189 protein-coding genes and 3 pseudogenes (2 of these 192 cut by a window edge) are annotated in these 230,686 nt (G+C 39.6%); 83 read left to right on the forward strand and 109 right to left on the reverse strand.

What is annotated here, in order from left to right; translation table 11 throughout:
• Together rpoC and MS6x_RS15535 are read left to right on the forward strand one after the other, a co-directional pair.
• Nucleotides 1-54: the 3' portion of a DNA-directed RNA polymerase subunit beta' gene (gene rpoC, locus MS6x_RS15530; protein WP_482603364.1), read on the forward strand. The gene continues 4,245 nt to the left of window position 1, outside the view; only the last 54 of its 4,299 coding nucleotides appear in the window; the start codon falls outside the window, past its left edge; it ends in the stop codon at nucleotides 52-54.
• Nucleotides 55-115: 61 nt separating this feature from the next.
• Nucleotides 116-430, forward strand: a complete 315-nt coding sequence (locus MS6x_RS15535; RefSeq protein WP_482603365.1) for a DUF3467 domain-containing protein — start codon at nucleotides 116-118, stop codon at nucleotides 428-430.
• A gap of 32 nt (nucleotides 431-462) precedes the next feature.
• Here MS6x_RS15535 and MS6x_RS15540 read toward each other — a convergent pair whose 3' ends face one another.
• Nucleotides 463-2,052, reverse strand: a complete 1,590-nt coding sequence (locus MS6x_RS15540) for a peptide chain release factor 3 (protein WP_482603366.1) — start codon at nucleotides 2,050-2,052, stop codon at nucleotides 463-465.
• Between the two features lie 313 nt (nucleotides 2,053-2,365).
• On the opposite strand from MS6x_RS15540, the gene MS6x_RS15545 reads away from it, so the two are divergent.
• The 13 genes from MS6x_RS15545 (at nucleotide 2,366) to MS6x_RS15605 (ending at nucleotide 28,630) form a co-directional block, all read left to right on the forward strand.
• Complete coding sequence (locus MS6x_RS15545) at nucleotides 2,366-6,349, forward strand: T9SS type B sorting domain-containing protein (protein WP_482603367.1); 3,984 nt, start codon at nucleotides 2,366-2,368, stop codon at nucleotides 6,347-6,349.
• A 12-nt stretch (nucleotides 6,350-6,361) separates the two neighbouring features.
• Complete coding sequence (locus MS6x_RS15550) at nucleotides 6,362-7,315, forward strand: PorP/SprF family type IX secretion system membrane protein (RefSeq protein ID WP_482603368.1); 954 nt, start codon at nucleotides 6,362-6,364, stop codon at nucleotides 7,313-7,315.
• Between the two features lie 13 nt (nucleotides 7,316-7,328).
• Entirely contained in the window at nucleotides 7,329-9,269 is a 1,941-nt protein-coding gene (locus tag MS6x_RS15555) for an OmpA family protein (protein ID WP_482603369.1), read from the forward strand.
• A gap of 430 nt (nucleotides 9,270-9,699) precedes the next feature.
• A complete protein-coding gene (locus tag MS6x_RS15560; protein ID WP_482603370.1) occupies nucleotides 9,700-11,028 on the forward strand; it encodes a hypothetical protein in 1,329 nt (442 codons plus the stop codon).
• Nucleotides 11,029-11,214: 186 nt separating this feature from the next.
• Nucleotides 11,215-13,029 carry a GEVED domain-containing protein gene (locus MS6x_RS15565; RefSeq protein ID WP_482603371.1) on the forward strand — a complete coding sequence of 605 codons (1,815 nt, stop codon included), beginning with the start codon at nucleotides 11,215-11,217 and terminating at the stop codon, nucleotides 13,027-13,029.
• A 554-nt stretch (nucleotides 13,030-13,583) separates the two neighbouring features.
• Complete coding sequence (locus MS6x_RS15570; RefSeq protein WP_482603372.1) at nucleotides 13,584-22,829, forward strand: beta strand repeat-containing protein; 9,246 nt, start codon at nucleotides 13,584-13,586, stop codon at nucleotides 22,827-22,829.
• A 28-nt stretch (nucleotides 22,830-22,857) separates the two neighbouring features.
• Nucleotides 22,858-24,879: a T9SS type B sorting domain-containing protein gene (locus MS6x_RS15575; RefSeq protein WP_482603373.1), complete on the forward strand. Its 2,022-nt coding sequence runs from the start codon at nucleotides 22,858-22,860 to the stop codon at nucleotides 24,877-24,879.
• 3 nt (nucleotides 24,880-24,882) lie between these two features.
• The gene (locus tag MS6x_RS15580) at nucleotides 24,883-25,836 is read left to right on the forward strand and encodes a PorP/SprF family type IX secretion system membrane protein (RefSeq protein ID WP_482603374.1); all 954 of its coding nucleotides are present in this window, start codon (nucleotides 24,883-24,885) and stop codon (nucleotides 25,834-25,836) included.
• An 86-nt stretch (nucleotides 25,837-25,922) separates the two neighbouring features.
• A complete protein-coding gene (gene idi, locus MS6x_RS15585) occupies nucleotides 25,923-26,456 on the forward strand; it encodes an isopentenyl-diphosphate Delta-isomerase (protein ID WP_482603375.1) in 534 nt (177 codons plus the stop codon).
• The gene (locus MS6x_RS15590) at nucleotides 26,453-26,860 is read left to right on the forward strand and encodes a 6-pyruvoyl trahydropterin synthase family protein (RefSeq protein WP_482603376.1); all 408 of its coding nucleotides are present in this window, start codon (nucleotides 26,453-26,455) and stop codon (nucleotides 26,858-26,860) included. Before idi ends, MS6x_RS15590 begins: the two co-directional genes overlap by 4 nt.
• Complete coding sequence (locus tag MS6x_RS15595; RefSeq protein ID WP_482603377.1) at nucleotides 26,860-27,303, forward strand: peroxiredoxin; 444 nt, start codon at nucleotides 26,860-26,862, stop codon at nucleotides 27,301-27,303. Before MS6x_RS15590 ends, MS6x_RS15595 begins: the two co-directional genes overlap by 1 nt.
• Before the next feature lie 37 nt (nucleotides 27,304-27,340).
• A complete protein-coding gene (locus MS6x_RS15600; RefSeq protein ID WP_482607180.1) occupies nucleotides 27,341-28,303 on the forward strand; it encodes a type I phosphomannose isomerase catalytic subunit in 963 nt (320 codons plus the stop codon).
• Between the two features lie 57 nt (nucleotides 28,304-28,360).
• Complete coding sequence (locus MS6x_RS15605) at nucleotides 28,361-28,630, forward strand: hypothetical protein (protein ID WP_482603378.1); 270 nt, start codon at nucleotides 28,361-28,363, stop codon at nucleotides 28,628-28,630.
• A gap of 51 nt (nucleotides 28,631-28,681) precedes the next feature.
• Here MS6x_RS15605 and MS6x_RS15610 read toward each other — a convergent pair whose 3' ends face one another.
• The 10 genes from MS6x_RS15610 to MS6x_RS15655 form a co-directional block, all read right to left on the reverse strand.
• A complete protein-coding gene (locus MS6x_RS15610; protein ID WP_482603379.1) occupies nucleotides 28,682-29,383 on the reverse strand; it encodes a DUF4369 domain-containing protein in 702 nt (233 codons plus the stop codon).
• A gap of 72 nt (nucleotides 29,384-29,455) precedes the next feature.
• The gene (locus MS6x_RS15615) at nucleotides 29,456-30,730 is read right to left on the reverse strand and encodes a DUF819 family protein (protein WP_482603380.1); all 1,275 of its coding nucleotides are present in this window, start codon (nucleotides 30,728-30,730) and stop codon (nucleotides 29,456-29,458) included.
• Between the two features lie 28 nt (nucleotides 30,731-30,758).
• Nucleotides 30,759-31,556 carry a Cof-type HAD-IIB family hydrolase gene (locus MS6x_RS15620; protein WP_482603381.1) on the reverse strand — a complete coding sequence of 266 codons (798 nt, stop codon included), beginning with the start codon at nucleotides 31,554-31,556 and terminating at the stop codon, nucleotides 30,759-30,761.
• A 1-nt stretch (nucleotide 31,557) separates the two neighbouring features.
• Nucleotides 31,558-33,759, reverse strand: coding sequence for a DUF5916 domain-containing protein (locus MS6x_RS15625; RefSeq protein ID WP_482603382.1), 2,202 nt, complete (start codon nucleotides 33,757-33,759; stop codon nucleotides 31,558-31,560).
• A gap of 85 nt (nucleotides 33,760-33,844) precedes the next feature.
• Nucleotides 33,845-36,043: a DUF5916 domain-containing protein gene (locus MS6x_RS15630; protein ID WP_482603383.1), complete on the reverse strand. Its 2,199-nt coding sequence runs from the start codon at nucleotides 36,041-36,043 to the stop codon at nucleotides 33,845-33,847.
• 61 nt (nucleotides 36,044-36,104) lie between these two features.
• A complete protein-coding gene (locus MS6x_RS15635; RefSeq protein WP_482603384.1) occupies nucleotides 36,105-36,272 on the reverse strand; it encodes a type II toxin-antitoxin system antitoxin in 168 nt (55 codons plus the stop codon).
• Between the two features lie 76 nt (nucleotides 36,273-36,348).
• Nucleotides 36,349-36,507: a DUF4177 domain-containing protein gene (locus tag MS6x_RS15640; RefSeq protein ID WP_482603385.1), complete on the reverse strand. Its 159-nt coding sequence runs from the start codon at nucleotides 36,505-36,507 to the stop codon at nucleotides 36,349-36,351.
• Nucleotides 36,494-36,997 (reverse strand): hypothetical protein, encoded by a 504-nt coding sequence (locus tag MS6x_RS15645; RefSeq protein ID WP_482603386.1) that lies wholly within the window; start codon nucleotides 36,995-36,997, stop codon nucleotides 36,494-36,496. The genes MS6x_RS15640 and MS6x_RS15645 overlap by 14 nt, the downstream gene beginning before the upstream one ends.
• On the reverse strand, nucleotides 36,998-37,849 hold the full coding sequence (locus tag MS6x_RS15650; RefSeq protein WP_482603387.1) for an SPFH domain-containing protein: 852 nt from the start codon (nucleotides 37,847-37,849) through the stop codon (nucleotides 36,998-37,000).
• Nucleotides 37,850-37,896: 47 nt separating this feature from the next.
• Nucleotides 37,897-40,167 carry a transglycosylase domain-containing protein gene (locus MS6x_RS15655; RefSeq protein ID WP_482603388.1) on the reverse strand — a complete coding sequence of 757 codons (2,271 nt, stop codon included), beginning with the start codon at nucleotides 40,165-40,167 and terminating at the stop codon, nucleotides 37,897-37,899.
• A gap of 89 nt (nucleotides 40,168-40,256) precedes the next feature.
• Between MS6x_RS15655 and MS6x_RS15660 the strand changes: the two genes are divergently transcribed.
• A complete protein-coding gene (locus MS6x_RS15660) occupies nucleotides 40,257-41,033 on the forward strand; it encodes a S1/P1 nuclease (protein WP_482603389.1) in 777 nt (258 codons plus the stop codon).
• A gap of 19 nt (nucleotides 41,034-41,052) precedes the next feature.
• On the opposite strand, the gene MS6x_RS15665 is transcribed toward MS6x_RS15660, so the two are convergent.
• The 3 genes from MS6x_RS15665 to MS6x_RS15675 form a co-directional block, all read right to left on the reverse strand.
• Entirely contained in the window at nucleotides 41,053-41,331 is a 279-nt protein-coding gene (locus MS6x_RS15665; RefSeq protein ID WP_482603390.1) for a TIGR03643 family protein, read from the reverse strand.
• Between the two features lie 186 nt (nucleotides 41,332-41,517).
• Entirely contained in the window at nucleotides 41,518-42,120 is a 603-nt protein-coding gene (locus tag MS6x_RS15670) for an alpha-ketoglutarate-dependent dioxygenase AlkB family protein (protein ID WP_482603391.1), read from the reverse strand.
• Nucleotides 42,120-42,992 carry an AraC family transcriptional regulator gene (locus tag MS6x_RS15675; protein ID WP_482603392.1) on the reverse strand — a complete coding sequence of 291 codons (873 nt, stop codon included), beginning with the start codon at nucleotides 42,990-42,992 and terminating at the stop codon, nucleotides 42,120-42,122. The genes MS6x_RS15670 and MS6x_RS15675 overlap by 1 nt, the downstream gene beginning before the upstream one ends.
• 215 nt (nucleotides 42,993-43,207) lie before the next feature.
• Between MS6x_RS15675 and MS6x_RS15680 the strand changes: the two genes are divergently transcribed.
• The gene (locus MS6x_RS15680; RefSeq protein ID WP_482603393.1) at nucleotides 43,208-43,792 is read left to right on the forward strand and encodes a hypothetical protein; all 585 of its coding nucleotides are present in this window, start codon (nucleotides 43,208-43,210) and stop codon (nucleotides 43,790-43,792) included.
• Between the two features lie 54 nt (nucleotides 43,793-43,846).
• On the opposite strand, the gene MS6x_RS15685 is transcribed toward MS6x_RS15680, so the two are convergent.
• The 3 genes from MS6x_RS15685 to MS6x_RS15695 all read right to left on the reverse strand — a co-directional run bounded on the left by MS6x_RS15685 (nucleotide 43,847) and on the right by MS6x_RS15695 (nucleotide 45,261).
• The gene (locus MS6x_RS15685) at nucleotides 43,847-44,212 is read right to left on the reverse strand and encodes a DoxX family protein (RefSeq protein ID WP_482603394.1); all 366 of its coding nucleotides are present in this window, start codon (nucleotides 44,210-44,212) and stop codon (nucleotides 43,847-43,849) included.
• Nucleotides 44,209-44,844: an MOSC domain-containing protein gene (locus tag MS6x_RS15690; protein WP_482603395.1), complete on the reverse strand. Its 636-nt coding sequence runs from the start codon at nucleotides 44,842-44,844 to the stop codon at nucleotides 44,209-44,211. The genes MS6x_RS15685 and MS6x_RS15690 overlap by 4 nt, the downstream gene beginning before the upstream one ends.
• Nucleotides 44,845-44,913: 69 nt before the next feature.
• On the reverse strand, nucleotides 44,914-45,261 hold the full coding sequence (locus tag MS6x_RS15695) for a DUF6249 domain-containing protein (RefSeq protein WP_482607181.1): 348 nt from the start codon (nucleotides 45,259-45,261) through the stop codon (nucleotides 44,914-44,916).
• Nucleotides 45,262-45,391: 130 nt separating this feature from the next.
• Here MS6x_RS15695 and MS6x_RS15700 point away from each other — a divergent pair, with 130 nt between their 5' ends.
• Together MS6x_RS15700 and MS6x_RS15705 are read left to right on the forward strand one after the other, a co-directional pair.
• Nucleotides 45,392-45,994: an RNA polymerase sigma factor gene (locus tag MS6x_RS15700; RefSeq protein ID WP_482603396.1), complete on the forward strand. Its 603-nt coding sequence runs from the start codon at nucleotides 45,392-45,394 to the stop codon at nucleotides 45,992-45,994.
• Nucleotides 45,995-46,044: 50 nt separating this feature from the next.
• Nucleotides 46,045-46,467, forward strand: a complete 423-nt coding sequence (locus MS6x_RS15705) for a hypothetical protein (RefSeq protein WP_482603397.1) — start codon at nucleotides 46,045-46,047, stop codon at nucleotides 46,465-46,467.
• On the opposite strand, the gene MS6x_RS15710 is transcribed toward MS6x_RS15705, so the two are convergent.
• Entirely contained in the window at nucleotides 46,406-47,794 is a 1,389-nt protein-coding gene (locus tag MS6x_RS15710) for a hypothetical protein (protein WP_482603398.1), read from the reverse strand. The genes MS6x_RS15705 and MS6x_RS15710 overlap by 62 nt on opposite strands.
• Before the next feature lie 185 nt (nucleotides 47,795-47,979).
• Nucleotides 47,980-49,872, reverse strand: a complete 1,893-nt coding sequence (gene htpG, locus MS6x_RS15715) for a molecular chaperone HtpG (protein ID WP_482603399.1) — start codon at nucleotides 49,870-49,872, stop codon at nucleotides 47,980-47,982.
• 342 nt (nucleotides 49,873-50,214) lie between these two features.
• Here htpG and MS6x_RS15720 point away from each other — a divergent pair, with 342 nt between their 5' ends.
• Nucleotides 50,215-50,868: a TetR family transcriptional regulator C-terminal domain-containing protein gene (locus tag MS6x_RS15720; RefSeq protein ID WP_482603400.1), complete on the forward strand. Its 654-nt coding sequence runs from the start codon at nucleotides 50,215-50,217 to the stop codon at nucleotides 50,866-50,868.
• Between the two features lie 19 nt (nucleotides 50,869-50,887).
• Nucleotides 50,888-52,198, forward strand: coding sequence for an ABC1 kinase family protein (locus MS6x_RS15725; protein ID WP_482603401.1), 1,311 nt, complete (start codon nucleotides 50,888-50,890; stop codon nucleotides 52,196-52,198).
• A 26-nt stretch (nucleotides 52,199-52,224) separates the two neighbouring features.
• Here MS6x_RS15725 and MS6x_RS15730 read toward each other — a convergent pair whose 3' ends face one another.
• On the reverse strand, nucleotides 52,225-54,681 hold the full coding sequence (locus MS6x_RS15730) for a S9 family peptidase (protein WP_482603402.1): 2,457 nt from the start codon (nucleotides 54,679-54,681) through the stop codon (nucleotides 52,225-52,227).
• A gap of 243 nt (nucleotides 54,682-54,924) precedes the next feature.
• Between MS6x_RS15730 and MS6x_RS15735 the strand changes: the two genes are divergently transcribed.
• The 3 genes from MS6x_RS15735 to MS6x_RS15745 all read left to right on the forward strand — a co-directional run bounded on the left by MS6x_RS15735 (nucleotide 54,925) and on the right by MS6x_RS15745 (nucleotide 60,070).
• On the forward strand, nucleotides 54,925-55,935 hold the full coding sequence (locus MS6x_RS15735; protein ID WP_482603403.1) for a 3-oxoacyl-ACP synthase III family protein: 1,011 nt from the start codon (nucleotides 54,925-54,927) through the stop codon (nucleotides 55,933-55,935).
• Nucleotides 55,936-56,326: 391 nt separating this feature from the next.
• The gene (locus MS6x_RS15740) at nucleotides 56,327-56,686 is read left to right on the forward strand and encodes a CoA-binding protein (RefSeq protein WP_482603404.1); all 360 of its coding nucleotides are present in this window, start codon (nucleotides 56,327-56,329) and stop codon (nucleotides 56,684-56,686) included.
• A 105-nt stretch (nucleotides 56,687-56,791) separates the two neighbouring features.
• Nucleotides 56,792-60,070 carry a WD40/YVTN/BNR-like repeat-containing protein gene (locus MS6x_RS15745; protein ID WP_482603405.1) on the forward strand — a complete coding sequence of 1,093 codons (3,279 nt, stop codon included), beginning with the start codon at nucleotides 56,792-56,794 and terminating at the stop codon, nucleotides 60,068-60,070.
• 20 nt (nucleotides 60,071-60,090) lie between these two features.
• Here the strand turns inward: MS6x_RS15745 and MS6x_RS15750 are convergent, their stop codons facing one another.
• Entirely contained in the window at nucleotides 60,091-61,548 is a 1,458-nt protein-coding gene (locus MS6x_RS15750; RefSeq protein ID WP_482603406.1) for a sodium:solute symporter, read from the reverse strand.
• A 68-nt stretch (nucleotides 61,549-61,616) separates the two neighbouring features.
• Here MS6x_RS15750 and recR point away from each other — a divergent pair, with 68 nt between their 5' ends.
• The 13 genes from recR (at nucleotide 61,617) to MS6x_RS15815 (ending at nucleotide 72,551) form a co-directional block, all read left to right on the forward strand.
• On the forward strand, nucleotides 61,617-62,237 hold the full coding sequence (gene recR, locus MS6x_RS15755; RefSeq protein WP_482603407.1) for a recombination mediator RecR: 621 nt from the start codon (nucleotides 61,617-61,619) through the stop codon (nucleotides 62,235-62,237).
• A gap of 91 nt (nucleotides 62,238-62,328) precedes the next feature.
• Nucleotides 62,329-63,693 carry a dihydrolipoamide acetyltransferase family protein gene (locus MS6x_RS15760; protein ID WP_482603408.1) on the forward strand — a complete coding sequence of 455 codons (1,365 nt, stop codon included), beginning with the start codon at nucleotides 62,329-62,331 and terminating at the stop codon, nucleotides 63,691-63,693.
• A 96-nt stretch (nucleotides 63,694-63,789) separates the two neighbouring features.
• Nucleotides 63,790-65,049, forward strand: coding sequence for a hypothetical protein (locus MS6x_RS15765; RefSeq protein WP_482603409.1), 1,260 nt, complete (start codon nucleotides 63,790-63,792; stop codon nucleotides 65,047-65,049).
• A gap of 107 nt (nucleotides 65,050-65,156) precedes the next feature.
• A complete protein-coding gene (locus MS6x_RS15770) occupies nucleotides 65,157-65,933 on the forward strand; it encodes a 3'-5' exonuclease (protein ID WP_482603410.1) in 777 nt (258 codons plus the stop codon).
• A gap of 110 nt (nucleotides 65,934-66,043) precedes the next feature.
• Nucleotides 66,044-66,655: a fumarylacetoacetate hydrolase family protein gene (locus MS6x_RS15775; protein ID WP_482603411.1), complete on the forward strand. Its 612-nt coding sequence runs from the start codon at nucleotides 66,044-66,046 to the stop codon at nucleotides 66,653-66,655.
• Nucleotides 66,655-66,993 carry an Hpt domain-containing protein gene (locus tag MS6x_RS15780; protein ID WP_482603412.1) on the forward strand — a complete coding sequence of 113 codons (339 nt, stop codon included), beginning with the start codon at nucleotides 66,655-66,657 and terminating at the stop codon, nucleotides 66,991-66,993. The genes MS6x_RS15775 and MS6x_RS15780 overlap by 1 nt, the downstream gene beginning before the upstream one ends.
• A complete protein-coding gene (locus tag MS6x_RS15785; protein WP_482603413.1) occupies nucleotides 66,993-68,240 on the forward strand; it encodes a competence/damage-inducible protein A in 1,248 nt (415 codons plus the stop codon). Before MS6x_RS15780 ends, MS6x_RS15785 begins: the two co-directional genes overlap by 1 nt.
• 69 nt (nucleotides 68,241-68,309) lie before the next feature.
• Nucleotides 68,310-68,546 (forward strand): 50S ribosomal protein L28, encoded by a 237-nt coding sequence (gene rpmB, locus MS6x_RS15790; protein WP_379934592.1) that lies wholly within the window; start codon nucleotides 68,310-68,312, stop codon nucleotides 68,544-68,546.
• A gap of 21 nt (nucleotides 68,547-68,567) precedes the next feature.
• Nucleotides 68,568-68,750, forward strand: a complete 183-nt coding sequence (gene rpmG, locus MS6x_RS15795) for a 50S ribosomal protein L33 (RefSeq protein ID WP_027075265.1) — start codon at nucleotides 68,568-68,570, stop codon at nucleotides 68,748-68,750.
• Between the two features lie 39 nt (nucleotides 68,751-68,789).
• Nucleotides 68,790-68,942: a DUF4295 domain-containing protein gene (locus MS6x_RS15800; protein WP_482603414.1), complete on the forward strand. Its 153-nt coding sequence runs from the start codon at nucleotides 68,790-68,792 to the stop codon at nucleotides 68,940-68,942.
• A gap of 86 nt (nucleotides 68,943-69,028) precedes the next feature.
• The gene (gene ftsY / locus MS6x_RS15805) at nucleotides 69,029-69,991 is read left to right on the forward strand and encodes a signal recognition particle-docking protein FtsY (RefSeq protein ID WP_482603415.1); all 963 of its coding nucleotides are present in this window, start codon (nucleotides 69,029-69,031) and stop codon (nucleotides 69,989-69,991) included.
• On the forward strand, nucleotides 69,988-70,872 hold the full coding sequence (locus tag MS6x_RS15810; RefSeq protein WP_482603416.1) for a DUF2911 domain-containing protein: 885 nt from the start codon (nucleotides 69,988-69,990) through the stop codon (nucleotides 70,870-70,872). The genes ftsY and MS6x_RS15810 overlap by 4 nt, the downstream gene beginning before the upstream one ends.
• A gap of 2 nt (nucleotides 70,873-70,874) precedes the next feature.
• Nucleotides 70,875-72,551: an amidase family protein gene (locus MS6x_RS15815; protein WP_482603417.1), complete on the forward strand. Its 1,677-nt coding sequence runs from the start codon at nucleotides 70,875-70,877 to the stop codon at nucleotides 72,549-72,551.
• Nucleotides 72,552-72,606: 55 nt separating this feature from the next.
• Here the strand turns inward: MS6x_RS15815 and MS6x_RS15820 are convergent, their stop codons facing one another.
• Nucleotides 72,607-73,695, reverse strand: a complete 1,089-nt coding sequence (locus MS6x_RS15820; RefSeq protein WP_482603418.1) for a serine hydrolase domain-containing protein — start codon at nucleotides 73,693-73,695, stop codon at nucleotides 72,607-72,609.
• Nucleotides 73,696-73,839: 144 nt separating this feature from the next.
• Here MS6x_RS15820 and rimO point away from each other — a divergent pair, with 144 nt between their 5' ends.
• Nucleotides 73,840-75,144: a 30S ribosomal protein S12 methylthiotransferase RimO gene (gene rimO, locus MS6x_RS15825; protein WP_482603419.1), complete on the forward strand. Its 1,305-nt coding sequence runs from the start codon at nucleotides 73,840-73,842 to the stop codon at nucleotides 75,142-75,144.
• 154 nt (nucleotides 75,145-75,298) lie between these two features.
• Here the strand turns inward: rimO and MS6x_RS15830 are convergent, their stop codons facing one another.
• The 4 genes from MS6x_RS15830 to MS6x_RS15845 all read right to left on the reverse strand — a co-directional run bounded on the left by MS6x_RS15830 (nucleotide 75,299) and on the right by MS6x_RS15845 (nucleotide 82,146).
• Nucleotides 75,299-76,516: a DUF3999 family protein gene (locus MS6x_RS15830; RefSeq protein ID WP_482603420.1), complete on the reverse strand. Its 1,218-nt coding sequence runs from the start codon at nucleotides 76,514-76,516 to the stop codon at nucleotides 75,299-75,301.
• Between the two features lie 78 nt (nucleotides 76,517-76,594).
• A complete protein-coding gene (locus MS6x_RS15835; RefSeq protein ID WP_482603421.1) occupies nucleotides 76,595-78,979 on the reverse strand; it encodes a DUF2339 domain-containing protein in 2,385 nt (794 codons plus the stop codon).
• Between the two features lie 503 nt (nucleotides 78,980-79,482).
• Nucleotides 79,483-79,677, reverse strand: a complete 195-nt coding sequence (locus tag MS6x_RS15840) for a DUF4177 domain-containing protein (protein WP_482603422.1) — start codon at nucleotides 79,675-79,677, stop codon at nucleotides 79,483-79,485.
• A gap of 12 nt (nucleotides 79,678-79,689) precedes the next feature.
• A complete protein-coding gene (locus tag MS6x_RS15845; RefSeq protein ID WP_482603423.1) occupies nucleotides 79,690-82,146 on the reverse strand; it encodes a M14 family metallopeptidase in 2,457 nt (818 codons plus the stop codon).
• Nucleotides 82,147-82,318: 172 nt separating this feature from the next.
• On the opposite strand from MS6x_RS15845, the pseudogene bshC reads away from it, so the two are divergent.
• The 5 genes and pseudogenes from bshC to MS6x_RS15870 all read left to right on the forward strand — a co-directional run bounded on the left by bshC (nucleotide 82,319) and on the right by MS6x_RS15870 (nucleotide 86,712).
• Nucleotides 82,319-83,922: pseudogene (bshC, locus tag MS6x_RS15850) on the forward strand (bacillithiol biosynthesis cysteine-adding enzyme BshC).
• A gap of 7 nt (nucleotides 83,923-83,929) precedes the next feature.
• Nucleotides 83,930-84,547 carry an ArnT family glycosyltransferase gene (locus MS6x_RS15855; protein WP_482603424.1) on the forward strand — a complete coding sequence of 206 codons (618 nt, stop codon included), beginning with the start codon at nucleotides 83,930-83,932 and terminating at the stop codon, nucleotides 84,545-84,547.
• Nucleotides 84,517-85,053 (forward strand): hypothetical protein, encoded by a 537-nt coding sequence (locus MS6x_RS15860; RefSeq protein ID WP_482603425.1) that lies wholly within the window; start codon nucleotides 84,517-84,519, stop codon nucleotides 85,051-85,053. Before MS6x_RS15855 ends, MS6x_RS15860 begins: the two co-directional genes overlap by 31 nt.
• Before the next feature lie 29 nt (nucleotides 85,054-85,082).
• Nucleotides 85,083-85,322, forward strand: a complete 240-nt coding sequence (locus MS6x_RS15865; protein WP_482603426.1) for a hypothetical protein — start codon at nucleotides 85,083-85,085, stop codon at nucleotides 85,320-85,322.
• Between the two features lie 19 nt (nucleotides 85,323-85,341).
• The gene (locus tag MS6x_RS15870; RefSeq protein WP_482603427.1) at nucleotides 85,342-86,712 is read left to right on the forward strand and encodes a pyridoxal phosphate-dependent decarboxylase family protein; all 1,371 of its coding nucleotides are present in this window, start codon (nucleotides 85,342-85,344) and stop codon (nucleotides 86,710-86,712) included.
• Between the two features lie 28 nt (nucleotides 86,713-86,740).
• Here MS6x_RS15870 and MS6x_RS15875 read toward each other — a convergent pair whose 3' ends face one another.
• Together MS6x_RS15875 and MS6x_RS15880 are read right to left on the reverse strand one after the other, a co-directional pair.
• Nucleotides 86,741-87,286 carry a pyridoxamine 5'-phosphate oxidase family protein gene (locus MS6x_RS15875; RefSeq protein WP_482603428.1) on the reverse strand — a complete coding sequence of 182 codons (546 nt, stop codon included), beginning with the start codon at nucleotides 87,284-87,286 and terminating at the stop codon, nucleotides 86,741-86,743.
• A gap of 267 nt (nucleotides 87,287-87,553) precedes the next feature.
• A complete protein-coding gene (locus MS6x_RS15880; RefSeq protein WP_482603429.1) occupies nucleotides 87,554-88,279 on the reverse strand; it encodes an SIMPL domain-containing protein in 726 nt (241 codons plus the stop codon).
• A 201-nt stretch (nucleotides 88,280-88,480) separates the two neighbouring features.
• Between MS6x_RS15880 and guaA the strand changes: the two genes are divergently transcribed.
• From guaA to MS6x_RS15895, 3 genes are all read left to right on the forward strand, one after another.
• Nucleotides 88,481-90,013: a glutamine-hydrolyzing GMP synthase gene (gene guaA / locus MS6x_RS15885; RefSeq protein ID WP_482603430.1), complete on the forward strand. Its 1,533-nt coding sequence runs from the start codon at nucleotides 88,481-88,483 to the stop codon at nucleotides 90,011-90,013.
• A 1-nt stretch (nucleotide 90,014) separates the two neighbouring features.
• Entirely contained in the window at nucleotides 90,015-92,204 is a 2,190-nt protein-coding gene (locus tag MS6x_RS15890; protein WP_482603431.1) for a LysM peptidoglycan-binding domain-containing protein, read from the forward strand.
• A 142-nt stretch (nucleotides 92,205-92,346) separates the two neighbouring features.
• Entirely contained in the window at nucleotides 92,347-92,883 is a 537-nt protein-coding gene (locus MS6x_RS15895; RefSeq protein WP_482603432.1) for a DUF922 domain-containing protein, read from the forward strand.
• 69 nt (nucleotides 92,884-92,952) lie between these two features.
• Here MS6x_RS15895 and MS6x_RS15900 read toward each other — a convergent pair whose 3' ends face one another.
• The gene (locus MS6x_RS15900; RefSeq protein ID WP_482603433.1) at nucleotides 92,953-93,174 is read right to left on the reverse strand and encodes a hypothetical protein; all 222 of its coding nucleotides are present in this window, start codon (nucleotides 93,172-93,174) and stop codon (nucleotides 92,953-92,955) included.
• A gap of 185 nt (nucleotides 93,175-93,359) precedes the next feature.
• Nucleotides 93,360-94,229: a hydroxypyruvate isomerase family protein gene (locus tag MS6x_RS15905; RefSeq protein WP_482603434.1), complete on the reverse strand. Its 870-nt coding sequence runs from the start codon at nucleotides 94,227-94,229 to the stop codon at nucleotides 93,360-93,362.
• A 50-nt stretch (nucleotides 94,230-94,279) separates the two neighbouring features.
• On the opposite strand from MS6x_RS15905, the gene MS6x_RS15910 reads away from it, so the two are divergent.
• The 3 genes from MS6x_RS15910 to yidC all read left to right on the forward strand — a co-directional run bounded on the left by MS6x_RS15910 (nucleotide 94,280) and on the right by yidC (nucleotide 98,155).
• Nucleotides 94,280-94,522, forward strand: a complete 243-nt coding sequence (locus MS6x_RS15910) for a DUF3820 family protein (RefSeq protein WP_482603435.1) — start codon at nucleotides 94,280-94,282, stop codon at nucleotides 94,520-94,522.
• 49 nt (nucleotides 94,523-94,571) lie between these two features.
• Nucleotides 94,572-96,188 carry a CTP synthase gene (locus tag MS6x_RS15915; RefSeq protein ID WP_482603436.1) on the forward strand — a complete coding sequence of 539 codons (1,617 nt, stop codon included), beginning with the start codon at nucleotides 94,572-94,574 and terminating at the stop codon, nucleotides 96,186-96,188.
• A 110-nt stretch (nucleotides 96,189-96,298) separates the two neighbouring features.
• Nucleotides 96,299-98,155 carry a membrane protein insertase YidC gene (yidC, locus tag MS6x_RS15920; protein WP_482603437.1) on the forward strand — a complete coding sequence of 619 codons (1,857 nt, stop codon included), beginning with the start codon at nucleotides 96,299-96,301 and terminating at the stop codon, nucleotides 98,153-98,155.
• Between the two features lie 481 nt (nucleotides 98,156-98,636).
• Here yidC and MS6x_RS15925 read toward each other — a convergent pair whose 3' ends face one another.
• Both MS6x_RS15925 and MS6x_RS15930 read right to left on the reverse strand, forming a co-directional pair.
• Entirely contained in the window at nucleotides 98,637-101,150 is a 2,514-nt protein-coding gene (locus MS6x_RS15925) for a fasciclin domain-containing protein (RefSeq protein ID WP_482603438.1), read from the reverse strand.
• Nucleotides 101,151-101,478: 328 nt separating this feature from the next.
• Nucleotides 101,479-103,398: a fasciclin domain-containing protein gene (locus MS6x_RS15930; RefSeq protein ID WP_482603439.1), complete on the reverse strand. Its 1,920-nt coding sequence runs from the start codon at nucleotides 103,396-103,398 to the stop codon at nucleotides 101,479-101,481.
• A 338-nt stretch (nucleotides 103,399-103,736) separates the two neighbouring features.
• On the opposite strand from MS6x_RS15930, the gene mnmA reads away from it, so the two are divergent.
• Complete coding sequence (gene mnmA / locus MS6x_RS15935; RefSeq protein WP_482607182.1) at nucleotides 103,737-105,002, forward strand: tRNA 2-thiouridine(34) synthase MnmA; 1,266 nt, start codon at nucleotides 103,737-103,739, stop codon at nucleotides 105,000-105,002.
• 39 nt (nucleotides 105,003-105,041) lie between these two features.
• A complete protein-coding gene (locus tag MS6x_RS15940) occupies nucleotides 105,042-105,992 on the forward strand; it encodes an NAD(P)H-dependent flavin oxidoreductase (RefSeq protein WP_482603440.1) in 951 nt (316 codons plus the stop codon).
• A gap of 31 nt (nucleotides 105,993-106,023) precedes the next feature.
• On the opposite strand, the gene MS6x_RS15945 is transcribed toward MS6x_RS15940, so the two are convergent.
• Nucleotides 106,024-106,986 carry an acyltransferase family protein gene (locus MS6x_RS15945; protein WP_482603441.1) on the reverse strand — a complete coding sequence of 321 codons (963 nt, stop codon included), beginning with the start codon at nucleotides 106,984-106,986 and terminating at the stop codon, nucleotides 106,024-106,026.
• Between the two features lie 573 nt (nucleotides 106,987-107,559).
• Here MS6x_RS15945 and MS6x_RS15950 point away from each other — a divergent pair.
• The gene (locus tag MS6x_RS15950; RefSeq protein ID WP_482603442.1) at nucleotides 107,560-108,501 is read left to right on the forward strand and encodes a 3-keto-disaccharide hydrolase; all 942 of its coding nucleotides are present in this window, start codon (nucleotides 107,560-107,562) and stop codon (nucleotides 108,499-108,501) included.
• Here MS6x_RS15950 and MS6x_RS15955 read toward each other — a convergent pair.
• From MS6x_RS15955 to MS6x_RS15970, 4 genes are all read right to left on the reverse strand, one after another.
• Entirely contained in the window at nucleotides 108,498-108,731 is a 234-nt protein-coding gene (locus MS6x_RS15955; protein ID WP_482603443.1) for a DUF2007 domain-containing protein, read from the reverse strand. The two genes, MS6x_RS15950 and MS6x_RS15955, sit on opposite strands and share 4 nt — an antisense overlap.
• A 5-nt stretch (nucleotides 108,732-108,736) precedes the next feature.
• Nucleotides 108,737-110,935, reverse strand: coding sequence for a transferrin receptor-like dimerization domain-containing protein (locus MS6x_RS15960; protein ID WP_482603444.1), 2,199 nt, complete (start codon nucleotides 110,933-110,935; stop codon nucleotides 108,737-108,739).
• Between the two features lie 125 nt (nucleotides 110,936-111,060).
• A complete protein-coding gene (locus MS6x_RS15965; protein WP_482603445.1) occupies nucleotides 111,061-112,347 on the reverse strand; it encodes an aminotransferase class V-fold PLP-dependent enzyme in 1,287 nt (428 codons plus the stop codon).
• A gap of 53 nt (nucleotides 112,348-112,400) precedes the next feature.
• A complete protein-coding gene (locus MS6x_RS15970) occupies nucleotides 112,401-112,844 on the reverse strand; it encodes a PaaI family thioesterase (RefSeq protein WP_482603446.1) in 444 nt (147 codons plus the stop codon).
• A 215-nt stretch (nucleotides 112,845-113,059) separates the two neighbouring features.
• On the opposite strand from MS6x_RS15970, the gene MS6x_RS15975 reads away from it, so the two are divergent.
• A complete protein-coding gene (locus tag MS6x_RS15975; RefSeq protein ID WP_482603447.1) occupies nucleotides 113,060-115,222 on the forward strand; it encodes a TonB-dependent receptor in 2,163 nt (720 codons plus the stop codon).
• A gap of 4 nt (nucleotides 115,223-115,226) precedes the next feature.
• Here MS6x_RS15975 and MS6x_RS15980 read toward each other — a convergent pair whose 3' ends face one another.
• Both MS6x_RS15980 and MS6x_RS15985 read right to left on the reverse strand, forming a co-directional pair.
• On the reverse strand, nucleotides 115,227-116,597 hold the full coding sequence (locus MS6x_RS15980; RefSeq protein ID WP_482603448.1) for a hypothetical protein: 1,371 nt from the start codon (nucleotides 116,595-116,597) through the stop codon (nucleotides 115,227-115,229).
• 23 nt (nucleotides 116,598-116,620) lie between these two features.
• The gene (locus MS6x_RS15985; RefSeq protein WP_482603449.1) at nucleotides 116,621-117,088 is read right to left on the reverse strand and encodes an Ig-like domain-containing protein; all 468 of its coding nucleotides are present in this window, start codon (nucleotides 117,086-117,088) and stop codon (nucleotides 116,621-116,623) included.
• Nucleotides 117,089-117,351: 263 nt separating this feature from the next.
• Between MS6x_RS15985 and MS6x_RS15990 the strand changes: the two are divergent.
• Nucleotides 117,352-117,548: pseudogene (locus tag MS6x_RS15990) on the forward strand (hypothetical protein); the annotation flags it as partial.
• Between the two features lie 2 nt (nucleotides 117,549-117,550).
• Here MS6x_RS15990 and MS6x_RS15995 read toward each other — a convergent pair.
• The 4 genes from MS6x_RS15995 to MS6x_RS16010 form a co-directional block, all read right to left on the reverse strand.
• A complete protein-coding gene (locus MS6x_RS15995; protein ID WP_482603450.1) occupies nucleotides 117,551-118,051 on the reverse strand; it encodes a DoxX family membrane protein in 501 nt (166 codons plus the stop codon).
• Between the two features lie 219 nt (nucleotides 118,052-118,270).
• Nucleotides 118,271-119,221, reverse strand: a complete 951-nt coding sequence (locus MS6x_RS16000; protein WP_482603451.1) for a sugar phosphate isomerase/epimerase family protein — start codon at nucleotides 119,219-119,221, stop codon at nucleotides 118,271-118,273.
• Nucleotides 119,222-119,234: 13 nt separating this feature from the next.
• Nucleotides 119,235-120,599 (reverse strand): glycoside hydrolase family 113, encoded by a 1,365-nt coding sequence (locus MS6x_RS16005; protein WP_482603452.1) that lies wholly within the window; start codon nucleotides 120,597-120,599, stop codon nucleotides 119,235-119,237.
• The gene (locus MS6x_RS16010) at nucleotides 120,599-121,210 is read right to left on the reverse strand and encodes an FMN-binding negative transcriptional regulator (RefSeq protein ID WP_482603453.1); all 612 of its coding nucleotides are present in this window, start codon (nucleotides 121,208-121,210) and stop codon (nucleotides 120,599-120,601) included. Before MS6x_RS16010 ends, MS6x_RS16005 begins: the two co-directional genes overlap by 1 nt.
• A 104-nt stretch (nucleotides 121,211-121,314) precedes the next feature.
• Here MS6x_RS16010 and MS6x_RS16015 point away from each other — a divergent pair, with 104 nt between their 5' ends.
• Entirely contained in the window at nucleotides 121,315-122,145 is an 831-nt protein-coding gene (locus MS6x_RS16015) for an alpha/beta fold hydrolase (protein ID WP_482603454.1), read from the forward strand.
• 11 nt (nucleotides 122,146-122,156) lie between these two features.
• On the opposite strand, the gene MS6x_RS16020 is transcribed toward MS6x_RS16015, so the two are convergent.
• The 4 genes from MS6x_RS16020 to MS6x_RS16035 form a co-directional block, all read right to left on the reverse strand.
• Nucleotides 122,157-122,987 carry an endonuclease/exonuclease/phosphatase family protein gene (locus tag MS6x_RS16020; protein WP_482603455.1) on the reverse strand — a complete coding sequence of 277 codons (831 nt, stop codon included), beginning with the start codon at nucleotides 122,985-122,987 and terminating at the stop codon, nucleotides 122,157-122,159.
• Between the two features lie 374 nt (nucleotides 122,988-123,361).
• A complete protein-coding gene (locus tag MS6x_RS16025) occupies nucleotides 123,362-123,505 on the reverse strand; it encodes a hypothetical protein (protein WP_482603456.1) in 144 nt (47 codons plus the stop codon).
• A 150-nt stretch (nucleotides 123,506-123,655) separates the two neighbouring features.
• Nucleotides 123,656-125,647, reverse strand: a complete 1,992-nt coding sequence (locus tag MS6x_RS16030) for an adenylate/guanylate cyclase domain-containing protein (RefSeq protein WP_482603457.1) — start codon at nucleotides 125,645-125,647, stop codon at nucleotides 123,656-123,658.
• 76 nt (nucleotides 125,648-125,723) lie between these two features.
• A complete protein-coding gene (locus MS6x_RS16035) occupies nucleotides 125,724-127,739 on the reverse strand; it encodes a S9 family peptidase (protein ID WP_482603458.1) in 2,016 nt (671 codons plus the stop codon).
• A gap of 107 nt (nucleotides 127,740-127,846) precedes the next feature.
• Between MS6x_RS16035 and MS6x_RS16040 the strand changes: the two genes are divergently transcribed.
• The gene (locus tag MS6x_RS16040) at nucleotides 127,847-128,833 is read left to right on the forward strand and encodes an SDR family oxidoreductase (protein ID WP_482603459.1); all 987 of its coding nucleotides are present in this window, start codon (nucleotides 127,847-127,849) and stop codon (nucleotides 128,831-128,833) included.
• Between the two features lie 40 nt (nucleotides 128,834-128,873).
• Here the strand turns inward: MS6x_RS16040 and MS6x_RS16045 are convergent, their stop codons facing one another.
• The 26 genes and pseudogenes from MS6x_RS16045 to MS6x_RS16170 form a co-directional block, all read right to left on the reverse strand.
• Nucleotides 128,874-129,350: a hypothetical protein gene (locus MS6x_RS16045; protein ID WP_482603460.1), complete on the reverse strand. Its 477-nt coding sequence runs from the start codon at nucleotides 129,348-129,350 to the stop codon at nucleotides 128,874-128,876.
• Between the two features lie 170 nt (nucleotides 129,351-129,520).
• Entirely contained in the window at nucleotides 129,521-130,297 is a 777-nt protein-coding gene (locus MS6x_RS16050) for a prohibitin family protein (protein WP_482603461.1), read from the reverse strand.
• A gap of 719 nt (nucleotides 130,298-131,016) precedes the next feature.
• On the reverse strand, nucleotides 131,017-131,424 hold the full coding sequence (locus MS6x_RS16055; RefSeq protein WP_482603462.1) for a nuclear transport factor 2 family protein: 408 nt from the start codon (nucleotides 131,422-131,424) through the stop codon (nucleotides 131,017-131,019).
• Between the two features lie 62 nt (nucleotides 131,425-131,486).
• Nucleotides 131,487-133,202: a gamma-glutamyltransferase gene (gene ggt / locus MS6x_RS16060; protein WP_482603463.1), complete on the reverse strand. Its 1,716-nt coding sequence runs from the start codon at nucleotides 133,200-133,202 to the stop codon at nucleotides 131,487-131,489.
• A gap of 30 nt (nucleotides 133,203-133,232) precedes the next feature.
• Complete coding sequence (locus tag MS6x_RS16065) at nucleotides 133,233-133,751, reverse strand: RidA family protein (RefSeq protein ID WP_482603464.1); 519 nt, start codon at nucleotides 133,749-133,751, stop codon at nucleotides 133,233-133,235.
• Between the two features lie 51 nt (nucleotides 133,752-133,802).
• Entirely contained in the window at nucleotides 133,803-135,014 is a 1,212-nt protein-coding gene (locus tag MS6x_RS16070; RefSeq protein WP_482607183.1) for an alkaline phosphatase family protein, read from the reverse strand.
• 149 nt (nucleotides 135,015-135,163) lie between these two features.
• Nucleotides 135,164-135,499: a hypothetical protein gene (locus tag MS6x_RS16075; protein WP_482603465.1), complete on the reverse strand. Its 336-nt coding sequence runs from the start codon at nucleotides 135,497-135,499 to the stop codon at nucleotides 135,164-135,166.
• Between the two features lie 33 nt (nucleotides 135,500-135,532).
• Nucleotides 135,533-136,119, reverse strand: a pseudogene (locus MS6x_RS16080) (Pycsar system effector family protein).
• A gap of 71 nt (nucleotides 136,120-136,190) precedes the next feature.
• Entirely contained in the window at nucleotides 136,191-137,231 is a 1,041-nt protein-coding gene (locus MS6x_RS16085) for an adenylate/guanylate cyclase domain-containing protein (protein ID WP_482603466.1), read from the reverse strand.
• Nucleotides 137,231-137,605: a response regulator gene (locus MS6x_RS16090; RefSeq protein ID WP_482603467.1), complete on the reverse strand. Its 375-nt coding sequence runs from the start codon at nucleotides 137,603-137,605 to the stop codon at nucleotides 137,231-137,233. The genes MS6x_RS16085 and MS6x_RS16090 overlap by 1 nt, the downstream gene beginning before the upstream one ends.
• Before the next feature lie 67 nt (nucleotides 137,606-137,672).
• Nucleotides 137,673-141,335: a sensor histidine kinase gene (locus MS6x_RS16095; protein ID WP_482603468.1), complete on the reverse strand. Its 3,663-nt coding sequence runs from the start codon at nucleotides 141,333-141,335 to the stop codon at nucleotides 137,673-137,675.
• 24 nt (nucleotides 141,336-141,359) lie between these two features.
• Entirely contained in the window at nucleotides 141,360-144,671 is a 3,312-nt protein-coding gene (locus tag MS6x_RS16100) for an ATP-binding protein (protein ID WP_482603469.1), read from the reverse strand.
• On the reverse strand, nucleotides 144,668-147,217 hold the full coding sequence (locus tag MS6x_RS16105) for an ATP-binding protein (protein WP_482603470.1): 2,550 nt from the start codon (nucleotides 147,215-147,217) through the stop codon (nucleotides 144,668-144,670). Before MS6x_RS16105 ends, MS6x_RS16100 begins: the two co-directional genes overlap by 4 nt.
• A gap of 338 nt (nucleotides 147,218-147,555) precedes the next feature.
• A complete protein-coding gene (locus MS6x_RS16110) occupies nucleotides 147,556-148,065 on the reverse strand; it encodes a hypothetical protein (protein ID WP_482603471.1) in 510 nt (169 codons plus the stop codon).
• 35 nt (nucleotides 148,066-148,100) lie between these two features.
• Nucleotides 148,101-148,859 (reverse strand): DUF6090 family protein, encoded by a 759-nt coding sequence (locus tag MS6x_RS16115; RefSeq protein WP_482603472.1) that lies wholly within the window; start codon nucleotides 148,857-148,859, stop codon nucleotides 148,101-148,103.
• Nucleotides 148,860-148,971: 112 nt separating this feature from the next.
• Nucleotides 148,972-152,238 (reverse strand): S41 family peptidase, encoded by a 3,267-nt coding sequence (locus MS6x_RS16120; protein ID WP_482603473.1) that lies wholly within the window; start codon nucleotides 152,236-152,238, stop codon nucleotides 148,972-148,974.
• 171 nt (nucleotides 152,239-152,409) lie between these two features.
• Nucleotides 152,410-153,408, reverse strand: a complete 999-nt coding sequence (locus MS6x_RS16125) for a metallophosphoesterase family protein (protein ID WP_482603474.1) — start codon at nucleotides 153,406-153,408, stop codon at nucleotides 152,410-152,412.
• Nucleotides 153,409-153,486: 78 nt separating this feature from the next.
• On the reverse strand, nucleotides 153,487-154,980 hold the full coding sequence (locus MS6x_RS16130; RefSeq protein WP_482603475.1) for a M28 family peptidase: 1,494 nt from the start codon (nucleotides 154,978-154,980) through the stop codon (nucleotides 153,487-153,489).
• A 126-nt stretch (nucleotides 154,981-155,106) separates the two neighbouring features.
• Nucleotides 155,107-156,615 carry a serine hydrolase gene (locus MS6x_RS16135; protein ID WP_482603476.1) on the reverse strand — a complete coding sequence of 503 codons (1,509 nt, stop codon included), beginning with the start codon at nucleotides 156,613-156,615 and terminating at the stop codon, nucleotides 155,107-155,109.
• A 134-nt stretch (nucleotides 156,616-156,749) separates the two neighbouring features.
• On the reverse strand, nucleotides 156,750-157,958 hold the full coding sequence (locus MS6x_RS16140) for a dipeptidase (protein ID WP_482603477.1): 1,209 nt from the start codon (nucleotides 157,956-157,958) through the stop codon (nucleotides 156,750-156,752).
• A gap of 8 nt (nucleotides 157,959-157,966) precedes the next feature.
• Complete coding sequence (locus tag MS6x_RS16145) at nucleotides 157,967-159,325, reverse strand: serine hydrolase domain-containing protein (protein ID WP_482603478.1); 1,359 nt, start codon at nucleotides 159,323-159,325, stop codon at nucleotides 157,967-157,969.
• Between the two features lie 11 nt (nucleotides 159,326-159,336).
• On the reverse strand, nucleotides 159,337-161,022 hold the full coding sequence (locus tag MS6x_RS16150; RefSeq protein ID WP_482603479.1) for an N-acyl-D-amino-acid deacylase family protein: 1,686 nt from the start codon (nucleotides 161,020-161,022) through the stop codon (nucleotides 159,337-159,339).
• An 8-nt stretch (nucleotides 161,023-161,030) separates the two neighbouring features.
• Nucleotides 161,031-162,212 (reverse strand): DmpA family aminopeptidase, encoded by a 1,182-nt coding sequence (locus MS6x_RS16155; RefSeq protein ID WP_482603480.1) that lies wholly within the window; start codon nucleotides 162,210-162,212, stop codon nucleotides 161,031-161,033.
• A 15-nt stretch (nucleotides 162,213-162,227) separates the two neighbouring features.
• On the reverse strand, nucleotides 162,228-163,274 hold the full coding sequence (locus MS6x_RS16160; protein ID WP_482603481.1) for a proline iminopeptidase-family hydrolase: 1,047 nt from the start codon (nucleotides 163,272-163,274) through the stop codon (nucleotides 162,228-162,230).
• Between the two features lie 235 nt (nucleotides 163,275-163,509).
• Nucleotides 163,510-164,229: a hypothetical protein gene (locus MS6x_RS16165; protein WP_482603482.1), complete on the reverse strand. Its 720-nt coding sequence runs from the start codon at nucleotides 164,227-164,229 to the stop codon at nucleotides 163,510-163,512.
• Nucleotides 164,230-164,913: 684 nt separating this feature from the next.
• A complete protein-coding gene (locus tag MS6x_RS16170) occupies nucleotides 164,914-165,606 on the reverse strand; it encodes a Type 1 glutamine amidotransferase-like domain-containing protein (RefSeq protein WP_482603483.1) in 693 nt (230 codons plus the stop codon).
• Between the two features lie 212 nt (nucleotides 165,607-165,818).
• Here MS6x_RS16170 and MS6x_RS16175 point away from each other — a divergent pair, with 212 nt between their 5' ends.
• The gene (locus tag MS6x_RS16175; protein WP_482603484.1) at nucleotides 165,819-167,780 is read left to right on the forward strand and encodes a sensor histidine kinase; all 1,962 of its coding nucleotides are present in this window, start codon (nucleotides 165,819-165,821) and stop codon (nucleotides 167,778-167,780) included.
• Entirely contained in the window at nucleotides 167,780-168,511 is a 732-nt protein-coding gene (locus tag MS6x_RS16180) for a LytR/AlgR family response regulator transcription factor (protein WP_482603485.1), read from the forward strand. Before MS6x_RS16175 ends, MS6x_RS16180 begins: the two co-directional genes overlap by 1 nt.
• Before the next feature lie 23 nt (nucleotides 168,512-168,534).
• On the opposite strand, the gene MS6x_RS16185 is transcribed toward MS6x_RS16180, so the two are convergent.
• On the reverse strand, nucleotides 168,535-169,842 hold the full coding sequence (locus MS6x_RS16185) for a DEAD/DEAH box helicase (RefSeq protein WP_482603486.1): 1,308 nt from the start codon (nucleotides 169,840-169,842) through the stop codon (nucleotides 168,535-168,537).
• 386 nt (nucleotides 169,843-170,228) lie between these two features.
• Here MS6x_RS16185 and MS6x_RS16190 point away from each other — a divergent pair, with 386 nt between their 5' ends.
• Nucleotides 170,229-171,698, forward strand: a complete 1,470-nt coding sequence (locus tag MS6x_RS16190; protein ID WP_482603488.1) for a C-type lectin domain-containing protein — start codon at nucleotides 170,229-170,231, stop codon at nucleotides 171,696-171,698.
• Between the two features lie 5 nt (nucleotides 171,699-171,703).
• Here MS6x_RS16190 and MS6x_RS16195 read toward each other — a convergent pair whose 3' ends face one another.
• Nucleotides 171,704-173,254, reverse strand: coding sequence for an NAD(P)/FAD-dependent oxidoreductase (locus MS6x_RS16195; protein WP_482603490.1), 1,551 nt, complete (start codon nucleotides 173,252-173,254; stop codon nucleotides 171,704-171,706).
• 113 nt (nucleotides 173,255-173,367) lie between these two features.
• Between MS6x_RS16195 and MS6x_RS16200 the strand changes: the two genes are divergently transcribed.
• The 7 genes from MS6x_RS16200 to MS6x_RS16230 all read left to right on the forward strand — a co-directional run bounded on the left by MS6x_RS16200 (nucleotide 173,368) and on the right by MS6x_RS16230 (nucleotide 177,678).
• Nucleotides 173,368-173,991, forward strand: a complete 624-nt coding sequence (locus tag MS6x_RS16200) for a hypothetical protein (RefSeq protein WP_482603491.1) — start codon at nucleotides 173,368-173,370, stop codon at nucleotides 173,989-173,991.
• Nucleotides 173,992-174,078: 87 nt separating this feature from the next.
• Nucleotides 174,079-175,419, forward strand: coding sequence for a 2TM domain-containing protein (locus MS6x_RS16205; RefSeq protein WP_482603493.1), 1,341 nt, complete (start codon nucleotides 174,079-174,081; stop codon nucleotides 175,417-175,419).
• Between the two features lie 153 nt (nucleotides 175,420-175,572).
• Entirely contained in the window at nucleotides 175,573-175,854 is a 282-nt protein-coding gene (locus MS6x_RS16210; protein WP_482603495.1) for a 2TM domain-containing protein, read from the forward strand.
• Nucleotides 175,855-175,871: 17 nt separating this feature from the next.
• A complete protein-coding gene (locus tag MS6x_RS16215; RefSeq protein ID WP_482603496.1) occupies nucleotides 175,872-176,174 on the forward strand; it encodes a 2TM domain-containing protein in 303 nt (100 codons plus the stop codon).
• A complete protein-coding gene (locus MS6x_RS16220) occupies nucleotides 176,165-176,503 on the forward strand; it encodes a 2TM domain-containing protein (protein ID WP_482603498.1) in 339 nt (112 codons plus the stop codon). The genes MS6x_RS16215 and MS6x_RS16220 overlap by 10 nt, the downstream gene beginning before the upstream one ends.
• A gap of 27 nt (nucleotides 176,504-176,530) precedes the next feature.
• On the forward strand, nucleotides 176,531-176,860 hold the full coding sequence (locus MS6x_RS16225; protein ID WP_482603500.1) for a 2TM domain-containing protein: 330 nt from the start codon (nucleotides 176,531-176,533) through the stop codon (nucleotides 176,858-176,860).
• A 53-nt stretch (nucleotides 176,861-176,913) separates the two neighbouring features.
• Entirely contained in the window at nucleotides 176,914-177,678 is a 765-nt protein-coding gene (locus tag MS6x_RS16230; protein ID WP_482603501.1) for a LytR/AlgR family response regulator transcription factor, read from the forward strand.
• 69 nt (nucleotides 177,679-177,747) lie between these two features.
• On the opposite strand, the gene MS6x_RS16235 is transcribed toward MS6x_RS16230, so the two are convergent.
• Nucleotides 177,748-178,944, reverse strand: coding sequence for an LETM1-related biofilm-associated protein (locus MS6x_RS16235; RefSeq protein WP_482603503.1), 1,197 nt, complete (start codon nucleotides 178,942-178,944; stop codon nucleotides 177,748-177,750).
• A 204-nt stretch (nucleotides 178,945-179,148) separates the two neighbouring features.
• On the opposite strand from MS6x_RS16235, the gene MS6x_RS16240 reads away from it, so the two are divergent.
• The 3 genes from MS6x_RS16240 to MS6x_RS16250 all read left to right on the forward strand — a co-directional run bounded on the left by MS6x_RS16240 (nucleotide 179,149) and on the right by MS6x_RS16250 (nucleotide 182,065).
• The gene (locus MS6x_RS16240) at nucleotides 179,149-179,859 is read left to right on the forward strand and encodes a DUF4331 family protein (protein WP_482607184.1); all 711 of its coding nucleotides are present in this window, start codon (nucleotides 179,149-179,151) and stop codon (nucleotides 179,857-179,859) included.
• A 23-nt stretch (nucleotides 179,860-179,882) separates the two neighbouring features.
• Nucleotides 179,883-180,668, forward strand: a complete 786-nt coding sequence (locus MS6x_RS16245; protein WP_482603504.1) for a DUF4331 family protein — start codon at nucleotides 179,883-179,885, stop codon at nucleotides 180,666-180,668.
• A gap of 119 nt (nucleotides 180,669-180,787) precedes the next feature.
• Nucleotides 180,788-182,065, forward strand: coding sequence for a tetratricopeptide repeat protein (locus MS6x_RS16250; RefSeq protein WP_482603506.1), 1,278 nt, complete (start codon nucleotides 180,788-180,790; stop codon nucleotides 182,063-182,065).
• A 357-nt stretch (nucleotides 182,066-182,422) separates the two neighbouring features.
• On the opposite strand, the gene MS6x_RS16255 is transcribed toward MS6x_RS16250, so the two are convergent.
• Nucleotides 182,423-184,663 carry an efflux RND transporter permease subunit gene (locus MS6x_RS16255; protein WP_482603507.1) on the reverse strand — a complete coding sequence of 747 codons (2,241 nt, stop codon included), beginning with the start codon at nucleotides 184,661-184,663 and terminating at the stop codon, nucleotides 182,423-182,425.
• 117 nt (nucleotides 184,664-184,780) lie between these two features.
• The gene (locus tag MS6x_RS16260) at nucleotides 184,781-185,566 is read right to left on the reverse strand and encodes a DUF547 domain-containing protein (protein ID WP_482603509.1); all 786 of its coding nucleotides are present in this window, start codon (nucleotides 185,564-185,566) and stop codon (nucleotides 184,781-184,783) included.
• Nucleotides 185,567-185,777: 211 nt separating this feature from the next.
• On the opposite strand from MS6x_RS16260, the gene MS6x_RS16265 reads away from it, so the two are divergent.
• The gene (locus MS6x_RS16265; RefSeq protein WP_482603511.1) at nucleotides 185,778-186,470 is read left to right on the forward strand and encodes a TIGR04283 family arsenosugar biosynthesis glycosyltransferase; all 693 of its coding nucleotides are present in this window, start codon (nucleotides 185,778-185,780) and stop codon (nucleotides 186,468-186,470) included.
• Nucleotide 186,471: 1 nt separating this feature from the next.
• Nucleotides 186,472-187,533, forward strand: coding sequence for a VOC family protein (locus tag MS6x_RS16270; RefSeq protein WP_482603513.1), 1,062 nt, complete (start codon nucleotides 186,472-186,474; stop codon nucleotides 187,531-187,533).
• Between the two features lie 53 nt (nucleotides 187,534-187,586).
• Here MS6x_RS16270 and MS6x_RS16275 read toward each other — a convergent pair whose 3' ends face one another.
• The 15 genes from MS6x_RS16275 to MS6x_RS16345 form a co-directional block, all read right to left on the reverse strand.
• Nucleotides 187,587-188,387, reverse strand: a complete 801-nt coding sequence (locus MS6x_RS16275) for an anti-sigma factor (RefSeq protein ID WP_482603515.1) — start codon at nucleotides 188,385-188,387, stop codon at nucleotides 187,587-187,589.
• The gene (locus tag MS6x_RS16280; RefSeq protein ID WP_482607185.1) at nucleotides 188,387-188,920 is read right to left on the reverse strand and encodes an RNA polymerase sigma factor; all 534 of its coding nucleotides are present in this window, start codon (nucleotides 188,918-188,920) and stop codon (nucleotides 188,387-188,389) included. Before MS6x_RS16280 ends, MS6x_RS16275 begins: the two co-directional genes overlap by 1 nt.
• Nucleotides 188,921-188,996: 76 nt before the next feature.
• A complete protein-coding gene (locus MS6x_RS16285; RefSeq protein ID WP_482603516.1) occupies nucleotides 188,997-189,587 on the reverse strand; it encodes a superoxide dismutase family protein in 591 nt (196 codons plus the stop codon).
• A gap of 62 nt (nucleotides 189,588-189,649) precedes the next feature.
• On the reverse strand, nucleotides 189,650-190,135 hold the full coding sequence (locus MS6x_RS16290) for a YdeI/OmpD-associated family protein (RefSeq protein WP_482603517.1): 486 nt from the start codon (nucleotides 190,133-190,135) through the stop codon (nucleotides 189,650-189,652).
• Nucleotides 190,135-191,349 (reverse strand): bifunctional alpha/beta hydrolase/OsmC family protein, encoded by a 1,215-nt coding sequence (locus MS6x_RS16295; protein WP_482603518.1) that lies wholly within the window; start codon nucleotides 191,347-191,349, stop codon nucleotides 190,135-190,137. Before MS6x_RS16295 ends, MS6x_RS16290 begins: the two co-directional genes overlap by 1 nt.
• A 346-nt stretch (nucleotides 191,350-191,695) precedes the next feature.
• Nucleotides 191,696-193,150 carry a cardiolipin synthase gene (gene cls / locus MS6x_RS16300; protein WP_482603520.1) on the reverse strand — a complete coding sequence of 485 codons (1,455 nt, stop codon included), beginning with the start codon at nucleotides 193,148-193,150 and terminating at the stop codon, nucleotides 191,696-191,698.
• A gap of 369 nt (nucleotides 193,151-193,519) precedes the next feature.
• Nucleotides 193,520-193,945, reverse strand: a complete 426-nt coding sequence (locus MS6x_RS16305) for a VOC family protein (protein WP_482603521.1) — start codon at nucleotides 193,943-193,945, stop codon at nucleotides 193,520-193,522.
• 479 nt (nucleotides 193,946-194,424) lie between these two features.
• A complete protein-coding gene (locus tag MS6x_RS16310) occupies nucleotides 194,425-196,731 on the reverse strand; it encodes a hypothetical protein (RefSeq protein WP_482603523.1) in 2,307 nt (768 codons plus the stop codon).
• Between the two features lie 706 nt (nucleotides 196,732-197,437).
• Complete coding sequence (locus tag MS6x_RS16315; RefSeq protein ID WP_482603524.1) at nucleotides 197,438-198,061, reverse strand: class I SAM-dependent methyltransferase; 624 nt, start codon at nucleotides 198,059-198,061, stop codon at nucleotides 197,438-197,440.
• Nucleotides 198,062-198,236: 175 nt separating this feature from the next.
• Nucleotides 198,237-198,989: a DJ-1/PfpI family protein gene (locus MS6x_RS16320; protein ID WP_482603525.1), complete on the reverse strand. Its 753-nt coding sequence runs from the start codon at nucleotides 198,987-198,989 to the stop codon at nucleotides 198,237-198,239.
• Nucleotides 198,990-199,215: 226 nt separating this feature from the next.
• Nucleotides 199,216-200,010, reverse strand: a complete 795-nt coding sequence (locus MS6x_RS16325) for a cation efflux transmembrane domain-containing protein (RefSeq protein WP_482603527.1) — start codon at nucleotides 200,008-200,010, stop codon at nucleotides 199,216-199,218.
• Nucleotides 200,011-200,170: 160 nt separating this feature from the next.
• Complete coding sequence (locus tag MS6x_RS16330) at nucleotides 200,171-201,868, reverse strand: amidohydrolase (protein ID WP_482603528.1); 1,698 nt, start codon at nucleotides 201,866-201,868, stop codon at nucleotides 200,171-200,173.
• Between the two features lie 14 nt (nucleotides 201,869-201,882).
• Nucleotides 201,883-202,704: a sterol desaturase family protein gene (locus MS6x_RS16335; RefSeq protein WP_482603530.1), complete on the reverse strand. Its 822-nt coding sequence runs from the start codon at nucleotides 202,702-202,704 to the stop codon at nucleotides 201,883-201,885.
• 141 nt (nucleotides 202,705-202,845) lie between these two features.
• Complete coding sequence (locus tag MS6x_RS16340; RefSeq protein WP_482603531.1) at nucleotides 202,846-203,886, reverse strand: serine hydrolase domain-containing protein; 1,041 nt, start codon at nucleotides 203,884-203,886, stop codon at nucleotides 202,846-202,848.
• Nucleotides 203,887-204,656: 770 nt separating this feature from the next.
• Entirely contained in the window at nucleotides 204,657-205,370 is a 714-nt protein-coding gene (locus MS6x_RS16345; protein ID WP_482603533.1) for a pirin family protein, read from the reverse strand.
• A gap of 228 nt (nucleotides 205,371-205,598) precedes the next feature.
• Here MS6x_RS16345 and MS6x_RS16350 point away from each other — a divergent pair, with 228 nt between their 5' ends.
• Nucleotides 205,599-206,066 (forward strand): hypothetical protein, encoded by a 468-nt coding sequence (locus MS6x_RS16350; protein ID WP_482603535.1) that lies wholly within the window; start codon nucleotides 205,599-205,601, stop codon nucleotides 206,064-206,066.
• Here the strand turns inward: MS6x_RS16350 and MS6x_RS16355 are convergent.
• The 6 genes from MS6x_RS16355 to MS6x_RS16380 all read right to left on the reverse strand — a co-directional run bounded on the left by MS6x_RS16355 (nucleotide 206,058) and on the right by MS6x_RS16380 (nucleotide 212,284).
• A complete protein-coding gene (locus tag MS6x_RS16355; RefSeq protein WP_482603536.1) occupies nucleotides 206,058-207,389 on the reverse strand; it encodes a DUF58 domain-containing protein in 1,332 nt (443 codons plus the stop codon). The genes MS6x_RS16350 and MS6x_RS16355 overlap by 9 nt on opposite strands.
• Nucleotides 207,390-208,388, reverse strand: a complete 999-nt coding sequence (locus MS6x_RS16360) for an AAA family ATPase (RefSeq protein ID WP_482603538.1) — start codon at nucleotides 208,386-208,388, stop codon at nucleotides 207,390-207,392.
• Nucleotides 208,378-209,589: a DUF4350 domain-containing protein gene (locus MS6x_RS16365; protein WP_482603540.1), complete on the reverse strand. Its 1,212-nt coding sequence runs from the start codon at nucleotides 209,587-209,589 to the stop codon at nucleotides 208,378-208,380. Before MS6x_RS16365 ends, MS6x_RS16360 begins: the two co-directional genes overlap by 11 nt.
• Nucleotides 209,582-210,322 (reverse strand): DUF4129 domain-containing protein, encoded by a 741-nt coding sequence (locus MS6x_RS16370; RefSeq protein WP_482603542.1) that lies wholly within the window; start codon nucleotides 210,320-210,322, stop codon nucleotides 209,582-209,584. Before MS6x_RS16370 ends, MS6x_RS16365 begins: the two co-directional genes overlap by 8 nt.
• Nucleotides 210,323-210,324: 2 nt before the next feature.
• On the reverse strand, nucleotides 210,325-211,209 hold the full coding sequence (locus MS6x_RS16375; protein ID WP_482603544.1) for a hypothetical protein: 885 nt from the start codon (nucleotides 211,207-211,209) through the stop codon (nucleotides 210,325-210,327).
• A 100-nt stretch (nucleotides 211,210-211,309) separates the two neighbouring features.
• Nucleotides 211,310-212,284 carry a stage II sporulation protein M gene (locus MS6x_RS16380; RefSeq protein ID WP_482603546.1) on the reverse strand — a complete coding sequence of 325 codons (975 nt, stop codon included), beginning with the start codon at nucleotides 212,282-212,284 and terminating at the stop codon, nucleotides 211,310-211,312.
• 33 nt (nucleotides 212,285-212,317) lie between these two features.
• Between MS6x_RS16380 and MS6x_RS16385 the strand changes: the two genes are divergently transcribed.
• The 3 genes from MS6x_RS16385 (at nucleotide 212,318) to MS6x_RS16395 (ending at nucleotide 214,242) form a co-directional block, all read left to right on the forward strand.
• Nucleotides 212,318-213,034 carry an RDD family protein gene (locus tag MS6x_RS16385; RefSeq protein WP_482603548.1) on the forward strand — a complete coding sequence of 239 codons (717 nt, stop codon included), beginning with the start codon at nucleotides 212,318-212,320 and terminating at the stop codon, nucleotides 213,032-213,034.
• A 3-nt stretch (nucleotides 213,035-213,037) separates the two neighbouring features.
• Nucleotides 213,038-213,643: a trimeric intracellular cation channel family protein gene (locus tag MS6x_RS16390; protein WP_482603550.1), complete on the forward strand. Its 606-nt coding sequence runs from the start codon at nucleotides 213,038-213,040 to the stop codon at nucleotides 213,641-213,643.
• Nucleotides 213,644-213,885: 242 nt separating this feature from the next.
• On the forward strand, nucleotides 213,886-214,242 hold the full coding sequence (locus MS6x_RS16395) for a bleomycin resistance protein (RefSeq protein WP_482603551.1): 357 nt from the start codon (nucleotides 213,886-213,888) through the stop codon (nucleotides 214,240-214,242).
• 105 nt (nucleotides 214,243-214,347) lie between these two features.
• Here MS6x_RS16395 and MS6x_RS16400 read toward each other — a convergent pair whose 3' ends face one another.
• The gene (locus MS6x_RS16400) at nucleotides 214,348-215,070 is read right to left on the reverse strand and encodes a peptidylprolyl isomerase (protein WP_482603553.1); all 723 of its coding nucleotides are present in this window, start codon (nucleotides 215,068-215,070) and stop codon (nucleotides 214,348-214,350) included.
• Between MS6x_RS16400 and MS6x_RS16405 the strand changes: the two genes are divergently transcribed.
• Together MS6x_RS16405 and MS6x_RS16410 are read left to right on the forward strand one after the other, a co-directional pair.
• Nucleotides 215,069-215,710, forward strand: a complete 642-nt coding sequence (locus MS6x_RS16405) for an NUDIX hydrolase (protein WP_482603554.1) — start codon at nucleotides 215,069-215,071, stop codon at nucleotides 215,708-215,710. The genes MS6x_RS16400 and MS6x_RS16405 overlap by 2 nt on opposite strands.
• A 24-nt stretch (nucleotides 215,711-215,734) precedes the next feature.
• Entirely contained in the window at nucleotides 215,735-216,547 is an 813-nt protein-coding gene (locus tag MS6x_RS16410) for a lysophospholipid acyltransferase family protein (RefSeq protein ID WP_482603556.1), read from the forward strand.
• On the opposite strand, the gene MS6x_RS16415 is transcribed toward MS6x_RS16410, so the two are convergent.
• The 3 genes from MS6x_RS16415 to MS6x_RS16425 form a co-directional block, all read right to left on the reverse strand.
• Nucleotides 216,544-217,194 carry a hypothetical protein gene (locus MS6x_RS16415; protein WP_482603558.1) on the reverse strand — a complete coding sequence of 217 codons (651 nt, stop codon included), beginning with the start codon at nucleotides 217,192-217,194 and terminating at the stop codon, nucleotides 216,544-216,546. The two genes, MS6x_RS16410 and MS6x_RS16415, sit on opposite strands and share 4 nt — an antisense overlap.
• Nucleotides 217,195-217,197: 3 nt before the next feature.
• On the reverse strand, nucleotides 217,198-217,692 hold the full coding sequence (locus MS6x_RS16420) for an RNA polymerase sigma factor (RefSeq protein ID WP_482603560.1): 495 nt from the start codon (nucleotides 217,690-217,692) through the stop codon (nucleotides 217,198-217,200).
• Between the two features lie 121 nt (nucleotides 217,693-217,813).
• Complete coding sequence (locus MS6x_RS16425; RefSeq protein WP_482603561.1) at nucleotides 217,814-219,241, reverse strand: amidohydrolase; 1,428 nt, start codon at nucleotides 219,239-219,241, stop codon at nucleotides 217,814-217,816.
• Nucleotides 219,242-219,340: 99 nt separating this feature from the next.
• Here MS6x_RS16425 and MS6x_RS16430 point away from each other — a divergent pair, with 99 nt between their 5' ends.
• A complete protein-coding gene (locus MS6x_RS16430; RefSeq protein WP_482603563.1) occupies nucleotides 219,341-220,633 on the forward strand; it encodes an NAD(P)/FAD-dependent oxidoreductase in 1,293 nt (430 codons plus the stop codon).
• Nucleotides 220,634-220,666: 33 nt separating this feature from the next.
• On the opposite strand, the gene xerD is transcribed toward MS6x_RS16430, so the two are convergent.
• Nucleotides 220,667-221,563, reverse strand: coding sequence for a site-specific tyrosine recombinase XerD (gene xerD, locus MS6x_RS16435; protein WP_482603565.1), 897 nt, complete (start codon nucleotides 221,561-221,563; stop codon nucleotides 220,667-220,669).
• A 409-nt stretch (nucleotides 221,564-221,972) separates the two neighbouring features.
• Here xerD and MS6x_RS16440 point away from each other — a divergent pair, with 409 nt between their 5' ends.
• The 3 genes from MS6x_RS16440 to aroQ all read left to right on the forward strand — a co-directional run bounded on the left by MS6x_RS16440 (nucleotide 221,973) and on the right by aroQ (nucleotide 223,577).
• Complete coding sequence (locus MS6x_RS16440; RefSeq protein WP_482603566.1) at nucleotides 221,973-222,491, forward strand: hypothetical protein; 519 nt, start codon at nucleotides 221,973-221,975, stop codon at nucleotides 222,489-222,491.
• Between the two features lie 70 nt (nucleotides 222,492-222,561).
• On the forward strand, nucleotides 222,562-223,068 hold the full coding sequence (locus MS6x_RS16445) for an outer membrane beta-barrel protein (protein WP_482603568.1): 507 nt from the start codon (nucleotides 222,562-222,564) through the stop codon (nucleotides 223,066-223,068).
• A gap of 89 nt (nucleotides 223,069-223,157) precedes the next feature.
• On the forward strand, nucleotides 223,158-223,577 hold the full coding sequence (gene aroQ / locus MS6x_RS16450) for a type II 3-dehydroquinate dehydratase (protein WP_482603569.1): 420 nt from the start codon (nucleotides 223,158-223,160) through the stop codon (nucleotides 223,575-223,577).
• An 18-nt stretch (nucleotides 223,578-223,595) separates the two neighbouring features.
• On the opposite strand, the gene MS6x_RS16455 is transcribed toward aroQ, so the two are convergent.
• The 5 genes from MS6x_RS16455 to MS6x_RS16475 all read right to left on the reverse strand — a co-directional run bounded on the left by MS6x_RS16455 (nucleotide 223,596) and on the right by MS6x_RS16475 (nucleotide 227,340).
• Nucleotides 223,596-223,880: a DUF3817 domain-containing protein gene (locus tag MS6x_RS16455; protein ID WP_482603570.1), complete on the reverse strand. Its 285-nt coding sequence runs from the start codon at nucleotides 223,878-223,880 to the stop codon at nucleotides 223,596-223,598.
• A 151-nt stretch (nucleotides 223,881-224,031) separates the two neighbouring features.
• Nucleotides 224,032-225,423 carry a dihydrolipoyl dehydrogenase gene (lpdA, locus tag MS6x_RS16460; RefSeq protein WP_482603572.1) on the reverse strand — a complete coding sequence of 464 codons (1,392 nt, stop codon included), beginning with the start codon at nucleotides 225,421-225,423 and terminating at the stop codon, nucleotides 224,032-224,034.
• Between the two features lie 124 nt (nucleotides 225,424-225,547).
• Nucleotides 225,548-226,078 carry a DUF1572 family protein gene (locus tag MS6x_RS16465; RefSeq protein ID WP_482603573.1) on the reverse strand — a complete coding sequence of 177 codons (531 nt, stop codon included), beginning with the start codon at nucleotides 226,076-226,078 and terminating at the stop codon, nucleotides 225,548-225,550.
• Between the two features lie 16 nt (nucleotides 226,079-226,094).
• Nucleotides 226,095-226,598 carry a peptide-methionine (R)-S-oxide reductase MsrB gene (msrB, locus tag MS6x_RS16470; protein WP_482603574.1) on the reverse strand — a complete coding sequence of 168 codons (504 nt, stop codon included), beginning with the start codon at nucleotides 226,596-226,598 and terminating at the stop codon, nucleotides 226,095-226,097.
• A gap of 160 nt (nucleotides 226,599-226,758) precedes the next feature.
• Nucleotides 226,759-227,340 carry a collagen-like protein gene (locus MS6x_RS16475; protein ID WP_482603576.1) on the reverse strand — a complete coding sequence of 194 codons (582 nt, stop codon included), beginning with the start codon at nucleotides 227,338-227,340 and terminating at the stop codon, nucleotides 226,759-226,761.
• A 177-nt stretch (nucleotides 227,341-227,517) separates the two neighbouring features.
• Between MS6x_RS16475 and glgB the strand changes: the two genes are divergently transcribed.
• Nucleotides 227,518-229,413 (forward strand): 1,4-alpha-glucan branching protein GlgB, encoded by a 1,896-nt coding sequence (glgB, locus tag MS6x_RS16480; RefSeq protein ID WP_482603578.1) that lies wholly within the window; start codon nucleotides 227,518-227,520, stop codon nucleotides 229,411-229,413.
• Nucleotides 229,414-229,515: 102 nt separating this feature from the next.
• Nucleotides 229,516-230,686 carry the beginning of a glycoside hydrolase family 31 protein gene (locus MS6x_RS16485; RefSeq protein ID WP_482603579.1) on the forward strand. It continues 1,229 nt past the right edge of the window, so only the first 1,171 of its 2,400 coding nucleotides appear in the window; its start codon is at nucleotides 229,516-229,518; the stop codon falls past the right edge of the window.

Below are 230,686 nucleotides of genomic sequence, written 5' to 3' on the forward strand. Positions count from 1 at the left end.
TCTAAAGAGGAATATGATGAAATTATGGCTAGAAAAGAAGCCTTAAAATTCTAAATATAGTAAGCCCTCAGTTTTTAATTGAGGGCTTTTTTATGATTACTTAATAATGTTTAACATGAGTGAGCAAAAAAAATCAAATCAAAAACAAATAAACATAGAGCTTGACGAAAAGATGGCTGAAGGTGTTTATTCGAATTTGGCAATAATCAACCACTCCGTATCCGAATTTGTAGTCGATTTCATAAGTATGATGCCCGGTGCACCAAAAGCTAAAGTGAAAAGTAGAATCGTGCTAACGCCGCAGCATGCTAAGAAATTTCTCAAAGCTTTAAATGATAACGTACAACGTTTTGAGAAGGCTCACGGTACCATTAAGGATTATGAGCAAACTCTTGTGCCTATAAATTTTGGTCCGGTAGGAGAAGCTTAGAAAAAGCCCAGCTAATATTAGCTGGGCTTTTTTTAGTCAAATTCCGAAACATAATGCAGTTTGACGAGTGGATATTTAGACTGTGTCATTTGTAAAGAGAATTGAGAATCTGCTAGAAACACTAATTGTCCTCTTTTGTCCTTGGCTAAAAACTTTTGTTTTACTCTTATAAAGTCCTTGAATTCATCACTCTTCCTATTTTCATTACCTATCCAGCAGGCTTTGAAAACGGGAAAATTTTCATAGCTACATTTAGCGCCATACTCGTGTTCTAAACGATACTGTATAACTTCAAATTGTAACGCTCCTACCGTACCAATAACTTTGCGTCCATTAAGTTCTAACGTAAAAAGTTGAGCAACACCTTCGTCCATCAGCTGATCAATTCCCTTATTTAACTGCTTGGATTTCATTGGGTCGGCATTGTTTATATACCTAAAATGTTCGGGAGAAAAGCTTGGTATACCTTTATAATGTAATGTTTCTCCCTCGGTTAGCGTATCACCTATCTTAAAGTTTCCTGTGTCATGCAGTCCAACAATATCTCCTGGATATGAGATGTCCACAATTTCTTTTTTTTCTGCAAAAAAGGCATTGGGACTGGAGAATTTTAGCTTTTTACCCTGTCTTACATGTAAATAGGGTTTGTTCCGCTCGAACGTTCCGGATACAATTTTAACGAAGGCTAGTCTATCGCGATGTTTGGGATCCATATTTGCATGAATTTTAAACACGAAACCTGTCAGTTCCTTCTCATTTGCTCGGACCAAACGCTCTTCGGCCATTTTCGGTTTCGGTGGTGGTGCAATTTCAATAAAACAATCTAGTAATTCCCGTACACCAAAATTATTTAGCGCCGAACCAAAGAATACAGGTTGTTGTTCGCCTTTTAAATATAATTGTTTGTCAAATTCAGGATATACGCCCCAAACCAAATCTAAATTTTCTCTTAGCTCCTTTGCTGCGCTGGCCCCAATGATTTGTTCAAGTTGAGGATTTTCTAAGTCGTCAAATGCAATTGTTTCTTCTATATTCTTTTTATTGTCACCACTAAATAGATTGATGTTTTTTTCATAAATATTATAAATCCCTTTAAAGTCGTAGCCCATTCCTATGGGAAAGCTAAGGGGTGTCACCGAAAGTCCTAGTTTTTGTTCAAGCTCGTCTAGAAGGTCAAAAGCATCTTGTCCTTCTCTATCCAGCTTGTTAATAAATACTAACATAGGAATGTTGCGCATTCGGCAGACTTCTACAAGTTTCACCGTTTGTTCTTCAACCCCCTTTGCTACATCGATTACCACGATTACGCTATCTACCGCTGTTAAGGTTCTAAAGGTGTCCTCCGCAAAATCCTTGTGTCCAGGGGTGTCAAGTATATTTATCTTTTTGTTCTTGTAAATAAAAGCCAAAACAGAAGTTGCAACGGATATCCCCCGTTGACGTTCAATTTCCATGAAATCACTGGTGGCTGTTTTTTTTATTTTATTGTTCTTTACGGCCCCTGCTTCTTGAATTGCACCTCCGAAAAGTAGAAGCTTTTCAGTTAATGTGGTTTTTCCTGCATCAGGATGCGATATAATTCCAAAAGTTCGTCTTCTTTCTATTTCTTCCTTAAAGCTCATTTAATACAATTTGAGGGTAAAAATACGTGAATTTAGGGGTTTTGTCATCTATAACTCACGTGAAGATTTCTTTACAAATAAATAGTTCATTGTGACAAAATTGATAATTTTGTGTCATATATTTAATATGAAAAATAAGTCCTGAGTTATCTTGGTTAGTATTTCAAAGAGATTTGTTAACAAGTTATCCGAGATGCTAAGACGCTATCCATAATACAACTATCTTGCGTGTAATTTCAAATTAGGAAGTCCCATATCCTGCCTAGATAAAATCCTACTTGTCATGGTGATACGTTTAAATTAAACTGTCGTTATGAGAAAAAGTACGTTTTCAACTCCCAAGCTTCTAACCCAGCCTTATAGCTTTGCTAGAGCAATTGTTTTCACGCTATTGTTATGCACTATCTCTTTTGTTTATGGGAATGAACTACCTGCTGATATAGTTACGATAGATACTGATGGAGATGGGGTCTACGACCATATTGATATTGACGATGATGGCGATGGCTTAACGGATGAAACTGAGGACGCAAATCTAGACGGTGATTATAATCCTGAAACTTATCCTACAGATACGGATAGTGATGGAGTGCCCGATTATTTAGATATCGATTCAGATAATGATGGGATACTGGACAATTTGGAGGGTCCGAATTTTCATCTTTATAAACCAATTTCTGGCATAGATAGTGACGGGAATGGTTTGGACGATGCTTATGAAAGTTACCCCGGTGCCGGACAAGGTATCGCTCCATTCTCAAGAGATTCTGATATATACCCTAACTATTTGGACATCGATTCCGATAACGATGGTATCCCTGATAATGTAGAAGCACAGACCACTGATGGTTATATTCCACCAAATGATGATGATGCGGCGACTTACGCATCTAATAATGGGTTGAATAGTGCCTACATTGGCGGTCTAATTCCAGTAAACACTGATGGTACACCACGACCGAATAAACCGGACTTTTTAGATTATGATAGTGATGACGACAGTGTACCTGACAACAACGAGGGCAACGATTTTAACTTCGACGGTATTCCGGACCAGTCCTTTACGGGCACGGATACTGACGGGGACGGACTTGACGACGGTTACGAGGGAAGTGATGTCAACGACGGCTTCGACGTGAACGACGAGATCGACGACCCCGCGAACGACCTACCTGACACGGACGGAACGGAGGACGTGAACTACAGGGACCTTGACGACGACGGTGACGGAACGCCCACGGAAGAGGAGGACCCGAACGGTAACGGCGACCCTACCGACGACGACAGCGACAACGACGGTACTCCGGACTACCTGGATCCCGATAGCGGGGGCAAGGATACCGACGGCGACGGGGTTCCCGACCTTACGGACCTTGACGACGACAACGACGGACTTTTGGATACCACGGAGGATCCCAATTTGGACGGGGACAACGACCCCCTGACGGACCCTTCGGATACGGACAACGACGGCATCCCAAACCATTTGGACATCGACTCCGATAACGACGGTATCCCTGACAATGTTGAGGGGCAGACCACTGACGGTTATGTAGCGCCTAGCGGCAACGACACGGACAACGACGGTCTGGACGATGCCTACGAGGGATCGGACAACGACGGTATCGTACCTGTGAACACGGACGGCGGGGACACGTTTGATTATATCGACCTCGACAGCGACAACGACAGTGTACCTGACAACAACGAGGGCAACGATTTTAACTTCGACGGTATTCCGGACCAGTCCTTTACGGGCACGGATACTGACGGGGACGGACTTGACGACGGTTACGAGGGAAGTGATGTCAACGACGGCTTCGACGTGAACGACGAGATCGACGACCCCGCGAACGACCTACCTGACACGGACGGAACGGAGGACGTGAACTACAGGGACCTTGACGACGACGGTGACGGAACGCCCACGGAAGAGGAGGACCCGAACGGTAACGGCGACCCTACCGACGACGACAGCGACAACGACGGTACTCCGGACTACCTGGATCCCGATAGCGGGGGCAAGGATACCGACGGCGACGGGGTTCCCGACCTTACGGACCTTGACGACGACAACGACGGACTTTTGGATACCACGGAGGATCCCAATTTGGACGGGGACAACGACCCCCTGACGGACCCTTCGGATACGGACAACGACGGCATCCCAAACCATTTGGACATCGATTCCGATAACGACGGTATCCCTGACAATGTTGAGGGGCAGACCACTGACGGTTATGTAGCGCCTAGCGGCAACGACACGGACAACGACGGTCTGGACGATGCCTACGAGGGATCGGACAACGACGGTATCGTACCTGTGAACACGGACGGCGGGGACACGTTTGATTATATCGACCTCGACAGCGACAACGACAGTGTACCTGACAACAACGAGGGCAACGATTTTAACTTCGACGGTATTCCGGACCAGTCCTTTACGGGCACGGATACTGACGGGGACGGACTTGACGACGGTTACGAGGGAAGTGATGTCAACGACGGCTTCGACGTGAACGACGAGATCGACGACCCCGCGAACGACCTACCTGACACGGACGGAACGGAGGACGTGAACTACAGGGACCTTGACGACGACGGTGACGGAACGCCCACGGAAGAGGAGGACCCGAACGGTAACGGCGACCCTACCGACGACGACAGCGACAACGACGGTACTCCGGACTACCTGGATCCCGATAGCGGGGGCAAGGATACCGACGGCGACGGGGTTCCCGACCTTACGGACCTTGACGACGACAACGACGGACTTTTGGATACCACGGAGGATCCCAATTTGGACGGGGACAACGACCCCCTGACGGACCCTTCGGATACGGACAACGACGGCATCCCAAACCATTTGGACATCGACTCCGATAACGACGGTATCCCTGACAATGTTGAGGGGCAGACCACTGACGGTTATGTAGCGCCTAGCGGCAACGACACGGACAACGACGGTCTGGACGATGCCTACGAGGGATCGGACAACGACGGTATCGTACCTGTGAACACGGACGGCGGGGACACGTTTGATTATATCGACCTCGACAGCGACAACGACAGTGTACCTGACAACAACGAGGGCAACGATTTTAACTTCGACGGTATTCCGGACCAGTCCTTTACGGGCACGGATACTGACGGGGACGGACTTGACGACGGTTACGAGGGAAGTGATGTCAACGACGGCTTCGACGTGAACGACGAGATCGACGACCCCGCGAACGACCTACCTGACACGGACGGAACGGAGGACGTGAACTACAGGGACCTTGACGACGACGGTGACGGAACGCCCACGGAAGAGGAGGACCCGAACGGTAACGGCGACCCTACCGACGACGACAGCGACAACGACGGTACTCCGGACTACCTGGATCCCGATAGTCCAATGTTAGATGTGATTGATGATTCTGCTACTACTCCTTCTAATACTGCTGTTGATATTAATATTCTGGAAAATGATTTAGGAGTTCCTACGAATGGTACTATCACTTTTACGGAGCCTTTGGACGGAATCCTTGAGATTAATGACGGAGGGACTCCAGATGATTTATCCGACGATTTTGTCACGTACACACCTAACATTGATTTTAATGGTACCGATGGTTTTGAATACACGGTCTGTAATGTCGCTGGAAATTGTGACACAGCTATAGTTATAGTTTCGGTGGGTACACCTCAAATGTTGGATGTGGTGGATGACTCAGGGGTTACTGATCCTGAAACCGCAGTTAATATTGATATCTTTATAAACGATATAAATCTTCCAAATGACGGTAATGTCACGTTTACAGGAGCTTCCAACGGTATCGTTTCGGCAAACAATGGTGGAACCCCAGATGACCTTTTGGATGATTTCGTTACCTACACACCAAATACAGGTTTTAGCGGAACAGATACCTTTGAATATACAGTCTGTGATTTGCTGGGTAACTGTGATACGGCTATAGTAACAATAGTCGTAAACGAACCACAAATAGTTGCCATTGAAGTAAATCAAATTGTATCTCCCAACTCCGATGGTAAAAATGACTTTTTGTTTATTCGCGGGGTTGAAAATATTCGCAATAGCACATTGAAAATTTTTAATAGATGGGGTGTTGCGGTGTATGAAGGAGAAAATTATAATAATCAGAATAATGTTTTCGATGGTCGGTCTAGAGGTAGGTCTACGTTGAGTGTAGAAGACTATCTACCTTCAGGTGTGTATTACTACATCTTTGATTACACGACTTTGACCGGGGAAACTGTTGTTGATAGTGAGTATATTTACATAAGCAGATAATAGCATTACCACATGATAATCAGGAATTATTTCTTAGGGTTACTTTTTTTAGCATTACTTTTCGTAAGTGAGATACGTGCGCAACAAGACGCCCAATACACTCAGTACATGTTTAATACCATTAGTGTTAATCCAGCTTATGCAGGGTCTCGTGGTCAATTGAGTGTAGCAGCTTTATACCGAGCTCAGTGGGTAGGGTTAGAGGGAGCGCCCACCTCACAAACGGTGAATATTCATTCACCTATCAGAAATAGCAAACTCGGTTATGGGATATCCGTCGTTAATGACGAAATCGGCGATGGTACAGTGCAGGAAACTTATTTTGATGGTGTTTTGTCTTATACTATTGAAGTTGCAAGGGATGCTAAATTATCCTTTGGACTAAAAGCAGGTTTAAATGTGTTAAATTTAGATTTCAATAGATTACGAAATTTCGATGCAGAACCTGTCAATGTGGATAATATAGAAAATAGAATTTCTCCAAATGTTGGTTTAGGCTTCTATTATCATACAAAGAAATTCTATGCGGGTCTATCGGCACCTAATTTATTACAAACCGAACATTTTGATAATTCCGCTACCGATGCGAATTCTATACAGTTTCTATCCCAGGAAAGAATTAATTTTTATTTGATAACAGGTTATGTTTTTGATTTAAACGGAAACTTAAAGTTCAAGCCTGCATTATTGACGAAAGTGGTGGGAGGGGCACCCTTGCAAATAGATCTTTCTGCGAATTTCATGTTTGCGGATAAATTCACTTTTGGAGCTGCCTACAGATTGGATGCCGCAGTGAGTGCTATGGCCGGTTTTCAAATCTCTGACCAGCTAATGTTAGGTTTGGCTTATGACAAAGAAACTACCGAATTGGGAGGTACTCGTTTTAACGATGGTTCCTTTGAAGTCTTTTTAAGGTATGAACTAGTAAAATCCTTTCAACGATTGGTATCACCTCGCTTCTTTTAATACGGACAGACCCATGACAAAAAAAGTATATATACTATTTATTTTTCTAAGTTCTTTCTCTTTAGTAAGAACTTTGGCGCAGGAAAGATTGGTGACAAAAGGAAATGAAAAATACGAAGAGTACTCTTTTAGACCAGCAATCGATATTTATAAAAAAGTTTTGGATAAAGGATTTGTTTCTGCCGATTTGCTTAAAAAATTGGGTAATTCATATTACTTCAATTCTGACTATAAGGAAGCGGCCGAAACATTTAAAAAGTTGGTAGCGGAATTTCCTAACGAAGTTGCTCCCGAGGATTATTTTAAATACGCACAAACCTTAAAAACTCTTGGAGAATATGAGGCTTCTAATAAAGTCATGTCGAAGTTTACCGAGTTGACTTCTAGTGATATTAGGGCAAATGCATTTAAAGAAGAAAGGGATTATTTGGCCGAAATTGTTGAAAATTCAGGTAGGTATGATATTACGCCATTTGAATATAATTCTGTTTATTCTGAATTTGCACCCGCTTTTTATAAGGATGGGCTGATTTTTTCTTCCGATCGGGATACAGGTAATTTTGCTAGGTATAGACATACCTGGACTGAAAAGGATTTTTTGGATTTGTATAAAGTAAATGTCGATAGTGTTTCGATGAATATGGTTACAAAATTTGGAGAAGATATAAATACAAGGTTGCACGAATCGGCATCTGTGATAACTAAAGATGGCCAAACCTTATATTTTACCCGAAATAATGTTGTGGAAGGCAAATATATTAAGGATGAAAAGGGAATTATTAGGCTTAAAATATTTAGGGCTAAAATGTTAGACGGCGTTTGGGGAGAAGTAGAGGAGCTTCCATTTAATAGCGATGCGTATTCTGTGGCTAATCCTGTTTTAAGTCCAGACGAAAAAACACTATACTTTGCTTCTGATATGCCGGGTACCCTCGGTCTATCCGATATTTTTATGGTAGGAATAAATGACGACCGTACATTTAGTGCTCCGGTCAATCTAGGGGCTAACATAAATACAGAAGCTAGGGAGACCTTTCCGTTTGTTACGGATAACGAAATACTTTATTTTTCTTCCGATGGCCATCCCGGTTTAGGAGGTTTAGACGTGTTTGCGACAAAAATTAAACGTAAGGATTTTAGTGGTAAAGTCCTTAACGTTGGAGAGCCTATAAACAGCCGAAGCGACGATTTTACATTTATTTTCAATGAAGAATCCAAAGAGGGCTATGTTGCATCCAACAGAGAAGGTGGATTAGGATATGATGATATATATAAATTTATTGAAAAAGAGCCGTTAGTATTCGAATGTATACAGAGCATAACGGGAACGGTACGGGATAAGATTTCAAATAATGTACTGGTAGGGGCAACCGTAAAGGTCATTAATGAAAATAACGAAGAAATACTATCGGATATTACAAATTCCGAAGGTGATTATAGGCTTGTTTTGGATTGCAATAAAGGTAATTTTGTAAGAGCCTTAATGGAAGGGTATGTCCCGTTTGAAGAGTACATTGGTGTTTCGGATGGGAAACCTAAAATAATAGATTTCTATTTAGAAAGGGATTTGGTTACAGCGGGGTTCGGTGACGACTTGGCTAAGCTATTGCAATTAAGCACTATATATTTTGACTTTGATAAGTATAATATTCGTAAAGATTCTGAGATAGAAGTTGAAAAGGTAATAGCGGCAATGGAAAAATATCCTAGCTTGAAAATCCAAGTAAACTCACATACGGATAGTAGAGGTCCAGCCGCTTATAATTTATGGCTCTCACAGAAAAGAGCGGAGTCTACCATAAATTATATGATTTCAAAAGGAATTAGTTCGGATAGATTGGCTAGTAAAGGATTTGGAGAATTGAAACTCATTAATGAGTGCGAAGATGGAGTCCGGTGTTCTGCTTCAAAACATGATTTAAATAGACGTTCCGAGTTTATTATTCTAGAATAGAAAAATTGATAGCAGTCAATGGTAAGTAGTAGATTTTAATATATTATTCGCTGGGTTTAAACAGATTTTTTTTGAGTATTGGGTTTAATTTCTGTAAATTCTATATATTTTTTTATCTTGGTTTAAGCGAATTAAAGCTACTGCTTAGTGCGGTAACAACCAATAAACGAATTCTGTGTATCTTATTAATAATGAATCTTTTATCGTTTCAATTAAAGTAGATATTTCTTACAAATAGAACCTTATACGCGTTTACATTTAAAGCCGTTATCGATAAGAGGCATCATTTTAAAGAGGTATATATCTATAATTCAGGTGTTCACAACAATTATTTCTCTCCATTGCTATTGCGGTTAACTTTGTCATGAATAGGTATTCCATGGGGATACTTAATATCTGTTCCCTACCAAAGTTTAAAACCAACAACTTAATGCAAGGTCAACTATTGCGTATAATGCTTACCCTTCTCCTTTTGGGGTCTTGTACATTGATGAGCGCACAAACGACAATCACAACACAAGTAGCTTCGGCCAATGATGATGCCGAAGAAGAGGTGTCCAATGGTAATATGGACCTTGGTAGTTCTGATTTAGAATTGACCCGGGATGGGGGAACAAACCAGTTGGTGGGGATGCGTTTCAACAATATAAACATCCCTCAGGGTACCACGATTATAAGTGCAAGCATTCAATTTACTACTGACGAGACCGATTCTGGTAGTACTTCGGTTACCATTAGAGGGGAAGATACCGATAATGCCAGTTTTTTTTCAAATACGAACAGCAATATTTCCAATAGGACATTGACTGCCGCATCAGTAGCGTGGAATAGTATACCTGCCTGGAATACCGCCGGTCAATCAGGTACCAACCAACAAACACCGGATTTGACTAATATAGTACAAGAGATTGTGAACAGGGGGGGCTGGAGCATTGGTAATTCAATGGCGTTTGTTATTAACGGAACGGGAGAACGGACGGCCGAATCATACAATGGCAGTGCCGGACAAGCACCTATTTTGACGATTGTTGCCAATTTTACCCCACTGCCTTTGCCAACATTGCCGGCAATTATACCAAACACAAACAGGGGGCTTCCTTTTATTTATTTTATGGCAGACAATCGGTCTGAACTTTATTCTGTAGCGCCAGATCCTACGGCATCTCCTTTGCCTTCTCCCGCAATCATCAATACTACCTTTGGGGGAAATCCTATTACATTCTCCGGTGAGGGTGGAGGGTATAGATCTACGGATCGACTGGTTTACGTATTTCAAGGAGGAGATCCCACGAATTCTTCTGATATGTACGCAATCGATCCTGAGACTGGGATAGCCACTTTGATAAAAACGGGTATTGTGGCTGTACATGTGGAGGGAGCCGAATTTTATATAAATAATTCGACAGGGGAAGAAATTTTGGTGATAGTTTACCAAAATGGAACAAGTGGTGGAGCCGACAGAGTTATGGCGGTTAACCCAAACGCAAGTGGATCCAATCCGCCTTGGTCTCCTTATATGGGGTATCCGATTATCTTAAATGGAGCATTGACTCAAGCTGATGGTATTTCATGGAACCCGGATACAGCTGAGTTTTACGTTCAGAATGATGATAATGTTGATTACTATACCTTGAATATAACCACGGGAAATACCGTTTCTGTTTTTTCAACATCTCTCGCTATTGATGGTGAGGGTATTACCTACGCCAGTGATGGGACAAATTATATCGAAGATGAAAATACCGTTGGACAAGGTTGAACCATATTTATTGTAGATACGTCAACAGGTGACCTAATCCCGGCCGCCCAATTGGGTAGTACGGGAGATGTGGAGTCTATTATGGGAAATCTCGGTACAAGAAATGACGCAGGGGATGCGCCTTCATCTTATGGGTACGCCTCTCATATTCTGCCTATACTTACTTCAACTTCTATATCAATTTACATGGGATCTGTATACCCGGATAGTGAAGACCCCTTTGTAAATTTTAGTACAGGCATAAGTGATGACAATACAGGAGATGATGAAGATGGGGTTACCAGCGGCGGTCTAGATTTAGATGGTCAGTTACTTACTGTGGCACAAACGGAAGTTATTGATATAAGAACCAATGGTGTAGGTGTTTTGAATGCTTGGATTGATTTTAATAGGGATGGAGATTTTGATGATACTGGAGAACAGATTGCAACAGATATTGCGCCCTCTGGTGGGAATATTACACTAAATATAACTATTCCGAGTTCGGCTAACCCTGGTACGTCTTATGCCCGCTTTAGATTTTCTTCTGAAACTGGTTTGCTCCCTGGAAATACGGAAGCTGCTGATGGGGAGGTGGAGGATTACCAAGTCATCATCTATGATGCCACGGTATGTCCACCAGGAAGTGCTTTATATGACACGCCCAGTATTACGAATGTTTATGCAACATCTGTAATAGTGGATAATAGTGTCAACAACCAAAATAATGCTTTAGGTAATAATGATGCTACCTTGGCAAGATTCAATAATAACAGTGACGAGCTCGTTCTTGAAATGGGGCAATCAATAAACAATGGGGATAATACGACTGTAAATGGCACCGATGGTAATGTTTTCAATGTTTGGGTATCGCCCAGTGCGACCGGCCCTTGGACACAAGTAGGAAGCAATGCCTTTCTCGATTTCACTTTTACATCCCCCATAGACTGGTTGTATATTCGATTGAGAAGGGCAACAGGAGGCAATAACTTTATTAGTTATATCGATGCGAGTAAGACAATTTACACAAGTAGTTGTGAACCTGATATTGATGGAGATGCTGTTCCTGATCAATTTGATTTGGATAATGACAATGATGGAATACCTGATTTAGATGAAGATTTTGGCAATCAACCGTATGGGGATGAAGATGGTGACGGTATTTTAAATGGGGTAGATACTACGGATAATGGAAATGGGGGAGATAGCTCTACTACAAATTATATTGATGGTAATAGCGATGGTATTCCGGATATTTATGACACCGACTTGGATGGAGTACCAAATCATTTGGATTTAGACAGTGATAATGACGGTATTTATGATGCCATGGAGGCGGGTCATGGACAATCGCATATAAGTGGAGTGGTGAACAGTGTGTACGGAGCAAACGGCTTGGCCAATAATGTGGAAACCTCATCCGAAAGTGGAGTAATAAACTACACCATTTCTAACACTGATGGGGCTATCAACCCAGATTATTTAGAATTGGATAGTGATGGCGATTCTTGTAACGATGTAATTGAAGGTGGCTTTACAGATGATAATAGTGATGGGCTTCTAGGCCCCATTCCCGTATTCGTAGATGCCAACGGATTAGTGACTTCGGGAACAGATGGTTATACAACTCCTGCAGATGGAGATGCTAACAGTATTTACGACTTTCAAGAAATAGGAACAATTCCTATAATTGACACCCAACCTGTGAATATAGCTACCTGTCCTGGTTGCAATACTTTGTTCTCCGTAGCCACTTCGGGAGCAGACAGCTATAAATGGCAGAAATTCAATGGTACACTTTGGGTAGATTTAATAGATGGGGGTATCCACAATGGCACGGTAACCAACCAATTGACAATAACCAACGCAACACCGTTAGATAATGGTAATCAATATCGGGTAATAGCTTCAAGTTCCACTTATTTATGTACTACTGCCATATCTAATATTGCTACACTTACCATAGGAGTTAATACGGTAATCACCAATAGAAAAATTACCATTAGGGTAAATAAAAACTAAATTTTCATAGCCTTCTCACCCCACTATAAAGGTAATTTTTCAATTTTTAGTAGGTCTTATAAAGTATTGTTGGTTTGTGAAGGTTTTCGATAAGCCAAACGCCTTTTTTTAAAGGCAAAACAGGTTAAGAATCTCTAATAAAAGTAAAACATCCATTGGGGTAAAAATATCTTTTCAAATCACTATTTTTTTTCTGTTTTAACGATTGTTGTCACTGAAGTTATCACTGGTTTTAAAGTCTTCGAATCATCTTGCTTGATACTCCCTAAATATTGTATTTGTTGGCTTTATCGATGAAAGAATACATCTTTTTCTGGACTCATGCGAATTGGAAACCTCAATTATTAAGAGCTATACAATACTATTTTATCGTTACACAACATTTATTTCTCTATGGAAGCCTTAACATTAATTTTGTAAGCTATTAATGTTGCATCAAAGAATTTCATTGAATTTCAGTGGAGTTTCGGATAACAATAAGTGAATAAATTTTGAAGTTGAAACTAGGAAATAAGACGATGTTGCGAAACTATATTTTAAGTAAACAGCCTGTTATGGACAAAAGAATATTATGGATGCTATTTTTGGTATCCAGTTTCACATTTGCACAGACGACTGTTACATTGGAAGACCAATGTAATTGTGAGGTTCTTCAAGGAACGGATGTATCTGTTCCGGGAGTGAGTAGTCCCGTTGGAGCAGATTTGGGTGATTTGTATGTAAACACAACTACTGGAACCATATTTTTCTGGGATGGAGATTCTTGGGAGTTTACGTCTACGGACGATCAACAATTAACTGGGTTTACATTTAACGATACAACCAATGAACTGACCTTAGACTTGGAGAATGGCGGCAGCATTACGGTTGACCTAAGCAGCTTACAAGATACTTTTTCGGATGCCAATACGACAATCACAAATTTTGATATTGATGCAGGTACCAATAGCTTGGTTTTAACTGATAGTGATGCAAACTCATTTGCAATTTCTTTAGCTAGCTTGGCTTCTATTATTGATACGAATACTTTTGTCACAGATTTTGTTTTAGATGCGGGTGCTGGAGAACTTGTCATTATAGATAACGATGGTGGAGAATTTAGAGTATCATTATCGGATATAGCCGCGGCTACGGATACAAATACTACGATTGCTACTTTTGAAGTAGACCTTGTAACAAACGAGTTAGTAATTACAGATAGTGAAGGTGGCGATGTACGTGTACCGTTAGCTGATATTGCTGCTCAAGTAGATACGAATACCACCTACACAGCGGGTGCCGGACTTGATTTGACGGGAACAACGTTCTCGGTGGACGGTTCCACGATCACACCGGACTGGACGAACATCACGAACATACCGGCGGGCTTCGCGGACGATATCGACAACGATACGCAGTTGACCGATGCACAGGTGGCCACTGCGGTGAACAACGAGTTCCCTAATTTGGATACGGATTCGACCGACGACTTCAGCGGGGACTTCCCCGACCTGACGAACATACCTGCGGGACTGGCCGACGGCGACGACGATACGACCTATAGCGCAGGAGCCGGATTGGACCTGACGGGAACAACCTTCTCCGTGGACGGTTCCACGATCACACCGGACTGGACGAACATTACGAACATACCTGCGGGCTTCGCGGACGATATCGACAACGATACGCAGCTGACCGATGCACAGGTTGCCACTGCGGTGAACAACGAGTTCCCGAACCTTGATACGGATTCGACCGACGACTTCAGCGGGGACTTCCCCGACCTGACGAACATTCCTGCGGGACTGGCCGACGGCGACGACGATACGACCTATAGCGCAGGAGCCGGATTGGACCTGACGGGAACTACGTTCTCGGTAGACGGTTCCACGATCACACCGGACTGGACGAACATCACGAACATACCGGCGGGCTTCGCGGACGATATCGACAACGATACGCAGTTGACCGATGCACAGGTGGCCACTGCGGTGAACAACGAGTTCCCTAATTTGGATACGGATTCGACCGATGATTTCAGCGGGGACTTCCCCGACCTGACGAACATTCCTGCGGGACTGGCCGACGGCGATGACAATACCACTAATGATCGTCTGGAAATAAACGGTTCCGATCTTGAACTGGAAGATTCAGACGGCAATCTTTTAAGTGTTTCCTTAGGAGCGATTGCGGCCGCTACCGATACGGATGACCAAGATTTACAAAACTTTCAAGTAAACGGAACAGACCTTGAAATTTCTATTCAGGATGGGAACACGGTGACAGTGCCCCTGGCGGACATAGCTGCTGGAACTGATACGAATACCACCTACACAGCGGGTGCGGGACTTGACCTAACGGGAACGGTATTCTCGGTGGACGGTTCCACGATCACACCGGACTGGACGAACATTACGAACATACCTGCCGGCTTTGCGGACGATATCGACAACGATACGCAGTTGACCGATGCACAGGTGGCCACTGCGGTGAACAACGAGTTCCCGAACCTGGATACGGATTCCACCGACGATTTCGACGGGGCATGGGGCAGCCTTACGGCCGTACCTGCAGGTTTTGCGGATAACACGGACGATAATACGGAGTATACAGCGGGTGCTGGACTTGACTTAACGGGAACGGTATTCTCGGTTGACGGTTCTTCGATCACACCGGACTGGACGAACATCACGAACATACCTGCGGGATTCGCGGACGATATCGACAACGATACGCAGTTGACCGATGCACAGGTGGCCACTGCGGTGAACAACGAGTTCCCTAATTTGGATACGGATTCCACGGACGATTTCGACGGGGCATGGGGCAGCCTTACGGCCATACCTGCCGGATTTGCGGATAACACGGACGATAATACGGAGTATACAGCGGGTGCTGGACTTGATTTGACCGGAACAACCTTCTCGGTAGACGGTTCTACGATCACACCGGACTGGACGAACATCACCAATATCCCAGCGGGCTTCGCCGACGATATCGACAACGACACCCAGTTGACCGATGCACAGGTGGCCACTGCCGTGAACAACGAGTTCCCTAACCTTGATACGGATTCCACGGACGATTTCGACGGTGCATGGGGCAGCCTTACGGCGGTACCTGCCGGATTTGCGGACAACACGGACGATAATACAGAATATACAGCGGGTGCCGGATTGGACCTGACGGGAACAACGTTCTCGGTCGACGGATCTACGATCACACCGGACTGGACGAACATCACCAATATCCCTGCCGGCTTCGCGGACGATATCGACAACGACACCCAGTTGACCGATGCAGAGGTGGCCACTGCCGTGAACAACGAGTTCCCTAATTTGGATACGGATTCGACCGACGATTTCGACGGTGCATGGGGCAGCCTTACGGCCGTACCTGCCGGATTTGCGGACAACACGGACGACAACACGGAATATACAGCGGGTGCCGGACTTGATTTGACGGGAACAACCTTCTCCGTCGACGGATCTACGATTACGCCGGACTGGACGAACATCACGAACATCCCTGCTGGCTTCGCCGACGATATCGACAACGATACCCAGTTGACCGATGCAGAAGTTGCGACTGCGGTGAACAGCGAGTTCCCTAACCTTGATACGGATTCCACGGACGATTTCAGCGGGGACTTCCCCGACCTGACGAACATTCCTGCGGGACTGGCCGACGGCGATGACAATACCACTAATGATCGTCTGGAAATAAACGGTTCCGATCTTGAACTGGAAGATTCAGACGGCAATCTTTTAAGTGTTTCCTTAGGAGCGATTGCGGCCGCTACCGATACGGATGACCAAGATTTACAAAACTTTCAAGTAAACGGAACAGACCTTGAAATTTCTATTCAGGATGGGAACACGGTGACAGTGCCCCTGGCGGACATAGCTGCTGGAACTGATACGAATACCACCTACACAGCGGGTGCGGGACTTGACCTAACGGGAACGGTATTCTCGGTGGACGGTTCCACGATCACACCGGACTGGACGAACATTACGAACATACCTGCCGGCTTTGCGGACGATATCGACAACGATACGCAGTTGACCGATGCACAGGTGGCCACTGCGGTGAACAACGAGTTCCCGAACCTGGATACGGATTCCACCGACGATTTCGACGGGGCATGGGGCAGCCTTACGGCCGTACCTGCAGGTTTTGCGGATAACACGGACGATAATACGGAGTATACAGCGGGTGCTGGACTTGACTTAACGGGAACGGTATTCTCGGTTGACGGTTCTTCGATCACACCGGACTGGACGAACATCACGAACATACCTGCGGGATTCGCGGACGATATCGACAACGATACGCAGTTGACCGATGCACAGGTGGCCACTGCGGTGAACAACGAGTTCCCTAATTTGGATACGGATTCCACGGACGATTTCGACGGGGCATGGGGCAGCCTTACGGCCATACCTGCCGGATTTGCGGATAACACGGACGATAATACGGAGTATACAGCGGGTGCTGGACTTGATTTGACCGGAACAACCTTCTCGGTAGACGGTTCTACGATCACACCGGACTGGACGAACATCACCAATATCCCAGCGGGCTTCGCCGACGATATCGACAACGACACCCAGTTGACCGATGCACAGGTGGCCACTGCCGTGAACAACGAGTTCCCTAACCTTGATACGGATTCCACGGACGATTTCGACGGTGCATGGGGCAGCCTTACGGCGGTACCTGCCGGATTTGCGGACAACACGGACGATAATACAGAATATACAGCGGGTGCCGGATTGGACCTGACGGGAACAACGTTCTCGGTCGACGGATCTACGATCACACCGGACTGGACGAACATCACCAATATCCCTGCCGGCTTCGCGGACGATATCGACAACGACACCCAGTTGACCGATGCAGAGGTGGCCACTGCCGTGAACAACGAGTTCCCTAATTTGGATACGGATTCGACCGACGATTTCGACGGTGCATGGGGCAGCCTTACGGCCGTACCTGCCGGATTTGCGGACAACACGGACGATAATACAGAATATACAGCGGGTGCCGGATTGGACCTGACGGGAACAACGTTCTCGGTCGACGGATCTACGATCACACCGGACTGGACGAACATCACCAATATCCCTGCCGGCTTCGCGGACGATATCGACAACGACACCCAGTTGACCGATGCAGAGGTGGCCACTGCCGTGAACAACGAGTTCCCTAATTTGGATACGGATTCGACCGACGATTTCGACGGTGCATGGGGCAGCCTTACGGCCGTACCTGCCGGATTTGCGGACAACACGGACGACAACACGGAATATACAGCGGGTGCCGGACTTGATTTGACGGGAACAACCTTCTCCGTCGACGGATCTACGATTACGCCGGACTGGACGAACATCACGAACATCCCTGCTGGCTTCGCCGACGATATCGACAACGATACCCAGTTGACCGATGCAGAAGTTGCGACTGCGGTGAACAGCGAGTTCCCTAACCTTGATACGGATTCCACGGACGATTTCAGCGGGGACTTCCCCGACCTGACGAACATTCCTGCGGGACTGGCCGACGGCGATGACAATACCACTAATGATCGTCTGGAAATAAACGGTTCCGATCTTGAACTGGAAGATTCAGACGGCAATCTTTTAAGTGTTTCCTTAGGAGCGATTGCGGCCGCTACCGATACGGATGACCAAGATTTACAAAACTTTCAAGTAAACGGAACAGACCTTGAAATTTCTATTCAGGATGGGAACACGGTGACAGTGCCCCTGGCGGACATAGCTGCTGGAACTGATACGAATACCACCTACACAGCGGGTGCGGGACTTGACCTAACGGGAACGGTATTCTCGGTGGACGGTTCCACGATCACACCGGACTGGACGAACATTACGAACATACCTGCCGGCTTTGCGGACGATATCGACAACGATACGCAGTTGACCGATGCACAGGTGGCCACTGCGGTGAACAACGAGTTCCCGAACCTGGATACGGATTCCACCGACGATTTCGACGGGGCATGGGGCAGCCTTACGGCCGTACCTGCAGGTTTTGCGGATAACACGGACGATAATACGGAGTATACAGCGGGTGCTGGACTTGACTTAACGGGAACGGTATTCTCGGTTGACGGTTCTTCGATCACACCGGACTGGACGAACATCACGAACATACCTGCGGGATTCGCGGACGATATCGACAACGATACGCAGTTGACCGATGCACAGGTGGCCACTGCGGTGAACAACGAGTTCCCTAATTTGGATACGGATTCCACGGACGATTTCGACGGGGCATGGGGCAGCCTTACGGCCATACCTGCCGGATTTGCGGATAACACGGACGATAATACGGAGTATACAGCGGGTGCCGGATTGGACCTGACGGGAACAACGTTCTCGGTCGACGGATCTACGATCACACCGGACTGGACGAACATCACCAATATCCCTGCCGGCTTCGCGGACGATATCGACAACGACACCCAGTTGACCGATGCAGAGGTGGCCACTGCCGTGAACAACGAGTTCCCTAATTTGGATACGGATTCGACCGACGATTTCGACGGTGCATGGGGCAGCCTTACGGCCGTACCTGCCGGATTTGCGGACAACACGGACGACAACACGGAATATACAGCGGGTGCCGGACTTGATTTGACGGGGACAACGTTCTCGGTGGACGGTTCCACGATCACACCGGACTGGACGAACATCACGAACATCCCTGCGGGCTTCGCGGACGATATCGACAACGATACGCAGTTGACCGATGCACAGGTGGCCACTGCGGTGAACAACGAGTTCCCTAATTTGGATACGGATTCCACCGACGATTTCGATGGCGTATGGGGCAGCCTTACGGCCGTACCTGCTGGCTTCGCCGACAACACAGACGACAACACGGAGTATACGGCCGGTGCTGGACTTGACTTAACGGGAACGGTATTCTCGGTTGACGGTTCTTCGATCACGCCCGACTGGACGAACATTACGAACATACCTGCCGGCTTCGCGGACGATATCGACAACGATACGCAGTTGACCGATGCACAGGTGGCCACTGCGGTGAACAACGAGTTCCCGAACCTGGATACGGATTCGACCGACGATTTCAGCGGAGACTTCCCCGACCTGACGAACATTCCTGCGGGACTGGCCGACGGCGACGACGATACGACCTATAGCGCAGGAGCCGGATTGGACCTAACGGGAACTACGTTCTCGGTAGACGGTTCCACGATCACACCGGACTGGACGAACATTACAAGCATTCCTGCAGGTTTTGCGGACAATACGGACGATAATACGGAGTATACAGCGGGTGCCGGACTGGACCTGACTGGAACGGTATTCTCCGTCGACGGTTCCACGATTACACCGGACTGGACGAACATTACGAACATACCGGCGGGCTTCGCGGACGATATCGACAACGATACGCAGTTGACCGATGCACAGGTGGCCACTGCGGTGAACAACGAGTTCCCGAACCTTGATACGGATTCCACGGACGATTTCAACGGTGCATGGGGCAGCCTTACTGCCGTACCTGCCGGTTTTGCCGACAACACGGACGATAATACAGAATATACAGCGGGTGCCGGATTGGACCTGACGGGAACAACGTTCTCGGTCGACGGTTCTACGATCACACCGGACTGGACGAACATCACCAATATCCCTGCCGGCTTCGCGGACGATATCGACAACGACACCCAGTTGACCGATGCAGAGGTGGCCACTGCCGTGAACAATGAGTTCCCTAACCTTGATACGGATTCCACGGACGATTTCGACGGTGCATGGGGCAGCCTTACGGCGGTACCTGCCGGATTTGCGGACAACACGGACGACAACACGGAATATACGGCGGGTGCCGGATTGGACCTGACGGGAACAACCTTCTCCGTCGACGGATCTACGATTACGCCGGACTGGACGAACATCACGAACATCCCTGCCGGTTTCGCCGACGATATCGACAACGATACACAGTTGACCGATGCAGAAGTTGCGACTGCCGTGAACAGCGAGTTCCCTAATTTGGATACGGATTCCACGGACGATTTCAACGGTGCATGGGGCAGCCTTACGGCCGTACCTGCTGGCTTCGCCGACAACACAGACGACAACACGGAGTATACGGCTGGTGCTGGACTTGACCTGACGGGAACGGTATTCTCGGTTGACGGTTCTTCGATCACGCCCGATTGGACGAATATTACGAACATTCCTGCGAACCTGGACCTTGATTCTACGGACGATTTCGACGGAGCATGGGGCAGCCTTACGGCGGTACCTGCCGGGTTTGCGGACAACACGGACGACAACACGGAATATACAGCGGGTGCGGGACTTGATTTGACCGGTACGACCTTCTCCGTTGACGGATCGGCGATCACCCCCGATTGGACGAACATCACGAACATACCTGCCGGTTTCGCCGACGATATCGACAACGATACCCAGTTGACCGATGCCGAGGTGGCCACAGCAGTGAACAACGAGTTCCCTAACCTTGATACGGATTCCACCGACGATTTCGACGGAGCATGGGGCAGCCTTACGGCGGTACCTGCGGGCTTCGCGGACAACACGGACGACAATACAGAATATACAGCGGGTGCCGGACTGGACCTGACTGGAACGGTATTCTCCGTCGACGGTTCCACGATTACACCGGACTGGACGAACATCACGAACATACCGGCGGGCTTCGCGGACGATATCGACAACGATACCCAGTTGACCGATGCACAGGTGGCCACTGCGGTGAACAACGAGTTCCCGAACCTTGATACGGATGCCACCGACGATTTCGACGGGGCATGGGGCAGCCTTACGGCCGTACCTGCCGGATTTGCGGACAATACGGACGATAATACGGAATATACAGCGGGTGCCGGACTTGATTTGACGGGAACTACGTTCTCGGTAGACGGTTCCACGATCACACCGGACTGGACGAACATCACGAACATACCTGCGGGCTTCGCGGACGATATCGACAACGATACGCAGTTGACCGATGCACAGGTTGCCACTGCGGTGAACAACGAGTTCCCGAACCTTGATACAGATTCCACCGACGATTTCGACGGGGCATGGGGCAGCCTTACGGCGGTACCTGCCGGTTTTTCGGATAACGTAGACAACGTAGACGATGCAGATTCAGTTATTGGAAATGAGTCGGTCACAGGACTTAGTTTTGATGGAACAACTTTGACCCTTACTCAAGACGGAGCACCTAGTGAAACTGTTATCCTTACTTCGGTAGATACAGATGACCAGAATGCCAGCCAAGTAACCATTGCTGATGCTGACGGAAACTTTACTTCCGGGGACGTAGAAGGGGCATTGGATGAGCTTGCAGATAGTATAACTGCAAATATTGCAGATGGTACCGAAACCATAATTGACGATGGTAGTGCTAACCCCACGTATGATATTTCCGTAACTGGAGACGGATCTGCAGGCGATCCATATGTGATTAGAAATACAAGACCAAATATATTTTATCCACCTTCCATAGCAATTGATGCTTCCGCTTTAGTTAACAATGTGACTGTAGATTTATATCAGCAATATTTGGACCAGTATGATGGTTCTGCTTCTAACTTTACTGCAAGTGCAGGTGCACCTGCTACCGTGCCTTTCTATGGACCAACGGACTTGTATTACTATGTGACTTTTGCAGATCCAGCGGTGCTTAACATTGATAGTATCACTGCTAGTGGTGTTCTACAATATGATGTAGTAGGAACGCCACCAGATTACAATTCATTGATCAATGTAGTATTTGTAGTAAAATAAGTATTCACAGAAACGACCGTAAATCGATTTGAAACATATAACTACATATAAAGCTTTAATCCTTAGCATTGTTTTTACAGTACTGGGGACACTTGCTTCCAATGCTCAATTTTTATTACAGGCACCTAATAGCACCGACGAAAATAATTACCAATGGTATGAGGCTTCGGACACGGCGACCGTTATAGGGACAGATTTTTTCTTGGAAGTTACAGCTCCAGGAATTTATTTTGCTACCTACGACGGTACCTTATGCGGTGCTAACGCTACCGGATATTTTATTGTTACGGATTGTAATACACCAGATAATGAGGTAACGTTGGATATTAGGTCCAACATTCCTACTGGAGCAACCGTAAGTTGGTCTCCAGCGGTTACAGGAAATCAAACCCAACCAACGGTCACTGCTTTACAAACTGTAGTGCGATACACGGCTACAGTGACTAAAGTAGGGAATAACACCAATCTACCTAATTTTACTGTGGTCTGCTTAAGTCAGGCTGCAACATTGGTAGATGATATCGTGTCGGTAGATGAGGATACTTTTGTATTGGTAGATATTTTTGATAATGATTCAGATTTGCCAACAACAGGATCGCTAAACACAACCAATCCTTCTAATGGAACGGTAACCATAGACAATGGTGGAACGCCCAACGATCCCACGGACGATATGGTTACGTATACACCAGCCCCAGATTATAACGGGCCGGATAGTTTTGACTATACAATATGTAATTCTTCAGGAGATTGTAGCACCGCAACGGTTACGGTAGATGTGCTTCCTATTGTCGATGCTAATGATGATGTGGTGACTATAAATGTAAATCAGATTATAAACATAGATAATTGGCATGTAAATGATAATGACCTGCCAACACTAGGTACTTATAGTGCAACGCAATCTAGTAATGGTTCTTTAACAATTGATGATAACGGTACACCTAACGACCCATCTGATGATATTGTGAACTATTTCCCTAATAATGACTTTGTAGGGACAGATACATTTGACTATACCGTATGTGATACCCTAGGCAATTGCAGTACCGCAACGGTTACCATCATAATTAGTCCTTCGGGAGCAGCTTTAGATAGCGATAACGACGGTATTCTAGACAGTTTTGAGGATTTGAATTTAGATGGGGATAATAATCCTGCTACCGAAATAACGGACACAGATGGTGATGGTATTGCCGATTATTTGGATATTGACAGTGACGATGATGGAATACCGGATAACGTAGAAGCACAGACTACCGTTGATTACATAGCACCTAGTGGTACTGATAGTAATGGTAACGGAATTGATGATGCTTACGAAGTATCAGGAGTAATAGGTATATTTCCAGTGGATACGGATGGTGATAGTCTACCCGATTATTTAGATGAGGATAGTGATAATGACAACATTCCTGATAATATCGAGGCGCATGATTTTGACCAAAATGGTATTGCGGACGTTATACCTACCGGTACCGATCAGGACAATGATGGTCTTGATGATGGATATGAAGGCAGCAACACTGATGATGCAGATGTAAATGACGAAATAGACGACCCTATCACTAATCTTCCAAATACGGATAACGACGAGGAATCTGACTACAGAGATACGGACGATGATGATGACGGGATAGCAACTATAGACGAGGACTTAAATGGTGATGGTGATTATGTGAACGACGATAGTGATAACGATGGTATTCCTAATTACCTGGATTCTGATCTTGGTGTAACAGGCGAAACTATAGAGGTCTTTAATGTAATTACTCCAAATGGAGATAATGTACATGATGTACTACGGATAGATGGTTTGGAGAATTATCCGGATAATACGGTTCGCATATATAACCGTTGGGGTGTTTCTGTCTTTACAACAAAAGCCTATGGTACGGACGGTAATGTATTCGATGGGACTTCGCAAGGAAGAGTAACCGTGAATCAAGATAACCAATTGCCAGTTGGAACTTATTTCTATATTATTGATTACAAAGAGCCTAGCGGTAATATGAAATCACTTTCGGGTTATTTATATATAAACAGATAAAGCATGCGTAGTATACAATTACATAGAAACCGAACTCGTAACCTTAGGCATCTCTTTCTTGGTATTATATTGTTCGTAAGTGTTTTTGTTGTAGCGCAGCAAGACGCACAGTATACACAATACATGTACAATACGGTAAGCATAAATCCGGCTTATGCAGGTAGCAGAGGACAAATGAGTATTGCCGCATTGCATAGGTCTCAATGGGTAGGTCTCGATGGGGCACCAACTACACAAACGGTTAATATTCATTCCCCTATAGGGTATAGAGGTTTAGGAATGGGATTTTCTATTGTAAATGACCAGATTGGTCCAACCTCGGAAACTAATTTTGATATGGATGTTTCCTATACCATACAAATGGCAAAGGAAGCCCGTTTAAGTTTCGGTGTAAAAGGGAGTATTAATCTTTTGGATATCCGATTTTCGGAACTGAATCAATTTACATCCGATCAAACCTTACAACAGGATATCGATAATAGATTGTCCCCAAATGTAGGGGCAGGAATATACTATCATACAAACAAGTTTTATGCAGGTCTGTCTGTCCCTAGGTTTTTGGAGACATCACATTTTGAGGAATCGTCTCTATCTACGGCAAAAGAGCAGATGAATTTTTACTTTATTACTGGCTATGTTTGGGATGTAAATCGTTTTTTAAAATTTAAACCCACTGTTTTAAGTAAAATGACGCAAGGTGCTCCCTTACAGGTGGATGTTTCTGCCAACTTCATGTTCAATGATAAATTTATTCTTGGAGCGGCGTACAGATGGGATGCGGCCGTAAGTGGAATGGTCGGTTTTAATATATCCGATGGTTTTCTTTTAGGAATTGCCTATGACCGTGAAACTACGGCACTAGGAAGTGCAGCTTTCAATGATGGTTCTTTTGAGGTTATTTTACGATATGATTTCATATCCATAAAGGACAACATGAAATCTCCTAGATTTTTCTAGTTCAGCCTTGCAACATTCTATACTATTATCTATTTATTTTATGACCTTCATTACCCTAACTTACGCAAAGGTGTTATTTTTACGTAATGAAGGAAGAAGAGGTTATATTAGTCAATGAAAAGAATGAGCAAATTGGCACCATGCCAAAAATGGAAGCTCACGAAAAAGCACTACTGCACAGAGCATTCTCAGTTTTTGTTTTGAATGAAAAAGGAGAAACCATGCTCCAACAACGTGCAGGACATAAATATCATTCTCCCTTGTTATGGACCAATACCTGCTGTAGTCATCAACGGGTAGGTGAAACCAATATTCAAGCTGGTAAAAGAAGGTTACAGGAAGAAATGGGGTTTTCCGTGGATCTAAAAGAACTTTTTTCATTTATTTATAAAGCACCATTCGATAACGGATTAACCGAACATGAACTGGACCATGTAATGGTGGGTTACTATAATGAGGCTCCCGAGATAAATCCAGATGAAGTTGCAAGTTGGAAATGGATGACCCCAAAAGCCATTAAGGAGGATATTAGCAATAATCCTCATATCTATACAGCTTGGTTTAAAATAATATTTGAGAAATTCTACCAACATTTGTTGGATAACATCGAAAAAAAATGAAAGTAAAAGTTAGTAGAAAAGCGCATTTTAATGCAGCTCATAGACTTTACAGAAAAGATTGGAGCGATAAAAGGAACACTGAAATATTTGGAAAATGTAGCAACCCAAATTTTCATGGGCATAACTATGAGCTTATTGTTAGTGTGAACGGAGAAATAGACCCTGAGACGGGTTTCGTTATAGATGTAAAGGTACTTAAGGATTTGATAAAAGCTGAAATTGAGGATGCCTTTGACCACAAGAATTTAAATATAGAGGTTCCTGAATTCATGGAACTGAATCCTACGGCAGAGAATATAGCTGTTGTGACTTGGCAAAAATTAAGGCCACATATAGCCAAGGAACATGAGTTGGAAGTTGTGTTGTACGAGACACCTAGGAACTTTGTAACCTTTACTGGGTAATGGGTTTAAAAGTAGGCACCAAAATACCGTTTTTCACCCTCCCAGATAGTCAGGGAAATCCCTTTTCTATAAAGGAGCTTATTGGGAAAAAACCGTTTGTTATTTATTTCTACCCTAAAAACAATACGCCGGCATGTACGGCAGAAGCCTGTGATTTTAGGGATAGTTACCAAGACTTTGTAGCCTTAGGTGCAGAGGTTGTGGGCATTAGTGCAGATTCTACTAAAAGTCATGCGAGATTTGAACAAAAACACGAGTTGCCATTTATTTTATTGTCGGATAAGAATAATACGGTTCGCAAACAGTTTAAAGTAAAAAACAGCTTGCTTTTGCTTCCAGGAAGGGAAACCTATGTGGTAGATAAAACTGGTACCGTTCTCATGGTCTTTAATAATATGAATGCTGCTGAACATATGAAAAGGGCATTAAAAGCGTTGTCTTAAAGTAAGGAATATGGTTGTCTAAAAGACGGTTATGAGTATACACCCATTAAAATTTTATCCCATTTTGAAAGAGCGTCTTTGGGGCGGCACTAAATTAGGAGATGTCTTGCACAAGCCTGTATCAAGCGATATTACCGGTGAGAGTTGGGAACTGTCGGCAGTTGCTGGCGATGTTTCTGTAGTGTCCAATGGAGATTTGGTAAATACCTCCTTACAAGTTTTAATTGATAAATATCCAGAGGCTCTTTTAGGAAAAAGTGTGGTGGAACGATTTGGTAAAGAATTTCCTATTCTGATTAAATTCATCGATGCAAAACAGGACTTATCCATTCAACTACATCCCAATGATGAATTGGCACAAAAGCGACATAATTCTTTCGGTAAAACCGAAATGTGGTATGTAATGGATGCTGATAAAGGGTCGGAACTTATTGTAGGATTCAACACGAATGTGACCAAAGAGGCATATTCTAAAAGTTTAGAAGAAAACACATTATTGGAATTGTTGAATTATGAACCCGTAAAGGAAGGAGATACCTTTTTTATACAAACTGGAAAGATACATGCCATAGGGGCTGGGGTACTACTTGCGGAAATACAACAAACTTCTGATGTTACCTATCGCGTATTTGATTTCAATAGAAAGGACAAGGATGGGAATCTTAGAGAACTTCATACAGAAATGGCTTTGGACGCCATAGATTACGAAAAGAAAGATGATTTTAAGGTAGTTTATGATAATACATCTGATTGTGCCAATCTTATGGTAGACTCGCCTTATTTTAAAACGAATTTTTTAAATCTCACGCAGGACCTTGTTCAGGATACGACTAAAAGGGATTCTTTTACAATTTATATGGCTGTAGGCGGTGCTGCTCGTATAGCAACCAGCGAAGGAGAGGTAACTATAGTGAATGGAGAAACTGTGTTAATCCCGGCAATGGCAAATCGTATTAATATTAAAACAGAAGGTGCAAAGCTCTTGGAAGTTACAATTTAAAAGGAATCTAATTTTTACAAGCTTAAAGTTGTATTTTTGTAAAAAAATAATAGTAAAATGGCAAGTGTTCGAGATTTAAAAAAAGATATCAATTATGTATTAGGCGATATCATTGAAGCAGTTTACATAGTGGAAGCGGCAAATGGAAAACAGGATTCCAAAGAAGGTGCGAAAGTTATTGATGGCGCTATAGCGACTTTTGATGATTTAATTGCAAAAGTGAATCAAAAAAATGTTGAAAACAGAAAATCTCACTTAACTGCCGTGCGTTCCGAGTTGGAGACAAAGGCAAAAAGTTTGGTAGCCGATTTGAATAAACTAGGTTAAGCCTAAGGGCAAACAATAAAAAAAAAGCATCCGTAACGCGGATGCTTTTTTTTATTGTTTGTTTTTCTTAATGAAGGCTTGCAGCTCCCTTCCATATTTGGAGTTGGCAACACTGTCTGGTAGCACAGCCGCGATGGAATCCAAATACATACTATTGGCTTCCGGTATTTCTTTTACTGCTATATAAGGAGCAACATAGGAGTCCTTATTGTTTAATGCAAAATTAATTGCGTACACATAATTTCGTTGGATATTTCTAGTGTATAACATTTCAATACTGTCCATTTCCTGTTGGTTCAATTCCCTATCCATTTTGGCAGTCATTTGAATAAGCTCTAGCCCCCGTAGATTATTTTTAGACATTACCTTTAAATACTCTTCTAACTTTTCATGGCTTTTTGATCCAGTAATCTTAGCCTTGGTATCAAAGGAATTCCAGTTAGTGTTAATAGTAATAATACCAGGCTCTGCAAAAAAAGAAAGCCTGTCGTTTATATCATTGTTGTCTTTCTTGTCTAAATATAAATAGAATAATTCCGGACTTTCAAGTTCTGTTTTAAACGTAAAGTTTCCATCACCTTCAATTTCTAGAGAGTCAACCGTGACCAGGGTAGTGTCCTGTACATGTTGTAGGTATAAGGTCCCTTTTTTGAGTCCCTTAATGTTACCGTTCAGGGTCATTGTATTTTTGGTTTCTCCAGCGCAGGAGACTACCAAACATAGGATACTAAAGGAATATAGAAATTGTTTCATATTATTTTATTAGGGCGCAAATATCAATAAAATAATTGTAAATAAGCACGCTCTAAATCGATTAGTTTTTAATTACATCGTTGAGGCCACCTCCATTAAATAGGCACAAAAAAGAGCACCACCCGTACCTACTACATAACCAAGAACTGCTAATAATACCCCAACCGAGGTCAATGATGGATGAAATTCTGCTGCCACTACGGGTGCCGAAGCTGCACCACCAACATTCGCCTGACTACCGACCGCTAGGAAAAAATAAGGCGCCTTTATAAGTTTTGCAACTAAAATCATTAGACCTGCATGAATACCTATCCAAAGAAAACCTACTGCTATCAACCCGGGATTTTCCAACACTTTCCCTAAATCCATCTTCATGCCTATGGTAGCTACAAGAATATAAATGAACACGCTCCCTATTTTACTGGCACCAGCACCTTCATAGTTTTTTGCTTGCGTAAATGAAAGTAGTATACCAATTGTGGTAGCGAGGACCACCATCCAAAAGAAGCTAGAACCTAAAAAGGATAGAAAACTCTTCGTGTCGCTTATCGCACTAAAATTTTGCGTTAAGTATTCACTGATATTGTTTCCGAAAAAGTGAGCAATGCCTACCGCGCCAAAAGCTAGGCAGAGCATAATCATATAATCGTTAAGCGTTGGTACTCTTGTAATCTTATTGGTAAACTCAGTTACTTTTAGTTTTAGTTTTTCTATACTAGAGGTATCGGCTTTTAACCAAGTATCTATACGTTCTGTTTTACCAACCCCAAGCAAAACAATTGCCATCCATACGTTTGCGACCACAATATCGATCAGTACCATACCCCCATATTTTTCGGGATTATACTGGAATATTTCTAACATAGCTGCTTGGTTCGCACCTCCACCGATCCAGCTACCTGCGATTGTGGAAAGACCTCGCCAAGTAGCGTCAAAATCATTGCCACCAACCGTCTCCGGAGAGAAAATTGAAACTAATAGAATAGCGATAGGACCACCAATGATAATTCCTGTAGTACCAGTAAGAAACATGATCAAAGCCTTAGAGCCTAGATTGGCAATAGCTTTTAAATCAATGCTCAATGTCATTAATACCAGTGCGGCTGGTAATAAATATCTACTTGCCATAAAGTATAGGTTGGACGTTTTATCTGAAATAAGACCGCTGCTTGCTATAATTGCGGGCAATAGATAACACATCAGTACAGCTGGGATTATAGTATAAAACTTCTTCCAAAAGCCGGTCTTTATGCTGGAGGTATAAAAAATAAGGCCTAATACTATGGCCAGAAGACCAAAAACGATGGTGTCATCAATAATAAAAGGTTCTAGGCCGGTATTTTCCATGGTTACAATCGAAGTTTTTCAAATATAGTTAAATAACGAATTGGTGTTGGATAAAGTGGGCAACCCCGTCATCCGTATTTGCCAACGTAACATAATCGGCAATTCTTTTCACTTCGGTTCTAGCATTCGCTACAGCTACGCCATACCCGGCAGCTTTAAGCATTTCAATATCGTTATAATTGTCCCCGAATGCGATTATATTCTTAAGCGATTCTGTTGGTTTTAGAATGTGAGCTATGGCCGTACGTTTAGAAACGGATACCGGAGTAATTTCGATTAAAGTATCGTTAGAACGATACATGTGAATGTCTTTACTGAGCTTGCTCTCCAGTTGCGGCATAATGATATCTGCACTATGTTTACTGCACATTAGCATTACTTTATGTGCACCAATGTCCTTTAAGTGGGATAGACTAGTTTTCGTTGATTGGAAAATAGGTTTGGTATTTGTGTGTTTAATTTCTTTTTCTACACGGTCCGATGTATGGGCAACAAACCAATTATCGTTTTCATACAAACCCAGATCTATTTTTAAAGGTGAGGACAATTCAAAAATTTGCTCTAAAATATCGGATGGAATTAGGGTGGAAGAAAGCACTTTACCTTGTTCCAAAACCAAGGCGCCATTGTAGCAGACAATTGGTTGTTCTTCTATACCCAATCGCTTTTGCAGATAGTACATTCCGTTTGGCATTCTTGCGGATACCAAAATAATCCGAACCGTATTTCGTATGCGTTTAATTTGTTGGACGGTGAATTCAGAGACATTATTTTTAGTGGTAAGCAGGGTCCCATCCAAATCGGAACAAAGTAGGTTATATTTCATTTTAGATATTTAACCAGTAGGAAAGTTTTAGGTTAATGGAACGGAACCTTGGCGCAAACGTGTCTACGAAGTAATTGTCATTATACACAAGAAAAAGATCGGATAAGGGGGCGAACCGCCATTGTAATCTGGAATTTATTCCTAAGTTATCCCTCTGGTTGCTGTATTGTATGAGTGTAGACCAGAAAATGGATTTGCTAAACGTAATATCTACGTTAGGACTAATTAACCAAATATTGGCGCTTGAGTAGGGTGCAGGTAAATCTATTTGGTCATAATTGAACTGTAAGGAAACAAAGGCTTTGGGCTGAAAACGCAATGTCATACTACCTTCTAAAGAGAATCTATTTCCGTTGAAAAACCGACCTACTGTTGACTGGACGTCATAAGAAAATAGTTTTCGCTGATCGGACTGATATCCAAATTCTATGTTGTTATAATGATAGTCTTCATTTTCAGGTAAGGGTACAGCGCCTGCTGTACCAGTCGGGTCAAAATCATCAAACAGAAAGGTATAGGAATTTGTAAATTCTACCCGTGCTTGGGACTGATTATTAAATTGCACTTCGTAGGTGGCTTGGTGATCATAATCTGTATTTAAAAAATCTCTACTAGGGCTCCAACGTATATTTGAAAAGTACCGCAGCGAATGATTTTGGGCAATTCCTGTTTTAGGCCAGAACACACGTTCGGCACTCAGCAGCGTCTTAAAGAGATCGGTCCTACGTACAAAGCCCAGATCCGAACGAAAATCTTCGTCTATAAAAGTACCTTTAGCAAATACGTTGAATTTCCTTGTATTGTATCGAATAAGTGCGCTTGATGCAAGGTTTCCTTTACTGTCGTCAGGTTGAAATGATTTGTGGGTGATAAATGAACCGTTCCAAGTATTATCTTTTGAAGCAAGATTATAATCCATACCTATAACGCGGTTATATTCATCTTCGCGTTCTACAAAGTCATAGGTTTTGAATGATTGCTTGTTGATGAAGAAAACACCAATGTTAGAGCGTGAGAAAACACGCTGTTGTAAGGCTAGCATCGTGTTATTGTTAGATGGAATCCTATTTTCCAAATCCTCTGCGGTTTGAATATTTAAAAGTCCCACCCTAAGGTCTTTTGTTAATTTACCGCTAAGGCGCGCTCCTCCAATAAGATTGTTTTCTATGGTGTTGCCAACGGTATCCCTTGCGATACCAATACGTCTTGAGAAAAATGGACTAAAATCAAAACCGTTGCCAAAACTTGCAAAAAGATCATTATTATCTATAAAAAATTGTCGTCGTTCCGGCAGCGCAATTTCAAAACGGGTAAGGTTGGTTATAAAATTATCGACCTCTACGGTAGAAAAGTCAGGGTTTAACGTGAGGTCTAGATTTAAACTGTTTCCTATGGATACTTTAGCATCCGCTCCAACTTTTAAATTGTTGAGGTTATCCCTATTTTCATAGTCACGTGCCGCTATACCATTTACGTAGGGAATCAGTGCTAAGGGTGTTCTTGATTTTCCCAAAGGTTTGTCAAATATCATATCTCCCATAAAGGCCAGATTGTATATTTGCTGATTCTGTGGAATTCTTGTCCATGTACTCCTTTCGTTAGACTGGGTTTCTATACGATAGCTATTAAAGCGCCATTTGGTAGCACCTTCTTCAAATTTTAAGGAGGTGAGCGGTATAATCATTTCCGCAGTAAAGTAATCGTCATAGATTTTGGCATCCCCTTTCCACTTCATGTCCCAAGCCAGATTAAAATCATCCTGACCTGTACCCCCATTTGCGATTAGAGCTTCACGGCGAACACCAAAAGGGTTGATACCAAATAAAAAAGCATTTGTGCCGTCATTAAATGTGTCAAAAACTAGGGAAAAACTATCACTTCCGCTACCTCTAAAATCACGCCTTAGAGATTGTGTAGCGTAATTTTCACCACTGGAATAAGCTTTAATGCCTACATATAGATTCTTGTCATCATAGAGTATTTTGATTTGCGACTGCTTTTTTGCCTGAACAGAATCTAGAGGGAAATATTGCCAGAAGTCATCGGCACCTTTATCTGCCATCTCCCAAATGGGTTCATCCAGTACACCGTCTGCAGTAATAGTTTCTGAAATAAAAGCTACCGTAAAGGATTTCTGGTATTCCTGTCCTAAAACATTTAAGAAGCTAAAAAGAAGTGTTGCAAAGGTTAAAGCTCTAGTCATAGTCTATTTTGAGTTCTTTATTTTAGATAATATGATAAATCATAGATTTATATTTTAGTGTTTATTTCTTTATGATGGACGTTAGTTAAATATTCAACCAATAAGACAATTTTAGGTTAATTGACCTAAATCTAGGAGCAAATAGGTCAACCGAATAATTATCGTTGTACACGATAAAAAGGTCTGATAAAGGTGCAAAACGCCATTGTAACCTAGAGTTGACTCCCAAGTTATCTCTTTGATTGCTATATTGAACTAAAGTTGACCAAAAAATCGACTTGCTAAAGGTAATGCCTAAACGGGGACTAAGTAATATAATGTCTGCGCTAGAGAAGGGCTGGGGCAATGCTATCCTGTCATACTGTGCGTTAAACCCGATACGGACTTTTGGCTGTAAGCGTATGTCAAAACCAGTTTCCAAAGAATATCTATTACCGTTGAAGAAGCCGCCATATCCCGGTTCTATAGAGTATGAGAATACCTTACGCCTATCGGACTCAAATGACATTTGAAAGCTATTGAAGTTATAGCCTAGGTTCCCTGGTAAGGGAATGGCGCCATCATTTCCTGTAGGTTCAAAATCATCCGTCAAGAACACGTATCTTCTAGAAAACTGAGCACTGAGTTGTTCAAGACTCTTAAACTCCGCTGTAGTTTCAAGTGAAATAGCATGGTCCGTAAGATCAAAATCCAAACCAGGGCGCCATATTACTTCGTTAAAAATTTGAGCTTCGTAGTTATTTACTAGTCCTTTCTTTGGCCAAATTCGTCCTTCAAAGATATTTACAACTTTCACGATATCCTTTCTTGGAATAAACCCAAGGTCGGAGCTAAAATCTTCATCAATTTTTACCGCATCTACAAAAGCGGAAAAGTTTCTGGTATTCTTGCCTAAGAAAAACCCAAAAGAGTTGTTACCCTCGCTATCATCTGGTTGAAAGGATTTGTGGGCATAGAATTTCCCAGTCCAACTATTGTCTTCAGAAGCTAAGTTATAATCAATACCGATCACACGATTAAACTCTTCACTGGGTGGTAAAAAATCCGAAGCCCCTATTGCTTGTCTGTTGATAAAGAAAACACCTAAGTTAGATCGTGAAAACATTTTTTGCTGTAAGGAGAGCATCATGTTATTGTTGGACGGTATTCCATTTTCGCCATCCTCCTCCGTTTGCAGATTTAAGAAACCCAACCGGAGATTATTGTTAATTTTTCCGCTAAGCCTAGCCCCACCTATAATTCGGTTTTCTATGGTGTTATTTGCGGTATCTCTTGCAATACCTATTCTTCTGGAAAAAAATGGATTTGCATCCCGGCCACCTCCAAAGCCCCCGAAAAGGTCATTATTATCAATAAAAAATTGGCGCCGCTCAGGTAAGGCAATTTCAAAACGCGTAAGATTGGTGATAAAATTATCTACCTCTACAGTAGAAAAATCAGGATTTAAGGTAAGGTCAAGGTTTAAACTATTCCCCACCGCTATTTTTGCATCAGCACCAACTTTAAAATTATTTTGGTTCTGGTTATTTTCAAAGTCTTTCGAAGAGATACCGTTTACATAAGGAATCAGCGCTAATGGTGTTCTAGATTTGCCCAGGCCTTTTTCGAAAACCATATCGCCCATGAAGGCTAGGTTAAAGATAAGTTGATTTTGAGGAATGGGAAACCATGTACTTTGCTCATTGGACTGCATATCAAAACGGTAACTATTAAATCGCCATTTAGTCTCACCTTCCCTAAATTTAAATGAGGTAAGCGGAATAATAAGCTCCGCAGTATAATAATTGTCATAAATGACAGTCTCCCCTTTCCATTTAATATCCCAAGATGTGGTAAAACCCTCTGTTCCGGCCCCTCCGTTGGTAATTAAAGCTTCTCGTCTTACGCCGTACGGGTTGGTTCCGAACAAAAATGCATTGGTGCCATCATTGAACGTATCAAAGAGTAAGCTGATATTATCATTGCCTCCAGCTCTAAAATCGCGCTCTAATGAAGGGATTACATAGTCTTTTCCTATAGCGTTTATGCGGATACCTATATATAGGTTCGTATCATCATAGAGCATTTTAATGTCACTCTGCTGTTTCGCTGGAATCGAATCGGAGGGAAAGTATTGTTGAAATGTATTGGCACTTTCCGCCAAGGACCAAATAGATTCATCTAGAGCACCATCTAAGATTATTTCGTCCGAAATGTATTTGACCGTAAAGGATTTTTCTGAAGTTTGGGAGAAAGTATAAAGGGATACAAATAAAAGTGCGATCGCACTTAAAACCTTAGTCATTTTGAGTTGAATTAGCTAAGCTTCAAATTTAAGGGTTTACTGTGTTAAAACAATCCTAAAGTCAGTCCGTTTTTTTTGATTTTGGGTCACGTTTGGCTTGTGTTAAACTTTTCATAAGCATCCATTCAATTTGTCCGTTGGTGCTTCTAAACTCATCAGCTGCCCACTTTTCAATAGCTTTGAGCATATCTTCGTTTACCCGTAATGCAAATGCCTTTTTTTTACTCATTATTTTTAATAAATACTACAATGGTCTGTGCAAGCTGTCCTACAAAAACAATAATTTGATTTCGCTAATTAAAAGTTTATCTGTTCTTATCCCGTTCAAAAACAATCGACGTAAAATTTTCATATATAAAAGCCACACGCCAGCCTTGTTGGGCGTATTTGTTAAGGGTGTCTTCTAAGCGCTTATCATTTCCGGTCAGACCCATTTTCCATGTGACTACTTTATATTCCTTCATTTTTCTTAAAATATCTATTGATTACGGTTTGTGCTTGATTTTCTTTTTGAGTTCCTATGAGGAGAGAATCTCCATTTTTTAATTTTAGTTGAATGCCTTTGTTTCCTTTAACGTTCAATGCTTTACCTCCCATTCCCCATCTATAGCCCCAACCCCCGAACTCTATAAGCGGTTTGTATGTTCTGGTACCAACTTTTTCTATTTTATCCCAGTCTAGCATTTTTGGTTTTAGGTGAATAGGGAAAAATTGATAACTAATTCCTTTTTCATCAATTCCCGTAGTTAATTTAAAAAGGACAAAGAGGAGAAGTACAAGGAATATAGTGCCGAAGCCAATCCAGAAACCAGTATCAAAAGCACTATTATTTTTAAAATCGGATTGTACCCAATTAAGAATGGGTTCTGTTAGTACCGCAATGGTGGTTGTTGCTAAAATCAACCATAACCACCATTGTGTAAATCGTTGTGTTTCATTAAAAACACGCATCATCTAATGATTTAAGGTTCCCGTATTTACTATAGGAGATGCATCTTTGTCCGAACATAGCACCACCATAAGATTGCTCACCATTGCCGCTTTGCGTTCTTCGTCCAATGTAACCACTTCTTTTTTGCTCAGCTCATGTAGTGCCATTTCTACCATACTTACCGCACCCTCTACAATTTTATGACGCGCCGCTACTATGGCAGTCGCTTGTTGTCTTTTTAACATAGCGTTCGCAATTTCCTGTGCGTAGGCCAAGTATCCTATTCTAGCTTCCAGCACCTCTATACCCGCCATAGAAAGACGTTCTTGCACTTCTTTTTCCAAGGCATCACTTACTTCGTTTACGCTGGAACGTAAGGTAATATCCTCATCCAAACCTTCATCGGCAAAATTATCATAGGGATACATGCTCGCTAGTTTTCGAACTGCGGCATCGGTCTGTACACGAACAAAATTTTGGTAATCATCTACTTCAAATGCTGCTTTGTAAGTGTTCGTCACGCGCCATACCAAGATGGTGCTGATCATGACCGGATTTCCAAGTTTGTCGTTTACCTTAAGGCGCTCACTGTCAAAATTGCTAGCCCGTAAGGATATTTTCTTTTTGGTAAAAAAAGGATTTACCCAAAACAGTCCATTTTGCTTTATGGTACCTATGTACTTTCCAAAAAGAAGCAGCACCCTAGAACTATTAGGATTGACTAAAACAAAGCCTGGAATTGTAAGCACGGCTGCAAAAATCATGAAAGCCCCTACATAAATTCGAAGTAGCAAAACACCTCCAACCAATAGGATTAATAGAACAAAAAGCATAATGTAGCCGTTAATTGGGCTATGGTTTTTTTCAGTTGACATAATTTATGATATTAAATTGATATCATAAATATATCAATTAATTTTAATTAATTGTTTTTATTCTGAAATTTTTTACGCTTTGTTTTGTTCGGGTTTTTAAAAAGGCGTTTAAAAAAACCATCTCTTTTAACTGGATCACAATCCAGAGCCGTTAGCACGGATGATGACGGTTTAGGAAACTTAGCGTTGGTAATTCTCTTGAATTCGGCATCTGAATTTAATTTTTGATAAAATAATGCGAAAAGCGGTAAAGCGGCATTTGCTCCTTGTCCTAGGCTCGTATTTTTAAAGCCAATTTCATGGTTGTCCAAGCCTACCCAGGTAATATGCAAAAGCTTTGGTGTTAAGGCAACAAACCAAGCATCTTTGTTGTTTTGGGTTGTTCCCGTTTTTCCAGCGATATCATTTGTTAGGCCGTAAGTGGATCTAATTCTGGATGCTGTTCCGGAATTGATGGTCGCTTTCATCATTTCTATCATTACCTGACCATTTTCCTCTGTGAACGCAGGTTTCTCACTAAGTTTAGTTTCAAATTTAGCAAGGACATTATCTTCCTGATCTGTTACGGTCTTAATAATGATGGGTTTAATTGATTTTCCTTTATTCGAATAACTGGTGTAGGCCGTAGCCAATTCTGTCATTTTAATTGCCCCCGTTCCTAAGGCCAACGAAGGTAAGCTTGGAAGTTTTTCTTGGATACCCATTTTTTTGGCTTGGTTTAAGACATTACCAATACCCGTCTCTTCCATCACCTTAACCGCTATGGTGTTTACCGACTTGCTTAGGCCTTCCTCCATCGTGTAGTTTAAGTATGCTTCCTCTTTTGTGCCCGAATTGCTGGGAGACCAACCCTCTAAGTTATCGTAGGCTACTTCTTGTGCCGAAAAATACGTGCATGGGGCAATACCATTTTCTAAAGCTGCGGTATATACTATAGGTTTAAAAGTTGAACCTACTTGGCGTTTACTTTGAGATATATGGTCGTATTTAAAGCGTTCAAAATTGATTCCTCCGATCCATGTGTAGACTTCACCGGTTGTAGGGTCTAAGGATAAAGAACCCATATTTAAAAATTTGATATAATGTTGCAGGCTGTCAAAGGTGCTCGCCTTTCTAGTTATATCGCCTTTCCACGTCGTTAATGTCATTTGTTTTTTATCACTTTTGAGCTTTTCAATAATTTCTGTTTCGTTAAGTCCGGATTTCTTTAGCCTTCGATAGCCATCGGTTTTCCTTAGTGCGTTACGTATTAGTTTTTTGTTCTTAAGCCAAGGTGCATTGTTCCCATAACTCTGTTCAAATGCTTCTTGTAGTGTACCCATGTGTTTTACCATTGCCTCCTCAGCTATCTGCTGCATTTTATAATTAAGAGTCGTATATATTTTTAAACCTGAGGTATATAGATTAAGATTGTTTCCGGTACTATTTTCTTCTTCTATCCAACGTAAGAGTTGTTTACGTACCTCTTCCCTAAAATACGGTGCTATGCCAGAATTGTAGTCGTAATCCCTATAATCTAATTCAAGGGTTGTGGATATGGTATTATCTGTTTGTTCCTTTTCTAGAAAACCATTATCGTTCATTGCCGTAAGCACCAAGTTACGTCTTGTCGTGTTCTTTTCGGGGAATAGTCTTGGGTTATAGCTGTAGGTAGCTTTTAACATACCTACCAAGCTAGCGGCCTGCACAACGGAAAGGTCTTGCGAACGTACATTAAAGAATTTTAAAGCGGCACTTTCAATACCAAAGGTATTATCACCAAAGGATACGGTATTTAGGTAATGTGTGAGAATTTCCTCTTTTGAATAAACAGACTCCAGTCTTTTAGCTATGATCATCTCCTTTACTTTATCTATAACCAAATGGGCAGACTTTCTATCTTTTCTCGGATATAGATTTTTGGCTAGCTGTTGTGTAAGTGTACTGCCACCACCGGAAGAAGTATCTCCCATGAGTATGGTTTTAACGCCGACCCTTAGTAAGCTTGGGAAATCTACACCGGAATGCTCGTAAAACCGTTGGTCTTCAATTGCTATCAATGCCTGTAGTAAATGATCGGGAAATTGTTCAAAGGAAATCGGCTGGCGGTCGTTCAAATAGTACTTGCCTATAAGTACACTGTCTGCCGAAAAGACTTCGGAAGCTACCTGATATTTGAGATTAGCTAGTTCTTTTTCTTTGGGAATTGGCCCCCAGGCGCCAAGATATATGCTCATTACAAAAATCAGAAGTACCATACCAAAGCCTAGGACAAGCTTTAGAATAACTTTTAAATAGTTAGACCTTCCTTTTTTTTGAATCGACTTTTTCCTTTTCATTGCTGCAAGTTCTGATTATATTCTTTTCCGCCCATATATTTAACAATACCTTAAAATCGGATGTTCTATTTTTGCGCAAAATTATAAGAATGAAAACGAAATACATACTGCTACTCTTTTTAGCTGTACAAATTACATTTGCCAACGACATGGAATGGTCCAAAACGGGTCATAGGGTTACAGGAAAGGTTGCGGAACAATATTTGACCAGAAAGGCAAAAAAAGCCATAGCTAAATTACTAAACGGTCAAAGCCTTGCAGACGTTTCTACATTTGGTGATGAAATAAAGGCCGACAGAAACTATAGGGAGTTTAGCCCTTGGCATTACGTTAATTTTCCTTTGGATAAAAAATATACCGATGTTGAACCCAGCATAGAAGGCGATATTGTAGCAGGGATAAACAAGTGTATAGCCGTGGTTACGGATAAAAACAGTTCCTTGGAAGATAAACAGTTTTACTTAAAATTTCTGGTACACCTTGTTGGTGACTTGCATCAGCCTTTGCATGTGGGTAGAAAGGAAGATAAAGGAGGCAATGATATACAGGTACAATGGTTTGGCCGTGGTAGTAATCTGCATAGGGTATGGGACAGTAATATGATAGATGATTACGGTATGGGCTATACCGAACTGGCTTCAAATTTGCCCAAGCTTTCCAAGGAACAAGTAAAAAACATTGGACAGGGCGACGTCTATACTTGGGTAGAGGAGTCTCAGGAATTGGTCAAACAAGTTTATAACTCTGCCGAGGTAGGTGAAAAAATAGGATATAGATATAGCTATGATTGGTGGTCTACAGTAGAGCAGCAATTACAGAAAGGAGGCATTCGTTTGGCCGCTGTACTAAACGATATGTTCAAATAGGACCTGTTAATCATTTAAATTACCGTTTAGAGATTTTGTTTCCAGTAATCTGTTTTTGGCGAGAGCACTTGAAGCGATCAACGCCATCCATGCGCAGTTTAGCATGTTTGGTAGCTCTACCCTGAACCCTTTTGCGCCACATGCGAAAACTACTGGGTTTCATTTCGCGGCGCATTATTTCTATGGTCTCCTGTTCGGATATGCCAAATTGAAAGCTGATTGCATCGAATGTAGTGCGGTCTTCCCAGGCCATTTCTATAATACGATCTAGTTCGCGGTCTGTAAATTCTTTTTCCATAGCGCGGTAAAGATACAACCTTGGTTTTATAATCTAAAATGTTGCTTGCTTGCTGCTTTATGCATCATGTTTAAAAAAAAGATGGATTACCACCTAGTCGTTAGGTTTTAGCGGTAGGCACAAGTTGTTCGGTAAAATATTAAATATTCATCGTATTTACTTAAAACGTTAAGCATAACACTTGAACTACCTAATCACTCGAAACGTTAGGTTGATGCGTTCTCCAATTGGTTTCGCAGTTTTTGGAATTTGATGTTTCCAAAAATGTTGGGTTTCTCCCTGCATTAAAAGGAGACTGCCGTGTTCCAGTAGTAGTTTGTATTTTGCATCTGACATGCTATTGTGTTTCAGATGAAAATAACGAGGAGCGCCTAAGCTTATGGAAGCGATTACCGGGTTTTGGCCTAATTCTTTTTCATTGTCCGCATGCCAGCCATTGCTGTCCTTTCCGTCCCGGTATAAATTCAATAGACAGGTGGTAAAGTTGCATTGGGCAATGGTTTCAATCTTTTCCTTTAAGGTTTTAAGTTCTATTGAGAATTCATGGGGTTTCATGGTAATATTGGAGTAGGAGTAGGGTTTTTCGTTATTGGCATATAATGCTGTAAGTCTGGGTTGTGCGTACACTTTGCCAAAAACTTTAATGTCGTCCTGTTGCCAAGGTGTCTTGTTTTTTAATACTCTAAAATAGTCATTGGCAACTGCTGTATCCATAAAATCGGGATAATAGGAAATGTCACTATTGGGTAAATCTAACCGTTGAGGTTCTCTGTTGAACAATTGTTGCATTAGGATATTATGGCTTTGAGTTGATTTCGATATTCTGAAGGGTTTTGTCCCGTAAAGGCTTTGAACGATTTATTAAAATGGGAGAAGTTATTAAAACCACATTCAAAGCATACTTCGGTAATGCTAAGTGGCTTTTCAGCTAAAAGCTTTGAAGCATGTACTAACCGGTACTCATTCACAAACTGCACAAACGTCTTATTAGTTATTTTTTTAAAATAACGACAAAAGCTGGGAATGGTCATGCTCACCATATTCGCCATTTCGTCTAAGGTAATTTCTTCTTTAAAACTATTTTTAACATGGTTAAATACTACATTGATGCGATCATTGTCCTTTATATCCGTAGCCAACGAGAAGCCTTCAGCATTTAAAAGTTGTATTTCTTTAGATGTGGCTAGTTCGTTTAGGATGTTAAGGATAGATAGCAAACGTTGAAAATCGGTCTGATATTCCAGCACTTCAATTTTCTCTCCTATTTTCTTTTTTGTCTTTCCAGAAAATGTGATTCCGCCGTTCGCTATTTCAAATAATGCCTGAATCTTTTTCATTTCGGGAATATTAAAAAAATCGTTCCCTAAAAAATCAAGCTTCATTTGTATCACTGTTTCGCTCGTGTTTCCGGTCAGCCGGTCCGTTAGTCCGCAATGAGGTAGGTTGCTTCCTATAAGGATGAGTTCTCCGTTGGTGTAATAGGATACGTGACTTCCTATTTGCCGCTTTCCAGAACCACCGTTAACATATACCAATTCAATTTCTGGGTGGTAGTGCCATTCGTAATTTTTGTTCAATTTGGATTCATCAAATTTTTGATAGGTAAAGGAATTTCCAAAAGTAGGTGCAATTGCTTCGAACTTCGGTTTTTGAGTCATCATAGGCTTTACTAAATCTAGGATAAAATTAAACAACCTTTATAAAGGCATTATTTACAAAATTAACCAAAATATATGCAATATTACCTTAATGATATATTTTGGTTCATTCTTTGGTTAAAATAGAACATAAAATGGAAAACTATGCTGTAGTGTGTGTTCTTATTCGCTACTACATTTGCAGTGTAAAAAGTATCAATCTAAAAAAACAAATTAGTATGAAAACAATTTTGAAAGCAACAACAGTAGTAGCCTTATTATTAAATGTAGCCATGGGAACGGCCAAAGATTCAGAAATAAACTTAAAAGCGGCTAACGATACCAAAAGTTTGGTGTTGACGTTTGATAGGGCATCGGTAGATTTGACAGTTCGTTTCATGGATACCGATGATAATATATTATACGCAGAAAAAATAGAGAATGGAACGGTAACAAAGAAGTTTAATTTACAGCGTTTGGAAAACGGACGTTACTACATTACTGCAACGGATGCAACTAAAATAGTCCAATACACAGTAAGCATTGAAGGTAACACCGTAAAAATCATAGGAAAGGATGAAACCGTTGCACCAAATTTTCGTAAAACAAAAGAAAGACTCTTTGTAAATTACTTAAACTTGGATAAGTCTAAGGTAAGTATTAAGGTGTATGATGAGGAAAATAGAGTAGTATTTTCTGAAACCGTTAACGACGAGATGATCGTTACAAAAGCATTTAATTTTGAAGGAGCGTATGCTGGTAACTATAGTATCATCGTTTCCAATGCCAAAACGAGTTACACTGAAAATTTTATAGTTGATTAGATTAAGTTAATTAGATTTCAGGTGAAAGGGGACGGGAGCGTCCCCTTTTTTTCGTTAAAGACTTAAGTAACTAAATGCCCAGTACATGAGTGCAAATTGCAACGGTAAGCGAAATACCAGCACCCAAGTAGGAACACCTGCACCAGCTTTTTCGTTGCTCAACATGTAAAAATGTACCAGAAGAAAAACAACAAGCATTACTATAATACCGTAAATGGCCAGTGTTTTGGTTAAAGCAAAGCATAATCCAATACCCAAGGCAATCTCCGCAACTCCACTTAAATATACCATTGCCCTATGATTTGGAAGATATTGGGGCATAATTCGCATATATATTTTTGGCTTAACAAAGTGGAAGATACCTGCAAGAATATACATACCTGCCATCAGGTATAAGTGCCAAGGATAGTATAGACTCATTTGATATATTTTAGGAATCGGTCTTTTTTGTATTGGGGAACCGAGTCATTGCTCATAAAAAGTTCCAGCAAATCCTTGGGTTTTTCCTTTTGAAACATCAATTCATAGAATTGCTGTATGGTAAGTGTGTTTTTGGATTCTTCTAGTAACTCTATAACATCGCCAGCCAATACAGAACCTTCTTCCAGAATCTTTACATAAGTGCCCGGATGGTTATGTGCTATAAACTGTCTAATTATTTCTTGTGTTCCAAAACGGATTCCCAGTTTATAACAAGGCTCCCTTGGTTGGGTGATCTGTACTTTGGCATCGCCTATTTTATAGATATTCCCAACTTTTATTTGTGATTCATCCATTCCAGAAACGGTAAGGTTTTCGCCGAACATACCCCAATCCCACTCATGGTCTGGGTGCTGTTCTTTCCAATAGGGATAGTAGTCTGCCGAAAACAAATAACAGGCCTTGTTTGTTCCACCATGATGTACTCGATCTATGACCGTATCTCCTTTTACATCGTTTTTGGTGAGAAAAAGCCCTTCTGTAGTAGGGTATTTAAAAATACCTGTTTGTTCTTCTGCTCCGTTCCAAGTAAAGGTTCTTGGTGTGCCAATGTTTGTTGCTATTACCTTCATATGGTGAAGATAGAAAAACCACCTCAATTTTAGAGGTGGTTTGGATTGATACTTTTTTAATTCTAACGATTATTCGGTATCCAGTTTTTTCGTCAAAAAGAACCCAATTAATAATCCGGTTCCCGCCAAAAGGAAAATAGAGCCGGGAATAGCAATTTCACCTTCCACATTTAAACTACTGTTTAAAATACCGCCGGTCATAATGCCGGCACCAATTCCCATGAGTAATAATGCGAGGTTCAAAATAAGTATTTTCCAAAACGGAGCTGCTCTGCCAGTTTTAGGTCGCATAAAAATACTAGCGTCCGCTCCCTTTTCGATTAATGCCAAACGCTCTCTATTACGGGTAGAGAAAAAAAGATAAAAAATTCCGAAAACGACTAAAAATAAACTGATAAATACAAAACCTGCTTCCATACCTTGATTGTTTTTTAATTGATAAATAAAACTGTAATTACCCATAAGACGAGAGTATTATCATGGAGGTTACACTTTAATCCTAAATTTATGTAACCTTATGCAACTAAAGTGCGTCTTATAATCACTAATGAGCAAAGACAAAGACCAACCCTTTATTACCCTTGTACTAGCGGGTGACACCAACGCATACGCTAAGCTTGTCCAAAGGTATCAGCACATGGTTTACACCTTGGTATTGAAACTGGTAGGTAAACCCGAGGATGCACAAGAGATTGCACAGGATACGTTTTTAAAAGCTTACCAAGCTTTGCCTAGTTTTAAAGGAGATTCTAAGTTCTCTACTTGGTTATATAAAATAGCGTATTATAAAGGGCTTGATCAACTTAAAAAAAGAAAGCGAGTACTGGAGGAGAATACGATTGATGGGAATATTCCTACGGACATCCGATCTATTGATAATACTTGGGATTTATTAGAAGAAAAAGAACAAAAGGAAACTATTAAAAAAGCTGTGAACCAACTAAATGCAGACGATAGTATTGTTATCATGCTTTTTTATTTCGAGGAGCTTCCTTTAAAAGAGATTGCTAAAATTTTGGGATTAAAGAGTAATGCTGCCAAGGTGAAATTGTTTAGGGCAAGAAAACGTTTAGCTCAAATTTTAAGGAAAAAGTTAAAGCCAGAAACGATTCAGGCTTATGAACCTTGTAACGGTAGTCCGGTGGACTAATGGAAACGACTACCCAGAAAAATAGTAGACGATCGGTTTATTTTATAAAGATGAAAAAGAAGGATAAAAAAGAATTGAATGAATTTATTGATAAGACAAGCAAATCTTTTGAGTTAGAAGTTGCTCCCAAGGATTTTGTGGAGTCGGTTATGGCAAAGGTAGCACTACAACAAGCTCATGCCACTGATATTCGTTATGCGCCCTTGATTTCCAATACGGTTTGGGTTTGTATTTTGGCCTTGGTCATATCTCTATTTACGCTTATCGGAGTTGAAAAAAAAGATGTCCTTACGGATTGGTTTTCGGTACTAAGGCTAAATACGGTTGGTACTATAAACTTGATGGACGTTTTTCCTGACGGTGTCGCTATTTCCGATAGCACGGTTTATGCATTGGTAGGATTGTTAGTTTTTATGGGAGTTCAGGTATGGTATCTAAAACGGCTTTTTGCAAAACGGCAGGTGCTTCTATAACAGCATTTTCATAATAATACCAAAATGGTATCGTTACCCACTCTTTCGTTGCCAAACTATCGGTCTTAAATTCTTTGTGTTTTATAGTAAGAAGGTGCTTGCCTCTTTTGTAGCCCAATAGATCTAAATACATTTCCAGATTCAAACGATTTTGTTCGTCGGTAACAAGGATTAAGTCACTTGCGATTGTGGTGCTATCAATCTGAAAATGAAACATTTCGTTTATAGTTTTTAAATACGTCCCTGTTTTTATCTTCGTGGTGTCTGTATCCGGACCAAAATTTATAAAATCTATACCTGACTTATAACCCCTTACATCGGATTCCGGTTTTAACAAAGAATCATAAACCACAATATCATCCTCTAAGTATTTACGGAACGGAATGGTAATCTGTAAAAAAGGATCTATTATGGTTTTTGATTGTATTGAGGTGCTGCGCAAAAAATCCTTATTCTTTACCAACATATCCTTGTAATTTCGACGATTTCCAATTTCTATGGAGGACGATTCTTCAGTACTAAAAAAGTTACTAGGATTCATTTCCAAGGAAAAAAAGAAGAGTAAAATACCGTAAATAGGAATAAGGCTATAAATAATTTTTTTCCCGAATTTATTATCAAGTAGATTATATAAAATAGGACGGTAAATAAAGGAAAGCGTTAGTATGCTAAAGACTTTATACACCGGCATGTAGACCTTTGCGACGTCTGATGAACGTTTAACGATGCCAGGAATTACAAAATCAATAATAGTAATCAGATGTCCTATAAAAAAGGCGGGAAATAGGATAGTGCCTAAAACAGCTTTTACCTCAAATGGCAAAAAATCGTTCTCATATAAAAAAATCGTAAAAAATATGAATATTAAAAAATTGAGGGATACGGCTATGGTAATAAAGGCAATTAAGAAAGTAACCCCAAAAAGAATACTGGAATAATTTTCTAGATTTATGATATACTTGTCAAAAGAACCAATCCTCTTTTTAAGATGCGTTTTGAATATTTTGGCAATATTTAGTTGGTCAAAATCAATATCCCCTGAAACAGAACGTATGCCTACTGCACCGATCCATAGTCCCCTTAACAAGACGTGTAGAATTAGATTAAAAATGGCCAGTACACAGGTTATGTAAATGGTGCTGATAAAAAGCGACTGCAAGCTACTTCCTTCATAACGTTTTATCATTGCTAAATCCTGCAGGGGTTCTAACGCACTGAACAACCCAAAAATGGCAAAACCAGAAATTACAAGTTCCAATTGCCAACTTTGTACTTGGAGTTCATCAAGAATTTCCCTGTACTTGGCGTCACTTTTTTCGTTTTGCATGGGTTGGTGGGGTGGTTTAGAGTAGAAAAATAAGCGAAAAAGTTGATTTAAAGCGAAAGAGTAGGTATTAAAAAAGCCACTTTGATTTAATCAAAGCGGCTTTTTTTTAATTCTCGCGCCAAGGCTAACCGTCGTAGGAGTGAGCTTCATTTTAAGGCTACCCTTCAAAATCTATCCTCTACGGACTACTTCACCATCTCATAACTACGTTTAATAAACGCTGTCATCGCGGCCCCTTTCAACAAGCCTTTGGATAATTTTGCCAAATCCAAGGACTGGTTAATAAGACGTTCTTTCTTTTTGGCCGTTTTGGTGTTCAATATTTCGCCAACCAATTCGTGATTCGTATTTACCACAATATTGTACATCTCTGGCATATTTCCCATTCCGAACATACCGCCACCACCACCGGTCTGCTGCATTTCTTTCATACGGCGCATAAACTCCGGTTCTGTAATGGTAAAGGGAAGGGCATCACTATCCATTGCTTCCAGTTGTACCGTGTAGCTACTTTTTTCGCCAAATACTTTTTCCAATTCGGCTTTTAAGGTTTCCTTTTCCTCGTCCGATAGTTTGGAAATCTGTGTGTCCTCTTTTTGAATTAACTTATCAATATGGTCTGCATCAACACGGGCAAAGGAAATCTTTTCTTTGCTGGTTTCTAATTTTTGCATCAAATGGCCAATAATAGGGGAATCCATCAATAGCACTTCGTACCCCTTAGCTTTTGCAGTTTCGATATAGCTGTGTTGCGCCTCTTTGTCAGAAGCATATAGCACCACTAGCTTGTCGTCCTTATCCGTTTGGTTCGCTTTTATTTTTTCCTGTAATTCTTCAAAAGTGAAGAAAGCACCGTCCACGGTTGGGTATAATGCAAATTTATCAGCTTTTTCAAAGAATTTATCCTCTGAAAGCATACCATATTCGATAACGATTTTAATATCGTTCCATTTGGCCTCAAAATCCTCCCTGCTGTTTTTAAATAGGGAATTCAGCTTGTCCGCAACCTTTCTAGTGATGTAGGAAGATATTTTCTTTACAGCACCATCGGCCTGTAAATAGGAACGTGATACGTTCAATGGAATATCCGGCGAATCAATAACACCGCGCAGCATCGTTAAAAATTCCGGTACAATACCTTCTACATTATCGGTAACGAATACCTGGTTCTGATACAGTTGAATACGGTCTTTTTGCGCACTTAAATCATTCGTTAATTTTGGAAAATATAGTATTCCCGTTAGGTTAAACGGATAATCAACATTCAGGTGAATGTGAAACAACGGCTCTTCGAACTGCATAGGGTACATTTCCCTGTAGAAGCTCTTATAATCGGCATCCTCTAAATCTGCTGGTTGTTTTGTCCAAGCCGGATTTGGATTGTTTATGATATTATCTACCTCTTGTGTTGGTGCCGGATCTTCTTCTTTTGCATCCTCAGGTTTTGGAAGCGTCTCCGTTTTTGTTCCAAATTTTATTGGGATAGGCATAAATTTATTGTACTTACGTAACAATTCACTAATTCTATTATCCTCCAAAAACTCCAAGGAATCCTCTGCTATATGCAAAACGATTTCTGTTCCCCTAGTTTCTTTTTTAGCTTTTTTAAGCGTAAACTTAGGTGAGCCATCACAGGACCAATGGACAGCTGGTTCGTCTTTGTAACTCTTTGTGATAATCTCTACTTTCTCCGCTACCATAAAGGCAGAATAGAAACCAAGGCCAAAATGTCCTATGATTCCAGAATCTTTTGCCCCATCTTCGTATTTATTCAAAAATTCTTCGGCACCGGAGAATGCAACTTCGTTAATATATTTTTTAACTTCCTCTTCTGTCATTCCCAATCCTTGGTCTATGATGTGAAGTTTTTTTCCTTCCTTATCTATTTTTACCTCAATCATGGGATTGCCATATTCCACTTTAGCCTCACCAATCGATGTAAGGTGCTTTAGTTTTAATGTGGCATCCGTACCATTGGAAATTAGTTCTCTTAGAAAAATCTCATGATCGCTGTACAAGAATTTCTTAATTAGCGGAAATATGTTGTCTACCGAAACATTTATTTTACCTGTAGCCATTTTAGTATAATTTGTTTTTAATTGTTCACCTAACTCATGTCAAAAAAAATACCATAAGGGACCATAGTGACAAACTGACATATTGCTAAAATAAAAGTTTAACATTTTTTATGTTTAATTATTTGGAATAAACATTAAACATTATGTATCTTTGACATGTGATTAGAACGAGAAATTGCTATGAAAAAGTTTCTACAATTATAATCACGTTTTGATTATTTATTGGTTAGGTTGTTTAAGACGTGCTTTCCGCCCCCGGGAAGCACGTTTTTGCTAAATAAAACCTAAACTTTTTTAGAAATCAAAGAGGAGTTATAATTTCATATAAAAGCATAAAGACCTATGGCCACAAAAGCAAAAAAAATTACGGTAGATACAATTATTGCTAAATACATGAATTATGTGTTGGAGCATGAAAAGATGCCAAAATCTATTTACAAGTTTTGTAAAGTTGCCGGGATAAAAGAAGAGGATTTTTATCTTTTTTACGGCTCCCTAGATTCTTTGCAAAACGGCATTTGGGAACAATTTTTTGCGAACACGATGCAGGTAATGGAAAAGAATAAGGATTTTGACGGCTTTAGCAATAAGGACAAGATGTTAACTTTCTTTTTTACATTTTTTGAAGTGTTAACCTTGAATCGAAGTTATGTGCTATTTGTGTTGGAGCAGGAAAAGAACCTCATGAAGAATATGGGGCAATTAAAGGGTCTAAGGAAAAGCATAAAGCATTTTGCAAAAGACCTTATTGAAGATGGTAATGCCGATAAGAACTTAAAGATAACAAAGCATAATCCTCAACTCTTTTCGGAAGGGGCTTGGTTGCAGTTCATGTTTATTCTTCGTTTTTGGACCAAAGATGATTCTGCTCGTTTTGAAAAGACCGATATGGCCATAGAAAAATCTGTAAATACTATTTTTGATGTATTTGACAATACACCGTTGGAGAATATTTTGGATTTTGGAAAGTTCCTATATAAAGAATCGTTCGCTTAACCCTTAAAGTCCAAATCTTTTGAAAACACTAGACAGAATACCTACAGGCAAGATTGAAAGAGCGAGTAAGCTGGTAAAGACAGGAGTAAAAATTGGTGGAAATTATGCCAAATATTACGGTAAAAAACTAGTGAATTCCGAGACGACCAAAGATGAGTTGAACGAAGACAATGCTTCCGATATCTACGATGGGTTAAAAAGTTTAAAGGGAAGTGCTTTAAAAGTTGCCCAGATGTTGAGCATGGAAAAAAATCTACTTCCTAATGCTTATGTAGAAAAGTTTTCTTTATCACAGTTTTCAGTTCCACCGCTGTCGGCGCCTTTGGTTCGGAAGACATTTAAAAAGTATTTGGGAAAATATCCGGAGGAAGTGTATGATACATTCGCGAAGGATTCTATCAACGCTGCCAGTATCGGTCAGGTTCATAGGGCTTCTAAAGACGGCAAGGCATTAGCGGTAAAAATTCAGTATCCAGGGGTAGCACAAAGCATCAGTAGTGATTTGGCTTTGGTAAAACCGATTGCTCTTAGAATGTTTAACATTAAAGGTAAAGACTCTGACAAATACTTTAGAGAAGTAGAGGATAAATTGGTCGAAGAAACCAATTATTTATTGGAAATAGCCCAAAGTCAGGAAATTACAAAAGCTTGTAGTAGGGTTGAGAACTTAAAATTTCCACAATATTATCCAGAATTATCCAGTGAAAAGATCATTACGATGGACTGGATGACAGGATTGCATTTGGGAGAATTTACAAAAACATCATTTTCTAGGGAGCTGGGAAACAAGTTGGGCCAAACCCTATGGGATTTTTACATGTACCAAATCCATGGCTTGCGAAAGGTGCATGCAGACCCGCATCCGGGCAATTTTTTGATCAATGACAAAGAAGAGCTTATCGCGATTGATTTTGGTTGCATAAAGGAAGTTCCAGACTCCTTTTACACGCCTTATTTTGAGTTAGCAAAACCGGAAAATATTTCAAACGACAAAGTATTTACTAAAACCTTGTACGACCTTGAAATCTTGATACCTGCGGATAGTACTTCAGAAATTAAATTCTTTAAAGGGCTGTTTTATGAAATGCTAAGTCTATTTACATCACCTTTTCATCATGATACCTTTGATTTTGGGGATGCTGAGTTTTGGGCCAAAATCGCAGATTTAGGAGAACGCTTTTCTTCTGATAAAGAAATACGGAAAATGAACGGCAATCGAGGTTCTAAGCACTTTTTATATATGAATAGGACCTTTTTTGGACTGTATAATCTGCTTCACGACCTAAAGGCCAATGTTGATATTAATAATTTTCGAAAACATCTTAATTAATTGCTAATCGCTTATTTCTCTCTTCGTTAATCATTCTTCATGATTTCTACATCTGGAAGTATTGGTTCTTCCTCTTGTTTCACATATTTCGATAACCACTGGTCTTGCTCCCACAACAGATGCAGTACGCTCTCTTTGGCTCTATATCCGTGACTTTCTTTGGGTAACATTACAAGGCGTACGGTTGCTCCCAAACCTTTTAGCGCATTAAAATACCGCTCACTTTGCATGGGGTAAGTCCCAGAATTATTATCGGCTTCACCGTGTACCAGTAACAAGGGCGTTTTCATTTTATCCGCATGCATAAATGGTGACATGGTATTGTAAACATCAGGTGCTTCCCAGTAATTTCGTTCCTCGCTTTGAAAACCAAAAGGTGTCAACGTTCTATTGTACGCGCCGCTGCGCGCAATACCTGCTGCAAAAAGATTGGAGTGCGATAATAAATTCGCTACCATAAAAGCACCATAACTGTGTCCGCCTACAGCAACTTTTTTTGTATCTATATAGCCTAGTTTATCAACAGCTTCTATGGCCGCTTTTGCATTGGAAACTAACTGGGTTCTAAAGCTATCATTGGGTTGTTCATCTTTTTCTCCTATAATGGGAAAAGCGGCATCATCCAAAACAACATATCCTTGGGTTACCCAATAAATAGGAGAACCCCAAAACGGATAGGTGAATTCATTTGGATTTTGTGTGTTTTGGGATGCACTGTTCTTATCCTTGTATTCTCTAGGATACGCCCATAATATCATCGGTTTTTTCTCTTTTTTAGTTTTGTCATATCCTACAGGCAAATACAAGGTACCGGTTAGTTCTAAACCATCTTCACGGGTATAGGTGATTACCTCCTTATGCACGTCTTGTATACTCTTAAAAGGATTCTCAAAGGCAGTTAGTTGTTGCGGCGCCTTACGTTTTGTTAAACTTTTATAGTAATAGTTAGGATACTCACTGGGAGATTCAATACGCACTAACAGTTTATCTTTTTCTGCATCATATTCAATAAGGCTTTCCTTTTTCGCAGCTAGCTTAGAGGTGTACATTCTTGTTTTTTCCAAGGTATTTAGGTTGAATTTATCCACAAATGGAAATTGACCATCTTCTGTGTAGCCATCTCCAAGTAAATACGAATTTTGATTTTTGTCCAGGACAATTACCGATTGTCCAAATTCATTTCTTTTAGTAACCAAATTGCCTGGGTCGCTATATACGTCTTGATAATTTCTTTCAGAGATAATTTTAGCTTCCTTGGTATTATCGGAGGGGTCAAACAGGTACGTTTTTGTATTTCTGGTATTCCACCATCGATCGTAAGCAATAGCCGTATTTTCATTGCCCCATTGAATACCGGCATATCTATTTTTGAGCTTCAATAACGATTTACCGCTTTTGTTAAAAGGTGCTTCCAGTTCAAAAATTTCATCGCGGTATTCTACTTCGTTTTCCGGATCGCCACCATCCAGCGCCTGCGCATATATTATGGTGGAAGGCTTGTCATTACGCCAGCTGATATTGCGCATTCCCATGCGTACTGCCATAAATCCTTTAGGTAAATCCTCTATTAATGGCACCTCTAAAAGCTCGGAAACCAAATTGCCCTCCTTAGAATAGATATTGGTTATAGAAGGAAATCTACGATAGGGTACAAGATAGGAAAAAGGTCTGCCTATCGTTACCACCATAGCATATTCCCCATCTGGAGAAAAACTAATCGACGTATACATATCGGCATTTTTCCATTTGCTTTTAGTCCCGTCTAAATTTACTTTGTAAAGCTCCGAAAGCGCTAACTGTTCAAAATTGAACTCGTCATTAGGATTTTTTAATAAATCTTGATACGTTCTGTTCTGGGCTTTTTTTCCGTCATTGGAAGAGATGGTAGGACCCATAGGGACCGCTTCGGATACATTTATCAGCTCTTTTCTATTTGAAGGCAACATTTTAACGAGAAGGTTTTCCCCATCCTTGTACCAATTGATTACGTCTCGCATATTGGCATTTACCGTTGCCTCTGTAAGTCTTGTTACCTTAGCTTTTTGTAGATCCAACACCCAGACTTCAACTCCATTTTTAGTAGTGTTGGTTACCGCAATTTTGCTTTGATCGGGAGACCAGCTAAAATTGGATAGTCTAGGGTTGTCCGGGAGACCACTAACTTCGATGGCTATTTTATCGTTTGGCGATTTAATCTTTATATTGTTGTAATAGTTGGTCCTGCTACCAATATTCGTTTTTGGATTAATTCTCAAACCTGCCAAACGCAATTCTTTCTCTGATAGCTCTTCTATAGTTTTATAATAATCTCGATATAATAAAACCATGTAATTACCCGAATCATCTATAAGTACAGACGGTGCTAAAGGAGCTTCCACCATATCCAATATATCCTTGGTTGGTTGTTGGTATTGCAGATTATCTTGTGAAATACTTAAAAGGCAGCTGAAAACAAGGATAAAAAATAGAAGCGATTTTTTCATGATATACGATTAAATACTTTAATTGAGTTCAAAAGATACAGAAATATAAATTCGTAAAAAACCAAAATTGAAAATAGATTTGTTCCTAAACTTTTTCATGTAAATTGAATATACTCGAATCTACGTAGCAATCTTAATTAAGTGGGTATATCAATAGCGCATAATGTCCTATATTTACACCAGATTGTGTATGACCCGTTAGTGTAACATACGCAGACCAGAAATTGAAAAAATAAGGTAAAGATGTATAATTCAAAAATAACCGGTCTTGGATATTATGTGCCGGATAATGTCGTTAGCAATGACGATTTATCTAAAAAAATGGATACCAACGATGCGTGGATTCAAGAACGTACCGGTATAAAGGAAAGAAGACACGTTGTAAAGGGAGATGGGGACACTACGACCACAATGGGCGTAAAGGCTGCGAAAATAGCCATAGAGCGTGCAGGTATAGATAAAGATGATATAGATTTTATCGTTTTCGCTACCTTAAGTCCGGATTATTACTTCCCTGGTCCAGGGGTTTTGGTACAACGCGATTTGGGAATTAAAACGGTAGGTGCCCTAGACGTTCGAAACCAATGTTCTGGTTTTGTTTATGGTATTCCTGTTGCGGACCAGTACATAAAAAGCGGGATGTACAAAAATGTCTTGGTAATTGGTTCCGAGCTTCATTCCCATGGTTTGGATATGACGACAAGGGGTAGGGGAGTTTCCGTTATTTTTGGAGACGGTGCGGGAGCGGCCGTTTTAAGTAGGGAAGAGGATACCTCAAAAGGTATTTTATCCACGCACTTGCATTCAGAAGGACAACATGCCGAGGAACTCTCTTTGATTGCTCCTGGAATGGGCAAAAGATGGGTAACGGACATCATAGAAGACGCCGATCCGAACGATGAATCTTACTATCCTTACATGAACGGACAATTTGTATTTAAGAATGCCGTAGTTCGCTTTAGCGAGGTAATTATGGAAGGCTTAAATAAAAACAAGCTAAGTCCCACAGATATAGACCTTTTGGTACCTCACCAAGCTAATCTTAGAATATCACAATTTATACAAAAGAAATTTGGTTTGACGGATGATCAAGTTTTTAACAATATCATGAAGTATGGAAATACCACCGCAGCCTCCATTCCTATAGCCTTAACAGAGGCTTGGGAATCAGGAAAAGTAAATTCGGGCGATCTGGTGGTTTTAGCTGCTTTTGGTAGTGGATTTACATGGGGTAGTGTCATAATAAAATGGTAATTTAAAAACCCATGGTTTGCACCACGGGTTTTCTAAATCGATATAAGCTGCACTAAAAAACCAACCAATTCTAGTGCAAAAAACAATATCAATCTTATTGGAATAGACTTATTTTAAAACGTTTTGTTACGCTAAAGCTTCGTTTTAACGTATGATTAACGAAAGTTTAGTGAGTCATACTAAAAACGAAACCCAAGCAATTGCTTGGGTTTCTACGCTGATAGGCTATACTAAACACTAACCATTAACTATAAATATATAGCGTTATCAACTTTCGTAAATATTTTTAATGTTGCTGTTTGGGCGGTTTATTTACTAAGCGGCTACTAAGAGACGAATTTTTTATTAAATAGTTACAGTCTAAATCAAAGTTTAACAACCTGGTAACATTATGAAAAACACATTAGTTTTTGGAGCTTCCTTAAAACCAAATCGTTACAGCAATATCGTTATCCATCGCCTAGTGGGAAAAGAAATTCCTACCCAGGCATTTGGTCTAAGAAATGGTACTGTTAGCGGAGTAGAGATTAAAACCAGTTTAGCCGTTTTTCAGGATATCCATACGGTAACACTCTATTTGAATCCAACAAGGCAAGTTGCTTATTACGATGATATCATATTGTTAAAACCTGTTCGTGTGCTCTTTAACCCTGGAACGGAGAATCCGGAGTTTTATGAGCTACTGAGTAAGAATGGAATAGCCGTAGAGGTTGCCTGTACCCTGGTATTGCTGGGAACTGGGCAATTTTAGGTTTAAAAATTACCTTATCTATCCGTAAAGCTATCATTACATTTATTAACTTGGTGGGAACAAAATATTTACTGTACTGATTGACCAACCTAAATAAATTTTTTAATGTTCAAAAAAGAGATTTTCGCCCTGTGTAGCTTTGTGTTATTTTGTTTTACTGGTTCAACCGATGGCCTTGCACAAACGACAACTATCGATAAGGTTAAAAAAGCCGTAAATGGTATGGAACTGCGTGGTATTGGTCCTGCTTTTATGGGAGGCCGTATTGCAGACATTGCCATTGATAAAAGCGATTTTAGTACCTGGTATGTTGCCGTAGGTTCGGGAGGGGTATGGAAAACTACCAATAGTGGCATTACCTTTAAACCAATATTCGATGATCAGGCTTCATACTCGATCGGTACGGTTTCCATAGATCCCAGTAATCCGGAAACTGTTTGGGTGGGTACTGGAGAGAATGTAAGTGGTCGCCATGTGGCATGGGGAGATGGTGTATATAAAAGTAGCGACGGTGGTACCACCTGGGAATCCATGGGACTGAAAGAATCGGAACATATTGGTAAGATTTTAATCGACCCTAGGAATAGCGATGTTATTTTTGTTGCAGCGGAAGGACCTTTATGGTCTTCGGGTGGGGAGCGAGGGCTTTACAGAAGTATAGATGGTGGAAAAACCTGGAATCTAGCACTTCAAATTGATGAAAATACCGGGGTTACCGATGTGGAATTTGACCCATCCAATCCAGATGTGCTCTATGCCGCTGCGTATCAAAGACGCCGGCAAACGTGGTCGCTATTGGCGGGTGGACCGCAATCTGGAATTTATAAATCGGTCGACAATGGGGTTAGTTGGAAACAAGTAACCACAGGTTTGCCAAAGGGAGATGTGGGTAAAATTGGCCTAGCCGTTACGCCTGCAAATCCAAAGGTAGTTTATGCCACTATTGAGGCCAATGACGATGAGAAAGGATTTTATAGGTCGATGGATAGGGGTGAAAGCTGGGAAAAACGGAACAGTTATATTTCAGGAGGTACCGGCCCACATTACTATCAAGAAATCGAAGTTTCCAATACCGATCCTGACCTTATTTATCAAATGGATGTTTTCTACCAAGTCTCTAGAGATGGTGGTAAAACCTTCAACTATCTGGGCACGGGTCGTGAAAAACATAGTGATAACCATGCCTTATGGATAGACCCCAATAATGGCAAGCACTTAATTTCCGGAACTGATGGCGGACTCTATGAATCCTTCGATGAAGGAACAACATGGCGCCATTTTCCCAATTTGCCTATTTCGCAGTTCTACAAGGTAGGGGTGGACAATACCGAGCCTTTTTACAATATCGTAGGTGGCGCTCAGGATTTAGGTACCTTGTTAGGTCCGTCACGGAGCACGAACACTGAAGGCGTTCGCAATCAAGATTGGTACGTCCCTTTAGGAGCCGATGGCTATGAATCTGCTTTTGATCCAGAGGACTCTAATACAGTGTATATGGAAATTCAGCAAGGACTGTTACATCGGCTGGATAGACGTACGGAGGAAGTTTTGAATATTCAACCACAACCGGCACCAGGCGATGCCCCGGAACGTTGGAATTGGGACAGTCCTTTGATAATAAGTCCACACAATCATAAGCGACTTTACTTTGGTTCACAACGACTTTGGCGGAGCGATGACCGTGGAAATTCATGGACAGCAATAAGTAACGATCTAACCACTAATACGAACAGGTATGAACTAGAGACTATAGACAGGGTATGGAGTATAGATGCTTTGTACGATACGGGAGCCATGTCCAAATATGCCACCTTGACCGGAATATCCGAATCTCCTTTGGTAGAAGGATTGCTGTATACTGCCTCCGATGATGGTCTGGTGCATGTGAGTGAAGACGGCGGACAGAACTGGCGAAAAACCGCTGCACTTCCCAAAGTACCTACAAGATCTTTTATTAACGATGTAGAGGCATCCAGTCATGATGCAAATGAGTTCTTTGCGGTTGCAGATGCCCACAAGTTTGGCAATTATACGCCTTACGTTTTTGTAAGTCAGGACCGTGGTCGTTCATGGAGGTCCATTGCGGGTGATTTGCCACCAGGTACCATCGTATGGGTGCTAAAGCAAGACCCCGTAGACGAAAATCTATTGTTTATAGGAACGGAGTACGGCATTTATTTTTCCTTCAATAAAGGGGTAAACTGGATAAAATTGGGAGCGGGAACGCCTACCATAGCGTTTCGTGATTTGGAACTACACCCAAGGGACAATGATTTGGTCGGGGCTACTTTTGGTCGTGGTTTTTATATTTTGGATGATTATACGCCGTTACGGCATATAGCAAAGGCGGTACAGAACAATGTTGCAAGCCTCTTCCCGGTGCGCGATGCATGGTGGTACGTGCCTAACGTACCTATGCAGGCCAAGGGAATGCCAGGGCAGGGGAGTACCAGTTTCGCGACAGAGAATCCTCCTTTTGGAGCTGTTTTTACCTACTATGTAGCCGATGTTCCAAAAACGGTAAAGGAAACTCGAAAAACTGCCGAAAAGAAAGCACGGGAAGCTAATGCCAGTATTCCGTTTCCGGGTTGGGAACGTCTACAGGAAGAATCTGCGGATGAAAAGCCACAGACCTTATTGCTGATCAGTGATAAAAACAACACCCCTATTCGTTGGATCAAAGGAGAGGCAAAAGAGGGATTACACCGCACCAATTGGGATTTAAAACTGTCCCCGCCGGACCCGATAGATTTGAGTACTCCTGACTTTGTGCCGCCTTGGGCAGGAGATGCGGAAGGACCTTTGGCCGCGCCGGGAACCTATAGCGTAAGTTTGTATATGCTGCAAAATGGAAAGTTGCAACAGGTAGGAGCCCCTCAGCAATTTAAGTTAAAACCTACACCAAATACGCCGTCTGATATCGATTTTGAAGTAGTTGCTAAATTTCAGGAAAAAACCAATGCCTTGTTGAAAGACATGTACGGCGCCAGTTCCAAGATAGGGGAAGTGGGCAATCGAATCCGGTATATGAAGGCGGCATTATTGGAAACGCCAAAGGCAAATGCAGTATTATTTTCGGGATTAAAAACCTTGGAAACCAAACTAGCGGAACTCCGGGAGCGACTATACGGACATCCCATCAAAAACAAGTTCAATGAGGCCACTGCACCGTCAATCATGTCTCGTGCAGGCTCGGTAGCCTACGGACATTGGGAAACACGGCAGCTACCAACGGAAACGCAAAAGGAGAATATGCGCATCGCCGAAACCGATTTCAATACCTTTAAAACCGATAGCAAAGCCTATTTTAAGGAGCTGATGCAGTACGAGGCCAAGTTACAAGCCGCGGGTGCACCGTATACGCCGGGGAGGGAGATGGATTAATAGTCGGTTTAGTGTGATGCTTATTTTTTTCTAATTAACCAAAGCCCAATAAAAGTCAATAAACCATTGAGGGGAAGGAGCTCGTAGCCGAATTCGTAGCCACCTAAAGCTTCTACCGGTAGTTTTCCTAGGATAACGATAACAGTTAAAGAGGCCAGTGCAACTAGCCACACATAGTTATCCTTTACTTGATGTTTGGTAAATATTCCAAAGGAGAAAAGCCCTAATAAAGGTCCGTAGGTATAGGAAGCTACGGTGAGGAGTCCGTCTATGACGTTGCGGTCTAAAATGTATTTAAAGGAAATAACCACTAGTATCAATAAGACACTCATTCCAATATGGGTGCGTTGCCGAATGGTTTTCGCTTCTTTTTCCGATTTCTTCTCCGTTCCCAAAAAATCGATACAAAAAGAAGTGGTCAATGATGTTAATGCGCTATCCGCACTACTATACGCTGCGGCAATAAGGCCGAGCATAAAGGTAATGGCAACGGTCATACCCAGTCCGCTATTGAGGGCTATTTCTGGAAATAGTAGATCGGTTTTTGGCTGCCCGTCCATAAGTGGTATTCCTATCTGATATTTGTCGGCATAAATGAACAATAGCGCACCTAAAAGCATAAAGACAAAGGTGACAACCACTAGCACCACGCTAAAGGATACCATGTTCTTTTGGGCATCTTTCAAATTTCTACAGGTGAGGTTCTTTTGCATCATATCCTGATCTAAGCCTGTCATGCAAATGGTAACGAACATCCCTCCCAAAAAGGATTTCAGTAAATGATTTTTGGTGAACAAATCATCTGTAAAAATGGTTTTACTAAAGCTGGATAGTTCTTGAGATGCAAGGAAGTCGGCAAATGTCCATTCTAACTTGTTAAGGATAAAATAAATTGATAATCCAACCGAAACCAGCATAAATAGGGTTTGAAGGGTATCGGTCCAAACAATTGTTTTGATTCCACCTTTGAAGGTATATATCCAAATCAGTAAAATGGATAATACTACCGTAATTTCATAGGGTACGTTCCATGCATCAAATACAAATTGTTGTAGCACAATAGCGACCAAAAACAATCGGAAAGCAGCACCTAATACGCGCGAAACAAAAAATGAAATAGCGCCAACCTTATAGCTTACAAATCCAAAACGGTCATCCAAAAATTGATAAATCGAAGTAACGTTTTGTTTGTAGTAAATAGGGAGGAGTACGTAGGCAGTAATCAAATAACCTACAAAATAACCAAACACCACTTGCAGGTAACTGAACTGAGAGCTGTCTACCCATCCCGGAACGGAAATAAAGGTGACACCCGAGAGCGAAGCGCCCACCATACCAAAGGCCACTAAATACCAAGGCGACTGTTTTCCAGCTTTAAAAAAATCCTCGTTAGTATCATTTTTACCGGTAAAATAGGAGATAAGTAAGAGGAGGGCAAAGTAGCCACCTATGAGCAAAAGAATATGCAGGGAGGTCATTTGAAATTATTTTAGGGCAAAGTACAAAAAGTAAAAATAGTGCGTAATTTTACCCGAAACTTGTATGCATGGAGTTTTCTTCAAAATTATTGGAAAATGCGGTCTATGAAATGTCACAATTACCAGGTATAGGTAAACGTACGGCCTTGCGGTTGGTACTGCATTTATTAAAGCAGTCTGAGCGGCAGACGGAGCAATTATCGAATGCACTTACGGTATTGCGCAGTACAGTACGTTTTTGTAGTAACTGCCACAATATTTCAGATACAGAGTTATGCGAGATTTGTGCGAACCCCAAGAGAGATGGTTCACTGGTATGTGTAGTAGAGGATATTCGCGATGTCATGGCGATTGAAAATACAGGTCAGTATAGGGGTAAATACCATGTTTTGGGCGGTAAAATATCACCTATGGAAGGTATTGGTCCCCAAGATTTGACAATTTCGTCCTTAGTTGCGAACATTAAGGAGGGCGAAATAAACGAGCTCATATTTGCGTTAAGTTCTACGATGGAAGGGGATACGACGAATTTTTATATTTTTAAACAAATAGAAGGTATGGAAATACGTACCTCTACCATTGCAAGGGGGATTGCAGTTGGCGATGAGTTGGAATATGCAGATGAGGTGACGCTGGGTAGGAGTATTTTGAATAGGGTGCCTTTTGAAGGTTCATTTAGAACTAATTAAAGGATATAAGACTGACATAAAATCAGTAAATAACTCTAATTTTTATTATTTTTGCAAAAATAACGAACAAAAGCACTTATAAATTATCGATATGTCAAAATTTGAATTGAAGCTACCGCGAATGGGAGAAAGTGTTGCAGAGGCAACATTGACGTCATGGTTGAAGGAGGTCGGGGATACTATTGAAATGGACGAAGCTATTTTTGAAATTGCTACAGATAAGGTAGATAGTGAGGTGCCAAGTGAGGTGGATGGTATCTTAGTAGAAAAGTGCTTTGATGTCGATGACGTGATTAAGGTAGGCGAAACCGTTGCCATTATAGAACTTAGTGGTGATGCACCCGAATCTGAGGTTGAAGCCGTTGAAACAGTTGAAGAAAATTCTGCAGAAGCCGAGGAAATGGTCGCCGCTGCAGAAAAAGCATTGTCCAATGCGCAGGACGCGGTTAGTGGCCCTGTACCGGACTATGCAAGTTCGGAACGTTTTTATTCTCCGCTGGTAAAGAATATCGCGAAAGAAGAAGGGGTTTCGTTTGATGAATTGGAACGTATTTCTGGAACGGGAAAAGACGGTCGTGTGACCAAGAACGATATTTTGGCATATGTGTCAACTAAAAAATCCGCACCTAGTGCTCCAGTAAAAACAACGGAAAAGGCAACAGAAACGAAAGAAGTAGCTGCTCCTGTTGTCAAAAATACGCTTGAAACAACCGAAAAAACAACTCAGGCTCCTGCAAAAGTTGCACAAGGAGACGAAGTAATTGCCATGACCCGCATGGGCAAATTGGTGTCCAAACACATGGTAGATAGCGTGGCCACATCCGCTCATGTGCAAAGTTTTATAGAAGTAGATGTGACCAATATTGTTAATTGGAGAACGAAAATGAAATCTGCCTTTGAGAAGCAAGAAGGTGAAAAACTCACGTTTACCCCTATTTTTATGGAGGCTATTGCCAAAGCCTTAAAGAAATATCCTATGATGAATATTTCGGTTAGCGGCGATTCTGTAATCAAGAAAAAGAATATCAATATAGGGATGGCTGCCGCTTTACCGGATGGCAATCTTATTGTTCCTGTAATCAAGAATGCAGACCAGTTAAACTTAGTAGGAATGGCAAAGGTGGTAAACGATTTGGCAACTCGCTCCCGTAATAATGCCCTAAAGCCAGATGAAGTGCAAGATGGCACATATACGGTGACTAACGTGGGAACTTTTGGTAGTGTTTTTGGAACACCGATCATCAATCAGCCACAGGTAGGTATAATGGCATTAGGTGCCATTCGAAAGATACCTTCTGTTATAGAAACCAGCGAAGGCGACTTTATTGGTATCAGAAGTAAAATGTACCTATCCCATAGTTACGACCATCGTGTGGTCAATGGGGCTCTTGGTAGTATGTTTGCCAAGGCCGTGGCAGACTATTTAGAGGCTTGGGACGTAAATCGCGAGGTTTGATGTTTGGCCAATCTTAAAGGTTGTTCAGCTAATAAGTTTATCGATAGGGCACCTAATATTTTATATTTAGGATTAATTTTGCGCGTAATCGTAAGTATGACAATATCTAATTCTGTGAAATGGGGATTATCCCTATTGTTTTTAATTCTTCTACCTTTTGTTTTAGTAAGCCAGCAGCCACCCTTACCTAAGAATAAGGAAGCACTCAAATTGTTCGTTGAGTGTAATTGTGATAGCAGGTACATTCAACAGGAAATAACATTTGTCCGGCATGTACGTGATCAGGCTCTGGCCAACATTCAACTATTCATCTACGACGTAACTAATGGCTCTGGTGGTAGAACCTATGTGTTGGATTTTAAGGGTACTCGGGATTACGAAGGTTTTGTTAACAAACTATCTTATGATACCAATCCCAATATGACTCCCGATGAGGTGCGGAAAGGTTTGGTAAAACAGATCAAGGTGGGACTGCTCTTGTATCTAATAGAGTCCGATTTGGCCAAGAACATAAGTTACAATATTGACAATCAAGGAGCCAAGGAAATACAGAATATCGATTTTGATGACCCTTGGAACAATTGGATTTTTGAAATCTACGGTGAGGCGCAATTGGACAAGGAAACCAGTAGGAACGAATTTGAATATGAATTTGGATTTGAAAGCGACCGTGTAACTGAAAAATGGCGTATCCGTGCAGATGGCGAATTAAACCAGTCACGGGCAGAATTTGAACAGAATAATGAAACGTTTACAAGTGAACGAATACGCTATTCTATGTATGGTAGCGTGGTACGTAGCTTATCCGATCACTGGTCTGCCGGTATTTTTGCCGGTGCACGCCATAATACCTTTACCAATATAAATGTTTCTGCTGCGATAACTCCCGCTTTGGAATACAATATCTTTCCATATAATGAAGTATTGCGCAGGGAAATTGTTTTTGCGTATCGTGTCGGATATTTTTATAATGATTACATAGACACTACAATTTTTGAAAAAGACGCCGAGGGTATTTTCAACCACTCATTGGACATTCAACTTAACTATCGCCAACCTTGGGGAAATATTTATACTCGGCTTCGAGGTTCTGCATTCTTAGAGGATTTTCAACGTAACCGGATAGAATTGTTCGGGCGCTTGTCCATCCGTATTTTCAAAGGATTGGCAGTTTCGTTCTCTGGTAGTTTTGATGTGATTAGAGATCAAATAAATCTTCCTTCAGGTGATGCTTCACTAGAAGATGTACTTTTGCAGCAAAAACAGATTGCCACAGATTTCGAATTGGGCTTTAGGGTAGGTCTTAGATATACTTTTGGTTCCGCCTTTAATAATATCATCAATCTAAGATTGTAGGCGCTGTGCTATTTATGTCAAAATACATTTAAAAGTATCGACCCAATTATCCTTCCTTTCTATTTCAGACAATTCTCTAAAACCTATATTTGTAAAAAGTCTCAAAGATGGATTTAAAGCTTACCAGACCTATTTGCTTTTTTGATTTGGAAACTACCGGAACAAATGTTGCAAAGGATCGTATTGTAGAAATTGCTATTTTAAAAGTTTTTCCAAATGGTAATAAAGAAAGCAAAACTTGGCTCGTAAACCCTGAGATGACTATACCCGAGGAAGTCATAGCTATTCACGGTATTTCAAACGAAAAAGTAGCCAATGAGCCTACGTTTAAAGAGTTGTCGAAAAAAATTTACAACATGATCAAGGATGCCGATTTGGGCGGTTTTAACTCCGACCGGTTCGATATTCCACTTTTGGCAGAGGAGCTTTTACGTGTGGGTATAGATTTTGACATGAAGAATACCGTTTCCGTAGACGTACAGACTATTTTTCACAAAATGGAAAAACGTACGTTAGCCGCTGCCTATAAATTTTACTGTGACAAGGATTTAACAGATGCACATAGTGCTGCGGCAGATACCAATGCTACTTATGAAGTATTACTTTCGCAATTAGATCGTTACCCAGAATTAGAAAACAATGTAAAAAAATTATCTGAATTTTCGCGAAGAAAACAATCCGTAGATTTTGCCGGTTTTATAGCTTTGGACGAAGAAGATGAAGAGATATTTTCCTTTGGGAAACACAAAGGTAAAAAAGTGCATGACGTTCTGGAGAAAGAACCCGGATATTTTGGTTGGATGTTAAATGCCGATTTTCCATTATACACAAAAAAAATATTGACGCAAATTAAGTTGAGCAAGTTAAATAATAAGTTAGGTTAGCTAAGTTGATTCTTTTTTTGACTATAATTGAACAGTGCGATTACGACATAGTCCATAGTAAAGATAGCGCCAAGAGGAACATAAAAACCTATAAAACGTAATAGCTATAAATGAAAATCATTTGTATAGGTAGGAATTATACCGACCATATTGAAGAACTTGAAAATGAAAAACCTAAGGAACCCGTCGTATTTATAAAGCCGGATTCCTCGGTATTACCAAAAGAGCAGGATTTTTATATTCCCGAGTTTTCCGACAACATCCATTACGAAGTGGAGGTGTTGGTAAAAATTAAAAAAGTGGGAAAGCACATAAGCGAATCTTTTGCTCATACCTATTACGATGAAATTGGTTTGGGAATTGATTTTACGGCGAGGGATTTACAAGCAATGCTAAAAGAAAAGGGATTACCGTGGGAAAAAGCTAAAGGGTTCGATGGCGCCGCAGTTATAGGAAAGTGGCTACCTAAAACTGATTTTAAGGATTTGAACAACCTTAACTTTGAGCTAAAAAAGAACGATGAGATAGTTCAATCAGGTAATACAGGTCTTATGCTCTGGAAAATCGACGAACTCATAGCCTATGTCTCCACCTTTTTTATGTTAAAGAAGGGTGATGTGCTTTTTACGGGTACGCCTGCCGGTGTTGGGAAAGTAGCTGCAAATGATTATCTTTCCGGCAGTTTGGAAAACAAGGAACTTTTTAACTTAAGAATAAAATAATGATTTACAGTCTTGATAAAATTAATGAGATGGCAGAAGGTGATCAGGATTTTATTAATTCTGTAGTTTCTGTTTTTTTAGAAGAGGTTCCAGAAGATTTGTTGGCTTTGGAAACCGCATTGGAGGAAAATAATTATCAAATGGTCTATCAGTTGGCACACAAAATAAAGCCTAATGTAGATTTATTGGGAATGGAACAGACCCGAGCTGCTGCTTTGGAGATAGAAACACTGGGTAAAAGCGAATCTAATATGGAAGAAATCAAACGGATTTTTCCTTCATTAAAGAACGATATACATCAGGTTGTTTCCGAATTAAAAAACGACTTTGACTGCTAATGACTGCAGAAATAATTACCATTGGTGATGAAATACTTATCGGTCAGATTGTAGATACCAATTCTGCTTTTATCGCTAAGGAACTCAATAAAATAGGGGTATCAGTCTACCAGATAAGTTCGGTACAAGATGAGAAAGAGCATATTCTTAGTGCCTTGGCCGAAGCAAAATTAAAAGTTGATATTGTAATTGTTACCGGAGGGCTCGGCCCTACAAAGGATGATATTACCAAGCATACCTTTTGTACTTTTTTCAATGATGTAATGGTCGAAAACAAAAGTGTGTTAGACCATGTAGAATATCTTTTTGCTAAACATATCTCCACCCCAATATCAGATTTAAACCGAAAGCAGGCACTATTGCCTAGTAAGGCAGAAGTACTTCACAATGCCCATGGTACGGCTCCTGGTATGTGGATTCATGAAGACGATACCACCTATATTTCCCTGCCTGGTGTTCCGTTTGAAATGAAGAATTTGATGAAGGCAGAAGTGTTGCCTAAATTGACGGCATTTTACGAGCGTCCTCATATTGTCCATAGAACCGTGGTTACTTATGGACTAGGGGAAAGTGCCATAGCACAGAAAATTGAAACTTGGGAAGATGAACTGCCGGTTTTTGTAAAACTTGCCTATTTGCCCAATTTAGGAAAGGTTAGGTTGCGACTTACAGCTAAGGGCCCGGACTTTAAGGTGTTGATGGCAGCTATAGAAATGGAATATAAAAAGTTGCTACCCTTGCTAGGTGATATTGTCTATGGTATCGAAGACGAGGAAACAATAGAGGAAGTGGTAGCTAAAATGCTTACGGATAAAGGTGCTTCCTTGGCTACGGCAGAGAGTTTTACAGGAGGTAAAATTGCTGCTAAACTTACTGCCATACCGGGAGCATCCGTTTATTTTAAGGGGAGCGTGGTAAGTTATGCGACAGAAACTAAAATAAGGGTGTTAAACGTTCCCGAAAAGTTAATAGCCGAATATTCTGTAGTTAGCGAACAAGTAGCGGTTATGATGGCGGTTGGCGTACAGGAATTAATGAAAACCGATTTTGCCATTGCAACAACGGGCAATGCAGGTCCCGCCAAAGGAGACTCGGATGCAGAGGTTGGAACGGTCTGTATCGCTATAGCTACTCCAGAAGATGTTTTTGTAGAAAAATTTCAAATGGGAACCCATAGAGATCGGATTGTACAAAAGTCTGTAAATAAGGCCTTTGAACTACTTCAAAAAGAAATTGCAAAAATGTGAAGTAGAATGTTGTCGGAAAGATAAAAATGATATAAATTTGCACCCTGTTTAAAAGAAAAATTCGACACAATGTCTAAAGTTTGTGAAATTACCGGAAAGAGAGCGATGTTCGGAAATAACGTTTCCTTCTCTATTAATAAGACCAGAAGAAGATTTGATGTAAATCTTTCTAAAAAGAGATTTTATATTCCGGAAGAAGACCGTTGGGTTACCTTAAAAGTATCTGCAAGAGCTTTAAAGAGTATCAACAAGAAAGGTATTTCCGCTGTGTTGAAAGAGGCTAAAGCTAAAGGATTGGTAAAATAATCCCGAAAATTATAGATTACGATGGCAAAAAAAGGCAATAGAATACAAGTAATTTTAGAATGTACCGAGCATAAAGAGTCGGGACAGGCTGGCACTTCTAGGTATATTACTACCAAGAACAAGAAAAACACTCCAGAAAGGATGGAAATTAAAAAATTCAATCCTATTCTAAAGAGAATGACAGTTCATAAAGAAATTAAATAAGTTTTCGTTAGAACGGAAACGACAACAAAATAAATAGTCATGGCAAAGAAGACCGTAGCAAGTTTACAAACAAGTTCCAAAAGATTAACAAAAGCTATCAAGATGGTAAAATCACCAAAATCTGGTGCTTATGTTTTTGTTGAGTCAGTTATGGCACCAGAATTGGTAGATGCTTGGATTGCAAAAAAGTAATACAACATTAATTAAAAGTTATTAAGCCTCTTTCTTACGGAAGGGGCTTTTTAATTTTTATATTTGAGTTATTATTACATACTACAATGAGTTTATTTAAAAAGATATTTTCTTCCCAAAAGAAGGAAAGTTTGGATAAAGGTCTAGAAAAAAGCAAAACAAGCTTCTTTTCTAAGCTAGGCAAGGCGGTTGCCGGAAAGTCCAAGGTAGATGATGATGTACTGGATAACTTGGAAGAAGTTTTAGTTTCCTCCGATGTTGGTGTGGACACCACCTTAAAGATTATTGAGCGTATTGAAGCCAGGGTGGCCAAGGATAAGTACATGGGTACTGACGAATTGAATGGAATACTACGAGAAGAAATAGCTGGCCTATTATCGGAGACCCATACAGGGGATGCTACAGAGATTCAAGTGCCAAAAGACAAAAAGCCTTATGTGATTATGGTCGTAGGTGTAAATGGTGCGGGCAAAACAACAACCATAGGTAAATTGGCTTATCAGTTAAAGAAACAAGGTTATAAAGTGGTGTTAGGAGCTGCAGATACCTTTAGGGCTGCTGCAATTGATCAGTTACAGGTCTGGGCAGACCGTGTTGGCGTACCCATAGTAAAACAGCAAATGGGAAGCGATCCGGCTTCTGTAGCGTTTGACACGCTTAGTTCTGCAGTTACCCAAGATGCAGATGTGGTGATAATTGATACCGCGGGTCGCTTACATAACAAAGTAAACTTGATGAATGAATTGACCAAGGTGAAGCGGGTAATGCAAAAAGTAGTAGAAGGAACACCGCATGAGGTATTATTGGTATTGGACGGATCCACCGGGCAAAATGCCTTTGAACAGGCCAAGCAATTTACCAAAGCTACGGAAGTAACAGCTTTAGCGGTTACAAAACTGGACGGTACCGCAAAAGGTGGTGTTGTGATAGGAATTTCCGACCAGTTTCAAATTCCTGTAAAATATATTGGGGTAGGTGAGGGTATAGAGGATTTACAGGTATTTAATAAGTATGAGTTTGTCGATTCTTTCTTTACTATAAACGATTGAAGATTTTCGTATTTTTAGCGGCCCTAAGTATCTACACCGTTTCTTGGTCTCAATTAGAACATCCAAAGGCAAGTCCTTTTTCTAAAATTGAACAACAAGTGGGTTTGGCAAAGATCGGCATAGCATATTCCAGACCGGCCGCAAGGGGAAGATTAATTTTTGGTTTTGATAGTAATGGGCTTCCAGGCTTGGTTCCTTATGGTCGTATTTGGCGCGTTGGAGCCAATGCTTCTACTAAGATTACTTTTGATACTGATGTAATGGTTATGGGAAGTCCCATTAAAAAGGGAATGTATGCCCTTTATGCTTTCCCGTCTGAAGGCGAATGGGAAATCGTTTTTCACAAGAATACCACGCATTGGGGAGACGGTAGATTGGATTACGACCCTGATGAAGATGCACTAAGAGTTACCGTTACGCCTACCAAGGTTTTAGATTTTCAAGAGAATTTTTTAATTTCATTCGATGCGCTTACACATGATTCTGTGAATATGGTTTGGCATTGGGCAACTACTAAAATCAATATTCCTATTGTAGTGAATACCCAAGAAATCATGGAGCAGCAGATTCGGCTACAACTCACTAATAGTCCAACTGCGCAGACCTACTATGAAATTGCACGTTATTATCAAGAGCAAGGAATACAAACTACCCTAGCTTTGGATTATGTAAACGAAGCATTGAAATTGGGAGGTGAAACGTATTATTTTTATCGTATTAAATCCTTGCTCCTTGCAAAACTAGGCATGTACAAGAAGGCGATTGTATCCGCGAAGAAATCTCAGGATTTGGCGCAATCGTTAGGTAAAGACGAGTTTGTGCGTATAAACCAAATAAATATTAGGGATTGGAAAAAACTGTATACTACAAATACCGATTAGTAATGAAAAATATACTGCTTCTACTCTTTTTAGTAATTCTTGGATCTTGTAAACAGGATAATGCAAAAACTAACGAAACCCTTCGTATTTGGGAGCCTTATGATGATGCTGCCGATGTGAAAGCCAATGCCGATCACGAAAAAGAGCGCATGCGATATTCTATGATTCAATCTAAAGTTTTGGATAAGAACGATGTATTTCTTCCGCTGTACGAGGAAGTATCCAAAATGACTAAAGAATCTTATGAGACACTAAAACCATTGATTTTAGAGCAAGACATTTTTTCGATTCAAAATAGTATTGAAGAGGGATCGTTGACGTATGAGGATCTGGTCTTGTTTTTTTTATATCGCATATATACGTTTGAATTGGATAATAAAACTACATTAAATACTATACTGGCATTAAATGAGAATGTCCTTGACAAAGCTAGGGCTTTGGACCTACTCGTCAAAAAGGGTATGGTACCTGAGTCCAAACATCCTATCTACGGCATGCCCATTCTTTTGAAGGACAATATTAATACTGCTGGAATGAAAACTACGGCTGGCAGTATTGCCTTGATTGATAACGAAGTGGAAGATGCCTTTATCGTAGAGCGACTGAAAAAAAATGGTGCATTGATCCTCGGAAAGGTAAACTTGAGCGAATGGGCCTATTTCCTATGCACCGGTTGCCCTGTCGGGTACAGTGCGGTTGGTGGTCAAACTATGAATCCTTATGGCCGTGGTTTGTTTGAAACAGGCGGTTCCAGTTCTGGTAGTGGTACGTCTGTAGCGGCCAATTATGCCGTTGCGGCTGTAGGCACCGAAACATCTGGGTCTATCTTATCGCCCAGTAGTCAAAATTCTGTAGTGGGTTTAAAACCTACCATCGGCTTATTGAGTCGCTCTGGAATCGTTCCTATTTCCAGTACGCTCGATACGCCTGGCCCTATGACTAAAAACAGTATCGATGCTGCCATTTTGTTGTCCGCTATGACTGGTTATGACGCGTTGGACGGAGCTTCGGTTCAAGAAAATTTTCCCGGAATTGTATCTGCCGGATTACATCCTACGGATTTCAAGGAAATGCGACTTGGAGCTTTCTCGTCTCTGCTCGAAAGCGATTCTATTTATAGGTCTACTATAGAACAATTGAGAAATCTAGGGGCTGAAGTCATTGAATTTACCCCTCCAGAGATTTCCATGGAAGGATTTCGAAGCATACTGAATATTGATATGCGAAACGATTTACCTGTATATCTTGAAACTAATACCGATCCTGAAAAGGTCAAAATCAAAAGTATTTCGGATGCAGTGGCTTTTAATTCGGCCGACTCACTCATCAGAATTCCTTACGGACAAGCCCTTTTTCACGGAATTTTAATGGATACAACAAGTAATATCGGGTTGGAGGAAATCAAGCGAAACTTACAAACAAACGGGCGTAGTTTTTTCGATACCGTAATGGATACACATAATTTAGATGCCGTACTATCTATTAACAACTATCATGCAGGTTATGCAGCTGTGGCGAAGTATCCTGCGCTCACAGTGCCAATGGGGTATAAGAATTCGGGAGAGCCTATAAGTCTTACTTTTATAGCAAACCAATTTAAAGAAGCGCAGCTGTTGCGATTGGGCGCGGCTTATGAAAAAGCTTTTCCAAAACGAAAAATGCCTGTTGGTTATGAATAGCCATGCCATCTATGTGTTTTAATAATGTGGTACAGTAGTTTTTTTTGCTAAAAAATCAGTTGATAACATTATTTATATAACCCCAAAGTTCATCATCAAAGCTGGAAGGACCTAGGGTGTCTATTCCCGTTTCTTCTCCCATTCTAACAATTACGATATCTTGATTGGGTACAATGTATAATTTTTGGTCGTTTTTACCGAGTCCGGCGTAAAGGTCGTTCGGAGCATTGGGGATTAGTGCTCTATCAAAAACAATTTGCGATTTTGGTATCATGGCACTTTCCTTTCCGTTTAGCCACCACAGGTATCCATAGGATTTGTTCAAATCTTGCGAAGTGTTTTTCATGCTTGTCAAAAAGTCTGTATCCCCCAAAATGGTTGTGCCTTCCCAAACACCATCACGTTGGTTCAAAAGTCCAAAACGCGCCATACTTCTCGCGGTGCTCCAGTAAACGTTATTGGAACCATTGGTGGAAAGCCACTGTCCCGTCATTCCAATCTTGTCCCTCAATTTTAGATTATAATAGTTTTCAAAATCGGTATTAGTGGCGTTTGTAATTACATCTTGTATCAAGGTATAGGGTGCATTGTGATACGACCAACGTGTTCCGGCATCCGAAATATAAACGAGGCAATCCGGCGTTTTACAATCGCCTCTGGTGTCATCCAAACCAGTGGTCATGGTCAACTGGTTCCAGATGCTAATTAAATCTTCTTTTTCTTTGGGAAGAGATGTCCAATTTTCACCCAAATATGCCGACGTTTTATCTGTCAATTGCAGAAAACCTTCTTCGTTAGCAATACCTGAGGTAAAGGCGGTCAATGTTTTTCCTGCCGATGCCCAATACCATGGCGAATCTTTGGTGAACTCTGGTGCATACCATTCAACCGCTATTCTACCGTTTTTTAAGATCAGAAACGCTTTGGTGTCCTTGGATGCTATATACTCCAATAGGGTCGGTAGCGCATCCGTATTCCAGTTTAGTTCGGCTATGGAAATGGTTTCCCAGTCGTCCGACCCAATTGGTGGAAAATAGGCTGAATTGTCGTCAGGGATACTCACTTCTATCTGTTCAGTTTCTGAGGAGCAGCTCACAATAGAAACAGCCAGAGTCAACAAAAATAAAATAGTTCTTCGTTTCATAGCCATAAGTTTTGTCTTGGACACCAATTTGTCCTTTTAGTTAAACGGAAAAAACAAAGAAATCTTGTGAAATAGGTTGTGTTCGGCAGTCATATTGTATTTTTGCACCTCCTTAAACGGCAATTCGTTCCCATAAAAAAAGCTATGCGTACAAAATCACTTAAAAAGAACAAAATCAACGTAGTAACTCTTGGTTGCAGTAAGAATGTTTACGATTCCGAAGTGCTTATGGGTCAGTTGAAAGCAAACAATAAACAGGTAGTTCACGAAGAGGAGGGAAACGTTGTCGTTATTAATACTTGCGGTTTTATTGCCAATGCAAAGGAAGAGAGTGTAAATACGATTTTGGAGTATGTACAAAAGAAGGAAGCTGGTACAGTGGACAAAGTTTTTGTTACTGGCTGTTTAAGTGAACGATATAAACCTGATTTACAAAAAGAGATTCCAAATGTAGATGAATACTTCGGAACCAGCGAGCTCCCCAGTCTTTTAAAAGCATTAGGTGCAGATTACAAACATGAGCTTATAGGTGAGCGTTTGACGACGACACCAAAGAATTATGCATATTTGAAAATTGCCGAAGGATGTGATAGGCCTTGTTCTTTTTGTGCTATCCCATTAATGCGCGGTAAACATAAGAGCAAACCAATGGAAGACTTGGTAACTGAAGCTGAAAAGTTGGCCGCTAAGGGAGTTAAAGAGCTGGTCTTAATCGCTCAAGATTTGACCTACTACGGCTTAGATCTGTATAAAAAGCGGAATTTGGCGGAGCTGTTGGAACATCTAGTTAAAGTAGAGGGTATAGAATGGATACGATTACATTATGCTTTCCCCACCGGTTTTCCAATGGATGTGTTAGAAGTGATGAACCGTGAGCCTAAGGTCTGTAACTACTTGGATATTCCGTTACAGCATATCTCCGATAGTATTTTAAAAAGTATGCGACGGGGCACGACACAGGCCAAAACTACAAAGTTGTTGCAAGATTTTAGGGCTGCCGTTCCAAATATGACTATCCGTACTACTTTAATCGTAGGCTACCCTGGAGAGACAGAAGAAGATTTCCAGACCCTAAAGCAATGGGTAGAAGAAATGCGTTTTGAGCGTTTGGGTTGTTTTACCTACAGTCACGAAGAAAATACCCATGCCTACAACTTGGAGGATAACGTTCCCGAAGATGTAAAACAAGAACGAGCCAATGAGATTATGGAAATTCAAAGCCAAATTTCATGGGAGCTGAACCAACAGAAAATAGGACAAACTTTTCGTTGTATCATTGATCGTAAAGAAGGAAATTATTTTGTGGGCAGAACAGAATTTGATTCGCCCGATGTAGATAACGAGGTGTTGATAGAAGCCGCAAAGCATTACGTGAAACAAGGTGAGTTTGTGGATATAAAGATTACGGAGGCGGCAGATTTTGATCTGTATGGGGAGCCGGTTGCATAACTATCGCAATAATTTATATGGCCTCAATAAAAAACAAACGAATCTAGTTTTGTTTAAGTGGCTGCATGGTATATACTTATGCTTTGCATCAGTATATGATTTTGGAATACGTTAAACGTGATTTGAACTTTTACTTTTATAATACATCTCATACTTACCCCTTCTCCTTCATCATTTTCAAGGTCGCCCCGCCTAGGACTAGAATAATGAGCCCCATAATTCCCCATAGCCACCATTTGTTTTCAAATAAGGGAGATTGGATAGCAATAGTCGGTTTATCAATAATTTCCTCTTTTCCTAACTGCAATGAGGTTATAGTTTCCGGTAGTTTGAAACCGGTCTGTTGTATATCGTATGAAGGGGCGTAAGCCATGGTATTACCAAATGCTAAAAAATAGTTGGCAGGCTGGGTAAAGCGGCCAGTAAGCTCATACGAATATCCCTTAATAGCGACGGAATCGATTATTAACGGTGGATTATCATCGTTTAAAATAGAAATACGCAATTTGCTAATTAGTCTATGTTTAAAAGAGAAAGCTCTTTTTTCTAATGCAGTTAAAGTTCCGGAAAATAGATTTCTGTAGCTGTATTTCCAGCCTTTATCTGTATTGACGCTGTCAACTGCATAAGAAACGCTAATACGTCTGTAAAAGTCATAATCGTCCGTTGTGTTCACTTTTACGTAGCTTATGGGAAAACGGTCTTTGAGATCTACATCGATTAGTGTGGTCTTGCCCTCTTGTGATATGCTAATGTTTTTGGTCTCATAATCTACATACGTAGCAGGAACGGTATTGTTCAATATAATACTGGCCGATTTTAACTTGGGCGTATCCTTTGTTTCTATATGGATTCTGTAATAGGTGTATTGGGTGTCTGGAAAAGTAAGATCTGTGAACATATAATCGGTATGCTCGTTTTTGATAGACAATATCCTGTAATCTTCAACTATGGTGAACCATTGGTTTTGATTCTGACTTCCTTCTAATGTAATGTTCCAATCAAAATTCTCATTTTCAAAAGAAAGCTCAATTTTATTTATGGGGGTATTTACTGGAATGGCGTAGGTATAAAAATAACCGCTGCGATTTGAGGTGCTGTTAATGAGTTTGAAATCCCGAATTTCTTCCGAACCCGATGGTCCTGAGGAGCCTAGAACAAAAGGTACCTCTACAGTATCTTTTTCAGTGGTACCGTAGATACGAATATCTGAGAAATCATCTTTAACCTTGGAAAAGATAGATTTTGGTAGGGTTACCGCATGCCAAGTTTCAGTAGGTTCGCTAATCGGTATCTTATAGTTGTAGTCGCGCAACTGTGCCAAAAGTGTTAGCGGACAAAGGAACAGGAGCAGTATAGTTATGTACTTCATTTTATTAACAGTGATAATGGTTAACGTATTGGTTTCAATTCCGATTGATTGTGACCGACCATCATAAGCAAGTCACCATTAGGCTTTTTCATCTGTAATTTTATGTTTGTACTTGTTGTACAAGAAAGATATGATTAAAAGTAACATCCCTAAGGAAACAAATACTATTGTTTTCGATATTGTGTTCAGCGATGCAATGTCGTAAAAGAATAGTTTTATCAAGGTTATTCCAAAAAGCACAATGGCAGCAATACGGAGATATTGCTTATTTTTCCAAATCCCCAGGACAATCAGAATTAAAGCATAGATTCCCCATAGGATACTTAGACCCAGTTTATAGGATTGATCAGATTCCCCTAGCGCCATCCAATGAATGAGTTCGCTACTTAAAATCCACAAAATAGAAGTATGTAATAGCAACTCAAACGGAATCTTGAAATTAATACGCATAAAATCTCGTTGTATCAATTTATGTACATACCATAGCAGTATTCCAAAAAAGGCAAATGCCACATAGCGTATCCAGATAGAATAATTGGTAATGTTATAATAAGCAAGAAGTTCGCCGTTGAGGTAACTCTCCCGAAGTTCGCTTAGCGTGTATAGGCCACCAGTCAAAAAGATGCTTCCTGCAAAAATTGCGAGTACCAAGGTGGTAATACCAAGGATTCTATTCTTTAACTTAGCCATATTCACCATAGCCATTAGCGTGATAAACAGTAAGGTGTAATTAATGAGCCAAACACTTTTAAAGTCGTTTAGGTCGTAATTGTAATTGGTTAGGTCGTAGCCATCGGTATCCTGAATCACTAGTTCAGATGCATGGAACAACTTTGAAAAGTAATATTCCACTTCAAGGTAAAAGGTGCAGTAAAGTACAAAAACCAGAGCGCTTGGGATGGCGAAGTTCATAACCTTGGCGATAAACGGTTTCTTTCCATTGGCCAAAATCAAATCATGCTTCTGTAGAACCCAATTCACAAATCCAAATGCAAGAAGGAGCAAGATAGATGTTAAAAATGTACTATTAAGAATGCTAGTAAGTGGTTCAGTGGCTTCATTGTAAAGGTAATTCATGCCGTAGGCGTCTCCCCAATCTTCAATAAGGCTAAAGAAGGCCAACACAAGTAAAGGGTAGGACATGTACTCGTAGGCCTTCACCTTTCTAGTCCTACCTATCCAGAACAATAATGCAGCTTCCGCAGCCCATAACAGTGTAACCCAGTTACCATCTAATTGAACCGGTATGGCTATAGTAATAAACGTGAGCACTAAACCAGCAGCCAGATAGAACAAGTTTTGATCGCCCAGTTTCTTTTTATAAATAAGTGTAGTTACACCAAAATGCACGATGCCATTGGCCAGTGTAAATAATCCTAAGAGTTGAGCACCTGTTTCATTTTCTTCTAATAAACTGTATCCCAAACCATAAAAGATAAAGGAATTTAGCAAGAGCATAAAAATATCCGATACTTTGAATTTTTCGGACTTTATTAATTTATAGCCTAGGAAAGTAGCATAGAATATTAGGAAAAATACAGTTAAGAAAACCAAGGCCATTTGATAGTCTTGATCAGCTTGGTAGGAGAACATGCGCCAGACCAAATAGCTTAACCATGTAAAGGCGAAGGATACATAATAAAGCGTCTTCCAATACTTTCTGAGAGAAATAAAGAGAATACCCAAATTAATTAAGGCAATATAGCTGAACAGAATTGTAATGTTCCCAGAATCGTTACTCAGTAAAAATGGCACGGCATAAGCGCCTACCAAACCAATATGCGCTATAATTTGTTTGTTATAGTTCAAGGATGCCACAACACCAAAAACGGTAATCAAAAGCATGAGGGCAAAGGCAAATGCTTGTGGAAAAAGTTCATAAAAGCTATAGCCGGCGAATGTAATAAAATACATGATTGCCAAGGCACCACTAACCAATACCGCGCTGTAACTAGTGTATTTTCTTTTTAGTTTTATACCGAAACCAATTAGTCCCAAACCAAGCACATAGCCCAAAATAATACGTGTTAGTGGGCTGATAAGATTATTCTCTATAGAATATTTTGCCCCAATGACCACACCGATAATGGTAATAAGAATCCCTATTTTATTGATGAGGTTCTCGCCGATGAATTTTTCCAGATTGGATTTTCCTTTTGATTTCTTTTGTGCAGCTACAAGGGGTTCGGCTACGGGTGCTTTTGGAGTTTCTTTAATCTTGGTATTTGCAAAATCAATCGTTACATCGTTTTCTTCTTTTACATTTGAAGTGGGAGAGGTTTCTGTAGGTTCTTCAAAGGCCTCTTGAATACTAATATTTTCAGTAGTATCCATAGGGCGGTTCCGAAGCTCCAGTATCTCCCTTTTTAGTTCTTTAACTTCTAAAGAAAAATTTTCTTGCTTGCGCAATAATAGCTCCAGTTTCTCTAAAAGCTTGCCTATATGTTCTTGGTCTTTGGCCATATTCGTTTGGTTTTTCAGCGTTCTCCTATCGCTTCATAAGAGGAGTTATAACGATATAAGTTCAATTATGTTGGCAAGATAATGGTGTTTTTATACTGGTATATCCCTGAATACAGTGTAATATACTGGTAACGTAACCCTTTACAGAAACGACAATCGATATATTATAACAATTTATATTTTTTTAAAGCTATGAGCAAAGGAGGTCCATGAAAACTCTAATTTAATGCTACATATGTTTAAACCAGTGAAAGTTACTTTTTTTCCAACTTTAAAGGGAGTTATCTTGGTGTCATGGTTTGCTGTATGCCACTTTACATGGGTTGCGCTAAGGATGTTTGCTAACAAGAAAAAAAGGATAGTTGTGTAGTTACCTTCGAACTTAATAGGATTTTTTGGATGTAGTGGGTTACTTATGAGAATCCATCTACTGCAGAATGCTATGGAATTAACGATTACACGATGGGCGTGTGTAAGTAAGTAGCTATAATGACCACAAAATCTTAACGCTCAAAATAGAGGTAAATGTAAACAGCGGCCCCAAAGTTGGTAGCATCTGTCGATGCTAAACGCCATCCGTCTTTGGCATATTCATCTAGTTTTTCCTGTATTTCTACTTTTGACGATTTTGCAATATGCTTGGTGTCGAGCGTAATCTTACTGTAATAAATCAATGTTTCAACCTTGTATTCTTTCATTGGAGCTGTATTTTAGTTCACCATAAATAGTGCATTGGCAAAGAACAGTTTTCCGTTTTCCCAGAACCCTCGAAACAACGGGTTGTCCACCATATAAATCACTTGACCACGACCCATATTCTGTGTTCCAAATACCAAGGTACTATCAATTTGCTTTATGGCTTCGCTACCTGCAAAACCTGAGATGGGCTCATTTTGACCTGCTGCTAAATATACAGCCGAGCCACCATCTAAATAATCATAAGCCCGGTTACCCAGTTTTAACGTAAAGTAGTTATCGTCATAGCCATAGGCCAAAGGATTTGTAGGGTCTACGGTAGTTTTAAAAATAGCACCTGTAATGGCAAATTTTATACGTTCGCGTTCCGAAACATCAAAAGAATTTAAATTTACGGTTGTGTCCTTTTCGGTTTGCTTTTTCTTTATTTTAAAACTTTTATCCGTTGCCAATGCATCAATAGAACCGCCCATGGAAATCAATTTGCCACCAGCACGTACCCAATCCGTAATTTTATCCATTAAATTTTCCTTCAGGAAACTACCGTAACCATAGCCATCCGGGAGGATTAAAACGTCATAGCTAGAAAGATTTGCCCGGTTAAAATAGCTTTCGTCCAATACTGAAATGGGATATTCTAATTGCTGCTCAAAAAAGTGCCATATTTCACCAAATCTAAGCGTGGAGGTAGGGTCACCGGCCAAAACCGCAATTTTAGCATTCGGAATCATATCTACATAGCTTGAACCAAAATCCTTCCCGCTGTCAACAAATCCGGTAGTAGCAACATTCAAATCAATTTCAGGATGATCTGTTAGAATCGATTTCATAGTGCCTACAAAATCGCTATGGTTTTTGTTATCCGCTAACGTGATGATTAAACTTCCACGTAGGTAGGAGTTCCCATCGACAGAAAAAGGTTTATGTGCCGTGCGTACCCTAATTTTGTTTTTCAGCAAGGCAGCTAAAAATTTAGCGTCAGTTATGCTATTCCAATCGTTCACATAAGCGTAGTTTGTAGCATTAATTTTGTTAACTGCGGACAATGTTGCCACCATTTTTTTATTTTGGCTTATGCTACCTTCCGAGGCCAGGGCATCCAAACCATAAGCATAAGGCAAGGACCACGCAGTGATATCATACGTTACGGAATCACTCAATTTTGCTTTCGGTTCAAAAAGAACCTTGACCAAAGTTCCTTTAGATTGGTCGGTGGATATCACCATGCTATTTTCAGAGACTTTTATACTTCCGGTTTTACCTGTATTATAGTCAAACCCTTTTGCAGCCGTATTGGTTCCAAAGCCATACTCGATTTGGTGCTGATCAAGTAAGCGTGCTAAGGTATTTAATTTATCCTGGTTACCATTTAAAACATAGCTTCTATACTTAAAGTCTTTGTTGTCATAGAATTTCTTGAATTCATCGTTTAATTTTTGTGCATTGTTGTTGGCTACCTCTACAGTTGAAAGACCCGTCGTATAATGGTGTGCGATACGGTCTTTTAGCGTAAGGGTGTCGCCAATGCTTGTAATGATTCCCAATCCGGCACGGCCGCTACCACCCTGTTCGTATGTCATCCCTATACCGCCATTGTAAGTAGGGTAGGTATCTCCATAACTTGGATACAAAAGATCAAAAACTTCTTTTGTAAAATAAAACCAACCGTTTGCGTCAAAATACTTGGCGTGGTTCTTACCGATGGTTTTTTGGAAATCGCGTTGAAAATCGGTAATAACTTCATGATATGGTTCTGCCGCTGGCGCAAAATAGTAAGGATTGTTTACACCTTGCTCATGAAAATCTACATGAACATGAGGTAACCATTTGTTAAATTCTTTTAAGCGTTGTTGACTTTCTACCTGCGTTAACCAAGCCCAATCTCTGTTTAGGTCGAACATATAATGGTTGCTCCGACCGCTCCACCACCCCTCATGGTGTTCCTTGGAATTTGGGTCTACATTATTGGGTGAATTTTTATACTGGTTGTACCAATTTACATATCGATCTCGACCATCTGGGTTTATGCAAGGATCTATTATAACAACTGTGTTTTCTAGATAATTGCTTTTTTTGGTAAGTAAATCGTAGATGGTTTGCATAGAAGCCTCCGTGCTCACGCTCTCGTTACCATGTACATTGTAGCTTAACCAAACAATGGCTTTTTCTGGTTGTCCTTCTCCGGTAGTGTTTTTTAAATGTTCTGTACGAATCGTTTCTAATTGTGACATATTGGTTGCGGATGATATGTGGGCCAGTACCAAACGTCTTCGCTCATTGGTAAGTCCGTAATCCTTTAAAACCATTCGATTGGGCTCCTGCTCAGCCAAGTATTCATAATAATCCAGTACCTGATGGTGCCGCGTGAACTGACTGCCTAGTTCATATCCCAAAAATTCTGATGGGGATTTTAGTTGTGCATTGGCTAGTAATGGTAGACTGACCAAAAGTGTAAGTAAAAATCTCTTCATGTTCACAGGTTAAAATCGATAGCTTCAAATCTAATAAATTCTTACTGAATAAGACCCTTGGGATTTCTATTTTTGTTTATCGACCTAAAAACTCGATTTCCATCTAATTAATGTATTTTTAGAATCTGTAATGAAGTGAATTTTTACCAGCACCTTTATTTTTTTTGTGACTATGGATATTGACTGTTTGCCCTTTCAAAAAACTGGCTATTTTTCTAAGCTGATATGTGATTATGTTGCCGAGGAGGTCCAACTAGCACCTTTTTATAATCATTTTCCCAATTTGGCCAATTTTGAGCTGCAGATAGCAGAGAAAAAGAAAAGCTTTCCATTGGAAAATCGTAAGGTCTTACAAACAGCCTTAAAGCATCAATATAAAAACTATGCAATATCCAAGTCAACCGAAAAGCATATTGCAGCCTTATCCGATGAAAATACGTTTACTGTGGTTACAGGGCATCAATTAAACCTGTTCACAGGTCCCTTATACTTTCTTTATAAAATTATTTCTACCATTAATCTTTGTGAGACGCTAAAAAAGCAACATCCTGAGCAGCATTTTGTTCCAATATATTGGATGGCTACGGAAGATCATGATTTTGAGGAAATCAACTATTTTAACTTTAAAGGGAAAAAAGTACAATGGAATAAAAAAGCATCGGGTGCGGTTGGGCATTTGGGCACCGACGGCTTGGAAGAGGTGCTTACTACCTTTTTAAACCTTTTGGGTACGAGCACCAATGCTCAAGAGTTAAAGGAGCTTTTTGAAAGCGCCTATCTAAAGCACGATAATTTAACGAATGCGACCCGATTTTTGGCCAATGAACTTTTTGGTGCCTACGGCTTGGTTATAGTAGATGGTGATGATGCCAATTTAAAACGTTTATTGATTCCCTATACCAAAAAAGATATTCTTGAACAGACTTCACATAAAGCTGTTACTGAGACTATTGATAAATTACAAGGATTGCCAGCCGATTATGGGGTACAGGTAAACCCAAGGGAAATTAATTTTTTTTATTTGGTTGATGGCCTACGCGAACGTATCGTGGAGAGAGAGGGCAGCTATGTTATTAACGATACGGACATCAAATTTTCCAAAGAAGGATTATTGGAAGAATTGGAAGCGCATCCAGAGCGATTTTCACCCAACGTAATCGCCAGGCCACTTTACCAAGAAGTTATATTACCTAATCTGTGTTATATAGGCGGGGGAGGAGAGCTGGCCTATTGGTTAGAGTTAAAATCGTCATTTACGGCGATGCAAGTCCCCTTTCCAATGTTATTGCTTCGTAATTCGGCCTTGATCATCACCCAAAAACAGAAGGAAAAGTTGCAAAAACTATCTATTGCAATAGAAGATATTTTCTTGAAACAAAATACGCTCATCAACAAAAAGATTAGACAAGTTTCCAATATCGATATTGATTTTACACCCCAAAAAAGCTGTTGGAAGAGCAGTTTAAAGGCCTATACGAATTGGCAGAACAAACCGATAAATCATTTTTAGGTGCCGTAAAGGCTCAGGAAGTAAAACAGAAAAAAGGACTGGACCATTTAGAGAAACGCTTGTTAAAGGCTCAGAAAAGAAAATTGGCCGACCACGTATCCCGCCTGGCAGAAATACAAAATGAACTCTTCCCAACTAAATCGTTACAAGAGCGTAATCTTAATTTCTCGGAATTATATTTGGAATATGGGGAATCACTGATACCTATGTTGTTCAAAGCTTTGAATCCGCTCAAACAGGAATTCGTTATTCTTACGGCAGAATAGTATGTTTTTGGGCCCGCTTTTCAAACAGAAAATTGGCCTAGTCTCCATGTTATCCTTTTTGGCCATTACCGGTATTACTTTTTTTAAAAGCGCCTTGGAACTGGAAGATGCAGAACAAGCCTATTATTCGCAATGGCTGCGTTGGGGCTATGACGATCAACCTCCTTTATATGCTTGGCTGCAATATTTGATAAACCAAATTTTTGGAGTGCAAAAGGGTTCTTTTTCCGTACTCAGAGGCGCTATATTTGCAAGTATTTTAGTCTCGTTAGCGCATTTTGGTAAGATAATGCGCTTAAATGAAAAAAAATCCGAACTCGCAGTTTTTACCCTAGTCTTGGTACCGGTATTTATCGATTTTACGTTTAGAAGACTTTCACATACCTCGCTTCTGTGCTTAGTTATTTTATTATCTTTTATAGTAATCCAGCGTTTATTGCAAGACAAGACTTGGATCAATTATGCACTTTTGGGATTCGTTGTCGGTATAGGGGTATTGTCCAAATATAATTATGTACTTTTTTTAGTGGCTTTTGGGTTGGTTCTGTTTTTCGATAATGGGTTAAGGCAGATTTTTTTAACAAAAAGATGCTATTGTCGATTGTTCTCGCGGGTTTGCTTTTAGCTCCTCATGCGTATTGGTTATTGGGACCGGATGGCTATTTTACGGAATTACGTGATAGTATCGCATTAAAAACCGAAAGCAAGACGAGTACTGTGTTTTATGGTAATGGGCCGCTATTTTCACTGTTATTAACCTTCCTAAAGCTGATGGCTCCCCTTTTGGTTGTGGTTGCCATAGCTTACGTCTTAAAACGGGTCAGTTTTAGTAAGCCGAAAACGGATTGGTTCATGAAATTTGGGTTGGTCCAATTGTCAGTTTTACTTTTATTCTTTATCGTTTTTAATGTGCAAAAAGTAGAGGAACGTTGGCTGTTGCCTTTGTTGTTACCCTTTGTGGTACTACTGATTCGTTGGGTTGAATTTAAGTCAATTCATAAATGGTCTTCTGGGCTATTTCAATTATTCTTATTGGTCATCGCAATCCAAGTGGTAAGGACTCCTATAGAGAAGATTTTGGATATTCGGTCTAGCGTACATACGGGTTTGAGCCGCTTTCGGAAGTTTTGAACAATCGTTATACCACCAAAAAATGGATATTGCCCAATGTAACCTATGGTGGAAATGTACGTGTCTTGAATCGGGATTCAGAGGTCTTGTCCAAAGACGATTTTTCGCTACCTGTTTCTAAATGTAAAAATATAGATGGAGTAGAAGTTCTCATCGGAAAGGAAAATCTTATGGGTAGGATTCCATTGGAACGGCTCGTTGATTTTGGTAAAGAAAAGGATACCTTGTTTATTTTGCTTCTATTAGAGGGCGTATTTTTGTATGAATAAATACATTTAAAATTTTAGTATGCACGATATAGATATCGAAATGGTGGAAATGACCTTAGATGTGGTCAAATATGCGATTAATCGTATAACAAAAACCAACCCCGAATTGGGCAAACCCAAGACGGAAGCAGAATTACGGTTGTTGGTAGGCGAAACAGTTACCAGCAATGGAATAGGAGGAGAAAAGGCTTTTGAGCTCTATAGAGATGTTTTGGTTAAGGCCACAGTCCCTATAGATCATCCCAGACATTTGGCTTTTGTGCCTGCCGCGCCTACGAGGGCAGCCATTTTGTTTGATTTGGTGACTTCGGCTTCTAGTATCCACGGGGCGTATTGGATGGAAGGTGCAGGTGGTATTTTCTGTGAGAACGAGGCTATGCAATGGCTGGTGTCTCTAACTGGAATGCCCGCACCGGCATTCGGTGTGTTCACAAGTGGTGGTACTGCGGCGAATCTTTCTGCTTTAGTAGCCGCCCGGGAGAAATGGCGAAAAGACCCTAACAACCAGAATGTAAAAGGGCTAATGGTTACTTCTATTGGAGCACATTCTTCAATTAAGGCCATGGCCAAGGTTATAGACGTAGATGTGCTTTTGGTAGAAACGGAAGACGCGATGTCCGGTAGCGCATTACAAACGGTAATCAATAGTCTGGATTCGTCTAAAAGAGAACGTGTTTTTGCGGTAGTAGCTACAGGAGGCACTACCAATGCGGGAATAATAGATGACCTAATGGGTGTAGCCGAGGTCTGTGAAAGGGAAGGGTTTTGGTTTCATGTAGATGCCGCTTACGGCGGAGGTGCTTTGGCCGCGAAATCGGTTCGGCATTTGTTCAATGGTATTGAACGGGCAGACAGTGTTACCATAGACCCTCATAAATGGCTGTTTTCACCTTATGATTGTGGCGCAGTACTTTATAAAAATCCCGAAGAGGCCAAAGAAGCACATTCACAAGAAGGTTCTTATCTAGAAATATTCAAGGATGAAGGTGCACACGGCTTTAATCCTTCTGATTATCAAATACAATTAACAAGACGTTTGCGCGGTTTACCGCTCTGGTATTCCTTGGCAACACATGGTACGGAAAAATACGCCTGGGCGGTGGAAGAGGGCATAAAGCTAGCTAAAATAGCAGGAAAGCTGATTGAAGCCCATCCATTGTTGGAATTGGTTCGGGAGCCTAGTTTGTCATGTGTTCTCTATCGCAGAAAGGGGTGGACACCGGACGATTATCGCAATTGGACCTATAATAATCACGAAGCAGGTTTTGCATTGGTAACCCCTACCAAATGGAAAACCATGGAGGGTTATGAAACGGTAAGTCGGTTTTGCTTTATAAATCCTGATACCACTGAACAAGATATTTTGGCTATTCTAAATAGTATGGAATAGAATAGAGCAAAGAAAACTGCTTTTAAGTTTAAGGCACTAAAAAATCTCCTTGCCATTTGTCACTGTCTTTGGAGAAGCGTACCCTAATGTGATTCGGGCGCTTTAGTTTGAGGTATTCTATTTTAAAGGGTTCTATTTCTACCATACAAAAATGGTTGTCTTCGTTTAGGTATTGTACTTCATCCGGATTTTTTAAGGTACTTCCTGGAGCACGTTCAGTGATGTAGTCTTTTCTGCTATTTGGTTGTATTCCATGCCAGTAGGTATTTAGTATAGCTTCATCTACAATAACATTGGCTTTTCCTTCAATTTTAAGCTGAAGCATTAATTTAGGATGATAAAATAACAGGCTTACCTTGGGGTTTTCGGTAATATGTATGACTTTTTTTGAACGCCGATCGGTATAAAAAATTAGTTTAAGGTCATCTGTAATTTTGCGAAGAACAACTGTTCTCAAACGCGCCATTGGGTCCAGGCCAACTGTGGCGAGGGTGAAATAGCGAAATGGATGCCCCTTTTTTACAAGGCTTTTCCGTAATTCTGCTTTGGCTTCCTCTAAAAATTGTTCGGTCATTATACTGCTATTTATTTAAAAGTATAAAAAAATAGGATTTAAAGTAGGGTAAAATGAAACTGAGTTGTTTTATACTAAATGCTATGAAAAAGAATTTTGAATTATTTCTAAAATAATTCGTCTTTGGTTGGTTTTTGATTTAGATAAAAAAGCTTGGGGTGGTTCCCAAGCTTTTTGCATTCCTGTTGGTTACGGCAAGAAAATAATGATTCGTTAAACATAAAAAGAAAGGGCTGTTTCCTGTCTTTTTTGTTTTAGTAAAACAACTTATTTTACCTTATAATCCAAGCGCATAGTAATGGAAGCTGTTTTGTTTTTTGACGATGTATTAAAGGAGCCTCCCCATGAATAATCTTCCCCGGAATTTTGGCCCGTGATTTGAAAAACCCCCATTTTCGCCGAAATCAATTCCCCTAAACCACTTCCTGAATTCTGAGCAATACTTTCTGCCCTAAGGCGTGCGTCTTCGGTAGCTTTTGAAATCATTTCAATTTTTAAGTCTGCCAACTTGGTGTAGTAATATCTAGGTTGGTAAGAGTTAAACTGTACTCCTTTATTTAATAATTCCGTTATTTCCCTCGCAATACCTTCGATAACGGCAACATTCTGAGATTCTATTTTTACGGTTTGCGTTAATTGATATCCCCGGAAAATACTCCCGACAAAATTTCCGTTTTCATACTTGTTATCCCGTTGCTCTGTAGTTTGCACACTATTAAAAATGATATTTCCTTCATCGATTCCTTTAGAAACCAAGTATGAACGGACTATATCTTTATCGTTGTTCAATTGCTCAAAAGCTGCTTTAAGATTACCACTATTGGTAGAGAATTGTCCCTCCCATACGATAAGGTCAGACGTAAAGTTTTCATTTCCCAATCCGGTAACGGAAATGATTTGCGGAGGATTTGCTCTATTTACGTATGCATTACCTAAAAAATAGGCGGCAATTACGATTGCCGCTCCGAAAATAATTGCTGTTATGTGTTTCATTTTAACGCTTTAAGTTTGAAACGATAAATATACCTATTTGTTGTTAGCTATAAGGTTTCAAGGTGTAGGTTGTATATGCTTAGGTTAACTAATTGGGAAAACCATACAGCGCAATTGCCCTATTATTTTTTTTGTTAAAAACCTATCACAAATATCTGTGTAGAACACTTCCTCAAATTTGCTATTTTCCTATTTTTGCACATGCAAAATAATGTCCTTATTTTAGATTTCGGTTCGCAGTATACACAACTCATCGCGAGAAGGGTGCGCGAACTCAATATTTTCTGTGAAATAAAACCATACAATAGAGTGCCTGCCGACTTGGACACCTACAAGGCGGTGATTTTATCAGGCTCGCCATTTTCGGTTAGGGCAGAAGATGCACCGCATCCGGATCTTTCTCAGATAAGAGGTGTAAAGCCATTACTGGGTGTTTGTTATGGAGCGCAATATCTAGCCCATTTTAACGGGGGTAATGTAGAGAAGTCGAATACTCGTGAATACGGAAGGGCAAATCTTTCCGCTGTTGATTCCGACCATCCTTTTTTAAGGGGAATTACTATTGGTAGCCAAGTATGGATGAGTCATGCCGATACTATTAAAAAACTTCCGGAAAATACTAGACTACTAGCTAGTACGCACGATGTAGAGAATGCAGCCTTTAAATTTGACGGGGAAGAAACCTATGGTATTCAATTTCATCCAGAGGTATATCACTCCACAGATGGTAAACAGCTGCTGGAAAATTTCTTGGTTCACATAGCAGGCGTTGCCCAAACTTGGACACCAGATGCTTTTGTGGACTCCACCGTGGCTAGTCTCAAAGAAAAAATAGGAGAAGATAAGGTGATATTAGGATTATCTGGCGGTGTAGATTCTACCGTAGCAGCGGTTTTATTGCATAAGGCCATTGGCAAGCACCTGCATTGTATTTTCGTAAACAACGGTCTTTTAAGAAAGAACGAGTTTGAAGATGTCTTAAAGCAATACGAAGGTATGGGCTTAAATGTGAAAGGCGTAGATGCTTCGGCACGTTTTTTGGATGCCTTAGCAGGAGAAAGTGACCCTGAGACTAAACGTAAAATTATTGGACGGGTTTTTATAGAGGTTTTTGATGATGAGTCCCACCTCGTGGAAGATGCCAAATGGTTGGCACAGGGCACCATTTATCCAGACGTTATAGAGTCGGTTTCTGGTACGGGAGGACCCTCGGCTACTATTAAAAGTCATCATAACGTGGGCGGATTGCCAGATTTTATGAAATTGAAAGTCGTAGAACCATTAAAAATGTTGTTCAAGGATGAAGTACGGCGTGTTGGTGCCAGTATGGATGTAGGAGAAGAGCGGTTGGGCCGTCATCCTTTTCCAGGGCCTGGATTGGCAATACGTATTTTAGGGGATATCACAAGAGAAAAAGTAGCTATTTTACAAGAAGTGGATCATATATTTATTCAAGGATTACGAGATTGGGGATTGTATGATAAAGTATGGCAGGCCGGCGCTATGCTTTTGCCTGTAAATAGCGTAGGGGTTATGGGCGATGAACGTACTTATGAAAAATGTGTAGCTTTAAGGGCCGTAGAAAGTACCGACGGAATGACAGCAGATTGGGTGAATTTACCTTATGAGTTTTTACAAAAAACATCAAATGATATCATCAATAAAGTCCCTGGAGTGAATCGTGTCGTATATGATATAAGTTCAAAACCTCCGGCAACCATAGAATGGGAATAAAATGAAAAATAGTTTAAAAACACTTTTAGCAACCTTATTGCTTTGCATTGCGTCAACCACTACAATGTTGGCACAAAAATTTACTACGCATGCCGTTAAACAGGGAGAAACTTTATTTAGCGTGGCAGCCAAGTACGGTGTCTCCACTGAAAGCATTCTCCAATATAACAAAGAAATAAAAGAAGGTGATACGTTAGCGGTAAATACCATCTTGGTGGTACCCGAGGGGAGTGTAAATAGCCCTTCTAACGCTTCGGATGTGCGGGCGTTAATGAAAAATGTGATGCAGGATTCCGTTAAGAAACGGGAACCCATTGGATTCAGTACTCATAAAGTTAGAAAAAGGGAAACACTCTACGGAATCGCCAAGCGATATAATGTTACGGAGGATGAGATTAAGAAATACAACAAACAATTATATGCTTCCCAGCTAGAAAAGAAAATGCAGATTCGTATTCCCAAATACGAGAAGGTGGTTGAAACTGAGAATACCATAGACCCTGATGCCTACGAAAAATATACTGTTAAATCAAAGGAGACTAGGTGGAGCATTGCGCATAAATATGGTATCACCATTGATAGTATGTTGGTGCTTAATCCAACACTTTCCCAAAACACAAATTATTTGGCCGAGGGTTACGAGCTTTTAATGCCTAAAATAGCCGGCAGTACGGTTGCCGAACAACAGACACAATTGTATACGTCCTATACGATTCCGGGTAAAATGAACTTTTATCGGTTAGAGAAGGAATTTGGGGTGAAATCTGATGAAATTGTCCGTTTAAATCCAGAAATAACCGAACAAGGAGGCTTAAAAGAGGGCATGGTGATACGTATTCCGGAGACCGAGGTCATTTCGGGAGAAATAAATACGGATAATTATATCTTTTATGAAGTAAAGCCTAAACAGAACGAGTTTCGGTTGACTCGAAAATTCGGAATGTCTTGGGCAGATTTGGTTAGTTTAAATCCTGATTTAAAAAACGGCTTAAAAGCGGGGATGATTTTAAAACTCCCTAAAGAACAGGTAGGTAATTTTGAAGTTAGGAATGCCCTAATTTTGGACAAGGTAAATCTGTTGGATAGTGTTAACACGGCAATGCGTCCCAAAATCCTATTTTTATTGCCCTTTAGACTGGATAAATTGGACCTTTCCGATAAAGAAAAGGTAGCTTGGACCATAGAGAACAGAAACAGTTTAAAATACAGCTTAGGGTTGTACTCAGGGGCGCTAGTAGCTATAGATTCCTTGGCTTCTTTGGGTGTATCTGTTGATGTAAAAACATTTGATAATCAATTGGACGTTGCTAAAACCAAACAGATTTTGTTGGGGGAACGACTTTCCGATTACAACGCAATATTTGGTCCCTTAGATGAATTATCCATGAAGGAGGTGGCTGTACAGGCGTCTAGTTATAATGTCCCAGTTGTAGCTCCCGTTAGGGCGAAAAGTGACATCAGCCTAAAGAACGTTTTCTTTTCTTATACCGATGATAATTTGCTCAGAAAGCATATGATAGACTATGTAAAGAAGAACTATACGGATGAAAACATAGTCATTATAGCCGATGATAAAAGTAGACTTGCTGAAGAGATGTTGGTTCAAAATTTTCCTAATGCTAAAGTTTTGAAGGTGAGGGAAGAGGAAAAAAATATAGGGATTAATCGAGACATACTTGGCAGTTTACTGAGTGAAACTCAAGAGAATTGGGTGTTTGTAGAATCCGATAATTTTAAGTTGATTTCAAGTGTTGTATCGATTTTAAATGCGTTCAACAATGCGTTATTAGATATCGAAAAGAGTAAAGAGAAGCTTAAGTTGAGGATGTTTACGACAAACTACAATAATGGTTTTGAAAATGATGTTATTTCCAGCACGCATTTATCTAATCTTAATTTCACCTATCCATCCGTGTATCGAGAAGTTTACAACAATTCCTTTGTGACACGGTATCGTAAAAAATTTGGGGAAGAGCCAGATAAATTTGCGATACGCGGATTTGATGTAACTTATGATATCCTATTAAAATTGGCTTATAAGAATAATTTAATGGATACTGCAAAATTCATTGGTACAACCGAGTATAACGGGAATAAGTTCGATTATGACCAAGACGTTACTTCGGGGTACTTTAATCAGGCATCCTACATCATGGCCTATGAGGACATGAGAATAAAACAAGTGGACTAACACTAAGGTTAGAGTTACTTTCAATGTAGTGTTTTTAACGTTATTGGAGCGTGAACTCACATAAACTCTGATGCCGTATCATGTTATGAAAAGTTTAGAGGCATTTAGATGAGAAGACAATTTTTAAAGATATTTCTTATTCTTGGAAACAATAAAATACGTTACGGCTTTATTTATATGTGTTGTGATAGGGTTCATATTAGAACAAGATTATGAAACTATTTCTTGGCGTTCTGATAAACGCCTTGCCTGGGAAGATTTTAAAGGAGCTATACCATCAAATTCAAGAGCCGCTGCAATTACGGCTAGTGGTATTACCTATAGCTTTTCTACTTCTGGCACCCAGGATAGTATACTGGTAGACTTTAAAATAGACACGTTTTTTTATCCAACTAAATCATGGTATAAACCGGAAATATGTAATAACGTTATTTTGGGTCACGAACAATTACACTTCGATATTTCGGAACTATATGCTAGAAAACTAAAGAAACGTTTGGAGCGTGAACGGTATACCTATGGTACAGTTAAGGCAAAGGTCAAATCCATTTATCGTAAAATAAACGAAGAGTTGAACGTATATCAGAATTTATACGATGCAGAAACGAACTTTTCCAGGAATTTGGAGAAACAAGCGGAGTGGAAGTTGAAAATAACAATGGCCTTAAAAGAAGGTTAAATATAGTTGAATAGTCTTACTGTATGCTTGGTATTTATTTATAATGATGCAGAAATTAAGCGTTCTGCTTTATTCTCGTTCATTTATTTCCTTTCTTAACTTTCGTATTTTAAATATGTTGATGAGCAACATTGGTAAAAAGAAAATGGGTAAAAACGTCATAAAATCAATACCATTTTTAAACGTTCCGTAAATACAGACAGCTAACATTACAATAAGCAGCCCTCCTAGGGCCGAAGTTACGGTTACAAGCTTTTTCTCCTCGACTTTTAATGCTGTACTACTTTTCATTTCACTTGGTTTTAGCTTGTTATTTTGCGGTATAAAAAATTTAAAAACGAAATATAGTACAAAATCCAAGCTTGAATTTTAAATCTGAATTGGCAGAATCCGGAACCAAAAGCGCCATCTTAATTAACGAAATGTATCGCAAGAACTCGGAACTACACTCTAATTACTACTATCTGCCAACCAAATTATACATCACAAATAGTAACTCCTTGTTTTAGCGCGTCTATTTTATCTGCCCAAGTGGGGATGAACTCCTGTGCAACATGACCTGTGTAGCCGGTGTCCAAGATAGCTTTCATAATAGCAGGGTAGTATAATTCTTGGGTTTCGTCTATTTCGTTACGGCCTGGGTTGCCACCCGTATGGTAATGTCCTATATAGGGATGAAATTCTCTTATATTCCTAATGATATCACCTTCCATAATCTGCATATGGTAAATATCGTAAAGCAGTTTAAAATTTTCGGAACCAATAGCATCGCAAAGGGCCGCACCCCATGAAGTATGATCGCACATATAGTCTTTATGGTCCACTTTACTATTTAGTAATTCCATTTGTATGACGACCCCATATTTTTCTGCCAAGGGTATAATCTGCTTTAACCCTTTAGCACAGTTCGCCAATCCTGTGGTATCCTCCATACCTCTTCGATTCCCACTAAAACAAATGAGGTTGGTATAACCAGCTTCTGCTACTTTTGGGATCATCTCGGTGTAATTCTTGATTAGCGTGTCATGGTGCTGAGGGTCGTTCCATCCTTCGGTAAGGCTAATTTCCGCTCCCCAACACATAGAGGCATGGATATTATATTTTTTTAACAGCGGCCAATCATCCGGTCCTACCAAATCTACGGCTCTTACATCTAATTCATTTAAGGCTTTAAGAAAATCTTCTAAGGGAATACTGTTGTAGCACCAATAACATGCGCTATGGTTTATATTGTGTTTTAATTTTGTGGCAGCCGAAATTGCCTGTTCTTTGGCATTTAGAGTGCTCGTAGCTAGGAGTCCAACGGAGGCAACCGCCGTGGTGCCTAAAAATTTACGTCTTTGCATTCTATGGTTTTTAAAAGCGATTCTAAATATAATTTTTTTAGATTTAAAAAATGGAATTAAAACCTGATAAACGTGCTTTAATTGAGTTGGCGCATTATAAAATGCCATTTGGGAAGTATAAAGGTTGGTATCTAATAGATTTGCCAGAACCATATTTAGTATGGTTCCGGCGAACAGGATTCCCAACTGGAAAATTGGGTGAAATGCTTCAATCTGTTTTGGAAATAAAGATTAACGAGTTGGAATCTTTGGTCAAACGAATTCAAAAAGATTTTCCTAAGGAAACTGAGTAAGTTCTAATGTCAATTTGTAACTTTGTGTCCCGTAACACAGAAATCAAACATGTCACAAACCAAATACATCTTCGTTACGGGAGGAGTTACTTCATCCCTGGGAAAAGGAATTATTGCGGCCTCGTTGGCTAAACTTTTACAGGCCCGCGGATACCGAACTACGATTCAGAAGTTAGATCCCTACATTAACGTAGATCCTGGGACCCTTAACCCATATGAGCATGGCGAATGTTATGTTACCGATGATGGTGCGGAAACCGATTTGGATTTAGGTCATTATGAGCGTTTTCTAAACGTAAATACGTCACAGGCCAACAATGTAACCACAGGTAGAATTTATCAAAGCGTAATAGATAAAGAAAGACGTGGTGAGTTTCTTGGTAAAACGGTGCAGGTAGTCCCTCACATTACGAACGAAATAAAGGAGCGGGTACAGCTTTTAGGTAATAGCGGTGATTATGATATTGTTATTACCGAAATTGGCGGTACTGTTGGTGATATTGAGTCACTACCCTATATAGAAGCGGTGAGACAAATGTTATGGGAAATGGGCGATAATAATGCTATCGTGATCCACTTAACACTTGTGCCTTACCTTTCTGCGGCAGGTGAATTGAAGACCAAGCCAACACAACACTCTGTAAAGACTTTGATGGAAAGCGGTATAAAGGCCGATATCTTGGTGTGTAGAACAGAGCATGAGATTTCAGATGAAATAAAGGACAAGTTAGCACTGTTTTGTAACGTAAAACGAGAAGCAGTTATTCAAAGTATAGACGCCTCCACAATTTACGATGTGCCAATTTTAATGCAAGACGAGGGCCTAGATACAGTTACCCTTAAAAAATTGAATCTTCCGGATGAAATAGAACCGGATTTAACCCAATGGAAAGAATTTTTAAAACGACATAAAAACCCAAAGGACGAAGTTACCATAGGTCTGGTTGGTAAATATGTAGAATTACAGGATTCCTATAAGTCTATTTTGGAGTCGTTTATCCATGCGGGTGCTAGTAATGAAGTGAAGGTTAAGGTTAAATCGATACATTCGGAATATATAAACGATCAAAATTACCAAGCAAAGCTAGCAGGGCTAGATGGTATCTTGGTAGCGCCAGGTTTTGGAGAACGCGGAATAGAAGGTAAGATACAGGCCGTTAGGCACGCACGCGAGGCTGGAATTCCTTTTTTAGGTATTTGTTTGGGAATGCAAATGGCGGTTATAGAATATGCCAGAAACGTGCTTAATTTAGAGGATGCCAGTTCTACGGAAATGGTGGAGAATAACAACAATCCGGTGATTAATTTAATGGAGGAGCAAAAAACAATAACCAATAAAGGCGGCACCATGCGTTTAGGGGCTTGGGACTGTAAATTGTTGAATGGGAGCCTTGTTCAGAACATATATAACGGAGCAAAAGAAATAAAGGAGCGCCACCGTCACCGATATGAGTTTAACAATAGGTATAAAGAACAATTAGAGAATGCAGGGTTGATTTCCTCAGGTATTAATAGTGAAACTAATTTAGTTGAAATTGTAGAACTAAAAGACCATCCTTGGTTTATAGGCGTTCAATATCACCCGGAATATAAGAGTACGGTTGCTAATCCACACCCGTTGTTCGTTGGATTTGTAAAGGCTGCCTTGGCGCATAAAAAGGCATAAACTAATGCCAGTATGGCATATACTCCGTATTTGGACATATATTTGTATTCGCAACGTTGATTTTGTGTTATAAACCAAAAGATTACCTTATTAACGAGATATTTTTTTAGATGGAAGAAAAGAAAATGGATGTGAATTCTATAATCGGTTTTATACTGATTTTTGGAATACTCATCTTCATGTTTTATCAAAACCGCCCAACACCGGAAGAGATAGCCGAAAAAGAAGCACAGCAGGAACAAGTTGATGCTCAAGAAGCGGCTACCGAGTTAGAAACAGTGGCACCTGTGCAGAATGAAACGCCAGTACTGGACGTGACAGATTCCACCGCGGTGGCCAATTATAAAAGTCAGATCGGGGCATTCGGATATACCGCGCCAACTGATGGAACAACGGTTCTGGAAAATGATGTATTATATTTAAAAATAAGTAATAAGGGTGGTCATGTAGTAGAGGCCAAAATGAAGAATTTTGTTACCTACGACTCTATTCCTGTTTATCTAGTCAAAGATGGTAATTCCTCTTTTGGACTTTCCTTTTCTACGACGGACAACCGTGTTTTAAATACCAAGGATTTATACTTTGAACCTTCCATTACAAGCTCTGGAAACAACCAGGTTCTTTCTTTAAAAGCGAAAACTGCCAACAATCAATACTTGGAATACCGATATGAAATTAAACCAGATGACTATTTGGTAGATTTCACAATCAGGAGCCAAGGCTTGGATAATGTAATTGCTGATGGTAAGCCCGTTACCTTGGATTGGAAGTTGAAAGCCATCCGGCATTCAAAAAGTGTGGAATATGAAAATAGATATACGCGCCTCACCTATAATTACGAAGATGATAAAATAAGTAAGCTATCGGAACGAAGTGATGATGAAGAGTTGGAAGAAGACATTAAATGGTTGTCCTACCGACAGCATTTTTTCAGTACTATTCTAGCCGCGGATGAGCCGTTCAAAACAGGAGAGCTAACATCTAAGAATCTTGTAGAAGAAGAAAGTAGAACGTTTGGGTTTCTAAAGGAATACGAATCCGTTCTTCCTTTAGAAGTTAAAGGCGGGGAGCTTACTAAAAACATGCACTGGTATTTTGGTCCTACGGATATAGAAGTACTTTCAAATTATGAAGATTTAGGTTTGGTTGATTCCATTCCTTTTGGTTGGGGAGTTTTTGGTTGGATAAATAGATATGTGTTCACCCCATTTTATTCCTTTTTAGGGGGAATGTTACCCGCTGGAATTGCAATTATTATCATGACGATTTTGGTACGTTTGGCCATGTCTCCAGTAACTTATAAGTCTTATTTGTCACAGGCCAAAATGAAGGTCTTAAAGCCTGAAATAACCGAGCTTGGCGAAAAGTTTAAGGACAATGCCATGAAAAAACAGCAAGAAACCATGAAGTTGTATGGCAAGGCCGGGGTGAGTCCTATGAGCGGTTGTGTACCTGCATTTCTGCAAATGCCTATTTTTTATGCTTTGTTCATGTTTTTCCCTACCTCTTTTGCCTTACGACAAAAACCATTTTTATGGGCGGACGATTTATCTTCTTTTGATACCATTTACCAGTTTCCAGAAGGAATTTCTATTCCGTTTTATGGAGATCACGTAAGTTTATTTCCTATTTTGGCCTCTATTGCCATATTCTTTTATATGATGATGACCACAGGACAGAACATGCCAACACAGCCAGGTATGCCCAACATGAAATTTATCATGTATTTAATGCCGTTTATGATGTTATTTTTCTTTAATAACTATGCGAGTGGCTTAAGTCTTTATTATTTTGTTTCAAACATGATTACCATTGGTATCATGTTGGTCATCAAGAACTTTATATTGGACAACGATAAGATTCACGCCCAGATACAGGAGAACAAAAAGAAACCTAAAAAGGAGAACAAGTTTCAGAAGAAAATGCGGGAGATGATGGAGCAAGCAGAGGCGCAGAAGAAAAAGTAAACATATAGCTTTTGTGTATCCCCATGTTTGTGATTCGTTTATTGCAGAAAGGTTCCATTCACTAAATTCATCAAGCTAAGAGAAACCGTTTGTCATTGCTTAAAAACATCAGTTTTGAGTAAAAAGCAGTTCTCCCAAACGCATTAGAATAAATTTTGCTATTTAAAAGGTTTTAAACCTCGCTGAATAGTCGTATCTATTTCAAAGAACCCTATCTAAATGTTCAATGGGTTTGCTTTAAGATTAAAAAGAAAAAGCCGCTACAAACTGTAGCGGCTTTTGCCATTGATTAAGGTTTGGTTTGGTAAGATTTGGGGAGGTAAATATGCTTTATATTTCTACTTAAAAAAAATAGAGTTGTAAAGAGGTGGTATTTGTATGCTAACCTGCCTACTTCTGTTGTTTAAAAAAGAACGTATAAAAAAACCTCTCAAGAAATTGAGAGGTTTTTGGATAAAATCATTATATAAATAATTGTAATTTAGTGCAGTAAGTCTACTAGTTCTTGAGGTAATAACACCTTATCCACGATATGCACAATACCATTGCTTGCCATTACGTCAGCTGTTGTAACATTAGCATCTGTACCGGATTTGTCGCGTATTTGTACTCCATGGCCTAAGATGGCAAAAAGAGCTTCATGGTTGTTTTGCGTATTCAGTCGCTGATGGTCTTTTAAATCAGTCGATGCTACCGCTGCGCCAGCTACTACGTGGTAACTGAGAACCCTGGCTAGTAATGCCTTTTCCTCTGCTGTGTCAAAATCTTCCAAGCTATGGAAGCCTAACGCGTTCAAAAGATCAGTAAAGGCTGCATTGGTCGGTGCGAATACGGTAAATGGTCCGTCTCCACTCAATACATCTACCAAACCGGCATCGGCCTGCACCAACGCGGCTACCAATAGACTTAGGTCAGGAACGCTTTGTGCAGTTTCAACGATATTTGGTACAGGTGGGTTTAGAATATCCAATACTTCCTGTGGCAATAATACTTTGTTTATTACGTGAACAACACCATTACTCGCTTCAACATCGGCAAGAACAACAGTTGCGTTATCTTCCGTAGCATCTACGATATGCACTGTACCGTTCTTAATGTTAATCCCAACATTTTCTCCCTGAAATGTTTCAATGTTCTGGCCATTATTTAAATCAGTAGAAAAAGCTGCTGTACCGGCTACCACATGGTAGGTTAGTACTTTCACTAACAAATCTTTTTCAGCTTGCGTATCAAAATCGGCTAGACTGTTAAAATCATCACCCAAGGCATTCAATAATCCCACAAATGCTTCATTGGTAGGAGCAAAGACCGTAAACGGACCTGTACCGCTAAGCGTTTCTACCAATCCTGCATCAGCTTGTCCTAATGCTCCGACCAATAAACTAAGGTCATCGGTTGCAACGGCAATCTCCACAATTGTTTTCAAGCTCATTTGAGCAAGAAGGTCTAATACTTCTTGTGGTAATAATACCTTGTTTATAATATGTACAACACCGTTAGTAGCTTCTACATCTGCCGTAGTTACTGCTGCATTCGTTTCGGTGGCATCCACAATATGTACCGTACCGTCTTTAATATTGATACCTACTTTTTCTCCTTGAAAGGTTTCTATGTTTTGGCCATTGCTCAAATCTGTTGAGAAAGCAGCTGTGCCGGCAACAACGTGGTAGGTCAATACCTTTACCAATAGTGCTTTTTCTGCTTCTGTGTCAAAATCTGAGAGGCTATTGAAATCATCTCCCAATATGGCCAATAAATCTGCGAATGCTTGATTTGTTGGGGCAAAAACTGTAAAAGGACCATTGCCATTCAAGGTTTCTACTAAACCGGCATCAGCTTGAATCAACGCATCTACCAATAGACTTAAATCATCTGTTGCAACTGCGGTATCAACAATACTCTTAAGCGAAAGGCTTGCTACAAAATCGATAGCTGATTGTGGTAATAAAACTTTATCAATGGTATGCGTTACACCATTAGAAGCCATAATGTCAGTAGCTGTGATATTTGCATCGGTTCCAGAAGCGTCTCCAATAACAAAAGTATCGCCCGAAGCTATTACTTCTATACTATTATCAGCAAGTGCTGTGCCTACTTCACCTGGTGCTAAATCTGCAGCTAGAACCTTGGCTGCTAGAACGTGGTATAACAATATGTCCTTTAATAAAGCCATTTCTGCTTCTGTATCAAAATCATCTAAGCCGTTATAATCATCACCTAAAATATCTAACAAAGCAACAAAAGCATCATCTGTGGGAGCAAAAACTGTGAAAGGACCTTCAGAAGATAAAGTCTCCGCTAATCCCGCCTTAATTACGGCTGCTTCTAAAATAGACAATGCATCGGTAGCAACTACAAGATCTACAAGGGTTCCCATTTCATTAGTCATTTCTCCATTGTTCAAAGCATCAATGATTGCTTGTGGTAATAATACTTTGTCAATAACGTGTACAACGCCGTTACTTGCCTCTATATCGGCAATAACAACCTTAGCGGCCTGAACTTCGGCTGCTTGCTTATCTTTAATGAAAACGCCGCCTTCCAGGCTAACCGTTACGTCTTCCCCTTGAACCGTGGGAATCATTTGATCTGCACTTAAGTCGGTAGATTTGGCTGCAACACCGCTTACTACGTGATATTTTAAAATAGTGGCCAGGATGTCCCTTTCTTCCTCGGTATCAAAATCTTCTAAAGAATCAAAACCTTCAAGAGATTCCAATAATGCTGTAAAGGCGGCATTGGTAGGGGCAAAAACGGTAAACGGTCCGTCTCCACTTAAAGTTCCGATAAGATCTGTTCCTTCATTGTTATCTGCACTTGTCAATGCCGCTACAAGGGAGGCAAGGGCGTCATCGCCAGCCGCTGTTTCTACAATGTTCTTTTCTGCTACTGTTCTTGCGGTAAGGTCATCATTTTCGTCATTGTCACAGGACCATGCAACGAAAACGATCGCCAAAAGCGCAAGTAAACTTTTAATGGATACTACTTTTTTCATAATGTGTGTTTTTAGGTAAATTGTTTAACTTATTAATGATAAAATAAAACTTAATTAATAAAATTGTTGCTTAGGTATTATTCAACGTTTTATGATTTTGTGGAGTCATCTTCCTTATGTTGTTGATTATTTCTAAACTTTATTTAGCAATTGTATTATTTTGTTTATTCATATTAAGAAGATGTGCTAAATCTAAAAGGGTTGCTTTTGTTTATTTAAATTTTAGAAAAGTTTAACAAAACAAACACAATAACAGTTGATTTTGAAAAATTGATAGAAAAAAAGCCGCTCCTTAGAGCGGCTTTTAAATTTATCCCAATTCAATCTTTTAATTGTTATTGGTAGTGTCTGGTATCATTACTTTGTTTAATACATGGATTACTCCGTTTCCTGCTTGTACATCTACAGCGATAATACCTATATCCATAGCTCCGGAACCATCTGTTACATCTGCGATGTTAGGGTCTGTTCCCGGGAGTGTTATAACAATGTTATCACCTTCTAAGGTCAGAGCGGTAGTATCGCCATCAGCCGTTAAATCACCGGAACGAACATTACCGTTTGCAACATGGTGCTGTAATACACTCGTTAATAAAGCTTCATCTATATCAGCTACTTCGTTCCATTCCATATTGCTATCCAATAAGGCTTGGAAAGCTGCATCGGTTGGAGCAAATACGGTAAACGGACCTGTACCTGTAAGTGTGGCTACGAAATCTGTATTTGGAGTTCCTGTAGTCAATGCTGTTACTAATGGAGCAAAAGTTGGGTCAGCAACGGCAAATGTAACCACTGTAGGAATATCGATAACTTCGCTTATCGCATGTACTACACCATTAGTAGCTACGATATCGAAGTTTCCTTCAACGACTCCACCTGAGCCATTAAATGTAACACCGTCATCCGTATTTATGTATAAACTTAACTTATCACCGTCAGTATTTTCAGCTGCTGTGTTAATGTAGGAGTTTGTTAAATCTGCAGAAAAAGCAGAAGCACCTACTACTACATGGTTAGATAATACATTAGCTATCTCATTTCCATTAGGATTTTCAAAAGCCTCGAAAGCACTATTGATCGGAGCGAAAACAGTAAAGGTTTCATCAGCAGTGGATAATAAATCTGTAAACGTTGTGTTTCCATTAGCTGTTAAAGCACCGACCAAAGATGTCAACGCGCTATTGGCAACAGCATGGTCAACTATGTTTGGTAATCCAATTACGGCATCCACTACATGAACAACACCGTTCGTGGCTTTTATATTCGCTAAGTCTAAATTCACATTTGAGACGCCATTTAAACGTACCCCATCTGTTAAGTCAACAAACATGCTTAAGTTTCTACCACCTACACCAGCAGTTGACGATGTAGGAACATATCCTGTACTCAAGTCTGTTGAGAAATTAGCGCCGGCAACTACATGGTTCAACAATACTTGCGTCAAAACGTCTGTCGGTACAGCAGCTACATCTGCAAAATTATTAGCCTCTAAAAATGCTTCGAAAGCTTCATTCGTTGGTGCAAATACGGTAAAAGGTCCATCACCGGCTAAAACTGTTGGTAAATCACCGTCGGCAGCTTCCAAGGCGGCTACCAAATTACTTAACGATGGCGTCGCAATGGCTAAATCTGTGATAGAGCTTAATAAAACTCCCTCTAAAGCGTTAATTGCCGCTTGAGGTAATAATACTCTATCGATGACATGAACAATACCATTCGTGGCCTGAACGTTGGCAGTTACTACATTGGAGGCCTTACCTTCTGCGTCTATGAATGCAGCTCCACCTTCCAAACTTACGGTCAAATTTTCTCCTTGTACCGTAGTTATGGTCATACCTTCGGTTAAGTCCGTGGAAGCTACTGCTGCGCCGGAAGCTACATGATATGTTAGTATCGTTGCCAATAAATCCTGTAGTTGCTCACTGTTAAAATCCTCTAAGGAATCAAAACCGTCTAAACGGTCCAAAAGATTGGCAAAAGCCTCGTTTGATGGTGCTAAAACGGTGAAAGTCCCTGCTTCATTTCCTAAAGTATTAATAAGTTCATTGTTGGTACTTTCATCAGCTTTCGCTAGTGCTGCCACTAAGCTAGTTAATCCGTTATTGTTCTGGGCTGTTTCTACAATATTGGCTGGCTCTGCTGGCATTATCATTGGGCCATCGTTGTCATCATCATTATCGCATGAAACTGCAAACACGAGTGCAAATGCCAATAATGTAGGTTTAAAGATTTTTACTAGATTTCTCATTGTTATTGGGTTTTAATGTTAAATTGTTTAATAATTATTGTAAAAGTATAAACACTTTTCATCAATGTGTTTAAAGGTTTTGTTAAAGTTTATTTCGTTTTTTCTTTTCATTTAATCCTTATTATAACTAGTTTAAGGCGTACAGTTCCCATGAAAATGCTATACACAAGAGTAGATGGGTTTTTATTCAAAAGGTTGCTTTTGTTGGTTTATATTTTACAAAAGTTTAACAAAAAAAAATTTTTTAAGTTCTTTTCTGATTACTTGAGCAATTAGAATTGGGATCCGTAACGGTGGTTAAGTTTCTAATAGGGTTAATAGTTCTTGTTATAGCTTGAATATCCAAGCTTCGGCATTTTAGGTCATTAACCGGTTCGTGTAATTTCGTATTTTTGTACCGACAAAAGAGGTATATGAAAAAAGTGGTAATAGGATTGTCCGGCGGTGTAGATTCAAGTGTAGCTGCTTATTTATTAAAAGAACAAGGCTACGATGTAATTGGACTCTTTATGAAGAATTGGCATGATGATTCCGTTACAATTTCGGAGGAGTGCCCTTGGTTAGAAGACAGTAACGATGCCCTTATTGTATCAGAAAAGCTAGGTATTCCGTTCCAAACAGTTGATTTAAGTTCTGAGTATAAGGAACGCATTGTTGATTATATGTTTAGGGAATACAAAATGGGACGAACCCCAAATCCTGACGTGTTGTGTAATCGTGAAATCAAATTTGATGTCTTTATGAAAATCGCACTACAACTAGGGGCGGATTTTGTAGCAACAGGACACTACTGTAGAAAAGGTATTTTAGCTGATAACGATGGAAACAAAACATATCAGCTGTTGGCTGGGAAAGATTCCAATAAAGATCAGTCCTATTTTCTGTGTCAGTTATCCCAAGAGCAATTGGCAAAGACCTTATTTCCTATTGGGGAATTAACAAAACCTGAAGTACGCTCCATAGCTGCTAAGATGGATTTGGTTACCGCGGATAAAAAAGACTCTCAAGGACTCTGTTTTATAGGTAAGGTGCGTCTACCAGAATTTTTACAACAACAATTAAAACCTAAAATTGGTAAAATAGTTCAAGTGCCACCTACAATCCCAGTTTACGGGCGGAAACTCCCAAGCTTTGCCAATAAGGTTCAAGAGTTAGCATTCCGGGCAGAAAAAGCCGAATATCAGATAACCGATGGTGTAATTGTGGGGGAGCACCAAGGAGCACATTATTTTACTAAAGGGCAGCGGAAGGGTCTTAACGTTGGAGGTACCAAGGAGCCTTTGTTCGTAATAGATACCGATGTTCAAGACAACATTATTTACACTGGGGAAGGCAAAGCACACCCTGGTTTATATAGACACACGTTGTTTGTGAAAGAGGAGGAGTTACACTGGGTGAGACCAGATTTGAGTTTGGATTGTGATGAAGAGCTTCATGTGTTGGCACGGATACGATACCGACAAGAATTGCAAAAAGCTACCTTATATAAAGTAGAGGGAGGAATGTATGTTGATTTTGAAGTGGCGCAATCCGCTATTCAAGAGGGTCAGTTCGTAGCTTGGTATTTGGCCGATGAGTTGATAGGCTCCGGGGTTATTTCTTAATTGCGATGAATCGTATATCCATTTAAAAATCATTGACCTATGAGCAATAGGATAACTGAACTTTTTGATATTGAATACCCAATCATACAAGCGGGAATGATTTGGGCCAGTGGTTGGCGATTGGCATCAGCGGTATCCAATGCAGGTGGTTTGGGTATTATTGGTGCAGGTAGTATGTATCCTGATGTATTAAGAGAGCATATTCAAAAATGTAAGCACGCAACCGATAAACCTTTTGGCGTTAATGTTCCTATGCTATATCCTGATATTGAAAAATTGATGGAAATCATTGTTGACCAAGGTGTAAAAATTGTATTTACATCTGCCGGAAATCCCAAAACATGGACATCGTATTTACAAGAAAATGGGATAACAGTTGTGCATGTTGTCAGTAGCGTAGCTTTTGCCATAAAGGCTGAAGCTGCTGGGGTAGACGCCGTGGTTGCAGAAGGTTTTGAAGCTGGTGGACATAATGGTAGGGATGAGACCACAACCTTAGTGCTGATCCCGTCCGTAAAGGAGCAAATTAAAATTCCTTTAATTGCTGCAGGGGGCATTAGTACGGGGAAAGCTATGCTTGCCGCTATAGTCTTAGGAGCAGATGCAGTGCAGATAGGAAGCAGGTTTGTGGCAAGTACTGAAGCTTCGTCGCATGCGCTTTTTAAGGAAAAAGTAGTAGCGGCGAAAGAAGGGGATACCCAGTTGACCCTAAAAGAGTTGGCACCTGTGCGCTTGCTAAAAAACAAGTTCTACGAAGATATACAAAGTGGTTATGCCAACGGTTATACGAAAGAACAGCTAAAGGACTTATTGGGTCGCGCCCGTGCCAAAAAAGGAATGTTCGAAGGCGACATGGTAGAAGGTGAATTGGAAATTGGTCAGGTTTCGGCCTTGATTCATGAAATAAAGCCAGCTGCGCTTATTATTGAGGAATTACTAGCTGATTTTAGAAAGGTTGTTGATAATGTTGGTAATTTAGGTGAGTTCTGACAGACCGTGTTGAGAGAAACTATTTTTCCATTTAATACAATCGGAAAATTTCTTTATAATTCAAGTCTTGTTCTTTAAAGATTTGAGAAAATAACTTTGCAGCACACCTAAGGATATATGCAGCTATCAAAATAATAAGGAACATTAAGATTAAATTTATTGGAAAAATATCGTTCATTTTAGCCGTTAATAACGACGCTTGAACCAGGTAGATTTCAAGACATAATCCACCAATTATCTTTATGGCCGATCCAAATATTTTATGATTATAAATATTCCTTAAAATTTCCGTGCTACCTATCTTATAAAAATATATGGTCATTCCCAACAAGGGTAGTATTGATATTATTTCTATTTCTTTTGGAATGATATTTAGTCTTGAGTAGTATAACATAGCGTAAAATATCAAGATTAATAGAATAAGGATAGCCAGGTTGCTACCAAAATTATGAGTAATCTTTTTTTGGTAAACTCCAGATATCGCCCCTAAAAGCATGAAAAGGAAATAGAAGCCCCACCTAAAAAAGGAATTATCGCCATAGAAGGACGCATTTGAATCTTTTTCAATCAAAAAGAACCAAGCAATGACGATTATAAAAGATATAATTCCGCTTAAGAGTAGCCTTTTTAACATGGTTTTATTTACGATATAAAGAAAAATATATAGAATCATAATACATGAAATAAACCATCCGCCTCCATAAAGAATTATTTCTACCATATTTTTGGAGTTAGCGAAAAAAATGGTGCTCAATAAAGCCCAAGCAAACACTGTCGGGTATATCCTATTAATCCTTTTTTTGTAGAACTGGTCGAATCGTCCCAAGGGTTTTAGAAAAATCGTGAATCCTGAGGCAAAGAAAAATAGACAATTGCCCATTGTTCCACCCGTTGCAAATGAACTAATTGGATATAATATTTCAAAACTTGAGTTTGTAATAAGAATAGCTGCGATAAACTTTATAATGTCAATACTAATGTTTCTTTCCTTCATGAGTATTTACTCTAATAGTTATAATAGTTTTGCTATTAAACGTAAAAATGGTTAAAAAAGTTGTGTTAAGTTCATTTAATATACTTTTATTCAATCATATATGGTGCCTATCTAACTCTAGTATTTGCTTTTAAATAGTAAAATGGTGTTTGTGAATAAACCATTCCCAGCCGTAAATTCAATCTGGGTTACAGGTTTATCCAATCCTCTTTTTATATCTAAAAATTCAACGAAATCCCTGAGATATCATTTAGAAATCATAAGTCTCATGGCCGTTATGGAGCTAACAGCGTTTTCTCGTATAGCAATTCGGCGTAACTGTATTTTCATATATTCTGCTTTGAAGGTTTGCGCTAAACGTTCGCTCTATAACTACAACATATCTAGTATATAAAGGTCATTCTAAATAAAACAGTATGACCTTATAGTAATACAGAAAACCTCAAGTTTACACCATTAATTACTGGGATATTCATGAGACATATATAATTCAGACATATAACCTTTATCTTTATTCTTACTAATCTAAAATTTTAGAACTATATAGTATATTTGAACAAAATGAATATGATTATGAGAAATGTTTTCTATGTGGGTTTAAAGTGCTTAGCAGCGCTGTTCGTATTAGGTTTTGGTAATAGTTATGCCCAAGAGGTCGATCCTCTAGAAGGTACGTGGAATCTAACCGTTTCTTATGAGGATAAGGAGTTACCATCTTGGTTGGAGATTAAGCATTCCGGGACCAATACGCTTATTGGTAGATTTACCTATGCAATGGGTAGCGCGCGTCCCATTGCCGAGGTTAAAAAATTCGACGAAGTATTTTATTTTTCAATTCCGCCACAGTGGGAAGGCGGTGCTTCAGATATGCAATTTAGGGGTAAAAAAGTAGGAGAAGGTTTAAAGGGTACTATGGTTTATACAGATGGAAAAACCTATGATTGGACAGCCATTAGAGCACCCAAACTAGCAGTTACCGACAATCCTAAGTGGGGTAAAACACAAAAACTGTTTAATGGTAAAGATTTAACGGGATGGAGGTTTGAAGGTGAGAATCAGTGGACAGTAAACGATGGAATCCTTACAAGCAACAAGGCAGGAGTCAATTTAGTGTCAGAAGAAAAATTCACCGATTTTAAATTGCATGCAGAATTTAGATATCCAGAAGGTAGTAATAGTGGTCTTTATCTTAGAGGACGATATGAGGTGCAAATAGCGGATAACGCAGGAAGCGAGCCTTCCTCTATTTTGTTTGCAGGTGTATACGGCTTGCTGACGCCTAATGAAATGGTTGCCAAAGCGGCGGGAGAATGGCAAACCTATGACATCACGTTAATAGGAAGAAAAGTAACCATTGTAGCGAATGGAAAAACAGTAATTTCAGAGCAAAATATACCAGGTATGACGGGTGGAGCCTTGGATAACGATGAGGCAGCGCCTGGTCCGATTATGATACAGGGAGACCATGGCCCCATAGAATTCAGACAATTGATAATAACCCCAATTGCTAACTAATCTTTGGATTCAGCTGTTATTTTGGTAACAAGAGTTACGGCTTTTTCCTTTTCATCTTGGTTTACATGTAGTTCTACGTTACCCAACATTGACGAGGCAAAACCAGCAAGTCGTGCGGATTCTCCTTCGTCTTTGTAAATTGGTGCGATATCTTGCTCTAGTAAGGCTAACTCAATACGCTTTCCTATGATAGCGTTGCCACTATATATTTTTATGTAGTTCGATTCCATTTTTTTTACTTCGTTAAGGTGTTTAATTCTATAAGAAAATTATTGAATTCCTTTAGTGTGTTGCCTAACACCGTTATTTGTTCTTGTGCCTCTTTCCAATCTTTTTGCTCAATAGCTTCCCGAACCCCTGGTAGCGTTTTTACCCCATAACCGGTATAAAATCCGGGAGCATAGATTTGATGTTTGAACCAAGGTCTTCTTGGCAATCCTTTTTCAGAGGTAAGCATCCGTTCGGCACTCATCAGTTTTTTGTTCAATTCATCTTGTTTTGCTTTAGAAACTTGGAATCCATTGGTTAGGGAAAGCTCTTGTATGGTAGTATTCAATCCCGCTAATTCATTCTGAACGGGAGCAAAGTTGAGGTATGGAACTTCTTTCATGGCGACCGGTGCGTTAAATTCCTTCTGTGGGTCCGATGCTAACACAAATGCATTCGATTTTAAAAGCTTATTATGTTTTTCAACCGCCTTTCGCATTTGGTCGGTATTAGTTTTAATTTCCTCCCAATACCCGGATACGGTACTGTACCATTCCTTAAAATCAAATGGGAGAACATCTGCATTGGCCAATCTAAGGGTGATTCTTCCTGCAGTGTTCGCTAAAGCAACACCATAGGCAAAGGTTGGGTCTTTAAAGCGTTTGTAATGTGGATAGGTATCGTAAATGGTATGATATTCTCCTCCGCCATTTTCTCCACCAAACCCCAAATTTAAGGATGCGATGCCCGCATGTTGAATAAACGGGGTATAATCGGATCCGGAACCAAGGGCAGAGAGACTAAAGGCGTCATCGCCACCGTTCACCATTTGAGCCGCAATTCTGCGTTCTTTCACAGAAACCCCAGTTTGTGGGTCTTTCACCATGCCGGCAACTTCTTTTACCATTGCTTGAAGCGAGTGCGAACCTCCAGCTCCGAGAAACCCACGACCATTTCCATCCGTATTGATGTAGGCCACTACTTTTTGTTGCAGTTCTTTTTTATGGTCTTCTACCCATTCTGTAGAACCTATCAGACCTGGTTCTTCCGCATCCCAAGCACAATAGACCAAGGTGCGTTTCGGTTTTTGACCTTTCTTTGCCAGTTCCCCAACGGCCCTTGCTTCCTCCATCAGGGCCACCATTCCGCTAACGGGATCATTTGCGCCATGTACCCAGGCATCGTGGTGGTTTCCGCGCATGACCCATTGATCTGGGAAATCCGTACCCTTCATCGTGGCAATGACATTATGGGCCGGCACCAATTTCCAATCAAAAGCCAGTTTCAAACGTACTTTCGCCGGTCCTGGGCCAATGTGATAGGTGATGGGCAATCCTCCGCGCCAGGATGCAGGCGCTACCGGACCTTCCAAAGCTTCCAACAAAGGTTGTGCGTCTTCATAAGAAATAGGGAGTACCGGTATTTTTGTTATTGTAGGAGCATCTTTTCTGTCCAAACGTTTAGCATCTTTTGTGGCACCGTAGCCGGGAGTTAAAACATCGCCCGGATAGGTAGGCATATCCATAACCGAACCACGCTGTACTCCAGTTTTGTTCTTATAGGCTCCTTTCGGATATACATCACCTTGTCCGTACCCATCATCCTGTGGGTCGGAATAAATAATACAACCAATAGCACCATTTTCAGCAGCTAGTTTCGGTTTTATTCCACGCCAAGAACCTTGATATTTTGCGATTACGATTTTCCCTTTAACGCTAATACCTAGTTTTTCCAGTTCTTCGTAGTCTTTTGGAATACCGTAGTTGACAAATACTAGGTCTGCGGTAACATCACCATCTATCGAAAATGCATTATAACTAGGGAGTAAGGCATCGCCTTGTGCGGTAAATGGGTCGCCCTCTACCGGAACAGCGGTAAGTTTAGCCTTGTAAGGTGTAGGGCCTAAAAGTTCCAAAATGCGTTCTGTAGGATAAGGAAACAAGATATCATAGGTCTCTATCTTGGCGTCATAACCCCAAGATTTAAATTGCTTTTGAATCCATTTTGCATTCTCTTCGCCAAACTTGGTGCCGACCCAATGTGGTTCTGCCGCCATGTGTTGCATCCAATTATCCAAATTGGTTGCATTTAAACTCTTCTCGAAGGCAGATTCCAATTTTAATTGTTCGGCAGTGCTTTCGCTGTTAAATCCGATTACAGAGTTTTGCGCCGATGAAAATCCGAAGAATAATAGAAAAAGCAGTAAGCTTATAGAGGTTCGTAACATAGTAAGATAGTTTTAATGAAGGTACTAATTATTTTGATTTTCGCGCTCATTATTGTGGGTCGATATACATTGTAAAACTTTAGAGATAACCCACTTATTATTAGAAAAAATAAGGTTTCGCCAAATTAGCTAACAGCGATAATGTTAAGGGCATCAACCAGCATATCAATATCCTTTTTGGTGATGAAAATAGCAAAGGATAAGCGTACGGCATTCAATCTAAATTTGGACATTGGCCTAGAATCGATTCCATACTTATCAAAAAGTGTATTCTTAACCTCTTCCACGTTTTTACCCATTATTTCTACCACCTGTATTCCTGCTGATAATTCATCATTGGTTGGTGTTTTAAGTATGATGCTTTTGGTATTTTTTATTTGCTCTAGGAAATACTGTTTTAACTCATAGGTCCTCTTATGAATTACTTCCCCTCCAATAGTATTTCGGTAATCAATTGTTGCGCCCAGTGCTAAAAGTTCCGGAAGATTTCTGGTATTATAATTTTCTAGACGCCTTATGCTATTATCCTTATAACCACGTGCTACTATTAAAGGGGTAAGCAGGGGTTGAGCTTCCTTCTTCGCATAAAATATGCCGATACCTTTTGGTGCAAAAAGCCATTTATGTGCGCTTACCGTATAAAAATCGCAGTCCATATCCTTTAAATTGGTCTGCACCATACCAGCTCCTTGAGCACCATCAACCGCAACCAAAATTCCGTGTTCGTGGGCCATTTTTGAAATTTCGGTAACAGGAAGCATCATGCCATTGGTGTTAACGATCTGGCAAATGGAAATAACTTTTGTTTTTGATGTGATGGCATTTTTAAATACAGCAACGATTTCCTCTTTAGTTTTAGGCAGAATGGGTAGTACAGGCCGCACCAATTTTATACCTTTATCGGCCTGCCAAACGGTCCATGGCACAACTGCGCTCGAGTGCTCATGATCAGCAAGAATAACTTCGTCCCCTACATTTAATTCTAAGCTGCGGGCGATAAGATTCATGCCTTCCGTAGTATTATGGATTAGTGCGATCTCTTCTTTAGAAACAGAAAAAAGTTCCGCTACTTTCTTTCGTGTCGTTTCTTTCTCTGCATCCCATCCACCCCACATGTATTTAGAAGGAAAATCATCAAGCGTGTTTCTAAAGGTATTTGTTGCTTCTCGAATAGGAAACGGGCAGGCTCCCAAAGAGCCATTATTAAAATAATGGATTCCTTCGGCAAATCTAAATTGCGAGGCAACCGTTTCCCAAAAGGTTTCCTTGTTTTTATCCGGAAATGTTTTAAGGAGGTCTATGGTAGCTTCGACAGATTGGGCACTATTTGCCCAACTCTGGGCTGGTAAGGTCACGGTGCCAGCAACGCCAATACCTATGTTCTTTAGAAATTTTCTTCGGTTCTTGTCCATGCGAATAAAGATAACGATTTACTCCTTCATTGCCTGTACTGGCTCCTAACAGTTTAATTAGAGTCCAATTCTATACTTGTGCGGATCAAGTTTGAATTCCCTTTCGCAATGAGCTTGGTTTTGTCGCTATTCCACACCAAACATTCGGCGTTCATTATTTGCCTTCCCTTTTTTATCACATTGGTTTGGGCAATAATAACATCGCCTTCTTTTGCCGGACTAAAATAGTCTACATTTAGGTTCACTGTGGTATAGGCACGGCTATTATTAAGGGAATACACAGCGGCACCAATCGCATCGTCTATAATCGCGGCAGTTACACCACCATGGAGAATGTGCAATGGGTTGGTCATTTCTTTACGTATTACATGCGAGTATTCCAGCTTACCCTCTGCTGCGCTTATCAAGGTCGGGTTCATCCATTGCATTAACGGAGAAATAGAGTCGGATGAGTCCTTGCCAATTGTTGATTGGAATAATTCGAGTATTTTATTCATAATAGACCTTATAATTTAAAGTTGTTACTGATTCTTTTGTAGGCATTAAAAATACAATTTAACCTATCAAAGGAATTGATAACTAGTCTATTTAATTCCAGAACTATTGCTGCGTACCTACATTTCAGCATAAGTATTCTACACTTGGGTATTTCACTTTGGTTTAGCGGTTATATCTGCCTCACATTTCTTCTATCAAGTAATATAACCTTCAGATGAAAGCACCACAGATTTTATTTTTAACTCTTTTGACCACCGGTTTTTTAAATGCGCAGCAAATTATATCAGGAACAGTAACCGATAGTAAAGAGAACCCTATTACAGGAGCTAATGTATATCTGGAGGGAACTTATGATGGAGGAACAACGGACGAGAATGGTAGGTTTCGTTTTGAAACAGAGGAGACCGGAAACCAAAATTTAGTAGTTTCTATGATTTCCTACGAGTCGTATATACAGTTTGGAGATGTATCTTTTTTAAGCGATATCGCTATTGTTCTTAAGGAAGCCATCAATCAATTGACGGGAGTTACCTTGTCGGCCGGTACTTTTGAGGCAGGTGACAATTCAAAAGTTTCGGTTTTAAAACCATTGGATATCGTGACTACGGCGGGTGCGGCCGGTGATTTTGTTGGAGCTTTACAAACCCTACCAGGTACTTCTAATGTAAGTGAAGATGGGCGTCTCTTCGTGCGTGGAGGACAAGCAGGGGAGACACAGGTGTTTATTGATGGACTTCGGGTCTTTCAGCCTTTTAACGCCACGGCGAATAACATACCTACTAGAGGTCGGTTTTCTCCTTTTCTTTTTAAAGGAATAACCTTTAGTACGGGTGGATATTCCGCAGAATTTGGACAAGCACTTTCCAGTGTGCTATTATTGAACACTACTGATGAACCGAATCAAGAGAAAACGGACATTTCTGTGCTATCCGTTGGAGCAGGGCTTGGTAGAACTGAAATATGGGGAAACAAATCCTTAAGTGTAAACGCACAGTATATTAATCTAGCTCCTTACCAGTGGATTATTCCTAATGAACAGGGTGCACTTTGGAACAAGCCATATGAGTCTTTTTCAGGCGAAACGGTTTATAGAAGCAAAACGGATAAAGGTATTTTTAAATTTTATACTGGGTTCAATCAGGCGAATCTTGATGTGGATCAAGAGGACATAAATTTTGATGATTTTGTAAATTTTCGACTAACGAATAGCAATTTGTATGCGAATACAACGTACAAACATTTTTTTGATAAGGAATGGACGATGACTACAGGTGCCAGTATTTCTTCGGATAGAAATGATATTCGTTTTGAAGAAAATGATATCGCTGCGAACGAAACAGCCGGACATTTAAAAGTAAAGGTGAAGAAGAATTTCAGTAATCGCTTTCAATTGAATTTTGGAGGGGAGCACTTTATAACCGATTATCAGGAAAATTTCCAAGCTCCGGATGGGTTTCGTTTTGATGCTGGTTTCCGTGATAATCTTAGCTCAGGTTTTGCTGAGGCTGACATTTTCTTGAGCAATGATTTTGCCATGAAACTTGGGGTTAGGGGCGAGCACTCTAGTTTTTTGAATACTTCTAATATTGCCCCTAGGTTTTCTGTAGCCTATAAAAGCAGCGATAAAGGTCAATTTTCATTGGCCTATGGGGATTTTTATCAAAATCCCTTAGCGGAATCCCTTAAGTTTGACGGAAATTTGGATTTTGAGAAGGCCTCCCATTACATTTTAAATTACCAATACCTTTCGGATGGAAAGACCTTTAGAGCCGAAGCCTACTACAAAGACTATGACGGACTCGTAAAATTTGATACTGAAATACCGCAATTCAATTCAACTTTTACGAATCTAGGCAGCGGTTATGCTACTGGGCTCGATGTTTTTTGGAGAGATAACAAGAGTATCAAAAATCTTGATTATTGGGCTTCCTACTCCTATTTAAACACAGAGCGTGATTTTAGAAATTTCCCCGAAAGCGCTACACCTAACTTTGCTCCTGCGCACAGTCTTTCTTTGGTAACCAAGTATTGGGTAGAAGATTGGCGTTCGCAGATCGGACTATCATACAATTATGGCTCCGGGCGACCATATGATAATCCGAATACTCCGCAATTTTTGGCAGATAAAACAAAGGCTTTCAACAGCATAAATATGAATTGGGCCTATCTGATATCACAACAAAAAATACTTTTTTTCTCGGTTAGTAATATCACGGGATTCAAAAATGTTAACGGCTATCAATATGCAAATACGCCCAATATAGAGGGTGTTTTTGACAGACGCGCTATACGACCTACGGCAGATGCTTTTTTCGTCATTGGCTTCTTTTGGACACTAAGCCAGGATAAGCGCAGTAACCAGTTAGATAATTTGTAGCTTTCTAGAACCTTTCGTAAAATGGAAATTCAAAAATAGGTAGAAGTTGTGTGCCAACGGACGATTTAAAAATGCGTTCTCTTGTATCGGTAGTCTTGTAGAAAGGTTCACCTGTAACCAAAACTTTTGATATGTAGTCTTTATAATCTGTAAGTGAAGAATAATTTTCGGCAGCACCCTGAATTACTTCAAAAGCTTGATTTTCAAACACTTCTTTTGTTGCTGTAGGAAATAAACCTTCTGGAATTTGTGGCAGTAACACCTGTGTGCTTTCACCATTAAAAATAAACTCTATATTAACTGATGGGTTCTCTGAAGTAATAAGGCCAGTATTGGTTCCATTTAAGCGTAATCTGCCTACTTCATATCCTGGAAGCCCTTCGAACATAAACTCATTGCCCGAGTAGGTATAGTCAATACTTGTGTTTGGTATATCTACGGTGGAGGGTGGGGTTCCAGAACCTTCAAGTGTATAGTTCTTTACTTTAATAGAGTAAACCATATAATCAAAAATACTGGCGTAGGAATAAGAGTAGCCGGCCGAATTTCCTAAAAGACTAGGATTCCAGTATATCATATGTCCGCTAATCGCGTTGTATTGTGCTTCATTTTCAAAACCGTAGATACTCATAAATGGACTAAGAAAACTACCGTTTACCGCAATGGAACCATGTACAACATTTTCGCTTGTAAAATCATCTTGTTCTAATGAAAATTTAGTGTGGATGTTTTCTATGAATGCCCATTGATATTCATTTTCTTGATATCTATCATAATATTGCACAAAGGTTTTATTTGTACCAAGTGCCTCATTGGAGAAGGTTGTGGAAACGTGGCCAGAAAAGGTCTGGTTGTTATAAATCATAGATCCCCAGGGTGGAGAAGCCCTAAGGTAATGGTCGGTATCATAGAATGTAACGTCCAAATCTGGAAAAGCTGGTGTAATACCTACAGTTCTGGCTGGCATTCTTATTTCGTCACCTAACATATCTTTGGTTAGGTTCCCATACACATATAAAGAGTAGATGCTTTCATTGTTACCTGATACAAAGGACAGCATAAATTCTTTGTCGTTATTGAATTCTTGAAATGAGCAGAACTCTAAGGTTTCCATTCGTCCTGAGTGTGTTTTACTATCTAAATAGCTGCCATCTGCATCCGATAATATAATGAGGGTACTATCAACATTTGGACGATCAAAATTATCTGGAAAGCTAATCGAAATAACTTTTTTAGCAATTTTTATGTTTAAAGAATCCTTTGAAATATTACCAAGAACATCTTCCATGATAAATTTTAAATTGGAATCACCTGCAGGTAGATTTTCCGGTATTAGCGAGAATGTATAATCTGGTCCTCCTTGAGTATCTAGCACTAATTTATCATCAAGGTAAACTTCTATTTTTTTACGCTAGATACAAGGTCAGTTATGAGCGGTGTAAATGTAGTTTCATTGCATATAATTTCGTTATTGCTAATGTTATTTATGCTTAGCTGGGGACCTGTATTGTCCACTTTTACGGAAATGATTTTAAGACCTACTTTTTCACCATTAGAGTATGCATCAACTTGGAGCGTGTATATGCCGTCTTCATAAATTGTTGGATCTAAGGTGAATGTGTACGGTGCAATAGTTAAACGTTGTATTAAATTATCATCTAATAAAACCTCCAATTTGGTAATTGGCACTTCTCCATTTACGGTTATAGTGATTTCATCTGATGATATGACAACATCGTTCTCGATATCAAGCTCTATAAGTACCTGTTGAAGTATCTCTTCCATTTCTTCTCGTGTAGTTTTTTCGTCAGAACAACCGGTAAATAAAAATAAACTTAACACGATAAAAACGGATTTTTTGACCATACTTTCTTGGTTTGTTATATTCTATTGGCGATACTATTCCTGTTGTTCCGAAAGAGTATCAAACGTTAAAAATACACTATTATTGTAAAATTTAGGCCCACGATATTACAATAGGATATTAGTAAAAACACTAATTTTTGTGCGCATAATCTAACCTAGAGGGGCGAGTTATCGCTATTGAACAGGTTTAAAATTACCGCCAGTTTTTTTAGGGCATAAATGTATTGCCATTGTTCAATTTTTTGGTCTCTTTGATATCCTAACAAAAGATTCTGTTCTTCTCGGTGAGCAATAAAACCGGATTCAAAATGTAAACGGCTATCAATATGCAAATACGCCCAATATGGATGGTGTTTTTGACCGCCGCGCCATACGGCCTACGGCAGATGCTTTTTTCGTCGTTGGTTTCTTTTGGACTCTTAGCGATGATAAGCGCAGCAATCAGTTGGATAATTTGTAATGCTAAAATTTTCGATGGGCATACCAATAGTCCATTCCATATTTTCCAGACCCAAAACCAAGGTAAAACAGACCAATACAAAAGAACAAAAAGGTGGGGAGTATGCTCCAGGTTTGATCCCATTCCCTAAAATAAATCGTAATGGCCATTACAGTGGTAATAAAAAAGGCGGTTATTCGAGTATTTAGACCCAATAGAAGTAGAATACCGCCAAATGCCTCCGTGAATCCTGCTGACCAACTGAACACCTCTGGCATCATATTAAAAGGCGTACCAAATTCGGTTACTTTAATAACGAACCAATCCGCTACTTCAAAAAGTTCCAGTTTAAGTGAATTGGGCGACCAAGGGGTTCCAAATTTTACCGGAGCATAAACAAAGGCCAGGAAAAAACCTGTTATAATTCTTGGAATAAGCAGTACCATATTGGCTAGTAAACCATCGACCTCGAACGGTGTGATGATTTTTTTAATTGATAGGAAATACAAGTCATCAATCACCATAGGTTTAAATTAACATGGTTAGTGTCTATTTAAAGCTAGTAAATTCTCGTTGAAAAGTTAAACAAAACAACTAAATTTTTATATCATTTACTATTCTACAATAGGCCGTTAGTTCTGCTTTTTATTGATAATTATCTGAAAATTAAATATTTGTAATATACTTAATTCATGTCAATTTGAGTAAAATGTTTATTCTATGGAAGGCGCCTAAAAACCTAATTAGGCTTGTATGTTTTTCCAAACCCGTTCAATTAGTTTTTTTGTCGCTTTTATTCCAGTTTCCTCACTCAATCCATCGCCCTCATACTCAATTCCTATATGCGCATCAAAATCGGATTCCTTTACCATTTTCAGTAATTTAGGATAGTCTACTACAGTATCGTTACCGTTTGCATCCAAGTCATAAACCTTGGCACTCACACCCTTGGCATATGGTAACCATTCCTTGAGGCCTTGTTCCGGGGAATAGCTATTGACACAGTGCTGCGCTTCACTGGTACCTCCCCATTCTGCACTTACACACCAATTACCAAAATCGGGCAGGGTGCCTAAATACGGGTTGTTTACTTGTTTTAAAATACCGGCCATATAAATAGCATTGGAGGTATGCAGGCCATGATTTTCTAAAAGCACATGAATGTTTTCTTTTGCTGCATATTCCGTAAGTTGGCCTAGGCCATCTACAAGGGAAACTTCCAACTCATCTGGTGAGCCGTCGCCAAAAGCATTGACCCTGATAGAATGGCATCCGAGTATTTTGGCCGCGTGTATCCATTTATAGTGGTCTTCTACAGCTTTTTTACGCTTGTCGGTATTCAAATCCCCTAACTTTTCGGTTTCGTCTACCATCATCAATACACTCTTAACACCACTATCTTCTGCCTTCATTCTCATGATGGACCAAAAACTTTCATCGGTGGCCTTATCCTTGTAAAAGGAATTAACGTATTCTATGGCGTCAATATCAAACGTATTTTTTGCAATTGCAGCAAAATCCTCGGCATCTAAATCACCCGCAAAAAAGGCCTTGTTTAGTGACCACTGTGCAAGCGAAATTTTTAACTCTTTCTCTATTGGAGACTTTGCACTCGCAAAAATAAATTCATTTGAAAGTCCAAGAGCTAGTGCTCCCAAGCTCGTTTTTCTGATAAAGTTTCTTCTTGTGCTCATACTGCTAATATCTTTAATGTATGGAGATGTCTTTTCCATACCATTTTGCAATGGTGTTTTCGGCAGGTTTAAAACGCGGTGAAAAGTCCAAATCTGTTTCGGCGCTTTCTTCAGGGGTGCGATTATTCCATTCCCAGACATAGATCCCGGAAAGCCAAGGCTGTTGCCAGGTTTTTTTAAAAAGCGCTTCATAGGCCAATTGCTGGGTTCTATCTGATTTTTTTCTGGTCAATGGACTAAGAATAGAACTCCATTCCCAGGGTTTAATGGTAGCCGTAGTCTCACTTTTATAGCCAACCTCCGTAAATAGTATAGGTTTTTGGAATTTCTTGTGCAATTGTTCCATGGCTGCCAAATGTGTCTCCCAACCTTGTTCTATTGCCGTTAGATCTGGATTTTCAGTTTTGGTCAAAGGAAAATAGGCCTGTATTCCAATGTGATCCAATTCGTTCCAAAAAGGAACAAATTCATACTCATCATACCAATTAGCGGCGTAGGTAAGCTCTCCAGGATATATTTTCCTGATATCGGTAATCAACTGAAACCATTTGTTCGGTTGTTTTTTTATTGAGGTTCTAAGTTCTGTACCAACACAGAATAGTTCGGTATTTGTGAGCGTGGCCATTTTTGCATAGCGAAGCATGTTCATCCGATAGGATTCAAACCAGGTATCCCATTCTTTGGTGTTATCCAATGTGATGTTGGAACGCCATCCGCTGCTCATCCACAAATGAGGTTTTAAGTGTACTTTAAGTCCTTTTTTATGTATTTCATTGATGATACGGATAAAACTAGAATCCCTTCGGGTAAACCTTTCAGGAAATTCAGGGATATCTATAACTTTAGTTTTTTCATCTTCCTGATATAAAAATGGTACTACCGCAACCCATTCAACGTTGGCTTTTATAAGACCATTAATTGCCTCTGTATTATCTTCAGACCATCCAAAGACGCTCATTCCGCGGTGTTTGTTATCTTTTGCATGCAAATTGTTTACGATACCTTTAGTATTCATAACTGAACTATCCCACTGGTAATCGTTCCACTCGTAAGAATTGGCATAAATGAGTGTTTTGATACCAATGAAGGCAACTAGTATTGGAAGTATAAATCGATATCCAAACTGTTTTAAAAATATTGATTTTCCTTTAGAACTGTATACCTTACTAAAGTGTTGTATTGCCAATAATAGGAGATAGCAACCAATAAAAATAACATGAAAACCAATTAGAAAGTTGCGGTTTAAGGCAATATCCATAAAAAACTGACCGCTCTCCCAAAAACTCCGGTCACCACGACTTAAAAGAACAGTAATAACGAGGCCTGCAAGCAGCCAAAGTGTTGCATACAAGGTTAAGAAATATTTGGTTTTACGCATTAGTATAATTTGCCAGTTTTCATAGCTTTAGCTACAGCAATCGCTTGCGGGTCTTTTTTTTCTAGTTCTGCAATAATCCTAGGGTGATCTTGTTCCCGGCCTTGGGATAGTTTTTTAGCCGCTTGTATCTCTGTTATTTCTATATGAAAGCCTACTACTCCTTTTACTTGGCGCATGGTTTTGGTAGATAAGTTGTTTATGGAAACTGGGCACTCCGATTGCTGTTCGTATTTATCAACTAGTTTATGCATTGAAGCTATTACCGCCTCCTCATCAATGATTTTAAGTTGTCCGTAAATATGTACGGCAACATAGTTCCATGTTGGTACTTCTTCTTCCATGTACCATGAAGAGGAAACATAGCTATGAGGCCCGTTAAAGATGCAAAGTACTTCGGTATTGTCAGTGAAAAATTCCCATTGCGGATTGGCTTTCGCAATGTGACTGACTAGAATATCCTTTCCATTCTCATTTTTATCCAATTCCAATGGAATATGCGTGGCCCAAGGTTTACCGCGGACCTGACTTACTAAAATACCAAAACTATTCTGTTTTAAAAATTCGTGAACCTCCGCTAGGTTTTCGGTTTTATAGTGCGCTGGTATGTACATACTGTAAAAATAGGGAAAACATTCATTGAACAAACAAACTTTGGGATAACATCAATTTTTGACTATAAACCTATGTACCTTATACATTCACTAAAACTAATACTATGCCTTTTATTACAAACAAAACTGCAGAAGAACAAGTAGCTATTTTTTATGAAGACTATGGTAGCGGACAGCCTGTTGTCCTTATTCATGGTTGGCCTTTGAGCAGAAAATCTTGGGAGCAGCAGGTATGGAAAATTGTCGAAGATGGATTTCGCTGTATATCGTATGATCGAAGGGGATTTGGAATATCTTCCGCTCCGTGGAACGGTTATGACTATAGTAGCCTAGCGAGTGATTTAGATACTTTACTAACTACATTGGACTTAAAAGAAGTAATTCTTGTTGGATTTTCAATGGGTGGAGGTGAAGTAGTGCGCTATATGACGGACTATGGTTCTGATCGTATTGCCAAAGCGGCACTTATAAGTTCCATAGTGCCTTTGGTTAAGCAAAAGGAGGATAATCCGGACGGTGTACCCGAACAGGTCTTGGACAATATTAAGAGCGGCCTTCAAAAAGATAGAGTAGGTTTCCTTAAAAACTTTCACAAAGGATTTTACAACTATGAAGAAACCAAGAAAAGTGTAAGCGAAGGTCAGTTGGAGTATGATTTTATCGTTGCGTCACATGCCTCCCCCAGAGCTACCATACAAGCTGCATTGGCTTGGATGCACGTGGATTTTAGACCTGAACTAAAAAACGTAGATGTACCTACGCTTATAGTGCATGGAGATGCCGATAATACGGTGCCTATTAGAACTTCTGCAGAACAAGCCGCAAAAGGAATCAAGGACAATACTTATAAAATTATCAAAGATGCCCCACACGGGCTGCATATTACCCATGCCAACGAGTTAAATGAGGTGCTTTTTAATTTTTTGAATTCCTAATAGCCATGGACTTATTTCCAAGCTAGATGTGCCAAAACCGGTAAGTGGTCGGATATATGCTTGTTGTTCTCCATACGGTCGTCAATATGGATGTACTGTTCTACGGTTAGTAGGTCTGTAAAAATATAGTCAATACGCGTATTAAGGGTTTTATTGGAGTCAAAACCGCTAAAGGTACCAGTGGGCCCATAGAATGTCTTTTTTGTCATCGTACGCCCATCAGTAAAAAGCTGTTGTAAGAATTGAATAGGAGCAGATTTCGGAGGTAGATTTAAATCGCCCATAAGTACTATTGCTACATTTTCTTGCGTAAGCTCCGCGATTTTGTTAGCAATCAATGCTGCGGAATTCGCTCTGGCCTCGGTACCAATATGGTCAAAATGGGTATTGAAGACAAATACCTTTTGCTTTGAAGTCTTATGTTCAAAAAGTCCGTAGGTGCAAATTCGCTCCATGGAAGCATCCCACCCTACGGAAATGACATTTGGAGTGGTAGATAACCAAAAGGTGTCACTTGTTAACATGGTAAAATCGTTTGAGTTATAGAAAATAGGGGAGTATTCCCCTTTTTGCTTTCCATCATCCCTACCCACCCCAACATAGTTATATGAGGGTAACTGTTCATCCAAGAAAGTTAATTGATGGTGTAACACTTCTTGCATACCTACAAAACTGGCATCATAATGGGCTATAAGATTAACCATGGCTTCCTTACGGTCCTTCCAGTTGTTTACGGTATCGTTGACATTGTCGAATTTAATATTGTACGACATGGCCTTAAATTCTTGTGCGACCAAAAACGGGCAAATCGATAATAAAATAATAATCACGAAATTTTTCACTGTCTAGTTATTTTAAATAGTATTAGAACGTTGAAGTTAGCGATTATCTTAGAAATCGAGGACATGAACACCAAACCTCATCAAAGGCTATATTGTTTCGTAGTCTTTTGTCTGTACCGTTCATCGTTTACTTAAAGTGTAATCTAAATTAACTGAATCCGAATTCAGACTGCATTGGATGAGATATTTAAACCCTTCCTTTTGAAAATATCTGTGGTTGGCTAAATACCTATAAACTTGCTTGTTACATAAGTTTTTGACAAACAAGTACATCGCTAACTTTGCCCTAGATGACTCTTGTGGAAGACTCCGTAATTTTTGGCTGGCTACAGAGGCCAAAGCTACTTTTAAATTTTACTTATTACTGGTCCGTATTAAGTAAGAGTGGTTCTGGTATTGTTTTGTTCATTTTTTGAATCCTCTTCTTTTCTCATTTTAACATAGCTAGAAACCAATAGAACACTTAATCGTGCAAAAAGGATAACGGCAATTACGAGTATAATATTTAATCCGTTCATTTTGTGCTCGTTGATTTAAAAAATAGTTAAAATGCGTTACGAAAAATTGTATCAATAGAAATTTCCTTTAGGTTAATCGTTTAATCGAATTTTCTTAAGAATTTAATTATTCATCATGGTACTTGTCTGTTCCGGTACCCATTAAAACTCTTATTTTTTTTCAACAAACCACATATCTATCTCTCCTTTTCCTTTCGCGTTTATTTTGCCCCTATGGGTGAACCTGAACACTGGATTATCCTTAATCAGCTCATAGGTGTCCTGAGAGATATTTACTTTGCCTACTGCACCACTGCTTTCCATTCTGGCTGCAGTGTTTACAGTATCTCCCCAAATATCATATTGGAATTTCTTAACCCCTACGATACCTGCAACAACAGGTCCTGTATGTATGCCTAAGCGCATTTCAAACGTAAATCCGTCTGTGGTTTTCTTTTCGGCAAAACGTTGTGTCATGTAGGATTGCATCTCCATGGCTGCTAAAATAGTATTGTCAACTGATTTTTCTGATGGCACGGGTAGTCCACCAGCTGCCATGTAGGCATCTCCAATGGTCTTTATTTTTTCAATTCCATACCGTTCACAAATAAGGTCAAATTCCTTAAAGCAATTGTTTATTTCTCCTATCAACTCCTTCGCTGATAATTCTGCCGACTTTTCTGTAAATCCTTTGAAATCTGTAAACAAAATGGAAACAAGTTCAAAATCACGTGCGGCTGCCTCTCCTTTATTTTTAAGTTCTTCTGCAATTTCCGCGGGTAATATATTTAGGAGTAGGTTTTCCGAGCGATTTTTTTCTTGTTCTATGACGGCCCGGGATTTTTTCACATAGCGCCATCTCATAAAAAATCCAATAGCGAGTATAAAAAAAATAAGTCCTAATGCGATGGCAATATTCCGGTTCTTATCTTTTTCCTGCACCTCGGTTTGATGTTTCATTTTAACCTGTAAATCTTTCTCTACTTGCACTAGGCTGTCTTCCATTATCTTTTTGGAGAATTCCATTTGCTGAAGCTGAATTGTCGTTTCCTGAGTTTCGATGCTATCGGATATCATGATCATCTGTTCATGATAGCTCAAGGCAACTTTAGTGTTTCCTATATCCCTATAGGCTTCGTAAAGACATTCGCAAGCGTAATCTTGCCCGCTCAAATCCCCTAATTCCTTTGCTAAGGCTAAGCTTTTTTTACAGAACGCTATGGCTTTCGTACTATTCCCACGGTCCAGAAAGATATCCCCAAGCGTAATTAAGGTAGTGATGGTGCCTCTGATATCATTTATACTTTCGCTAATTTTTAGACTCTTTTCTAAATATTCAAGTGCCAGATCTTCCTTTTTTTGATTATAATATACATTGCCAATCCCTGATAATGCGATAGCAATGCCTAATTTGTCATTCTGTATTTCATCAATAGCCAATCCTTTTTGATAGTATTCAAGGGCTTTTACAAAATTCTGCTGATCCGAATATAAGTTTCCAATATTGATGTATTGGGACGCATTTCCCATTTCATCATCAAGCTCCTCCGTGGTCGCTAAACTTTCCAGAAAATAATTCAACGACTTTTCATAATCGCCTTGCGTATAGTAAATGCTTCCAAATTCATTGTAAATATTGCTAATACCTTCTAGATCGTCTAATTCTTCATAAATTTTTAGGCTTTCTTGATAGTATTTCAGGGCAGTTAGTATATCCGAATTATCATGAAAGATATAACCAGTTCTAAGCAAGATATCGGCCTTGCCCAATTTATAATTTATTTTCTCAGCTACTTTAAGCCCTTCTTCATACGATGATAATGCGTTAGGATAGTCCCCGATTCTAGAAAAAACATAGCCTCTTAGCATAAGCGCGTCCACGGTTCCTTTATCGTATCCCTTTTCTTGTGTAAAGGCGTACAAACGATTAGAAAGCACAATAGCACTATCAGGTTGGCTATTGAAGGATTCTTCATAGATATAATCTTTTAATGCTAGTGCACGCGTAGAGTCTGGTTTACTTTTATCTTCCCAGACACTGTATAGTGAATCCAACTTTGTCTGCGGAAAGAGCGCACCTTGGCATAACAGTAATAGCAAGAACAGTCTTTTGCTGTTCTTGCTATGTTGAACTAATGGGCTACTGAATTTTCCTAATATCAATGGGATGGGTTTAACTATGATGTTAGCTGCCCATTTTGCTTGGGCAGAAATATAAGGAACGGCTTCTCCTGTTCAGTTAATCCTTATACTTTTCAAACCAAGCCAAGATGCCTGCTATTTTGGCTATCATGTTACTAGGTCTGTTCGCAATACCATGGGATGCTCCTGGAATACGAACCATAGCGGTCTCGACACCTTCCAATTTTAAAGCGGTATAAAACTGTTCCGATTCTGCGATGGGTGTCCTGTAATCCTCTTCTCCTGTGAGTAACATGGTAGGAGTCGTTACGTTGGCTACATAATTTAAAGGAGAGCGCTTAAAATAGCTTTCCGGGTCTTCCCATGGCTTTTTACCAAACCAATATTTAGAGAAGAATGCTGCACCGTCTGCATATAATACAAAACTTGCCCAATTTATTACGGGCTTGGCTACGACAGCTGCTTTAAAACGATCCGTTTTACCCACGATCCATGCCGTTAACACGCCACCGCCGCTACCACCGGTAACAAACAGATTATCCGTATCAATATATCCTTTTTCAATAACGGCATCTACGCCGCTCATAAGGTCGTCATAATCATGGTTGGGATAATCATGATGAATTAAATTTCCAAATTCAGCACCGTAACTGGTACTTCCCCTAGGATTGGAATACAAAACCACATACCCGGCTGCCGCAAAGGCTTGAATTTCTGCCGAATATACCGAGCCATAACTAGAAAACGGTCCACCATGGATTTCTAGAATGAATGGATATTTTTTTGACGGATCAAAATTTGGTGGGGTAACTACCCAACCTTGTACATCACGTTGATCAAAGGAGGATTTCCACCAGAGTTCTTCTACATTACCTAAATGCTTAGCGGAAAAGAGGTCGTCGTTTACAAACGTAAGCCGTTTCGTTCCTTTTTTGCTATGCACACCCAAATCTGCCGGATGCGCAGTGGTTCCAAGGGTATATGCGATAGTTCCATTTTCGGACACGGTAAACGCTCCTGCGTTATAGGGTCGGCCTAAGGATAGTCCTCCTACCTTGCCAACGATATCGGTGACCTTGCCCGAAAGTGAACTATGGGCAACTTTAGTTTCGCCATTATCATCGTATTGAAAGTAAATTCCTTTCCCATCTCCAGCCCACTGGATATTTGAAATATTACGGTCAAAATCAGCTGACAGTAGGGACGTAGCTCCGCCGGAAACATCACGTACGTACAGTTGATTCTGCTGGTATCCCAACAGGTTATCATCCAGACCGGTGTAGGCCATTTTTGTTCCATCGGGCGAAATTTTTGGAGAATCGTCCGGGCCGTATCGGTCGGTGAGTGCGGTTACACTATTATCGTTGAGATTTAGCGCATAAATCTCGCTATCGTTGGGCTCAAAGGCTTCATCCGGATTAAAATTGGCAGAAAAATATAATGTTTTACCATCCTTTGACCATTCTGGTGCACCGTGGTCAACATCCGTAGCTGTCAACTGTTTTGGCGTGCCACCGTCAATGGACAAGGTGAATAATTGTGTATTCCCTCCTTTTATATAGCCCTGGCCGTCGCCTCTGTAATTTAGTTTGTCTATATAGGTGGGTGGCGTATTCCATTTAGCACCTTCGGGTTTAGCAGGCATTTTTATAATGGATTCATTGGCTTTGGGAACGAACATCGTAAAGGCCAAATAACGGTCGTCCGGAGACCAGCTTACCGCTCCCGGTGCTTTAGGTGTGTTGGTCAATGGGGCAATTTCTTTGGTGTCCATCCACATGACAAAAAGTTTCATGCGTTCATCCTGCCTGTTGGATTTGAAGATAATCTTATCGCCCTTGTTGGACCAACGAGGATAGACGTCGTTCTGATTCCCGGTGGTAATCGGTCTATTTTTGGAACCATCCGTATTTATAAGCCAAATATTGGATAAATTTTTGTCCGTCATGATATCCTTAAAATTCCGCACATAGAGAATCTGACTCCCGTCCGGTGAAATTTGAGGGTCGGAAACAAATTCCATATTAAAAATATCGGTAAGTTCAAGATTGGTTTTCGTCTGACCTAAAATGAAGGTAGAAGTGAACAGAAATAAGATTAAAAGTGGCCGCATAATGACAGTGGTTTTAGTGGTTGTTTATGTAAGCTATGAAGATAACGAATAACTGGAAATATTTTTTAATCTTTACAACATATAAGACGTTAAAAATCAGAAAATAAATGAAGGTTTTATTTATAGGAGGTACAGGAAATATTAGCACGGCATCTAGCCGATTGGCCGTTGAAAAGGGGATGCAACTTTTTTTGTTAAATCGTGGAAATTCCAAAGTAACCATTAATGGCGCAACCCCAATTATAGGTGATATCACCAAACCTGAAACTCTTTCCGAATTAAAAAAACACCAATGGGACGTGGTGGTAAATTGGATTGCCTTTACCCCGGAAGATATTGAGCGTGACTTGGCTCTTTTTACTGGAAAGATCAAGCAATATATTTTTATCAGTTCTGCGTCTTGCTACCAGACGCCGTTGAGCTATCCGGTAATTACGGAATCTACCCCTGTAAGCAATAATCTGTGGGACTATTCCCATAATAAAATCTTGTGCGAACAACGCTTACAAAAGGCCTATAACGAGGAGGGTTTTCCAATGACCATTGTGCGGCCTTCGTTGACCTATGATACCGTAATCCCGGTGGCAATAGGTGGTTTTGACAAGTATAATGTGGTTGACAGAATTAAAAAGGGAAAGGAAATTATTGTACATGGTGACGGAACTTCCCTATGGACGGTTACACATGCCGATGATTTTGCCAAGGGCTTTGTTGGTTTGTTGGGATTGACCCAAGCCATTGGTCATCCGTTTCATATTACCTCCGATGAGGTATTGAGCTGGAACATGATTTATAAAATTTTGGCCGAAACCATTGGAAAAGAGGCCAAGGTGGTCCACATTGCTTCCGATTTTATATGTAAAGTTGCACCTTCATTTACAGGAACACTGTTAGCGGATAAGGCCGAAAGTGTTTTATTTGACAATACCAAGATAAAAACTTTTGTACCTGGTTTTAAGGCAACCATACCCTTTGCCGAAGGGATACAACGAACCTTGAAATGGTTGTCTGAAAACCCCGAAAAACAAAACATTGATTCGGATACAGAGGCGGATATAGAAACTATTTTAAAGGCCTATAAAAGCTTGGGTTAGTTTCTTGGTAAAAAATAAAATAAAGATTAAAGCGTAAGATTTACCTTTTTAATTCCTCTATTAATAGGCCAAAATCATATTGTAAATCTACATGTAGGAGGGAAATTTTCTTTTCCACGAAAAGTAGTTGGCGCTCATATAAATTTAATAAAGTCGTGTTTCTAGTAATGGAGGGTGTAAATGCTTGGAGTTTCTTACAAAAGTAGAGTAGGAGCAACACCTCGGTTTCTTTATTTCCCGAGTAGCGAATGTACTTTTTTACGTTTCTTAGAATTTTTCGAATACTTTTTTTAATGTAGAAATAGCTAGTTGTGTTTATAGCTGCAAAAGTTTCATCAATTTCGTTTTGTACAGCTTCAATATAACTTGATTCATGGTCGGCCTCAAAAAGTAAATAGGTTAGCAGTTCCTTGTTTTCTTTCTTGAATTTTGAAAGGCGTAAACATAATTCCAGCAGTTCTTCTGGATTTCTTTGCTGGAGTTCTTTTTTTATCTGGACAACGGTAGCAGCTTTCATGGCTTAAAAATACTTTAAAAGTCTTGAATGCCAGCTTAAAGGGTAGTTGTGTTTTTCGTTTTTAGATATGATGCGAATTAAAGACCTCTATCATCCATTAAAAGTCCAATAAAAAGGTGTCTAGAAACCATAAGTTTCAGACACCTTTACACTATAGATTAAACACAAATTTAATTATTAGGTTCGATTAAAAGTGGTGTTTTACCATCCGTAATAATGACCTTACTGTTTGGGGACTGGGATAGGTTTTTAAATGCCTCAATGCTTTTTATTTGGATTATTTCCTGTGTTAGTCCCTCAGATAAAATAATTTGAGCATCACGCTCCGCTTCGGCCTCTATGATTTTACGCTCGGCTTCCAGTCTTGATTGTTGCAAAACAAAGACCATTCTCATGGCATCCTGTTCTGCTTGTAGTTTTTCTTCTATGGAATTAGCCAAACCACTTGGTAGTCGAATACGCTTCATTAAAACACCGATAAGTTCAATTCCATCGGCTTGTTTCTTCAGGTTTTCTTCCATCTTTATTTGGATTTCCCGTTCTATATCCGCTCGCATTCCCGAGTGCATATCCTTGGCAAAAAACTTGGCACAAACATCAGATGAGGCCGACCGGAAAACACTGGTAATAACAGATTCATATCCTTGTCCTAAATTTTCTAAAACCGACGGAATCTTATTTTGCTCCAATCGATATAAAATAGAAATTTCCGAATCTACGCTCAATCCTTCCTTGCTAGGCAAACTAAGGATCAACTTTATATTGTTGGTCTGGGTAGATTCCTTGAGCACCTTGCTTATAAAGGGATTATAAACTACTGTTCCCTGTGTGATGACCTTATCTGAAAATTTACCTAAGGTTTGTTTTACCCCTGCTTCTCCAGGACGTATGACGGCACAGCTAGTAAATAGCGCTGCTACCGTAATTGTTGCTATTATCTTTTTCATAGTTTGTATTTTAAATTATCAATTTTAGTTTCTATACTAGGGGTTTCATGCGACTCAGAATTTAGATTAAAATTCTGGCGTAACTTGGTAACCTAGTAGAGGTGTGTAATTTTATTTTAATAGGGTATAGGCTGCTTCTCTCTTTTAAGGGAGCCTCATTTTAGGCTGTTTCCGGCACAAAAGTGGAACAGCTGGTTGTTTTGGTATAAGTATTATAGAATTAGGACTTACACTCAACAAGGGGAGAAGTTGGTTCCTTGTATTCGTGATGCCGAAGTTGATCATGAAGTTCTGAAAGCGTATCTATTTTCATACGAAATTTAATAGCGGTCACACTACTTGGACTATAATTAAATAATTCGCGATTTATTGATGTTTTCGATAGCTGTGTAAAATTTATCTTTTTCATACTGTAGTCACTTTACATGAATACTCACATTCTTTAATTTAAATTTAGCAACAAAAACCTATATATTATTATTTATACTTTTAATAATTTAGATAAAAATTAATTATGATTTAAATGATATAAGTAGTTCTGTGTTCTTGGGCAGGAAGTAGTCTTTAGCGTGCCTGTACATTCATGACATATATACTTAGTTAGGATTGGTTGACTCTAGTTAAAAGACCCTAGCTCATGGTCGTATGTTGTAACTATTTGTCAGAATCTAACGTAATAAAGTTGTTAGACCCTGACAGTTGTTATTCCAATACAACCGCTAGTGGTCTGCTTCCGCTAGCTTCTTTGTATCTACATATTGCTGAAAGGCGATGATTTTACCTTCAGTATTTAATGTCCATAAATGTGCAGCTTGTGCATTATAGCTCTTACCAGTTTCTTTTACCTTGGCATCGTAGCGTAGGGTGGCTAAAACCATATTGTCGCTCATGTTGTGCACCTTAATGTCTTTTAAGCCAAAATGGTCATGGTTGGCACCAAGACGTGCAAAAACACCAGTTAAGATAGCATCTGGGCCAACGTATGGATTACCATCTGCTAAAGAATTACTTTCAGCTTCGTTCCATTCTATATTCGGGTCCATGGAGCCTAGCACTGTTGGCATATCGCCTGTTGCAAATGCAGCATATAAATTGTTGATCACGTTGATGTTTTGATTGTTGTTCATATCTAATTGTATTAGGTTGTTTGATTCGTGTTGTTTATTCAAATTTTCTCTACCTATTTCTTTCAATAGCCAATTGCCGCCCCATCCGGACTCGAGGAATCCGAAGCTCCGATCAGGATGTTATTTTCTATATCTATTTGTATGCCCATCAACACTCCAATGCCATATGTGGGCACTAGGGTATGGTTCATTGCTTCAAGCGCCTTACGTGTATCTGGTGAAAGCAGTCCTTTTTCATACCTAATCTCATCCGGTAACCATTGGTGATGAATCTTCATGGCTTCTATTGCTTTGTCTACGGGCATATCGTAGGCCAGCACGTTGAGCACCGTTTGGAATACCGTATTGATAATGGTTCTCCCACCAGGACTTCCTATTATGAGATACGGGGCACCCTCTTTTGCTACAATGGTTGGTGTCATACTAGAAAGCATTCTTTTTTCAGGTTGAATAAGGTTGGGCTCTGTACCAATTTGACCGGTGTTTGTTGTTGTTCCGGGCTTTGGATTAAAGTCACCCATTTCATTGTTAAAAATGAAGCCGAGCTTTTTGGAGCCAATTCCCGAACCATAGCTGTGTTCCAGTGTATAGGTTAAAGAAACTGCGTTCCCATGCTTGTCCATAACGGAAAAGTGGGTGGTGTTTTTGCCATCGTACAGCTGTCCAAATGCAGTGGAATCACTAATAGAAGCTTGGGTCATATCAATGTTGTTAAATCTGGTTTTGGCGAAGGCTTTGGACGTTAGTTTATCCAAAGGCATGTTTAGATTAAAATCCGTATCTCCCAAATGTTCCGCTCTATCAGCAAAGGCTCTTCGCATGACCTCCGCTACCAAATGAACATATGCCGTAGAATTGAATTCGATAGCTTCTAAATCTGCCAATTCCATAAGATTCATCATTTCTATTAACGCAACGCCTCCAGAGCTTGGTGGTGGCATGGAGTAAATGTCATAACCATTAAAAGTTCCTTTAACTGGTTTTCTTTCAATCGCTGTGTAACGAAGAAGGTCTTTTTCTGTAATAATACCACCGTTCTCTTTCATAAAACGCGCTATTTCTTTCGCCACCTTTCCCTTGTAGAAACCATCTTTACCATGGTCCCGAATTTCACTAAGGGTCATAGCCAGTTCAGGTTGTTTCCAGAGTTCACCAAATTGCGTAAGTTCACCATTGTTTTTTTTGAAATAATCCCGTAAAAATGGAATAGGAGAGTTGGCATCAAAAAAATTGGCCGCATTAAAAAGGGCCCATGTAAGTGGAAAGCCATTATTAGCTAGGTCAATTGACGGTTGTACTAGTTCTGACCACGATAAACTTCCATATTTTTCATGTGCCATATATAAACCCGCTACCGTACCTGGTACTCCAACGGATTTGGCCCCGATATGATTACCGGTCGATTCCCTTCCATAAAGGTTATTTCCTTTGGTAATAGTTCCAGTATCATCTAGAAACATGGTAGGAGATGCTTTTAGCGGTGCTTTTTCCCTAAAGTCGATGGTGGTTGCTACCCCGGATGAATCCATAAACACCAGAAATCCTCCTCCGCCAATATTTCCGGCAGAAGGATGCGTTACGGCAAGGGCGAATGCCGTTGCAATGGAAGCGTCAATAGCGTTGCCACCTTTTTTTAGTATATCTACTCCCACTTGAGAGGCTATTTTACTGCTGGAAGCTACCATGCCGTTTCTACCATAAACCTGCGCGTAACTACTATTTGTATGCAGTAGCAAGATGAGGATGATAGTAGTAAATAAAGTAATGTGTTTCATCATTATTCTTTGTGATTTTAATAAGGTTCTGGTTTAATTAGATTTATGCACTTCTAGTTCAATCTCTATCATAAATTCGGGTACCGCTAACTCGGTTACGCCAAGCCAGGAGCCCGTTGGAAAATGATTTTTATAAATTTCGGTTCTGTAGCCAGCGAACTGTAAAAATTTTGCCATATCGGTCGTAAATACATTTTCTACCACAACATCGTCAAAAGTGCAACCATAGTGTTTTAATATTTTATCCAAATCTACATAGCAATTTTTCATTTGTTGTTCAAAATCACCTACCGCTGTCGGGTTGCCTTCATCGTCCATACTTACGGCTCCGGAGATTTTAATGGAATTACCAATTTTTACGGCATGCGAATACCCATAGGCTTTTTCCACTTCAGGTCGCAGTAAAAAGTAATCTGGTTTTTGGTCTACGTCAGGTTTAATAACTACAGGGTTTTCTTTTGTAGCCTCCGTTTTAGGGGCTTCATTACAACTGGTGAATAAAGTGGTAGTCGTTAAGAATACCACTAGCATAATAATTTTATCTGTTTTCATCGTTCATTGGTTTTTGTAATACGTACAAACATATGCCCGTATTTCTTGTTGTTATTTTAGTAATACACTTTTTATTTGATGAATATCTCCATCAATGGTTTTTGGAATTTCCAATCCTAAAATTTTACACATAAGTGGATAGATATGAATGTTTTTTAGCGAAGGAATTTCGTAGTCCTTTTTAAAGGCTGGGCCATTCGCATAAAAAATACCATGCATTTCCTTGTATTTGCTATCGTAGCCATGAATGCCTATGGTTGCTACATTATTTTTGATAAGTGAAGTTTTACTTTTTTGATTCAGAAAATAATAGCCAAAATTTGGTATCAATTGTATTGCTCCCCAATTCTTATTTTTAGGATTATACTCAAAACCTGGTGTGTTGGCAGTTTCATAGACTTTAAAATGGTCTTCTTTTTGTTTTAGATAGTCTAGTACTGTTTTCGTATCACTGTTTTTTTTCGGATGAATATTTACAATTGAACCATTGTCTATGGTTAAAAACAGATTATCATTCTGTATAGATTCTATTGGTATAATCTTATCGGTCGACTGATTTATCATCCCATGATCGGAGACAATGACAATATTTACCGGAAGTCCGGTTTCCGACACGCCCGCAAATAAATCGCCCAGAGTCTTATCTAATTCAGATAATGCATTTTGTAATTTCTCATCGTTATCAGTGCCATATCGGTGTCCCGTTTGATCTAGATCACCAAAATATAGGGTTATCAATTGTGGTCTTTGTTTTTCCTCTAAGTGTAACCACGCTATTGCTTGATTTACCCGTACCTCATTTTTAACGGTATTATCAAACTTATAATAATAGGTTGGTCTAATTCCTTGGATATCTGCTTCTGTTCCTACGAAAAAATAACTAGCGGTAACCATGTCTGCCTTATTTGCGGCAATCCAAATTGGTAAACCGCCATAAAAACGCCCATCTTCGGCCATTCCGGGAGTTCTTTTGTTAAAGACGGTGTCCGTTTTGTAATCATAAAAAACATTCCCTAAAATCCCATGTTTATCCGGATAAAGTCCAGTTGCAATGGTATAGTGATTTGGAAATGTTTTAGTCGGAAATGAAGGAATTAATGAGGCTGACTTAACACCTCTCTTAATGAATGTGCTCAAATTAGGGGGATTGTATTTTTCGACATAGTCCCAGCGAAAACCATCAAGCGAGATTAAGATTAAGTATGGTTTATTCTGCGAAGTTTTTGAGCTTGTCGAGGAAATAGTAGTAGACGGACCAACTATTTTTTATTACAGGAAATAAAGCATGTCAATACGAAACTTAAGGCTAGCAGTATGGAAAATATTTTAGGTTGTTTCATTTTACAAAAAGTGCTCTAGATATTCTTAAAAGGCCTAATTATTCGAAAATTGATTTTATTCTTTGCTGTTTCTCAATAAATAATATTATCCAAGATACGATCCAGATTTCGTTCGAGCATATCGTATTTTTGATCTGCGAAATAAATGATATCCATCTCCTTGCGCAGAGCTATAAGTTCCATATGACTATAGTTAAAGTGTTGTACGGTTCTATTGATTTTCTCTAGCCGAACTTCTTCACTGTCTAATGAAAATTCCGCGTAAATCTTGGAGAATGTAGTTGCATCCGTTTTTCGTTTTATCAGGTTTAACTCTTCTTCACTCTCCTTGTCATCTGCATTGGCACATAGCAATAGGATGTAGGTATGCAGTTCTTTTTTGTTCCAATTGGTTTTTTCAGTTTCCATAAGTGTTCTGTTTTTAGTTGTATTAAAATAGTATTAGATAATTACGATAAATGTGTAATAGATAACCACCAATAACAGGGTTAAAAGCCCAAAGGCTAAAAATCGTAATGATAGGTTTACATACTTGAATTTTTGTGCGGCAATTTTAGAGATGATAAATATTTGTTGTCCTAATTGGTCGAACAGTTCTTCTTCTTTTAGACTAATGTCATAGAAGGTTTTGGAAAACTCTTTGATGGTTCCAAATTTGGAAATAACGTCTCCAAAAAGAAAATATTTTTATCGTATTTTCCTTCTATCCGTGGCATAAAACATCGAATACTAAAATAGATGGATATTACGATACATAGAAACCAAACAGCCAAAAGTACGTATAGCAATATATGGGCAGCTCCAGCAAGGACGACCGTTTCAATTTGTGGAAAAATAAAATTTAGAAGAATACCGAAAAAGGAAAGAATAAGACCCGCTTTTACCTCAGAGGCTCTAATGAGACCTAGGACATAATTGATACTGCCCCAATAATGATCTACCAGCTCTTCTGCATGCCCTTTAGATTCTAACTGTTCTATTAGTTTTTCTTGTAAGGTTAAGATTCTTTGATTTTCTGGTTTTTCCATAGTTCTGTGTTATTCGGATTCGTTTATGTGGTGTAGCTTTATTTTAAAACTAAATTATGGCTACGACCAAATTATTCAATTACATTATAAATGGTAATTTCATTTTCTTTGTTTTTCATAGCTACACTGCCCAAGTTTTCACACTTAAAAGCCTCTTTTACTTGCGCATAACAACTCTCACAAATTATAATTTGGTTTTCTTCCGCAGCATCCTGTAATCTTGCCGCTGTGTTTACGCTATCGCCAATAACGGTATAGTCCAATCGCCTTAGGGTTGCCGACCCAATATTGCCCGAAATCATTTCCCCACTTTTGATACCGATCGATACCTTAGGTTTAAAATTATCCTCGCCAGCAACTTCTGGAAAGTTGTTTACTTGGTTGCGTATGGCCAAGGCGGCATCTATGGCGCGATCGAGGTGATATTCTCCCCTAAAAACAGCCATAACAGCATCGCCGATAAATTTATCGATGATACCGTCCTGTTCCATGATTTCTTTTACCATGGCGTCAAAATACGTATTTAGCATACCCACTACCATGTCTGGAGCGGTGGTTTCACTGATTTTGGTAAAGCCACAGACATCTACGAACATGACCGTGCCCACTATGCTCTCATTGGTCATGATTTTTGATTCGTATTCCTGCCCCCCCATAAAATTGAGAACGTTTTCATCCACATACATTTTTAGGATGTTGTTTTCCTTAATTGCTTTAAGTGTATTTCTAATTTCAGAGGCATATTTAATAGTTTTTTCCATGGTAATGGTCAAATCCTCAAAATTGATAGGTTTGGTAATAAAATCAAAGGCACCGCGGTTCATGGCCACCCGTATATTGTCCATATCACCGTAGGCGGAAACAATGACCGACTTGATCAAAGGTTTCGATTCATGAAGTTTTGATAATAGGGTAAGTCCGTCCATTTCTGGCATGTTAATATCACTAAGTACAATATCCACACCTGGGTTGGCGTCCAGTTTGTCAAGGGCATCCTGTCCGTTTATTGCAAATAAAAACTCGTACTCATTCTGCCGAATCTGTTTTCTGAATTTTTGTTTGATGAGTATTTCCAAATCCGTCTCATCATCTACAACCATTATTTTTGCCATTACGTTAATTCTTTAAGTTTGTTCTTCAATTCATTAAAATCCAAAGGTTTCGTCAGAAAATCATCGGCTCCAAGCTGTTTGGAGGTATTCCTATTTTCTTCATCCCCATACGCGGTCACCATCATTACCACGGGTGGTGGCGCCACATAGTTTTCTTTAATATTCTTCAAAAGTTCCAGTCCGCTCATTCCCGGCATATTTATATCGGAGAGGATAAGCACCGCTTCTTGTTCCATGGTTTCCATTTTTTGTAAGGCCTCTTCCCCTGAAAATGCGAAGACAAAATCCAGTTCTTTCTTTCTAATTTCCTTTCTAAAGCGTTGCTGGAATAACACTTTTACATCTTGTTCGTCATCTACTACTAATATTTTCATAATATGTGATTGTTTCAATATTTAATTTTTTCTTCCCACTTCCCACTTCCCACTTCTCACTTCTAATTCAATACACTTCCGGTAAGGAAATCGTAAACGTGGTTCCCTCGCCTCGCTTTGTATCCAAACGTAGCTCGCCGCCGTGTGTTTTTACGATATCATAACTGAGGGATAGCCCTAATCCTGTTCCTTCGCCCGATGGTTTTGTGGTAAAGAATGGTTGGAATATTTTATCCTTTACCCGGTCTGGGACGCCATTTCCGTTATCACGTATGGCAACTTCTACCGTATTTCCAATTCTTTTGGTACTTACCCAAACTGTTGGCTGATACTTGGTGTCGGCTTTCTTTTTTTCTTCCTTACTTCGTTCTATACAGGCATGAAAAGCATTGGTGATCAGGTTAAGTATGACCCTGCCTATGTCTTGCGGAACTATATTTATTTTACCGATAGTATCGTCCAAGTCAGTGTTCAAAGTGGCGTTGAACGACTTATCCTTTGCACGCAGGCCATGGTACGATAAACGCAGGTACTCGTCTGCGATGGCATTAATATTACTGGGTTCTTTTTCATTGCTACTACTACGACTATGTTGCAACATCCCTTTTACAATGGCATCTGCCCGCCTGCCATGGTGGTTTATTTTTTTCTGATTTTCCTTAATATCTTTTGAAAGGGCCAGAACCTCTTCATAATCTCCTTTTTTGATTTCATCTTCCATTTCATCGATAAGCTCGGTGTTTACTTCAGAAAAATTATTGACGAAGTTCAACGGATTCTGTATCTCGTGGGCAATACCTGCCGTAAGTTCCCCAAGTGATGCCATCTTCTCTGATTGAATCAATTGCGATTGGGTAGCCTTTAATTCATCCATCTTGGTCTTTAATTGCGACGTCCTATGGCTTACTCGCTCTTCCAATAACCGATTTTCTTTTTGTAGCCAACGCGAACGATAAGCTACAAAAGACCAGACCACTGCGCTAAAAATAAAGAAGAATAGGAGGTAGGCCCACCAAGTTTGCCACCAAGGCGGATTGATACTGAATGTCAAGTCATCAGGTATAGACCACTTATTGTTAAAACCCCTAACAGCGACTTTGAACGTATAATTCCCGGGTTTTAGGTTGTAATAATTTTTGGTTTTCGTTGAAACGGCGGCATAATTCCAATCTTCATCTTCCCCATCAAGTATAAACCTGTAGGTCAATTGATCTCTATTGAAAATGTCTCCACTGGCATAGCTAAAGCTCAAACTGTTTTGGTCATACGGTAGTTCTAGACCGTAAGGGTTTGCATAGGGTAAGGAAATGGAGTCCCATTGTATATTTTTTGTTTTAGCGTACGAGGCACCCTCAGTGTTTAAAGAATCCGTAGCAATTTTTAAACTAAAACCCGGATCTTCATCCATGACGAACAGATTCGTAATAAAAACAGAACTTGTTAGGCTATCTGGTTTTGGAGCGGCATCCAGTACCATTAATTTAAATATATTGGAGGGACTTCCAACACCAGCCCAAAATTGCCCGTTCTTAAGAAATCTGGCAGAACCTTCAAGATAATCCGTAGACTTAAACCCTAAACCTTCGTTGAAATTCAGATATCCGTTCTTCGAGGTTTTGGCCGTTTTTCGTTCTATGGGTATCAATCCGTCAACACTGGCCGCATACATTAAAGTGTCTAATTCTATAAGGTCATAGGTTTCCGCAGGTATCAAACCATTTTCTTCTTTTAGGTTGGTAAGTGTGTTATCCTCTAGATTTAGAATAGCAATGCCGTTCAGGGTAGCTAGCCATAACTCGCCCTCTTTGGAAGCTGAAATTACATTTGCACCATTATCGCAAAGACCTTGTTCCTCCCTTAGGTAGCTAATGGTGGTTGTCTTCAAATTAATTTTAGCCAAACCATTTGTTGTCGGTAACCAAAGAATTTTTTTTTGGTCATAGTACATGACCGACTGATTTCCGGCCTTTAGAATATCAGGGTCCGTTTTGGACGTAATTTTCTTTAGGTCGTTGTTTTCTATATCATAAATGAAAACACCTTCTTGGGTGCTCATTAAAAACGTATGATTATTCATAACTACTACGTCCCATAACCTAATCCCTTCTCCCTGAGAGGTAGCGTACTTGGTAATGATGTTCTTCTGGCGATCGAGTATAGAAAAGCCGATAACTGCATCTATGAAGAAAATATCTTCTGTAATTTCTTCAATTCTAAGCACCGTATTTTTAGCGGTACTATGGAGTAGTTCATGTGGTAAAGTTTTTATCGTATTGTTCTTGGAATCAATTATATTGATGCCGCCAACGGTGCCCAGCCAAATTTCTCCTCGTTTGCTTTCTTCAATTTCCCAAACTTGGTCATTGATCAACCCCCTGGTTGTATCAAAATACTCTGTTTTTAAAGTAAACTCATTGGGAATGACCACCCCTTTATCTATTGTGGCAATCCAAAGGGAGCCATTTTTTCTTTTTAGTGGTCGTGGTATTTTAAGGGAGGCTTGTAAGGTGCTGTTTAGGCCAATAGTCTTGGAAGCAGTCCTATTTTTATCTAAAACAAAGGCTTCATTGGCACCAAAAAACCATAGATTTCCTTGGTTGTCTTCCTCTATTTCTGTTCCAGTAATGGCATAGCCATTTTCAGAATCTAGCACCTTTACGGTTTGCTCCTTTAGCGAGAGCTTTAAAATAGTGGGCGAGGCAATATTGTTCGCGCGAGAATGATAGGGCATACTCAACCAGATATAGCCCGATTGATCTTCCGTAATATTCCAAACTCCAGAGTTTATATCTAAATCTGCCATCCGTGGAAGGGTTTTAAGCTCATTTCTATCTTTGTTTAATATCGCAAGATGATCTGTAAAACCTAACCATAGATTATCATTGCTATCCTCCATGAGTCTCCAGGGCCTGGAGCTATTGGTATTTGCTATCCTTTGTAGGCTTTTCATTTCCGAATCCATAGCGTAGAACCCTTCATTTAGTGAGGCCATATAGAGCGTGCCCGCGTGGTCGCACGAAATGTCGAAGGGTATAAAGCTATCGGTCTTGGTAATGGTATAGGCCGTGTCGTTCTTAAAATCCAATACGGTTAAAACACGGGTTGCTGGACTTACCAACCAAAGCTTGCCTTGTTGGTCAAAGGTCATTTTATAGACGCCAGGATAGTCGTAAACAAAGGCGTTCTCACCATCATAGTAGGTTAGGAGTGTGGTACTATTGGAAGACCCTATCCAAACAGATCCATCCTCTGTTTCCAGAAAGGAGGTAACATCGTTCGCTGGCAATCCCTCATTTGTGGAGAGTTGTAGAAGATTGGCATCGGTTCCCTGCATAATGCCAGGCGGTTTCATTTTAGTAACGGTCGGCTTGTTAATGGTGCTTTTAGTAATCGTAAAGGGAACCGAATCAAATGTCAATGCCTCGGTCGGATAACTGTTCCAATCCAGATTGTACTCTTTCATTGGCGTTTTTAGCGGCTTAAAGCTGTTCAGCTGAAAGGGTTTGGTTGGTAGGGCGTCTACATCCAAATCATAGGTCACCGGTGTCGTCAACGTATCCGAGGTAATGGTTTCCCATTCAAAGGCCTCTGGCTCCGTAAATACCAGCGGTATAGTTTCAGGTACTTTATAATCGCCGACCGTTGTTTCTGTTTCGGATTTACTTTCTTGGTTGCACGAAACGACTAACACACCAAACAAAATGCCTATTAAAAATAAATACGTTCTCATTACTATTGGTTTTTTCATTTGTACTTAGCTGTTTTGAATGCGTGTTGGCAATTCTATTATAAAGGTGGTTCCTTCTCCTTCTTTTGTCTCTAACTTCAATGCTCCTCCATGTCCTTTCGTCACAATATCATAACTCATGGACAATCCCAAGCCGGTACCTTGTCCTGTGGGTTTGGTGGTAAAAAAGGGTTGGAAAATTTTATCCACGATTTCTTTTGGGATGCCATTGCCATTATCCATTACCGAAATCTGTACCCTATTGTTTAACTTTTTTGTAGCAACTGTTACCGTTGGTTTAAAAGCAGGGTCTTGAGATTCTTTTTTACGTTCATTGCTCACATAAAATGCATTGGTAATCAAGTTTAAAATCACCCTTCCCATATCTTGGGGTATGATATCGATGTTGCCAATGGTCTCATCGAAATCGGTCTCTAAGGTTGCGTTAAAGCTTTTGTCCTTGGCACGCAGGCCGTGATAGGCTAGGCGTAAATATTCATCGGCAAGAGCATTGATGTCCGTTGGTTCTTTGATGCCGCTACTACTTCGGCTATGCTGTAACATCCCTTTTACAATGGCATCGGCACGTTTGCCATGGTGGTTTATTTTTTCTAGGTTTTGTTTGATGTCCTTTGCTAAGGCTTTAGCCTCTTCCAAATCACCTTTAGCCAACTCTTCGTTCATTTCATCAATAAGTTCGGTATTTACCTCAGCGAAATTATTGACAAAGTTTAAGGGATTTTGAATCTCGTGGGCAATACCAGCGGTAAGTTCTCCTAAGGAAGCCATTTTTTCGGATTGAATGAGTTGGGATTGAGTGGCTTTAAGGTCTTCATAGGCCTTCTCAATCTCTTTAGCCTGAGCCAGTTCCTTATCTTGATTCTTCGCTTTCTCCCTGGCAAGTATACTTTTAGTCTGTATTTTAACCAAGCCGTACACTATGAGACCTAAACCTAACAAATATAAAATATAGGCCCACCATGTGGCATACCACGGCGGTAGCACCACAAAAGGGTAGGCGATTTCTTCAGAAAGCGTACCGAAGGTGTTTTTGGCCTTGACCCGAAAGGTATAGGCGCCAAAGGGAAGACTGGTGAAGTCGCGGGAGGTTTTACTGCCCCATTCGCCCCAGTCTTCATCAAGCCCTTCTAAAAAGGTCTGGTACTGCATCCTATTTTCCTGGACGAAAAATGGCGATACGTAATTAAAGCTTATGTTATTATCGCTGTACAACAGTTCTGGAATATCATCTCCATGGTATTCTGGCAAGGTCAGTAGGCTGTCAGCCGATTTTACCACGCTAAAATATAGGGGGTTAACATAATCGGTTTTGTATTCCATGGTCGGGTCCAATCGCAGCAATCCCTCATCGGTACCAAACCAAAAAACACCACTGGGTTCTGTATAGATTGCGGGGCCAACGGTGGCAGTAATTAAATTAAAGGGATATTCTTGTAAGATATAGCTACCATCCGGTTGTAGTTTGGCCAATCTTTTTTCCCCTTTAAAAAGCAGCGCAACATCTCCAAATTGATTACCACTAAGCCCATTGAGGTCTAAATTGATATCGGCAATTTCGTCCGAAAAGCTGAAGATGCTATCCTTTTTAAAGGATTCTGATGCGTTATCAAAGTAAAAAAAGCCTTCGATGCCAGAAGTATATACTTGTCCTCCGATTATTCCCGCAGTTCCAGATAGCCCTTCTATACCATCTGCATCGTTGTATCCTTCAACTTCGGCATTTGAAACATCTAGATTACCGGAAGCAGTTTTTGGGATTTGAACTCTATATAAAGTACCCGACTGTGTTCCTGCCCAGATTTCACCTGAACTGTTTTCAACAACCGTGTAGACATTACGGGTTACCCCCGAAATAGGTCCGATAGATTGGTATTCATACGAACCAAATTGGTTGGGGAAACGTTTAAACACATGTAGACCAAAGCCTCCACCTAAAAAAACATAGCCCGGATACTTTTTAGAGATGAGAAGTTCAACCGTTTGAAACGATTCCGTACCTTCGATGACACTGGCTTTATTTCCTTGAATTTCAAAAAGTCCAGGCCCAGAGGATATGAGCTGGTCTCCATCCTGTTCCAAATCAAAAACTTGGGTGTTGGGAAAGTTCTGGACCTTTTTGATGATGCCATCCGCATGGTCTATGTAAAGGATTGAAGTAGAAGTGCCCATATACAGATCATCTCCATAGGCATTTATAGAAAGTACGTTCCCCACTTCATATTCCTCGGAATCAAATCTAGTGACCGGTGAAAAAAGTTCAATTTTGGAAAGTCCGGCATTGGTGCCTACCCAAAGATTCTGCGTACGGTCTAGATAAAATGCATAAACGCTTTGGTCCGGAATGGAGTTTTTGGTAGTAAATTGGGATAATACTTTACCCTCTTGATCAATGATAAAAAAGCCACTTCCCAATACACTGATGGCATATGTTTTATTGGGTAAGGCCAGAGCTTTGTATAGACTTCTAGTTTGCAATAGGGAATCAATTTCGGTTCTGAACGGTTTAAAGTCAGTTCCGTTAAAATGAAAAAGACCGCCCGCAAAGGCTCCTACAAGAAACTCCCCAGGATTTTTATAGGGTAGGAGTACTTGTACCCGATCCTTTCCAAAAAATTCACTACCGGGAATCAATTCCAAACGTTCATTTTTTTCCCGAAACAAACCCAGTTCGCTTTGGTGGGCATAAAAGGTATCGTCCAGCGAAAAGGAATACATAAAGTTAGTGTCCGGTTTCCAGATACGAATGGGTTCCTGCCCATCTTCCGCATCCGGGGAATAAATAAAAATCGCGTCTCGGGATTGGAAGTAGATTTTTCCCTTCACCTCCCTAATGGACCAGATATCATTAAATGGAATATCTTCTGGTAAAAATTCAATTAAAGATGTAAGCAAAGAAGTACCTGAGGAATCCGTGGTAACGATTCCAAAATCGTTGATCGATCCATAATAATACGTGCCATTGGTAGCGAGGTAGGTTGCTCTAATACTGGTATTAAAATCCTGTTCAGGATTGGTGAGAATTTCCCAGTTGACCCCGTCAAACTTCTGCAAGCCGCTCGATGTTCCTGCGTAAATAAAGCCCTCCTTGTCCTGGCCAATATTCCAAACCTGCTGGCCCGCGGGGTTGTCATCACCTATGACATAGTTCGTAAAGCTGGGAACGCCTTTACTAGCATTGATTTGGGCGTACGCGGGCGTACTATAACATAGTATTGAAAGTACGAAAATAAACATCCCTAGTACGTTTAAGTTCACTTGGAAACTAGTATTCAAAGCCATGTTTACTTCTTTGGTTTTTACTTCGTTTAATGATTTCATATTTGAGATTTTTTTATCATGTCAGTGTGAACTTTGTTCTGTATCGGTAGGTATATGATAAATGTAGTGCCTGCTCCCTGGTTAGTCTCTACTTTAAGCTCCCCACCATGCCCTTTGGTCACGATATCATAACTCATGGACAATCCCAAACCGGTGCCTTGCCCAGTGGGTTTCGTAGTAAAAAAAGGTTGAAATATTTTGTCTACAATATCTTTTGGGATACCATTGCCATTGTCAGAGATTGCTATTTGCACACCCTGAGACCCACCCCCGGCCCCTCCAAGGAGGGGAGTTCTTTTGGAAGAAACCGTCACAGTGGGTTGATAGCCTTTGATGCCGGATTTAACCTTTTCGTTTACTGCATAAAAGGCATTAGTGATCAAGTTTAAAATGACTCTGCCCATATCCTGAGGTATTACGTTTATCTTGCCAATGGTCTCATCATAATCAGTGACCAAAACTGCATTAAAGGATTTGTCCTTGGCGCGCAAGCCATGATAGGCCAAGCGCAAATATTCATCTGATAGGGCATTGATGTCCGTAGGTTCTTTGGTGCCGGTGCTGCTGCGGCTGTGTTGCAACATCCCTTTAACGATGCCATCCGCACGTTTGCCATGGTGGGTTATTTTTTCAAGGTTTTGAATGACATCTTCCATAATCGCCTTTACTTCTTCAAAGTCCCCGTTCTCTATTTCTTCCTGCATTTCTTCTAAAAGCTCCTTGCTCACCTCTGAGAAATTATTCACAAAGTTTAAAGGGTTTTGAATCTCGTGGGCAATGCCGGCAGTGAGTTCGCCTAAAGAAGCCATTTTTTCGGATTGGATGAGTTGGGTTTGCGTTTGTTGCAATTCTGAAAGCGCTTCTTCTGCGCGATGTTTTTGGGCTTGTAGTTTGATGAGGTTTTGTTGGGCAAGAACGGTCTGTTCTTCTGCTTTTTGGAGGTCGAGGAAACGGGTGTAGGTTTGTTCAAAGACTTTGGCGAAACGTTTAAAAATATCGTGTGCCTCCGGTACAAAATCCAATGTAATGAATAGGAGATAACCATATTTGAAAAAGGTAGCGTGGTCTATCTGTTTCTCAGGAAACGAACCGCCATTGGCTTTCAATTCCCTTAGTGCTTCTCCCATTACGGGAAGGGTGCATAAATAGTCATAATGAGCGGCACAAGCATCACCCTCAAATTCTTTGATGTACATTGATTCCCCTCGTTTCCCTGCTTCATAGTATTCCAAAAAGACGTTTTCCCTAGGGGTACGGTAAACAGGCATGGTACCTTCTTCCGAGCTAAACCATTCCGTTGCATCCTTTTGTCCGTAGATATTAAAGGCACATCCTCTAGTACTAATTCCTAAGGCTCTAACTTGCTGGTCTAACAGGAATGAAGCTTCTTGCAATTCATCACTATGTTGCATGGCCATGGTTCTGCTCCTTACTTTTTCTAGGGCTAGTTCAATTTGGGTTTCCCGAGCCTGCTTTTCTGCTTTCTGTAAATCTAAAAAACGTCTGTGTGCTAGGTCAAAGACACTGGCAAAACGTTCTAAAATATGTAAGTCTTCAATAGGTGGGTTGTGGACCACACCGGGCAAACTATAACCAATTTCACCATGACTTGTGCGAGCTATAATAAAAGTAAGTCCACCAATTTCCTCGATATCTTTTTGGGTTGGAGCATGTGGGTCGGCTTGCTGATAGTGCCCATGCGTATTCATTTGCTCTAAATAGTCCCAAGCTTCTTTGGCATTTAGAGCCAATACAAATGTTGGATCCTTGCTTTTTTCCCAATTAGCCAAGGGGGTAATCGTATCATGAACAAACTTGGGAACGGTAATTACCATGCCCACGCGACTCCCATCATGGGAGGTCATAGACATGTTGTAGGATTCTTTTTCCCAGCTCATATGCCAAAAATAATCTGCTTGATGTCCTAAGGATAAAAACTCTTTTCGCATAAGGACTACCACATCGAACAGGTCGGAAGATTTCTTCATAGCCGTTGCTTCGGCACGAACACGTTCTAATGTTCCTTCAACTTCTAATTCCCGATTCTTGGCTTCAAGTTCAACTGTTCTGCGTTTAATCGCTTCACGTAATTCTTGGTTTTCTAGATGTACCCTGTCAAAACCGATGTTTTCTCCTGCGTCCGCTTTATTATCCGTTGTAGAAAAATGTTGATAGATAAATCGCCAACCGTCATTTGTGTGGTGTAGTACTGACGACAATCTAAACCGCCCATAATAGCTCCAGTTCTCGTCATTTTTAAACCACGTGTCACACATATGAGTCAGAAAAACGTGATCTCCAAATTGTTCAAGGCTTTTACTTTCATTGCGTAAATCCATCAAACCCGAAAATTGCTCTCCTGTATCTCTAAAAAATGCCGTAGTATCTTTTCTATTAAGAAACTCTTCGTTGTTGGTAGAACCAATAAAGTGATAAGCATCATCTAAGTATTGATCATAGGTTGCCACATCACCGTTTAGGTAACCATGCAGCCATGAAGCATATACTTCTAGAACTTCTGTCTCTGTTTTTTTAGTCAATTTCATCCTATATGTATAGTGTCCAACAGCATGCTATATGCCTACAAGAAATACCTGGAGCTTTGAAAAAAGCTGTGGTTTCAATATCTCGTTTGTACTATAATTAAGGGGAATAACTAATTGGCAGTAAGATACTATTTTGTTCTCAAAAACCAATGCCTATGAGGGTTTTCGTGCATTAAATTTGGTCAAAAAAACTAAGGGTTATTTTATAAGACGGTATGGAGTTCTAGGCCAATTTATTCTTTGCATACCGTGGGCGGTACCTGCAGAAGCGGTAATGTTTTCAGGATCAGGGTTTTTGGTCAATGACATTTACATAAAAGAAAGCACTGGATGTATACTTACTCTAAGAATTGAGCCACCAAAGGGTTTTTAGGCTGCTCCATTTCACAGGTCCAGCTATCAATGAACCATCTGCCATTTTGATAATGCAATTGTATGCTATTCAATCCCCTGATATTTGTGGCAATTTTAGGGTCTGTGCGTATCTCAAAAGCACTCCATACCTGGGCAATATTCCCAAATTGGCTTACGGTTCTTTTGAGTTCCTTTTCGTGAAAATCTACTCTTGGCGTTAAGGCCAATGGAACATATTCTGCTGCTAACGTATGTGATTCTGCTACCCCATTTTCGTCCAGTCTTGTAATTACAGCACTGGGCGAATGGATATACTTGTCTCGCTCAAACTGCCAAGGGTCTTTGCTTGAACCCGATACCACATCATAATAGGCATCTATGATGGTAGCTATCGATTGTACATCTTTTCCATAGTTCTCTTCAAGCGTTTGACAAGTGATCGATGAACTCGTTAGCAGCATTAGCACAATAAATAACAGTAATTTTGTTTTCATATTTTCAGTTTTTGCTGTAAGCCTTTTAAATTGTCTTAGTTTTTATGCAATTCAGATGCAATAAGTACGATTAAGTTCTCCATTTCAGTATCTAGATTCTCTCTAAAAACCAGTACATCTTGGGTAAAGTCCAATTTCATTCCTAAGAGATTTCTTGTTCTTTTATCGCTTAGTATTTCATTATAGTTATTTATGGATTCATGTGAAATATTGATTTCTGTAACATTGGTTTTTACTATGGGTATAAAATTGATGTCGTTCTCAAAAATATCGTCGATACGTATTTGATGCACACTTAATCTATCTTCAAGGACGTTATTTAACTTATTGAATCTAAAGTCTAAATCGTTAAATTTTTCACTTATATTTTTGTTCTTAATCAGTCTTAGTTTGTTGGTGTTTTTTAAGTTGTCATAGGCATTTATGGTAGGAAGGTCGCTTTGTAAATCCCAAACTGCATTTTTGAACATGGCATCTGAAATTGTTCGCGTATCAACTTCAACCGAATTGGCTTCAATACCAAGAACGTAAATCAGTAATTTTTTTAAATCTATTTCTTCTGAAATTAATGATTCCGATTGCTGTTTGGCTAACTTTAAATTTTCTAAAAGATTTTCTAAAATAACTCTTTCCTCAATGCTGTCCTTTCTCTCCTCGTTCCACGTATTAATTTGCAATGCGATTAGAATCCCAATGACTACAAGCACAATTTCGCCAATGGCGTATTTGAAGTATTTTTTGGTTTTGCCTGTTTCCAAGAGGTTGTATCTAATTCGTCTGAAGAATTTTATCATACATTTGTTTTTATTGCCAGCGCACCGCCTGGCTCGTCACTATAAAAGGTCTTCTAGACCTTTTATATCCGTTCGGCCCTCTATAAAGAGTTGAATCATTCTGCTTGTCTTTCTAATTTCCTTGATTCCCCGTTGCAGGTGATGGGAACTTTGGCGGCACAATAGTTGTTCTTGTACCTAATTGTTTTAATAGTTCTTCTACAGCACGCTCTAATTGTGGGTCGTTTCCTTTAGTTAAGGATACCGCATCTTGCCTTACTTCTATATCTGGTGTAACCCCAACATTCTCGGCAATCCATTTGTTGTTTATGGGGTCAAAGACCGCATTATCTGGGGAGGTGAGGGCGCCGCCATCCACCAAAGGATAATGTACCGATGATTTTACCAAACCGCCCCAGGTAGTCATCCCAATAAGTTTACCCGCTTTTTGCTGCCGAAAGACCCAAGGAAAGAAATCGCCACCGGACCCGGCCATTTCGTTGATCAATAGCACTTTTGGTCCCAAAATGCCTGCAGGTAGCCGCATGGGTATACCATTGGGAACCTCGTTGGTTAAACCTGCCCGCAAACTACGCGTCATAAGGTCTACCATATAATCGTCTAAAAGTCCACCGCCGTTAAAGCGTTCATCAATCACAGCTCCTTCCTTGTCCTGTTGTGCAAAATAGTAGCGGTTAAAGGAAACATAGCCTTGGCCGGCCGTATTCGGTACCCAAACATAACCCAATCTGCCGTTGGAAAGCGAATCTACCATTCTACGATTATCCTCTACCCAAGTACGTTGCCGTAACGAATTTTCACTTCGTATGGGTTTTACAATTTCTTGCCAAGCGCCCTCAAAAGTGGGTTCACTATTAATGTGCAAGATGGTCTGTTTGTCTAAGGTTCCATCTAGGTATTTATAAAGGTTGTCCAAACCTGTTAGCTCATCGCCATTAACTCCTACCAAGTAGTAACCATCTTTAATATTAAGGCCAGGGGCATCCAAAGGTCCAGATAAACCAGGATTCCAACTCTCGGTAGTATATTTTCTTTGTATTTTCCAACGATTGTTTTCAACGGTCATATCCGCTCCCAACATGCCCATTTTGGAATCGGCAACTTTTGGATAATCCCCTCCGAACACAAAACTATGACCAACGGATAGTTCCCCGTTTACCTGATCCAGAACATAGGTTAGATCTGCCCTGTGTTTTATAAAAGGAACTAGGGGGGCATAGCGTTCGTATACAAGGTTCCAATCCCGACCATGAAGATTTGGATCATAGAAATAATCACGTTCATAGCGCCATGCCTCTTCGAACATTTGTTTCCATTCTAGGGAACGATTCAGTTTTACTTGCAAATCTACGCTCACCGTTTTTCCTTTTTCACCGCTATCTCCTTTCGTATCGACTACATTCCATTGTCCGTTTACATTTGCCAATAGATGGGCTCCGTTACCCGTGATGGAAACGTTTCTAGCTCCGGAAAGAAAGTCTTTGCTTTTTTGGTCTTCCAGCGTAAACTTTTTAAGACTAAGGCCTTTTTCATTGGGCACGTATTCTCCAATAAAGACAGACCCTTCTGGGCCAGCTACAATAAAGCTATATTCCCGTTCTGGAACCGGGAGGGCCAAAGTACGCCGGCTTAGAGTATCAAAATCTATTTTTACGAGCTTTTTTGGTGCTTCTTCATCTTTTTCTTTTTTGTTTTTCTTTTTGTCGGAATCTTTTTTCTTATCCGTTTCCTTTTCAGGAGTTTCCTCATCACTCTTTGGTTTAAAAGGGGAGGGGTCATCTTCTTGTAAATTGATAACATAAGCTGCATAGGAAGGACTGGAAGCCATGGAACTCGTATTAGCCCAACCGGAACCTAATGCTACTTCGGTGCTTGCTAGAAAATAAAATTGCTTGTGGTTTAAATCCCAAGCAGGGGAGAACGAATCTGCAAATGGGTCGGTGATGGCTCTTTTTTGACCATTGGTTGCAGACCAAATAAAAATCTGTCTGAAATTATTACTTCCAGCTTTTGCATACGCCAACCATTTGGAATCTGGTGACCAATGCATTGTAATGCTACCGCGTTCAATATTGGTGCCGCCAATGTCTATGGTCTGTATGGCCTCAGTATCCAGATTTAATACCCGTAAACGCACATCATCATCTACAAAGGCGATGTGTTTTCCATCTGGGGACCAACTAGGATCCCATGCCATTTTTGATTCCCCGATGGAAATCGAAGTAGGTGTATCCAAGCCGTCCTGTGAAGCCAACATCAATTTATATCCTTTACCATCTATATCTGAAAACCAGGCCAATTGATCGCCTTTTGGCGACCAGATCGGTGCTCTATCTGCGGCATTGGCAGTTTCCGTTATGTTTCTTGAATCGCCGAACTCCACTGGTATGGTAAAAATATCGCCTCTAGATTCCACAATAACCCTTTTACCATTAGGGGATAAAGAGGCAGCGCGTGCCGAGGAACTCACATCTTCCCACTGTGTAGCGGCCCAAGGAAAATCGCCAATAATGTCTATTGCTACTTGTTTGGACGTTGTTGTATTTAAATCTAAAAGATGCAGGTATCCTTCCCGTTCATAAGCGAGTGTATTTTCGTGGCCGGCCAGCCATTTAATGTCAGCACCTTTGAATTCCGTGACCTGCGCTAATCCCTTTGTTTTGGTATTATAAGACCAAATATTGGCTACCAAGTCACGATCTGATATAAAATATATTGTATCACCAAGCCATAGGGGTTGAATATCCGTAGTACTTTCGTTGGGTAATAATTCCTCTTCCGAAGTTGCGGTATTTAAAATTATCAAGGGTGTATTTTGACCACCCCGGTACGCGCGCCATTCACTATCCCAACGGCTCACCCTATCGATGATCAAGTGGTCGCCATCAGGTGCGAACGCACCATCATAAGCCCATTGTGAATGCACCAATGAAGGGATATTTTCCGTAACGCCTGTAGTCCATAAACGATTAAAGGGACTGGGTGCTGTATCTCGGTTACTGGCGTAGAGGATGCGTTCCCCATCATTGCTCCATCCCCTAACCAAGGATCCGCTGGGATGCCACGTCATTTGTTTTGCTTCACCACCCTCTGAAGCGACCACATAAACGGCCTCATATCCCGATCGATTAGAAGAAAATGCGATTTGTTTGCCATCTGGGGAAAAATAGGGATTGGATTCCACCGCCGGGGTACTTGTAATTCGTTTTGCTTCGCCACCAGCGATGCTGCTTACCCAAATATCGCCTCCATAGGCGAAGGTCATTTGGGTGGCACTGATGTCTGGCTGTCTCAATAATCTAGTGCCCTGCGCTTGTGCAGCAAGTATTGTTAAACAGGATATCATTAAAAGGGCACTACTAAATCTTAGCTTTTTCATTGTTAGTTGTTTGAATAAAGGTATTGCGATCTAAGTTTATTATGTTATACGTTGGTATTCTTGGTCAAAAATTGCTCCAGTATTGAGTATCTCATGCTATAGTTTACTGCGATTAAGGTTGAAGAAAACGATACCAATTACCAACTATTAACTAGGTACAAATGGATACTTTCAATGTATCTGTTTTCCAGTGATTGGTAGGCTTCCTCTTTCGTTTAAAATACCGTTCATCTTCAAATGGGTAATCACAGGTTTTTTATCCATACGTACCAGCGAAATATGGTCAAAGGCCATGGAATCTGTTTTGTTCTGGCCGCCTCCTGTGGTTCCAAGGATAATATAGTCGCGATTATTTTTTATCCTATGGGAAAACGAATGCTCGTGGCCATTAATAACGGTGTAGGGACGCGAGGCCAATAGTTCTTCCAAAGCACCTAAACCTTTTTCATCTGTACGTTTCCAAAGCGGTTTATGCATGAGCACGAACGTCCATTTTACGGTAGGATACGTTTCCAGTATTTCTTTGAAATAATTGAATTGGTCATTGCTCATACCACCTACTTTACGTTCTTCCATATGATAGTACTCGGTATCTTCATATTCGCCTTCTATTTCTCCAGCTATAATTTTAAGGGCCTTGGCACGGGCCTCATATATTTCATTCATGCGCTGTTCCTCATAATCTTCCGAATCTAGCATTAAAAAGAGTACCTCTTCATATACAAAATGATAGTACCGCCGCCCGAAACGTTGTTCCCAAAACTTGCGCATGACCGGGTTGGTCAAATCATGATTACCACCGAGGTAAAAGAAAGGCATATTAAATTTGGAAGTCCTTTGGTCAAAAGAATTCCACTCGGTAGCCAATTGTAAAGAATCTTCTGTCCCACCGTCAATCAAATCACCAACACTTACAACAAATGTTGGGTCCAACCGGTTTAGTTGGCTCACTGCTGCGCTGTAAACGCCTTCCCGTTCGCCCCCGTTTAAATCTGAGATAATGGCAAAAGTAAAATCTTCTTCTTCTAGCTCAAAGACATCACTTGTCCATGGCTTGGAACCCGTAGCTATGTTGTGTTGAAATGTTGGAACCTTTTTGGTTTCAATCTTAGTCTTACAGGAGCTCAAGCATATTAAGGCTAGGACGGCAATTGGAATATTAAGCTTCATAGTACGTTAGACGCTGGTGTTCTTTCGATTGGTTTTTTGTTTGACATTCCCAGTACAAGGTAATAAAAGCTAGAACCGTTAATTTTTAATTGGTGCCGCTGGCGTGTTTCCATATAGCACATTACCTGCAGGTTCGTATTTATCGCCGGCTACCCAAAAAGGCTTTTCAGGGTCGTTGGCTATCAACCTACCCGAGAGCACATAACCTTGATAAAATTTTAATAAATAGTCATAATCAAGACTATCCGCTTCATCACCCGGTTGGTGGTAATATTTATTGATTTCTTCATCGAAAGCGTCAAATCCTGTTGAATAGGTGGGAGCTGGTATTCCCACGCTCGCAAAACTTACATTATCGCTTCGGTCAAAAAGTCCTTGTTCCGGTGCTGGATCATCTATAGCTTTAAGTCCAAAAGCTGCTGCTCCTGCAACAATGTGTTTCTGAGCTGTGGTCCTCCCTAAGCCTATGACAGTTGCCAAGGCGGTATTGTTATACCCTCCGCCATCTGTATTGAAACCATAGACGATTTGTTTCAAAGGAAACATCGGATGCTGAACATAGTATTTACTACCCAATAATCCTTTTTCTTCGGCCGTAAAAAAGATGAATACAGCGGAGCGGTTCGTTGGATGTTTTCCAATATTTTCTGCCATACTTAAAACAGCAGTTGTTCCTATAGCGTTATCGCGGGCGCCGTTATAGATAGTATCACCTTCTGCATCTGGTGCACCAATACCTACATGATCATAGTGTGCAGAATACATGATATATTCATCCTTTAATTTTGGATCGGTTCCTTCTAAAACCCCTATGACATTTTGAGTTTCTAGTATTTCTTCTTTTTTCCCATCCGTTTCAATTTTATAGGATAGCTTAGAAGTATTTATTGCGCCTAATTTTTCAGAAGTTGTATTTACCCAAAGATGGATGAAGTCATTTTTTGCATCTTCAGTATCTGTAGCATCGGGAATTTGAACGCTTTCTCCCATGAAGTGCGAAATGCGAGACCACCAATCTTCTTCTAACATCGTCATTTCTACAAGCCCAATAGCTCCATTTTTAGTAGCTAATTCCTGCTTTTGCTTATGCGCTCCGTATACGGCTCTGGCATCAGCGGCTTCAGGAGTCCCTCCCTTTACTATAATTAGTTTGCCTGTTACATCTTTTCCTTTGTAATCTTCTTCGCCTCCAAAACCTAGGTATACGGCATCTCCGGAAAGGGTAGTTGCTTTCGCCTTAACAGCAATACTGTGTGGATGGGTCTCTCCATTAATTGCCACGTTTAGCATAGTTGGTGGTGCTGTTTGTACCAAGTTGAAATTTTGAAAATAGCTATTACTTGAAGGGTGCGGTTGTACACCATAACTGCGTAAGGTGTTGGCCAAATAACTAGCTGCTATTTTATTTTCCGGCGTTCCCGTACCGCGTCCTCTTAGCAAATCGTCCGCCAGAAAATAGATGTGCCCCTTTATGTTATTTTGGTCTACCGTTTCTGCTGCTTTTTCAGCATCTGTTTGTGCGCTTGCAATACCTATAAATGCACACATTAAAAGTGTAATGTAGTTTTTCATTTTGAAAATAGTAATTGGGTTCATGTTTTTAATTATTTGGTTACCAAGGAGCAGTATGGCTAAACAATATCCTTGGTTGAAAAGTACCTATTTAATTTTGATTAGGAAAGCATCACCTTCGATTGGTCATCTCGTTTTTGTGAATCCTTCCCCCATAAAATCAAATTCCTCTATTTTACCGTCACTGTTCATTTTAAACTGAATCATCATTTTTTCTTTAAAACGTGGGTCCTTATTTGATATAAAAGTGTCGTAATGCCAGTGTTTTGCATCATAGGTAATGAAATCATTAAAATTTACCCGTAATTCGGTATTTTGAATAGTAACAGTAGCCGTACCCAACATTTCATTGGTGTACTTGCCCGCATAGCTTTCTATGGGCAATGTTGGTTTAGTATCTTTTACACGTGCTGCTAATTTCTTTTCTGATGTCTCTATCTTCTTTTTCTTGATACCTTCATACAAATCAAAAACCTCGGTATGCCAATCGCGGTTACTATCATTAAAAGCGAACAGGTCCATGGCTTTATATAGGATGGCATGGCGTAACTCTGCATGATCCAAATTGGCAAATACATATACCGCCACATCCTTGTCATGCATAATGCCGGCAATGGCTACTAAACCAAAAAGGCTTCCTGTATGAAAATCGAGCTTATGACCTTTGTAATCTTGTTGAAACCAGCCTAGCCCATAGGAATTCCAATTGGGTTTGGTCAAGTCATTCGTAGGGTACGTACCTGTTGAACCCAAAAAAGAATGGGGCTCAAATAGTTTTTTAAAGGTTTTAGCTTGTACCAGCGTGTCCGACTTAAATACACCATCATTGGTTAAAAATGTCAGGTAATTGGATATATCATTTGCCGTTGAGCAGATCATCCCTGCCGGACCTATTTGATCTGAGAATCCATAATCTACTTGCACGATTCCATCTTCGGGGTCGTCCAAATAGGGGGTTACATAGTTGCCGACTTCAAAAATATTTTTCGCAATGGTCTGCGATCGAGTCATCTCTAAAGGATTAAAGACACGTTCTTTTACAAACTCGTTCCAAGGTTTACCGCTGGCGGCAGCAATCACTTCCCCAGCTACCGCATACATGATATTTTGATAGGTAAACCCGCCGCGCAAGGGGTAGGTTTTTTTCGCAAACTGAAACCGTTGTATTGTTTCTTTTGTAGACAGACTGTCCAAGGTCCAGAGGGCATCCGCATTACCGATCCCTAAATTGTGGGTCAACAAATCTTTTACCCGGGCATCTGCCGTGCTATAGGCATCCGATAATTTAAAGTAAGGTACATAGTCGGTTACTTTATCATCCCAATCCAATTTGCCGTCATCTACCAACATGCCCATGGCAATGGCGACTACGGCTTTAGTGGTAGATGCCATATTGAACAAGGTGTTTTCATCTACCGGTTCTTTGGTCACCAGGTTTTTGACGCCATAGGTTTTTTGAAATACCACTTCACCCTTTTTTACCACAATGGTGGCCAATCCGGGAACTTTCCAATCTTTCATGCCCTGAACAATCATGGCATCCAGTTTTTTATTGTTAGCCGTTTGTTGGGATCTTAAATAATGGTTTAATCCAATGGATAAGCTTAGCAAAAGGAATAGGGTAAGTTTTTTCATAATTGAATTACTTGACTGTTAAACAGGGAATCAAATTGTTCTTTAAGGTGTCCTAAATTTTGTATTTGGGTTGCCCCTTTACAGGAAACATACTAAGCACAAAATAGGATGATGTAGCATTGTTTCATTTCTTATTAGTTGTTTGTTTCATTTGCTATTAAAACCCTAAGCAGGTTTTCTCCCAAAATTTTATTGATATCTTCTTTACTGTACCCTTTTTCAACTAAGGCATTGGTTATGAGAGGGTAGGAAGTCACATCGTCCAAACCAATTGGTGCTGAGGTAATACCATCAAAGTCAGAACCAAGTCCAACATAATCTACACCTACTAAATCTATGATATGAATGATATGTTCCATAAGCTGCTCAAGGGTGGGCCTGAACGATTGGACTTCATCCGCATACTTTGTAAACAGCAACTCTTCTGCAACATACATATTTACACCTGCTGAAACGAGCGAATCGTTTTCGGATTGGTGTTCCAGTAAAAAAGCCTCTCGTTTTTTTTCGTAATCAGGGCTTATAAAACCCGAATAGAAATTGATTTGGACTACCCCTCCATTTTTTGCTATAGCCTTGATTTGATCATCTTTTAGATTTCTGGGAACAGGGCAAAGGGCATACACGGAACTATGTGAAGCGATAATTGGCTTGGAGGTGGTCTCTATAACATCCCAAAACGTTTGTTCGCCAACATGACTAATGTCTACCATCATACCCGAGGCGTTCATCCTTTGGACGACTTGCTTTCCAAACTCGGTCAAACCCTTTTTTCCTTCCGAGTTTAAAGTTCCTCCTTCCAAGGCGGTTTCATCGGCCGCACTTGTGGCCCAAGACGTAGAATTGTTCCAAGTTAGAGTCATATAGCGTGTGCCACGTTGGTAAAGCGAGTCAAGTTTGGCCAAATCATTTTCGATCATATGACCGCCTTCAACACCAAAGAAAGCAGCAATTTTTTGTTGGTCAACGGCATCCATCATCTCCTTAGAATTTGCCACTTCTACAATTTTATCAGGATTTCTTTTGGCGATAGCATCCATAGAATCGATTTCTACCAAGGCGTAGTTGAAAGGGTCGGGTTGGGTGCCATCACACCATACCGAAAAGAATTGCACATCTACACCACCTTTTTTTAATCGGTTCAGGTCAGAATGGGTAATGCCTATTAAATCCTGATCCAATACCGCCTCTTTTTCCATGGTCTGTAAGAGTACATCGTTATGAGTATCCACTAAAATAGCTTTCTTATGGATTTCCTGAACAGAAAGAACTTCCTCTTTTTTTTCGGTCTGGGATTTACAAGCGGCAAAAAAGGTAAGGAGTATTAGCATTTGTATTCTCATAGTGTGTTCTATTGTTTTTGTAATAAGTAATGACCACCCACTAAATCTACTTCAAGTATTCCATCATTTACGAAAATGGTATAATTGTCAAAAGTCCACCTACGGTTGCCTAAATAGGTGGTTAAGGTGTCAATTTTTCCATCGTTGTTGGATTCAACGGTAATCGTATTCGAAAGTGCTTTAATTTCAATGCTTTCCATTCTACCCCGGGTTTGACCGGTATAGATTCCTTCAATTTCTTTTGGGTCTAAGTCCAACGTAAGGGATTCTTGATGCTTCTTTTCTAACAGTTCCCATGTAATGTTATCTACAAAAAAATTACCCCCACGGGGCCCAGCTGTGTTCGTGAAACCAATAATATACAAGTCTTCTTTAGGAAAATACTTGGTTTGCGTCAAAAATCCCGGAATACCACCGCCATGACTTATTTCTTCATTGCCATAATTTTTATAATGTGATAAGCCCATGGCATAGCGTAGGGGAGTACCGTCATTTAGTGTTTTTGGTGTGATTAATTCTTGGTATTGTTCTTTGGTCAGTAGTTCTCCGTTATGTATCGCTTTCATCCAAACTAGTAGGTCTTCTGTGGTACTGCACAAAGAACCAGCAGCATAGGGCCAAGTATGGTTTAGGTATTCCTTTTGGTTAAGGTTCTCCGGGCTATAATCATAACCATATGCTTTATTTTTAACCACTTTACGCGTAGAACAGTAGTAGGTATTGTTCATGCTCAATGGCTCAAAAATAACTTCATTCAGGTACTCTTCATAGGTCTTTCCGGTTACTTTTTCGATGATGAGTCCCAAGAAAAAATAGGCGGAATTATTATAAATAAGCGCTTCTCCGGGTTCGAACAACAAGTCTTTCGTCTCCAATATCCGTAATAAGGTATCACGCGGTAATGCTTGGGGCACAAGACTTCCGAATTCTTCTATTTCCGTATAGCTGGCAATACCTGACGTGTGATTGAGCAGTTGGTCAATGGTTATTTTCCGGCCTTTGGTATCGTACTTCAAATACGTTGTAAAGTCATCATCCAGTGAAATTTTTCCAGCTTCCACCAATTTAAGAATCGCCACTGCCGTAAACTGTTTCGTAACAGATCCAATTTCAAAATTGGCATTCTCTGGCATGGGTACTTCCAATTCTAAACTGGCAAGTCCGTAAGATTTTTTCAGAAGGTTTTTTCCGTTTTGATGCACAAGAATGGCACCACCAGCTATAAATGCACTATCTAAACTAGACTGAAAAAGAGAGTCTGTATAGAATTCCAAGTCCGAAACCGCACTGGACGAACTATTTTTCTCATTCATACAGCTTGCTAATGTTAGCAGTGCAAAAAGGGTTATTAAGATTGATGCTCTCATAGTTTAAATGTTTAGTTAGTTTTCCAACCCGCTCCACGAACAACTCTACCTGGTGTTGCTCCTGTGTGTTCACCATTTTTAAGAACTTGCTCGCCATTGACAAAAACATGTATCATGCCTTCTGCAAATTGATGCGGATTATCAAAAGTGGCTTTATCGATAATTTTACTGGCATCGAAAATGGCCAAATCGGCATAATTACCAACAGCCAATTTCCCTCGTTTTTTTATTTTTAGATTGGACGATGGAAGTCCACTCAACTTGTAAACGGCCTCTTCCAGAGAAATGACTTTCTCTTCACGTACATATTTGCCTAAAAGACGTGCCACATTACCGTAAGATCTAGGGTGCGGACTAGAATTGGTGAACGGAGCAACAGGGGCAATAGAGGCCCCATCAGATCCAAAACTCATATAAGGGAGTGCTATCTGTTTTTTTACATTTTCTTCTGACATCAAAAAATAAACCGTACCCACACGACTACTATCCTGAACTACCAGGTCAATGGCTGTTTCTTCCGGACTGGTACCTCGCATTTTAGCAACTTCACCTAAGGTCTTTCCAGTCAAATAACGGAGACTATCGTTTCTAAAACTGTTTAATATCAATTTTTCAGGGCTGCCTGCGGCAAAATATAGATTCTCCCACCCATTGCCTTTAGCTTTCATTTCACTAATGACCTTTTTCCGAATGGCAGGGTCTTGTAAACGTTCCGCCCATTTTCCATATCCGCCTTCTTGTACCCAAGGGGGCATTGAAGCGTCTAAGCCGGTTGCGCCGGCAGTATAGGTGTACATGTCCGTAGTTATTTGTAGTCCGGCTGAACGGGCAGAATCAATTTTGGCAATGGCCGTTTCCCATTTGCTCCAGTTGTCCTTTCCTCCTGCTTTTAGATGGTAAATCTCTGCAGGAATATCCGCTTCGTTGGCTATTTGTAGTAATTCATCAATCGCTTCCAACCAATAATCGCCCTCACTGCGCATATGTGAGATGTACATGCCGTCATATTCAGAGGCTACCTTGCATAATTCAATCAATTCTTGGGTGTCTGCATAAAAGGCAGGTGCATAAATTAGCGATGAGCCTATACCCATAGCCCCTTCTTCCATGGCGGTTTTCGCAAGGGCTTTCATATTTTCTAACTCTTTGGGCGTAGGAGGACGATTTGCTTCGCCCATCTCATGGATTCGTAGTGTAGTGGCACCGACAAATGACGCAACGTTAGGGGCTATCCCTTTAGCTTCTAAGAATTCTAAATATTCCCCCAAGGTGGTCCATTCAATTGGGTAGGTATAATTTTTCTGAACACTCAATTCTTGTTCCCGCATTTCTTCGTTAAGCGGACCCATAGACCAACCTTCGCCCATCACTTCTAGTGTAACTCCTTGGCGAATATCACTTTCAGATTTCCCATCAATGATTAGGGATTCAGTTGCCCAGCTGAGCATATTGATAAACCCGGGTGCGACAGCCAAGCCCGTTGCATCTATTTCTTGTAATCCTTTCGCGTTTTCCAAGGTTCCGATAGCGACAATGGTATCGGCATTAATACCGATAGCTCCTATGTAGGAGGCTTCTCCGGATCCGTCCAGTATTTGTCCGTTTTTAATAAGAATGTCATAGGTTTTGGTTTCGCTACACCCAAAAAGAACCGCAATTAAGAGGAAAAGTGCTATTGCATTAATATTGTTTTTCATCGGTTATATTATTTAAACGTTTCAAGACGATTGTACTTTTTCAACACTTCTAATAAGAGGTCATGGGGCAGGGCATAGGCCTTATTTCCATTGATACCTTCCATAGTTTCCGCGGCAACCATGGCATTAATAATGGCTTCTTCCACGGCTTGCACCGTTGCTTCAAAAAAAGGGGTTATCCTATCATTGGGGAAGGTTTCCACAACAGAGATTTTGTCTCTATTAAAGGCACCCTCGTTGGCGGTTGAAAATGCCAAGAAGATATCTCCGGAACCATTGCTTCCCCTGCCACCAACAATACCGATTCCCAAAGGAATACGTTGAGCGATTCTTTTTAATTGATGTGGTAGTAATGGGGCATCCGTAGCAACAATGACGATAATAGAACCGTCTCCTTCCTTTCTTCTAGATTGTGGGGGTGCATTGAACACATGGTTTAAGGTGTCTTTTAGTTCCATCCCAACGGGAACCCCAGCTATGGTGAGGTTCTTTTTTGATCCAAAATTAGACTGTACGATGGCGCCAACAGTATAGGTGGAATCATTAATATTAACAATTCGAGACGAGGTTCCCGTACCTCCTTTGAATCCTAGACACATCATGCCCGTACCACCACCAACATTCCCTTCGGCTATTTTTCCGCTAGATGCATTACTAATCGCTTCCCGTACATGTTTTTCTTGCACGTGAAATCCGTAAATGTCATTTAAAAAGCCATCATAGGTTTCTGCTACTACGGGATAAGTGTACCACCAATCTTCTCCCTGGTACCAGTCGGTCTCTACATACCATTTTAATACGGCATCACGGACCACACCCACACTGTTGGTATTCGTAATCATGATAGGAGTTTCCAAAAAACCTGATTCCGTAACCCATGTGGTACCGGTCATTTCGCCATTGCCGTTAAGGCTGTACCAATTGGCATATACCGGGCTCATTTTTTTAGCTTTTCCTCTCGGGAATATAGCCGTAACTCCTGTTCTAACCGGTCCTTTGCCTACGATATTATCGCCTTTGCCCGAAATAATGGTGCTATAGCCTACCTCAACTCCTGCTACATCGGTAATAGTATTCAATGCTCCTGTTTTTCCATAAAAAGGAACGCCCAGATCTCTGGCACGTGGTTTTTGGGCAAAGACGCATTGGGTAAGCATCACTGCCATTGAAATAAGAAAGGCTTTTTTCATTTAAATTATAGGTGCTTAAAAGTTACCGTTATTTACGTCTTTTATAAATTTTATCAATCCAGAGAAATAGGCATCGGGGTCATCATATTGGGATATATGTCCTGACTCGGTAGTTAAACTTCGTCCGTTTTGAACTTCTGTACTCATCCATTCCATGTATTTCGGATCCATAGTGTCGTACGTACCACCAATCATTAAGGTGGGTATTTTCAATTCGCTTAATCGACCAGAAACGTCCCATCCTTTTAAACTGGCATCACCGGTAACTCCAAATTCACTATAGCCTTGCATATAGATGTAAATAGCAGGATTGAGATGTGAGAAGGCGCGATTGAGGAATTCTGGCCACTCCTCCAAGGGCTTATGCAAGACGTGTTTGGGGTAATAATGCTGTGTGACCAGTTCTGCATAACGTGGGTTGTTAAAATCTTCAGCGACCTCCATAGCTTTGATTTCTTTATAAACTTCCGGTGGTAATTGCGGGCCCAAAACTTCCGCAGCATATTTTTCGTATTCGGGAATACTTGCCATCATATTTGAAATAATGAGACCCTTTAAATTATCCTGATATTTTAGCGCATATTCCATCGCTAAGATTCCGCCCCAAGATTGTCCTAGCAGGTAAAAATTATCTTTGTTAAGGTTTAGCGCCTTTCGAACTTGTTCTACTTCCTCCACAAAGTGTTCGGTAGTCCAAAGCGTAGAATCGTTCGGTTTATCACTGTAATACGAATCCAATTGATCGTAATAGATGTATTCTATTTCTTCATTAGGGAGGTAACCGTCAAAATTTTCAAAAAACTCGTGCGTGCCTCCAGGACCGCCATGAAGCAGTAGTACCTTCATTTTTGGATTGTTGCCCATACGTTTTGTCCATACGTTAAAGGTTCCTTTAGGGGTTTCAATCGGTATCATTTTTATACCACCTGTTTTTTGATCAACGCTAGCGGAATAATCAAAATAACTACTTTTTTCAGTAATTGTGGTTTTAGCTTTTTGGGTGTCCTTGCAGCTCATTGAGAAGAACAGGATTAGCAATACTAGTAGTGTAATTCTTTTCATGTGTTTAATTCTAATTGGCTTAGGATTTAATTATAATCTTGGTAGTTGCCGCGCTAATTCATCTCTGAATTTAGTCAATAATTTGAAAGGATTTAGAAAATAACCAGGGCCCATGTCCTTTTAGATTTTTTGTTAAATAGCACAACGCGTACTATTATACTCATTTTGTTTGTTGTTGGTATTTATTTCATCGATTCTCTATTGAATTAAAGTTAACTGCCAAATTATCCGAGTCTTATGTTAAGGGCAATGCTTTAAACCATTCTGCAAAGGCTTGCCAGAATCCAATTTCGATTTCAAATACCAACACGGAATGCACAATGAGATAAAGTACAAGTGTCAATGGGAAGATCCATCTACCTACTTTTTGTTTACGTTCGGCAACAATCAGTCCTATCAGAATGAGATAGACTATGCTAAGGGTAACCAAATAACCGGTGGGGTCAAAACCAGAATCCGGAAAGAAAACATATAACACAAGTCTTACAAGAGCAGGCTCTATGAGTACAATCCCTGCTACAATCATTCCACGTGCATGCATGGCCAATCTATGGCGGTATTTGATAGCGATGCCATAACCCATAGCAAAAATTAACAGGTCTTTCATAGGTATCCACAGTTCAAGACCCACATTCTCAATTGGACCTTGACGTGTGTTATGTGCCAAAAGGATAATAGAGATAAAAATTAGGGGGACCAATAGATAGGACAACCTTCCTATTTTTCGATGCAAGACAAATTTCTTCTGCCTAATGAGTATCGGTTGGACAATAAGCATCAAAATCCATAGTACTGCGAAAAAAGCATGAAAGTGGAAGTAAAAACTAAAGTCCGCCGTACCGTCCAAGAATTTACTAAAATACGAAGGCCAAAACCCAGCTAAAGCAAGTAAAAATAAGGTAATGAAGAAATAACCAGATGTTTCAAATGCTATGGAACGTTTGGACGGTTTCATGTATTTTGTTTACTGGATTAGGCTAGGCCGAATGAGTAACTCATTCACTGATTCTTGAATAATATTAACACATTGCAAGCTTATATGTTGGAGCCTTTTCTGCTAATACGTCTAAAGCAAAAGGTCCGAAAAACATCAAGAGCTTTATAACTGTTTAAATAATTAGGCAGGCCATCCATGACAATGAGTATTGGTTTGTAAATGAAAACACTAAAATATCAACCTTGGTTTCATTGGCACGTATTCCCCCGAACGTGACGACCTACCTATATTTTATAATAAATTTCTTACTGTCTTGATTTTTGATGGTTTTCAACTCTTTTAAGAACAACTGGTTTTTGTTTTAAAGTAATCGATTAAAACGTTAGAATTCGATGAAGTAGTACGAACGGTTCATTTTATTGTCCGAACGATTCTTTTTATTGATCTAAAACGCATAATTCCATTATTTAAAAACATGGCATTGTGAAGGTTATTTTGTAGGCACTGTAGGGTTTTACTTATGTATTTATTAAGAAGACTAAGGGACTTCTTATTTTGTTTGGAGTTCTAGGGAAGTATGAGCTGATGAAATGCGATAAATCGTTGAAATTTAAATACTCTTTTTGTCAATATTTTTAGGAAATTTTGATTTTGTTTTGGCTAGCGCATTACGCCCAAAGAATCTCTTACTGCGTTCGATTATTATTTAAGAATCTCTGCGCTTAGTGGATCTTCCATTATTTTACCCTCTTTTTTATAAACGTGATAGGAATGATTTTCATTATCCAATGAGACGGAAGTATGCACAGCTCCGTTTATAAAGTGGATAGCAGATCTATCATCACAGGCATATCCGTCCGAGAGTTTTTCTAGTAGGATGTTCTCATGATAGAGCGGACGTCTGGTAGGTTCCGAATTGTAGTGTGGACAATGACTTTTATCTATGAAACCCATTCCTGATACAATGCTTAGATGTGCCGGTCGTGAATCTGTTGTACCGCCATTGAACCAGCATAAAGATCCTGCACTGCCGCCACCCATTATAGTTCCATTATCATAGGCCTTTTTAAGGGCAATATCTATGCCCTGCGCTTTCCAAATGGCGAGCATATTTAAGGTATTGCCGCCACCTACTACAACAGCATCCATGCGGGATATTTGCTCAGAAAACGTTTCTTGATGTTCATAGGAGTTTACCCATACCTCCAGTATGTGGGGTATTACGTTAATGTGCTTGCATACTTCGTAAAATCGTATGCAATAATCTTTGTCATCTCCACTCGCGGTAGGAATAAAACAGATGTTTGGTCTTGATTTTCCAGTGGCTTCCGCCATATATTTTAGAAAGGGCACCGTGTGTCTTCCACTGCCGTAAACCAATAATTGTTTCTTCATCCCTACAAATTAATTATTCTTTTCAACATATGCAGCCAAAGTGAATAGATAATACATTTTTATTCCCTATGATTACTTAAATTATTTAGAAATACGGGTGTATTAAGGCTTAAAAAACAAAAGAATAGTTGTTGTAAACCATTAGGTTTTTTGATACGAAATACTGTATATTTAAAAAAACTCATTTCCTCCGTTGAGCCTTAATTCTAAAAATGGTTGATTTCCCTCTAAAGCTTATATTTTTAGGACTTTTGTCTTGTTTTAGCTATTCGATTAGCTACGGACAGCTTATCGATAATAATAGGGTACACTCTTATTATAAGGTTTTTGTAGAAACAGACAATTTCGGGGATTCTTATTTGGAATACCTAGAACAAGGTTTTGAAACTGTTAAAAACGATTCCATACAGTTTTCAATTCTAAATGACCTTGCCTATTATTGGCATACTAGAAATCTGAATACCGCTCTCGACTTTACTAGAAAAGGACTCCAATTAACCAAGCTAAAAGAGAATGTCCTGTGGGAAGGTAGATTTCAAATGACTCAAGGGGCCATTCTTTTGCGGATGGAAAAACTAGATAGTGCCCAGACTGTACTTCAACTGGCAAAAACTAAGGTTTTACAATCTGATTTACCCTTTTTAAATACACAATTAGGATACGTTTACGAGCGTAGGGGCCAATTGGACAAGGCAGCGGATTATGCGATGTCATCACTTGCTTTGGGTGACAAGCTTAACGATGTTAAGGCCAAAGCTATGGCATATAGTGATTTAAGCAATTTATTCTGGAAACAATCCAAGTATAAATCGGGCTTGGAGTATGCGCTTAGGTCCTTAGCATTTTTTAATACTTGGGGCATAACCGATCTGGATTATGGTTTCACGTTGTATATTACCGGCAACAACTACTTGGCATTAAAAAAGTACGAAAACGCACTAGATTACTATAAAAAATCAATTGAGGTCGGTGAACGCTACGGCTTTTACAATAATTTGAGTGATGTTTATATTTCATTAGTAGACCTATATTCTTTTTTAGGTGAATTCGATAATGCGGAGGAAGCAGGCCAAAATGCCGTAAAATATGCCGAATTACTGGAAAACAATTTTATGATAATGCGATCTTGGTTGTCGGTTGGCAGGATGCATAACGCAAAAAATAATTACAAAGAAGCGGTTAAAGCGCTTGAACGATGTATTAACGTAGCGACCGATGATTTTGGGGATGCCTATTATTTAAGTCTGGCGTACAAGGAATTGGGAATGGCCTATGCAGGAATTAACCAATTTAAAAAAGCGTACGAAGCGTTTTTGGAATATGATACATTAAACGCGGAAGTGTTTACGGCAGAGGCAGATCATCGTATTTCCGAATTGCGGACAGAGTTTGACGTAGCACAGAAAGAGAGTACCATTATGGTGCAAGAAAGCCTCATTAAAAAACAGGAAACACGTCAAAAATTTGGTCTTATTATTACTATACTTCTAGTATTACTACTGTTACTTGCCTATAAAGCTATTTCTAATAATAGTAAAAAGAATAAGCTGCTTCAGAAGCAAAATACTGAAAAGGAGTTTTTGCTTAAGGAAATTCACCATCGGGTAAAGAACAATCTAGAAATAGTTTCTAGCCTACTCTCATTACAATCAGCCCAAATTAACGATCCTAATGTTTTAAACGCCATGGAACAAAGCCAGCAGCGGGTTCACAGTATGGGAATGATACATCAAAAGCTGTATTTGGGCGAAAATATGGCTACGATTGAAATGAAGGACTATTTTTCTAATTTATCGGATTATATAATTAATTCCTTTGGAAAAGACAGCCATGTAGCCATGGCTTTGGACATGCAGAAATTTGAACTGGATGTTGATATGGCCATTCCTATTGGCTTAATAGTTAACGAGTTGATTACAAATTCTTTGAAATATGCATTTCCAGATGATAGAAAAGGAAAAATCCGATTATCTTTAAAAGAAAAGGAGGACTTAATTATCTTGGAAGTAACAGATAACGGTGTAGGAATGCAATTGTCAAAAGAAGCCGTAGGAACTGGATTTGGAACGAAATTGGTTGCATTGTTGGTCAAACAGTTGGACGGGAAAATGGAATTACTAACAACGCAAGGAACTTCAGTGTTTATTGCGTTTAAAGCTTCAAAAGCGGCATAATGGAAGAGAACAAAATACGGGTACTGATAGTAGAGGACGATATGATTATTGGTGCCAATGTATCGCTATTGCTTACGAATCTTGGTTATGAGATAACCGGATTAGTGCCTAGGGGAGAAGAAGCCGTGGTGCACGTGCGTGAAAACCCACCTCATATTTTACTATTGGATATAAATTTAAAGGGGAATTTAAGTGGCATAGATACCGCTAAGGAGATACAAAAACATGCCGATATCCCTATCATATACCTAACGGCCAATAGTGATACCGCTACATTTGAGTTAGCTAAGCAAACCCGTCCTAAGGCATTCATTACCAAACCTTTTAACAAGTTGAATTTACAGCGCACCTTGGAGCTAGTGGCTCAAACCATTGAACAAGATGAAAAAGTGGTTGAAACTCCCGAATTTGAACTGCTTGAAGATCGTATCTTTATACGGCATAGAGGCAAGATGATAAAGCTCTTGTTAGATGATATCTTGTATTTGGAGGCAGACCGTAATTACTGTATAATAGTGAGCCAAAATGCAGAACATACTCTTTCTAGTAGTTTAAAAGTTGTAGCGGATAAGTTGCCGCATTCACAATTTATGCGGGTACACCGCAGCTATATGGTAAATATTTCTAAATTAGATATTGTTGCAGACGACCATTTAGAGATAAGACGAAAGTCCATACCGTTAAGCAAAACTTATAAAGATTTCCTTATGAGTCGTTTACGTACCATTTAGGTTGAATGGGAATTTCGCTCTTTTTACTCTGATCTAGAGGATTGACTGCTGCTATTTCTACCCCTGTTGTTATTCCTGTTATTTTTCCCCCTAAAATTGGAATTACCGGAGTTGTTACGGCTTCTATTGGAATTAGGTCTGCTGCTACGTTGCTGTGGTCTCCTTTGAGGTTCTGTTTGCTGCCGGTCCTCACTATCATCTACAAATTGATGCTCTGGCATACGCGGCACTTCCTGTTTTATTAATTTTTCAATATCCCTTAAGTAGGGGCGTTCCTCTCTATCACAAAAAGAAAGGGCAGTACCGCTGGCACTGGCCCGTCCTGTTCTGCCAATACGGTGAACATATGTTTCCGAAACATTGGGTAAGTCATAATTAACTACCAAAGAAAGTTCTTCCACATCGATGCCACGAGCGGCGATATCTGTCGCGACCAAAACTTTCAATTTTCCATCTTTAAAAGCTCCCAACGCTTTTTGTCTCGCTGCTTGCGATTTATTACCGTGTATGGCAGCCGAACGTATCCCGGCTTGGTCCAGTTTTTTAACTATTTTATTGGCACCGTGCTTGGTTCTTGAAAATACCAATACCGAATCGCTAGGGCGTTGTTCCAACAAATGCACCAATAGTTTTGGTTTATTTGGTTTGCTCACAAAGTAAACACCCTGTTCCACTTTTTCCGCCGTTGCTTGTTCGGGTTTAATGGTAACCCGCTCAAAATCACCTAGCATCTTTCTGGATAGTTCAACAATACTTTTTGGCATGGTGGCCGAAAAGAAGAGCGATTGTCGTTTAGGCGGCAACTTGGCAATTATTTTCTTAATATCGTGGATAAAGCCCATGTCCAACATTTGGTCTGCTTCATCTAATACCACAAATTCTAAGTCTCTAAATGTTATGAATCCTTGGTTCATAAGGTCTAGGAGTCGGCCAGGAGTTGCTATGATGATATCCACTCCTGCGCGCAGTGCATTTACTTGTTTTCCTTGTTTTACGCCTCCGAATATTACGGTGTTCTTTAGACCGGTATGTCTTCCATAAGCGGTAAAGCTCTCGCCTATTTGTATTGCAAGTTCCCGTGTAGGAGTAACTACTAAGGCCTTCACTTTTCGTTTATTCTGACTTAGACTAATGCGCTCGTATAAGTGATGTAGAATAGGAATCCCGAATGCGGCTGTTTTCCCGGTTCCAGTTTGTGCCACACCCAAAAGATCTTTTCCTTTCAGTAAAATGGGAATTGCTTGTTCTTGTATAGGGGTGGGGTGTGTATAGCCTTCGGTTTGTAGGGCTTTAAGAATAGGTTCGGCCAGGCCGAGTTCTTTAAATGTCATAATTTCAAATAAGTTGCAAAGTTACGGCTATTATAGCGACTTGCAACAAAACAATTTAAGGCCAACCACTAAACGTATTGTAAGTCAAACCATTACATAGCCTTAGTTGACCTTGAATAAAGGCACATACACAACAATTATTCAGAAAAGTAGTGTATCATCTGTACTTTTACTTAGATAACAGGGGATGCGCGAATTCATAAGCCAAAAGCGTATACCCGTTATGTTGTTTATTTTAAATGTAATCACGTTGAGTCTTTATTGAATCGACCCAGACCAAAACAACTTTTATTTGAACCTATAACCGTGATTTACACAGCTTATGCCAGCTGGGTTTAGTTACTAAATAAATGAAAAAGTCAAATTGCTATCATAGTACCATAATTATGAAAAGACTTACCCTAATACTAGGTTTGCTGTTTTCTGTTGTAATTGCAACAGGGCAAACAACCATATGGAGCGAGGATTTTTCGACCTATACAGATGGAACAATCAGTGGAATGGGTACAGGAACTTCATCGGCAGCTTGGACCTCTCAGAATGGTGCCGCGGTAAGCGCAGGATTAATTCGTGCCAATAATACCAGGAATTCAGCCTCGTCCTCTTTAGCCTCACCTCTTATTTGGCAGACCAATGCCATTGATATTCTGAATTACACAAGTGTTGAGTTTAGTATAAATACAGCGGCCTTTAATGCGAATCAATTCGAAAATTCTGGAGGAGGAGAGGATAATTTTACCTTGGACTATCGCTTGGACGGAGGCTCATGGGTTCCAGTTTTTAACTTGTCCGGTTCTACATCACAACCGGTAGCCCCATCCTATACAATAACGGGACTTACGGGAGCAACACTTACAATAAGGGCTCGGTTTCACAATACAGCCGGAAATGAAACCTATACCATAGATGATGTGTTGGTCACAGGGATACCCATTGTTACAAACCAACCTCCTGTACTAACTGCAACTGGCAATCAAAACTATTGTGTGGGGTCGTCGACACCTATAGCTCAGACCATAAACATTACCGATCCGGACGATACAAGTACTTTAGCGGTATATATACAGATATCTAACGGATATGTAAATGGTGAAGACCTTTTAACCCTAACGGGAAGCCATCCAAACATTACCGCAAGTTGGGATGTTGTTCAGGGCGAATTAACACTTTTAGGCCCTACTACCTATACCGAGTTTGAAACGGCAATTTTGGCAACGGAATTTTCTAGTAGTTCGGCGAATCCATCAGGAAGCAGACAATTTTCCATAACCGTAGGTGAGGCTAATTTTTTACCTGCCACCCAGCATTATTATGAATTTGTCTCCGATCCAGGAATTTCCTGGACCGATGCCGAGGCTGCCGCCGCTGCTCGTAACTATTTTGGATTACAGGGTTATTTGGTAACGCTGACTACACAAGAGGAAGCCGATTTTTCGGGAGCACAGGCCAGTGGATTTGGTTGGATAGGTGCTACAGATGTAGCTGTTGAAGGCGAATGGCGCTGGGTTACGGGTCCTGAGGCCGGAACACAATTTTGGCAAGGTTTGGCCAATGGAACCGAACTGACGTTTGCGAACTGGAACGGTGGTGAGCCCAACAATGTTGGTGGAGGTGGTGAAGATTATGCGCATATTGCAGCAGCGTCTGTTATTCGCGGTGGAGCACCCATAGGTGCTTGGAACGATTTGCCCAATAACGGTGGAGGCGGCGCCTATGCTTCCCAAGGCTATGTAGTAGAATATGGTGGCATGTCCGGTGACCCTGTTTTGAATATTACTGCCACTACAAGCTTGTCGGTTAGCAGGTGTACCGTAATAACAAACAGAAGAATCACCTATAGGGTAAAGAACAACTAACTATGCTATAACCCAGCTATGGCGGCCTCTGCACAACGCTCGCCATCCATAGCAGCGGATACAATACCCCCAGCATAGCCACCACCCTCACCACAAGGAAACAATCCTTTTATCTGCGGATGTTCCAATTGCTCGTTTCTGGGGATGGTAACGGGAGATGAAGTACGTGATTCTACACCAATAATATTAGCTTCGGACGTATAATAGCCGTGCATTTTTTTTCCAAATTCAGCAAAACCTTGACGTAGCCTACTGCCAATCAATTTTGGCAATAACGAGTGCATTGGTGCGGATTTCAGACCGGGCTGGTAACTTGTTGAATTCAGGTCGTTGGACAGTTTCCCTTCTACAAAATCAGTCATTTTTTGAGCTGGAGCGGTCTGTGTTCTTCCGCCAGAGGTAAAGGCCAAGCGTTCTAAGCTCTTTTGGTATTCCAACCCTTTTAATGCCTCAAATTTCTCAAATTTTGGAATATCTGTATCCACATTAATCTCTACCACAATACCAGAATTGGCGTATAGGTTATTCCGTTTGGAGGGCGACATTCCGTTGACCACCACTTCCCCTGGAGCTGTAGCGGCCGGAACAATGAATCCGCCAGGACACATACAAAAGGAATACACACCGCGTCCTTTCACTTGCTCCACTAGACTATAGGCCGCTGCCGGGAGTAAGGAATCACGTTCTCCTGCGCAATGGTATTGAATGGAATCGATAATGTATTGTGGATGTTCCACCCGAACACCCATGGCAAATGATTTTGCTTTTAAGGCGATGTCCTTTTTGTGCAGTAATTCAAAAATGTCGCGAGCGGAGTGTCCTGTGGCCAAAATAACCCGCTGTGTTTCCATTTCCTTGGACTCATCCAATACGATGGATTTCAACCGGTTATTTTCAATAATGAAATCTGTTACTTTGGTATTAAAATGCACTTCTCCTCCCTGTGCAATAATTGTTTCTCTAATATTCTGAACGATTTTAGGAAGTTTGTTCGTGCCTATATGTGGATGTGCATCTATTAGAATCTGTTCCGTGGCCCCGTGGTGTACCAAGCTTTCGAATATACGCCGTACGTCGCCGCGTTTTAAGCTTCGGGTATATAGTTTTCCGTCCGAATAGGTACCTGCGCCACCTTCGCCAAAACAGTAGTTGGAATCTTCGCCAACAACATGGTCCTGATTGATGGCTTTTAGGTCGCGTCTGCGTTCCTTCACATCTTTTCCTCGTTCTAAAACAATAGGCTTATAGCCCAGTTCCAAACAGCGAAGTGCCGCCCACATTCCCGCAGGCCCAAATCCGATAATATGAACAGGTTTCGCTTTGGACACGTCTTTATAATCAAAAGAATAGTTCTCTTTCGGAGCGTCTTCCCCAATATAAACCACCAATTTATAGTTGAAAACGATTTCTGGTTTTCTGGCGTCAATAGATTTCCGAAGTATTTTTAAAGTGAAGGGTTGGTCGCCCAAACCCAAAAATTGGGCAGTTCTTTTTTTAAGGCTTCCTTCTTGGGCTTCCTCTGGTAAGCTTAATCGTAACTGTAGGTTTTTAATCACGGTACAAAATTACCGCAATTCGGTCTTTAAAATCTACAACTCGGTGCATCTTTTTTCTATTTCCTGCTTCCTAACCTGAAATTTGAATCCAGAAACCCATAAATACTAAAACCATGCAAAAGATTATTCTCATTTTATTCGTAGCAATAACCGCTTCTACAATTGCTCAGGACGCCTATGAGAAAGGGATGCAAAAGGCATTTCAACTCTGGGGCGAGGGAAAAACGGTTGATGCCGCAAACATGTTCGAACGCATTGCAAATGTAGAAATGGATAATTGGCTGCCTTATTATTATGTTGCTTCTATCAACACCATTGCTTCGTTTGGAGAAAAGGATAAAGAAAAATTGACCCGAGCGCTAGAAAAAGCTCAGGAGTTTATAGACACCGCAAACCGGATTTCTCCTAATAATCCGGAGATACTGGTGCAGCAGGCCATGACACATACGGCTTGGATCGCCTTTGATGGCGCTACGTACGGAATGACCCTTTCGGGCAAGGTAGCTGCTATTTATGCGCAAGCATTGGAAATGGCGCCGGATAATCCCAGAGTCGTTTTTTCAAAGGCAGAATGGGACATGGGGTCTGCGAAGTACTTTGGAAAGGACACATCGCCCTATTGTAAAGATGTAGAACGTTCCTTGGAACTTTTTGATACCTTTAAGGCAGAATCGGCTTTTCATCCCAGTTGGGGCAAGGAAAGGGCAGAACAGGTATTTGCAGATTGCGGCCAGTAGTAGGTGAAGTTTTAGAAAGTGATCTTGCCCGCTAGTAGTGGGCGATTTCTACAATATGAATCAATTAGAAGTTGCAAATAATTTAAGGTGGAAAACAACAGTAATAAAAAACTTTTTGGCAGGGTGATCAAAGTAAGTCTGTACATCACTGCAGGCATATCACTTGTGAACATAATCATGGCTTTTAACCGGGGTATTGTTTGGATGGATGAGTTGGTGGATGTGGGGATTACTTTTGTTTATGCCTTTATCATTACCGCGACCAATATTTATTATAACGAATATCTCACTCGGAAATACGATTGGGAACAGCAGACCCAAAAGCGATTATGGTATGGTGCTATAGGTTCTATTCTCTTGACTACTATTGCTTATGGCGTAGCTAGGATGTTGCAGGAGCTATTATTGAATGGAAAAGGTTTTATAGAATTTATAAAGGACGAGAATTTTTCCAATTATGTGTTTGTGCTGTTGATTGCCGTTTTAGTATCTGCTATTTTACATGCGTTTTATTTTTATAAAGCACTCCAAGACACTAAGGTAAAGGAGCAGAAAATTATTGCAGGTACGGCATCTGCCAAATTCGATGCGCTTAAAAATCAGTTGGATCCACATTTTTTGTTCAATAGTTTAAATGTGCTTACCAGCCTTATTGAGGAAGACCCTTCACAGGCACAAAAATTTACTACGTCTTTATCTAAGGTATACCGGTATGTTTTGGAACAAAAGAATAAGGATTTGGTTACAGTGGATGAGGAGCTACAATTCGCAAGAACCTATATGAAATTATTAAAAATGCGGTTTGAGGACAGCATACATCTGGATATTCCGGATAGTTGCTCAAATCCCGAGGCTAAAATTGTGCCGTTATCCTTGCAGTTATTGTTGGAGAATGCCGTAAAACATAATATTGTGACTTCCAAAAAACCCTTACTTATTAAAGTGGAAGAGGCGAACGATATGCTGGTAATCAGTAATAATCTCCAAGAGAAACAAGTAGTAAAAAAGAGTACGGGTGTTGGCCTACAAAATATACGGCAACGCTATAATATCCTCACCAATAGAGAAGTGGCGATAGAGAAAACTACGTCCCATTTTAAGGTGTATTTGCCTATGCTTTCCAAAAAAACATCGGTTGTAGCATCACAGGAATCCTATATAGAGGACAAACGCTACGAGAAGGCCAAAGAACGTGTAGAGGCTATAAAGGGATTTTATGGAAACTTGACCGCGTACCTTATCGTAATACCCATATTAATGTATATTAATTACCGTACTACAAGTTTTGCTTGGTTTATTTTTCCGGCGTTGGGATGGGGATTTGGCCTGCTTGGTCACGGGTTGCAAGCATTTGGATACAATCCTCTTTTCGGTAGGTCTTGGGAGGAACGAAAGATAAAGGAATACATGGAAGATGATAGTTTCTAGACTTTTGAACCAATCTTATTGTTGTGTGTGGCCCTAAGCAACAACTCAGCCTTAATAAATTACAATTGGGTATTTCATTTTTTACTTCACAGGCTTTAATTCCGAGATTTGATATATCAAAAAGAATAAAACAGTAACTTAAAAACGAAAAAGATGGAAAATAAGGATGTAAGTACAAACAGCAAGTATCTCAAAGCAAAAGAAAAAGTAGAAGCTATAAAAGGGTTTTATGGAAATTTAACGGCGTATGCTATCGTTATCCCAATACTGGCGTTTATAAATTATAACACCACATCTTTTGCATGGTTTTTATTTCCGGCACTAGGTTGGGGTTTTGGCCTTCTAATGCACGGATTGGGCGTATTTGGATATAATCCTTTCTTTGGAAAAGATTGGGAAGAACGCAAAATAAAAGAGTTCATGCAAAACTCATAATGTATAACAGTAACAAAATGGAAAATACAGAGCAGGATAATAAATATTTCAGGGCACGAGAACGCGTGGCTACACTTAAAAAGTTCTATGGTAAGGTAGGCTCTGGTGTAATTGCCATTGCGATTACCGGCGGTATTAATTATTACCTCAATGAATGGGAACATCCGTGGTTTTTATGGGTCGTTTTTGGAGTAAGCATCAGTTTGTTTTTTAGGGCTATCAAAATTTTTAACCTGAATCCGTTTATGGGTAAGAATTGGGAAGAACGCAAGATTCAGGAATTCATGAAAGAAGATAAAAAGCAAGAAAAATGGAATTAAAGGAAATGAATCAAACAGATAAAATGATTCGTGCTAAAAAGCACGTAGATGAACTCAAAGGTTTTTATATTCATCTTTTGGTTTTCATTATGGTAAACATATTTATAACCGGGGTAACCGTTTATGCCAGGGTAAATGGAGGCGAAAGTTTTGGAGAGGCCTTCTTTAGTTTCGCTTCTTTCTCAACAGCAATTTTCTGGGGAATTGGTCTTGGGTTCCACGCAGCTAAAGTCTATAACTTTAGCCCACTTTTCAGCAAAAATTGGGAAGAACGGCAAATTAAAAAATATATTGAAAAGGATAGAGAGGAAGCCGAAAAATTTAGATAAATCGACACTCAACTAATAAAAGAACAAATGAAAACTACGACTTTGTCAAAATATGAAAAAGCTAAATTGAGGGTGGCTTCCATAAGGGGCTTTTATAACCACCTAACTATTTATGTAATAATAAATATCTTACTCTACGTGTTACGAAATAAATTTACGTTAATACTCTTAAATGAGGATGCATTTGGGAATCCTGATTTCTTAGAGTGGATAGATTGGGATGTATTCGGCACTACCATTATCTGGGGTATCGTACTTGTTGTTCATGGCGTAAAGGTGTTAAGCAATTTTTCAAGGTTCCAACAAGAATGGGAGGAGCGTACTATTAGAAAGTACATGAACCGAAGTGGCGATTAAAACAGAATAAGAATACACGAGATACAAGTAAAACTAAGACCAATAACCAATACATGAGGACGATAATCATAGAAGACGAAAAACCGGCGGCAAGACGTTTAAATAGAATGTTGAACGACTTAACTGTAGAAGTATCTACGATGTTGCATTCTGTTGAGGAAGCTATAGATTGGTTTCAAAATAACGAACATCCAGACCTTATTTTTCTTGATATTCAATTATCGGATGGACTTTCATTTGAAATCTTTGATGTAATTGAGGTGCACAGTGCCATTATATTTACAACTGCATTTGATGAGTATGCACTGCAGGCCTTTAAGCTAAATAGTATTGATTATTTGCTTAAACCGATAGACGATGAGGATTTGGAAAGTGCGGTTAAAAAATACAAATCACGTTTTAAACCCGATGCGCCATCTCCGAAATTGGCCCTCGACTTTGAAGATATAAAAAAGCTCTTGGTGAATCCGGTAGAGCGTGAATTTAAAAAACGATTCACGGCTAGGGTAGGGCAGCACCTCAAGATCATTAATGCCGATGAGGTGGAATGTTTTTATAGTGAAAACAAAGGCACCTATGCGGCAACTTCTGATGGGAGAAATTATTTGTTGGACACTACGTTGGAGAATTTAGAGAACGAACTGGAACCAAGGATTTTCTTTAGGGTAAGTCGCAAATTTTATGTCAACATTAATCATATAAAGGATATCATTTCCTATACCAATTCACGCCTGCAAATTAAGCTAAACAATGTAAAGGAGCAAGAAATTATTGTAAGTAGGGAACGGGTAAAAGATTTTAAGCTTTGGTTGGAGTAATATATATTAAAGCACTGATTAAAAAGCAATTGAAGTTAATAATAGATTTTATCTATGTTGAATAACTTACTACTTTTCCTTATTTTTTTCTACCCTGTTTTCGTCAAAAGAAGAGGGTAGTAACTTTGGTACTAATTTAATAAAAATCGGTAGTAAAACAGCACCACCAGGAAGAATAAAAATAGCCAAGGACGGGATACTTTTAAAGATATCTATTAATTGATTTTGTACTTTTTTCTTTTCTTCTTTTGTTAGATCTCGTAATGTAGATTTGCTCAAAAGCGTCACAAGTTCTGCACTTTCCGATAGTTCTTTTTGGAGCCTTTTACTGTTCCTTAAGATAAGCTTGTTCACTACTTTGCTCATACTATCATAGAATTGTACGGCAAGATTATTCTCTTTTAGAAAGGGAATTTTTTTTGAGTTTTTCTCAAAGAAAACAGTGACATCTTCCAGTGATTTAGCAATGGCTTGTCTGGTAAACCCAATATCCTTTCCAATGCCAAAAATGAATTTCGACTCCTTATAATCCAAAGAATGATCTTCCCAAACAGCAAGGCAGGACATGTCTAATAAATAAGCATTTTCGCAGCTAGGTCTTTCTTTTAATAGAAGTTTTTTATAGGAGCCGTCAAAGGATTGTGTGTCTGGATTAATAAACGAGAGACTGGAGCCAAAAAGTTCTGCTAGTTTTACGTCCTTCTTGTTTTTTTCTTTAGAATTTAATGCGTGATAGGTTAGGTTGATGGCTAAGTATTCCAGATTATAGGCATAACTTTTTATACCCACCGAATTGTTTAAGTAGCGCTTAAAGAGTAAACTATCTATGAATAACAGCGAGTTGGTAATGATACTATTAAAGGTTTTACTTATAACGTTATCCTCTAAATAAACACGCGAATCAATAAGCTTCTCTAGCTTAGCAGTTGTGGTATTACCACTTAATAATTTTCCTAAAAAGCTTACATGCGCTATCCTTAAAGTATCGTAGAAGGCAAAAAGGTCTTGTAGAAACGCCTGAAAACTAGCCTTACGTTCTAACCTATAGGTGTAATATAGTGCTGTGATTAGGTTTATTTTGGCCTTTTCATCTTCGGACAATGAATGTTCCGATCGTATAAACGGGAGTACTTCCGTATTTATTCCATAGACAAAACCAGTTCGTTTCAAATCGAAATACAATGCAGAAAAGTCTGTATACTTATCCTGATGTTCCTCAATGACCGATTCAAATTTCGATATCCAACCGCTTGACGACGGATTCATGCGCTTGCCTAGTTTTAATTACAGGACGAAATTACTCTAAATTCATCATATAGAGTAGCTTGAGTAAGCAAAGTCATAAAAAAGAAGAGGGACCTCTCTGGTTCCAAGGATATATTTCATTAAGATATATTTAACACTTAAAACTGAACCCCCTCTACATTACCTCGTAAATAAGGCTGAGTACTAATCTAAAATTTTAAAATGATGAAAAAATCAAAATTATTTATGGGCCTAGGGGCTATTGCAATTGTAGCTACTATATTGGTTGCTGCTGATCATATAGATGCACCAGGCGCAATGGGCACAACCGCTGATATTGCTGACTTTTATGCGTTTGAGCCTTCTTTAGGTTCCGACAATACGGTATTTGCGGTAGATTTACAATCCAATGTTTTGCCAGATTTAGCTTACGGTACGTTCGATGAAAACGTGCTTACAGAAATAAACATTGACACAGATGATGACCTAGTGGAAGATTTGGTCATACAAGCGATACCAAGGGCCGGTAGGATGTATTTCTTTGGGCCGGTTGCACCAAGTACAACTGGAACAAATGGCACTATAATGGTAGACGCAGCTTTGGGTTCCGTAGCTATTTCAGGAGCAACTGCAACTGTTGAAACTACAGCAAATGGAGTTTCTCTATTCGCAGGACCAAGACAAGATGCTTTTTATTTTGATTTCTTCCAGTTTAACGCTGTCATAGGCGGAATGGCTCCAGAAGGTTTTAAACCTGCCGGTGATCCTAGTTCAACTGCCGATGACGATACCACCGCGGTAGATACCTTTGATGGTTCCAACACGATGTCTATCGTAATCGAAATTCCAAATAGTCTTTTAGGGGAAACTAGTGCTGTAAATGTCCTGGGAATTCCAGTGTACAAGACGTGGATTACGACAAACATAAAACAATAACAACTTTATAAAAATTAGAAAACATGAAAGTATTTACAATGAAAAATATGTTAGCGCTATGCGCGCTGTTGGTTTTCGCTGCATGCAGTGATGATGATGATCAAATAATGGTAATGGATAATCCTACCTGTGCAGATGGTGTCATGAACGGGGATGAAACGGGAGTTGATTGCGGAGGTTCTTGTACTCCTTGTGAGACAGGGGTAACTCCACCGGACTTTTCTGGTACATACGCACAAGCTGATTTTATGGGTAGACCTGGAATCAATACGGTGCTGAGTGTCGATGGGGCTACAAAGGATATGCATAATATGGCTATACCCTCCGAGATGGGAGCTAGTTTTCAAGCTGCTTTTGAAGCACGTTTAGAGCAATATCACGATGTTTATGCAGGTCTATTGGGTGCTGATCCAGCAGCAGTAAACTTTGAACCGAATATTTTAGGGGATATTTTGAACGGGCCAGATAAGGATGGCTTTACGGATAACCCTGTTTCCGCCACGGTCCTGACAACCGTTTTGGCATCTGACGTATTAGAGGTTGCTCCAAATTTGCCAACTACCTATTTTAATGGTGGTTCTGGAGCTCCAAACTATGAAGGTGCAATTGGATTAACGGGTAGAACTCCGCAAGATGATGTTATAGATATCTCTTTGATACTTTTATTTGGAGGTGGTGACGGTGCCCGTTTTAGTGGCCAAGATACGGATATGGACGGTATGGCAGATTTACCAAGATTAACATCTGATGGTGTGGCATTGACCGCAACAATTTCTACAAGCTTCCCTTATTTGGGCGCTCCTGAATAAGTCTATGAAAAAGGAGCTTAAGGGAGTATGATTATCATACTCCCTTATTTTATACAGATAAAAACAAAAAACAAAAAACAAAAAACAAAAAACAAAAAACAATGAAAACAATGAAAACAATGAAAACAATCCTAATATTACTTTCGATTTCACTACTTGTTTCCTGCAATTCGAAAATGGAGAATACCATTGGAAACCAAGAAGATTATAATGATTTTTTAGTGGCAAAAGAACCAAAAACAACTTCAAAATATTTTAAACTTTGGAATACTAAAATAAGGCCAGACAGTATTCAACTTACCAGTTTTGCCATAGTAGGAGGGGAGTATACGCGATATTTTAAGGAGACAGGAGATATTACCTATTTAAAAAAAGCGGAACAAAGTTTAAAAAAAGCAGTTGCCGTCGCCGCGGTAGGAAAAGAGACCTATTTACGTGCTTTAGCAAGAAATTACATAGCGCAGCATAGATTCAGGGAAGCACTTGTACTTGCCAATGAGGCTATGGAACTTGGCGGTGGAGCTAATGAATCTAGAAGTTTACTTTTTGATGTTCATATGGAGTTGGGTAACTATAATGTTGCAGAGGCCTACTTGGAAAGCATTAAAAACTTATCTGATTTTGGGTATATCATCCGCCTATCCAAGTGGAACGATTATAAAGGTGATTTGGATACAACTATTGCCTTTATGGAAAAGGCTAAGGAAAAAGCTATGTCGGCCAAGAATAAGGAACTAATGCTATGGAGCTTCACTAATTTGGCAGATTATTACGGTCACGCAGGTAGAATTGCGGACTCTTATCAACATTACTTAAGTGCTTTAGCATTGGACCCTAGTAATGCATATGCCAAAAAGGGTATCGCGTGGATTGTGTACTCCCATGATAAAAATCCTGAAGAGGCCTTACGTATACTTGATTCGGTTACAGCTACCTACAAGGCTCCGGATTATTTTCTTTTGAAAGCGGATATTGCCAATTACATGGGTGATGACAATACTAGACTGGATAATCTTGATAGCTACTTTACTACGGTACAAAACAAAGCCTACGGTGATATGTACAATGGGTACAACGTATCCTTATTTTTAGAGGAAACCGGACAATATGAAAAAGCTGTACAGCTATCCATGAGAGAGGTTGCTAACAGGCCTACTCCTGAGTCGTACAGCATGTTGGGGTATAGTTATCTCAAAAATGGTCAGGTAGAAAAAGCAAAGAAAATAATGGATGCGCATGTGTATGGCAAAACATTTGAGCCTGCATTATGTTACCAAGCCGCAGAGGTGTATAGCGCAAGCGGTGAATTAGAGAAGGTTCAAATTTTGAAAAAGGATTTGGTGGGCGCTATTTATGAGCTAGGTCCAGGTATGGAGAAAGATATTAAGGCTTTATAAGGTATTTACAATTTCATTTTCGGTTGATTTAGGTTGGTTGTTTTTTGTTTGACATCGTAGTGTAACAGCTGCGATGTCTTTTTTTGTAGGTATTTCATCGAAAATTAAGTTTTTATTAAGACTCGCATAGATGAAAAGTATATATTTATCGACCAAATACTAATATGTTCATTTTTATAAGCTTTTTACTAGCTATATTCTAGTATTATAAATTTAACCAGAACCAAAACTATTAATCTACTGTTATGGAATATCTTCTCTTCTCCTTTTGGGTTGCTGCAATGGTTGTAATGATTGGTAAAAGTATATTCGCTTATCGCTCTTTACAGCGCACTATCAACGGAAAAAATAGAATCTTTAAGTAAACTTCCGAAGCAAGACCGGCAATAAAAGCAGGTCAAGAATAAGTGCGGCCACAAGCGTAACGCTTATAATTGTACCTATGGTTATGCTAGGTTGATGTATGGAGAATAACATCACCATAAACCCAAAGAATAGGATTAGCGTTGTAATGACCAACGCCCTACCGGTTTGCGCAAATGTTTTTTCCAGGGCTTCTTCTTTGGATAATCCTTGGGTGATACCTAATTTATATTTACCAAGAAAATGTATGGTATCATCAACGGCAATACCGAAAACAATTGCAAAAACTACTGATAAACCTGCTTCTAAGGGTATGCCTAAAAACCCAAGTATTCCACCGGCAAATAGCATTGGTAGGAGGTTTGGAACTAAGGAAATCAAAAACATTTTGATATCCCGGAAGACGAAGACCATGATTACACCAATAATAATGAGACCATAGAGAAGCCCTTCCAATAGGCTTTTCCGAATGTATTCGGAATTTTTATCCAGTAACATGCTTTTTCCGGTAACCCTTATCTGCATTTTGGTAGTATCGGTAGCAGTGTTTGCAAATCTTTCTATATGTGAGTATAACCGTTTAAGGCTATCAGTACCCACATCCTCTAGTTTGCCATTTATCCTGGCTTTGTCCCTGGCTTTGTTCACAAATTTTGCCAGTTGCTTTCTAGCTAGTTTGGTTACGTCTTTTTGATACTTGATAAATGTAGCTTTATCCTCCGGTAGACGCAGATAATCCGATTTGTTTAAATTGTTTGCTTTATTGATGATTTTATAGGGCAGGTTAGGGGATTGAATGTTTCCAATAGTTTTGATTTGTTCTAAATGAGTGGTCAGTTTTTCAATTTCTAGGGCTACCTCATAATCTGTAACCTTATATCCATTTTTAGCCGTAATTGCTATTTCCAAGGGTCTAAATCCTGCGTATTTTTCCTGAAAAAAATTAAAATCGGTAGCTATTTTGCTTCGGTTTGGTAAGGTTTGCTTAAACTCGTGATTCGTAGTAACGAGGCTTATACCCAAAATACAGAGCAGCATAAATACCAAAGTTCCAACAATTATCTTGTTGGGATTTGTTTTAGTAATGGTATTGATGCGTAATAGATTAGTTACCCATTTTTTAGAAATGCTTTTACGCCCAATTAGGCGCTTCTTTGGCATACTAATTAAGAGTGCACCCGTAAAGCAAATAACCGTAATATAAGCGACCATTACACCCATGGCTGCATTAATACCAAATTCACGAATGCTTACCAGCCTAGACGATAGTAGGGTTATAAAACCTATTGCGGTCGTTACAGAGGTTAGCAAAGTGGTAAGCCCCACTTCTTTAAGAGAAGATACAATGGCTGCGTAGCTATCTTTTCCGCTTTGGATTTTACGTATAAAGCTATCGGTCAAATGGATTACATCGGATGTTCCTACAATAAGCATTAGCACCGGATAAAATGCGGCCATTGCATTCATTTCCTTTCCGAGTATGGCCAATAATCCAAGGAAAAGTAGCAGCGATAGTCCAATAGAGGCTACAGATATGAAGACAACAGGTAAGCTCCTGTAGACCAATAATAATATAATAAACACTAAAATTGATGCGATTACGGTGGTTTTAAGAACCTCGCTCTTTTGCATATCTACAATAGCCTCGTAAAAAAAGGCCCTGCCTAGCATGTGATAGTCCGTAAGTTTGTTCTGTTGTAGTGCTAAGCGAACTTGATTTAATAACAGCGCAGATTCAGTATAATCCAGATTATCCTCTGTAGAAAGGGCAAGTACCAAGGAGTTGGCCTGTTCGTCTATGAATACGTTAGTAAACAAACTGTCTTCACGTATCTTCTTCCAGTCTTTTCTATATTGCGTGGTATCCGTTATATGAATAATGGGCAAGGTAGTGTATCCAAAAGTTGTTTTTAATGGATAAGAAAGTGTCGTTAAAGAATTACGCTCCGTAACATAACTAAAGGATTTACTTTCTTCCGATAATGATTGAAAACGGGTCAAGAAGTCTTCTTCAAAAACGCCATTTTCATTTTTGACGGCAATCAATAAAAAGTTGTCATCCGTACCAAATTCAGCTACAAACTCGTTATAGAAGGTCAAATCTGAATCCTCTTCTGGGAAAAACTGACTAAAATCAAAGGAAAATTTTAAATTTCCTACGACCGATGCAGACAGGATACCTAAGGTTAGAAATAATACAATGCTGATTATTCGTAGAAAAGAGAGGCTTTTCATACCTTAAAAAAAGCTTTTGGGATATTCGTTTTCATAGCATTGCAAAGTAACGAAACCAATTTAAATCCTAGATAAAAAACTGTTTTGTTATTTTGATAGGCTTAAATTTAATATGGGCTATAAGTCTATGAAATTATCGAGATCTAATGTCCAATCATAGTTTTTATAGGTAATCTCAATGTTCTTAGTATCGGGTATTAAATCTTCTTTTTTTAGTATGTTCTTTACACCGCTCTTACCGCCAAAATCTCCGCGAAACCAACTAAATAAAGCGGTGACCGCAACTTCCTTCTTTTCTTTTGAATATACCGTTGTGTTTTTAAGGTATGTTGAGGTACCTTTTTTAAATTGTTCCTCTAATTTGTCCCATTGATAAATAGCTACTGGCGGACAATCTTTGGCGCCACAATTTAAGGCAAAATGTATCCGGTAATCCTTGTTATCCACTCTTAATTTGCGCTCAAATTTGTTGGGAAACCATTTACGGATGTAGCCTAAACCATATTCCCATTGCGATTTTCTAATGATACCATGTTCTATTTTGGCAAAAGAAACGGTTTCTCCGGCTATGGTAATTTGTTCCTTTTTAAAAAAGGTTCCGCGGTCATCGTAGAGTTCTGGTTGTTTTTTAAGAATAACTTGGATGTAGGCATTGTATATGTTCACCCAGAAGGCTAATTTTTTTGCATCGCTATCCAAGGCTGCTTCTAGCTCTATTATAGTTGTATTCGCTAATATATTCTGAATATCCTTGGTGTCTTTGTTTAGCTTTATACGCTCTAAAAATGTTTCGGATAATTCATTAAAATCAGCTTCCTTGTTAGAAGTCATTTGCGCCTCTACCTGGTTTTTGCAAGAGATAAGAATAAAGAAGAACATCAAAATAGTGTTGGTATATTTCATAAGTATGCTTTGCTTTAATTACACATACGTAAAAGACTCGCCTGTGGTTTTATCTATAAGTCGTTAAAGCTAAAGAAACTTTCAAAAGCGACATTATCTCATAAAAAAAAACCTTTCTTTTGAATTTACGTAGATTTAACTAACATGTAAAGCTATGGTGATTTTATAAAAAAACAAGTTGTACTCTTAAGGTCGCTAAAACATATCATTTATGATAAGTATAATCATTCCTGCTCATAATGAAGAGCAAAATTTAAGTATACTTTTGTCGCACATTGCAGCGGTACAGGATAGAGACAGCGCCGAAGTGATTATTGCATTATCTCCGGAGAGTCAAACCTATGCATTGGGTCATTTTGAAGGTCAAGTGCGATTGCTTACTTGTAAAGAAAAGGGTCGGGCTGCACAAATGAACGAAGGTGCTATGCTGGCAAAAGGCGATATTTTGGTGTTTTTACATGCTGATGTAAAACCTCCATCTACATTTTTAGCAGATATAGACAAGGCACTTAATGAAGGGTACGATGCAGGTTTTTTTTCCTACAAGTTCGATAAAGAGGATTTTTGGTTAAATATCAATGCTTCTTTTACGGGGCGGGACGGCATGTTTACAGGAGGCGGAGACCAGTGTTTGTTTATACGGAAATCTATTTTTGAGAAACTAGGTAGATTTAATCAACATCAAGTATTGATGGAAGATTTTGAGTTTTTTAAACGGATGAAACAGGCGCACGTTCCTTATACCATTATTAAGACCGATCTCATTGTTTCTTCACGCAAGTATGAACGCAATTCATACCTCAGGGTCAACTTATCAAATTTACTACTGGTATTACTTTTTAATTTAGGATATCCTAGTACCAAATTAAAATCCATACACGATAGATTGATTCGTAGTTCATAGCATGGCCGAAATTATAAACGGGATACAACAAATAGGAATAGGCGTTACCGATACCAAAAAAGTTTTTAATTGGTACCGGGAATATTTAGGATTCGATATTCTTGTGTTTAAAGATGAAGCAACAGCCTCCTTAATGACAAAATATACCCAAGGAGAACCGCAAAGAAGGGATGCCTATCTGTCTTTAAACATGAAAGGTGGTGGTGGTTTAGAGATATGGCAGTTCAAAGATCGTGTGCCAAATGCACCTACAATACCATTTTTAATGGGGGATTTAGGTATAAATGCTATGATTATTAGAAGTGATGATGTTTTAAAAACACGAAAAACTTTAAGAGCTCTTTCGCTTAATTATATAACGGACATTGATAGTAGTACATGTGGAAGAACGTTTTTTTATTTTAAAGACCCTTGGGGAAATTTGGTAAAGGTTGTTCAGGATGATTATGGCTTTAGTAAGACAGAAATCCCTTCAGGTGGTGTAATGGGTGCGGTTATAGGCGTTTCCGATATGGAGAAATCAATGGATTTTTATAATTCGCTTTTGGGTTACAATCAAAAGATTGCAGATGAAGTTATAACAATGCATTGCGCATCTAAAGACGATGAGGCCAAAAAGTATAGAAGGGTTCTACTAAAACATGAACGGTTATCCTATGGAGGGTTTGGAGCGTTACTAGGACCCTCTGAAATAGAATTGTTACAGGCTTTGGATAGACAGCCTATCAAGATATTTGAAAACCGACTTTGGGGAGATTTAGGGTATATACATATTTGTTTCGATGTTCATGGTATGAAGGCCTTAAGGAAAAAAGCAGCTGATTTGGGTCATGCCTTTACTGTAGATAGTGCAAATAGTTTTGATATGGGAGATGCAGCGGGACATTTTAGTTACGTTGAAGATCCAGATGGAACGCTAATAGAATTCGTGGAAACCCACAAGGTTCCAGTGCTGAAAGTTTTAGGATTATATCTAAATCTTAAAAAACGAAATCCTAAAAAGCCATTATCAAAATGGTTGGTAAAAACCCTTAATTTACATAAGGTAAAAAGGAATCTGTAATTAGTTTTTTCTACGATAATTAGTGCTGAACAAATTTGGATAGCACCTATATATTAGGTGGCAGAAACTGTTCCTAGGGTATATAGTTGTTCTAAATTGGGAGAATCGCTACCACCGGTAGGCTCTAAGGTAATCCCAAAAGCTTCTGAATTATTGGTATTGTTAAGTACGAACACCTTATTTTTATCTTCATTAAACGTATCTAATATACCTATGCTTGTTGGGGTAAGAGTAGGAGATAGTTTAAGAGACCATACCTGGTATACAAACCCGTCTGGTGGTTCCGGCAAGCCTTTCGCATCTATAAATACTTTTTCCGTCGTTTTGTTCCAGTAAGCTTTTGCATAGGAATCTGGCGAAACCGCTTGTCCACCCAAGGTAATTACTTCAACTTCTTTATCCCTAAGGGCGTTCAAGAGCGCTTGGGTTTTTTCAAGGGAGGTATCGGAATCTGCAATTTGGTCTTCTAAACGTAGATTAGTATCGCTAACAACTTCCAATTCCGATTTTAGTTCTTGATTTTGGTTGTACGTCCAAAACAATCCTATGGCCAACAAAACAGATGCGGCCCATCCGAGGTAAGAAACCCATGGTTTTTTGTCTTTACGTATATCAACTACTTTTGTTTCTTTTTGGCCCTCTAACTGGTTTTTAAGTGTCGTAAATGGGTAGGGTTGTAGTTTTGAACTCCTTGAAGTTAATTCTAAAACAGCTGTTTCTATGGCGATAATTTCATCATGAATCTCTTGATATTCTTTAGCATAGGTAACTACTTCCAGATTTTCTTTGTCTGAAAGTGTTCCTGCAACATACAGTTCCAGTATCCCTGATGCTATGTATTTTTCAACATCCATTACTTTACAACCATATTTTCCCGTAATTGGGAAATACAACTTCGATTTCTTGTTTTTATAGTTCCTACTGGCATATCCAGTTCTTCCGCTGCTTCTTTTTGGGTATATCCCCTAAAATAGAGTAGTTCTATAAGTTGAACGCACTTTTCTTTTAAATTAAGTATTAATCTTTTCAATTTTTTAGAATCCATACGCTCAGAAACTTCCTCAGGTTGTTCTAAAATACTTACGAAGTACTCTGCAGAAAGGTTCTTTTTTTCATTTTTATACGATTTACTGCGTATTTCATCGATAGCTGCATTCCTCGCAATATTTAATATCCAAGTAAAAAAACGCCCTTTTGAGGCGTTATAGCTTTCTGCATTGTTCCATATTTTCACAAATACATCTTGACAAATTTCTTGGGCCCTATCGTCATTCTTAACGATAGTACTAATGACTCCACAGATGTTTTCAGCGTACATGGCATATAGCTTTTCAAAAGCTGCCATGTCCCTTTTCTTAAAACCTTCTACCAACTTATCTAGCGTCATGTAATACCAATTGCTTGCTAAAAATAGAAAAAGCCGCATTAAGAAACGGCTTTTTTATTAGTTAAATTTCGAATAGTTATTCTATTATCCCAGTACAGCTAACACGGGCACCGGCGGCACCACTAGGTTGCGATGTAAGATCATCTACGCCTTGGTGTACGATTATCGCCTTGCCTACTATATTTTTATTCTCATCGTCACAACCAATGCACCATTGGTCCGTTGAAAATTCTACAACAGCGTTCCCGTCTGTATCGGCCATCATGTTACCAATATCTCCTTTATGATATCCCTCTTTAGCGCCCCAAGCACCATGTGGCTCATTGGTCGGGTTCCAATGCCCACCGGTAGATTTACCATCGTCTGAAGAACAATCTGCTGTTTGGTGTATGTGAATGGCATGCTCGCCCTCGCTAAGACCATTAAACATGCCCGTCATGGTAACTGTTCCGTTAGCTTCGCTAAAGCTAACCTCTCCCATAACACTACTGCCGCTTTTCGGTTCCATCATAAACGTAATGTTTTCGGCAATAACTTCATCTTTTACTTCTTCTACAACCGCTTCTACTTCTGTTGCCGCATCCGTAGCTTCTTTCTTAACTTCTTTACAGCTAAATGCCACCAATAAGGCCAAAGCCGCTATTTGAAATTTAAATATCTTTTTCATTCTACTTGTTTTTAAGATTATGGCTTAAAATTAAGAAAATATATGGCGAATGGATGCTCATATCAAAATGATTTTAACACTATTCGGACATCACGAATACCTCGTTTAAGATTTTCGCACAATACTAACGATTTGTCAATTCTAGTCTGTGTGTTTTTAAAGCGTGTAATGGCGTAAATAATACCTCTTTTTTTACCATCTGTAAGGGACTCAAAAATCTTAAAAGCATCAAAATCACTGAGGAATACCGCCTCTAACTCCTCTGGCATCGCAACTCCATACTTGGAGGTGTCCTCAAAAAACTGAAGCTTAAAATGGTCATTGGGAAATATACCCAGTTCCTTTTGGTAGCGTTTACCAAACATCATATAGTGCTGATTTCCTCGTTTTTGAATGGCGCCGTAAAAAGTAACTTCTTTGGTATTGAACGATGCTATCGCTTTAACCCTTTTCTGATTTTTAGCTAAGAAGGGACGTATTATTTCTTCCGGTAATAATAGGGAGTAGTAACTTCCTGTAACGGTAATTTCAAAAACCGGACTTTTCATTACGCTTTCAGTTCTGTGATAATTTGCACTGTACTATGTAGGGTTTTGTGCACGGGACATTTATCCGCTATCTGCATAATGCGTGATTTCTGTTTATCATTCAAGGTCCCAGAAACCGTTATTTCTCTTTTAAAAGTATCCAACTTGGCATTATCGCTTTCACAATTCTTACAGTCTTGTGCATGTGATTTACTATAACTGGTATGTACCTGTACATTATCTAGATTCCACTCCTTTCGCTTGGCATACATTTGAATAGTCATCGCGGTACAAGCAGATAGGCCGGCGGAAACAAGCTCGTAAGGCGATGGGCCATAGTCGTTTCCTCCAAAGGATATGGGTTCGTCCGCGGTCATAAAATGATTTCCCACTTTCATTGCCGTTGTAAAACCATCAGCGGCGTCCAAACTTGCCATTACGTGATGTTCGGTCCTTAAATTCTCGGTTTCAGGTATAGGTATATAACGTTGCGACCAGCCTGCAATAACCTGTCCTACATAGGAGGAGTCTTCCTTTTTCATTAAAAGGTGGTCTGCGCCATCCAAGGATACGAAACTTTTTGGATGGTGTGCCGCATGGTAGATTTCCTCGGCATTTTTTATACCTACGGTTTCGTCTTGGGGAGAATGAAGAATCAAGACCGGTTTCCGCATATTTTTAACTACGACGGCTAAGGATTTACGCTCCAAATCATCTAAAAATTGTTTTTTTATGGTAAAATCCCTTCCGCTAAGGTTCACAACAGCCTTGCCACTTGCATTAATTTCTGGAATGGTACTTTTGAACAAATGCTTTACATGAACCGGATTAGATGGCGCTCCAATTGTGGCCACCGCTTTTATGGAAGTTATTTCGGCAGCAGCAAAAAGTGCTGCGGCACCACCAAGGGAGTGCCCCACTAATAGTGATGGCGCGTCATATGTTTTTTCTATATAATGGGCAGCGGCGACCAGATCTGAAACATTACCTGAAAAATTAGTGTCCTCAAAATCACCTTCACTTTCGCCGAGACCTGTAAAATCAAAACGTAGAACAGCGAAACCACTTGCAGTCAAGGCTCTGGATATACTTTTTACGGCCAGCAAATTCTTGTTACAGGTAAAGCAATGTGCGAAAATCGCATAATTATGTGGATGTCTGTCAGCTGGTATTTCTAGGCGACCAACTAGTGTTTCGCCTTCCTTGTTCTGAAACGTAATTTTTTGAAGATTCATTTGTGTGCTGTTAGGTGTTTCAAATTGGTCGAAAAGAATTGAAATTCCTTTCTTTGTTCTAAATTCAAGAATACCAGTAGTCGAGTGCTAATCCACATTAAAATACTGGTATCGCTTTCTTATTATGCTTTGAGCGACTGCATAGTTCTTATAAGTGCTACTAAATTTTCCATTGGTAAATTACTAAAACAAAAACAGCGTATTTCCCAACCTTCACATCCATTTACAAGAAAAACAACAGGTACTAGGTTAGGAAGTGTGTTACATGGCATTACTTATGGAGCTTTGATAGTCCCTAACGTAATGAAAACTAATTGGCATAGCTTTGTAATGACGCTGTTCTGCCTCATAAAAAAGGCGATAGTAGGCGGACGATTTTTTCCCATAGATGTACATATTTGGGTCTTGCCAGCCAGTTTTTAGCATCAATTTTTGAAGATTCCTTTAAATCGTTCAGAAAAGCGGATTCTAGCTGACCAGCAATTTCTTCACCGTAAACTAGTGCATTGATTTCAAAATTAAGATCAAAACTGCGATAATCCATATTTGCGGACCCAATGATTGATAAGTCATCATCTACAACCATCGTTTTTGCATGAACAAAGCCCTTGTTATATAAGAATATCTCTACACCGTATTTTAAAAGTTCTGTGTAGTATGAGCGAGCGGCTGCATTTACCAACTTAGAATCGGAAATTCCAGGAACTAATAACTGCACTTTTAATCCGCCTTGCGCGGCAATGATTAAACCGTCCATTAGACTTTCTCCCGGTATAAAGTAAGGCGTGGTTATTAATATTTTTTTCTTGGCGGCACCAATGGCTTCTAACAGCGAATAAAAAATAACCGGTAAGTCAGAATCTGGACCGGAAGGGACCAATTGTACGATTTCCCCGCTAATTTTTGTAACCGGAGAAGGTTCAGGAAAGTAGCTGCTATGGTATACCATTGCATGGTTGCTACAAAAATTCCAATCACACAAAAAGAGATATTGCAAGTACAACGTTGCGGCACCCGTCAGCTTTAAATGGGTGTCGCGCCAAAATCCATCGTCCTTGTTGTTACGGTCGTTTCTGTAACGCTCGCTCATATTTATTCCGCCTACAAAGCTTGTTTTACCATCTACAACTATAATTTTTCTGTGATTCCGATAATTTAACCTACTTGCTAGGGCAAGTATTTTTATTTTGTAAAAAGGTGCGGTCTGTACCCCAGCGGCCTCAAGGTTTTGGATAAAAGCCTTGCTTAGGCCATTACTGCCAAAATCATCGTACATAAAACGCACTTCTATACCCTGTTGCGCTTTGCGTATTAAAATAGCTGCTATGGCCTTTCCGGTAGCGTCATCTTCATAAATGTAATATTCAAGATGAATGTGATGCTCCGCTGCGGCTAATGCCTTCAGAACTTCTGGAAATTTCTCTTCCCCGTTTAATAATAGTTTTACCGTATTGTTCGATGTTAACGGACTACTGGCAGATTTTCTTACAAACTCTGCCAAGTTATAGTTTACTGGAGGAATCAATCCAGAATTGAGCACTTTATCAGAGTATGCGAACGTTCTATTTCTTAACTCATTACGTAATCCGTCATCTTGTACTATTTTTTTGCTGTACAACTTTCGTTTTCTATAATTAACACCAAATGAAAAGTAAAACAGCATCCCTATTATAGGAACAAAAATTACAAAGAGAATATATGCCAAGGCCTTGATGCTACTTCTGGTATCGTACAATATCCTTAAAATGAGTAACAGCAGTACAATTATGTACAAAATTTCTAAAAGTAAGATCCAATTCATTTAATGCGCCGACGAGATGATTGTTAAAGATGGTTTGCCAGCATAAGTTACGATTGTTTGTCGTATTGGTTTACAAATAACGGTTTATAGCTATACTGAATCATGCAAAAGTAAATACATAAAGTTGATTATGAGATATTTAGATGCATAGGCGTCGGTTACTTTTTTATCATACTATTCAATACAGCAAGTAGGACGTTTTAACTCAAAGTTTTTTCTACTAAGTGCAGGTAAAACCGCTGCATAATACAATTACGGGTTACCGGATAGTAATCACTTGGTTTGGGGATTGTTGGTTCGTTTTTGACTATACCGAGAATTTTGGTCTATTAAAGCGCCTAGTAGTATTCCTTGATTGATGCGAATAATTTATTTGGTTCTCCCTACAACTAACTTTTCATATTCAACATCATTTGGTTCCCACAATTCAATTTTATTACCGTCATTGTCCATTATATGGACAAATTTCCCATAATCAAATGACTCAATATTATCTAAAATAGTCACTCCGTTTTTTTTCAACTTGGTTAAAAGTTTTTCTAAATGGACAACTCTGTAATTAATCATAAACTCTTTCGAAGAAGGTTCAAAATGCCGGGTTTTTTCATTGGATGGACTCCATTGTGTAAATCCCTTTTTAGAAGAATCGGAACCTTGGTACCATTCAAAATTGGTCCCCCATTTGTCCGTGTTGAGTCCCAAATTATTTTTATACCATTCTTTAGTTTTTTCAGGATTCTTTGTTTTAAAGAATATTCCTCCTACAGCTGTTACTCTTGGCTCATTATTTTTCATAATTATTTTCTTGTTTAGTTATGATTGTCTAGGCAATTTCTTCTTTTTTACTCTTTACGACTAACCAGTTTTGGAGAAGTAAAATTAACAGGAATTGATTACTAGTCTTCTCCTTGTTTTAATAATACCGCCAATAGCGCTGTTCTAAAAGCGCAAGGGACGTATTGGTACCTAATATGTTTTTTGCTTAAATAAGTTTTTTTGGATTTTGACCATTATATGTTACTCTTTTATCCTTTTCCCTTCTATGGAGGTATGACCTAAACAAGGGCTAAGGGTCTACTATCGTGTTCCTAACGTTTCGGTACTGAAATCCCTTTGTAGTGCCGGTGGTTGTCTCAGATCAGTTCCATACTTATTAAGATTACGTTCCTTCATTATGCCGTTGAATTTCAAAGTGGAGCAAAGTGTCCTCCGAAATTCGCCTTAATATCAAGTAAATCAACTATGCAAATAGCTTATGTTTTGTAAGCAACTGATTATTTTTCTTTCATCCAAAGTGGTGCACCATCTTCCCACTTATTATGCGTTAATCTGAATTTCTCACCATCGGCAAGTCGGATAGCTGTAATTTCACCATACATTTGAGGGCTAAAAATAAAAGGCTGTATTAATGGTTGTTCATCATTAATACCAAATTCTTCGGAAGTATAAATTAACCATTCTCCATCAGGTGAGAAATGAGCGTGCCCTTTCTGACCTTCATATGTAGTAAGTTGCTTTGGCTCACTCCAACCATCGCCTAAACGTTCAGTAATAAATATATCCATCGTTTTTACCATACCCCCCTTATCTAAACCAGTAACATCTGAACAGTAAGCAATTTTATTGCCATCATATGAAATGACAGGGAAGGCTTCCTTGTCCGGACTATTTGTAATATTGGTAGTTGTACCATTCTCTTCCACATAAATATCCATATTACCGGCTCTACCGCTTCTGTAAACCATCACCATATTGTCTTCGGAATAGTCGGCAAATCCTGTATTGCTTTCCAAATCGGTCACACGTTCCAAAGACTTGTCTGTCAAATGATAGCGATACACACACCCTTTAGCTTGCGGACTTTTTCTAAAACCACCCACCGAAAATTGAAGATAATTTCCATCTGGAGTGATCTTAGAGTCAATAATATTCGAAAACTGTGGGTTGAAGTCTCCATCTGGATGAAACTCAAATAAATGTTCAATTTCATTGGCAGTATAGTCCACTGCATAAAAGTTTTTTTCTGTATTAAAAAACGAGGACAAGAACAATCCGGCATAGAGCACAACAAATGCATAAGGAATAAACATGAGTGCATAGAGTTTATATAAAGCGGCTATTGGGTTTTCTGTTTTTTTTCTTTTTTTGAACAGGAAATAGGACAAAAAGCCCAATAGCAGAAGAACGACCGCAACTCCAATCCAAAAGGGTTTTAATACATCTAGCGGCATCGCTTGTGCGAATAATTGGTCATCGGTTGTTTTAATGAAAAAAAGTGCAAACATTACGGCTACGACCGAAAAAATGAGATGTTTCCAAAACGCAATAATCTTTCTCTTTTTAATGCTATAAACAATACCCACTACCAACCAAATAATAGCCAGTATGGGAATAAATAAGAGCGCATAAGCCATCGGGGCAATACCTTGGCGAAAGCTATTTACGTCCGATACTCCATATATAATTTTTCCATTGGGTGTGGCAGGGGCAGCAAAAGCACGTCTCACACCATAGAATAGTAGTGTTTTATTGGGCAGGTCGTTTACGATTTGTGGACTATTTTTCACTAAGAGATCACCATAAAAATCATTAAGGTTGGTGGGTTCTGGTTGAGGTGTTTCGCCACCATGATAAAGCATTATCCCTGAGTCGTGGTAGTCCACGTTTAACATATTCATTGGCTGAACTAGGGTCGAGTCTATTTTTCGTGTTTTTGGATTAAGGCCAAGAGTAGAAAATCCATTAGGCCCGTCTACAAAACTTGTAAATAGAATTTCACCATTAGATTTTATTAGAGGCGATACACAAGAATAATTATCTGGAGATATTTGCTCAGGATTCTCACCAGTATTCGACATTTTAAAAAGCTTGAAGGATTTGTCTCTGCCGGCAGACAAATAATCAGTTGAATAATAGATGATTTCTTGGTCATCTTTGGACCAAACCGGACTTCCTTCCCAGTCATCAGAATTTGTAAGTCTAACGGGTTTCGAACCATTTGAATTCATCACATAAATATCACCTGTTCGTTGCATGGTGAAAACTAACCTTGAAAGTGGTTTGGTTTCATGTGCTCTGTCACTTGAAAAGGCAATATATTGCCCATCATTTGAAAATTTCGGTCTAAAGTCACCCCCTGGCTTATTCGTAAGATTAACTGCCTCCGAAATATCTAAGGTATCTGAAGGTGAAAAAGGTAGTTTATAGATATCTGAGTTGCCTTGGTGAGTTGATACAAAAATTATCCACTCACCATCAGGTGAAAAGTCAACTTGATCTTGCATAGAATTACTAGTGACCAAAAGTCTTGGATTTGACTCCTGCCGAATATTTTTAAGAAACAATTGCGGACGACCGTTTCGCTCAGAGGTAAACACCACCCATTTACCATCTGGTGAAATTTTGGCATCATAATCAAGACTTTCATGTTCTGTAAATTTTGAGAAACTTTTTCCATCATCTTTGGATAAATAAATATCCCATCCTTGTGGCCTAAAGGAAGAATAAAAGACTTTCTCCTGTGCTTGAGCGCTATTTCCGAAGAATACAAGCGTGATAAAAAGTAAAATTATTTTTTTCATTGCGTTCAATTTGTTGCTACCTGTTAGTATATAGAACGTAGCGATTAAAAAGACACCAACTTTTCGGATTATGCACAAGCCGAATTTTAAATTTTCTTTTTAGCTTTATTTATCAAAAAGCCAGATTTAAAGACTTGTCTTACTTCTTAAATATACAGAAACCTTGCGGAAAGCCTATATTAGTTATTTTGTATAGCATCGATTAAAAATAAGTACCTCGAGTATCTTTAAAATGAGCCGAAAATTAAACATTTGAATACTCATAGTACCGCATTACCCCCCACCCCCCATTCATATATAGGGATTGACATTCACGAACGAAGTTGGAAACTATAAAGTGCCACTGATTTGTTAAGAGGCTAGTCCTTTTCAATAAATTCTTTACAAGTATAACTAGGATAATAGGTGTTAAAATAATTGTAGCACGCAAGTTGCTGAGCGGAATATTACTAGGAAGTTAAACCGACAAACCATATACTTTAGGAGTTATTGAATACAAGATTTAAAGGATTGGAACATAACCAAGCTAACAAAACAGTAGTAAAATCTGTAATACTGAACAACGTGGGTAACCATCTAAAGATAGGCTCGCATTTGTATGGCAAGTGAGCAGGTTCGTTAGGACTTATAATCTTACAGGTACCTGTGCGTCCGTATAGATAGGAGTATCACCTATAGGATAGGTTGATCGCTGCTGTACTAATGTTTATTTTATCTTTCTAAAAATATATCCAGAAACACTTTTTGTATAAGCTATTCCTTTCATAGTGTTAGTCAGTTGTTCTTTTGTTGGTTTAACTCCTCTTTTTGGTATCATGTAGTTTAACAAGTTTTTTTCCGAAATAATGAATTCCTTGTCCGTTTTTCTTCGATAAACCCCTATGAGTTCATAATCCAAATCTAAAGATGCCATAGAGGCATCCCCGTGAGAATTATTACAGACTAAAAGACCACCTTTCTTCAGGTAGGTTTTTACAGATTGTCCAACAAATCCTGCATATTGGGAAAGCACCAAATCAAATTCTTCGGTCAACTCTTTAAACGGTTTGTTGTAGTCTTGCTGATAAAATCTGATTCTTGGTTTTTCCGGATATTCTTTAGTTTTCTTTAAATATTCAAGTACGTTGGCACTTTCATAAAACTTAAATGTATTATTAAAAGAATCAGCGTAAGTGACATTTGCAAATATCAATGAAGGAGTTATGTGCACGTAACTACCTGGATAAAAAACTTTATCTATATTAAATTTCTTTTTCAATTCTCTGAATAATCCAATGGAGGTGTAGTCTTTATCTACATTCCATTTCTTGTATAATTCTGGTAGTTTCATGCTGCCATATTGTAGCGACCGACTCCGTACTAGAAAAGTAGCGCTGAAAAAAAGCAAGAACTTTTCATGAGAACCCAAGCCGAGTTTATAAAGTTAGCGACTTCCTAAAAATAACCGAGCCTTAATATTAGAAGAGACTTACGTTATTTGTTATATACATTGTAACCCAAAGTACTTATTCGTTCCAATTTTGAAGTCGGTCGAGATATAAATAACTTTCTACAAACGTCCTATGTTCATTATTTGTCATTAGTTCAACCAATTCCAACGCAGCTATATAGCTTGCCAAATTTCCATTGGAAGACAAAAACTTACCGTCTCTAACAAAAGTCACTAAGCTGTCGTTTTGTACCTTTAAATTCGGATAGTCTTTTTGTAATTGTTCGCCGCCACCTATCCACGTTACGATTTTCTTCCCGTCCGCAATTCCAGATTTTCCTATTAGTTGGGCTCCCGCGCAATTACTAACCGTATATTCGGTTTCCATATTTTTCTGTTTTATGAACGTAATAATTTTTTCGTTGTGAACCTGCGCATACATATCATAGGCACTTGGCACGAACAGCGCTGTTAATTTTGGGCAGTTCTCAAATGTGTAATCAGGAATAAAGTGCATTCCTTCTTCGGTCGTGATCGGATTTTCAGTTTCTGCTATTGAAACAACATTGAACAGTTGTTTTCCATCTTCGGTCGGTTTAGCAAAAACATCTGAGGATGCAATAACTTCACTTTGTAGTACTCCGTTATACATCAAAAGTCCGATTGTAAGCAATTCCGATTTAAAAGGTTTTAGATGTTTTGTCAGCGTATCTGTTTTCTTTTCGGTTGTGCTGAATTCTGGGTTTTCAATTTTCTTTTTTGATTTATCCGTATTGCAACTCATTAAAACGCTTGTAAAAATCAATGTTATAATTCCGAACTTTCTCATTAATCTCGATTTTTTTTGTATTATCGTTTACGGTATTGTGTATGCAATGTAGCGTGTAAAAAGACGCTAATTTTTAGGATTTAGCATGAGCCGATCTTTTCTTTTTATCCTTATTTATATAAAAGCCAAATTTTTAAATTTGGCTATCTTTAAATATATACAAAACCTCTTGAAAATCCTGTAATAGCTATATTTTACATACATTCTTGTGAGCTGTATTTTTCGCTCACTTGCTCAATTTAAGTATCCTAAACGCACCTTGAATTACTAAAATAAAAACGATTGTTCCGATGATCAAATCAGGTTTACTCGAACTCAACCAATTTACCAAAATTCCTGCGATTATGACTCCTAAATTAATTATCACGTCATTGGAGGTGAAGATCATACTTGCTTTCATATGTGCCTCTTCCTTACTCTTTGACCTTTGCAAAATATAAAGACAAATTCCGTTTGCCATAAGTGCAAAAATCGAAACGATAATCATTGTCGAAAAATCGGGAAGTTTCTCATCTCCAAAAAATCTTCTTAAAACTTCTACGAATCCAATAAACGCAAGTGTTATTTGAAAATATCCAGCAAGTTTTGCAATCCGCTTTTTCTTAATCAACGTTCCCCCAACCGCAAACAAGCTAATTCCATAAACGAAACTGTCTGCGAGCATATCTAAACTGTCTGCAACAAGTCCCATAGATTTTGAGAATAGCCCTGTCGTCATCTCGATAATGAAAAAGGCAAAATTTATGGCAAGTACGGACCAAAGTAGCTTTTTTTGATTTGTATTTTCTTTAAATTCCGTTTGGTTCGTCTGTTCTGTCGAGACTTTTTTCCCGCCTAAATTCAGTTCGATAACTGACTTTTCGATTTGGTCGAGTTCTCCACTGTGAAAAACAGTCAATTTTCGCTTTGGAATATCAAAGTCCAAATTCGCAATACTTGAAATTCCGTCCAATTTCATTCGGATTAGATTTTCCTCGGAAGGGCAGTCCATTTTGGTAATTTCAAATATTGTTTTTTGCACTTGGTTTCCGGGTTTTCAACATTTCTTACAAGGGTCTCGGTTCTGGGTGGTTGCTTAGTTTGGCAATTAAGTTTGCATATACACACCAAACTGAAATTCCGCGAGGATTTTCAGAAGTAGGCAAGAACAAGCAATCACATATAGCCATTATTTGAAATAATTATTTTTCAAAAACAATTTCTCCCTCCTTAATTGTTTTTAAGACCTGTATGTTTTTAATGTTTTCAGGATTTACCTTTAATGGATTTTTATCTAAAATCACAAAATCTGCGAGTTTTCCTTTTTCAAGACTTCCTTTGTTATCTTCCTCATAGTGTTGGTAAGCCGACCAGATGGTTATGGCTTGCAATGCTTGGTAAGGTGTTAACCTCTCATCTGGACCAATGACTTTTCCTGAACGAGAGGTCCGTTCTACCGCTGTCCACAAAACGCGCATTAAATTAGGTAATGCAACTGGTGCATCTGTATGAATAGTTATGTCCATACCTTTTTTTAATGCTGAGTTTACAGGACTTATATTTTGAACCAAAGAATCACCTATTAATTGAGTATGCCAATCTCCCCAATAGAACGTGTGTAATGGAAATAATGACGCAATCATTTTCATTTCTTTAGCTTTGTCTAGTTGGTCTTCACGGATATATTGCCCATGAATTATAACATCACGTCTATTTTCATTACCATATTTTTCTTGCAATGGTTTCATGGTCCTAATAAACTGATCAATTGCAGCATCGCCATTAGTATGGGATAAAATCTGCCAATTATTTTTAAAGCCTTTTTCAAATATGGAAGTAAGTACACTATCATTTGGAATTGCTGGATAACCACTATAGTCATGAGGCATTCCTTCTGGTGGAATAAGGTAGGGTTCAGTTCTCCAAGCAGTTCTACCTTGTGGCGAACCATCTAATGTTACTTTCATTCCACCAATTCTATATTTATTAGTATAGGTTTTACTGTTCCATTTACTATCCATGTATTGGTCTACAAATGCATAGTCTATATAGCTTACCACATCAATTTTGTATTTCTCATTTTCAGCCATTGCAACTAGCATTTCATGATTTTGCATGGCTCTTCCTTCCTGAGCAGTCGTGTATCCAAAGGATAAAGCCATTTCTTGTCCTGCTTCGAAAAACCTCATTATTGCTTCCTTAGATTTGGGTGCAATAGCTTGCAACATATAAGGAATTGCAGCTAGCTCTTCTAATACACCATTTGGTTCTGTAGAGTCGTTTTCACGTCTTATGATTCCCCCTTCAGGGTTTTTACTATTCTCATCAATTCCCAATTCTTCTAATCCCTTTGAGTTTACTACGGCAAAGTGACCTGAAATATGTGTTATCATAATTGGAAACTCTGTACTTACTTTATCCAAGTCGTGTTTAGTAGGAAATCTTTTTTCCTTTAGAACAGAATCATCAAAACCAGTACCAAATATCCAGCCGGTCAATGCTCTGTTTTCAGGCGTATTCCATTCCTTTAGAACTGAAATTAAAGTATCCATATCATCAACATTGGCGTCTGGTGAAGCTAATAATTGGGCACCGATAGCTTGTGCACCAAAATTGGCAAAATGGGCATGACCATCAATTAATCCAGGAACCAGTGTTTTTCCTTCTAAATTAATCATATTGTGACCCTTTCCAGCGATTGCCATTGCTTCTTCACCAGAACCTGTAAAAATAATTTCCCCATCCTTCGCTACTATTGCCTCAACATAATGGGGTGAATCACCAACCATAGTAATAATATCACCATTGTAATAAACCGTTGATGGATTCAATTTTTCAGATTCTGTGCAGGAAAGAAAAAGAGCTATCCCTATTGGCATAAGTAAGATTTTTTTTATCATAGGTATTTGGTTTTTTATTTGGTTTTCTTGTCAGAATTAATTCGTTTAATATTTATAAAGGGGCTTTTAATCAAATAGAGGAATGATTGTTTTTCATCCGAATCAAATTCCGCTAGTCCATATTTCATATCTTCTATTGGCATCATTTTAAAGGTTCCAAATAATCTGTCCCAAATAATAAATATATCTGCATAGTTTGAATCTGTATAAATCTGGTCTTGTTGATGGTGGACTCTGTGATGGTCGGGCATTACAAATAATAATCGTAAAGACGAATTCAACCATTTTGGGTAATTAAGATTTGAATGTTCGAAAAAGAAGAATAAATAAAGAATGAAATAATACAATGCCATAGAAAAAACATCTGTTCCAAATAGCGCAGCAGTAATTATATTTCCAATTCCAAATACAAGAATTAGCTCAATGGGATGAAAGCGAAAAACCGTTGAAGAATCCATTGTTGTATCGCTGTGATGTACTCTATGAAATCTCCAGAGTAACGGAATTTTGTGAGTTCCTCTATGAATCCAATAAGCTGTAATGTCATACAACCCAACAGAAATACAAAGTTTAGCCCAAATAGGCAATTCAAGCAGATATAGAAGTCCAATGCTATTTGCATTTAACCATTCAATTGAAAAAACTTGAAACGTAACAAAAAATAGGTTCATAATCACAAGCAAAATTTGGAACAACACATTTTGAAATAGGTGATTGATTCTTTTTTTAAAACTAAAAGGTGACGTTAGTATTTGTTCTAAAGAAAAAAAGAAGGCAATTAATCCAATAACAATATAGTTTGGGTCAATTCCCAATAATTTATTTAGAAAATCCATCGTTAGTAATGTTTAAATTTCTTGTTTTAGTTCGTTTATTCAATTTGCACCTAACGGTTTGAACTTGGTGCGTTTAGCATTTCAATGCACCAGTCTTTAAGGTTACCATTATGTTTTTCAACTGCTACCAAATGCACTATATTATTTATTGTGGCTAGTTTTTCTTCTAATGATTTTTAAAATTCGGTTAATTGTTATTTCCGATAAGTTCCATTCATAACCAGCAAAATCTGTGGTATTGATAAATTGAACCACTATCGCGTCAATATCTTTGTGGTATTCTGCAAGGCTTTGATAACCAACAACCAAACCTCCATGATTATATTCATAAGGATAGATTGCCTTTTCGCCTTGATCAAATACGGAACCATCATTTAAGGCTCGCAAGAATATACCCACATCTTCTGCTGTGGCCAACATTCCATATTCACGAGCTTTAAAATCTTCTTCATGACCCACATAATAGCCACTCATAACATCATCTAAATCGACTTCGGTAATCGAAAAAAAGGTGTTTTTCAGCTTTAGGGGAATCAATATTTTCTCTTTGATATACTGATTGTGGCTATACCCTAAAACATCATCCATAATCTTACGAAGCAATAAATAATTCGTGTTTGAATATTCATATCCTCCATTAGGTTTAAAACTGGCTGGTAGGTCGAGAGCAAAATCCAAGGCATTTTTGCCATTTTCCTGTTCGTTTTCCCAGTACGCTGGATTATCTGTAAAATTTGGAATACCAGAACGGTGTTGAATCATCATCCTCAAGGTAATTTCTTCAGCATTTTCAATCCTATTTCTAAGCTCTGGAAGATAATCAGTGAGTGTTTTATCAAAAGACAAACGCTTTTCTCTGACCAATTTAGTAGCAGCTACAGCGGTATATAATTTGCTAATACTGGCAATTTTGAATAATGAATTTGGGTCCGCAGGTATTTTCTTTTGTCTATTGTTCCAACCTCCCGTGAAAAATGCCGGTGGTTTTCCTGCTTGGTCTACGTAAATTATCATTCCATCAAATCCATGCCCAATTGCCTCATCTACCTGTTCCTGAATTGTGTCGGGTAGGGGTAAAACCCATGCCTTTACCAAAATCCATGGTACGAAAAACATTGAAACAATTGTTCCAACAAGCAATAACGCTCTTACAATCCATTTGGCTTTTTTATTTCTAATCATTCTTTATTTTCGGTCTACGGGCAAGTATTGGATATTGGAGAAAGTCAACTTTTGTGTATTTAGAATTCTGCGTCATTTTTCAAATAAAGCACAACCGCCTCTGTGTAAAGCGAGCGGGGCGTTTTAGTAATCGGTTGTTTGCTTTAGGGTCTTTGTGTCGTTTATAAATATACTATGTATTTTGCAATTTGGTCGCCACGCTTTGAGCTTTTAAAATTCCCCGTTAGGTTTATACGTAGTTCATGCTGGTTGGATTCCTCATCGAGTAGCTCCCCGGGTCTTGGCTGCATGTATTCATAGTATTTTAATAGGAGCCGTTCCTTCCTCCGATAATCAAGTTACGACTGAGGGGAAGGCATACATTGAATATCGTGAGAGCGTAAAATCCCTTTTTTTATGGTCGGTATGCTTTGTAGTTGCACCGCACCTTTAAAGTGGGTGCAGATTAACGGGTTATCCAAGGACCGCTGGGACATAACACCATCAAGACTACGATGATATACACGCAGGCGTCCAATAAAAGTTTGTTAAACGTTAAAAGTCCACTCGATTTTTTAGAAATTATTTAAACAACTATAACGCACTATGGCAAATAGTTACATAGCTTCTTTATGTCCTTTTTAAAAGTCGTGAAACATAGACTATGCGTTTTCATATAGCTACTGGCCTAACATAAAGGCCGAGCCTTTGCTAGCTACAAGACACATTTCCAATACTACCCCATGCGCTATTAGGTTATGCCCCGATAGATTAAAAATGCAAACTAATAGTTATACCTGCATCGGAACTTCCATTATCAGTACCCTAGCTTTCGTCGTCGCGGTTAACGGAACCTCTGTAGTGTCCCATATACCAAAGCCATCACGTTTCCCTAATTTTTGCCCGTTAATGTTAAGTGCTCCTTCCAAAACAAATAGGTATACTCCATTTCCTTTTCGACGTACTGTATATGTGTCGCTTTTGTTGGTGTCAAACACCCCTAAATGAAACCATGCATCTTGGTGAATCCATACGCCTTGATCATCCTTGTTAGGGGATAGGATTTGATTAAAACTATTATCGGTAAGGATTGCTTTCATAGAAATCTGGTCGTAACGTGGTGTGACATTCTGAGTATTTGGAATTACCCAAATTTGAAGGAACTTTACTTCCTCATCCGCATTTTTGTTGTATTCGCTGTGTGCAATTCCAGTACCAGCACTCATCACCTGTATATCTCCTTCTTTTATCACAGTGGAATTTCCCATATCGTCCATATGTTTTAGGTCGCCTTGCAGGGGAATGGAGATGATTTCCATATTACGGTGAGGGTGGGTGCCAAAACCCCTTCCCCCTGCTACGGTATCATCGTTAAGCACGCGTAAGACCCCAAAGTTCATCCGCTCTGGGTCATGGTAATTGGCAAAACTAAAACTGTGGTAGGAGTTAAGCCAGCCATGGTTTGCATGGCCTCTGGTATCTGCTTTATGGAGGATTGTTTTCATGGCTGCTCTTTGTTTTGTTTGTAGCCGTAAAGTTCATAAAATTCGTACACCTATCAAAAGTAAAAGCATCGATAAAAAATACAAATCATCGGTCAAAATACGAATACCGATGTAAAAGTAGGGTAGTGGTGGCTTTTCGTTGTTTTACTGCCATACGAATTACCAGTGATGGTAAAATTTAGTAGCGATTATTGCGTTACTACAGTTGGCGTAAAAAGTGTCTTGAAAATGAAAAGGATTTCCTTTATTGTATTGTTGCTACTGTTCTGTATACAGGCCAAAGGCCAAGCTACCGAGAATGCCGCGAAGCATCTAGGTGCCGGCGTAGTTATAGGCGCCGCTGGCGGATATGCCGCTCACAAAGTATTCAAAGGCCGTCGTGGTTGGATGTGGGCTGGAGCTGTGGGTAGTAGCCTTGCTGCGGGCCTGGCAAAGGAAACCTATGACCAGTCTAGGGGTGCGGTATGGGAAAACGATGATATTATTTACACGGCAATAGGCGGCGTATTATCCGGTTTGGTCATGGACATGGTGTTGGACAGTAGACGTGGTAGCGGCAAGCGCTGTGGTTGTCCTCCGGTGGCCTTTAATCTAAAAAGGGTCAACACCGACTTTGTTTTCAGTGTTGAAACGGGTTCCGGTGATATTGGCGCTGCCATACAGGCCAATCATCTTATTAATTTCGCACTACAATAGACCTCTAGCCTTTACTTCCAAATATTTGTTAATTGTATTAATGGTTAATTCTTCCGGTTTGGTAAGAATCGTCTGTATGCCATAGCGCTGCAGTTCTTTTTGCATCAGTTTTTTATCTAGGGAAAACTTTTCGGCAATGGTCTTATGGTAAATAGCCTGAAGGTCCTCGGCATCTGTCGCAATTAATTTTTCCAGTTCAGAATTTTCAAAAAAGATAAGCACTAGGACATGCTTTTTTGCCAAGGCCAAAAAATAGGGGAGTTGCCGTTTTAGGGCAGATATATGCTCAAAATTAGTATAGAGCAGCAAAAGGCTTCGTTGGTTTATTTTTCGCTTTACATGGCCGTATAAGGTCCCAAAATCGGAGTCGGTGAATTCCGTATCTATATTATACAGATTTTCTAGAATGTTATTAAGATAGGTAGGTTTTTGTACCGCTGGCAAGTAGGATTCTATTTCTTTGGAAAAAGCCACTAAGCCAGTTTTATCGTGTCGTTTTAAAGCTACGTTGGCAAATGCCAGGGCACTATTTATGGCATAATCCAATAATTTAAGTCCGTTAAAGGGCATTTTCATTACCCTACCGGTATCAATAATGGAATACACGGGTTGTGATTTTTCGTCTTGGTATTGGTTTACCATCAATTGATGCTGCTTTGCCGTTGCTTTCCAGTTTAGGGTACGTATGTCGTCTCCCGGTACATATTCCTTAATTTGTTCAAACTCCTGTGTGTGGCCCAGTTTTCTTATTTTTTTAAGGCCTATGTTGGACAGCCGATTATTGATGGCCAAAAAATCGTACTGTTGCATTTGTATAATGGATGGATAAACGGGCACCATCTGGTCTTTCTGAAAAACAAACCGCCGTTTTACGATTCGCAAAGGGGAGGCCGTATACACATTTAGATTCCCAAATACATATTCGCCCCGGTCCACAGGTCTTACGTTATAGTCAAAAATCTGTTTTTCACCCTTAATTCCGGTCGCTATAATTAGAAAATCCCTTTTTTGAAACTGCTGCGGAAGTTCGTCAATTAGGCTTATGTTCGTTTTAAAGGGATAAAAAGTTTCAACGTGTAGACGGATGGGATTCAAATCACTGTTAGATAATTTTTTAGGTAGTATCCGTTTGGCATCCACTCCTTTTCCGGTGCCGTAGAGCAGAAAAACATCGAGCAAAAAAGCGGCTACCAATACCCATATCAATAGCCAAGCAATCGTATACAACCAAGTGAACCAGAACGAAAGTATAAAGCATGCGCTCAGTACGGCCAAGTACCTAAAAAATGTATTATGTATGTAGAATGATTTTAGGAATTGCATTTATCTGGGTATTTCTACACTTTCGGTAATCATCTGTACCACGCTTTCGGTGGTCATTCCCTCCATTTCGCGTTCTGGCGTTAGGATAACCCTATGATTCAGTACTGGTACCAATGCCTTTTTAACATCCTCTGGGGTAACGAAATCCCTACCGTTAATGGCCGCAAAAGCCTTTGCACTGTTCAATGCTGCGATAGAGGCCCTGGGGGATCCGCCCAAGTATAAATGTGGATGGTTTCTAGTTTTTATAATGATATCCGCAATGTACCGGAATATTTTTTCCTCTACTACAATTTCCTGAATCTGACTTTTAAAACCTAGTAGCGCTTTTGGGGTTAGTATGTTTTTTATCTCTTTTAAGGGCAGCTTCCCCTTGCGGTCGTGATGGGTCTTTAGAATCAGTACTTCTTCGTCTACGTTTGGGTAATCTACTTTTACCTTAAACAGAAAGCGGTCCAACTGTGCCTCGGGTAGGGCATAGGTGCCTTCTTGTTCTATTGGGTTCTGTGTGGCCAATACCATAAAGGGTAATGCCATGGGATAGGTGGTACCGTCCATGCTTACTTGGCGCTCTTCCATAGTCTCGAACATAGCGGCCTGTGTTTTTGCCGGTGCTCGGTTAATTTCATCGATAAGTACGATATTGGAAAATATGGGACCTTTCTTGAACTCAAATTCCGATGTTTTTACATTGAATATGGACGTTCCTAAAATATCGCTTGGCATTAGGTCCGGAGTAAACTGTATTCGGCTAAAATCGGTCTTTAGGGTTTTGGCAAATAATTTTGCAGTGATGGTTTTCGCCACACCGGGCACACCCTCTATTAATACATGGCCATCTACCAACAGGGAGACGATGAGTAGTTCTATAAAATTTTCTTGGCCAATGATTACTTTTCCCAGTTCTGCTTTTATGTCTTCAACCGCTTTAAGTAGTCCCTCTAAAGGTATCCTGCTATTAAAATCGAGATCATTCGATTGTTGTTCGTTATTTTCCATCTGTATTCGATTTAAATTTTTGTAATAGGGAATTTAGTTTTATTAGATCTTCGTCGGTTAGCCGGTCGCTATTTCTAACCTGTTCCATAAAGGAGAATATCTTGGTCACGAATTCGATTGAGTGGCCACTACGACTGGCAATACTGTTATAGAATTCGTCTTCATGGGATATGTTTCCTAAATAATAGTGCGTGCGTAGCCAATCCAGAAAGTAGTTTATCTTATGCTCGGCAATAGACTTTTGGTCGCGCTGCACAAAGTACATATCGGATATGGTGCGGGTAAAAGCCATGGTTCTATTGGGTATTGGCGAAACTACAGGGATAGCGCGCTGCTTGCGTTTACCCTCTAAAACTACGTATAACAATGCCCCGAACAAGGCAATGTAATAGGCCCACTTCAGTTCTTTTGTATTTAGGAATATATACATGGGCGAGGTGTAAAAAGACTTTCCGCTCTTGTAATGGTTGTCAAGGTAAATTGGCCTGCTATCGTCCAAATAGGAAAGCAATCCTGCCGTATACTCGTTGTTGTTATCCTTGAGCATAAAATAGTTGGTAAAGGCCTCTGGAAAGGTGGTGAGGATAATATTCCCCTCGCCAAAAGGATGTTGCATTACATTTATTTCTTTTAGGGTAGTAATGTCCTCCTGCGTTATTACCTGTCCTAAAATGGTTGTTTGCAGTGTGTCGAACATTACAAAATAAGGAGTGCTGGTATCCCGTTCAAAAGTTATGGAGTCCGAATGCCGTAAGTTAGGATTTACCAGTCTATGTCTTTGTTTTTGATTTATCTCAAATCCGCCATAGATGTTTGCCACCCCTAAATCAAGGGTATCCAATAGTTCATCTTCAAAGCTTTTGGAGGCAACAAACAGGGTATTCCCCTTACTGGTCCAGGCCAATAGTGCGTTTAACTCTTCTTTGTTGAACTGTATGTCATTATTTACAAATACATAGCTACCGCTTATACTATCATTTTGGTTTATAAATTCGAAAGGTGGGCCATAGACCTGTTGTAGTTGAGTCGGAAAAAGATTCTCCATAACCGTATTGAATACTATGGTGCCGTAGGGAATTTTATGACTGGCCACATAGGACGGAAACCAATTAATTTCCTTTGGCTTGCTATATTGCAAGAGCATAAACGCAGCCAACGTAAGTACAGCGATACCCAGATATATTGTTCCTGTTTTACCCATGGTCTAGCAGGGTCTTAAGGGTGATAAAATCGATTTCCGCTTTACGGTATTTAGATTCGTCTATAGGAAATTCCCCATACCAGAAGTAGTTGTAAAGGCGCGTACTTGCAGCAAAGGGTTGTACCAATTCCGGTTGTTGTAGCTCTTTTGTATAGTCCTCGTTCGTTTTTTGCAACTCCCATGTAATCAACTCCTTTTCGTTCATCAACTGCAGCAGATATAGGTAATAGTAGCGAACCGCCAAACGATAATCTTTGTGATCTAGCGCGTTTTGAATAAGCTGCTGTATGTCCTCGTTTTTTATAATATGCTCTTCCTCCGATAGATTAACGATGGCTTGGTTCTTTTTGGTATGGATAACGGCCCTGGCATTCACGTTTAAGAAAAACTTGATCAAGATAAATACAAGGACTGCCAAAAGTACATAGGGGAGTATTTCTAGAAAGATGCTTAATGCCCCAGCAGCTTTTTCGATACCAAATAGCCATTCAAAGAATTTGATAAGCATGTTGCCTAGCCAATTTTTAAGCGACACCCACCAATCTGGTGCAGCACTTTTTACAATTTCGTAGTCAAAATCCGGATTGTTTCTAAATTCCTCTAGTTGGTTCGCATCAATGTGTTTTGTGTCGATGGCGGATGTGTCATACTTAACCGTAGCAATACTGTCCTGTGCCCACAAAGCGGCACCTACAAGAAAACACATCAATCCAAGTACGAACCTTTTCTGCATGCCTAGTTGTCTCGTATTTCGCCAAGGTTTGCTATACGCTCGTAGGTACCGGTAAAATTCTTTTTTTCGTTAAGGTTGAAATAAATAAAGGCACCGGCGATAATGCCAATTAGATTAAGTAAAAACTGGGCTACGGTACCAATGACGTTCAAAAGAATATAAATAGGATCTTTAAAGATATCCATTACACCCTCTGCATCGATCTCTCCGGAAAAAACACCCATCTTGATCCATTGGTAGATCGCTGTAGGTATGGCAAAAACATAGGTGGCGATACCGATGATAATACCAATGACGAAGATGGTTGCAAAGGTCATCCACCATTCATCCTTTACTAGATTAAAACTGTAACTGTAAGCGTCGGATGCGTTCATCCGATTAAAAACGAGAATACAAAATGTAAGGGACAGGGGAACGTACAGGTAGATACCTGGGAGAATACAGATCATTAGGCCCAAGAAAACAGAAAGTCCGACCATGATACCAAGACCTATAAAACTCCAAAAACTGTCATACACTTCTTTTCGTATGGTTTCAAAATCGGTAGTTCCTTTTCCATTCGAATAGGATTTTATATAGTGCAAAACGGTGGATTGAGACATCGTATATACAGCAACAATGGACAAAATGTATACAAAGCCAACAAGTGCAATAGTAGCAAGGTTGGTTACATCCATATTGGTATCCAACAGCAGTAGGTTTAAGGTGTTCCCGGCAAAATAGAGGTAGGCCACCAAAGAAACGACCATAACCGCCAAAAAGGGTCCTACAATCTTAAAAAATGTGTTGAAAAAAGGTTTAAACTCGTTACGGAAAAAGGCAAAGGTGTCCGACAAAATTTCACCTAGCTCACGTTGTTTTTTAAATTCAATATAATTGCTCTTCATGTTTTTTGGTTAATTTATAGTTCTCAATCTTACGTAGTCCAAGTATTTCAATCTTTATCACGTATCACTTTTATTCACAAACACCAACTGCTGTTGCCAACTAAAACGCTACCTGAGAATCAATGTCCGTTGCCTTAACCCGGTATGGGTAAATGATATAGTAATAAACAATAAGCGCTAGAGAGCTTGTAATGATCAGTATGGCAAGCCAGTCCGGCATTTCCGTATGTCTGGTGACAAAGCCTTCCAAAAATCCTGCGATAATAAAAAACGGGACGGTACTCAGCATAATTTTAAGTCCGTTTTTAACCCCTCGTTTAAAGGATTCCAATCGGGTGTACGTACCGGGAAACAGCATGCCATTGGCCAATACAAGACCGGCACATCCGGCAATGATAATCACCGATATCTCTATGGTGCCATGTATCCAAATCGTACGCATAGATTCCCATAATAGCCCTTTTTCGTAAAAGAAATACTGAAAACTACCCAACATTATACCATTCTGTAGCATTACCATAAGGGTACCAATACCTAGCAAAAATCCGTACACAAAGGCCATAAGCGCTACGCGTATGTTGTTGATGGTTATACCCATGAACATATTGAACTCGCCCATTTGTTTATAGACCGCCATAGGATCGCCCTTTTCTATATTTTCCAAGGTCATGTTCACATAACCGTCTCCAAGGATAGAACGTACAAAATCCCCTTCGTTTGCGGCGGAAAATGCCCCTACGAACGTAAAGAAGATGAATACCAAAAATGCAATAAGCAGCTCTCGGTGATGGTGTTTAAATAACAAGGGGAATTCCGTTTTCCAAAAACTGAAAATTCTATTTTTAGACTCGCGTTTGGTCCTATAGATTTTTTGATGCGCTTGTGAAGCCAAAGAATTTAAGTACCGTTCCGTATTGCTGGTAGGGTAAAAGGTCTTTGCGTAGCTGAGGTGATCGGTAATCTCAACATATAAATCGGACAATAGATCGGGAGCTATATCCGTTTTGTTAGCCAAAGCGCTTTCAAAAGTTGACCATTTGTCCTTATTTTGCTTTACAAAAGCGGCTTCGCGCATTAACTTTGAGGTTTGTATCAAAGAAACGAAAGAATGGAACAATTTCAAATAGAAACGGCTCAAAATATAAGTATAGATCAAAATACGGCACACTTGGGCGATCGTATGCTTGCTTTTATTATTGATACCCTTGTCATAGTTATCTACTATGTGCTTATGATTTGGCTTCTTTTGACCTTGGATGTGGACTCCGGAGATCAATGGGCTATTTTTATGGTGGTTGGCCTGCCTGCTTTCCTGTATTATTTGTTGTTTGAAACCTTTATGGACGGGAAGACGATAGGGAAATATTTGATGCAGATAAGGGTGGTGAAACTGGATGGCTCCAAACCGGGTTTTTCAAGTTATTTTATCCGTTGGATTTTGAGGATTGTCGATGTTTCTATAAGTTCTGGCGGGGTTGCGGTATTCACTATTCTAATGCGCGGAAAAGGGCAGCGCGTAGGTGACATCGCGGCAGGTACAACGGTAATAAGCGAAAAGAAGCGTATTTTTTTAAAGGATACCTTACTTAGGGAGTTACCGGTAGATTATGTTCCCCAATTTTCACAGGTTACCGTATTTAACGATACCGAGATGGGAACGATAAAAGACCTATATGATAAAGCCAAACGCAACGGGAACCATAATGTAATACTATCCCTTAGTACCCGTATAAAAAAGGTTACTCGGATTACCACAGAGCTACATCCAACAGATTTTGTGGATATTATCATCAAAGATTATAACTATTACACCCAACAACTATAACGTATGTTTTATCTGGTCATTGATATTTTAGGAACGGTTGCCTTTGCCATATCCGGTGTTTTAGTAGCGATGGAAAAAAAACTGGACCTTTTTGGGGTATTGATTATCGCTTTTGTCACCGCAATAGGTGGTGGCACCCTTCGAGATTTTTTAATCGGAAATACACCTGTGGGATGGATGACGACACCAGTTTATCTTATCACGATTACGGTAACTGTTATTGCTACGATTCTATTTGTAAAACAGTTGAGGTATTTTAGAAAATCGCTTTTTCTATTTGATACCATTGGTATAGGTTTGTACACGATGGTAGGGGTAGAGAAGGGTTTAAATGCTGGACTTTCTCCCGTAATGTGTATTATTTTAGGCACGATTACAGCTAGTTTTGGAGGGGTAATTCGCGATATTCTGTGTAATGAAATCCCTGTAATTTTTAGACGGGAAGTATATGCAACGATATGTATTTTGGGAGGGCTTATTTATTTTATTCTCATTCAGCTACCTTTTGATACTACTTATGCCTATGTTACCGCAATCCTATCTATTATTTTGATGCGATTGCTGGCCGTGCGCTTTAAAATTTCTTTACCCAATATTTATAAAGATTGATTTTTAGCTAAAAGAGGGCAGGTTTCAGAAGGTAGATAACGAATGAAATGACCAGTAATAAATATATAGTATTATCAATGTTTCTAGAAAACTGACACTTGAACCTTGGAGCCGGAATCTAAGTCTGAATTTGATCCCTCTTCGTATTGCATGTGGGACTAAACTTTAGTTCTTTTTTTAATTACTTGATTGACAGTTTTATATAGCTATATTTTCTTTAATTTCATAAATCATAAACAGTTATGCTAATAGCTATAAATCCTAAATTACCAATGCGTAATAAAAGTATAACCCGGGAATTTTATATCAACCAATTAGGGTTTAGGGAGTTTGGAAGTGCCGATTTTGATAGTTATCTAATGGTTGAAAAAGATACTATTCAGCTTCATTTTTTTGAGTTTAAAGCCCTGAATCCAAAAGAAAATTACGGCCAAGTGTATATTCGCACAGATGATATTGATGCGTTATACCACTCATTTATTTCAAAACAAGTTGAAATACACCCCAACGGAAAACTAGAATACAAGCCATGGGGTCAAAAAGAATTTTCAATTTTAGATCCAGACACCAATCTACTGACTTTTGGACAAGGGATATAGCCGTTTTATAGGGAGTATTATGGGTTTTAGTTCAATGTACAACCATAATTAAGCAGCAAATAGAAGCTGAAAAATCTAACTTTTGAATCTTGAACCGTAAACCCATTATTCAATCACAACAGCGTCTTGGATATAGGTATTCTGTACTGGCCAATCGCCTTTGTCAATAGGCTGTGAATTTATTTTATCTACTACATCCATTCCCTCTATAACCCTGCCAAATGGCGTAAAGTCACCATCCAAATGGTAGGCACCTGGATTTGTTACCACGATAAAAAACTCAAAAGGTGATGCTAACATGTGCGGATTATTAATTTCACTACTGGGCATAGAAATAGTTCCTCTATGGTGTTTGTGGCCTTTGCGCGTATCTGGCGGTAATAGATATCTGCCAATATCGCTCCGTTTTCTTCCTGTTTTGGTATCATCGGAATTGCCTCCTTGAATAATGAAATCTTTAACTATCCTATGAAATTGGGTATCCTTGAAATAACCTTTTCGGGTAAGGTAAATGAAATTGGCCTTATGATACGGGACGTTATCATACAGCTCTACTACAAACGACCCAAATCTGGTCGTCATCCTTACCTTGTCTACTTTTAAGTCTTGTTGGTATTCAAAAAAGAAATTAATGGCGTTTTCCTCGGTGAGTTTAAACGCTTCCTCGGTGTCAGTCTCGGTTTTGGTACTTTCTACCTCTGAAATAACGGTATCGGTAGTAGTTGGGGCAACTGTTTCTGCTGCTTTTATATTCTTAGGACTATCTTTACAGCCTAGTAATAGTATACCTGTCAAAATAAGGGGTAGCCAAATTTCTCTTAAACACATGAATTTTCACATTTTTGAACAACGGATATCAAAAATAAAGAATCTGCCACTACCCGGAGAAGCTTCGCACCATAAAATGGTTCCGGAATTTAGAATTAATGAGCTGCTAGCGGCAAAATCAACTAAAGTTGCTCCTAGAAAAGCAGCAGTGATGGCATTGTTTTATCCGAATAAGCAAGCAGAAACACATCTGTTATTCATTTTGAGAAAAACCTATAAAGGAGTACATAGCAATCAAGTTGCTTTTCCGGGTGGTAAGGCAGAAAAGGAGGATGCCAATGCCATGATTACCGCATTAAGGGAAACCCATGAAGAAGTAGGAGTACACCCAGATGATATCGATGTGCTGAAAGAATTGACAGGTATTTTTATTCCTCCTAGTAATTTTGATGTGCAACCGTTTATCGGCCTATATAAACAACCCAAGCCGTTTGTAATTCAGGAATCTGAGGTAGAAGCGCTTTTAGAGGTTTCGCTTACCCAGTTTTTGTTGGAGGATAGTGTCACCATAAAAAATATTACTACTTCGTATGCCGATAATGTTGATGTACCTGCCTTTAAATTAAACGATTACATTGTATGGGGCGCAACAGCCATGATGTTAAACGAGATTAAGGTGCTTTTAAAACAAGTGTTATAAACCATATTTCTTACTTTAGCACCTATGGGACTGTTCAAGAAAAACCCTTTTGGGCATATTTTAGTGGTAAAAAAATGGCTTATCCGTATTCTTGCGGTCATGACCCATCAGCGCTATAAGCGTTTTAATAAATTAGAGATTGAAGGTTCCGACATTATTCGTAACCTACCAGGGAATAAGGTGCTTTTTGTAAGTAACCATCAAACCTATTTTGCCGATGTTGTGGCCATGTTCCATGTTTTCAATGCTAGTTTAAGTGGGCGAGAAAACTCCATTAAGAACCTTGGTTATATTTGGCAACCAAAACTGAATATGTACTATGTTGCTGCGGCAGAAACCATGCGAAAGAGCATGTTGACAAAAATTATGGCCTACGCGGGTTCTATTAGTGTAGAACGCACATGGCGCGCTCAGGGCAAGGATGTAAACCGACAGGTGAAAATGAGTGATATCTCAAATATTGGCAAGGCGCTGAACGATGGTTGGGTGATTACATTTCCCCAGGGCACAACAACGCCTTGGAAACCTATACGCAAAGGTACCGCGCATATTATTAAAAAATACAAACCTATTGTGGTTCCTGTTGTTATTGACGGTTTTAGGCGCTCTTTTGATAAAAAAGGTCTGCAGATAAAAAAGAAAGGGATTTTACAGTCTATGGTCATCAAAGAACCATTGGATATAGATTATGAGAATGAATCTACCGAATCTATTATAGAAAAATTAGAGTACGCCATTGAGCAGCATCCCTCTTTTTTAAAGGTGATTTCCGAGAAAGATTTGTTGGCGTATGAGGAAGCCAATAAAGAGCGCAAGTGGCGTAATACCAATACTTAAAATTCAAGTTGTTTTAGTTCGGCATAGTTTTTATTCAGTTTTCGTAAGAGTAGTCCATAGAGTAAAAAGTAAACACATGCCATTACTACGGTGAGTAAAATACCGATTAAACCTATAGTTAGCATTATTGTAATTTTGAGCTTATCTGATGAGATGTTTTCAAGTTTACCCTTTAGTTCTGGAACTATATGAGCAATGTCCTCATTTAAATAGACTCCTACAAGCATAATGATAATAGTAACCAGAATCATAGAAAGCGAAAACAATACATAGTGCTTTACCGTTTTTCTGGTCCTTAGGATTTTTTTCATCAGATTTTTGGAGTTGTCCAACACTGATATTTCGGTATACCTTCGATAAAACTGAACTATAAAATAAATGGCTACGGCATAGATAACCAAAGAGAGGGCAAACAGATAATTAGAAACACCAATGTAGTCGTAAATCTGCATGGCCTCATCCATCGGCGGAGCAAATAACAATAGTTGCGGTAGCGTAAACTCTAAAATGCTTATGATTAGTATCCATTTTACGATAGAGGAAGACTTTTTCCAAATCATTTTGTGAATTTCCGCATACGATAAGGTAGGCAGTTCCGCTTCTTTTTTCTGCCAATCTCTTTTTAACAATTCCAGTTCATCCGTCATAATTCAAGGATTCAAAATGGTTCTTAATTTTGTTTTGATTCGGTTCATTTTAACTCGGGCATTTACTTCCGTTATCCCTAAAGTTTCCGATATTTCCGTATAATTTTTATCTTCCAAGTACAAAAAAACCAAGGCTTTGTCTACATCGCCCAGTTGGCGTACCGCCTTGTACATTAATTTTAGTTGCTGTTCCTCGGTCTCGTCATATTCGTCGGCCTTTATTTTAAAAATTACAGACTCATAATCTTGTGTATCAATACGTTTTTTTGATTTTCGGTATAATGTAATCGCCGTGTTCAGTGCTACCCGGTACATCCATGTACTAAATTTAGCTTCTCCCCTAAATTTTGGGTAGGCTTTCCATAATTGAATTGTTATTTCCTGGAACAGATCATTGTGAGCGTCTCGGTCGTTTGTGTATAACGTACACACTTTGTGGACAATATTTTGATTGTCCTGAAGCTCCGTCACAAATTTATGTTCCAGTTCTTTGTTCACGCTTGGTTGGTAGTTCTTATAATAAGTATACGCATCCGTTGTTTTGTTACAAAAAAAGTATCCTTTATTTCAAATGCACCATGTGTTGAAATAAAGGATACTTTTTTAGACGAAAAAAAGACTAATTTCTATAATCTAATGCAGGTGCTCGGTTTCCCAACAATGGAATATACTTAAAATCTGCACCTCTCCGTTCAACGAATTCTTTTTTGGCATCGCTGACCAATTCTTTGTTTTTAAACAGGTCTATGGCAGTAAGTGTTAATGCTTTTGCCGCTACCATCATCCCTTTATTACCTATGCTAGTGCCTCCAGCTGCAACAGCTTGCCAGCTATGTGCAGGTGTTCCCGGAACCCAAGTTGCCGCACCCATACCAACCGTTGGAACGGTAAAACTTACATCACCAACATCTGTTGAGCCATAAGCTTTTGCTTCGGTCTTATAGGGCTGTACATTTTTTGCCATTACCACGTCTGCTTTTTCTTGCCCTAAGCTTATAGCAATCTTATCTGCGAAGATTTTTTCCTCAGCAGAATATTCGATACCTCCTATTTTGGACAAGTTATCGTGCATTAATTTCTGAAGTGTTAGGTTCGGTAGTAATTCGTGTGTTCCTCCGATCATTTCATATTCCATTGTAGTGCCAGTTCCTAAAGCCGCACCTTTTGCTGCTTTTACCATACGGTCAAAAATGTCTATGACGACATCTCTGTTGTTGTGACGAGCATAATAATAAACCTCTGCAAAGTCAGGAACTACGTTGGGTGCTTTTCCTCCATCTGTAATCACATAATGAATACGAGCTTCCTGTGGTATGTGTTCACGCATCATATTTATCATGATATTCATTGCCTCTACACCATCTAGTGCAGAACGACCTTTTTCGGGAGACCCGGCAGCATGGGCCGAAACGCCATGAAATCTAAATTTGGCCGATTTATTGGCGAGTGCAGCGCCAGCACTTGCGGCATTTTGAGAGCTAGGGTGCCAATGCAACGCAATGTCTACATCGTTAAAAAGACCTTCTCGTACCATAAATACTTTTCCGGAGCCACCTTCTTCTGCCGGTGTCCCATAAAAACGAATAGTACCTTCCATTTTATTAGCTGCCAACCAATCTTTCGTGGCTATGGCCGCCGCTGTAGAAGCGGTTCCGAACAAATGATGGCCGCACGCATGTCCCGCCGCTTTTCCTGCTGATTTTTTCTCCGGTACGCTTTGTTGTGAAAGACCTGGTAATGCATCGTATTCGCCCATAATACCAATGATGGGGCTTCCACTTCCATACTCTGCAATAAAAGCCGTTGGTATGCCTGCAACTCCTGTTGTAATCTTAAAATCTGCATCGGCCAAGGTTTTCTGAAGTAGTGCCGCGCTTTGTTCTTCTTGATAGCCCATTTCTGCCAAGTTCCAGATTTCTTGGGCTATTTGGCCATAGTTTTCACTTTTGGAATCCAATTGTGTTAAAACATCGGCGGTCTTTTTTTGTGCGTTTAAGGTTAAAAAGCATATCGAAAGCATTAATGCCAGTACTGATGATTTTTGCATTTTCAGGTGAGTTTTGTTTATTGTTTAAATGTACTAAAAAGTAGGTATTCTAGTGGAATAGTATTCGGAATGTTTAATTTTGCTGCTTAGTTGTTTATAATGAATATACCGCGCTCTAGTTTTCCAAGAATTGTAATCATCGGTGGTGGCTTCGGAGGCATTGCCCTAGCCCAGAAATTAAGTAAGAAAGAAGTGCAGGTAGTGCTTTTGGACAAGAACAACTATCACTGCTTTCAACCGCTCCTATATCAAGTTTCTACAGGTGGACTTGAACCAGATTCCATTGCGTATCCTTTGCGTAAAGTATTGATCGGCTATGACAACTTCTTTTTTAGACTTGCAGAAGTGCTGGAGATAGTTGCAGAAAAAAAAGTAGTGAATACATCAATAGGTCCATTACATTATGATTATTTGGTAGTTGCAACGGGATCCGAGACTAACTTTTATGGGAATACCGAGTTGGAGAAAAATGCAATGGCCATGAAATCGATTCCGCAATCCTTAAACCTACGCAGTTTAATTTTGGAGAATTTTGAGCAGGCCTTACTTACTGATGACTACCATGAGCGGGACGCCTTAATGAATTTTGTGATCGTTGGCGGCGGACCAACTGGTGTAGAATTGGCCGGTGCCCTCGCTGAGATTAAAAAGGGTATTCTACCAAAGGACTATCCAGATTTGGATACCCGTAGAGCTACGATTAACCTTATACAGAGCGGTGACCGAATTTTGAACGCAATGAGTGAGGAAGCATCAAATAAGGCAGAGGATTTTTTAGAAAAGTTAGGCGTGCAAGTATGGAAGAACATTCGTGTAGCAGGGTATGACGGTAAAACCGTAACCACGAATTCCGATGTAAGTTTTAAGGCGGCTACATTGGTCTGGGCAGCAGGCGTTATGGGAGCAACTATAAAAGGATTGGATGCTAAAAATCTACTGGCGGGCGGTAGGCGTTTACTGGTTAATGAATACAATCAAGTACTGGAACATCCCGATATCTTTGCCGTTGGCGATATTGCCAGTATGCAAAGCAATGCATACCCGCAGGGGCATCCTATGATGGCACAACCGGCAATACAGCAAGGAAGGCAATTGGGGGAGAACCTCGTTCGCTTGATAGAGAAAAAAGAATTAGTGCCATTTGATTATACGGACAAAGGCAGTATGGCAACGGTGGGTAGAAATAAGGCCGTATGTGATTTAAAACATATAAAGTTTCAAGGTGTATTTGCCTGGTTTGTTTGGATGTTCGTGCATTTGTTTTTCCTAATCGGTTTTAGGAATAGGGTGGTTGTCTTTGTGAATTGGGTGTATAATTATATTAAATTCGACAGGGAAGCTCGGTTGATTATTCGTCCGTTTAGGAGAGATTATTCCCAGTTTAAGGATTAAGAATTGTGTGTTTGGCCAGTAGCTTCAAATTAATTATTTTCGAGGATGAAATTTATTCATAACCGAGGCTAAATGACTGCGGTCTACATGCATATACACCTCTGTTGTTGTAATGCTCTCATGACCCAACATTTGTTGAATTGCCCTAAGGTCTGCACCGTTTTCCAATAAATGGGTTGCAAAGGAGTGTCTAAAAGTATGTGGACTTATATTCTTTTTTAACCCAATTTTTTCGGCCAGATTCTTAACAATTGTAAAAATCATGGCACGGGTAAGTTGTTTTCCACGTCTGTTTAGGAACAGCGTATCCTGATAATTATCTTGGATATTCAAATGAACACGTATCTCTTTCCTATATATGTTGATATACTTTTTATTGATGGCGCTTATGGGAACAAAACGTTGTTTATTTCCCTTACCGGTTACCTTAATGAAGTCTTCTTCAAAATACAGATCGGAAAGCTTTATGCCTGTAAGTTCAGATACGCGTAAGCCACAACCATAAAGTGTTTCTAATATAGCTCTATTGCGTTCGCCCTCGGGCTTGCTCAAGTCTATGGCAGCTATTAGTTGGTTTATTTCGTTTTCCGAAAGTGTATCTGGCAGTTTTCTTCCAATTTTGGGAGCATCGATTAAATCCATTGGGTTATCGGCTCTATAATCTTCAAAGACCAAGTAATTGAAAAAACTTTTTAGTCCGGAGATGATACGAGCTTGCGACCTTGGGTTTATAACTTTTGCCACTTCATAAATAAATTGTTGTACAGTGCTTTTTTCTATTGTAGTAGGTAAGACTTTAATATTGTGGTCGTTGATAAAGCGTATTAACTTTTCAATATCTAAAACGTAATTCTTGATGGAATTGTCAGATAGTCCTCTCTCTAATTTTAGGTAATGAACATAATCTTTTTTAGCCTGCTCCCAATTCATAGGATAAAGATACGTCTTAGTAACAATACCACTTACTAGTGGCAGCCATGAAACTATTTGTTCTAATCTATTATTATTTATTTGAAACCATATCTAATCTTGAAATAAGATAGTGCGGTTCTGTTTAATTACATAAATAGTCAATCAAGTCTTAGGTGGCTCCGATGTGTTTGCTGAAAAGATTTCTCTTAAAACCGAAGTTAGGCCATATTTCTTAGTGCTATGACCTTTTATAGTTCAAGCGCAATCTAGTAAGATGTATATATTTACCTGATTTTTAAGGCTTTATTGCCAGATATCGCTGATAAAATGAGGTGAAACATCAATATTAAAGGAATGTTTACAACAAAAAACGATGTACTGCGTTAGAGACAGGTATCGTAAAAAACAGTAATTAAAACGTAATACTATGAGACTTATTCATCTTATACTAGTTTTTGTTTTTTTGGGTTTCAGTGCTCAAGCGCAATATGTAGACCGAACCAACTTCCGAGCCGGTTTAAATGGTGGTGTTGTGATTGGTGATTTCTCAGAAGCGTATAGTCTGGTCCTTGGAGTAGACCTATATCAACATTGGGGTATCTCCAAATCAATTGATTTAGGTGTAACTACTGGATTTTCTAATGCTTTTGGTGAGAAACAGGAAGTGTCGGCCGGTGGTGTACTTATAGAAACCGAATTCGATAACCTACAATTTATTCCGGTGGCGGGATCCGTTCGTATTTATCCGACAACAGGCTTTAAGTTTGGTGGTGATGTGGGTTATGCAATTGGTATAAATGAAGGAAATGACGGAGGATTCTATTATCGCCCTAGTATCGGAATAGATATCAATAGCGGAACTACCGAGTTAAATGTATCCTATTTAACTGTAAACAGCGATGTAACCTATAGTAATGTGCTATTTGGATTACTTTTTTTGTTTTAAAAACTATAATAAATTTAACATTTTTTAATAATTATATTATATTTAACTATCAATTTAAAAATCAAAAACGATGAAAAAATTAGGAGTGATTGCTTTTTTTGTTTTAGGCGTAGCCTTTTCGGTAAGTGCGCAAGAAGGATTCGCAGTAAAGGCGGGTTTTAATAATGTTAGTGCCAAGGTAGATTTGGGGTCCTTTGGAGGAAATGTTACCAATAGCGAATTTGGTTTCTACGTAGGTGGTGGTTATAATTTTGAATTAGACGATACGTGGTCTATAGAACCATCTGCATTACTAAGTATTGTTAGTGATTTAACTGCATTGTATATTCCAGTTATGGCTAAATATGAGGTTGCAGAATCATTCACTATTCAAGCTGGTCCACAAATCAATTATCTTTTAGAAGATGTTGAGGATGGTGCATTAGGACTTGATTTGGCAGTTGGTGCTGGATACCAGATAGATGATAACTGGTTTGTAGAGGCCCGATACGGATTTGAAATTAGTAGAGGTGGTGATTTTGGAGAGTTAGTCGATTATAATACATTGACTTTTGGTGCCGGTTACCGTTTTAACTAAGTAAGTACTATAAATAATTTAAAAGAGGCCGCCTAGAAACATTTAGGCGGTCTTTTTTAATGCCTTGTTTTTATACCTATTTTTACATCATGAAGCTACTAATTATCAATGGGCCAAACTTGAACCTGTTAGGAAAGCGTGAGCCAGAAGTCTATGGTAACCAAACTTTTGAGGATTACTTTATAACCCTACAGTTTAAGTTTAAGGATGTTCAGTTAGAGTACTTTCAGTCTAATGTCGAAGGTGAAATTATTTCCAAATTACAAGAAGTGGGCTTTAGTTATGACGGTATTATCCTAAATGCTGCGGCATACACCCATACCTCTGTAGGTATTGGTGATGCTGTTAAGGCAATTGAGAGCCCTGTCGTGGAAGTCCATATTTCCAACACGCACAAGCGGGAGGAGTTCAGGCACGTTTCCTATATTTCTTCGGGGGCAAAAGGCGTTATTTTGGGCTTTGGGCTACAAAGTTATTACTTGGCCGTTCAAAGCTTTTTAGCACAATAATTCAGCTAAAACAAAAAGCTAAGCATCCAACGGCTTCAAATATTTCTGCTCCACGTAAAAGGTAGCAAAAGGTAATAGCGATGCAATTCCGAAAATTATAAACCGCTTAATACCCCACTTTTGATTGTAGCACACTATTACGGCTAAAGCTATAAAGGCTATAAAAAGCGCACCATGGGCATAACCAACAAACTTATTGGGTTCGGGTATATTTGCCCAATACTTTAATGGCATGGTAATACCAAATAAGGCTAAATATGAAATCCCTTCTAAAATGGCGGTTACTCTAAATAGTTTTAGCATAGTAGTTTTTTTAAAAGCAAAACGAGTAAGGTGACAATGAGTTTTCTCTAGCTATAAGCTCGTAAAAAAGCGCTTTTCAGCGTATTTGCATAATAGCAATTTTTGAAAAGCGCTATATTTTGATAAACCTAAGAGCATGGTCAAACTTGGTTTATAGATGAATTACTTCATCATAAGCATCTGCTACCGCTTCCATTACCGCTTCACTCATAGTAGGATGGGGATGTATTGTTTTAAGTACTTCATGACCGGTTGTTTCCAGCTTGCGGCCTAAAACTGCTTCAGCAATCATGTCGGTAACTCCGGCACCAATCATATGGCATCCCAGCCATTCTCCGTATTTGGCATCAAAGATCACTTTTACAAATCCGTCCGATGCTCCAGAGGCTTGCGCTTTACCACTAGCTGAAAACGGAAATTTACCTACTTTAATATCAAAGCCTTGTTCTTTCGCTTGCTTTTCGGTAAGTCCTACGGATGCTATCTCCGGGCTACAATAAGTACAACCAGGTATGTTGCCATAATCCAATGCTTCGGTATGCATTCCTGCTATTTTTTCTACACATAAAATACCTTCGGCCGATGCAACATGAGCCAAAGCAGGCCCTGGGGTAACATCTCCAATAGCATAATAGCCTGGTATATTGGTCTGATAAAAATCGTTCACCAATATTTTGTCCCTATCTGTTGCTATTCCAACGGCTTCTAGTCCTATGTTTTCAATATTTGTTTTTATACCTACGGCAGAAAGAACGATGTCGGCTTCTAAAACTTCTTCTCCCTTAGCTGTTTTTACCGTAGCTTTTACGCCATTGCCAGAGGTATCTACACCCGTAACTTCTGCAGAAGTCATGATTTTTACACCGGCTTTTTTAAAGCTGCGTTCTAGTTGTTTAGAGATATCCTCATCTTCTACCGGAACAATATTGGGAAGGTATTCAACTACGGTCACTTCTGTTCCCATAGCGTTGTAGAAGTAGGCAAATTCGATACCTATGGCACCGCTACCTACTACAATTAATTTCTTGGGCTGTTTCTCCAAGGTCATAGCCTTTCTGTAGCCAATAATCTTTTCACCATCTTGCGGTAAGCTCGGTAATTCACGGCTACGTGCTCCTGTGGCTATGATAATATGTTGCCCACTGTATTCTGTTTCTTTTCCGTCTTCGGATTTTACCGACACCTTTTTACCAGATTTTAGCGTTCCGAAACCTTTGAGGACCTCAATCTTATTTTTCTTCATTAAGAACTGTACGCCCTTGCTCATTCCACCGGCAACATTTCTGCTCCTTTTTACAACCGCATCAAAATCCTTGTCTACTCCTTCGGCTGTTAGACCATAATCCCCTGCATGTTGCAAGTATTCAAAAACTTGAGCAGATTTTAATAAGGCTTTGGTCGGGATACATCCCCAGTTCAAACATACACCACCAAGGCTTTCTTTTTCTATAATTGCGGTTTTAAGGCCTAGTTGCGATGCTCTAATGGCAGTAACATAACCTCCTGGCCCACTACCCAAAACAATAACGTCGAAAGTGCTCATAGTTGTAAATTTTTAAATGTTAAAACCCAAGTCTTTTTGGGAGCGCTGCAAAAATACAAAACCAAGTTTGAAGGACAATGATCTCGGTGTAAATTAAAAGAAGTGTTTTCTAGCCAAAAACGCGCTATGACAGGTTAAATTTCTCATTATTAAATTCTTGTGAGCCTCCTCTAGGGATAGAGAGTGGTGTCCAGTCTGCTCCCTTTCTCATTTTTCCGATAAAGACAAGTTGTCCTACGTGATTTGCATAATGGGCTAATTGACGATTTACAGCTTCAACTAAGGTATGGTCTTCATTTCTGATTTTTATACGACTATCAAAGTTAGAGCTGTTTACTTGACTTAAGGCATTAAATAAACAGTCCCAACCGGAGTTCCAAATGGCCAGCAGTTCTGCTTTATCACTACAAGGGTTAGAAAACTCGTTCTCCCTGTCCCGCCATACCTTTTCTCCATCCTCTATTAAAAAATTCGTCCACCTGCTGCGCATATTACCAGCTAGATGTTTTACGATAATAGCGATGGAATTATCCGTATCGTTCAAATGCCAGTGTAAATCTTCATCAGATAGTTGCGCAAACGTTTTGTCTCCCAAGGTTTTGTAACGTTTAAATTCAAAGCGTGCACTGCGGATATAGTTTTCCCACATTTCCATCTTCGTACTTAACGCCTTAGTTGTTGGGAACAAATTTTAAGGCTACACCGTTTATACAATGTCTCTCGCCAGTAGGAGCTGGGCCATCTTCAAACACATGTCCTAGGTGGCCGCCACATGTAGCACAGTGCTCCTCGGTTCTTTTATACCCTATTTTATAATCTACATCATAGGCCACATTACCCTCAATTTCTTCATAGAAACTTGGCCATCCAGTACCTGAATCAAATTTTGTTTCACTTTTGAATACCGGGGTATCGCAGCCGGCGCATACATAAATACCTTCTTTTTTTATCTCTAAAAGCGGACTCGAAAAAGGGTTTTCCGTAGCGGCTTTGCGCAGGACATAAAATTCAGCATCCGTAAGCTGTTTTTTCCATTCCGCTTCCGTCTTTTGGACGGGAAAATCTTTTTCGTCTACTTGCGCAGTAGTTTCTGTTGATTTCATCTCTTTTTCTTGTGAGATGCCTTTGCAGCTTGTAGCTAAAATTAATAATGTAATCACAAGGGAATATTTCATAGCTATTTTTTTTATTTTGGTCTCATTTCTTTTTCAAACCTTTCAAAGATACTGTACTTCGAATAACATTTCTGTTAGTGTTATCTTAAACCTTGTTGGGTAGAAAATAAAAACGCCCCACTTACATATGGGGCGTTTTTCTTAGGAAATTTTGTAAAACCTAGTCTACCTTAAATCTTCGAATATTTTCTTCGGAAACGTTAAGTCTTCCCATTACGGAGTGTATATTGCTGGTGTCTAATTTACCTTGGGTCATTTCTGCGGGTAATACGGCTATTCTAAAAACTTGATTGTCTGTATCACCTGTTGGTAAGGTAGTCAGGTCAAAATCGGCCTCTAAAAATAGATTTACATCCAAGAAGGTATGGTCATAGTTATACTGTAACAATCCTTGGTCTAAAATTCGAGTCTGCGGCATCAGCCTCCAGATATCTACCGCTTCGCCATTGCCATCCTCCGTCTGATCCCATAATAAATATACCAGAACCACATCGGTCTCGAAAACTTCTATTGTTTGGGGAAATTCATATAGGATTGCAAAATCGTTTTCCGGAGTAAAGGAACCTTCTATATCAAGAACCTGCCCCAGGATATTTACCCCATCCTGTCCATCCTGTCCATCGCGACCATTTAAACCGTCTAGCCCATCGAACCCGTCAAAACCTGGAGGACCCTGTGGACCGGTACATGCCGTAAATAGTGCTACTATTAAACTTCCGAATACTAAACTAAATTTCTTCATAATTATATTGATTTTTTGGTTTCTTACGCTTTCTTGTTTCGTTATTTCAAAAAGCGTTCCATTTTTTATTATTATCCAAATTATTCTAACTTGGGTTTGGTACACAACAAGTAAAACAGCTATATTCCCTTAGTTATTGCAAAGTTGATTAGTTTTACCAAAAAAAATTAGATACGTATGTCCAAAGTTATCGTACATTCCTTGTTTACAGATTTTGATATAGACCTTTTTAAAGGAGGAAAACATTATCGTCTGTATGATAAGTTAGGTTCCCATCCTATTGAGTTAGATGGTACGAAAGGGACTTATTTCGCCGTTTGGGCGCCATCGGCAAAAGCGATTTCTGTTGTAGGAGATTTTAACGGTTGGAAGCAATCGGAGCATGTCTTAAATGTTCGCTGGGATTCTAGTGGTATTTGGGAGGGATTTATTCCTGATATAGGGCATGGTGAAAAATACAAGTACAAAATACAGTCCCATAATCATGATATCTGGACAGAGAAGGCGGATCCCTTTGCTAAATTATGTGAGCATCCTCCTAAAACGGCTTCGGTTGTCTGGAGCAGCCAATACGATTGGAAAGATACCGACTGGATGGGCTATAGAAACGAGAAGAACGGCTTGGACCGACCTTATTCTGTGTATGAGGTTCATTTAGGCTCTTGGAAAAGAGATGCGAATGGAGATTTTTTGACCTACAGACAATTAGCTGTTGATTTGGTTAATTATGCAAAGGAAATGGGCTATACCCATGTAGAGTTTATGCCTATTATGGAATACCCTTATGACCCTTCTTGGGGCTACCAGCTTACCGGTTATTTTGCGCCAACATCTAGGTTTGGTACACCGGAAGATTTTAAATTTTTGGTAGATGCGTTTCACCAAAATGATATTGGGGTTATCTTGGACTGGGTACCTTCCCATTTTCCTGAGGATGCACACGGACTAGGATTTTTTGATGGATCAAACCTTTACGAGCATCCAGATAGAAGAAAAGGATATCACCAAGACTGGAAAAGTCTCATCTTTAACTACGGAAGAAACGAAGTGCGCGCTTTTCTAATTAGTAACGCCCTGTTTTGGCTAGAACAGTTTCATGTAGATGGCTTGCGGGTAGATGCCGTTGCGTCTATGCTTTATTTAGATTATTCCCGTGAAGATGGCGAGTGGGAACCTAATATCTATGGTGGCAATGAGAATTTGGATGCTATTTCGTTTATAAAGGAACTAAATCAAGAAGTGTATTCGAGTTTCGAAGGTGTACAAACGATTGCTGAGGAATCTACGGCATTTTCAGGTGTTTCTAAGGCTGTTGAACATGGAGGTCTAGGTTTTGGTATGAAATGGATGATGGGTTGGATGCACGACACCTTGGAGTATTTTAAAAAAGAACCCATTTACCGTAAACACCATCAGAACGATCTTACGTTTAGTATGACGTATGCATTTACAGAAAATTTTATGCTACCTTTTTCTCATGACGAGGTAGTGTATGGAAAGCAGTCTTTGGTGTACAGGATGCCTGGAGATGAATGGCAGCGATTTGCGAATCTAAGATTGTTATTCGGCTATATGTTTACACATCCAGGAACAAAGCTCATGTTTATGGGAGGAGAATTTGGTCAGACGGCGGAATGGAATTTTCAACAAAGCTTAGATTGGCACTTGCTTGCCTACGATGGCCACGCAGGTGTACAACAGTTTGTGAAAGATTTAAACCATACCTATAAGAACTATCCTGCCTTGTATGAGAAACAATTTAGCCCAGAAGGGTTTCAATGGATAGACTATGGTGATCATGAAAACTCCGTATTAACCTACGTTAGAAAAGGTCACGATGAAAAGAACGATCTTATTGTCGCGTGCAATTTTACTCCAATTCTTAGAGAAAACTATAGGATTGGAAATCCTAAAAAAGGAAAGTTGAAGGAAATCCTTAACAGTGATGATGAGAAGTATGGCGGTGCTGGAAATATAAATTCTAATATTAAATCCTCTGCAAAGGCATGGCATGGATATAAGAAATCCTTAGAAATTACCATTCCGCCCCTAGGGATTGTTATTTTAAAGTAGCTTATAGTAGCTAAAACGTTATAGTATGCGATTGCTCGGATTATATTTCGTAATTCCGGGTGAAAGCACTTTTTTTGCGCTTCTATTTAAATTTTTGATTGAATGATTACAAATACAGAGTTAGAATATAAGGGGAATCTATACCCTAACCATATTGTTGATTTTAAGCAGGATACGAATAAATTATACTTTACTACCCAGAATGGCGTAGTGTTAGAGATTACCGTTTTAAGAGGCAGTCTTATTCGGTTTAGATACGCTACCAACTATGTTTTTGAACCTGATTTTTCTTATGCTATCAATCCAGAGGCCAATTTAGGTTACAGTAAACTGGAAGTGAATGAAAATGCTACGGAGTACATCATAGAAACTGCTCGTGTTCATATATTGGTAGACAAGAAGTCATCACGTACCCAAATATCAGATTTAGAAGGGAATATTATTAACGAGGATGAAATTGGATTTCACTGGGAGGAGAATTACGAGTATGGCGGGAATACCGTTAAAATGAGTAAAATTACGCAAATCGGTGAGAGCTTTTACGGAATGGGAGACAAGGCAACCCATAGTAATCTAAAGGGTAAGCGTGTAGAAAATTGGGTAACCGATCAATATGCGTTCGGCAAGGATCAAGATCCATTATACAAAGCCATTCCGTTTTATACAGGACTTCATAAAGGGAAGGCGTATGGTATTTTCTTTGACAATAGCTTTAAAACGCATTTCGACTTTGCCCATGAGCGTAGAAATACGACTAGTTTCTGGGCAGACGGTGGGGAATTGAACTACTACTTTTTCTACGGTCCGGAAATGTCTAAGGTAGTATCTGCCTATTCTAACTTAACAGGTACTCCCGAACTACCGCCAATGTGGGCCTTGGGGTATCATCAATCCAAGTGGAGTTATTATCCCGAAAGCAATGTAAAAGAAATTGCAAAAGGATTTAGAGATAAAAATATTCCTTGTGATGCCATTTATTTGGATATTGATTATATGGACGGTTTCCGTTGCTTTACGTGGGACGAAAAACTCTTTCCCGATCCTAAGCGAATGATAAAGGAATTGGAAGAAGATGGCTTTAAGACCGTTGTCATGATCGATCCGGGCATTAAGATAGATAGGGAATATTCAATTTATAAGGAAGCTTTGGAAAAAGGTTATTTCTGTAGAAGGGGAGACGGCCCGTTAATGACCGGTAAGGTATGGCCTGGGGAGTGTCATTTTCCGGATTTTACAGACCCTAAAGTTCGTGAATGGTGGGCAGAATTATACA

The organism is Maribacter sp. MS6 (genome assembly GCF_056839185.1).

What these genes read in the sequence shown, in the direction of transcription:
- MS6x_RS16385 (WP_482603548.1), top strand. Translation starts at nt 212,318, where the DNA reads ATGGAACAATTTCAAATAGAAACGGCTCAAAATATAAGTATAGATCAA.
- MS6x_RS16280 (WP_482607185.1), bottom strand. Translation starts at nt 188,920, where the DNA reads ATGACGCTAGATAAGTTGGTAGAAGGTTTTAAGAAAAGGGACATGGCA.
- xerD (WP_482603565.1), bottom strand. Translation starts at nt 221,563, where the DNA reads ATGAATTGGGAGCAGGCTAAAAAAGATTATGTTCATTACCTAAAATTA.
- MS6x_RS16475 (WP_482603576.1), bottom strand. Translation starts at nt 227,340, where the DNA reads ATGAAGAAATTTAGTTTAGTATTCGGAAGTTTAATAGTAGCACTATTT.
- MS6x_RS16365 (WP_482603540.1), bottom strand. Translation starts at nt 209,589, where the DNA reads ATGGGTAAAACAGGAACAATATATCTGGGTATCGCTGTACTTACGTTG.
- MS6x_RS15710 (WP_482603398.1), bottom strand. Translation starts at nt 47,794, where the DNA reads ATGCAAAACGAAAAAAGTGACGCCAAGTACAGGGAAATTCTTGATGAA.
- MS6x_RS16285 (WP_482603516.1), bottom strand. Translation starts at nt 189,587, where the DNA reads ATGAAAAAGATATTTAAATTTCAAATAGCGGCTTTGGCCTTATTGGTG.
- yidC (WP_482603437.1), top strand. Translation starts at nt 96,299, where the DNA reads ATGGAAGAAAAGAAAATGGATGTGAATTCTATAATCGGTTTTATACTG.
- rpmG (WP_027075265.1), top strand. Translation starts at nt 68,568, where the DNA reads ATGGCAAAAAAAGGCAATAGAATACAAGTAATTTTAGAATGTACCGAG.
- MS6x_RS16105 (WP_482603470.1), bottom strand. Translation starts at nt 147,217, where the DNA reads ATGAAATTGACTAAAAAAACAGAGACAGAAGTTCTAGAAGTATATGCT.
- MS6x_RS15580 (WP_482603374.1), top strand. Translation starts at nt 24,883, where the DNA reads ATGCGTAGTATACAATTACATAGAAACCGAACTCGTAACCTTAGGCAT.
- MS6x_RS16015 (WP_482603454.1), top strand. Translation starts at nt 121,315, where the DNA reads ATGCCTTTTATTACAAACAAAACTGCAGAAGAACAAGTAGCTATTTTT.
- MS6x_RS16360 (WP_482603538.1), bottom strand. Translation starts at nt 208,388, where the DNA reads ATGGAAAATAACGAACAACAATCGAATGATCTCGATTTTAATAGCAGG.
- MS6x_RS16465 (WP_482603573.1), bottom strand. Translation starts at nt 226,078, where the DNA reads ATGGAAATGTGGGAAAACTATATCCGCAGTGCACGCTTTGAATTTAAA.
- MS6x_RS16155 (WP_482603480.1), bottom strand. Translation starts at nt 162,212, where the DNA reads ATGAAAAAAGCCTTTCTTATTTCAATGGCAGTGATGCTTACCCAATGC.
- MS6x_RS16115 (WP_482603472.1), bottom strand. Translation starts at nt 148,859, where the DNA reads ATGATAAAATTCTTCAGACGAATTAGATACAACCTCTTGGAAACAGGC.
- MS6x_RS16430 (WP_482603563.1), top strand. Translation starts at nt 219,341, where the DNA reads ATGAATATACCGCGCTCTAGTTTTCCAAGAATTGTAATCATCGGTGGT.
- MS6x_RS16185 (WP_482603486.1), bottom strand. Translation starts at nt 169,842, where the DNA reads ATGACATTTAAAGAACTCGGCCTGGCCGAACCTATTCTTAAAGCCCTA.
- MS6x_RS15565 (WP_482603371.1), top strand. Translation starts at nt 11,215, where the DNA reads ATGGGATCTGTATACCCGGATAGTGAAGACCCCTTTGTAAATTTTAGT.
- MS6x_RS15870 (WP_482603427.1), top strand. Translation starts at nt 85,342, where the DNA reads ATGCACGATATAGATATCGAAATGGTGGAAATGACCTTAGATGTGGTC.
- MS6x_RS16255 (WP_482603507.1), bottom strand. Translation starts at nt 184,663, where the DNA reads ATGAAAAGCCTCTCTTTTCTACGAATAATCAGCATTGTATTATTTCTA.
- MS6x_RS15760 (WP_482603408.1), top strand. Translation starts at nt 62,329, where the DNA reads ATGTCAAAATTTGAATTGAAGCTACCGCGAATGGGAGAAAGTGTTGCA.
- MS6x_RS16085 (WP_482603466.1), bottom strand. Translation starts at nt 137,231, where the DNA reads ATGGCAAAAATAATGGTTGTAGATGATGAGACGGATTTGGAAATACTC.
- MS6x_RS16125 (WP_482603474.1), bottom strand. Translation starts at nt 153,408, where the DNA reads ATGAAGCTTAATATTCCAATTGCCGTCCTAGCCTTAATATGCTTGAGC.
- MS6x_RS16310 (WP_482603523.1), bottom strand. Translation starts at nt 196,731, where the DNA reads ATGAAAAAAATAATTTTACTTTTTATCACGCTTGTATTCTTCGGAAAT.
- MS6x_RS15985 (WP_482603449.1), bottom strand. Translation starts at nt 117,088, where the DNA reads ATGGTCAAAAAATCCGTTTTTATCGTGTTAAGTTTATTTTTATTTACC.
- MS6x_RS15970 (WP_482603446.1), bottom strand. Translation starts at nt 112,844, where the DNA reads ATGAATAAAATACTCGAATTATTCCAATCAACAATTGGCAAGGACTCA.
- MS6x_RS16415 (WP_482603558.1), bottom strand. Translation starts at nt 217,194, where the DNA reads ATGACGGATGAACTGGAATTGTTAAAAAGAGATTGGCAGAAAAAAGAA.
- MS6x_RS15915 (WP_482603436.1), top strand. Translation starts at nt 94,572, where the DNA reads ATGTCACAAACCAAATACATCTTCGTTACGGGAGGAGTTACTTCATCC.
- msrB (WP_482603574.1), bottom strand. Translation starts at nt 226,598, where the DNA reads ATGAAATATTCCCTTGTGATTACATTATTAATTTTAGCTACAAGCTGC.
- MS6x_RS15975 (WP_482603447.1), top strand. Translation starts at nt 113,060, where the DNA reads ATGAAAGCACCACAGATTTTATTTTTAACTCTTTTGACCACCGGTTTT.
- MS6x_RS16250 (WP_482603506.1), top strand. Translation starts at nt 180,788, where the DNA reads ATGAAAACAATCCTAATATTACTTTCGATTTCACTACTTGTTTCCTGC.
- MS6x_RS16440 (WP_482603566.1), top strand. Translation starts at nt 221,973, where the DNA reads ATGAGACTTATTCATCTTATACTAGTTTTTGTTTTTTTGGGTTTCAGT.
- MS6x_RS16330 (WP_482603528.1), bottom strand. Translation starts at nt 201,868, where the DNA reads ATGATAAAAAAAATCTTACTTATGCCAATAGGGATAGCTCTTTTTCTT.
- MS6x_RS16075 (WP_482603465.1), bottom strand. Translation starts at nt 135,499, where the DNA reads ATGGAAACTGAAAAAACCAATTGGAACAAAAAAGAACTGCATACCTAC.
- lpdA (WP_482603572.1), bottom strand. Translation starts at nt 225,423, where the DNA reads ATGAGCACTTTCGACGTTATTGTTTTGGGTAGTGGGCCAGGAGGTTAT.
- MS6x_RS16350 (WP_482603535.1), top strand. Translation starts at nt 205,599, where the DNA reads ATGAAAAGGATTTCCTTTATTGTATTGTTGCTACTGTTCTGTATACAG.
- MS6x_RS16130 (WP_482603475.1), bottom strand. Translation starts at nt 154,980, where the DNA reads ATGAAAAACTACATTACACTTTTAATGTGTGCATTTATAGGTATTGCA.
- MS6x_RS15730 (WP_482603402.1), bottom strand. Translation starts at nt 54,681, where the DNA reads ATGAAAAAATCGCTTCTATTTTTTATCCTTGTTTTCAGCTGCCTTTTA.
- MS6x_RS15740 (WP_482603404.1), top strand. Translation starts at nt 56,327, where the DNA reads ATGAAAAACACATTAGTTTTTGGAGCTTCCTTAAAACCAAATCGTTAC.
- MS6x_RS16175 (WP_482603484.1), top strand. Translation starts at nt 165,819, where the DNA reads ATGGTTGATTTCCCTCTAAAGCTTATATTTTTAGGACTTTTGTCTTGT.
- MS6x_RS16355 (WP_482603536.1), bottom strand. Translation starts at nt 207,389, where the DNA reads ATGCAATTCCTAAAATCATTCTACATACATAATACATTTTTTAGGTAC.
- MS6x_RS15960 (WP_482603444.1), bottom strand. Translation starts at nt 110,935, where the DNA reads ATGTTACGAACCTCTATAAGCTTACTGCTTTTTCTATTATTCTTCGGA.
- MS6x_RS15620 (WP_482603381.1), bottom strand. Translation starts at nt 31,556, where the DNA reads ATGAAATATAACCTACTTTGTTCCGATTTGGATGGGACCCTGCTTACC.
- MS6x_RS15660 (WP_482603389.1), top strand. Translation starts at nt 40,257, where the DNA reads ATGAAAACGAAATACATACTGCTACTCTTTTTAGCTGTACAAATTACA.
- MS6x_RS16275 (WP_482603515.1), bottom strand. Translation starts at nt 188,387, where the DNA reads ATGGATGTTGAAAAATACATAGCATCAGGGATACTGGAACTGTATGTT.
- MS6x_RS15905 (WP_482603434.1), bottom strand. Translation starts at nt 94,229, where the DNA reads ATGCAAAGACGTAAATTTTTAGGCACCACGGCGGTTGCCTCCGTTGGA.
- MS6x_RS16315 (WP_482603524.1), bottom strand. Translation starts at nt 198,061, where the DNA reads ATGAAACTACCAGAATTATACAAGAAATGGAATGTAGATAAAGACTAC.
- MS6x_RS16445 (WP_482603568.1), top strand. Translation starts at nt 222,562, where the DNA reads ATGAAAAAATTAGGAGTGATTGCTTTTTTTGTTTTAGGCGTAGCCTTT.
- MS6x_RS16140 (WP_482603477.1), bottom strand. Translation starts at nt 157,958, where the DNA reads ATGAGAATACAAATGCTAATACTCCTTACCTTTTTTGCCGCTTGTAAA.
- MS6x_RS15570 (WP_482603372.1), top strand. Translation starts at nt 13,584, where the DNA reads ATGGACAAAAGAATATTATGGATGCTATTTTTGGTATCCAGTTTCACA.
- guaA (WP_482603430.1), top strand. Translation starts at nt 88,481, where the DNA reads ATGCAAAATAATGTCCTTATTTTAGATTTCGGTTCGCAGTATACACAA.
- MS6x_RS15645 (WP_482603386.1), bottom strand. Translation starts at nt 36,997, where the DNA reads ATGATGCGTGTTTTTAATGAAACACAACGATTTACACAATGGTGGTTA.
- MS6x_RS15560 (WP_482603370.1), top strand. Translation starts at nt 9,700, where the DNA reads ATGCAAGGTCAACTATTGCGTATAATGCTTACCCTTCTCCTTTTGGGG.
- MS6x_RS16405 (WP_482603554.1), top strand. Translation starts at nt 215,069, where the DNA reads ATGAATTTTCACATTTTTGAACAACGGATATCAAAAATAAAGAATCTG.
- MS6x_RS15875 (WP_482603428.1), bottom strand. Translation starts at nt 87,286, where the DNA reads ATGACCGAACAATTTTTAGAGGAAGCCAAAGCAGAATTACGGAAAAGC.
- MS6x_RS15635 (WP_482603384.1), bottom strand. Translation starts at nt 36,272, where the DNA reads ATGAGTAAAAAAAAGGCATTTGCATTACGGGTAAACGAAGATATGCTC.
- rimO (WP_482603419.1), top strand. Translation starts at nt 73,840, where the DNA reads ATGCGTACAAAATCACTTAAAAAGAACAAAATCAACGTAGTAACTCTT.
- MS6x_RS16000 (WP_482603451.1), bottom strand. Translation starts at nt 119,221, where the DNA reads ATGAGCACAAGAAGAAACTTTATCAGAAAAACGAGCTTGGGAGCACTA.
- MS6x_RS15685 (WP_482603394.1), bottom strand. Translation starts at nt 44,212, where the DNA reads ATGAGTCTATACTATCCTTGGCACTTATACCTGATGGCAGGTATGTAT.
- MS6x_RS16040 (WP_482603459.1), top strand. Translation starts at nt 127,847, where the DNA reads ATGAAGGTTTTATTTATAGGAGGTACAGGAAATATTAGCACGGCATCT.
- MS6x_RS15950 (WP_482603442.1), top strand. Translation starts at nt 107,560, where the DNA reads ATGAGAAATGTTTTCTATGTGGGTTTAAAGTGCTTAGCAGCGCTGTTC.
- MS6x_RS16190 (WP_482603488.1), top strand. Translation starts at nt 170,229, where the DNA reads ATGAAAAGACTTACCCTAATACTAGGTTTGCTGTTTTCTGTTGTAATT.
- MS6x_RS15675 (WP_482603392.1), bottom strand. Translation starts at nt 42,992, where the DNA reads ATGATGACTCAAAAACCGAAGTTCGAAGCAATTGCACCTACTTTTGGA.
- MS6x_RS16320 (WP_482603525.1), bottom strand. Translation starts at nt 198,989, where the DNA reads ATGAGAAAGTTCGGAATTATAACATTGATTTTTACAAGCGTTTTAATG.
- MS6x_RS16165 (WP_482603482.1), bottom strand. Translation starts at nt 164,229, where the DNA reads ATGAAACCGTCCAAACGTTCCATAGCATTTGAAACATCTGGTTATTTC.
- MS6x_RS15700 (WP_482603396.1), top strand. Translation starts at nt 45,392, where the DNA reads ATGAGCAAAGACAAAGACCAACCCTTTATTACCCTTGTACTAGCGGGT.
- MS6x_RS15720 (WP_482603400.1), top strand. Translation starts at nt 50,215, where the DNA reads ATGGCCACAAAAGCAAAAAAAATTACGGTAGATACAATTATTGCTAAA.
- cls (WP_482603520.1), bottom strand. Translation starts at nt 193,150, where the DNA reads ATGAATTGGATCTTACTTTTAGAAATTTTGTACATAATTGTACTGCTG.
- MS6x_RS16240 (WP_482607184.1), top strand. Translation starts at nt 179,149, where the DNA reads ATGAAAAAATCAAAATTATTTATGGGCCTAGGGGCTATTGCAATTGTA.
- MS6x_RS16200 (WP_482603491.1), top strand. Translation starts at nt 173,368, where the DNA reads ATGCAAAAGATTATTCTCATTTTATTCGTAGCAATAACCGCTTCTACA.
- MS6x_RS15535 (WP_482603365.1), top strand. Translation starts at nt 116, where the DNA reads ATGAGTGAGCAAAAAAAATCAAATCAAAAACAAATAAACATAGAGCTT.
- MS6x_RS16135 (WP_482603476.1), bottom strand. Translation starts at nt 156,615, where the DNA reads ATGAAAAAACTTACCCTATTCCTTTTGCTAAGCTTATCCATTGGATTA.
- MS6x_RS15690 (WP_482603395.1), bottom strand. Translation starts at nt 44,844, where the DNA reads ATGAAGGTAATAGCAACAAACATTGGCACACCAAGAACCTTTACTTGG.
- aroQ (WP_482603569.1), top strand. Translation starts at nt 223,158, where the DNA reads ATGAAGCTACTAATTATCAATGGGCCAAACTTGAACCTGTTAGGAAAG.
- MS6x_RS15670 (WP_482603391.1), bottom strand. Translation starts at nt 42,120, where the DNA reads ATGCAACAATTGTTCAACAGAGAACCTCAACGGTTAGATTTACCCAAT.
- MS6x_RS15590 (WP_482603376.1), top strand. Translation starts at nt 26,453, where the DNA reads ATGAAAGTAAAAGTTAGTAGAAAAGCGCATTTTAATGCAGCTCATAGA.
- MS6x_RS15890 (WP_482603431.1), top strand. Translation starts at nt 90,015, where the DNA reads ATGAAAAATAGTTTAAAAACACTTTTAGCAACCTTATTGCTTTGCATT.
- MS6x_RS15880 (WP_482603429.1), bottom strand. Translation starts at nt 88,279, where the DNA reads ATGAAACACATAACAGCAATTATTTTCGGAGCGGCAATCGTAATTGCC.
- MS6x_RS16265 (WP_482603511.1), top strand. Translation starts at nt 185,778, where the DNA reads ATGATAAGTATAATCATTCCTGCTCATAATGAAGAGCAAAATTTAAGT.
- MS6x_RS15900 (WP_482603433.1), bottom strand. Translation starts at nt 93,174, where the DNA reads ATGAAAAGTAGTACAGCATTAAAAGTCGAGGAGAAAAAGCTTGTAACC.
- MS6x_RS16260 (WP_482603509.1), bottom strand. Translation starts at nt 185,566, where the DNA reads ATGAAATATACCAACACTATTTTGATGTTCTTCTTTATTCTTATCTCT.
- MS6x_RS16235 (WP_482603503.1), bottom strand. Translation starts at nt 178,944, where the DNA reads ATGAATCCGTCGTCAAGCGGTTGGATATCGAAATTTGAATCGGTCATT.
- MS6x_RS15835 (WP_482603421.1), bottom strand. Translation starts at nt 78,979, where the DNA reads ATGGCCAAAGACCAAGAACATATAGGCAAGCTTTTAGAGAAACTGGAG.
- MS6x_RS16220 (WP_482603498.1), top strand. Translation starts at nt 176,165, where the DNA reads ATGGAATTAAAGGAAATGAATCAAACAGATAAAATGATTCGTGCTAAA.
- MS6x_RS15800 (WP_482603414.1), top strand. Translation starts at nt 68,790, where the DNA reads ATGGCAAAGAAGACCGTAGCAAGTTTACAAACAAGTTCCAAAAGATTA.
- MS6x_RS16410 (WP_482603556.1), top strand. Translation starts at nt 215,735, where the DNA reads ATGGGACTGTTCAAGAAAAACCCTTTTGGGCATATTTTAGTGGTAAAA.
- recR (WP_482603407.1), top strand. Translation starts at nt 61,617, where the DNA reads ATGGAGTTTTCTTCAAAATTATTGGAAAATGCGGTCTATGAAATGTCA.
- MS6x_RS15955 (WP_482603443.1), bottom strand. Translation starts at nt 108,731, where the DNA reads ATGGAATCGAACTACATAAAAATATATAGTGGCAACGCTATCATAGGA.
- MS6x_RS16390 (WP_482603550.1), top strand. Translation starts at nt 213,038, where the DNA reads ATGTTTTATCTGGTCATTGATATTTTAGGAACGGTTGCCTTTGCCATA.
- MS6x_RS15845 (WP_482603423.1), bottom strand. Translation starts at nt 82,146, where the DNA reads ATGAAGAGATTTTTACTTACACTTTTGGTCAGTCTACCATTACTAGCC.
- MS6x_RS15830 (WP_482603420.1), bottom strand. Translation starts at nt 76,516, where the DNA reads ATGAAGTACATAACTATACTGCTCCTGTTCCTTTGTCCGCTAACACTT.
- MS6x_RS16025 (WP_482603456.1), bottom strand. Translation starts at nt 123,505, where the DNA reads ATGAACGGATTAAATATTATACTCGTAATTGCCGTTATCCTTTTTGCA.
- MS6x_RS15540 (WP_482603366.1), bottom strand. Translation starts at nt 2,052, where the DNA reads ATGAGCTTTAAGGAAGAAATAGAAAGAAGACGAACTTTTGGAATTATA.
- MS6x_RS16035 (WP_482603458.1), bottom strand. Translation starts at nt 127,739, where the DNA reads ATGCGGCCACTTTTAATCTTATTTCTGTTCACTTCTACCTTCATTTTA.
- MS6x_RS15680 (WP_482603393.1), top strand. Translation starts at nt 43,208, where the DNA reads ATGAAAACAATTTTGAAAGCAACAACAGTAGTAGCCTTATTATTAAAT.
- MS6x_RS16295 (WP_482603518.1), bottom strand. Translation starts at nt 191,349, where the DNA reads ATGAATCTTCAAAAAATTACGTTTCAGAACAAGGAAGGCGAAACACTA.
- MS6x_RS16180 (WP_482603485.1), top strand. Translation starts at nt 167,780, where the DNA reads ATGGAAGAGAACAAAATACGGGTACTGATAGTAGAGGACGATATGATT.
- MS6x_RS15595 (WP_482603377.1), top strand. Translation starts at nt 26,860, where the DNA reads ATGGGTTTAAAAGTAGGCACCAAAATACCGTTTTTCACCCTCCCAGAT.
- MS6x_RS15655 (WP_482603388.1), bottom strand. Translation starts at nt 40,167, where the DNA reads ATGAAAAGGAAAAAGTCGATTCAAAAAAAAGGAAGGTCTAACTATTTA.
- MS6x_RS16425 (WP_482603561.1), bottom strand. Translation starts at nt 219,241, where the DNA reads ATGCAAAAATCATCAGTACTGGCATTAATGCTTTCGATATGCTTTTTA.
- MS6x_RS16305 (WP_482603521.1), bottom strand. Translation starts at nt 193,945, where the DNA reads ATGAAAAATAATGAGCCAAGAGTAACAGCTGTAGGAGGAATATTCTTT.
- MS6x_RS16150 (WP_482603479.1), bottom strand. Translation starts at nt 161,022, where the DNA reads ATGAAAAACAATATTAATGCAATAGCACTTTTCCTCTTAATTGCGGTT.
- MS6x_RS15735 (WP_482603403.1), top strand. Translation starts at nt 54,925, where the DNA reads ATGTATAATTCAAAAATAACCGGTCTTGGATATTATGTGCCGGATAAT.
- MS6x_RS15965 (WP_482603445.1), bottom strand. Translation starts at nt 112,347, where the DNA reads ATGGACAAGAACCGAAGAAAATTTCTAAAGAACATAGGTATTGGCGTT.
- MS6x_RS16400 (WP_482603553.1), bottom strand. Translation starts at nt 215,070, where the DNA reads ATGTGTTTAAGAGAAATTTGGCTACCCCTTATTTTGACAGGTATACTA.
- MS6x_RS15910 (WP_482603435.1), top strand. Translation starts at nt 94,280, where the DNA reads ATGGAATTAAAACCTGATAAACGTGCTTTAATTGAGTTGGCGCATTAT.
- MS6x_RS15665 (WP_482603390.1), bottom strand. Translation starts at nt 41,331, where the DNA reads ATGGAAAAAGAATTTACAGACCGCGAACTAGATCGTATTATAGAAATG.
- MS6x_RS15770 (WP_482603410.1), top strand. Translation starts at nt 65,157, where the DNA reads ATGGATTTAAAGCTTACCAGACCTATTTGCTTTTTTGATTTGGAAACT.
- MS6x_RS15750 (WP_482603406.1), bottom strand. Translation starts at nt 61,548, where the DNA reads ATGACCTCCCTGCATATTCTTTTGCTCATAGGTGGCTACTTTGCCCTC.
- idi (WP_482603375.1), top strand. Translation starts at nt 25,923, where the DNA reads ATGAAGGAAGAAGAGGTTATATTAGTCAATGAAAAGAATGAGCAAATT.
- MS6x_RS16230 (WP_482603501.1), top strand. Translation starts at nt 176,914, where the DNA reads ATGAGGACGATAATCATAGAAGACGAAAAACCGGCGGCAAGACGTTTA.
- MS6x_RS16290 (WP_482603517.1), bottom strand. Translation starts at nt 190,135, where the DNA reads ATGAAAAGTCCGGTTTTTGAAATTACCGTTACAGGAAGTTACTACTCC.
- MS6x_RS16370 (WP_482603542.1), bottom strand. Translation starts at nt 210,322, where the DNA reads ATGCAGAAAAGGTTCGTACTTGGATTGATGTGTTTTCTTGTAGGTGCC.
- MS6x_RS15745 (WP_482603405.1), top strand. Translation starts at nt 56,792, where the DNA reads ATGTTCAAAAAAGAGATTTTCGCCCTGTGTAGCTTTGTGTTATTTTGT.
- MS6x_RS15695 (WP_482607181.1), bottom strand. Translation starts at nt 45,261, where the DNA reads ATGGAAGCAGGTTTTGTATTTATCAGTTTATTTTTAGTCGTTTTCGGA.
- MS6x_RS16120 (WP_482603473.1), bottom strand. Translation starts at nt 152,238, where the DNA reads ATGAAAAAGCTAAGATTTAGTAGTGCCCTTTTAATGATATCCTGTTTA.
- MS6x_RS15555 (WP_482603369.1), top strand. Translation starts at nt 7,329, where the DNA reads ATGACAAAAAAAGTATATATACTATTTATTTTTCTAAGTTCTTTCTCT.
- htpG (WP_482603399.1), bottom strand. Translation starts at nt 49,872, where the DNA reads ATGGCTACAGGTAAAATAAATGTTTCGGTAGACAACATATTTCCGCTA.
- MS6x_RS16050 (WP_482603461.1), bottom strand. Translation starts at nt 130,297, where the DNA reads ATGAAAAAGATAATAGCAACAATTACGGTAGCAGCGCTATTTACTAGC.
- MS6x_RS16335 (WP_482603530.1), bottom strand. Translation starts at nt 202,704, where the DNA reads ATGGATTTTCTAAATAAATTATTGGGAATTGACCCAAACTATATTGTT.
- MS6x_RS16215 (WP_482603496.1), top strand. Translation starts at nt 175,872, where the DNA reads ATGGAAAATACAGAGCAGGATAATAAATATTTCAGGGCACGAGAACGC.
- MS6x_RS16045 (WP_482603460.1), bottom strand. Translation starts at nt 129,350, where the DNA reads ATGAAAGCTGCTACCGTTGTCCAGATAAAAAAAGAACTCCAGCAAAGA.
- MS6x_RS16170 (WP_482603483.1), bottom strand. Translation starts at nt 165,606, where the DNA reads ATGAAGAAACAATTATTGGTTTACGGCAGTGGAAGACACACGGTGCCC.
- MS6x_RS16270 (WP_482603513.1), top strand. Translation starts at nt 186,472, where the DNA reads ATGGCCGAAATTATAAACGGGATACAACAAATAGGAATAGGCGTTACC.
- MS6x_RS16055 (WP_482603462.1), bottom strand. Translation starts at nt 131,424, where the DNA reads ATGAACAACAATCAAAACATCAACGTGATCAACAATTTATATGCTGCA.
- MS6x_RS15705 (WP_482603397.1), top strand. Translation starts at nt 46,045, where the DNA reads ATGAAAAAGAAGGATAAAAAAGAATTGAATGAATTTATTGATAAGACA.
- MS6x_RS15930 (WP_482603439.1), bottom strand. Translation starts at nt 103,398, where the DNA reads ATGAGAAATCTAGTAAAAATCTTTAAACCTACATTATTGGCATTTGCA.
- MS6x_RS16225 (WP_482603500.1), top strand. Translation starts at nt 176,531, where the DNA reads ATGAAAACTACGACTTTGTCAAAATATGAAAAAGCTAAATTGAGGGTG.
- MS6x_RS16100 (WP_482603469.1), bottom strand. Translation starts at nt 144,671, where the DNA reads ATGAAATCATTAAACGAAGTAAAAACCAAAGAAGTAAACATGGCTTTG.
- MS6x_RS15925 (WP_482603438.1), bottom strand. Translation starts at nt 101,150, where the DNA reads ATGAAAAAAGTAGTATCCATTAAAAGTTTACTTGCGCTTTTGGCGATC.
- MS6x_RS15840 (WP_482603422.1), bottom strand. Translation starts at nt 79,677, where the DNA reads ATGAAAGAATACAAGGTTGAAACATTGATTTATTACAGTAAGATTACG.
- MS6x_RS16090 (WP_482603467.1), bottom strand. Translation starts at nt 137,605, where the DNA reads ATGAAAATATTAGTAGTAGATGACGAACAAGATGTAAAAGTGTTATTC.
- MS6x_RS16380 (WP_482603546.1), bottom strand. Translation starts at nt 212,284, where the DNA reads ATGCGCGAAGCCGCTTTTGTAAAGCAAAATAAGGACAAATGGTCAACT.
- MS6x_RS16395 (WP_482603551.1), top strand. Translation starts at nt 213,886, where the DNA reads ATGCTAATAGCTATAAATCCTAAATTACCAATGCGTAATAAAAGTATA.
- MS6x_RS15630 (WP_482603383.1), bottom strand. Translation starts at nt 36,043, where the DNA reads ATGACTAAGGTTTTAAGTGCGATCGCACTTTTATTTGTATCCCTTTAT.
- MS6x_RS15550 (WP_482603368.1), top strand. Translation starts at nt 6,362, where the DNA reads ATGATAATCAGGAATTATTTCTTAGGGTTACTTTTTTTAGCATTACTT.
- MS6x_RS15610 (WP_482603379.1), bottom strand. Translation starts at nt 29,383, where the DNA reads ATGAAACAATTTCTATATTCCTTTAGTATCCTATGTTTGGTAGTCTCC.
- MS6x_RS15945 (WP_482603441.1), bottom strand. Translation starts at nt 106,986, where the DNA reads ATGAAGGAAAGAAACATTAGTATTGACATTATAAAGTTTATCGCAGCT.
- MS6x_RS15820 (WP_482603418.1), bottom strand. Translation starts at nt 73,695, where the DNA reads ATGAAACGAAGAACTATTTTATTTTTGTTGACTCTGGCTGTTTCTATT.
- MS6x_RS15605 (WP_482603378.1), top strand. Translation starts at nt 28,361, where the DNA reads ATGGCAAGTGTTCGAGATTTAAAAAAAGATATCAATTATGTATTAGGC.
- MS6x_RS15545 (WP_482603367.1), top strand. Translation starts at nt 2,366, where the DNA reads ATGAGAAAAAGTACGTTTTCAACTCCCAAGCTTCTAACCCAGCCTTAT.
- MS6x_RS15785 (WP_482603413.1), top strand. Translation starts at nt 66,993, where the DNA reads ATGACTGCAGAAATAATTACCATTGGTGATGAAATACTTATCGGTCAG.
- MS6x_RS15765 (WP_482603409.1), top strand. Translation starts at nt 63,790, where the DNA reads ATGACAATATCTAATTCTGTGAAATGGGGATTATCCCTATTGTTTTTA.
- MS6x_RS15780 (WP_482603412.1), top strand. Translation starts at nt 66,655, where the DNA reads ATGATTTACAGTCTTGATAAAATTAATGAGATGGCAGAAGGTGATCAG.
- MS6x_RS16375 (WP_482603544.1), bottom strand. Translation starts at nt 211,209, where the DNA reads ATGAAGAGCAATTATATTGAATTTAAAAAACAACGTGAGCTAGGTGAA.
- MS6x_RS16345 (WP_482603533.1), bottom strand. Translation starts at nt 205,370, where the DNA reads ATGAAAACAATCCTCCATAAAGCAGATACCAGAGGCCATGCAAACCAT.
- MS6x_RS15615 (WP_482603380.1), bottom strand. Translation starts at nt 30,730, where the DNA reads ATGGAAAATACCGGCCTAGAACCTTTTATTATTGATGACACCATCGTT.
- MS6x_RS16110 (WP_482603471.1), bottom strand. Translation starts at nt 148,065, where the DNA reads ATGAAAACAAAATTACTGTTATTTATTGTGCTAATGCTGCTAACGAGT.
- MS6x_RS15775 (WP_482603411.1), top strand. Translation starts at nt 66,044, where the DNA reads ATGAAAATCATTTGTATAGGTAGGAATTATACCGACCATATTGAAGAA.
- MS6x_RS16455 (WP_482603570.1), bottom strand. Translation starts at nt 223,880, where the DNA reads ATGCTAAAACTATTTAGAGTAACCGCCATTTTAGAAGGGATTTCATAT.
- MS6x_RS15940 (WP_482603440.1), top strand. Translation starts at nt 105,042, where the DNA reads ATGAGCAATAGGATAACTGAACTTTTTGATATTGAATACCCAATCATA.
- MS6x_RS16095 (WP_482603468.1), bottom strand. Translation starts at nt 141,335, where the DNA reads ATGAGAACGTATTTATTTTTAATAGGCATTTTGTTTGGTGTGTTAGTC.
- MS6x_RS16065 (WP_482603464.1), bottom strand. Translation starts at nt 133,751, where the DNA reads ATGAAAACAGATAAAATTATTATGCTAGTGGTATTCTTAACGACTACC.
- ftsY (WP_482603415.1), top strand. Translation starts at nt 69,029, where the DNA reads ATGAGTTTATTTAAAAAGATATTTTCTTCCCAAAAGAAGGAAAGTTTG.
- MS6x_RS15640 (WP_482603385.1), bottom strand. Translation starts at nt 36,507, where the DNA reads ATGAAGGAATATAAAGTAGTCACATGGAAAATGGGTCTGACCGGAAAT.
- MS6x_RS15625 (WP_482603382.1), bottom strand. Translation starts at nt 33,759, where the DNA reads ATGACTAGAGCTTTAACCTTTGCAACACTTCTTTTTAGCTTCTTAAAT.
- glgB (WP_482603578.1), top strand. Translation starts at nt 227,518, where the DNA reads ATGTCCAAAGTTATCGTACATTCCTTGTTTACAGATTTTGATATAGAC.
- MS6x_RS16145 (WP_482603478.1), bottom strand. Translation starts at nt 159,325, where the DNA reads ATGAGAGCATCAATCTTAATAACCCTTTTTGCACTGCTAACATTAGCA.
- rpmB (WP_379934592.1), top strand. Translation starts at nt 68,310, where the DNA reads ATGTCTAAAGTTTGTGAAATTACCGGAAAGAGAGCGATGTTCGGAAAT.
- MS6x_RS16160 (WP_482603481.1), bottom strand. Translation starts at nt 163,274, where the DNA reads ATGAAAAGAATTACACTACTAGTATTGCTAATCCTGTTCTTCTCAATG.
- MS6x_RS15815 (WP_482603417.1), top strand. Translation starts at nt 70,875, where the DNA reads ATGAAAAATATACTGCTTCTACTCTTTTTAGTAATTCTTGGATCTTGT.
- MS6x_RS16340 (WP_482603531.1), bottom strand. Translation starts at nt 203,886, where the DNA reads ATGATTAGAAATAAAAAAGCCAAATGGATTGTAAGAGCGTTATTGCTT.
- MS6x_RS16210 (WP_482603495.1), top strand. Translation starts at nt 175,573, where the DNA reads ATGGAAAATAAGGATGTAAGTACAAACAGCAAGTATCTCAAAGCAAAA.
- MS6x_RS15995 (WP_482603450.1), bottom strand. Translation starts at nt 118,051, where the DNA reads ATGGTGATTGATGACTTGTATTTCCTATCAATTAAAAAAATCATCACA.
- MS6x_RS16005 (WP_482603452.1), bottom strand. Translation starts at nt 120,599, where the DNA reads ATGCGTAAAACCAAATATTTCTTAACCTTGTATGCAACACTTTGGCTG.
- ggt (WP_482603463.1), bottom strand. Translation starts at nt 133,202, where the DNA reads ATGATGAAACACATTACTTTATTTACTACTATCATCCTCATCTTGCTA.
- MS6x_RS16010 (WP_482603453.1), bottom strand. Translation starts at nt 121,210, where the DNA reads ATGTACATACCAGCGCACTATAAAACCGAAAACCTAGCGGAGGTTCAC.
- MS6x_RS15650 (WP_482603387.1), bottom strand. Translation starts at nt 37,849, where the DNA reads ATGTCAACTGAAAAAAACCATAGCCCAATTAACGGCTACATTATGCTT.
- MS6x_RS16245 (WP_482603504.1), top strand. Translation starts at nt 179,883, where the DNA reads ATGAAAGTATTTACAATGAAAAATATGTTAGCGCTATGCGCGCTGTTG.